A 230686-nucleotide genomic window follows, 5' to 3' on the forward strand; every position below is an offset into this window, starting at 1 on the left:
ACGGCGTGCACGCCGAGATCAACCCGACGGGGATCGTCCCGCTCGGCCCCGATCCCCGCGGCTGGCTCACCGCACACGGGCGCGAGGAGCTGGGCGGGCGCCCGTTCGGCGACGGCACCCCGCCCGGCCCACCCCCGGAGGGGGAGCGGGTTCCGCCGATCCGCTGAGCCCTCCGGGGCGGGTCCGGCCACGCTGCGGCGCGGAGGAAGATGGGCCGCAATGACGGTTCGCAAGCCGCTCGCGGTCGTGCTCGGAGCACTCGCCGGGCTGGTACTCACGGCGGTCCCGGCGGCCGCGACGCCGGCGCCTCCGCCCCCGCTCACCGGCGAGCACCTCGGCCCCGACCGGCTCCCGCGCTGCGCGGACGTGGTGGCGGCCATGAGCCCGCGGGACAAGCTCGCCCAACGGCTCATGGTCGGTGTCGACGGCGCCGATCCGCGCGCGACAGCCGAGAACGTGCGCGCCACCCAGGTCGGCGCGATCTTCGTCGGCGGCAACGCCACCGCCCTGCTCACCGACCAGGCGGTGCGCGGGGTGCGGGCGATGTCCCGCATCCCGCTGGCGGTGGCCGTCGACGACGAGGGTGGGCGCGTCCAGCGCCTCGACACCCTCGACGGCGAGCTGCCCAGCGCACGCGCCATGGCCCGCAGCCGCACCCCGGACCAGGTGCGCGAGCTCGGGGAACAGCGCGGCCGCGAGCAGCTCGCCCGTGGGATCACGATGAACCTCGCCCCGACCGTCGACGTCACCGGGAAGTCGGCCGCCATCGGCGACCGCTCCTTCGCCGACGACCCGGACACGGTCAGCAGGTACGCCGATGCGTTCGTCGAGGGGCAGCGGGCCGCGGGCGTCTACACGGTGCTGAAGCACTTCCCCGGGCACGGGCGGGCGAGCGGCGACTCGCACAAGGGCCGCGTCACCACCCCGCCGCTCGCCGACATGCGCGCCGACGACCTGCGCCCCTACGCCTCGCTGCTCGGGCCCGGCGGCCCGCTCGCCGACGGGCGCACGGGTGTGCTCGTCGGCCACCTGGACGTGCCAGGCCTCACCACGGACCTGCCCAGCTCCCTGACGCCCGAGGTCTACGCGCTCCTGCGCGGCGAGATCGGCTTCGACGGCCTCGTGCTCACCGACGACCTCGGCGCGATGGACGCCGTCACCGACGAGTTCACCCTGCCCGAGGCCGTCGAACGGGCCCTGGAAGCGGGCGCGGACATGGCGCTGTGGTCCAGCGGCGGCCGCATCACGCCCGTGCTGGACCACCTGGAGCAGGCCGGCCTGGACCCCGCCGGCAACGACGCTGCGGTCACGCGGGTGCTACGCGCCAAGCGCGTGTGCTCCTGACGGCGCCCACACCCAGAGCGCGACTCGCGCACACTCACACCGCGACTCGCGGGGGCCGAAGGCACCCCGCCCGCGAGTCGCGCTCTCCGAGCGCGCGAGTCGGGCGCTGAGTGCAGGCGAGTCGGGCTCTGAGTGCGGTCAGCGCTGGGTGCCGGCCTTCTCCATCCCCCGTCGCACCGCGTCGGCCAGGTACGGGCGCAGGCCTGTCGCGGGCACGATCACGTCCACCGAGCCCACCCGCTGGGCGCGTTCCACGCTGTGTGCGGCGTCGAACTCGTCCGCGACCTGTCCCAGCACCTCCGCGCGCACGCCGGGGCGCAGGGTCGCGAGCTCGTTGGTGAGCCGCGCGGCCTCCTCCTCGGCACCGTTCTGACGGGCCTCGGCGATGCGGGCCTCCAGGTCGGCGATCCTCGGATCGGCTGCCGTGCGCTTGTTGACCTCCCCGGCGAACACGACGGCCGCGGCGGGCGCGCCACCGATCACCGACGCGTAGGAGCCCTCGACGGCCGCGACCTCCATGTTGTCGTTGAGCGTTCCGCTGAACACCACGAACGCCCCGCCGTGGTAGCGGGAGACCACGCAGAACACGATCGGGCCGTCGAAGTTGACGACCGCCCTGCCGATCTCGGCGCCGTACTCCAGCTGCAGCTGGCGCAGCGACTCCGGCGAGCCGTCGAAGCCCGAGAGGTTCGCGAGGATCACCAGCGGGCGGTTGCCGCTGGCGGCGTTGATGCCGCGGGCCATCTTCTTCGACGACTTGGGGAACAGCGTGCCCCCCGTGAACGTGGTCGGCCCGTCCATGGGCAGCGGCCCGCGGCGGGGCAGTGGCCGGGACTCGACACCGATCAGGGAGATCGGCTGCCCGCCCAGGTGCGCGTCGAGCACCACGACGCCCTCGGCGTCGATCATGTCGACCCACCGCTCGAGCGTGGGGTGGTCGGCGTCGGCCACCGCCTGCAGCAGCGAGCGGATGTCGAACGACTTCTTGCGCTCGGGGTTCGCGTGGAAGATCTCCCCGACGGTCGTGAAGTCGCAGCCGGGCCCCGAGTGCGGCGAGTCGGAGATGTCCCGGTCGACGGGATCGGAGGTGGGCGCGGGCCGCGGGAACCGTTCGCCCGGCGCGCGGTAGGTGTGCTCGTAGTGCGCGAGCAGTACGTCGACGGCGCCGGACAGGTCCGGCGCCCAGTACTGCGCCTGCCCGTTCGGGCCCATGATCCGGTCGTAGCCGCCGATGCCGAAGTTGTCCTCGGCGGAGACGCCGCCGGAGTAGTCGAGGGCCTGCTTGCCGGTGAGCACCATCGCGCTGTCCGGTGTCATCACGAGGATGCCCTTGGTGTGCACGAGCATCGTCGCCTCGGCGTTCCAGTACGGCTGGGCGCCGACGTTGATGCCGGTGACGACGACGTTGATCTCGCCGCCCTCCTGCGTGAACTCGACGATCCCGCGCAGTGCCCGCGCGATCCAGTCCATGTTCTCCACGCCGGAGTCCATGGCGATCTTCGCGCCGGCCGACACCGCGAACCACTCGATCGGCGCGTCCAGCCGCCGTGCCAGCTCGATCGCGGCGAGCACGCGGGCGCACTCCGGCTCGGCGAGCGCGCCGAGGGCCTTGGTCGGGTCACCGATGAGCACGACGCGGGTCATGCCTTCCGGGTAGCGCCGCGTCGGCGTGGTGACGGTGCCGAGCACGATGTTGGCCGTGTTCTGCCCCGGCGGCCGTTCCACGACGGTGGGCGCGCCGTCGGGTCCGAGGTCGTACTCGGTGAACGTGCCGAGCTGGCCGCCGCGGTCCGGGTTGCGCTGCAGCATCGGCACCAGCTCGTACGGGTAGACGGCGCCGCGCCTGCGGGCCCTGATCACCTTCTGCGCGTACGCGTCCAGCTCGCGCATCGGCTCCGTGGGCGGCTCCGTGACCTGGACGGTCAGGCCTGCGCCCGGCGGACGCGACATCCGCAGGAGGTACTCCTTGGGCTCGCCCGTCCCGGCACCGACGTGGCGGAACTGGACGACCACCTGCTCGAGGCCCAGCCCCACCGTCCGCGGGGCGAGCACGTGGACCACCGAGTCGAGCTCCTCGAACGGCACGTCGACCACCGGCCAGACGTAGAGCAGCACCCGGTTCCAGTCCAGGCGCGCGTCCTCGCGGCTCGCGGCGCGGGCCGAGCGGACGGCCTCCAGACAGGAGTCGAGCACCTGCTCCAGCTGGGGCAGGGCGCGGATGCGGCCCTTCCCGTCGCCGTTGCGCAGCACGGTGAGCTCGCGGACGTCCGACAGCGCGATGAGCCGCTTGTCGGCCGGCACGTTGCGGCCGACGGCGCGGAACAGGTGCACGTCGATCGGCGAGGGCAGGCGGGTGAGCTCGAAGTCGGCGAGGCGCCACAGCCCGAGCCGCTCGGCGACCATCGGGTGCACGCCCCGGAGCGTGCGGTCCTCGACCGGACGCCGGTCAGGGCCGGCCGCGAAGGTGAACCACGCCGACCGCTCGTCGCCGTGTGGGCGGCGCACCGCCACGGCGACGCGGGCGAGCCGCTCGGGCAGGCGCCCGAGCATGGCGCGGATCTTCTCCGCGGAGCGCTCCGGGTCGGAGTCGGGTGCCTCGCCCGCGATGATGTAGAGATCGAGCAGCACGGTGCTGTGTTCGGGTAGCTGCGCGATGATGCGGCGCAGGTCGCCCTGCACGGTCATCGGGTCGCCCCACGCCGGTGCGTCCGGCGCGGTGTGCACCGTGGTGGCGAGCACCGTGAGCTCCCGGCCCTCGTGCTCGTAGCGCGCCGACAGCAGCGGGCGGCCGCCGCGGTCGGTCACCTGCAGGTCGTGCAGGGTGCGGATGCGGTAGTAGCGACGCGTCATCACCTCGAGCATCGCGGCGTGGTGCTGCGCGCCGAACACCCCGAGGATGGGCTCGCCCGCGGACACGATGGCGTCGATCTGGCGGGCTCGTTCCGCGGGGTCGTCGGACAGCCGGTCCAGCTCGGCCCGCACCTCGCCCTGGCCCGCGGCGCGCTCGGCCGCGATCAGCGGCGCGTCGAACAGGGTGTAGCGCACGCGCCGCGCGAGGCCGCCCACCACCGGGTGCCGCAGCTGCGTGGCCGTGACCAGCCGGTCGAGCATCCGCTGGTAGTCGGTACGCGCCGAAGGCGGGAGCGAGTCCGGATGGCTCAGCCGCCACTGCAGCAGCTCCAGCACGACCGGCACGTGCGCGGTGGCCCGGCGGTGTGCGAGGAACATCCGGTAGAGCCCGCTGTGGAGGGCGTCGGCCGAGACGCTGTCCGACGGCGCCAGCTCCGGCACCCCGTAGTGCCCGAGAGCCCGGCGCAGCTTGTCGCGGAACGACTCAGGCAGGCCCTCGGCGTCGGCGTCGCGCGAGCGCAGGAACGCGTACAGGTACTCCTGCGGGTTGCGGGCCTCCTCACCGGCCGGGTCGACCTGCTGCGTCTCGTCCTCGGGGCCGCGGCGGTTGCGGGAGAGCGCGCAGAGATCGGCGAAGATGCGCAGCACGGCGGTCTCGCCCGCGAGCACGCCGGGGTCGTCGGGGGGCAGCTCGGCGCGGGCGGCGGAGAGCGCGGCCAGCAGCGGCTGGGCGTCGCGCTCGTCGATGTCGTAGCCCAGCACCAGGAAGCGCAGCGACCGGAGCGCGTCGGCGGCCCGCGCGGCCGCGTCGGTCCCGGTGACGGGCGGGCCTGCCAGTTGGGCGAAGTCGGCCCGCTCGCCGGTCACCGCCCCGCCCGCGTCGCTGTCGGGTTCGAGGCGGACCAGCTTGGTGCCGCCGTCCACCTGGGTGTTCGGCGCAACGAGCACCTCACGCACCCGGCCAGTGACGGGAGCCCGCAGGGCCGTCTCGAGCTTCATGCTCTCCACGACGGCCACGACGGCGCCCGCCTCGACGGCGTCGCCCGGCGCCACCGGGATCGAGACGATCATCGCGGGCGCTGGTGCCCTGACGAGGCCCGCCTCGCCGCCGGAGATCCGGTGCACCGCGCCGTCGACCTCGACGAGGAAGTCCGAGCCCTGCGGCACCGAGAGCACCGTGAACGAATGGCCCGCGACGGTGAGCTTGCGCTCGAACCGCCCGGTGCGCTCCGCGTCGACGTCGACGGCCTTGCCGTCGAGCTCCACGTGGTAGCGGGTGCCGCGCGACTGCGCCACTCGCAGCCGGTACGACTCGCCCGCGGCCCGCACGTCCACCTGGTACCAGGTCTCGTGCCCGACCTCGGGGCGTCCGCGCTCCGCGGATGCGAACAGCCGCTCGCGCTGGCGCGCCACGTGCGCGTCCTGCGCTTCCACGGCCGTGGCGAGCAGCGCGACGTCAAGGCGCCGCGGGGGTTCGTACCCGCCCGCCATCATCGTGTCGAGCCACGTGGTGTCGAGGCGGCCTTCCCGGACCTCGGGGCGGTCGAGCAGGTCGAGCAGGAACGCCTTGTTGGTGGTGCCACCGTCGATCACGGCCGCCGTCTGTTTGAGGGCGCGGGAGAGCCGGGCGCGCGCCTCGTTGCGGTCGCGTCCCCACGCGATCACCTTGGCGATCATGGAGTCGAACTGCGGCGGGATCACGTCCCCGGCGGCCACCCCGGTGTCGACACGGACGCCGGGGCCGCTGGGCAGGGCCAGGTGCTCGATCCGGCCCGGTGCGGGGGCGAAGCCCTCCTCGGGGTCCTCCGCGGTGAGCCGGGCCTCGATGGCGTGCCCGCGGGCAGGCGGGGCTTCGGGCGCGATGTCAGCGAGCTTGCCGCCGCCGGCGACATGCAGCTGCAGCTTGACGATGTCGACGCCGGTGGTGGCCTCCGTGACCGGGTGCTCCACCTGCAGCCGCGTGTTGACCTCGAGGAACGACAGCAGCCGCTCGCGCGGCTCGTACAGGAACTCGACGGTGCCCGCGTTGACGTAGCCTGCCGCCTGCACCAGCCGCGCGGCCGAGGAGCGCAGCAGCTCCTCCTGCTCGGCGTCGAGCGCGGTGGAGGCCGACTCCTCGATCACCTTCTGGTTGCGGCGCTGCACCGAGCAGTCGCGCACACCGAGCGTCCACACGTCGCCTGCCGCGTCGGCAACGACCTGCACCTCGACGTGGCGCCCGCCGGGGATGGCCCGCTCGAGGAACACGGTGGCGTCGCCCGCGGTCTTCGACGCCTCAGAGCCGGCCCGCTCGAACGCGTCGGCCAGCTGGTCAGGGGAGTCGACGCGGCGGATGCCGCGCCCGCCGCCGCCCGCCGTCGCCTTGATCATGAGCGGGTACCCGATCCGCTCGGCGTGCTCGCGGGCCGCGGCGAGGTCGGCGACCGGCCCGTCGCTCCACGCGGCCATCGGGACGCCGACCTCTTCGGCGAGCAGCTTCGACGCGATCTTGTCGCCGAGCCGCTCCATCACCTCGGGCGACGGCCCCACGAACACGATCCCGAGCTCGCGGCAGAGCCTGGCGAACTCGGCCTTCTCGGAGACGAAGCCCCAGCCGGGCCACACGGCGTCGGCGCGGGCGGCCCGCAGCGCGCGCTCCAGCTCCGCGTAGTCGAGGTAGGGGCTCGTGGCGAACGCCTGCTCCGGGTCCTCGGGGCCGATCAGCACCGCCTCGTCGGCCTCGCGGACGAACATGGCGTGCCGGTCGACCGCCGTGTAGAGAGCGATCGTGCGCAGTTGCGCGGCCCCGTTCTCGTCGGCCGGCCCTGCGCCGTCCGAGCTCCGCTCGGCGCCGTCTGCTCGCGATCGCGAGCTCCGCTCGGCGTTCCACTCGCGCACCGCGTGGATGAGGCGCATCGCCGGCTCGCCGCGGTTGACGATGGCGACCCGTTGGAACTGCGTCACGATCTTCTTCACTCCCGTCGCTGGTGGCCCGGTGCACCGTACGCCGCGCCCACCCAACTCGACGCCACCCGCGTCGCACAACCGACAGGCGGGGGACGCCGGGCAGAATGTGGCGGTGGTCAACAGCTCAGTGCGCACGGCGAACAGGGACGGTCTGACGTTCGACGTGCACGAGCTGGGTCCGCCGAGTGGCGATCCGGTCCTACTCCTGCACGGGTTCCCCCAACGTGGCGACTCATGGCATGCCGTCGCCACCCGGCTCGCCGATTCGGGCTTCCGGACGCTCGCCCCCGACCAGCGGGGGTACTCACCGCGCGCCCGTCCGGCGGGGCGAGGCGCCTACCGGCTGGGGGAGATGGCCGACGACGCGCTCGTGGTCGTGGACCAGCTCGTCGGCCCGGCCGCGCGCGTGCACCTCGTCGGGCACGACTGGGGCGCCGCGGTCGCATGGCGGCTCGCGGCGCGCCACGGCGAGCGCATCCGGTCCCTGACCGCCGTGTCGGTGCCCCCACCCGCGGCCTACCTGCGCTCGCTCTTCACGACGCGGCAGGGGCTCGCGTCCTGGTACGTCTACGCGTTCCAGCTGCCCTGGTTGCCCGAGCGGCTGCTCGCGGCGAAGGGCGGGCCGTTCTCGCGGCGATTCGTGGCGGCACTGCGCCGCACCGGCCAGTCCAAGGAATCGGCGCAACGCGACGCCGCGGGCCTCGCAGACCCGGCCGCACTCACGGCCGCGATCAACTGGTACCGCGGCATGTTCTCCACGCCTCCCGGCGAGTCCGACCCGCCGGTGCGGGTGCCCACCCTGTTCGTCTGGAGCGACGGCGACACCGCACTCACCCGGCAGTCCACCGAGCTCGCGCGGCGGTACGTCGCGGGGCCCTTCCGGTACGCAGAGCTGCGTGGTGTGAGCCACTGGATCCCCGACGAGGCCCCCGACCAGCTGGCGGAGCTCATCCTCGACCACATCGGGGAGCACCCGGCATAAAGTGCCGCCCTATGGAGATCCTCTCCGGACGAGTGTTGCTGCGGCCCGTCGACATGCAGCGCAGCCTCGCGTTCTACCGCGACGTGCTCGGGCTCGCGATCGCCCGCGAGTTCCCCGGCGGCACGGTGTTCTTCCTCGGCGGCAGCTTCCTGGAGCTCTCCGGGAGCGCAGAGGCGCCTGCCGGCCCCGCGGTCGCGCTCTGGATGCAGGTCCGCGACCTCGCGACCGCCCACCGGGAGCTGGCCGACCACGTCGTGCGCGAGCCGCGGCAGGAGCCGTGGGGGCTGCACGAGATGTGGATCACGGATCCGGACGGGACGCGGATCGTGCTGGTGCAGGTGCCGGAGGACCACCCGATCCGCCGCGACCCGCGCTGAGCCACGTCGCGATCGACCGGCGGTAACCGTCGGAACCGGTGGTCGAGTAGCGCCGGCCATCGTGGCCGGCGCAACTCGTTGGCGTTCCCGCGAGGACCTGCCGCGGGCTGTGCCAGATCTACCGCAAGGAACCTTGACGCTACGAACTGCGCCCAGACGCCATCAAAGGCGGTTGCCCGCGCGCGATCCGCGCATGCAGACGTGACGAAAAATGCTCGGCAACTCCCGGCGAGCCGCTCGGGGAATCAAGGCCGCCAGGTGCGGGGCCGGAGGCCGGTGTCAGTGGGCGGCCTTGAAGGCATCCAGGACCGATGCCGAGAGCCGGCCTCGCTCGGAGACCTTCAGTCCCTGCTTCTGCGCCCATTCCCGGATCGCCTGGTTCTGTTCCCGGTCCGTGCGGGGGGCCGGACGCGCCGCGGGGCCGGCGGCAGGGGCGCTGCGGCGGCGGCCACCGTTGCGGCGGGCCGCCGAGATGTAGGGGGCCAGCACGTCGCGCAGCTTCTGGCTGTTCGACGACGACAGGTCGATCGCATACGACTTCCCGTCGACGGTGAACTCAACCTGCTCATCGGCGTTGCTGCCGTCCAGGTCGTCCACGAGAGTCACGGTCGTCTGCGTTGCCATTACGTCCTCCACGATCGAGTCATCCTGATTCCGGCCACGGCGCCGCGCACGTTCGGCAGGCGCCGCGATATTAGCGCGGCCGATTTCTCGCAGCGTAGCATCGACCGCGAATGGTGCAGGGAACTACGCGCGCCACACACTCGAACTTCCCGCGTCCTTCCCATGGAATGACACGAGGCGCTGTCCACGCCTTCGGTGCGTCTCCCGGTTTGGGCTTGCCCGTTCACCCACTCACGGGAGCGGTCCGCTGCGGCTTCTTTGATTATCAGGCGGCCCGGGCGGCGCTCGCTCTGCTGGTGGTGGGGAGGGTGTCGGCCGTCTCGGCGCGCGGGGTGAGGGCGGCGATCGCGGCGCCGAGGACGGCGGCGCCCGCGGCCGCGAGGTAGATCACCGTGTACGCGGCGGCGGCGGGCAGTGTCTGGCCCGCGACGGATGTCGTCAGGCCGGTGGCGATCGCCGCGACGAACGAGCTGCACGATGAGGTGCCCAGCATCCGCATGAGCGTGTTGAGGCTGTTGGCAGCGGCGGTCTCGCCGGGCGGCACCGCGTCCATGATCAGCAGTGGGATCGCGGAGTAGGCCAGTGCCGCGCCGATCGCGGTCGTGGTGGACGCCGCCACGATGAGCGGGAGGGCTCCTGGGAGCGTCGCCATCAGGACGTTGCCGAGTGCGAGGATCGTCGCGCCGAGCACGAGCGTTGTCCGCGCGCCGCGGCGGCGCGAGACCCGGGCCGAGACCGGCGAGAAGATCGTCATGGCCCCGCCGATCGGCAGCAGCACGAGGCCCGCCGCCACCAGCGACAGGCCGAAGCCGTACCCGGTGGCGGTCGGCGCCTGCAGGATCTGCGTCGTCACGAGGAAGCCCGCGAACATCCCGAAGCCGATCGCGATGGACGCGACGTTCGTCCACAGCACAGCGGGACGGGCGGAGACGCGTAGGTCGACGAGCGGGCGGCGGGATCGCAGCTCCCACGCGACCCACAGCGCGAACAGGACGCCTGCCGCCACGAGCAGCCCGAGCACGGCCGCGCTGCCCCAGCCCCACTCGTTGCCCTTCGAGATCGCGAGCAGCAGGCAGACGAGCGCGGCCGACATGCCCATCGCCCCCGCCAGGTCGAACCGGCCCCCTGAGCGCAGCGGCGACTCCCGCACGACGAGTAGCACGATCAGGAACTGCACGGCGCCGAGCACCGCGGCCCCGGCGAAGAGCCACCGCCAGCTCGCCTGCTGGGCCACGAACCCGGTGAGGGGCAGCCCGATCGCCCCTCCGATGCCGAGCGACGAGCTCATCAGGGCTATCCCGCTGCCCACGCGCTCCGGCGGGAGCACGTCGCGCATCACACTGATGCCGAGGGCGATCACGCCCATCGCCACGCCCTGCAGCGCTCGCGCGGCGATGAGGACGCCGATGTTGGGTGCGGCCGCGCCGAGCGCCGACCCCACCGTCACGACGCCGAGCCCGACGAGCAGCATCCGCCGCTTGCCGTACATGTCGCCGAGGCGTCCCATGACCGGGGCGCAGACGGCGGCGGCCACCAGTGTCGCCGTGACCAGCCACGCCACCGTGGCCGGCGAGGCCGACAGCAGGCGTGGGAACACCGGGAGCAGCGGGACGACCAGCGTCTGCATCAGCGAGACGGCCAGCCCGCACGACGCGAGGACGCCGATCACGGCCGTCGGGCGGGGGGAGCTCACCCCATCAGGTGAGCACGGGATAGTTGGCATTCGCAAGCATGTGGAATCGGGAACACTCCCGGTAACGGGGTGGCCTCGACCGGCCATGGAAGGCATCCTGTACCGGTCAAGAGGGCCACCGTCCCCATCGCCGCGGCGTGGTCGACCTTGCCTCCGATGCTTGGGAGCGCCGTGAGCACCGCCTTCTCCGACGAGTCCGACGGGACGGGCCACGAGGCCTCCGTCGTGGAGTTGCCTCGCCTCGAGCCATCACCCGATCTCACGATCAGCACGCTGGGAACGGCCCGCATCACGTCGCCCATGGTGACCCTGCTGGACGCGACCCGGACCACGGAGCACTACATCAACGAGCACGACCGCGTGCTGCTCGACGACACCCTCAGCGGCATCTCCTCGCGCGGCGTGGCGCCGGACCAGCTGCCGGGGATGGAGCCGTGCGGGCCGCGGCGGAAGATCTTCTTCGACCCGGCGAAGACCCGCGCGGCGATCGTCACGTGCGGCGGGTTGTGCCCCGGCCTCAACGACGTGATCGCGGGCATAGTCCGCACGCTGACCTATCACTACCGCGTGCGCCGCGTGGTCGGCGTCCGCAACGGCTACCAGGGCTTCGTGCCGCGCTACGGCCACGACGTCGTCGACCTCACCCCGGAGTCGGTGCGCGACATCGCGACCGACGGCGGCACCGTGCTCGGCACCTCCCGCGGTCACCAGGATCCCGAGGAGATCGTCGACTGCCTCGAGCAGCTGCACATCAACATCCTGTTCGTGGTCGGTGGCGACGGGTCGATGCGCGGGGCGATGCAGATCGCGCGCACGATCGCCGAGCGCGGCCTGCTCATCGCGGTCGTCGGCATCCCGAAGACGATCGACAACGACATCCCCTACATCGACCAGAGCTTCGGCTTCCAGACCGCGTTCAGCCTGGCCAGCGACGCCATCCGGGCCGCGCAGGTCGAGGCGAAGTCCACGGCGAACGGCATCGGGCTGGTCAAGCTGATGGGGCGGCACTCCGGTTTCATCGCCTGCTACGCGGCGCTCGCCCGCAGCGGCGCCGACGCCGTGCTGATCCCGGAGGTCCCGTTCGCGCTCGACGGCGAGCACGGCTTGCTCTCCCACGTGCGGCGGCGGGTGTCCGAGCGGGGGCACGCGGTGGTGGTCGTGGCCGAGGGCGCTGGTCAGGAGCTGCTCGGCGGGGTCGACGACGACGAGCGCGACGCGTCCGGCAACGCACGCCTGCAGGACATCGGCCCGTGGCTGCGGCGACGCATCGCCGACCACTTCTCCGACGCGGGCATCGAGACCTCGATCCGCTACATCGATCCCAGCTACGCGATCCGCAGCGTGCCGGCCAACCCGTACGACTCCGTGTACTGCGTGCGGCTGTCGCAGGCGGCGGTGCACGCGGCGATGTCAGGGCGCACCGAGATGGTGGTGGGGCGGTACCGGCGGCGCTTCGTGCACATCCCGATGCGGGAGGCCGTGAGCAGGCGCAACCAGGTCGACCCGCACGGCGACCTGTGGATGGCGGTGCTGGAGTCCACCGGCCAGCCCGCCCGCTTCGGCTGACACCCCTCGTGAGTGGATACGCGAGCCATAGCGCGCGTATCCACTCACGACCGGGGCAGTGATACTGGGCGCATGCCAGGGCTCGCGATGCGCTTCCTCGGCCACTCCACCGTGCGGCTGGAGCTGGCCGGGTCGGTCGTGCTCACGGACCCGGTGCTCACCGGCCGCGTCGGACCGCTGCGCCGGATCAGTCCCCTGCCGGAGCGTGCCCACTTCGCCGACACCGACCTGGTGCTGCTGTCCCACCTGCACAGCGACCACCTGCACCTGCGGTCGTTGCACATGCTGCCGCGCACGGCGCGCGTCGTGGTGCCGAGGGGCGCAGGCCGGTGGCTGCGCGGGCGGGGGATCCGCAACGTCGACGAGCTCGCACCGGGCGAGGAGCTCGAGCACGGCGCCTTGCGGGTGCACGGGGTGCCTGCGGCGCATTCCGGGCACCGGTTCGGGCCGCGCTCCACCCACGGGCCGCAGGCCGCCGCGATGGGGCACCTCATCGAGGCGGGCGGCCGCCGGGTCTACGCGGCAGGTGACACCGACCTGTTCCCGGGCATGGCGGGCTTCGGCCCCCTCACCGCCGCACTGCTTCCCGTGTGGGGGTGGGGCCTCTCGCTGGGGCCCGGCCACCTGGATCCGCACCGCGCCGCCGAGGCCGTCGGCCTGCTGCGCCCGCGGGTGGCAGTGCCGGTCCACTGGGGCACGCTCGCCGTGAGCGGGCTGCCGGCGCTGCCAGGGCGGATCGGCGCCCGGATGCGCGGGCTGCTCGTCGAGCCGCCGCACCGGTTCGCGGCCGCCGTGGCCGCGGCGGGGGAGCGCACCCGGGTGCTGGTGACCGAGCCGGGTGCCGCGGTCGCGCTGGACGGGGCACGGCCGGTGGCGCGATGACCGGCTGGACTGACCCGTCCGCGCTCGGCTACTCCGCGCTCTTCGGTGGCGTGCTGATCGGCTCGATCGTCCCGATCGTGCCCACCGGTGCCGTCGTGGGCGCCGCGGCCGCGATCGCCGTCTCCAACGGCAGCATGTCGCTCCCGCTCGTGCTGCTGCTGTCCGTCGTGGGCGCGCTGCTCGGCGACTTCGCCACGTTCGCCGTCGCGCACGCGGGCAGCTCCGCAGCCCAGCGGTGGGTCACGGGGCGCCAGTCGCCGGAACGGCTGGCTGCGGCGCGGGCGCAGTTCGAGCGCCGGGGTGGCGTCATCATCGTCATCGGGCGGTTGATGCCGGCCGGACGGATCCCCGTGCTGCTCGCCGCGGGCGCGCTCGAGTACCCGTGGCGGCGCCTCGTCCCGGCGGCAACCCTCGGCTGCGTGCTGTGGGCGATCGCCTATGCCGCGCTCGGCGTGCTGTCCGGCGGGCTGTTCGACGACCCGGTGCTGGCCACGCTGCTCGCGGCGCTGCTGGTGCTCGTGCTGGCAGGGGTCGGCTCGCTGGTGTCCGCGTGGCTGCGGCGCAGGCGGGCCCGCTCGGGGGCGGTGCGGTGATGGCTCCGGCGGGAGGCGGTCGGCTCGTGCGCGGCGGGCGCGTGGTCGCGCGCGTGCTGCTCGTGTGGGTGCTCGCGGTGGGCGCCCTGAACCTGCTCGACACCTGGCTCACCGGCTTCTCGATGCCCGAGTGGTGGCAGCCGACGGTCTGCGCGCTCCTCTTCGGCCTGCTGAGCGCGGTGGTGTGGCCGCTGGTGCTGCGCGTCGCGCTCCCGGTGGCCGTGTTCACGCTGGGCATCGGCTCGTTCCTGCTGCTCGGCGTGGGTGTGCTGGCGATCTCGTTCGCGGTGCCCGGCGTGGTGGTCACCGACCTCGGCACCGCCATGGTCGTGGCCGTCGCGGTGGCGGGGCTCGGGTCGGTCGTGAGCAGCGTGGTCGGGCTCGACGAGGACGAGCTGTTCTTCCGCCGCGCCGCGCGCCGAGGCGCTCGCGATGGCACGGCCTGCGACGACACCATTCCGCCGGGCGTGCTGATCCTGCAGGTCGACGGGCTCGGCATCGACACGCTGCGGCGCGCCGTCCGCACCGGCGACATGCCCGCGGTCGCCCGCATGCTCGACGACGGCAGCCACCGGCTCACCCCGTGGCACACCGACTGGAGCTCGCAGACCGGCGCCAGCGTTTGCGGGATCCTGCACGGCGACAACGACGACATCCTCGGGTTCCGCTGGTATGAGAAGGACCGCGACCGCGTCATGGTGTGCTCCAGCCCGGAGGACGCCGCGGAGATCGAGCGCCGGCACTCCGACGGCCGCGGCCTGCTCGCCGTCGACGGTGCGGCGAGGGCGAGCCTGTTCACCGGCGACGCCGCGCACACGAGCCTCACGATGAGCGCGTTGCCGCTGATCAGCGGGGCGGGCAGGCGCGGTCGCGGCCGGGACGGCGTCGGGGCGGGCTACTACGCGTACTTCGCCAACCCCGCCAATGCGCTGCGCACGGGGGTGGGCGCGCTGGTCGACGTCGGGCGGGAGATCTCGGCGGCGGTCCGGCAGCGCCGCGCCGGGGTGTGGCCGCGGGTGAGCCGGGGCGGGTTCTACCCACTGGCGCGCGCGGGCACCACGGTGATCGCCCGCGACGTCGTCGTCTCCGCGATCACCGAGGACATGCTGGCCGGCCGGGCCGTGGTGTACGCCGACTTCATGGGCTACGACGAGGTGGGCCACCACTCCGGCATCGAGCGGTTCGACGCTCTCGCCGTGCTGCGCGGGATCGACCGGCAGATCGGCCGGCTGCACCGCGCCACCCAGCTCGCGCCCCGGCGCTACCAGATCATCGCGCTCTCGGACCACGGGCAGACCCAGGGCTGGGCCTTCGCCGATCGATTCGGCGAGTCGATCGAGGCTGTGGTCGGGCGGCTGTGCGGCGAGCCGCAGCCGGACCCGCGCCGCGGCTCGCACTCGGAGTCGAGCCGCCCCGCGGAGAGCTGGCCGGTCGACGCCGTGCTCGCCGAGGCGTCGTCCGGCGGCGGCCCGATCGCGCGCAGGCTGCGCGCCAGGGTCGAACTCGCCGGTGCCGCCGCCGACCGCAGGCGTACACCGAGCGGTGCACCGGGTGCGGTGACGCGGGTCGCGCCCGGGGTCGTGGTCGTCGCGTCCGGCCACCTCGCGATCGTGTCGTTCACCGAGCACGAGGGCCGGGTGGAGCTCGAGACGATCGAGCGCGAGTTCCCGGAGCTGCTGCCCTCGCTCGTCGACCACCCCGGCGTCGGGTTCGTGCTGGTGCGCAGCGCCGAGTTCGGGCCCGTCGTGCTCGGCCGCGACGGCCTGCGCAGGCTCGCTACCGACGTCGTCATCGGGGACGACCCGCTCGTGCCCTACGGCCCGCACGCCGCCGACCTCGTGCACCGCGTCGACGGGTTCCCGCACTGCGGCGACGTCATGATCAATAGTCGCTACGACCCGGGACGCGACGAGGCGTCGCCGTTCGAACCGCACGTCGGTTCGCACGGCGGGCTGGGCGGGTCGCAGTCCCGCGGCTTCCTGCTGCAGCCGGCCGACCTGCCGCCGCCCGGTGAGATCGTCGGCGCGGAAGCACTCCACGAGGTGCTGCGCGGCTGGCTCACACACCTCGGCCACCCGGAGCCGTCGGCAGACCGGACGAGCGTGCGAGGATCCGCCGTGTGAGCGATCCCTTCGTGCTCGTCCACGGTGCCTGGCACGGCGGATGGTGCTGGCGGCGAGTGGCCCGGCTCCTGCGGGAGGCGGGGCACGAGGTGTTCACCCCGACGCTCACCGGCTTCGGTGAGCGGGCCCATCTGCTCAGCGCCGACATCGGCCCCGACACGCTCGTCCAGGACGTCGTCGGCGTGCTGGAGACCGAGGAGCTCACCGACGTGGTGCTGGTCGGGCACAGCTTCGGCGCGCTCGTCGCGCTCGCCGTCGCGGAGCGGACCCCTGAGCGCGTGCGGCGGGTCGTGCTGCTGGACGGGCTTGTTGTGGAGGCGGGGGAGACCGCGTTCGACGGGCTGCCGCCGGAGTCGGCTGCGGCGCGCAAGGCGGCGGCCGAGGCATCCGGTGACATCGCGTTCCCGCCGCCAGGCGGCGCGGCGTTCGGGCTGGCTGATCCCGACGACATCGCGTGGGTCGAGCGCAGGCTCACCCCGCATCCGGTGCGCACATACGCCGAGCCGTTCCCGCTGCGCGCCCCGCTCGGCGGCGGCCGGCCCGTCACGTACGTCGCGTGTACCGATCCCGCCTACCCGGCGGTCCACTCCGCGCACGCGATCGCCCGGCGCGAGGGCTGGGAGTTCCGGGAGCTGGCGAGCGGGCACGACGCGATGATCAGCGCGCCCGAGGCGACGGTGGAGGCCCTCTCCGGCTAGTTCCGTTCAGGATTGTTCTGTTCCGGATCGTCTGTACCCTGACTGCATGGACACGCGCAGCGACGACGAGATCCGGGCCGATCTCTCCTACCTGTTCGACAAGGCGAGCCAGGCGCTCGCGGCGCGGATGGGCACCGTGCTGGGCGAGCTGGGCATGAGCGTGCGCGACTACTGCGTGCTCGCGAAGGCGGGCGCCCACGAGCTGACGCAGGGCGAGCTCGGCGAGCTGGCGTTGCTGGACAAGACGACCATGGTCGTCACCTGCGACAAGCTCGAGAAGGCCGGGCTGGCACAGCGCACGCCGTCGCCCGCGGATCGCAGGGTGCGGATCGTCCGCACCACGGAGGCGGGCGACGAGAAGGTCGCGAAGGCGCGCGGCGTGATCGACGACCTCTACGCCGAGGTGCTCGGCGTGCTCCCTCCTGAGCAGCGCACGGCCCTGCTGGACGCGCTGCTGGCCCTCGTCACCCACGAGGGTCCGCTGTCCGCCGTCGAGCCCAATCCGCACGCACCGCGGCGGAAGCGGGGCGCCTGACCGTCCCGAAACAAGCGATCCCGATTGGGATTGTCTGTTAAAAAACCATCTGCTACGGTCCATCTTATGATGAGTTCGACCGCTCCTACAGCCCGCTCCGCACCCTCGCGCTGGCTCGCGCTCTCGGTGCTCTGCGGCGCGATGCTCATGATCATTCTCGACGGCACGATCACCACCGTCGCGCTGCCGGTTCTGCAGGCCGAGCTGGGCTTCACGACGGCGGGGCTGGCCTGGACGGTCAACGCCTACCTCGTGCCGCTCGGTGGCCTCCTGCTGCTCGCCGGGCGGCTCGGCGACCTGTACGGCAGGCGCCGGATGCTGCTCAGTGGGCTCACGCTGTTCGTGCTGGCCTCGCTGCTCTGCGGGATGGCGATCGACGCCGGGATGCTCATCGCGGCCCGGTTCGTGCAGGGGGTCGGGGCCGCGATGGCCTCTGCGGTGGTGCTGGGCATGGTCGTCGCCCTCTTCCCGGAGCCGGGGGAGCGGGCGCGGGCCATGGGCGTCTACGCGTTCGTCGGCGCGGCAGGGGCCTCCATCGGCACCCTGCTCGGCGGCGTGCTGACCGACACCGTCGGCTGGCGGTGGATCTTCCTGGTCAACGTGCCGATCGGGGTCGCCGCGGTGCTGCTCGCGCTGCGGTACGTCGCCGCCGACGGCCCGGCCGACCGCTCGGCGCGCCCCGACGTCCTCGGTGGGCTGCTGGTCACCGCGGGCCTGGTGCTCGCGGTGTTCACGATCGTCGACACCTCGGCGCTCGGCGTGCGGCTCGGGATGGCCGCGGTCGCCGTGGCCCTGCTCGTCGGGTTCGTCGCGCGCCAGCGGCGGGCCGCCGAGCCGCTCGTGCGGCTGGGCATCTTCCGCTCCCGGGCGCTCTCCGGTGGCAACGCCGCCCAGCTGCTGATGGTGGCGGGGATGCTCGGCTTCCAGTTCACCGCGGCGCTGTACCTGCAGCAGGCGCTCGGGTACACCCCGGCGCAGACCGGTTTCGCGCTGCTGCCGATCACGCTCACGATCGCGCTGGTGTCGCTGACCGCGTCGGGCCGGCTGATCGCCCGCTCCGGGGCCCGTACGGTCCTGCTCGCAGGCGAGATCCTGCTCGTGGCCGGGCTGCTGCTGCTCACCCGTCCGCCGGTCGGCAGCTACCTGGTCGACGTGCTGCCGTCGATGCTCGTGCTCGGCATCGGCGCGGGGCTCGCCCTGCCCGCGGTCACCACGCTGATGATGTCCGACGCCTCGCCCGAGGATGCCGGGCTCGCCTCCGGCCTGGCGAACACCAGCCAGCAGGTCGGCGGCGCGCTGGGTACGGCAGTGCTCGCCGCGCTGGCCGCGGCAGCCACCGACGCCGCCATGGCGTCGGGCGCGACCGTGACCGAGGCGCTGACCAGCGGCTACCAGCTCGCGTTCTTCACGAGCGCACTCGCGGTGGCGGCGGCAGGGGCGGTCACGGTGACGGTGCTGCGCCGCGACCGGCCCTGACGCCGGTCAGGCCACCGACGTGTGCCGCACGATCTCGGGGATGGCGACGTCCCATGCCACCCTCGGGATCTCGTGCCCGGTCCGTTCCATGGCCACCAGCCGGGCGCCGGGGATCTCCCTCGCGAGTGCGCGCCCGTGCTCGTACGGGAACAGGGGATCCTCGGTGCCGTGCAGCACGAGCGTCGGAGCGCTCACCTTCGCGAGCTCGTCCCGGGAATGCCCTCCGCCCTGGGCGATGAAGTGGTTCCCGGCCGAGGGCATGTTGGTGGAGCGGTCGTACGCGCGGCTCACGAGATCCCGCATGGCCTCCTCCTCGAAGGGCCGTGAGGCGGCCGCGAACCGGCGGGCGTCCTCGACGAGGTAGTCGATCACCGACTCCCGGTCGGACCAGTCCGGTTCGGCGATCCCTCCCGAGAACGCGGCCTGGAGCTCGGGGCTCATCGAGGGGAGATCATCGCCGGCTCCCGGGCTCGTCGAGATCAAGGTGAGTGAGGAAACCCGGCCGGGGTGGTCGAGCGCAAGGCTCTGGGCGATTCCACCGCCCATCGACATACCGACGATGTGCGCGCTGGCCAGGCCGTACGCGTCGAGCAGTCCCACGGCGTCGTCCGCGAGATCCTTCCCGGTGTATCCGGGAGCGCCCGGTTCGTACGCGGTCGACTGGCCGGTGTCCCGGTGGTCGTACCGGATGACGAACCGTCCGGCGGCGGCGAGGCGCTCGCAGAACTCGTCCTCCCACCAGTCCATCGACGCTCCACCGCCCATGATCAGCAATATGGCGGGGTCGGCGGGGTCACCGAAGCTGTCGGCGGCCAGGGTCACGCCGTTGGTCTGAACGAGTCGCATCATGCCGATGACATTAGAAGTGACGGTGCATCAAGAAAAGCGATTGCTTCCGATCAAAACGATCGCTGTTTGCAATAGCTTGATGTCGGGCGCCGGCTCCGACGGCCGCTGCAACGAGCACCTTCCTAGGATCTGCAGCGTGAGCAATGCCAACGACATCGTCGACGGAAGTCCGGTCAGCGGCCCCCTCTCCGGAGTGCTCGTCGCGGACTTCTCCCGCATCCTCGCCGGGCCGTACGCCACGATGCTGCTCGCCGACCTCGGCGCCACCGTCATCAAGGTCGAGGGCCCTGGCACCGGGGACGACACCCGTACCTGGGTGCCGCCGACCAGCGAGGACGGCACTGCCACGTATTACCTGTCGATCAACCGGAACAAGCGGTCGATCGTGCTCGACCTCGCCGACCCGGCCGACCTCGAGATCGCGAAGCGGCTCGCCGCCCGCGCCGATGTCGTGATCGAGAACTTCAAGCCGGGCGGCCTTGCGCGGTTCGGGCTGGACAACGCCTCGGTATCGGCGGCCAACCCCCGGATCGTCTACTGCTCGATCAGCGGCTTCGGCACGGCGGGCGGGGCGGCGCTGCCCGGGTACGACCTGCTCGTTCAGGCGACGTCCGGGCTGATGAGCCTCACCGGCGACGCCGACGGCCCGCCCTACCGCGCGGGCGTCGCGGTGTTCGACGTGATCACCGGGCTGCACGCGGCGCTCGCGATCCTCGCCGCGCTGCACCACCGCGAGCGCACCGGCGAGGGGCAGAAGGTGGAGACGAACCTGCTGTCCGCGGCCCTGTCCGGCCTGGTCAACCAGACATCGGCGGTGTTGGCGGGCGGGGTGGTGCCCGGCAGGCTCGGCAACGCCCACCTCTCGCTCTTCCCGTACGAGCCGCTGCCGACCGGCGACGGCGAGCTGATCGTCATCGCCGGCAACGACGGCCAGTTCCGCAAGCTCGCCATCGCGATCGGCGCCCCCGAGCTGCTCGACGACCCGCGCTTCGCCTCGATGGGGTCGCGCAACGCCCACCGCGACGAGCTGCGGCCCCTGCTGCTCGCGCGGCTGGCCACGAAGACCGCGCAGGAGTGGTTCGACATCCTCGCCACCGCGGGCGTGCCGTGCGGCCCGATCAACACGATCGACGATGGCATCGCCCTTGCCGAGCGCCTTGGCCTGGACCCGGTGGTGGAGCCGGGCGGCGTCCCGAGCGTCCGCAACCCGGTGACGTACTCGGCGACGCCGCCGTCCTACCGGCGGCCGCCGCCCGCGCTGGATGCGGACGGCGAGGAGATCCGGGAGTGGCTCCTGTCGGAATGACAGGAAAGCCACATTCAAGGCCTGCAAGGCCCTGAATGTGGCTTTCCTGAACTCAGGGAGCGGTCAGTTGCCGCCGCCGAACGGGTTGCCGAAGGGGTTCTGCCCGCCGAACGGGGTGCGGCCGCCGCCGCTCGGGCTGGTCGTCGCCGCCTGGTCGGGCTGGCTGCCCAGCGTGACATTGACCGTGCGCTCGGCGCCGCCGTTCGTGACGGTCAGCGCGACCTGCTCGCCGGGGGAGTGTGCCCCGAGCCGGGCCATGAGGTCCGCGAAGTCGGCCACCGGCGCGTCGCCGACCTTCGTGACGACGTCGCCCTCCCTGAGCCCAGCCGTCTCGGCGGGCGAGCCCGGCTGCACGGCCGCGATCTGCGCGCCGTCGTCGCTGTTGGCGGCGATGCTGCCCTGCACCCCGAGAACGGGCTTGGTGGCTGCGCCGGTGTTCATGATCTCCTCGGCGACCCGGCGGGCCTGGTCGATCGGGATCGCGAAGCCGAGCCCGATGCTGCCGGCGTTCTGGCCCGTGGTCTCGATCGCCGAGTTGATGCCGACGAGCTGGCCGTCGAGGTTCACCAGCGGGCCACCGGAGTTGCCCTGGTTGATCGGGGCGTCGGTCTGCAGGCCGTTGTAGACGACCGCCTGGCCGTCCTCGCCCTGCACCGTGACCGTTCGGTCGAGGGCGCTCACGATGCCGGTGGTGACGGTGCCGGTGAGGCCGCGCGGCGACCCGATCGCCACGACGGGCTGGCCGACCTGCAGCGAGTTGCTGTCGCCGATCGCCGCCGGGGTGAGCCCGGATGCACCCTGCACCCGGATGACCGCGATGTCGTAGCTCGGCGCGCTGCCCACGACCGTGGCCGGGTGCTCGGTGCCGTCCTGCAGGGTGACCGAGAGCTGGCGGCTGCCGGCCACGACGTGGTTGTTGGTCAGGATGTCGCCGTTCGCGGTGAGGACGACGCCGCTGCCCTCGGCCTCGCCCTGCGCCAGCGTGGCGCGGATGTCGACGGTGCTGGGCAGCACCGTCTGGGCCGCGGCTGTGACCGTCCCGGGCGCGGCGTTCACGGCGTTCGAGCCCTGCGGCGACGACGAGAGCGTCGTGCCGCCGAGGCGGTCGCCGAGCAGCGCGTAGGCGCCGCCGAAACCGGCGCCACCGCCGACGAGGCCGGCGATCACCGCGGTGACTACGACCGTGGCCATCCCGCGCTGCTTGCGCGGCTGGGGCGGCATCGTGGCGGTGGGCGGGCCCTGGAAGTGGTCCGGCGGGGGCGGGAAGAACCCGCCGGCAGGCCCCTGCGGCGGCGGGTAAGCGCCCGAGGGGTCGGCCGCGTTGGCCTGCTGGCCGGCACCCTGCGCGGGCGCCGGTCCCGCGGCGCCCGCGTACGACGGAACGGGGTACTGCACGGTGCGGGAGTCACCGGTCGAGGCGTTGGCGTCCCGGCCGTGCTCCCTCTGCTCGTCGCTCATGGCATCGACGATGCGCCTGGATTCTGAGGCTGTCCTGAGGACCACCTGGGAATACCAGTCGAAACCCCTGATCGGGCTATCGATGTGCCCCTGAGCAACTCGACTACGACGTCGGCGTGCGCGCGTCCGTCGCCCCACACCGTGACCGACGGCGCCGGCGGGCGCCAGTCCCCCGGCAGTCCGACGTGCACGGCCACCGCGTCCGGCCGGGCGGCCCGGACGGCGTCGAACTCGGCCGATGGGCCGCGCACCACCAGCACGAGCGGCCGGCCGGCGGGAATGTCTCGGCCCGCCGTCACGGTGGGGTCGTGCCGGCGCAGCGCTTCCGCCACGCGTGGGTCGCCCCGGCCGTCGGCGATGTTCACCGCCCCGCGCAGGTCGAGGACGTGCGCGCCACGCCCGACCCGCACGTCCCCGGCGACCTCCGCGACGCGCCGTACGACTTGTACATCCTCGCCGCCCGCCGCTGCCGGCGCGGTTCGGATCCACGTGGCCAGCTCCGCGACCCGCCGGCCCGCGTCGGCCAGCCGTTCCCGGGGCAGGGTGCCGTCGGCGACCGCGGCGAGCAGCGCGTCGCGCACCTCGCGGTAGCCGGTCTCGTCGTCGTAGCCGTTCTGCGGGTTGCCGATGCACACGAGGTCGACCCCGGCGGCGACGGCGGCGACCGCGCCCGGACCCATCCCGACCGAGGCGGCGATCGCGGCCATGTCGACGGCATCGCTGATCACCACGCCGTCGAAGCCGAGCTCGCGGCGCAGCAGCCGCAGGAGCGGAGGGCTCATCGTCGCCGGCCGGTGGTCGAGCGCCGGGAAGCGCACGTGCGCGGTGAGCACGCACCGGACACCTGCCGCGACCGCCGCGGCGAACGGCGGCAGGTCCCGCACCCGCAGGGTGGCCTCGTCGTCGTCGATCACGGGCATGGCCAGGTGCGAGTCGACCGTCGTGCACCCGTGGCCAGGGAAGTGCTTCGCGGTCGCCGCCGTGCCTGCGCCCTGCATCCCGCGGACGAACGCCGCGACGTGTCGCGCCACGAGGTCGGGGGTGGCGCCGAAGGACCGGATCCCGATCACCGGGTTGTCCGGCTCCGCATTGACGTCGGCAACGGGCGCGAGCGCGAGGTCGATGCCAAGGGAACGGCACCGCGCGCCGATGTCGGCGGCCACCGCCTCGGTGGCGGCCACGTCGTCGAGCCGCCCGAGCGCGGCGGCGCTGGGCCATCCGGAGTTGGGCCACGGGCCGTCCAGCCGCGTGACCGAGCCGCCCTCCTCGTCGGAGGCGACGAGGAATTCGGGGCGCCGCTCGTGCAGGTCAGCGGTGAGCGCGGAGAGGGAGGGGCCGACGTTGCCGCCGAAGAGGCAGACGCCCGCGAGCCCCGAGTCGCAGGCTCGCGCGAGCCAGCCGGGCGCGGTCGTCCCGGTGAAGCCCGGCAGCAGCACCGCGTTGACCAGCTCCTCGTCGCGGCTCACCCCACGAGCCGCTTCCGCGCGATCACGACGAGCACCATAGGCGACCTGCTCGACCGCGATGCCCTCGACCGACTTCTGCGAGGGGTTCTGATCCGACCGGCTCGGGGCTTGTGCGACCTTCTGAAACCGATATCATGAAATCGACTTCAAGCTGGGAGACCGATGACGGTGATCAGGTGGGGCCACGACGCCCTGCTCGTGGAGCTCGCGGCCGAGCCCGACGCCCCCTTGGCGGTCCGGCGCTGGGGCACGTCCGTGCTCGCGCCGGGGCAGCCGGCGGTGGAGATCCTCACGGTCCGCGACGGGCGGGCGAAGGCGTCCCAGCGCCTCGTGCACACCGCCGTCGGACGGCAGCTGCGCCATGTCGGCCACGAGACGGCCGAGGAGCCCGGTGGGATGCACCGGCTCACCGTCCACCTCGCGGGCGCCGGCCTTGCCGTCGACTGGACCCTCACCTCGTACGACGGCGTCGCCGCCGCCACGGCCACCACCACGGTCCGCAACGACGGCGACGCGCCGGTCGCGGTGCTCGCGGTCACCTCGCTCGTCGCCAGGATCGGCTCTGGGGCGGACGGCCTCGACGTCGTCACGGGGGAGAGCGCCTGGCTGGGGGAGGGGCGGTGGCGGCGCACGCCGCTGCGCGCCGCGGCCGTCGACCTGTCGCTGCCTGCGCACGGCGGCGAGCCGCGCAACGCACTCGTCGTCGCCGCGCGCGGCTCGTGGTCCACCGGCGACCGGCTGCCCGTCGGCCTGCTCGCCGACCGGGCGGGCGGTCCGGCGTGGGCGTGGCAGGTCGAGCACAACGGGCCGTGGCGCTGGGAGATCGGTGACCACGTCGCAGGGCCGTACCTCGCCCTGTCCGGCCCGACCGATCTCGACCACCAATTCGCCGCGGTGCTGCGGCCCGGTGAGGCCTTCACCACCGTGCCCGCGACGCTGGCCACCGGTGCCGGCCTCGACGCGGCGGTCGCGGCGCTCACCCTGCACCGGCGCGCCACGTGGCGGCCGCATCCCGACCGCGACCGGCGGCCCGTCGTCTTCAACGACTACATGAACACGCTGATGGGTGACCCGACGACGGACAGGCTCATCCCACTCGTCGACGCCGCCGCCGATGTGGGCGCCGAGATCTTCTGCATCGACGCGGGCTGGTACGACGAGACCGGCTACTGGTGGGACAGCGTCGGGGAATGGTTGCCATCGCGCACCCGGTTCCCGGGCGGTATCGAGAAGGTGCTCGACCACATCCGCGAGCGCGGGATGACCGCGGGCCTGTGGCTCGAGCCCGAGGTCGTCGGCGTCCGCAGCCCGGTCGCCGCGACGCTGGCGCCCGAGGCGTTCCTGAGCCGGTTCGGCGAGCGGGTGCGCGAGCACGACCGCTACCACCTCGACATGCGGCACCCCGCCGCGCGGGCGCACCTCGACGCCGTGATCGACCGGCTCGTGGAGGAGCTGGGCATCGGCTACTTCAAGCTCGACTACAACATCGACCCCGGCCCCGGCACGGACCACGACGCCGACTCGGCGGGCGCCGGCCTGCTCGCCCACAACCGGGCCCAGCTCGCGTGGGTGGAGGGCGTGCTGGACCGCCACCCCGGCCTGGTGCTGGAGAACTGCAGCTCGGGCGCCATGCGGATGGACCCGGCGTCGCTCGCCCGTTTCCAGCTGCAGTCGACCTCTGACCAGCAGGACCCGCTGCGGTACCCGCCGATCGCGGTCGCCGCCCCGCTCTCGATGCTGCCCGAGCAGGCCGCCAACTGGGCCTACCCGCAGCCGGACATGACCGACGAGGAGATCGCCTTCACCCTCTGCACGTCGATGCTCGGGCGGTTCTACCTCTCCGGACGCCTCGACGGGATGAGCGATGCGCAGCGCGCGCTCGTCACGGAGGCCGTCGCCGCGCACCGCGAGATCGCGCCCCTGATCGAGCGGGCCGCGCCGAGTTGGCCGCTGGGGCTCCCCGGATGGGACGACCCATGGCTCGCGCTGGCACTCGACGACGGCGAGTCGGTCCTGCTGACGGTGTGGCGCCGTCCCGGGTCCGGCCCTGCGACGCACATGGAGCTGCCCGCACTGCGGGGCCACGAGGTGGGCGTGGAGCCGGTGTTCCCGCTCGCGCTTTCGAACTGGGCCGTGAGCTGGGATCCGGCGAGTGCCGGGCTCACGGTCGAGGCGGGTTCGGCCGACACGGCCGCCCGCACCGTGCGGCTGCGCCGCCGCTGACCGACCACGGAGGAGATTCGATGAGGAATCGCTTGAGGGCCATGGCCGCCGCGGCCGCGCTCTGCGCACTGCTCGCCGGATGCAGCGACCCGGGTGCGGGAGGTGGCACGGCCGCCTCCGCCCCGGCGACCTGGCCGGAACAGACCGCCCGGCTCGACGGCGTCAATCTGACGATCTGGGCCTCCCAGAACTCCACGACGGTGGGTGAGAAGGTCGTCGCGGACTTCGAGGCCGCCACCGGCGCGTCGGTGGACGTCGAGACCATCCCCGACCCGTACGAGCAGGGCGTGCAGACCCGTGTCGCCACCGGGGACACGCCCGACCTGGCGTTCTGGCAGCCGACCTCCTCGATGCTCACCGCGATCGGGGCCCGCAACGTCCTGCAGCCGCTCGACGGCGCGCCGTGGCTCGAACGCACCGACCCGGCCATCCGCGACATCACCGGCCTGCTCGACGGCACCCGCTACGCCGCGCTGATCACGAGCCCGGCCGTCGAGGGCGTCTACTACAACAAGGAGGTGCTGGCCGCGGCGGGCATCACCACACTGCCGCGCACCTTCGACGAGCTCGTCGCGGCGGCCCGCACCCTGAAGGCCGCGGGCGTCACCCCGTTCTTCGAGATGGGCGGCGACCGCTGGGCCACCCAGTGGTGGGTGCAGGTGCAGCTGGCCGACGCCGCGCGCGACGGCCTGTGGGAGCGGGTCAGCAGCGGTCAGGAGAAGTTCACCGACCCGACGATCCTCGGCGCCGTCGAGCGGTACAAGGCGCTGATCGACGAGGGTCTGTTCAACGCCGACATCGCCACCGCGGCGCTGGAGGACCAGGCCGCCGCGCTGCTCGCCGGTCAGGCCGGGATGGTCGTGCAGGTCAACTCGTTCTTCTCCCAGTTGCAGGCGCTCACCGGCACCCCCGAGCTGGACCAGAAGATCGGCTTCTTCCCGATCGCCCCGTCCGGCAACATCGGTACGTTCATCCCGGACCAGAGCAACGCGCTCGTCGCGTTCCGCACCGGCGACGCCGCCCGGGAGGCCGCCGCGCGGCAGCTCATGAGCTTCTGGCTGGGCCAGGGTTACCCGGCGTTCCTCGCCGATCGGCAGACGGTGTCGCTGCAGCCGGGCGTCCCCGACCCCGACGGTGTGCCCACGGCGCTGCGGGATGTCCACGCCGCGCTGCCCACGTCCGTCGGCTCGATGCAGGCGCTCGCCGTGGCGAACCCCGACCTGTACATCTACCTCGCCGACATGATCCAGGGCACCACCACACCGCAGCAGGTCGCGAGCCAGACCCAGGCGCAGTTCGACCAGCTCGCGCGGGCGCAGGGCGTCCCGGGGTTCTAGATGGTCGCCATCGAGACCCGGGCGCGGACGCGCCAGGTCACCCCGCCCGCGCCGCAGCGCCGGCAGCGGCGGGGTGACCACCCGCTGGTCTTCCTCGTACCGGCGTTCGCGGTGCTGGCGGTGTTCTTCGTGCTGCCCACCGTGTTCAACTTCGTCTACGCGTTCACCGACTGGTCCAGCTTCAAGCCGGGGATCGCCTTCGCGGGACTGCAGAACTTCCAGACCCTGCTCGCGGACGGGAGCCTCGTCTCGTCGCTGCGGATCACCCTGGTCTACGCGGTGCTCGTGGCGATCTTCCAGAACCTGTTCGGGCTCGCACTCGCACTGCTCCTCGAGCGCGACACGATGATCAACCGGTTCGCAAGGGCCGCGTTCTTCGTGCCGGTGCTGATGTCGGCGCTCGCCGTCGGCTACGTCTTCCAGGCGCTGCTGCGCCCGGACGGCGCGCTGAACGACATCCTCGGCTTCCTGTTCGCCCGCGAGGTCCAGATCGCGTGGCTCGGTTCCACCACCTGGACGATCGTGGTCGTCGCGATCGTGCACGCCTGGAAGTGGATGGGTCTGTCGATGCTCATCTACCTGGCAGGCCTCAAGACGATGCCGCCGGACGTGCTGGAGGCCGCCCGCATCGACGGCTCGTCGTGGTGGCAGACGTTGCGGCTCATCCGGTTCCCGCTGCTGGCGCCTGCGATCACCTTCAACGTGGCGACGGCGCTGCTCGGCTCGATGAACGGCTTCGACATCGTCGCGGCCACCACGGAGGGCGGCCCGGCGCGCACCACGGAGGTGCTCAACATCTTCATCTTCCGCACGTTCGGCCAGGGCCTGTTCGCCCAGGCCACCACGATGAGCCTGGTGCTGTTCCTGCTGGTGGTGGTGCTGGCGTTCCCGGTGATCCGGTTCCTGCGCCGCAGGGAGGACGTGCTGTGAAGCGCCTCGCGCAACCGGCGGCCGCGCTGGCCGCGGTTGCGGTGCTGCTCGGCGTCCCGTTCTGGCTGGTGATCGCGACGGCGGGCAAGCCGCAGGCCGAGGCGCTGCGGCCCAACCTCGCGCCACCGTCGCGGTGGCAGCTCTGGGAGAACATCGGCACGGCCTTCACCGACGGCGAGATCACCGCGGGCTTCCTCGGAAGCCTGCTGGTCGTCGCACCGTCGGTGGTCGCGGTGCTGGTGCTCGGCTCGCTCGCCTCATGGGTGCTCGCCCGCCGGGTATCCCGGCTCACCGCCGTGCTCTACGCCGTGGCGATCTCCGGAATCGTGCTCCCGCCCGCCGTCGTGACGGTCGTGCTGGTGCTTCGCCAGCTCGGGCTCGCCGGCACCGCGCTCGGGATGATCGGCGTGTACACCGGGATGTACCTCTCCACGGTGATCTTCTTCGTCACCGGCTTCGTCCGCACCATCCCGATCGAGCTGGAGGAGGCCGCGCGGATCGACGGGGCCGGGCCCCTGCGCGTGTTCATCCGGGTGGTGCTGCCGATGCTGTCGCCGGTGCTCGCCACCGCGACGATCCTGATCTGCCTCTACATCTGGAATGACGTGTTCTACGCCCTCTTCGTGCTCGGCGGGCGCCTCGACACGTTGCCGCTCAACCTCTTCCAGGTGGCGAACGCCGGGCTGTACCTGCAGAACTGGCACCTGATCTTCGCCTACGTGCTCACGATGAGCGTGCCGCTGCTCGTGGTGTTCGTGCTGGCCCAGCGGCGGATCATCGCCGGCGTGACCAGCGGTGCGGTCAAGTAGAGTGCCGCCGACATGACGAGGCCGCCGGTGATCGCCGACGTCGCCCGCCACGCGGGCGTCTCGGTGCCCACCGTCTCCCGGGTGCTCACCGGCAATGCCCGGGTGAGCGAGGACAAGCGCCACCGCGTCGAGCAGGCGATCGCCGAGCTCGGCTACCGCCCGAGCGGCGCCGCCCGCGCGCTCAAGCTGGGGCTGGCCCGCACCGTCGCGGTGCTCGCGGGCAACACCTCGCGCCACGGGTACGCCGTCACCCTCGAAGGCATCGAGGAGGCCGCCCGGGCCCGCGGGAACGCGGTGTTGATCAGCGTGGTGGAGGACACCGAGCCTGCGACCATCGCCGCGGCGATGGAGCCGGTGCTCGCCCAGTCGCTGGCCGGGGTCGTCGTCCTGACGTTCGACCCGCCCGGCGTGGCCGCCCTCTCCGCGGTGCCCCGCGACCTGCCGCTCGTGGCGGTGGCCGGCGCCCGCACCACCGGCATCGCCCAGGTCGTGATCGACGAGGACGCCGGCGCCGCCGAGCTCACGCACCACCTGCTCGCCGAGGGGCACGCCACGGTGCACCACGTGTCCGTCCCACCCTCGCGCCGGCGGGAGGACGGCCGGACCCGCGGCTGGCGCAGGGCGCTGCGCGAGGCGGGCGCCCCGGTACCGCCAGTGGTCCCGGCGACATGGGATCCCTCGTCCGGGGTGGCGATCGGCCGGGAGCTCGCCGACCGGGCGGGAGTCACGGCCGTCTTCTGCGGCAACGACGAGATCGCCATGGGCGTGATCAGGGGGCTGGGTGAGCGCGGGCGCCGCGTGCCCGACGACGTCAGCGTGGCGGGGTTCGACGACCACCCGCTCGCCCGGTTGTGGGCACCGCCGCTCACCACCGTGCGCCAGGACTTCGCCCGCATGGGCCAGGAGGCGTTCGCGCTGCTCGCGCGGCAGATCGACGCCGTGCAGACCCGCGCACTCCGGCCGCCGGCACGCCTGGTGCGGCACGCGGCCCCTCTGGTGGTGCGAGGCAGCACCGGACGGCCGTCGCGGAGCTGACCGGGAGCTCGCACACCGACTTCGGTGGCCGCACATGAACTGCAGTCGGTGTGCCAGCGCAGATGTCTATGTGCGAGCCGTCAGCGCGCGGGCCTCGAACCTGCGCGATGACCCTGCGTGGACGCCTCGTCCACAGCGAGTTGCTCACCCATTCGGGACCCCGATACGCCGCCACGGGCGCTTGCGCAAGGATCTGACCCACCTCGATCGGAGGATGGAAGAGCACCTTGCAAACTCAGGCGAGCGGCGCCCATCCGCTCAGCGGGATCGCTGTCAACGACTGGCCGTGCGACCGTTGCCACGCCGACGCGCGGCAACAGTGCCGAACCTTGCGATCCGGGAAACAGCGGAGGGTGGCGCACCTCGCCCGCTGGTCGACCGCGGTCGTGTTCACGCTGGCGACGAGGTGGTTGCCCCGGCTCCCGGAGTGGGACCGGCTCACGCTCGCCACCCGCGCCGTCGGCGGGACGGAGGGCAGCCCGCCCCCGGCTGCCTGGAACGACGTCACGGCGGTGCTGTGGCAGGCCGACCAGCTGCAGAAGGCTCTCGTGCGTCGCATCGTCGACGACGCCACCCCGTTCGTGGACGCCTCCGAGCTGCGTCGTCCCGGCCTGCAGCTGGCGGCGGCGATGAAGGAGGCGGGGAACCTGCTGCGCCAGCAGCACCTGCAGGACGATCCCCGGCGGGCCGAGGTCGACATCATGGTGCTGCCCGACCGCGAGGACGAGCAGCCCTTCACCCTCGCGGAGCTGCGGGCCGCCCGCGATCTCGGGCAGGTGCACGTCACGGCGGCCGACATGGCCCGCCGCGCCGCCGCCGTCGCCGAGACCGGCGACGGCGCCGCCCGCTGGACCGTGCGCTGGGACCCGTCCGGCCAGTTCGACGCGGAACCCGTCCCCGGCGACGTTTCTGGCGACGACGGCGACCGGCCCTCGGTCCGCGGCTGGGTCGCCCACCCCTCGATCGTGGCCGACGAGCTGGGGCGCTGGAGCACGCGGCCGAGACCCGCGGAGGTCACGTGGCGTGGCGCGCCGCCGTCGCCGAGCTCACGGCTGTGCACGTTCACCTCCGAGGCGATGCCGCGGGTGACCGAGGACCAGGCCGCCACGGCGTTCATGGCGCGCCGGGACCTGATCGCCGAGATCGTGGCCGAGATCGACAGCCTGCGCCGCAGCGTCCCGCGGGACCGGATCGCGGAGGACGTCGCCGAGCGAGCCGCCCGGGTGCAGGCCGAGGAACCGCAGCTCCCCGACCTGTTCGCGCCCAGCGACTCGTGGGCGTGCACGAGGGCGGTGGAGTGGGTGCGGACCCGCGCCGTCGTTCGCACTCCCGACGAGGTGTGGGGGCAGTTCGACCGCGACAGATCCGACGACCCCGACCGGGGCGAGGTGTGGCTCCCCGAGCGCACGGCCGAGCTGCTCGCCGTCGGGTACGCCGACGTGCCGGCCTATCTCACACGCCACTTCGGCGCGCACAGCGAGTCGGGAGCGGTGCAGCTGCTCCGGATCCCGGGGCCGGCGGGACCGCTGTACACGGTCGGCGCGGGGTCGCACCGGGCCCACCTGTGCCGCATCCTCGGGCTTCCGTGGATGTTCTCGGTGACGACGATGGTGTCGTTGCCGCGGCGGATCGAGACCACCGCCGTCACCCCCACCGAGCACGGTCCGGAGGGGTGCCGCGAGACGGCCGCGCTGTGGCGGGGTCTCCTCGCGCGCGGGCTCGTCCAGGGGGAGCTGATCACGCGGTACTCCGACTGGGTCGTGGAGCTCCGCATCGAGTACGCGCTCGCGCCGTGGCTGCTGCTGCCCGCCGACCGCGCCACGGCCTACAACCAGCGCTACGAGCTGCTCCACCCCGGCGCGATGGCCGACGCCGGTATCCCGGACACGGCGATGCGCAGCCCGGAGGCGTGGCGCTCGTGGCTCACAGCGCCGCTTGCCGCGCGGGCAGCAGCCGGTAACCGCGACGTTCCCTGAACGTACACACAGCCGTCACCCGCCTGGGTACGGTCTGAGCCCATGTCGGGACGGCGAGAGCGCGAGGGCGGACACCGCGCCCATGTGCTCCCGCAGAGCCGCGTCGGCCGCACCGCGGCGGCGGTCGCCGCTGCCGGCATCACCACGAGCGGCGGCCACGTCCTCGCCACCGGCCACGCACCCCCGCTGATCGGCCTCGTGCTGGCCCTCGCCCTCACGACCGCCGCGTCGTGGTGGCTGACCCGCGACGAGCGTGGCTGGGAGCGCCTGGCCGCCGCCCAGCTCGTCGCGCAGCTCGGTGGCCACGCCCTGTTCGTGGGCACCGCGACCGATCCGGCCGTCCACGCGGGCCACGGCGTGCTCGGGCCGGAACTGGTGCTGCTCGCCCACGTGCTGGGCGCCGCCGTATCGGGAGCGTGGCTGCGCTGCGGTGAACGCCGCGCCGTGGAGGCCGCCCGCCGTGCGGTCGCGGCGCTGCGCAGGCTCCTCTGCCGGTTGCTGGCGGAGTGGCGCACGGCCCGTCCGCAGGCGCGGCGGCGCCCGGTGGACGCACCCGCCCGGGTTTCGCTGACGCTGCGGCTGCGGCATTCGATCGTGCACCGGGGGCCACCGGCGGTCTGCTGACCCGCCTGCCTCACCGGCCGATCCGGCCCGGGCACGCCGCGATCTCCGCTCCGCGGTGCCCACCGGACCTGCCGTCCCCCGCTGCCCTCGAATCCGGAGACCCCATGTCCGTGATCCCGAAATCCGCTACGAGCCCACCCGCTCCCCGCACCCGGTCGGGCTGGCGAGGCCTCGTGCTGCGCCTGCACTTCTACGCCGGCCTGCTCGTCGGACCGTTCATCCTGGTGGCAACGGTCACCGGCGTGCTCTACGTGCTCACCCCCCAGCTCGAGTCCGTCCTCTACTCCGAGCAGCTGCGCGTGCCGCCGACGGCGCAACAGCTCACGCTGGCCGACCAGGTGCGCGCGGCGGTGGCCACCGAGCCCGGCGGCGAGCTGGCCGCCGTCCGGCCCGCGCCCGAGCCCGGGGCGACGACCCGAGTGCTGTTCAACGACGAGGCACTCGGCGAGTCCGAGCGCCGCACCGTGTTCGTCGACCCGGGCACCGGCGAGGTGCAGGGCTCGCTCGTCACGTACGGGACCAGCGGCGTGCTGCCGTTCCGGATGACGATCGACCAGCTGCACCGCAACCTCCTGCTCGGCGAGCCGGGACGCCTCTACAGCGAGCTCGCCGCGTCCTGGCTGTGGGTGGTCGCGCTGGGCGGGCTGGCGCTGTGGGTTGCGCGGTGGCGGGCCCGCCGCGCCTCCATCCGCGATCTGGTCCGAGCGGAGCCGGGAGCGCTGGGCCGCCGCCGCATGCTGAGCAGGCACGGATCGCTCGGTGTCTGGCTGCTGCTCGGTGCCCTGTTCCTCTCCGCGACCGGGCTCACCTGGTCCGCCTACGCCGGTGAGAACGTGTCCGCGCTGCGTGCCTCCCTCGGCTGGAGCACCCCGTCGCTGGAGTCGGGCGGGCACGCCGGGCACGGCGGCGGGCCTGGCGCCCATCATGACGTCGACCCCGCCCAGTTCGATTCGGTGCTCGCCACCGCTCGGGCCGCCGGCATCGACGCCGGGCTGATCGAGATCGGGCTGCCCGCCGAGCACGGCGCGGCCTGGACCGTCACCGAGATCAAGCGGAGCTGGCCGACCGAGGTCGACGCCGTCGCGGTCGACGGTGACACCGGTGCCGTGGTGGACGAGGTGCGCTTCGCGGACTACCCGCTCATGGCGAAGCTCGCCCGATGGGGCATCGACGCGCACATGGGCGTGCTCTTCGGCGTGGCCAACCAGCTCGTGCTGGTCGCGTTCGGCGTCGGGATGATCACGCTGATCGTGCTCGGCTACCGCATGTGGTGGCTGCGCAGGCCCACCCGCGGGCGAGGCTGGCGGCTCGTCCCGCGCGGCCAGCTCCGCGGCGCCGCGTGGCCGGCCGTGATCGTGGCGGTCGTACTTGCCGTCGTGCTCGGCTGGTTCGCGCCGCTGCTGGGCGTCAGCCTCCTCGCCTTCCTCGTGATCGACGCGCTGCTCGCTCGCCGGTCACGAAGTGTGCAGTCACCGAACCGACCGTAACCTTTCGAACGTGTCTGCATTGCACCAGGCAGAAGCGAGCGGCGACACCACGTGAACTCCCGCGGGGTGGTGCCCGCAGCGTGACGGGAGGAACCCGTGAAGAACTTCCAGGTCATGGCCCACTGGTTCTGCGGCGACTGCGACGTGGAAGGCCGCGACGTCGCCGCAGAGCCCGAGTGCTGGAACTGCGGCGGGACCGTCACGGTGACCGCGCGACCCACCGTCCCCACGGAGCACCGCCCGGCCGATGGAGGCGCCTGACCCACGGGTCAGGCGCCGCCGCTGGGCAGGTCAGGACGTCACCGCACACTGACCCCGATCCTGGCGGACCGGCCCGGCCGCCGACGGCTTCACGTCGAAGTCGAAGATCGCGGTCGGCAGGTAGAGCGAGCAGCAGGCGTTCGGGATGTCCACGATCCCGCTGACCCGGCCCTCGATCGGCGCCGAGCCCAGCAGCAGGTACGCCTGCTCGCCCGAGTAGCCGAACTTCTTCAGGTACTCGACGGCGTTCAGGCACGCGCGCCGGTAGGCCACGGTCGCGTCGAGGTAGTAGTTCTCGTCGGTCTCGCGGTCCACCGAGATGCCGATGAACGTCATGAACTCCGAGTACCGGGGTTCCACGTTGCCCGGCATGAACACCGGGTTCGTCGTCACGCCATAGGCCTCCATCCCGCCCTTGATCAGGTCGATGTGGAAGTCGATGAAGCCGCCCATCTCGATCGCGCCGCAGAACGTGATCTCCCCGTCGCCCTGGCTGAAGTGCAGGTCGCCGCCGGAGAGCTTCGCGTCCCTCACGTGGACCGGGTAGAAGACGCGCGAGCCGCGGGTGAAGTTCTTGATGTCGTGGTTGCCACCGTTCTCCCGGGCGGGAACGGTGCGGGCGCCGTCGCGGGCGATCGCCTGTGCCTCCGAACCCGCCGCCGTCCCGCCGAGCGCGTTCTGCTCGAGCGGCGGTAGCGCCAGCGGTGGCACCCGGTTCGGGTCCTTGTCGATGAGCGCTCGCTCCCGGCGGTTCCACCGCTCGAGCAGCTCGGCCGACGGTGCCGTGCCGAACAGCCCGGGGTGGGTGATGCCGGTGTAGCGCACCCCCGGGAGGTGCCGTGACGTCGCCACCTGGCCGGCGAAGTCCCAGATCGCCTTGTAGGCGTCGGGGAAGTAGTCGGTCAGGAAGCCGCCGCCGTTGGCCTTCGCGAAGACGCCGGTGTAGCCCCAGCCCTGGCCGGGGGCGTCGCCGTACTCCTGCGGGGCCTGCACGGGGCCGAGGTCGAGGATGTCGACCACCAGCAGGTCGCCGGGCTCGGCGCCTTCCACACCGATCGGCCCGCTCAACATGTGCGCACGCGTGAGGTCGACGTCGCGCACGTCGTTCGCCGAGTCGTTGTTGCCGATCTGGGCGTCGGTCCACTCGCGGCACTCGACCCGGATCTGCTGCCCGGGGCGGACCATCACCGCGACGGGCACGTCCGGATGCCACCGGTTGTGCCCGGGAACCGCCTGATCACGCATCGACTTCGCCTGATCGACGCTGAACACCACATCGGGCATCGCAGATCCTCCTTCGTCGATACTTGTCGATCAACCCGGCGCCGGATGGGCGGTCGGGGCATGCCTCGCCGCCGGTGCTCCCGGCGCGCGAGGGTGGATGTAGGCGTAGAGGGCTCCGAACACCACGACCCCGCCGACGGCCAGGCCGATCGCGATCGCGTCCTCGTTCCGCCACATGTCGGTGAGCAGCAGGAACGCCGGGATCGCGGCCGTCACCCACGCCTGGATGATCGTGACCCATCCGGTGTAGCGCCCGATCCACTCGTGCTTGAGGCCCAGCAGGACGAAGAAGAGCGCCCACAGGAAGGCCCAGTAGAGCCAGATGACGCCGAACGCGCTGTCGCGGAGGATCGCGAAGTTCGCCCACGAGTAGCCGAGCGCGACCACCGCGACGAACAGCGAGAACCAGCCGACGCCGGTGGTGTCGAGCCCGGCGAGCAGGTTGATGCCGACGTAGAGGTAGGTGAACCCGAACAGGTACAACCCCGACGCAGCGAGGATCGCGGCCGGGTCGTTGTTCGCCGTGAAGATCAGGTACGTGGGCGTGACGACCTGCAGCGCCCCGACGAACAGGTTGATCGGCGCGGCCGCTCTGCCCTCGACCACCCCGAGCAACAGCAGCCCGTTGATGAACAAGACGGCTCCGACGTACAGGAGACCGACCAGACCCATAGTTCGACCCTCCTCGGTGGCACCGGCGGCGTGGGTCAGGGGCGCGGCAGGCGCGCCTGGCGACGGTCGGCCGGGGCGCGCCTGCGGGCGGCCCGCGGCACCGACGTGACGACATCCGGGGCGTCCCGGCTGGCTTCCTCGCGCAGCCGCTCCCGCGCGAGGGCCGGGTCCATGCGGTTCAGCTGGGGCGCCGACCAGCGCCGCGGGGACGGATCTCCGCAGGTGGGACAGGTGCGTTGCGCGTCGGCCGCCCCCATCGGCAGCGCCACCGCCCACGGCCCGCATGCCGGGCACCGGTACTCGTAACGCACCATTGCGTCCCACCGCCCCCGATCGAGGAGGCCGAAAGTAGACCTGCGGCCCCTGCCGGGACAGGCCCTAACGGACCCCGGGGCGGCGCCGCCGGACCCGCCGGAGGACGTAGTCGGATGCGCATCAGAAGGCGGGGAGCGTTAGGCCTCAGGGCTCGACCGTGGCGAGGATCTTATCGACGTCCTCGGGATCGGCGTCGTGCTCCACCAGCACCTGGCGGATTCGGTCCTGGCCCGGCTGGCCGGGCGGGTAGGGCCGGTCGCCGATCAGGATGCGCGCCCAGCCCTGGGGATCGTCGACATCACCGCGGCGCAGCGCGGCCGCCACGTCGTCCTCGGATGACCGGTTGATCGACTCCTTCTGAGCGGGTTGTGCGGTGGTGCTTCCCAAGCCCGGCAGGCTGGGCTGGTCCGACCCGCTGCGCGAGCCACCGACGCAGCCCGACAACGCGGTCGCCAGCAGGATCGCGACCGCGGCACGCATCCAGTTCCGCTCCATCGCAGGGTGCGTACCCGGTGGGAACGAGGTCAATCGGTGCGATGGCGCGATCGTTCCGAGCTGCAGCCGCGCGGGTGGACAAGCGACGGAAGATTCACCTGGCCCTGTATGCAGTCAGCTTTCGCGTGCACACGAGTACGAGGAGACAGGCGATGGATGCAACCGACGACACCGTGACGTCCACGGATATGGGCGGGACCGAAGCGCATCCCACCAATCCGTTCGGACCGGAAGCAGCTGGGATCCTCTCCACCGAGCATTGGAGCCTGCTCAGCTCGCGGTCCCTGATCTGGAACGAAGCGATGAGCCGCACCACGGTCTTCCTCAGCCTGCTGTCGGCGACGATCGTCGCGCTCGCACTGCTGGCCGACGCGACAAGCTTCGGTGAGCAGACCACGACACTCGCCCTGGTCCTGCTGCCGATCGTGCTGCTGCTCGGCATCGTGACCCACGTGCGCCTGGTGGCGATCAACAACGAGGAAGTGCGGACGATGCTGGCCATGAACCGGCTGCGCCACGCCTACCTGAAGATCGCGCCCGGCCTGAGACCGTACTTCAGCACCGGCTTCCACGACGACGAGCGAGGCCTGGCCGCCAGCTATCTGATGATCGGCTCCCGAGGAATGCGACCGTGGAGCCAGTTCCTGCAGGCCATGGCCACACTCGTCGCCACCGTCGATGCCATGCTCGCGGCGAGCATCGTGGTGCTGGCCATGCAGGCCGCCGACGCGTCCACGGCCGGCATGATCGCGGCAGCCGCCTCCGTGTTCCTGATCGTCTGGGGCGCGTTGGTGTTCGCACAGCGCCATGCCTTGGAACCGCTGCGTCACACCCCACCGCGCTTTCCCAGCCCGATCGAGATCGAGGATGCATGACGCGGCGGCGTAATTCGGTGCCGCACTGCTGGCGTAATCCACGGCGCCCGGCAGATGGGACTGCTCGGCGGTTGTAGAACTGTGCGCGTCCTCTTCCCGGTTCACTATCCTGGCCGCCGAGTTGGCTACATGCATCAGACCATGGCTAGCCCGGCAGGCGGCCGCTGTCATTCCCTGTCTCTGGTACTGACAAGGAGACGTAGAGAGGTGTGCCGATGATGAATATGCGATCTTCTCGGTCGCGAATGATGCTGAGGCACCTGGCCACGGCGTCCACGGGCTGCCAATCAGGACCGAAGGCCTCGACAACCGAGTCGAATTCAATTCTGCGAAAACTGTCCGGACCATCATCTTGCGCTAGCTCAGACGTTGCATTCTCTGCGCCGCCACTGTCCGACCAATCTTCCGCGGAAAGTTCTTCAAGCAGATGGCGAATGCCGACTATCCCAGAAGCCGAGTACCCCCACGGACCGCCCACAAGATGATCTGCGGGCCGGTCGAGCAGATACTCCGCGGAACCGCCCAATATGAATCGAATACCACCCCTCTGGCCGACAAAAAGTGCCCCTCCGATATCTTGGCCCGGGACGCCGTAGACAACGGGGGTTGCTGCCAGCTTGAACCAATGCCCAACCTTGAGCGTGGTGTCGGTGACGTCCTTGAATCCGTGGAGTTGCTCAATACTGGACTCGACAGGTGAACAAGCGCAATCACGTCGGCGGCTTTGCTGTCCGGGCTCGTGCCGATGCCGGGGGTCCACAGACCGAAATCGTTGCGTAGGTCGGCGGGGCGCGACTTCTTGACTCGCTCCCATACATCTGGATTGATCGAACGGCCGATCCGTCCGACCTTGCGGGCGGAGACGTAGATGTAGTCCCGCGCGGACTGCGCGGTATCCGCCAGCAGCGAGGTACGTGCATGTGCACCTGACTGGCGGTCTCGCATAGCCTCGATGATATCCGACTTCAATGCCAAGTAGCTCCGGTGAAGATGTGAATCTGGGCGTATGATTGAAAAGTGATCCCCAGGTAGAACGCCGGCATCGGGGAATGCGCCCCGTGCTGACGTAGGAGTAACCACGTTGTCCTGCTCGCCTGCGTAGACGCGAATCCCAAGGCGATGCCCCTCCACACCGGTATCGTCAGTATGGATTATCCGGTTTATGACTGTCGAATGGGCTGAGGCCACGCTTTCATTGATGGGTCGGAGCTGTTGCTCGTGCGGGTGTCGCCAGAGTGGCCGGGCAAATCGCCGGGCTATGGCAAATAGTTCGGAGCCAGAGTTTGGGCAGGCGAACATCACCACTTTAACGATACTCGCCAGCTCCGACGTGCGTGCATTCATGACGGTGCGAGCAAGATGTCGCTGGATGATCAGCCCACCTTGACTGTGGGACACAAGAATAATGTTCTCGGCATTAGTGACCTCGACTCGCAGAAATGTGGCGAGGCTGTCAGCCAGGACGTCGAAGTCGGGAATCCGACGCAATGGGTTCAAGTTGAGCTTTGGTGTCGGATACTCAAAGTTGCACATCTCTACATCGCCCAGTGCGGGATCGGTCTTCACGAGGTCTTGTAGCGGCGTCCACGTCTGGGCAGATGAGAATAGTCCGTGAACGAAAACTGCAGCTGTCCGAGTCATTCGGCCACCCCCTTAAGGGGCGTTGGTTGATCGACGCTGTCAGTGGCCTCGCTTTCATTCAGCCAGCAGCTCGCGGGAGCAGTTTGAACTTTCAAAGTCCTACGTATCACCACTTGCATGTTCCCTTCAGGCGTGACTGGTCGTAGATGCTGTGACTATATCGTGTGGTCGTCGGCAGGGTGTGTGCGTTACCGACGTGTTAGTCCGGCCAGATCGCAGTGCTTCAGCTCGAACAACGGGTGTCGCTCCGGAATTGCAGTATTCGGAGCAGGAGTGACATGCCTGTCGGGAAGTGCCCTGCGAGAGCGCGAAGATCGAAGGGATGGCCGTCCAGCTGAGCCCACACGTCATGCGCGAGCTCCGGGAGGGGACGCGCACGATGTGCACCAGCGACGTTGCCGACGAGCTCCGGTCCGGTCCGGCACGAGATGGCACCAGACGGCACAGAACGGCAGGTCAGAACGCTGCAGGCGACGAGACGCCTGGTCAGTGGCAGTTTCGCCGACTACCGCTGACACACGGGCTTGACCAGCGGAGACTCATCCGACGCCCGCTGCGTACGCGGTCGCCCTGGTAGGCCTGCGGGCGTACCCAGGCTGCTCCATGTGAACCCATCTACCCACCGTTCGCCGATCGGCCGCCCTCTGCGGTTCCCGGCGGTCACGAGGCGGGCCACGGTGGCCTGGTCCAGCTGCGGTTTCCGGGAGTACTCGTCCAGCAGCGCCCGACGTGGCATCGACAACCGGATCCTCGGTCGCCTGAATGGCGGCGAGTAGCGACCGGCGGCCGACAGGCCCAGTTCGGAGGGCAGCCATGCGCACCAGCCTGTTCACCTACTTCCACGACAGCCTGCGGGCATCGCCGGTCGACGACTATGTGCACGATCTTCGTGCGGCCCGCGACGAGGGGTTCAGCCACGCGTGGACTGTGCAGCTGCCATGGGATCCGGACGCTCTGGTCACCCTGGGCATCGCCCTGCGGGAGGTCGACGGTATGACGCTCGGCACCGGCGTGCAGCCGATCCAGCTGCGCCAGCCGATGTCGCTCGCCCAAGCCGCGCTCACCCTGAACCTCATCGGCGGCGGCCGCTTCCGGCTCGGCATCGGCCTGACCCACGCATTGATCTGTGACGCTATGTGGGGCGTGCCGTGGGACCGTCCGGTCCTGCGGCTCAACGAGTACCTCGACGGGTTGCAGCCGCTACTGGCCGGCGAGACGGCGGATGCGACCGGCGAGTTCTACACCACCCGGGGCAAGGTGAGTGTTGCTGGAGCCACCGCGCCGGCGGTGTATGTGGCCGCGATGGGGCCGCAGCTTCTGCGCATCGCCGGTCGGCGCACCGCCGGCACGATCACCTTCCTGACCGGTCCACGCACCCTGGCCAACTACGTGGTACCGACGCTGCGTGCCGCCGCTGAGGAAGCGGGTCGGGAGGCTGAGGTCGTCGCGGCGCTGCCGATCTGCGTCACCGACGACGTCACCAAGGTTCGCGAGCTCGCGGCCGAGACCTATGCGCTGTACGGAACATTGCCGTCCTACCAGGCGATGCTCGCCCGCGAAGGTGCCCAGGGGCCCGCCGACGTGGCGCTCATCGGCGACGAGGACGCGGTCAGTGCCCGACTGGAGGAAATCCGGGCGGCCGGGGTCGCCGAGTTCGCCGCGCACATCTTCGGCCCCGGCGACGAAGAGCGCGCTCGCACGCGGGCATTGCTGCTCCAGGCGGCATAGCGGCCGGCTCGCAGGGACGGTGGGTGTTCCCCTCGACCGCGGGCACTCTTTTCGGGACCCGAACAACACACGCAAGCAGCTCCGGCAGGTTGTCGCCGGTACCGGGCGGGAGGGCCTGCACCCGCACGCGTTCCGGCACCTCGTTGCGACTCGACTCGACGCCGAAGGGCTTTCTGCTCGGGAGATCGCCGACTACTTGGGGCATGAGCGCATCTCGATGTCGCAGGACGTCTACATGGCACGCCGGGTGTCCGGCGCCGCTGCATCGGCCGCTCTGGACCGGTTCGCGCCAGGCCGCAAACGGTAGCCATTCGGAAGGCCGATCTTCGGTGGCGAGAGGGCTCGCCGCCCTGATCAGGAAGTTTGTGCCCCCGGCAGGATTCGAACCTGCGACCTAGAGATTAGAAGTACCTTGCATCGCGTGTGCAGGCGTATTACCAGCGGATTTGTGGAGCGCCAGAGGGGCAGTCGACCCGGAGACCGAGTACGGGCAGGGATGGATCGCCCGTCTCGAGCGAGCCCCGGCTCGCACTGGCATCCTCCTGGCATGGGGGACGACGAGGCGAGAGTCCGGGAAGCGCACGCGCGGCAGCTGCGGCGAGCGATGGCGCCGGTGAACGAGGTGCCGGTGTTGCTGCCGTGGTCGGGCGTGCTGGCTCGGGCGGAGGAGGTTGCAGTCCTGCTGTCGGCAGCGCACCTCTACACGAACGGAATCGAGTTCGAGCTCAGCGTCCGGGGACGCGGACAGGGCGTATATGACCTGCACGCGCCGGCAGGGGGTGTCCCGGACGCGAATGGTCACATGCTCTGCTTCGGCGTTGAGGGGGCAGACGGGCAGGCCGTGGCCAACGTGCCGAAGGACGGGGCGTCGGGGAGGCCGGATGAGGGACCGTCCTTGACCGGTGGAGGCGGGGGCGGAAGCAGCGGCAACGCAGCCGTCGCCTACCTGCTCCACCCGGTGCCGGCTTCCGGGCCGCTGACCATCTGGTGCGCCTGGCCGTCTCGCGGTATCGAGGAGACGAGCGTGGTATTCGATGGGGCAATGCTGGTCGAGCTGGTCGAGCAGGTCGAGGTGCTGTGGCCGGCCGACACGACGCTCCGGCGGCCGCCTCGGCCGAAGCCGAATCTGCCCGCTGGCGGGTGGTTCGAGGCGTATGCCACAAGACCCTTCTAAGAGCTCGGTGACCTTGTCCCGTTCCCGCCGGTTGAGTGGCACTACACCGTCTGCCAGGGCGGGAAGCCCGCCGGCAGCAGCTCCTTCTGGGACTTCTCCGTCAGCGACTCCTACGGTTTTCTGGCCCGCATGGCGGGCGCAATGCTTCTGACCTGCGGATTCACGTGGCGTACATGTTCGCCATGTCTGGCGCAGGTCCGAGCTCAACGATCCGCCGCGAGGAGTGTGCTCGCCCGGGCGAGTCTGCGTCGGGTGTAGTCGGTAGTTGGTCGGGAGGGACGGGAACGAATTGGAGGGAGCGGCGGCGAGTGCAGGTCGCCCGGAGACGCGCACGACGCACCCAGACAAGGCCAAAGCGATCACGCAAAGTCGACCAGATCCGGTCTTCAGAGATCGTCAACGGGCATCTAAGTCATCGTTCCTGTCGACCGTGCTGGCGCTGCTTGACTTTCCGCTCGTAGAGGCTCGTTGGCCACCGTGCATGTGGTGGATCGCCAACGTGCTTGAAACCCACTCTTTCGTAGTAGCGCCGTAGCGCGGGGTTGTTGCTGGCTGTCGCCAGCCGCACGTATTGCCACCCGCGTTCGACTGCTTTGCAGGCAACCCAGTCGATGACGTGGTAGCCGAGGCCAACGCCGCTCGCGCGACGTGCGACCGCGAGCCTGGAGATGTAGTAGGCAGGTGCGGTGCCCGAGCCCCAGAGTTCGGGGTCGCCCTCAGCGACGGCGAGCGTGGCGATGGGACGTTGGGCTTCTCCCACCAGGAGCGCTTCTCCCGCAGCGATCTGGGCTTGGATGGAGTCTGTTGGAAAGCGCGGGGGCCATTGCGTGATGCCTCGACTATGGAGCCAGGCAGCGGCTTCGGCCAGCAGGTCGAGCACGATGTCTTCCTGACCAGGTTGAGCAGGCCGGATGAGGACGTCGTCGAACAGTCGCTCGGGGCGAGAGAGGATAGCCACAGGGTTGATCGTGCCCGCGGATCGTCGCGGGGCTGCACTTCGCGGGTTCCTGGCACTCCGCCAGACCTCGACGAGGCCCTCTAGCGTAGGCGACCTAGCTCGAGCCGGCGGTGGGGGAGCTGCGCTTGAGCGACCTGCGCGTGTCGACGGTGGACAGGCTCACCCGGGAGGTCCGACAGCGACGCGGTTCGGCGTCGGCGCTCCACGCGAAGGTGGTTTTGTCGGGCGTGCTCGGACTTGCAGTGCGCCATGACGCGATTGACGCGAACCCCGTCCGCGAGCTGACACCGGCGCGGAAGTCGAAGCCCACCCGGGAGAAGGCCGTGCTCGGCGAGGACGGACTGAGCCGGCTGCGCGAGCACCTCGCCGGCTCCGACGACGCAGCCAAGTACGACCTGCGGGACCTCGTCGACGTGCTGTCGGGCCTCGGTTGCCGCGTCGGGGAGTTGCTCGCGCTCGACTGGACACGAGTCGACGACGTGGCCGGCACGATCGCGATCGAGGGCACGGTGATCCGGGTGCCGGGCGAAGGCCTCATCGTGCAGTCACACACGAAATCTCGGGCGAGCATGCGCACCATCACGCCGCCCGCGTGGGTGCTGGAGCTGCTGGTGAAGAGGCACACCGACTCGCACGGACCGTGGGTGTTCCCGTCGACCGCGGCTTTCCGCCCGGGAGATCGCGGACTACCTGGGGCATGAGCGCATCTCGATGACGCAGGACGTCTACATGGCACGCCGGGTGACCGGCGCCGCTGCGTCGGCCGCTCTGGACCGGTTCGCGCCAGGCCGTAAACAGTAGCTATTCGGTAGGTCGATCTTCGGCGGCGAGAGGGCCCGCCTCCCTGATCAGGACGTTTGTGCCCCCGGCAGGACTCGAACCTGCGACCTAGAGATTAGAAGGCTCTTGCTCTATCCAGCTGAGCTACGAGGGCGTGGGCGGTTCCGCCGGAAACCGCATCCCGAGCCTAGCGGCTCCCAGGCCAGAGGCTAGGCCCGGGCGATCTTTTCCGGCACCCGACATCCACCGTACGGAAGTCCGGGGTGGCCGGACGTCCGGACCCGGAGAAGAGTTGCCCCATGGCTGCGACGAGCCCCGGCTACTCGATCACCGTCCGCGCGCACATGAAGAAGGGGTCCGGTGGTGCCGCCGACATCGCGTCGGCGGTTTCGGCGGCGGGTGGGGCGTTGACCGCGCTGGACGTCGGCGGCTCCACCGCCACGGAGCTCGTGGTCGACGTGAGCTGCGACGCGATCGACGGCGCGCACGCCGACCGGATCTGCGACGCGATCTCCGCGCTGCCCGGCGTCGCGATCCACAAGGTGAGCGACCGGACGTTCCTGCTCCACCTGGGCGGCAAGATCGAGGTCACCCCGAAGGTCCCGCTGAAGCACCGCGACGACCTCTCGCGCGCCTACACGCCCGGTGTCGCGCGGGTCTGCCGCGCCATCGCGGACAACCTCGACGATGCCCGCAGGCTGACCATCAAGCGGAACACCGTCGCGGTGGTCACCGACGGGTCGGCGGTGCTCGGCCTCGGCAACATCGGGCCGGCCGCCGCCCTGCCGGTGATGGAGGGCAAGGCGGCGCTGTTCAAGCAGTTCGCGGGGGTCGACGCGTGGCCGGTGTGCATCGAGAGCCAGGACGTCGACACGATCGTCGAGATCGTGCGGAACCTGTCGTCGGTCTACGGCGGGATCAACCTGGAGGACATCGCGGCGCCGCGGTGCTTCGAGATCGAACGCAGGCTGCGCGACCTGCTCGACATCCCGGTGTTCCACGACGACCAGCACGGCACGGCCATCGTGGTGCTCGCGGCGCTCACCAACGCGCTGCGGATCGTGGGGAAGTCGCCCCAGCAGGTTCGCGTGGTGCTCAGCGGGGTCGGTGCGGCCGGGCACGCGATCGTCCGGCTCCTGCGCACGCAGGGGTTCGAGGACATCGTGGCGTGCGGACGGCGCGGGGTGCTGCGCCCCGAAGACGCGGGCACGGACGAGTTCCGCCGGTGGATCGTCGAGCACACCAACCCGCGCGGCGTGCAGGGAAGCCTGGTCGACGCGCTGCGCGACGCCGACGTCTTCATCGGGGTGTCGGCTCCCGACCTGCTGACGGGGGAGCACATCGCGACGATGGCGCCCGACGCGGTCGTCTTCGCCCTGGCCAACCCCGTGCCCGAGGTGGACCCGTTCGCGGCGGCGGCGCACGCGGCGATCGTCGCCACAGGGCGCTCGGACTTCCCGAACCAGATCAACAACGTGCTCGCGTTCCCCGGCTTCTTCCGCGGGATGCTCGACTCCGGCTCGCACGAGGTCACCGACCGGGCGATGCTCGCCGCGGCCACCGCCATCGCCAACTGCGTCAGCCCCGACCAGCTCGCGCACGACTTCATCGTGCCGTCGGTCTTCGACGCGCAGGTGGTGCCCGCCGTGGCGGAGGCGGTCCGCAAGGCGAGCGCTCCTAACGAGTGATCAGGACGCCGTCGCGCGGATCTGCTCCAGGTAGTTGTAGGCCGTCACTCGCGAGATGTTCAGCCTCCGGGCCACCCGGTCGACCGCGCGCTTGACGAAGAACGCGCCGCGTTCGTCGAGGAACGTCAGTACGGAGAGCCGGTCCTCGCGGTTCATGAGCGCGACGGTCTTGCCGGTCTGCTCGATCGCGCCGTCGATGAGCTTCTCGAGCACCTCGCTGATGTCGGAGGCGAAGACCTCCTCGTCGCGAGCGGTGGCGTCGTCGACGGCCGGGCGCAGGGCGGCGTCGAGGGCGGCGCGCGCCGCCTGCAGCGGCGTGAGGTCGACGTTGATGCAGAGGGCCGCGATCACGTGCCCGTCGGCGCCGCGGAAGTAGACCGACGACGAACGCAGCTCGCGTCCGTCGCCCGTGCGGCCCTTGTACCCGTACTCGTCGTGGTCTTCGGCCTCGCGGCGGAGCAGTTCGAGGCCGCGGTTCGTGGACGGCCCGCCGACCGCGCGCCCCGTGACGTGCCCGTTCTCGATCGCGACGATCGTGCGCTCCACGTCGCGCTTCGACAGGTCGTGCAGCACCACCTCGCAGTGCGGGCCGACGGCGGCCGCGATCGCCTTCATGATCGGCTCCAGCGTGGGCAGGAGACCCTGCGGCGTGCTCATCGAGAAATTCTGTTCGGGTCCTTGACTTGTTGTCAAACGTCCTCGCAGACTCCCGGAGATGGCCCAGACCGCGGAGACGGACCGCTCGACCCTGCGCCGGGTCGGCTTCTCCAGCTTCATCGGCGCGATGATCGAGTGGTACGACTTCTTCCTGTACGGCCAGGCGGCCGCGCTCGTGTTCGGCCAGGTGTTCTTCCCTGGTGAGGATCCGCTGGTCGGCACGCTCGCCGCCTTCGCGACGTTCGCCGTGGGGTTCGGCGCGCGGCCGATCGGCGGCGTGATCTTCGGCCACCTCGGCGACCGCATCGGTCGCAAGTCGGCGCTCGTCGCCACGCTCTTCCTGATGGGCATCGCGACGTTCCTGATCGGCTGCCTCCCGACGCACGCGGCGATCGGGGTGTGGGCCCCGATCCTGCTCGTCGTGCTGCGGCTGCTGCAGGGCGTCGCCGCCGGCGGCGAGTGGGGCGGCGCGGTGCTCATGCTGACCGAGCACGCTCCGGTGCGCCGGCGCGGCTTCTACGGCGCCTGGCCGCAGATGGCGTCCTCGGCCGCGCTGATCCTCGCCACCGGGCTGATGTACGGGATGTCGGAGGCGCTCGGGGAAGAGCAGTTCCTGACGTGGGGCTGGCGGGTGCCGTTCCTCCTGTCGTTCCTGCTGATCCCCATCGGGATCTTCATCCGGCTGCGGATCCCCGAGTCGCCCGAGTTCGAGCGGGTCAAGAAGGCGAAGCAGATCGTGAAGCGCCCGGTGGTCGATGCGGTGCGCACCGAGTGGCGCTCGATCCTGCTGGTGATCGGGATGCGCGTGGCGGAGAACGTCTGTGGCTACCTGGTGTCGGTGTTCGCGCTCTCGTACGCCACGAACAACCTGGGCCTGGCCGCGAGCCTCGGCCTGCTCGCCAACATGCTCGCCGCAGGCGTGCAGTTCGTGATCACCCCGCTGTACGGCGCCCTGTCCGACCGCATCGGCCGCAAGCCGGTCTACCTGCTCGGCGCCGGGCTGCACATCGCGCTCGCGTTCCCGTTCTTCGCGCTGGTGCAGACGAGGAGCGTGCCGCTGATCCTCATCGCGTGGGTGCTCGGCTACGCGGTCGCGAACGGGGCGCTGTTCGCCACGCAGCCCGCGTTCTTCTCCGAGCTCTTCGGCACGAAGGTCCGCTACTCCGGCATCTCGATCGGCTACCAGTTCTCCGCGATGATCGCGGGAGGGCTGGCGCCGTTCGTGGCCACCGGTCTGGTCGCGTTGGCCGGCGGGGCGACGTGGCCGGTCTCGCTGTACTGGATGGCGGTTGGCCTGATCACGTTCGTCACGACGTTGCTGTGCCGGGAGACGGCGCCGGTAAGGACTGGACTGCGATGACCCTCCCCGCGCTCACGCGCAGCGCTGCCGAACCGCTCGGCCCGCATTTCCGCAACCTCCCCGACCACGCCGGAACCGTCGGCTCGGTCGGCGACATCGGCTGGCACGTCACCGACCTGCTGCTCCCGACGCTGACGCTGCGGCGATCGGCGCTCGACAACAACACGGCGCTGTTCGCGCGGTGGTGCGCCGACGCAGGCGTCGACCACGCGCCCCACGGAAAGACGACGATGAGCCCGCAGCTCGTCGCCGAGCAGCTCGCGGCGGGCGCGTGGGCCATCACGGCGGCCACCGTGGCGCAGGCCCGGCTCATGCACGCGTGGGGCGTGCCCCGGGTGGTGCTCGCCAACGAGGTGGTCGACCCGGTCGGGCTGGGCTGGCTGGCCGCCGCGGACCCGGGCTTCGAGGTGTTCGTCCTCGCCGACGGCATCGCCGGTGTGGATCGGATGTCCGCGGCGATGGCGGACGCGCCCCGGACGCTGCCCGTGCTCGTCGAGCTGGGGGTACCGGGAGGCCGGGCAGGCGTCCGGACCCGCGACGAGGCGGTCGCGGTCGCGCGCCGGATCGCGGCGGCGCCCGGCCTCGAGCTGGCCGGCGTCGAGTGCTTCGAGGGCGTCTACCCGCAGGATCGTGCGGAGCGGTCGGTCGCGCAGGTCGACCGGTTCGTCGCGGATCTCGCCGCGCTGCTCGCCGACGTCGACGGGCTGGCCGGGACGCGCGGGGAGCTCGTGCTCACCGCAGGCGGATCGGCGTACCCCGACCGCGTCGTCGCCGGGTGGCGGGAACTGCCGACGCTGTCGCGCCCGGTGCGCAAGGTGGTCCGCTCCGGCGGCTACCTCACCCACGATCACGGGCTTCTCGCCCGGTCCTCTCCGTTCGCGCTGCGGCCCGCGATGGAACTGTGGGCCTACGTGCTCTCCACCCCCGAGCCCGGCCTCGCGATCTGCGGGTTCGGCAAGCGCGACGCCTCGTACGACGTCGACCTGCCGATCCCGCTCCGCGGCCCCAGTGGCCCGCTGCGCAGCGCGGGTGTCGAGAAGCTCAACGACCAGCACGCCTTCGTCCGGCACGAGGGCGAGCTCGCCGTGGGCGACGTCGTCGCCTTCGGCCTGTCCCATCCGTGCACCGCGCTCGAGAAGTGGCCGCTCGTGCCGGTTCTCGATGACGCCGACGCCGTCGTCGGCGCGGTGCGCACCTACTTCTGAATCGGAGGACCCATGGCCAAGCGCGCTGTCAGCACCACGGAGGCGGCCCCGCCCGGAGGGCCGTACTCCCAGGCCGTCGTCGCGGGCGACCACGTCTACCTCGCGGGAGCCGTCCCGACCACGCCCGACGGAACGTGGGTCCGCGGCTCGTTCGAGGAGCAGGCCCGCCAGGTGTTCACCAACCTGCAGAAGACAGCGGAGGCGGCGGGCGCGTCGCTGACCGACGCCGTGCGCGTGGGCGTGTACCTGCGCGATTTCGGCGACTTCGAGGCGATGAACACCCTCTTCGCCGAGTTCTTCGGCAAGGAGAACGCGCCGGTGCGCACCACGATCCCGGTGGCCCTCAACGGGTTCGACATCGAGGTGGACGCGATTCTCTACACCGGTTCCTGACCCTTCGGTTGGACATCTAACCGATCGGTCAGCTATCGTCGGGCTGGTGATCAGCGCCCGGGGGTTGACCAAGCGCTACGGCGCCGTGCGTGCCGTCGACGACCTGTCGTTCGACGTCACGCCCGGTGCCGTCACCGGTTTCCTCGGCGCGAACGGGGCGGGCAAGTCCACGACGATTCGGATGGTGCTCGGCCTCGACGCGCCGACGTCCGGCTCGGTCACCGTGGCCGGCCGCTCGTACCGCGACCTCTCGTCACCGCTGCGCGAGGTCGGCGCGCTGCTCGACCCGCGGTGCATGCACCCGGGTCGCAGTGCGCGGGCGCACCTGCGGTGGATGGCCGACGCCGCGGGGATCGCGCGGTCGCGCGTCGAGGAGGTGCTCCAGCTCGTCGGCGTGGCCGATGTCGCCGACCGGCGTGTGGGCACCTTCTCGCTCGGCATGCGCCAGCGGGTGGGCATCGCGGGTGCGCTGCTCGGCGACCCGGGGGTGCTGCTGCTCGACGAGCCGCTGAACGGGCTCGATCCGGAGGGCATCCGGTGGATCCGCACGCTCCTGCGGGACCTCGCCCGCGAGGGGCGCACGGTGTTCGTCTCGAGCCACCTCCTGCACGAGATGGAGCAGGTCGCGCAGCGGGTGGTCGTGATCGCGCACGGCAGGCTCGTCGGCGCTGTTGATGTCGACATTCTCGACGTGGGTCGGGCCGCCACCGTGCGCGTCCGTCCTTCGGACGACCGGCTCGCTGACGCGTTGCGTGCTGCGGGCGCCACCGTGACGCCGATCGAGGACGGGCTCGACGTCGCCGGGTTGCCCGCGCAGCGGGTCGGCGAGGTGGCGCTCGCGTGCGGCATCGCGCTCCGTGAGCTCGTCGAGCGGCGCCACGGGCTGGAGGAGTCGTTCCTCTCCCTGACCGGAGGTGCGGCGTGATCCGCGCGGAGTGGACCAAGTTCAGCACCGTGCGGCTCCTGCCGTGGCTCGCCATCGGTGCGGTGGCGGCATCGCCGCTGGTCGCGCTGCTGCTCGTCGTGAGCCTTCCGGTCACGCAGGGTCGCGGGATCGACGCCGTGCCGCCCGCCGAGGTGGTGGGCGCCGCCCTGCTCGGTGTCGACGCGGCCGCGATCGTGCTGATGGTGCTCGGCGCGTCGATCGGCGGTTCGGAGTACGCCACCGGCCTGGCGCAGCCGACGTTCCTGGTGACGCCGCGCCGGGGTCGCGTGGTGCTCGCGAAGGTCGTGGTGACGGCCTCCGTCGCCGGTGCCGTCGCCGCACTGGTCGCTGTGCTCTGCCCGCTCGTCGCCCAGCTCGCGCTGGTCGGTGCCGGGCTGCCTGCGGCGCTGTTGGACGGCCCGCTCCTGCGGCTCGCTGCGGGCTCGGCGCTGGGGCCGGTGTTCTACGCCGTGATCGCGCTCGCGGCCGCGCTCGTCCTGCGCAGCACCGGGGGCGGTGTCGCCGTGGCGCTCGCCGTGCTGGCACTGCCGACGGTCACGTCGTGGATCCCGGGCCTCGACGTCCTCGCGCCCGTCTGGCCCGGTGCGGCGCTGCACGGCGTGTCCGGGGTGGACGAGCACGTGGGCGCAGGCGTGGGTGCGCTGTCGCTCTTCGCATGGGCCGCGGCCGTCACCTCCGTTGCGATGTGGCAGGTTCGGGTGCGCGATGTCTGAGCCCCGCCACCGCACGTTCACCGAGGAGGCGCGGCGCCGGCAGATCGTCGACCGGACGATCGAGCTGGTCGCGGAGCGCGGCCCCGCCGCCGCGTCGCTCTCGGCCATCGCCGCCCGTGCGGGGATCTCGAAGGCCGCCGTCCTCTACCACTTCGCGTCCAAGGACGCGGTGCTCGATGCCACGATGAGCCACGTGCTCGACTCGTACGTCGCGGCCGTGGGGGAGCGGGTCGACGCCGCCGACGGGCCCGACGGGATGCTCGTGGCATACGTGCGGGGCACCCTCGCGTACATGCGCGACCACCCGACGCACGTCCGCGTGCTGGTCGAGGGGCTCGTGCGCGACCCGGATGTCGCGGCGCAGCCGAGTCGCTGGCAGTCGGTCGCCGGGATCCTCGCGCAGGGGCAGGAGAGCGGGGTGTTCCGCGCGTTCGACACCCGCGTGCTCGCGTTGATGATCAACGGCGCTCTCGACGCCGTGGTCGCCGAGTGGATCGCAGCGCCCGATCTCGACCTGGACACCGCGGCTGCTGAGCTGGAGACCGCGGTGCTGCTCGCCGTCAAGGAGGCAACGACGTGACCCTCACCGAAGATCTCGTTCTCCTGCTGCTCGACCCCGCCACCGGCCGGGCGGTCGTGGACAGCACGTCATTCGACCGTGCGATCGGCGGGGCGTTGCTCCTCGACCTCGCCTCCCGCGAGCGCGTCACGGCCGACGGCGACGGCGCGAGGGCGCGGCTCTCCGTCGTCGGTGGGGCGCCCACCGGCGATCCGCTCCTCGACACGGCGCTCGAGCGGTTGAACAAGCCGGTGCGGGCGCAGAAGGCCGTCGAGCGGCTTGCCCGCGGCACGCGCACCCCGGTGCTGGAGCGCCTCGCGGAGCGGGGACTGGTGCGCCAGGAGCGCGGCAGGCTGCTCGGCCTCCTCCCCATCACCACCTGGACAGGTGACGCGGCGAAGGAGCTGCGGGGGCGGGTGGCGGGTGTGCTGCGCGACGGTGCCGAGCCCGCCCCGCACGTGGCCATGCTGATCTCCCTGATCCATGCGGTGAAGGCCGAGCACAAGGTCGTCGACGGACAGCGGCGCCAGCTGCGCTCCCGCGCGGCCGAGATCGCCGACGGCGAGTGGGCCGGGCAGGCCGTGCGCAAGGCCGTGCAGGCGGTGCAGACGAGTGTGATGGCCGCGGTGATGGCATCGACGGCCGCCGCGAGCTCGTCGGGCGGCCAGTGAACGATCACGTCGGGCTCGTGCGCGGCTCACGCCCTGCCGTGTTCGCGCAGTGTCCGGATGGCGCCGAGGGTGACCACGCCCCGCCACTCGACGGTCTGGCCTGGCGAGAAGTGCAGGAAGTGGAAATCCCAGCCGCCGTCGTCCAGCTGCTCACGCTCGAGCCGGTCCAGATCGGCCGCGATCGTCTCGTCGCTGAACAACGCCCGGCTCGGTGTTCCGGGGCGTGGCGACAGATCGAGAGGCTTGATGTGTTCGTTCTCGATCCCACCCTCGACGGCGACCGTGCCGTCGTCGCGGATCGCGGAGCGGAAACGGTCGACGGCCGCCGCGGCGCGGGCGGGGTCGGGTACGGCGTCGAGGAACTGCAGGGCGAACACGACCGTGTAGCCGCCGGGTTCTTCGATCGCGTCGATCCGGTTCCAGCACCACGTGGTTGCTGTATCCAGCCACGGGTGCCGCACGCCGAGCTGCCACAGCCTGGCCGCGAGCGCGTAGGTGAGGAAGCCCGCCTCGGGGTTGGGCTCCATCCACGGCGCGCGCGGGTGGCCGGCTGCCGACGGCAACACTGTCGGCGCGCCGCCGTCCGGGTGGGCGATCGCGTCGATCCAGTCGGCCACCTCGGTGACCATGGAGTCATGCGCGGCGTCGAGGCCGGCGAGCACATCGAGTGCGGACAGCGCCGCCGACGGCTGACTACCAGGGCACCGCACGTCGGGCTCCAGCGCGTGGCCGAACCCGCCGTCGGCGTTGCGGTACGCCGCGAGCGCCGTCCGGACGGGCTCGGCGGGCCCGCCGTCGAGAAGCAGGGCGAGCTGATGCCGCTCCAGGACGCGGGCGTTGGATTCGATGAACTGTCGTGCCGCTTCCAGGTCGATGCTCATGCACCGGACGCTAGGCGGTTCGGCCCCACACGCAGGCGTACCGCCGGCCCGGCCCGGGATCGGGGGCGAGGAAGCCCGGCAACGGGGGGAGGTCGACGGCGAGCGGCGCCAGCCGGTCGTGCAGCACGGCCGCGTCGGCCGGCCGGTCGGCCGGGTCCTTCGCGAGCAGGTCGAGCACCACGCGAGCAAGCGCAGGCGGAGCGCCCGGCAGCGGCCCCGGCGCCTCGCGCACCTGCCGCTCGAAGATCGCGTACGCCGTCTGCCCCGCGAACAGCTGTACGCCGGTGAGCAGCTCGTGCAGCACGCAGCCCAGCGCGTACAGGTCGCTGCGCGCGTCGGCCATACCGTGCTGCACCTGCTCGGGCGCCATGTAGGACGGCGAGCCGAAGATCTGGCCCATCCGCGTGAACCGCACCGCGCCCGCGAGGACGGCGAGGCCGAAGTCGAGCACGACGACGCTGCCGTCGGGGCGGAGCATCAGGTTGGACGGGGTGAGATCGCGATGCACGATCTCGAGGCCGTGCGCCGCGGCGAGCACGGCGGCGGCCTGCGCCCCGATCGCGGCCACCCACGCCGGGGGGAGCGGACCGTGCTCGGCCACGACGTCGGCGACGGTGACGCCGTCGACGAACTGCATCACCTGGAACAGCCGCTGCTCGTGCATCCCCAGGTCGTAGAGGATCGGCGCACCCGGGTGCTCTAGCCGGGCGAGGATTCGCGCCTCTCGCACGAACCGCTCCCGCTGCTCGTCGGACCCGCCGGGCAGGTGCAGGAACTTGACGGCGACCCGTCTGCCCAGGTGCGTGTCGAGGCCGTGGTGAACCGCGCCCATCCCGCCGCGCCCCATGGGGAGGTCGTCGATCTCGTAGCGGTCGGCGATGAGCAACGGTCCCTCCTCCATCACCCCGGGTCGCGCTCAGCCTTCCACGGGCGCGGTCCGTGGGGGCATGGGCCGATGATTCCGTCCTTGCGGAGACGGCTGGCTATAGTTCCGCTATGTCGAACGACGTGCGGGCCGAAGGTGCGACGACCACTTCCGTCGACAACGCACTGTGGCTGCTGCAGCTGGTCGGGGAACGCCAGGCGCTGCGCGTCGCGGAGGCCGCTGACCTGCTCGGTGTGGCCCGGTCCACTGCCCACCGGCTGCTCACCGCGCTGCGGCGCCGCGGCTTCGTGATGCAGGACCGACCCAACGGCGCGTACCGGCCCGGGCCTGCGCTCTACGAGATCGGGCTGGCGGCGGTCAGCCGGATCGACATCGTCCGGGTGGCCCGTCCGGTGCTCGAACAGCTCCGCGAGGAGACGCAGGAAACGGCGAGCCTCGCCATCCTCGAAGGCGCGATGATCCGGTTCGTCGACTGCGCGGAGAGCCCGCGTTCCGTGCGAGTCGGCAACCGCACGGGAGTGATGCGCCCGGCGCACGCCTCCGCGGTGGGCAAGGCGATCCTCGCCGGTCTGCCCGACGCCGAGCTCGACCGGCGCTACCCGGGCGCCGAGCTCCCGCCCGCCACAACGTCCGCCGCCGTCACCGGCACCGCGGCGCTGCGCGCCGAGCTGGCCGAGATCCGCACCCGTGGCTACGCGCTGAACTGGGAGGAGAGCAGTGACGGCGTCTGCGCGGTCGCCGTCGCGCTGCGCGACACCGTGGGGCAGCCGCTCGCCGGGCTGGGGGTCGCCGCTCCGAGCAGCCGGATCGGCACGCCGGACGGGATTCGTGCCTTCGCGCCGTTCGTGCAACGGGGCGCCGAGCTCGTGCAGGAGCGACTGCGCTCGCCGCACTGAATATTCGGTCCTGCGGAATTATCTTTCGTACAAGTCCGCATACGTGGACATCGCCGCGAGGTCGCCATAGTGTCCAAACCTGCCCGGGTCCGGTGCACGGCAACGACGCTTCCTGGAGGCCCGTATGCGCAAGGGCGTGACGGCGGTCGCGCTGGCGGCCGTCATGGCGGTCACAGCGGCTTGTGGTGGTGGCGGCGACGGCTCAGGTGGGGGCCGGTCGGACATCACCGTCAACATCGTCCCGTTCACCCCGAACGCCGTGCTCTTCCTCGGGATGGAGAAGGGCATGTTCGACAGGCGCGGGATCGACGTGGAGCTGCAGAACGCGGCCTCGCCCGTCCCCGTCGTCGCCTCGCTGGTGGCGGGGCAGGCCGACTTCGGGTTCGTCACCACGCCCGTGCTGATCAACGCCAACCGTGAGGGAACCGCGATCAAGTGCGTCGCGCCCATCGACGGCCAGATCAGCCCTGACCGCGACGCCAGTGCCCTCGTCGCCGCCGCCGGCAGCGGAATCGACTCCCTCGACGACCTCGCGGGCAAGTCCGTCGCCGTCGTGCAGCTGGCCAGCATCAACCTCATCGGCGCGAAGAAGATGATCGAGGACGCAGGCGCCACGGGTACCGAGTACATCGCCATGCCGTTCCCGCAGATGCCCCAGGCGCTCGCCGACGGTCGGGTGGACGCCGCGGTGATCACCTCGCCGTACCTCGAGACGGCCCTCGCCGCGGGGGCCGTTCCCCTGGCCCACCCGAGCTCGGACCTGTTCCCGAACGGCACGGTCTACTGCTACGCGGCCACGGCCCAGTACCTGGCCGAGAACCCCGAGGTGGCCAAGGGCTTCCACGACGCGATGGAGGAGGCGATCCTCTACGCCAAGGATCACGAGGACGAGGCCCTCGCCACGTTGGTCGAGCACCTCGACCTCACGCCCGAGCAGGCCAAGGCGCAGATCATCCCCACCAACTACGTGCCCGAGATCAACCTCGACTCGATCGCCGCCATCCAGGACGTGATGGCCCAGCAGGGCTCGATTCCCAGCACCGTGAACCCCGCCGACCTGGTCTGGCGGCCCGGCGAGGGTTCCTCGTGACCGTCGGCGACACCACCTGGTTCAAGGTCACGGCCAGGGTCGCGGTCGTGATCGCGGTGCTGGGCGCATGGGAGTACGTCAGCGTCTCCGGAGCGCTCGACCGAAGCTCGTTCCCGAGCATGACCGGCACGGTCGCCGAGCTGGCCCGCCAGCTGCAGGACTCCGACCTCTGGAGCGCGGTGGGGGAGACCATGCGCGGCTGGTCGCTCGGCCTGCTCATCGGCGGCTCGCTGGCGATCACCGTTGGCACGCTGCTCGGCCTCAACCGGTTCGCCTACCTCAGCGTCATCCCAGTGATCGAGTTCCTCAAGACCGTCCCGGTCATCGCGATCCTGCCCCTGGCCATCGTCGTGTGGGGCGCGACGCTGGAGATGAAGGTCTTCCTCGTCGCGTTCGGGGTGTTCTGGCCGCTGACGATCCAGACCATCTACGGCGTCCGCGCGGTGGACCCCGTGGTGCGCGACACCGCGACGGTGCTGCGCCTGCGTGGCCTGCGCAAGTTCTGCACGGTGACGCTGCCCAGCGCTGCCCCGTTCGTCGCGACCGGCGTGCGCGTCGCCGCCGCCGTCGGCCTCATCCTGACGATCATCGCTGAGCTCATCGGCGGCGCCGAGGGCCTCGGACTGTCCATCCTGACCTCGGTCAACGCCGGACCAGACCGGCTGCCGGCCACCTACGCCTACATCCTCGTCACCGGGGCGGCCGGGGTGGCCGTGACGGGCGCCTTCGCCTACCTGGAGCAGCGCCTGTTGCACTGGCACGAGAGCCAGCGCAACCTCGCCGCGAGGGGGGTGTGAGGGGTGGTCCGGATCTGGCGGCTGTGGTTCTTCGCCACCATCCTGGTGATGTGGTGGGTGCTGTCCGCCGACAGCACGTCGACGTTCTTCCCGCCGCTTCAGAAGATCCTGACGCAGCTCTACGACCTCTGGGTCGTCGGGGACGCCCGCCGCGAGCTCTGGTCGAGCCTCGGGAACTTCGCGGTCGGGTACCCGGCCGCCGGGCTGCTCGGGATCGGGATCGGCGCCCTGCTGTGGAAGTTCCACCGCGTCGGGCACGCCGTCTCCCCGGTCCTGTACTTCGTCTACGTGATCCCGACGGCGGCGCTGCTGCCGGCGATCGTGGCCGTGATGGGCATCGGGTCGCCGATGAAGATCGCCGTCATCGTCCTGGCCGCGATATGGCCGACGCTGCTCAACACGCTCGACGGGATGCGCGGCATCGATCCGGTCATGCTCGACACGGCCAAGGTCATGCACATGTCCCCGGTCCGGACGGTCCGCACCGTCGTGCTGCCGGGCGCCATGCCGCAGATCATGGCCGGCCTGCGGCACAGCCTCCAGATCGCGGTGATCATGATGGTGGTCAGCGAGCTCGTCGCGTCCCGGTCGGGCATCGGGTTCTTCATCCTGGAGGCCCAGCAGCGCTTCGCGATGACCGAGATGTGGACCGGGATCATCGTCCTCGCCCTCGTCGGGAGCGCACTGACGTTCCTGTTCATCGCCGTCGAGCGCGTCGTGCTGGCCTGGTACCTCGGCGCCCGCGCCGTCGAGCAGAAGGGATGAGCCCTGTGTCGCAGTCCGAGGTGATCCACGGCAGGCCACCCGGTCCGGCAGGCGAGCCGGTGCTGTCGGTCCGCGCGCTCGCCAAGACCTACAACGCCGGGCAGCGCACTGAGCGGTCGGCCATCGCCGACGTCTCATTCGATGTCGCCAAGGGCGAGTTCGTCTGCGTGGTGGGGCCGAGCGGCTGCGGCAAGACCACCCTCCTGCGCTGCCTCAGCGGGCTGCTCGCCCCGACCTCCGGCGAGGTCCGGTTCGAGGGGACGCGCCTGACCACGGTCCCGGACCGGCTGAGCGTCGTCTTCCAGGACTACAGCCGCTCCCTGTTCCCGTGGCTCTCGGTGCACCGCAACGTCGCCGTGCCGCTCAAGGTCGCAGGCGTCGCCAAGCAGCAGCGCGAGGCCCGGATCCGGGAGGTGCTCGACGCCGTCGGGCTGGGCGACGTGGGGCGCAGCTACCCGTGGCAGCTCTCGGGCGGCATGCAGCAGCGGGTGGCGATCGCGCGCGCACTCGCCCACCGGCCGGACCTGCTGCTCATGGACGAGCCGTTCGCCTCTGTCGACGCCCAGACGCGGTTCGACCTGGAGGACCTCATCCTGCAGGTCCGGCGCGAGCTCGGGATCACCGTCGTGCTCGTCACCCACGACATCGACGAAGCGGTCTACCTCGCCGACCGGGTGGTCGTGCTCGGCCGCTCCCCGAGCCGGGTCACCGAGATCCTCGACGTGCCGCTCGACCACCCGCGCACCCAGGTCGGCACCCGGTCGAGCGACACCTTCGGCCGCCTCCGCGGGCATCTGATGGAGCTCGTCACCAGCGCCTGAGGGGAGCCGGCCGATGTCCAGACCCGCCGTCGAGGCACTGCTCGACGTGATCCGCGACTGGGGGGCCGACCGGCTCTTCACCTGCCCCGGGAGCACCGAGGCGGCCGTCCTCGACGCGCTGGTGGTCCGCAAGGACGTCGAGCTGGTGCTCACCACCCACGAAGGCGTGACCGTGTCGATGGCGGACGGGCTCGCGAGGGCAACTCGTCGGCCGAGCGTCGCGTACCTGCACGCGAACGTCGGGCTGACCAACGGGCTGAGCAACCTCTACGCGGCGCAGCTCGCGTACTCGCCGGTCGTCGTGCTCAACGGGATCAAGGCGTCCTCGATCCAGGCGAGGGATGGCTTCACCACCGCGCGACGGATGCGCGACCTCGTGCACCAGTACGTGAAGTCGGACTGGCAGTCGCTCACCACCGAGGCGATCCCGGAGGACGTCAACCGCGCCTTCCGGACCGCGGTGACCGAGCCGGCAGGCCCCGTATGGGTCGGGCTCGCCCAGGACATGCTCGAGAGCACGGCGGACGTTCCCGTCCCGCTCGTCGCGCCCTTCCGCTTCGATTCGCGCACCGCACCGTCCGCGACCGCCGTCCGGACCGCTGTGGACCTCATCGCCGCCGCCGAGCGACCCGTGCTCGTGGCCGGCAGCGAGGTCGCACGGGTGGGCGCGCTCGACCGGCTCGTGCGACTGAGCGAACAGCTCGGGGCGCCCGTCATGCACGAGGACCGGCGCGGGTTCGAGCGGCCCGGCTTCCCCACCGACCACCCCCACTTCCGCGGCCAGTACGAGGCGGGACACCCGCTCGTGCGGCAGGCCGACCTGCTCGTGTTCCTCGGCGCCCGCCTGTTCAACGAGTTCGAGCCGGCGCGCGTCCCGCCGCTGCCCGCGGACGTGCCGATCGTCCACAGCCACACCGATCCCCGGCACGTCGGGATGACGTACGGCGTCGACGCCGCGCTGGTCGGCGACCAGGGGCTGGTGCTGGAGGCGCTGTCCGCCGCCCTGCCCGCTGCGCCGCCCCGTGCGGTTCCCCCCGCGGCACCACCGCCCTCGCGCCGGCCGTCGGCGGCCGGTGCTCCGCTGCGTGCCGCCGACGTCGTCGATGTGATCACCGAGTCGCTGCGTGGTGTCGCGCTCGTCGGGGACGCCACGACGGCAGGGGGGATCCTGCAACAGCGCGCCCACCAGCACACCGGCGACGACTACTTCGTCTCGTCGTCGGGATCACTCGGGTGGGGCATGGGCGCTGCGCTCGGCATCGCGATGGGCATGCCGGACCGCCGGGTCGCGGCGGTACTCGGCGACGGCGTGTTCCAGTTCGGCATGCCCGCGCTGTGGTCGGCGGCGCGCAGCGGCCTGCCCGTCACCTATGTCGTCATGAACAACCAGAGCTACGCCGCGGTCGGCGCGGCGTTGCGACGCTTCGGCGGCGAGGCCGTCGAGCGGCAGCACTACCCGGGCGTCGACATCGCAGGCCCGCACATCGCCGAGGTGAGCACTGCGTTCGGTGTGCCCGGAAGGCGCGTCGACACGCTCGCCGGCCTGCGGGAGAGCCTTGAGGCGAGCAGGCGGGCCGACCACCCGACACTCGTCGAGGTGATGACCGATCCCGCGGAATTCGGCCCCTAGTGTCCCGAACCGGAAGTCCACCACATAAGCCGACGGCCCAGCTTCCCGCTGGGCGCACCGGCGAACCGGCCGAGTACGCCCGGTACAGGTCAGGTCGATTGGGAAGTAGCAGGGTGACCTGCGGAAACCGAGTGGCCTCGCCCGCCTTTCCGTCGCAAACCGCTGAAGCAAGCGGGAGGCGGTCGCGCTTCGCAGGGTCTCCCGAGCTCGACGGGGACGCCGGCGCCGTCCTCGGCGTGATCCCGTTCTACCTCGCCTCCCTCGCGGTCATGGCGCTCCTCGGCGTCGGCATGACGCGGCTGTTCAGGTTCGACCCCGCCGCGAGGCGCGCCGTTGCGCCAACGCTGCGGCATGCCCGGCGAACAGGACCCCGGTGACCGCAGGCCCCGCCGCCACCGTCGCGGGAGACAGCGGAAGGGCGGGGGATCGCCCAGACCGTGGACGAGCAGGTCGGTGAGCAGCGCGACGCACCCGACCGCCACGGCGACGGCAGGCCGCGGCGAGCCGAGTCGGGTGGTCATCGGGCACGGTCCCCGCTGAAACCACCGTGGAAGCCGAACGGGATGGTGTGCGGCACCGTCGCGCGCGCGAGCTCGATCAGCGTTGCGGCGTCGAGCACGAGTAGGCAGGACGTACCGGCGGCGACGTCGAGGGCGACCGAGAGGACCACACCGTCGTCCTCCGCGCCGGTCCCACCGGCCCTGGCCGGGCGCGCCACGACGACCGGCTCGCCGGGGTAGGTTCCTGGTTCGTTCCACGTCAGGGCCGCGCCGGTGGTGCAGTCGACCCGCACGAGCTGGTCGAGGAAGTTGCTGCCCGCAGCGTCGCTGGCGCCGCAACCGAACACGAAGCGGTGCTCCCGACCCGCCGACACCGCGACGCGCGGCAGCTCCAGCGGCTCGGCCGACAGCTGCCGCGAGGTGACGCTGCCGTCGTCGACCGCGACGGTGAAGCGGGTGGGTCGGGGCACCGGGATGGCGTGTCCGGCGCGGAGCCGCTCCAGGCGGAACGCGTCGACGATGCTCGCGTCCTGGTAGGTGGACAGGTCGAGTACGACGATGTCTCCGCCGTCGTCGCTCGTGCCTGGACGGTCGAAGGCGTTGATGTGGTGGAAGGCGAAGCAGGCGCCGGTGGTTGTGTCCACCCGGATCGCGCCGGTCGCCGTGTCGATCACCACGATGCGGGTGCCCGTGGCGGGGTTCCACCGGAAGTTGTCGATGAACGGACGCCCGTGCAGCACGAACGACAGCGGGTTGACCACCAGCGGGTGCACGACGATCACGACGTACCGCTCGGTCACCGCGAAGCTGTGCAGGTAGCCGGGGCGGTCGCTGCGTACGGCGGCGATCACCTCACGCGTGAGCGTTCCGCGTTGGCGGGTCACCCGGTACTCGCTGCGGCGACCGAAGGCCAACACGACGTTGATCAGGTCACCGGTGCGCGGATCGGTCAGCGGGTGCGCCGTGCTGGTCGCGCCACCGACGGCGTCCTGATACTCGGCGACGCCGACCGTGTCGAGGGTTTCGGGGTCGAACTCCACCGGCATCGGCGGCTCGGTGAGCGCCACCATCTGCTTGCCGACCCTGGTGATGTTGACGTTCGAGTTCCCGCTGGGCTCGCGACGGAACCGGGTGAAGAACCGGCCGAACAACGACGCGCACGGGTCGGTGGCGAACTCGGCGTAGCCGATGCGGTCGTGCTCGCGCACGGCCGTCGACCCAGGTGTGACGAGCACCCGGTTGCGGTAGGACACCGTCCCGTCGGCGATGGCGAAGCGGTGCAGCATGGCCTGGCCGTCGAACCAGTGCCGGAACGAGCGGCGCGAGGTGTCGAACAGTGCTGGGCCGTTGCGCAGCAGCGTGCCCCTTAGCCAGTTCGGGATCGACCCGGTGACCGGGAGGGAAGCGACGTCGATCTCGGCGTCGAGGCTCGCGAAGCCGGCGGTGAACCCGGGGGACTCGGGCGGGATGGGGACACGCGTCCCGGTCCCGGTGGTCGTGCTGGACATGGTCGGCTCCGTCTGTTGCTGATGGATAGGTGCTGATGGATAGGCGAAGCGCGGGAGCGTGTCAGCGGCTCAGTGCTGCGTCCGCGGCCGGGACGGCCACGGATGCACCGCGTGCGGCCCGGCGGGCCCGGACGCCGGATGCCACGACCGCGAGGGTGGCGGCCAGCCAGAGGATTTGGATCAGGGCCCGGGGGACCAGGGCGTCCTCGGGTGCGGTCGTGATGCCTTGCAGGGCCGCGTAGACGTTCGCCGGATACACGGCGACGAGCAGGGCGGCGAGCCCGCCTGCGGCCCACGGTGCGGTCCGCGGCAGCAACAGCCCGGCTGCGCCGGCAAGCTCCAGTACGCCGGTGATGGTGACGAGCAGGCCAGGCTCGGGCAGTGCCGGCGGAACCATGCCGATCATCTCGGCGCGCATCCCGACGAAGTGGGCCACACCGGTCGTCATGAACAAGGCCGCCAGCCCGCCGCGCAGAGCGACCGGCCACGGCCGTAGCCGACGCACCCCGGCAGCTCCCGCGACGAGCAGCACGAGCGTGACGACGAGGAAAACGATCAGCGGAACCACGATGAGGTCCTTCCGAGGAGCAGTACTTGACAATGACAAGATGCGCCTTCGGTTCGAACTTGTCAATGTCTAAATCCCTGCTAGCCTGCACCTGTGACGAGGACCCGCCCCTACCATCACGGCGCCCTGCGGCAGGCCGTACTGGCAGCGGCGATCACCGCCATCACCGAGTCGGGCCCCGCAGACATCAGCCTGCGTGACCTGGCCCGGCGCGCGGGTGTCTCGCACGCCGCACCGGCCTATCACTTCGGTGACAAGGCCGGTGTGCTCACCGCCGTCGCCGCCCAGGGCTACCAGCTACTGGCCGATGCACTGGACGACGCGCAGCAGCGGACCGGCGACTTCTACGAGGTGGGCGTGGCGTACGTGCGCTTTGCGCTCGATCACCGTGCTCACTTCGAGGTCATGTTCCGGCCCGAGCTCTACCATGCTCAGGATGAGTCGGTGGAGGCCGCGCAGGCCCGAGCTGCTGAAGCGCTCTACAGCGGTGTCAGCTCGCTGCTCGGCGGGCGGGCCGGCCCCGACGTGCAACTCAGCGGCGTGGCCGCCTGGTCGATCGTGCACGGTTTCGCGACTCTGTGGCTGAACAAGGCCCTGCCACCCACGCTCGGCGAGGACCCCGAAGCCGCTGCCCGCGCCATCGCCGGATACCTGTTCCGGTTCCAATGATGGAGCGATTGTCTATCGTCGGACGCTGGTTCACCGAGTTCTGGAGCGCCGATTTCACCCCACGGTTATCGAGGACCTCGCCGCCCCCGGCATCTGTTCTACGGCATACCTGATCACCACATCCGCTGCCTGCCCGCTCGAACCGTGTGAGCGTCGCGCAGACCACGCGGTGGGCGCAGATCCTGCTGGAGCGACGTCCGAGGGTAGCTGTCGCCGTCGTGATGCGGCGACTCGCCGAATTCGGCATCCTCGCCAGTAATTCGCCAGCTTTGGTCCGTTGTGGACAGTCAGATTCTGGCCAACTCTGGTCCCGGGCGGCCGTACGGTTGGCGCGGCAACCGGGTCCACCGACCGGTGGACTCCGGTTCAACTGGTCGAGGCTGTCCGGGAGAGGACCGCTCTGGCCAGCATTCTCTCCGTGATGGATCTCCCTGTACGCATGGCCGGCTGGAGCGCCCGGCACCCGTGGCGCGCGATCGTCGGCTGGTTCGTCTTCGTCGCCCTCTGTCTCGGCGCAGGCAGCACGCTCGACCGCAATGCCGCCACCACCGAGGACTTCTGGGTCGGTGAGGCGGGGCGCGCCGAGGCGATGACAACCGAAGGCGGCCTGCAGCGCAAGCCGACCGAACACATCATGATCTACGCCGAGTCCGGCCGGCTGGACCTGGCCGAGGCCGAATCGGCGGCCCGCGACATCACCGACCGGATGGAGCAACTGCCCGAGGTGGCGAGCGTCGCCGACCCCGTCCGCTCGCGGAACGGCGAGATGCTCCGGGTCTCGGTGACCCTGAAGGGGCCCGAGCTGGAGGGCAAGGAGAACGTCGTTCCGCTCCTCGACCAGACCGCCGAGGTGGCTGCCGGCCACCCGGATCTGGTCGTGGAGGAGACCGGCTCGCCCGCCATCAGCAAGGGCGTCAACGACCAGCGCGACGAGGACCTCGCGCTCTCCGAGCGCATCTCGCTGCCGGTGACGCTCGTCACCCTGCTGATCGTCTTCGGCTCGGTGGTCATGGCGGGTGTGCCGCTGCTGCTGGCGCTCTCGTCGATCGGCGCCGCCCTGGGACTGTCCATGGTGGCCTCCCACCTCCTCCCGGACCCCGGAGTCGGGAGCAACCTGATCCTGCTCATCGGCCTGGCGGTCGGCGTCGACTACACGCTCTTCTACATCGAGCGCGAACGCGAGGAACGGGCCCGCGCCGGTGGCAGGCTCAGCTCGGAGGCACTGGTAGAGCTGGCGGCGGAAACCGCGGGCCGGGCCATCGTCTTCTCCGGCCTCGCGGTGATCGTCTCCACCGCCTCGCTCTACCTTGCCACCGACGTCATCTTCTCCTCACTGGCCACCGGCACGATCCTGGTCGTCGCGGTCGCCGTACTCAGCTCCCTGACCGTGCTGCCCGCCCTGCTGGTGAAGATCGGCCGGCGGACCGAGCGGCTCGGCAAGCCGGCCTTCGCCGCGCAGCCGGAGCCCGAGACCGGCCGCCTCGTCGGCGCGGTGCTGCGCCGCGTGCAGCGGCGTCCCGTGCTCACTCTGGTCGTCTCGGCGCTGGCGATGCTCGCCCTCGCGGCGCCCGCGATGGGCATGAAGCTCATCGACCCGGGCAAGGACACCTTCTCCCGCGACATCCCGGCCATGCAGGCGTACGACCGGCTGACCGCGGCCTTCCCGGAACTGCTCGTCAAGCACGAGGTGGTCGCCCGCTCCACCCGGGAACGATCCGCCGAGGTGCAGCAGGCCCTGACCGAGCTGGGCCGGCGAGCGGTGGCCGATCCGCTGTTCGCCCATGGCGCCGGCAACGCCGAGCCGACGGTGCGGACGTCCGCCGACGGCCGGATCAGCGTGCTGGAGCTGGCCGTACCGCACCCGGCACCCTCCGACGAGGCGATCGAGTCGCTGGACCGCCTCCGTGTGAACCACCTGCCCGCCACCGTCGGCACGCTGCCCGGCGTGGAGGCGGGGGTCAGCGGCGACGTGGCCCGCGGCCAGGACTACGTCGATGACGAGGAGAGCAAGCTCCCCCTGGTCATCGGAGCCCTGCTGCTGGTCACCTTCGTGATGACCGTGGTGGCATTCCGTTCGGTGGTCATCGGCCTGCTCAGCGTCGCGCTCAACCTGCTGTCCGCCGCGGCCGCTCTCGGCGCGCTGGTCCTCGTCTTCCAGGGAACGTGGGCCGAGGGGCTGCTGGACTTCGACTCCCTCGGCGCCATCGCGTCCCGCGTACCGCTGTTCCTCTTCGTGATCCTCTTCGGCCTGTCGATGGACTACCAGGTGTTCGTGGTCAGCCGGATCAAGGAGGCCATGGAGGACGGCATGACGGCCCGCGACTCGGTGGTGGCCGGCATCAGCAGGTCGGCCAAGGTGGTGACCAGCGCGGCGGTGGTGATGGTCACGGTGTTCGCCGGCTTCGTCGCCCTGCATCTCACCGAGATGAAGCAGATGGGCTTCTGCCTGGCGCTGGCCGTGCTGCTGGACGCGGTGGTCATCCGGCTGCTGGTGCTGCCGGCGGCCCTGCTGCTCCTCGGTGAACGGGCCTGGTGGCCGCGCCGCCCGGCACCGTCGGCGCCCGCCGTCGCCGCTCCCCAGCGGCCCGCGCACGTAGGCTGACCGAAATGACCATGCGGGCACTGCACCGGTGGTACGACGCCTTCTGGGTGCTCCTCGGCCTGTGCGCGCCGGTCGTCGCCGTCTGGGACGACCCGGGCACGACGAAGTACTGGTCGTTCGCGCTGCCGGCCGCGCTCGGCCTCTGCTACGCGGCCGTCCGGCTGCTCCCCGGCCGTCGGGCGCTGCCCCCGCGCATCTTCCTGTACGTGCTGATCCTGGTCCTGGGCGTGATGGCCGCACTGCCGGGCGGTGGCGCGGCGATGTTCATCGTCTCCCTCCCGCTCTTCTGGATCTACGCAGGCGGGCCGCGGCAGGCGGTCGGCCTCAGCGGCGCCGCCGCCCTATCCACGGTGCTCGGCAGCACCATCGAGCAGGGCTGGATCCTGGACTTCGGCGCCGGCAATGTCTTCGGCGCCGGCAACGTCGTCGCCGCCCTCGTCGGCTACGCGGGCGGCACGCTGATCGGCCTGTGGCGGGGCAGCATCGCGAAGCAGAGCGACGTGCGCGCCGCTCGGCTCGCCGCCGAGCTGGAGCGGGCGCAGCACCAACTGGCCGAGGCGCACCGGCGCGAGGGGGCGGCCGGCGAGCGCGAGCGGCTCGCCAGGGAGATCCACGACACCCTCGCCCAGGGCTTCGCGTCCATCGTCGTGCTGGCAGAGGCGGCGCGCCGCTGCCCGCCCGGCGACACCGAGAAGTCCGCCCAGAAGCTGCAGTCCATCGAGCAGACAGCCCGCGAGAACCTGGCCGAGGCCCGAACCCTCGTCGGCGCCGCCCTGCAGGGCGGCGCGGCCCCCGGCTCGGTGGCCGCCACGCTGCGCCGCACCCTTGAGCGCTTCACCGAGGACACGGGCCTGGCCGTCACCGCCGACCTGCCGGACCTCGCTTGCGACCAGCCGACCCGTATCGCGTTGCTGCGCTGCACCCAGGAGTCCCTCGCCAACATCCGCAAGCATGCCGCCGCCTCGATCGTCGGTGTCGTCCTCGCCGAAGGCGCCGACGGCGTCGAGCTGGAGATCACAGACGACGGGCGCGGCTTCGTCGTCGGCGACTCCCACGGCTTCGGCCTGGACGGCATGCGCCGGCGCCTCGCCGAGTTCGGCGGCGAGCTCACCGTCACCAGCTCACCTAGCGAGGGCACCCGCATCCTCGCCGCGATTCCCCGGAACGGTCAGGTGTGAGATGACGACAGCCGATGCTGTCGCCGGCCCGGCACACGGCACTCTCCGCATCATCGTGGCCGACGACCACACGGTGATGCGCTCGGGGCTCGTCGCCCTCCTAGCCGCTGAGCCCACCATCGACATCGTCGGCGAGGCCGGGGACGGTCGCGAGGCCGTGAGCCTCGTCGAGCGCCTCGAGCCGGACGTGGCCCTGCTCGACCTGCGCATGCCGGTGCTCGACGGGGTCGGTGCCACCGCGCAGATCACCGCCGGCCGGCGGCGGACCCGGGTGCTGATCCTCACCACCTACGACACGGACACGGAGATCGAGCGCGCCGTCGAGGCGGGCGCAACCGGCTACCTCCTCAAGGACGCCACCCGCCCCCAGCTCGTCGAGGCCATCCACGCCGCCTCCCGCGGCGAGACCGTCCTCGCCCCTCGCGTCGCGCAGCGGCTCGTCGCCAGGATGCGCAGCCCCGCGCCCGTGACGCTCACGGCGCGCGAGGTCGACGTGCTGGCCGCCGTCGCAGACGGGCTGTCCAACGCGGAGATCGGCCGGCGGCTGTTCATCGGCGAGGCCACGGTGAAGACGCACCTGCTGCGGATCTTCGCCAAGCTCGACGTCAGCGACCGCACCCGCGCGGTGGTCGTCGCCCTGGACAACGGCCTGCTGCACAGCCGTTAGCCGGCGAAACACCCCCGAAGCAGCCGCCACACACGTCCAGACAGTTGTGCTCGGCACCCCGTCCCGGCGCTGGACGATCCAACGTCGAGGACCACATCGAGCGAGGAACGGGCGGGCGGGGGCGGCCACGCCGATCGTGCAGGTGCGCGCCTCCTTCTGCAGGCGCGGGACGGCCTTCTCCAGGGTCTGGAGGTCGGCGAGGATCAGCTCGTCAGCCGCTCCGAGCTGGCGCGTTCCAGCCGTCGCCACCCCAACGCCACCGGCAAAGCCGCACTCCGCGCCCTCAAACGCCACCTCGCCGACGTCGTCTACCGCGCCCTACTCACCGACCACCGCCTCCACCAACAACGAACCTCGCAGGCCGCTTGACATAGAAGCTTCCCAGGGTTCGGTAGTGCACCCAACCCGGCCAGCTCCGCAAGGCGACGGGTCAAGGTGAACCGGAGGAACCACCGCCGAGGCCCGGATCACGGGGCGGGCGCCGGTGGCCCGGGCCGGGAACGGCGCGCCCACCGGCAGCTGCTCGACCAGACCGACCGAATGGATCGACACGATCGCGCCCTGACTCACCTCGGCCGCTCGACGGGTTGCGGGCATGATCCGAACTGGCGGTTGTCCATGGCTGCGCCCACGACCATGAGCACCCGAAACTCCGGATCATGCATGGGAAGATCGCGAGTAGCGGTTGTCCATGGCTGCCGGCACAGCCCTGAGCAACCGATATTGCGGATCATGGGCGCGGCCACCGGCGAACGGGACCCGGCAACAGCGCCAAGACACACCTGAGATCACAATCCGGCTGCAGGATCGGACGGTCCTGTTCAGGGCGCTCCTACGCTCAGCCGGGTCGCAGCCAGCCCTCCACGAGCCCTTCGCCGCCCAACCGCAGCAGGATGTCCGCGCGCTCGGCAGCGGCCCGCGCAGCGTCGGCGGCGGCGAGCAGGCCGCGGAACGCCGCGCCGAGCGCGCGCTGCTCGCCGATGGGCAGCAGCGGGACGCGCACCCGGTGGCCGTACCGGCTCGATACGCCGCCGGGGGCGGGCGTGGAGCGCAGGATTCCGGCCAGGTACTCGGGATCGAGCTGGTCGGGGTCCATGCGGTAGGCGGTGAGCGCGGGACCGAGCACCGCGGGCCGGTCGGCGACGCGGGCCCGGCCCATCGGTGCTCCGACCACGTCACCGGCCCGCACCCGGATCCGGCCCGCCGCCGTCGCGGTGCGGCCGGTGGGGGTGGTGCCGGTGGCGAGGTCCGACACGGTGAGGACGGCGACACCCCCGTCGTCCGGCTCCGGCGCCGGGGTCTCGCGCGGCGCGTGCCGGACGGTGACCATGCCCCGACGCGCCAGCTCGGCGACGGTGGCCGACGAGCGGTCGCGTGCGTTGTCGACCACCCGCAGCACGGGCAGGTCCGCGGGCCCGGTGGCGAGCAGCTCGGCCACCCGGCGCCCGGCCTCGGCGGACGCGCGACGGCGCAGGTGGTGTTCCGGGCTGAGGTCGACCTCGTCGTCGAGCAGCTCGACGACCGGAACGGCCCGCGCCCCCTCGCGGACGGCCCGCCCGGCCGCGAACGCCTCCCACAGCTCCGCCGCCGTCTCCGGGTGCCCGCGGGCGAGCAGAACGCGGGACGGGACCTGGTCGCCGGGCTCCGGCCTGCGCAGCACCCAGACGTCCGCGGGGCGCGTCTCGTCCTCGATGGTGAGTACCGCTCGCAGGACGCCGGCGCGCAGGAGGTTGGCCCGGATCCGCCGGCCGGGACGGCGCGCCGCGACCGCGGCCGGCAGTCGCAGCACGACGCGCCCTCCCGGCCGCACGTGCGCGAGGCCGTGCTGCACCCACGCCAGTTCGGGCTCCGTGCGCGGCGGCAGGCCGTGGGCGAAGCGGGCGTCGCCGGCCAGCGCGTCGTGCGGCCATGTGCGGTCGACGACGGGCGGGGCGGACACCACCGCGTCGAACTCCTGGCCGGCGAAGGCGTCGTGGCGCAGGGCGTCCGCGACCGCGACCGATTCCGTGCGCGAGCCCGCGAGCAGCAACCGCGTGGCCGCGATGCGGGCCGTGGCGGGGTCGGCCTCCTGCCCACGTGCCCCGTCGGCGCCGGTGACGAGCAGCAGCGCTCCGGTGGCGCAGGCCGGGTCGAGGACGCTACCGCCGTCGGGCAGTGCAATGCGCGCCATGGCCGTGGCGAGCGCGTCCGGTGGCTCGCCCGCCGGACGGCGGTATCGGCCGCACAGGTCCTCGTACGCGCCCGCGGGACCACGGCGGGCCGCCATGTCGTCGAGCAGGGCGGCGAGCGCCGGATCGTCCAGCGGCGGAGCGTCGCCGGGCAGCAGGTGCGCGAGTTCGGGGTGATGGCGGTCGAGCAGGTAGGCGCCGGCGACGGCGAGGCGCTCCGGCAGCAGGAAGTCGGCGCCGTCGGAGATCAACCGTTGCCATGCCCGGTCGGCGGCCGAGAGCCGGTAGCGCTTGCCGTTGCGCCGCAGCCAGTCCTCGACCTCGGAGAGCGCGAATCGCGGGTTGGACGCGGTGCCGGACACGGGGGCCGGGAAGTCGTCGTGGCGGCGGCGCCAGTTGCTGACCGCTGCCCGGCCGACCCGGCCGAGCCGGGCGATGTCGCCCGTGCTGACGGTCGGATCCGCGGTCATGGCGCTGAAGGTAGTTCACACCACCCGCTGTTGTGAAGCCGGTTCACAGCATGAGAGGGTGGCCCCATGCGACCGACGCTGCGCTCGGCGGTCGGCTCCGACGTGGGCCGTCGCCGGGAGAACAACCAGGACTCGGCCGTCACGAGCCCGCGGATTCTGGCCGTTGCGGACGGGATGGGCGGGCATGCCCACGGGGAGGTCGCGAGCGCCGTCGCGATCTCGGCCCTGCTGGATCTGGACGCGCGGCTGCGCGGAGCCGACCTCGCCGGCGTCGACCTGCTCGATGCGCTGCGCGAGACCATCGACGACGCGGCGGCCCGCCTCACCGGGCTCGCCCAGCAGGACCCGGACCTGCGGGGCACGGGCACGACCGTCGTCGCGCTCCTTGTCGACGGCACCCGGATCGGAGCCCTGCACCTCGGCGACTCGCGCGCCTACCTGCTGCGCGACGGCCAGCTGCACCGGCTCACCCGGGACCACACGCTCGTCCAGTCCCTCGTCGACGAGGGACGCATCTCCGAGGCGGAGGCGGCGACACACCCGCGCCGGTCGTGGCTGGTCAAGACGCTCCAGGACAGCAGCATCCCCGAGCCTGACCTGTTCCACGTCGAAGGCAGGCCCGACGACCGCTACCTCATCTGCTCCGACGGGGCCACCGCCGTCCTGGAGGACGCGCAGCTGCACGAGATCCTGGCGGGCTTCGCCGAGCCCGCCGCGGCCGTCGCGGAGCTCATCGCCCGCGCCAACGCGGGGGGTGGCCCGGACAACATCACCTGCATCGTCGCCGACCTCGTGGAAGGCGCCGAACCAGAGGACGACATCCCCGTCGTCGTGGGCTCGGCCGCCGCGCTGTCCTGACCCCGCACCCGCGAGTCGCGCTCTCGATGTACGCGAGTCGCGGTCTGCGTGTGCCCGAGTCGGGCGTTCCACCCTGTGATCTCAGCGCCGGGCCACGAGCCTGCGCAGGGGGACGGGGAGCACGCGACCGGGGCCTGCTCGCCTTGCGAGTCCGCTCGCCACTCGTTCGCGGACGTCGGCTGCCAGGTCGGGTGGCCACCACCCGGCCCGGGACAGATCGCTGACCAGTGCTCGCGCCGTCGCCGCGTCGGGCAGCGGGAGGGTGAACGCGCCGCGGTCGTCGCCCAGCACCGCGAAGTCGGCTGCCGCGAGCAACCAACCGGCCTGGTCGAGGGCGGAGCGGTTGGTCCAGCCGGTGCGGTGCACCGGTGCCGTCCGTAGCTCCGCGAGCGAGCGCGGGCTCGCCGACGGCACCACGACGACCAGCGTGCCGGTCGGCCGGAGCACCCGCCGCAGCTCGGCGAAGACGCCGTCGAGGTCGGAGAGGCGGGGGAGGGCGAGCAGCAGGATCGCGCCGTCGACCGCGTTGTCGCACAACGGAAGGGCGTTGGCGAGACCGGCGACGACCGGTTCGGCTCCGGGCCGAGGCGCACGGTCGACCCCGATCCACCGCCCCGGGAACTCGCCGGCCAGCGGGCCGGAGCCGCAGCAGACGTCCAGCACGCGGTTGGCGTTGGCGAGCGGGCTCGCGGTCCACGTGAGGGGGTCGGTCCCGTGCCGGTCGGAGGCGGTGCGCAGCAGCCGCCCCGCGACGTCATCAGGGGGCGGTGTGTCCACGCGCGGCAGTCTCGCAGTGCGGTCCGTACCGGCTCGCGCGCCCCTTCTCGGCCGAAGTGCCCCGTCGAACAGGCGCGCGAGCGGACCGAGGCCGCATCGGTGACCGCACTAGCCTGGTCGCATGGCGCACGCGTCCGTCGAGCCCGCCGCACCACAGCCGTCCACCCGGCCGGCCGCCGAGGTGGCGGGCCTCGTCGGCGTCGGCGTGTTGATCGCCGTGCTCGTCGCGGCAGGCCTCACAGCACTCTCCGGGGCCCGGCCCGCGGCGGCGCTCGGGCTGCCGGATCCGGGCACGCTCACCGTGGTCGGGCTGCCCGCGATGAGAGCGGTCTCCGAGATCTGCATGGTGCTGACGATCGGGGCCGTGCTGCTCGCGGCGTTCCTCGTGCCCCCGCAGCGCTCGGGCTACCTGGACGTCGCCGGCTACCGCGCGTTGCGGGCGGCGTCCTGGACGGCGGCAGGCTGGACCGTCGCCGCATCGCTGATGGTGCCGCTGAGCATGGCCGATGCGCTCGGACGCCCCGTCGATCAACTCATCGACCCCGCCACGATGCTCGACCTCCTGCCCCGCCTGGAACCTGCCGTCACGTGGACGGTCACGGCGCTCGTGGCCGTGCTCGTACTCGTCGGCTGTCGCACGGTGCTGACATGGGGCTGGACCGCGGTACTCCTCGGCATCTCCCTGCTCGGACCGCTGCCCGTGACGTTCACCGGGCACTCCTCCACCGGCGGCGCCCACGACGTGGCCTCCGACAGCCTCGCGCTGCACGTGCTCGCGGCGTCGCTGTGGGTTGGCGGGCTCGTCGCCGTGCTGCTGCTCGCCGCTGCGCGTGGCCCCGACCGGCTCGAGGCCATGGCCACCGCGATCCCGCGGTACTCGCGGTTGGCGCTGGCCTGCTGGCTCGTGGTCGCGGCCACCGGAGTGGTCAACGCACTCGTCCGGATCCCGCTCGACGCGCTGGCCGGGTCGACGTACGGGACGTTGGTGCTGGTCAAGGCGGGCGCGCTGCTCGGGCTGGGGCTGTTGGGGGCGCTGCACCGACGATCGTCGGTGGCTGCGGCCGCGCGTGGCGAGCCCGCCGCGCTGATGCGTCTCGGCGGGGTCGAGGTGCTGCTGATGCTCGCGACGATCGGTCTCGCCGTCGCGCTCGGCCGGACCGCGCCCCCGGACACCGGCGCTGGTCCGCCGTCGCGCGTCGAGGTCCTGATCGGCTACGACCTCGCCGGACCGCCGACGTTCGCGAGGCTCGCTCTCGACTGGCGGTTCGATCTGATCTTCGGGACCGCCGCGCTCGTGCTCGCCGCCGCGTACCTGCTGGGAGTGCGCAGGCTGCACCGCCGCGGCGACCGGTGGGTCACCGGCAGGACGGTGGCATGGCTCAGTGGTTGTGCTGCCCTGCTCGTCGCGACCAGCTCGGGCCTCGGGCGGTACGGGCCCGCGATGTTCAGCGTCCACATGGGCCAGCACATGATCCTCGGGATGCTGGTCCCGATCCTGCTGGTGCTCGGGGCGCCGGTGACGCTCGCGCTGCGGGCACTGCCGCCGGCCGGGCGCACGCGGCCGCCCGGACCGCGGGAATGGCTGCTGGCGGCCGTGCACTCGCCGCTCGCGCGCCTGCTCACGCACCCGCTGGTGGCGTTGGCGCTCTTCGTGGGCAGCTACTACGCGCTGTACTTCTCAGGGCTCTTCCCCGCCGCCTTGCCCGAGCACTGGGCGCACAAGGTCATGAACCTGCACTTCCTGCTGGTGGGGGCGCTGTTCTTCTGGCCGATCGTCGGCATCGACCCCGCACCGCGACGGCTGCCACCCGCTGCCCGGATGGGGCTCGTGTTCGCGTCCGTGCCGTTCCACGCGTTCTTCGGGGTGGCGGTCATGAGCGGCAACACGGCGCTGGGAGGGGACTACTACCGCAGCCTCGCCCTGCCGTGGGTGCCCGACGTGCTGGCTGACCAGCGGCTCGGCGGTGGTCTCGCCTGGGCCGCCGGCGAGATCCCGCTGCTCCTCGTGGTGATCGCGTTGGTCATCCAGTGGTCGCGCCAGGACGAACGGTCGGCGCGGCGCGCTGATCGACAGGCCGACCTGCACGGCGATGTCGACCTCGATGCCTACAACGCGATGCTCCGCCGCCTGGCGACGGGTGAGCCGCCGCTCGTCGCGCAAAGCGACGAAATCGCCAATGAGCCAGGTCACACGAAAGAGACCTCGCCAGCGGATGGCGACGGGGGTGCAGCCCGCTCCGAGGCCTCCTCTGAGGCTGTATCCGCAGGTCATCGCGATGCGGACAGCTCTGTCGAGCAGTCTGGACAGACCCGCGACGACTGACCGTTCGTCGCGTGCGGTGCCCCTGACCGGCACGGTGAGTGACGTCCGGAGGCCGGTTTCGGCTGGTCAGCGCGTTGCGAGGGGGGCGATTTGACTGGCCCCGAAGCACTCGCGTAACTTTCTCGTTGTCAGCGAGACACCGGACAGAACGAAGGCCTCAGAGCCTCGGTCAACAGGGCCCGCTGACCGCCCCCCTCACAGGGACCCCCCGGATCCACTCGGATCGGGAGGTGTACAGTGGGGGAACAGCCCCGGAAGGACGCCTAACGGCGGACGATGGTGTGCGGGTGTCTCTTGAGAACTCAACAGTGTGTCGAGCTTGTTCATGAATTGGTTTTGTGCCAGTTTGAACATTCGCACTTCGCCAAGGCCCCGTCCTTGGGGAGTGCAATTGCTAGAGCCAGATTTTGTTGGAGAGTTTGATCCTGGCTCAGGACGAACGCTGGCGGCGTGCTTAACACATGCAAGTCGAGCGGTAAGGCCCCTTCGGGGGTACACGAGCGGCGAACGGGTGAGTAACACGTGGGTGACCTGCCCTCAGCTCTGGGATAAGCCCGGGAAACTGGGTCTAATACCGGATATGACCTGCTGTTGCATGACAGTGGGTGGAAAGTTTTTCGGCTGAGGATGGGCCCGCGGCCTATCAGCTTGTTGGTGGGGTGATGGCCTACCAAGGCGACGACGGGTAGCCGGCCTGAGAGGGCGACCGGCCACACTGGGACTGAGATACGGCCCAGACTCCTACGGGAGGCAGCAGTGGGGAATATTGCGCAATGGGCGAAAGCCTGACGCAGCGACGCCGCGTGGGGGATGACGGCCTTCGGGTTGTAAACCTCTTTCGACCGGGACGAAGGGTGACTGACGGTACCGGTAGAAGAAGCACCGGCCAACTACGTGCCAGCAGCCGCGGTAATACGTAGGGTGCGAGCGTTGTCCGGAATTATTGGGCGTAAAGAGCTCGTAGGCGGTGTGTCACGTCGGTCGTGAAAACTTGGGGCTCAACCCTGAGCGTGCGGTCGATACGGGCATCACTTGAGTTCGGCAGGGGAGACTGGAATTCCTGGTGTAGCGGTGAAATGCGCAGATATCAGGAGGAACACCGGTGGCGAAGGCGGGTCTCTGGGCCGATACTGACGCTGAGGAGCGAAAGCGTGGGGAGCGAACAGGATTAGATACCCTGGTAGTCCACGCCGTAAACGGTGGGCACTAGGTGTGGGGGCCATTCCACGGTCTCTGTGCCGCAGCTAACGCATTAAGTGCCCCGCCTGGGGAGTACGGCCGCAAGGCTAAAACTCAAAGGAATTGACGGGGGCCCGCACAAGCGGCGGAGCATGTGGATTAATTCGATGCAACGCGAAGAACCTTACCTGGGTTTGACATGCACTAGACGCGTCTAGAGATAGGCGTTCCCTTGTGGCTGGTGTGCAGGTGGTGCATGGCTGTCGTCAGCTCGTGTCGTGAGATGTTGGGTTAAGTCCCGCAACGAGCGCAACCCTCGTTCCATGTTGCCAGCGGGTAATGCCGGGGACTCATGGGAGACTGCCGGGGTCAACTCGGAGGAAGGTGGGGATGACGTCAAGTCATCATGCCCCTTATGTCCAGGGCTTCACACATGCTACAATGGCTAGTACAGAGGGCTGCGAGACCGCGAGGTGGAGCGAATCCCTTAAAGCTAGTCTCAGTTCGGATCGGGGTCTGCAACTCGACCCCGTGAAGTTGGAGTCGCTAGTAATCGCAGATCAGCAACGCTGCGGTGAATACGTTCCCGGGCCTTGTACACACCGCCCGTCACGTCATGAAAGTTGGTAACACCCGAAGCCGATGGCCTAACCCCTTGTGGGAGGGAGTCGTCGAAGGTGGGACCGGCGATTGGGACGAAGTCGTAACAAGGTAGCCGTACCGGAAGGTGCGGCTGGATCACCTCCTTTCTAAGGAGTCCACCGTGTTGGTGGGGTTGACCGGCCTGAACGTTGGGTTGGTTCTCCTTCTTCTAAGAAGTCACACCTGCTGGATTGTGGGGTGTGGCGCTGGGTGGATCATAGAGCTCAGTTCATGAACACGAATGGCTTGACACACTGTTGGGTCCTGAGGAGACACCCGGGAAGCGGGTTGTTTCTTCTGGCCCCTGGCCTGGATCGCCTAACGCTCTGCTTGTCGGGGTGGTGGTGGTCAAGTTGGGTTGGGGTGTGGTTGTGCGTTGAGTGTTGCATAGTGGATGCGAGCATCTTGTTGTGAATAAGTGTTTAAGGGCACATGGTGGATGTCTAGGCATCAGGAGCCGATGAAGGACGTGGGAGGCCGCGATAGGCCTCGGGGAGCTGTCAACCGAGCTGTGATCCGAGGATGTCCGAATGGGGAAACCCGGCACCCGTCATGGGGTGTCACTCATGCCTGAATACATAGGGTATGAGAGGGAACGTGGGGAAGTGAAACATCTCAGTACCCACAGGAAGAGAAAACAACCGTGATTCCGTGAGTAGTGGCGAGCGAAAGCGGATGAGGCTAAACCTCGGTCGTGTCAAGCCGGCAGGCGTTGCGGCTGGGGTGTTGTGGGATTTCGCCGTTGGGGTTCTGCCGAGCTCCAGATGGTGTTGTGTGGTGTTAGTGGAAGGCCTCTGGAAAGGGTCGCCGTAGTGGGTGAGAGCCCCGTACACGAAAACTCCGCACGCGCTGTGGGCGTTGCTCCCGAGTAGCAGCGAGCTCGTGGAATTTGCTGTGAATCTGCCGGGACCACCCGGTAAGCCTAAATACTCCCTGATGACCGATAGCGGACTAGTACCGTGAGGGAAAGATGAAAAGTACCCCGGGAGGGGAGTGAAATAGTACCTGAAACCGTGTGCCTACAAGCCGTCAGAGCTTTTCGAAGTGATGGCGTGCCTTTTGAAGAATGAGCCTGCGAGTTATGCTTCGTGGCGAGGTTAACCCGTGTGGGGTAGCCGTAGCGAAAGCGAGTCTGAATAGGGCGTGTAGTCGCGGGGTGTAGACCCGAAGCGGAGTGATCTACCCATGGCCAGGGTGAAGCGACGGTAAGACGTCGTGGAGGCCCGAACCCACCAGGGTTGAAAACCTGGGGGATGAGCTGTGGGTAGGGGTGAAAGGCCAATCAAACTCCGTGATAGCTGGTTCTCCCCGAAATGCATTTAGGTGCAGCGTCGCGTGGTGGATGCCGGAGGTAGAGCACTGGATGGGCTAGGGGGCCGACAAGCTTACTGAACTCAGCCAAACTCCGAATGCCGGTATTTCTAGCGCGGCAGTGAGACTGCGGGGGATAAGCTTCGTAGTCGAGAGGGAAACAGCCCAGATCACCGGCTAAGGCCCCTAAGCGTGTGCTAAGTGGGAAAGGATGTGGGATCGCCCAGACAACCAGGAGGTTGGCTTAGAAGCAGCCACCCTTTAAAGAGTGCGTAATAGCTCACTGGTCAAGTGGTCCTGCGCCGACAATGTAGCGGGGCTCAAGCACACCGCCGAAGCCGTGGCAATGCCACATTAGATCCGCTTCCCCTTTCGGGGGGTTGTGTAGTCGTGGTGTTGGGTAGGGGAGCGTCCTGCATCCAGTGAAGCCTCGGGGTGACCTAGGGGTGGAGGGTGTGGGAGTGAGAATGCAGGCATGAGTAGCGAATGCAGAGTGAGAACCTCTGCCGCCGAATGACCAAGGGTTCCTGGGCCAGGTTAATCCGCCCAGGGTGAGCCGGGACCTAAGGCGAGGCCGACAGGCGTAGTCGATGGATAACGGGTTGATATTCCCGTGCCCGTGGCAGTGCGCCCGTGCCGAGGCCGGTGATGCTAACCATCCGAACCCGCTTGCTGGCCTTCGGGCTGGCTTGTTGGGGGAGCGTGGGACCCGATCCGGTAGTAGGCAAGCGATGGGGTGACGCAGGAGGGTAGTCCCGCCAGGCGGTGGTAGTCCTGGTGTAAGCCTGTAGCCTGACATGTAGGTAAATCCGCATGTCATTGAGGGTGAGAGGTGATGCGTAGCCGATTGAGGCGAAGTAGGATGATCCCATGCTGCCGAGAAAAGCCTCTAGCGAGTGCTGTTGCGGCCCGTACCCTAAACCGACACAGGTGGTCAGGTAGAGAATACCAAGGCGATCGAGTGAACTGTGGTTAAGGAACTCGGCAAAATACCTCCGTAACTTCGGGAGAAGGAGGGCCGGAGGCTCTGAAGCCCTTTGCGGGCTAGGGGCAGCCGGCCGCAGAGACCAGGCCCAAGCGACTGTTTACTAAAAACACAGGTCCGTGCGAAGTCGCAAGACGATGTATACGGACTGACGCCTGCCCGGTGCTGGAACGTTAAGAGGACCTGTTAGCTCCTTCGGGGGCGAAGCGGAGAATTTAAGCGCCAGTAAACGGCGGTGGTAACTATAACCATCCTAAGGTAGCGAAATTCCTTGTCGGGTAAGTTCCGACCTGCACGAATGGCGTAACGACTTGGGCGCTGTCTCGACCACAGACTCGGCGAAATTGCACTACGAGTAAAGATGCTCGTTACGCGCGGCAGGACGGAAAGACCCCGGGACCTTTACTACAGCTTGGTATTGGTGCTCGGTTCGGCTTGTGTAGGATAGGTGGGAGACTGTGAAGTGGCCACGCCAGTGGTTGCGGAGTCATTGTTGAAATACCACTCTGGTCGAATTGGGTGTCTCAACCTCGGGCCATGATCTGGTCCAGGGACAGTGCCTGGTGGGTAGTTTAACTGGGGCGGTTGCCTCCCAAAATGTAACGGAGGCGCCCAAAGGTTCCCTCAGCCTGGTTGGCAATCAGGTGTTGAGTGTAAGTGCACAAGGGAGCTTGACTGTGAGACTGACAGGTCGAGCAGGGACGAAAGTCGGGACTAGTGATCCGGCACCACCTGGTGGAAGGGGTGTCGCTCAACGGATAAAAGGTACCCCGGGGATAACAGGCTGATCTTGCCCAAGAGTCCATATCGACGGCATGGTTTGGCACCTCGATGTCGGCTCGTCGCATCCTGGGGCTGGAGTAGGTCCCAAGGGTTGGGCTGTTCGCCCATTAAAGCGGTACGCGAGCTGGGTTTAGAACGTCGTGAGACAGTTCGGTCCCTATCCGCCGCGCGCGCAGGAGACTTGAGGAAGGCTGTCCCTAGTACGAGAGGACCGGGACGGACGAACCTCTGGTGTGCCAGTTGTTCCGCCAGGAGCACGGCTGGTTGGCTATGTTCGGAAGGGATAACCGCTGAAGGCATCTAAGCGGGAAGCTCGTTCCAAGATGAGGTCTCCCACCACCTTGCGTGGTTAAGGCCCCCAGCAGACCACTGGGTTGATAGGCCAGAGATGGAAGCCCAGCAATGGGTGGAGTTGACTGGTACTAATAGGCCGAGGGCTTATTCACAGCGAGTTGTTTGCATCCACTGTGCGACCCTGAGCGCATAATCGCATCCACTATAGGTTTATAATTTGATAGTGTTGTCGGTGGTTTTGGCGGAGGGGGAACGCCCGGTCCCATCCCGAACCCGGAAGCTAAGCCCTCCAGCGCCGATGGTACTGCACTCGCCAGGGTGTGGGAGAGTAGGTCGCCGCCGACATTTAATTTGATAAAGTGGGCCCCGCCAGTAGGCGGGGCCCACTTTTGTTTTTACCCATCATCGCACGGTCCACCGACAGGACCAGGCGCGCCAGACCGAGTTGTCCACCTCGTACCTCGGTCATCCACAGTTCCCAAATCGGTCTCGCGGCCTCGTCGCAGACGGCGCACGCTCGGAAGCACCAGCCCCGACGGGCCACGTACACGAGCGAGGAGCGCGACGATGAGCACGATCTATCTCACGGTGCCGGGCCGGATTGCCACGAAGCCGGAGAGGCTGGCGTCGAAGAACGGCGTGGGCGTGCGGTTCAGGATCGCGAGCACGGAGCGGTATTTCAACCGCGTGGCGGCGGAGTGGAACGAGGCGGAGCCGGTCTACCTGACGGTCACGTGCTGGCGGCAGCTTGCGGAGAACGTGCTCCTGTCGCTCCGGGTCGGGGATCCGGTCGTCGTCCACGGCAAGCTGGTCAACCAGAGCTTCGAACGCGACGGGCGCGTCGAGCACCGACTGGAGATCAACGCCGGCGCGGTGGGGCCTGATCTTCGGTGGTCCACAGCCGTTGTCACGCGCACGAGAGGGGCGGCGGCCGATGCCCCGCCGGGCACGGAGGGGCCGTCGGGCGCAGCCGCGGTGCCGCCGGGCGAGCGGTCCCAAACGGCCGGCGGTGGACCCGCACGAGAGGACGGTGATCGCGGGGTGCGCGTGCTGGCCGGTGAGGGGGCCGTCGGTGCGTGACCGGCCGGAACTACCATCGTCACGTGGCGGAGTTCATCTACAGCATGCAAAGGGTCCGCAAGGCCCATGGCGACAAGGTCATTCTCGACAACGTCACTCTGAACTTCCTGCCCGGAGCGAAGATCGGCGTCGTCGGGCCCAACGGCGCCGGGAAGTCGACCGTGCTCAAGATCATGGCCGGCCTCGAGCAGCCGAACAACGGCGACGCGATCCTGGCCCCTGGCGCCACGGTCGGCATCCTCCAGCAGGAGCCGCCGCTGAACGAGGAGAAGACGGTCCTCGGCAACGTGGAGGAGGGCCTCGGCGAGATCAAGCAGCAGCTCGATCGCTACAACGCGATCGCCGAGCAGATGGCCACGGACTACTCCGACGAGCTGATGGACGAGATGGGCCGGCTCCAGGAGATCCTGGACCACAACGATGCATGGGAGCTCGACTCCCAGCTCGAACAGGCGATGGACGCGCTGCGGTGCCCCCCGCCGGACGCCCCGGTCACCCAGCTTTCCGGTGGTGAGCGACGGCGGGTGGCGCTGTGCAAGCTGCTGCTGAGCAAGCCGGACCTGCTGCTGCTCGACGAGCCGACCAACCACCTCGACGCCGAGAGCGTGCTGTGGCTGGAGCAGCACCTGGCGAGCTACGCCGGTGCGATCCTCGCGGTCACCCACGACCGGTACTTCCTCGACAACGTCGCCGAGTGGATCATGGAGCTCGACCGCGGCCGGGCCATCGGCTACGAGGGCAACTACTCCACCTACCTGGAGAAGAAGGCCGAGCGTCTCGCGGTCCAGGGTCGCAAGGACGCCAAGCTGCAGAAGCGGCTGGTCTCCGAGCTCGCATGGGTTCGGTCCGGGGCGAAGGCGCGCCAGGCGAAGAGCCGGGCGCGGCTCCAGCGCTACGAGGAGATGGCGGCCGAGGCCGCGCAGTACCGCAAGCTTGACTTCGAGGAGATCCAGATCCCGCCGGGCCCGCGACTGGGCACCATCGTCGTCGAGGTCGACCACCTCGACAAGGGCTTCGACGGCCGCGTCCTGATCAAGGACCTGTCGTTCTCGCTCCCGCGCAACGGCATCGTCGGGGTGATCGGCCCGAACGGTGTGGGCAAGACCACGCTGTTCAAGACGATCGTCGGGCTGGAGGAGCCGGACTCCGGCACCGTCCGGGTCGGCGATACCGTCCGGCTGTCCTACGTCGACCAGAACCGGGCCGGGATCGACCCGAAGAAGACGGTGTGGGAGGTCGTCTCCGACGGGCTCGACCACATCAAGGTCGGCAACGTCGAGATGCCTTCGCGCGCCTACGTCGCGGCGTTCGGGTTCAAGGGGGCCGACCAGCAGAAGCCGGCGGGGGTGCTCTCCGGTGGCGAGCGCAACCGCCTGAACCTGGCGATGACGCTCAAGCTGGGCGGCAACCTGATCCTGCTGGACGAGCCGACCAACGACCTCGACGTCGAGACGCTCGGTTCGCTGGAGAACGCCCTGGAGCAGTTCCCCGGGTGCGCGGTGGTGATCTCGCACGACCGCTGGTTCCTCGACCGCGTCGTCACGCACATCCTGGCGTGGGAGGGCACGGACGAGACCCCGGCCTCGTGGTTCTGGTTCGAGGGCAACTTCGAGGCATACGAGCGGAACAAGATCGAACGTATGGGTGCGGAGGCCGCGCGACCGCACCGAGTGACGCACCGTAAGCTGACCCGCGACTGAGAGCTATGCATCCCCCTGGCTGGTGATCTCTACCGGCCCGGGAGGTGGATCCCGGCACTTCAGGAGGTCACGTGCGGTCGACGCGTGCCGAAGGCAAAGGGATCGGAGCGGTACCACGGGTGGACGCAGACCTCGTCAAGGCGGCTGCGGCACTGCGGTGGGCCCGGCCCGATCTCACGGCCGAGCTGGCCGACCACGTGCTCGAGGAGGCGTCTGCCACCGGCCAGCAGGATCGTTGGCTGGCGGCGGCCGGATGGGCCGTGCATGCACGGGCCGCCACCGGCGACGGCCGCGAGCCGGCTTGTGGTGTGCTCGCGGCCGTGGGGCGGTGGGGCAGTGACGCGCTCACGGGCGCCGCGGCCCACCGGCTCCGCATCGAGCTGGCGATGGTCGCGGCGGGCGCCGGGGAGGTCGAGTCCGCCCGCCGGCTCCTCGCCGGGGTGCAGGCGGACGACAGTGACCCCGAGCTGACGGCCGACCTCCTCTGCGCCCACGCGCGCTGCGCCGTCGAGGACGCACCTGACGAGGTGTCATCCGCGCTCGACGCCGCCGACGCCGCGTGGACCACGGTCGGCGGTGCGTCGGCGCAGCTCGGTGGCGCCTCGGTGGCGCTCGTCAGGGCGGTCGTGGAGCGTCGGGCCGGGCGGCCGGCGGTCGCCGTCGACCACGCGGCCGAAGGGCTCGCCCGGCTGGACCGTGCGCGCGTGGGCTCGGGCACCCCGTCGGGCCACCTGGCGGCTGCCCTGGCGGCGGAGTGGATCTCCGCACTGCTGGACGCTGGACAGGTCACCGAGGCGCGCGAGGGCTGCGCGGCGCTGCTGCCCCGGCTGTCCGAGCAGGGCCGTCCCACCCGGCAGCTGGCGCTCCTGCGGCTCACGGTCACCCGGGCCCTCGCGGCTCAGGACGACGGTGCTGACACCGTGGAGCTGCTTGCACAGGCGGCCGAGGACGCCGCCGGGAGCGATGTGCCAGATCTCGAAGCGGTCTGCCGCACGGCGCTCGGAGCGTTGCACGAGCAGGCGGAGCAGCTCGACACCGCGCTGGAGGCGCTGCAGCTCGCGGTAGGGGCGGAGCGCCGCGATCGTGCCCGGTCCCGTCGCTTCCTCGCCGCGCTGGCCGAGCTGGCCGAGCTGCCGGCCGAGCCCGAGCAGCCGAAACGGCGCAGGGAACGGGCTCCGGCCTCCGCCGCCGCTCGTGACGAGGAGCAGACCAGCACGGAGGCAACCACCGTGTTGCCTGCGATCACGCGAGGCGATCGGAAGCTCAGGGTGAACCGGGAGGAGCGCCCGGAGCGTGGGAAGTCGCGGTTCGAGCGGCTGCTGGAGGAGCCGTCGCCCGCGGAGGCCGAGCCGGCCGCCGCCGAGGCGCGGCCGGACGCCTGGGACGCCGTCCCGTGGACCGGTTCGGCAGGCGACTCGCCGATCGGCGATCTGCTCATCGAGGGCCTGCGCTCTGGATCGGTCGACCCCTCCGGGAACGGTTCGGCGCCACGCAACGGCAAGTCCATCGAGGCGGAGGCGCACCGCTCCGTCGAACCGGACGCGTCGTCGGGCTGGGTGCCGACCCTCGACGGGGAACGTGCGGGCGGCGAAGACGCCTCGGCGCGTCGGCGAGGCCGGTTCTCCGACACCGATCGCAGACGGTCGCGCCGTGCCCGTGAGGAGCGCGACGACGCGACGCCGACTCCGCCGCGACACTCCGAGCTTGCCCGGCATCGCGACGGCGACTCCGGAGAGCGGGAGCGGTCCGGCCGGTCACGGCGCCGTTCGGGTGACGGCGACGACGAGCGCGCCGAAAGGACCGGCGAGCGCACCGCGCGCGGGCGGCACGGCCGGTCGGGGACCCTCGACGAGGGCGGCGAGGGTGGCCGGTCCCGCGGTGCGCGCTCCGGTGCCCGGCGGCGCAATGAGGAGGAGCCGCCGGTCGTCGAACCGTGGTCTCCGGGCTCCGAGGGGCTCGGCGCGGATCGCCCGGAGCCGGAGCCCGTCGTGGCCGCGACGTCGTCCGGCGACTCCGACGAGTCCGACGGCTGGCTGCAGTCTGCGCTCGCCGAGCTCGACCGGGCGCTCAGCGGCATCGGGGTCAGCGGGCCCCCTGATATCGGCGAGCGGCCGCCGTCCGACGACGGCTGCGCGGTGGTTGTCGACATCGCGCGCGACGGGCGCCGCTTCGCAGGCCCGCGTGCCGCGGCGGTGGTGCGGTCGGTCGCCGAACTGCTGGCCGAACGGCTCCCTCAGGGTGCGCGATCCCGGTTCGGCGACTCCGACGTGCTCATCGTCACACAGGCGGGCTGGAGCCGTGCGGACGCCACCGACTGGATGCACCGCACGCTGCCCGGCATGCTCGACGGTTTCGTCGCCGCTGAGGAGCTTCCCGGCGCGCAGCTGCGCGTGGCGGTGCACGATGCGGACGGCCCGGTGGGAGCACAGATCCTGCAGCCGCTCGCCACGGCAGGCCGAGCGCGCGAGAAGGCGGAGGATCCCCGCCGTCACGATTCCGCGCGCGACTCGTGGGCCGACGGAGTAGCCAGCATGTCCGAGGTGCGCGGGCAGAAGTACCGGGCAGCGGCGCGAGAGAGCATGCAGGAACGCGGGGTCCGCGGTTTCCTGGAGCTCGACACGGGCGCTGCCGGCGAGTCGCCGCGCTGGCCCTTCTCCGGCGAATCCGTGGAGCCCGATCCCGCGTCGCCCGGCGACACCGCGCCGCCAGCCGTTGGGCGCCACGGTGCAGACCGTGCGCGGCCGGACGGGGCAACGCGCGACGAGGCCGGTGAGCCGGGCCGCAGGCGGCGCATAGCGCCCCAGGATCAAGAGGCATCGCCTAAGCCGGCCGGAACCGCTGCTTCCACTCGTCACCGCGGTGGCGAGAAGCCGTCGAGCGGGGGATCGAACGGCAACGGGTCCAACGGCAATGGGTCCAACGGCAACGGATCGAACGGCAACGGATCGAACGGCAACGGATCCAACGGCAACGGATCCAACGGCAACGGGTCGAACCGGACCGGGTCGAACGGCACCGGCCCGGTGAACGGCGCTGACGGCGGAAGGGCTGGGCGGCGCGCGAAGCGCGACGCAGCAGCAGCCGCCACCGCCACCGTGCCGAAGGAGCAGCCCACCGAGCAGCCCACACCGCCGGAAGCGAGCCGGCGGGAACGGTCGGAGTCCACCGAGGGCCTTGGGATCGCCGACTTGCTCGCAGGCGCGCTGGCGGCCTACCGAGGAATCTAGGATCCGCGAACGGGCGTGCCTCCGGTGGTCGAGTAGGGACGCCGCCCCTGTCTGCGCGGCCTCTTCGGTAGGGCCGCCCCGCGCAACCGCGCGGGTGTGTGCGTCGCAAGCGCCGGGTTGCGGGCCCCGCCCGCCGGCGCCCACGAGCCGGATTCGAGCGTCTCGGGCAGGGCTAGTGTGACGGTGAGCCCGCTGCCTCGCGGGCGCCCAACGGCGGCGGAGCGAGTACGCCGTCGGCGAGACCCGGAGCTGAATTGTGACGAGCCGGACCCGGGAGCGGGCGGAACCGCCTGCGTCCGATCCCGAGCCGATCGACCCTGCCCTTGCCGATCTGGGAGCGCTGTACGCGCGGCACGCCCCCGACCTCCAGCGCGGCGACCACCGTCCGCTGCTGCTCGGCGCTGCCCGCGGCCACCTGCAGCTCGCCCGGGTGCGGGCCGCTGGGGAGCCGCTGATCCGCGTGCGGGATCCGCAGGAGGGGGCGGATGCGGGATCGGTCGTCGAGATCGTCACCGACGACATGCCGTTCCTCGTCGAGTCGTTGCTGGCTGCCGTCGGCAGGACCGGTGCCGAGACGGTGCGGGTGATCCACCCGATCGTCGTCGTGCGGCGCGGTCCCACCGGGGAGCTCGCGGAGGTGCTCACCGAGGCCGACCCGGCGGCGCCGCCGGCCGACGCGCTCGTCGAGTCGTGGATCCACCTCGACCTGCTGCCGAGCGAGGTCGACCGGGCGGAGCTGGAGCAGGCGCTCGCGCAGGCGCTGGGCGACGTCCGCGAGGTCGTCGAGGACGCCGAGCCCATGGTGCAGCGGGCGCGGCGGGTGGCCGACGACCTGCCGCGCGACACCCCGGTGCCCCACGGCACCAACCCGGCCGACGTCGCGGAGCTGCTGCGCTGGCTCGCCGACGGCCACTTCACGTTCCTCGGCTACCGGCACTACGTCGTCAGTGGCGACGACCTGCACGCCGAACCCGAGTCGGGCCTCGGCGTGCTCCGGAAGGGCTCGACGATCGACACGTTCGCGCCGAAGGTCGACAAGGCCGACGGCCAGGACGAGCTGCTGGTGATGACGCGGGCCAGCGCGCCCAGCCCGCTCCGGCCGGTGCACCCGTACTACCTCGCAATTCGAACGTTCGACGCCGGCGGCAGGCTGGTCGGCGAGCACCGGTTCCTCGGCCTGCTCACGGTGCCTGCGCTGTACGAGAGCGTGCTGGACATCCCGGTGGTCGAGCGCCGCGTGCGCGACGCGATCCACCGGGCGGGCTTCCCGCTGGAGTCGTACTCGGGCCAGCGGATGCTGGAAGTGATCTCCGGTCTGCCGCGTGAGGAGCTGTTCGCAGTGGGCGAGCAGCGGCTGCACGACACCGCGGTCGGGGTGCTCGCGGTGGCCGGCCGTCGGGCCGTGCGGCTGTTCATGCGCCCCGACCCGTACCGCCGCTTCATCTCGTGCCTCGTCTACGTGCCGCGGGACCGCTACACCACGGCCGCCCGCATCCGGATGTCCGACGTGCTGCAGCGCAGGCTGGGTGGCCGGCACGTCGAGTTCACGGTGCGGCTGTCGGAGTCGAGCCTCGCGATGGTGCACTTCACGGTGCTGACCGAGCCAGACGCCGCCGGGTTCGGTGACGTCGACGTCGCGGCGCTGCAGGACGAGCTGACGGAGGCCGTCCGCACGTGGGACGACCGCCTGCTCTCGCAGCGTGACACCGCGGGTGTGGCCGCGCTCCTGCCCGGCGTGCCCGAGGCGTACAAGGCCGCCGTCGCCCCGCCGCACGCCGTCGAGGACCTGCGCCGGATCGCGGCGCTGTCGGAGCAGGGCGCGTTCGACACCCGCATGTACGTCGCCGACGTCGAGAACGCCGAACCGCGGTTCACCCTCTACCTCGCGGGCGCGCCCGCGTCGCTCACCGCCGTGCTGCCGCTGCTGCAGCAGCTCGGCGTCGACGTGCTGGACGAGCGGCCTTCGGAGTTCGTGCGACCCGACGGGCTGCGGTGCTTCCTCTACGACTTCGGCCTGAAGGTCGACGAGCCGCTCCGAGCGGCGTTCGACGACCCCGAGGTGGTGCAGGCGTTCTGCACGGCGTTCCGTGCCGCGTGGCGCGGTGACGCCGAGTCCGACCGGTTCTCCGCGCTGGTGCTGCGGGCCGGGCTGCCATGGCGGGAGGCGGCGGTGCTGCGGGCGTACGCGCGGTACGCGCGCCAGCTGGGGAGCCCGTACGGCCCGCAATACATGGCCAACACGCTTCTCGCGCACCCGGCCGTCGCCAAGGGGCTGATTGCGCTGTTCCGCGCGCGGTTCGACCCCGCGTTCGCCGAGCGGGAGCGGGAGGTGCTCGCGGCGCTCGCCGACGTGCGCGGGCTGATCGACGCCGTCACCGGTTTGGACGCCGACCGGATCCTGCGCAGCTACCTCGCGATGATCAGCGCGACGCTGCGGACCAACTGGTTCCGCGACCGCCCCTTCTTCTCGTTCAAGCTGAACCCGGCCGACGTGCCCGGGATGCCGGCGCCGCGGCCGAAGTTCGAGATCTTCGTGTACTCGCCGCGGGTGGAAGGCGTGCACCTGCGGTTCGGGCCCGTGGCGCGCGGGGGCCTGCGGTACTCGGACCGGCCGCAGGACTACCGCACCGAGATCCTCGGACTGGTCAAGGCGCAGGCCGTGAAGAACGCGGTGATCGTCCCGGTCGGGGCGAAGGGCGGCTTCATCGTCCGGCGCGACGACGCGGGCCCGGAGGAGCTCGAGTTCTGCTACCGGACCTTCATCTCGGGGCTGCTCGACGTCACCGACAACCTCGTGGGCACCGAGACCGTCCCGCCGCCGGACGTGGTGCGCCACGACGCCGACGACTCCTACCTCGTCGTGGCGGCCGACAAGGGCACCGCGAAGTTCTCCGACGTGGCGAACGAGGTCGCCGCGTCGTACGGGTTCTGGCTGGGCGACGCGTTCGCCTCCGGCGGCTCGGTCGGCTACGACCACAAGGCCATGGGCATCACCGCCAAGGGCGCCTGGGAGAGCGTGAAGCGGCACTTCCGGGAGCTGGGGGTCGACACCCAGACCCAGGAGTTCACGGTCGTCGGCGTCGGTGACATGTCCGGCGACGTGTTCGGCAACGGGATGCTGCTCTCGCGGCACATCCGGCTGCTCGCCGCGTTCGACCACCGGCACGTCTTCGTCGACCCGAACCCGGAAACCGCGGCGAGCTTCGCCGAGCGCGAGCGGCTGTTCGCGCTGCCGCGCTCGTCCTGGGACGACTACGACCGGTCGGTGATCAGCGCGGGTGGCGGGGTGTGGCCGCGCACGGCGAAGTCGGTGCCGATCGGGCCGGAGATCCGCGCGGCCCTCGGCATCGCTGACGACGTCGAGAAGCTGAGCCCGCCCGAGCTCATCGCGGCGATCCTGCGGGCGCCGGCCGACCTGCTGTGGAACGGCGGCATCGGCACGTACGTGAAGGCGTCGGACGAGACGCACGCCGACGCGGGTGACAAGGCCAACGACCCCGTGCGGGCCGACGCCTCCGACCTGCGGGTGAGGGTCGTCGGTGAGGGCGGCAACCTCGGGCTGACCCAGCGCGGGCGCATCGAGTTCGCCCGGCGCGGCGGAAAGATCAACACCGATGCGATAGACAACTCGGCGGGCGTCGACTGCTCCGACCACGAGGTCAACATCAAGATCCTGCTGGACCGGCTGGTGGCGGCGGGCCAGCTGGACCGGGAGGCCCGCAACGCGGTCCTGCTGGAGATGACCGACGAGGTGGCCGACCTCGTCCTCGCCGACAACCGCGACCAGAACGAGGTGCTCGGCATCGCCAGGGCTCACGCGCCGGCGATGGTCAGCGTGCACGCGCGGCTCACCACCGACCTCGGGACCCGGCGCGGGCTCGACCGCGAGCTCGAAGTGCTCCCCGACGGCGCAGGCTTCGCGGCGCTGGAGGCCGCCGGTGCCGGGCTCACCAGCCCGGAGCTGGCCACGCTGCTCGCCCACACCAAGCTCGACCTGACCGCGCAGGTGCTCGCCACCGACCTGCCCGACGCCGGGGCGTTCTCAGGGCGGCTGCCGGAGTACTTCCCGCACGCGGTGCGTGAGCGGTTCCCCGCCGCGGTCCGCGACCACCCGCTGCGGCGCGAGATCGTCACCACGCTGCTGGTCAACGAGATGGTCGACGGTGCGGGGATGACGTACGCGTTCCGGCTGGGTGAGGAGCTCTCGGCCGGCCCTGCTGACGCCCTGCGGGCCTACGCCGTGACCACGGCCGTGTTCGACCTGCGTGCCCTGTGGGGTGAGCTGCGGTCTCCGCGAATCCCGACGGCCGTGTCGGACCAGCTCGTGCTGGAGACCCGTCGGTTGCTCGACCGCGCCTCGCGCTGGTTCCTCACCAACCGACCGCAGCCCCTCGCGGTCGGGGCCGAGGTGAGCCGGTTCGCGTCCACGATGCGCGAGCTGAGCTCGGCGCTGCCGCAGTTCCTTCGCGGTCGTGAGCAGGCTGCGGTCGAGATGAGGGCGGCCGAGCTGCGGTCCGCCGGCATCGAGCCGGAGACGGCGACGCGCTCCGCGGCGCTCATGTACCGCTACGGGCTGCTCGACGTCGTGGAGCTCACAGAGCTGTCGGAACGCGACCGGGAGGCACGGGAGCCACACGAGGTCGCGGCGCTCTACTACGGCCTGTCCGAGCACCTGGGCGTCGACTCGGCGCTCACGTCGGTCACCGCGCTGGAGCGCGGCGACCGCTGGCACGCGCTCGCCCGGCTCGCCCTCCGCGACGACCTGTACGCGTCGCTGCGGGCGATCACCCTCGACGCGCTGCGCGAGGCGGGCCCGGGCGCGTCGGTGGAGAAGTCCATCGCGCTGTGGGAGAAGGCGAACGCGTCGCGGCTCGTGCGCGCCAGGGCGGCCCTGCAGGAGGTGGGCAAGGCGGGGCAGCTGGACCTGGCCACGCTCTCGGTCGTGTCCCGGCAGCTGCGTGGCCTGGCCCGCTGACCCAACGTCGCGAGCAGATCGGACGGGCTGATCGGATGGCGCGCGAGCGGATGGTCGAACATCATGGTCATCGGCTCCATGTCGTGGAGCATCCCGGCACGGAGCCGGCCATCGTGCTGATGCACGGCTTCCCGGACAACCTGCACCTCTACGACCGGGTGGTCCCGCAGCTCGCCGGCCGGCGCGTGGTGGCGTTCGACTTCCTCGGCTGGGGTCGCTCCGACAAGCCGCCCGGCTACCCGCACACCGCGACCAACCAGGTCGGCGAGGTCGAGGCGGTGATGGACGGGCTGGCACTCGAACAGGCGGTGCTCGTCGCGCACGACGCCTCCGGCCCGCCTGCCATCGACTGGGCGGTCGCCCATCCCGAGCGGGTGTCCGGGCTCGTGCTGCTCAACACCTACTACGGCTGGCACCCCGCGCTACGGGCGCCGGAGGCGATCGCGCTCTACTCGACGCCGCTGGTCCGCACGATCGCGCGTGCCGTCGTCCGCCGCAACGAGCGGCTCGACGAGAAGCTGTTCGCCTGGCAGGTCGGGCGGTTCATCCGCGACGAAGCCGCGCGCGCGGAGCTCGTCCCGAGGCTGTACGCCGATTTCCGGGCCGCCCGCCCCGCGTTCTGGCGGCTCAACGACGATCTGCTCGGGACGGTGATCAGCCGGCGGCTGCGCTCGCGGCGGCTGCGCCACTTCGACCGCCCAGTGCGGATCGTGTTCGGCGACGCCGACCCGTACCTGAACCGCCGCGTCGCGTGGCGGCTGCACCGCCTCCTCCCGACGTCTGACCTGCACCTGCTGGCGACGGCGCGGCACTACGTCCAGGTCGACGAGCCCGGGCGGGTCGCCGAGCTGATCGCGTCGATCGGGGCGCGGTGACTGCCGTGAGCCCCTGCGTTCCGGTGGGGAGCGTCGCTTGAGAGGGTGGACGGCGTGGCACCCTTCGTCGCTCAGGTCGCTGTGCGCTGGACCGATCAGGACGTCTTCCAGCACGTCAACCACGCGGTCACCGTGACGTTGCTGGAGGAGGCGCGCATCCAGCTCGTCTTCGACGAGGCCCGGGCCGAGGGCGTTCGAGGCTTCGCCGAGGGACTGCTGGTCACGGGCCTGTCGGTGGACTACAAACGCCAGCTCGCCTACCGGTCCCGGCGGCTGCGGGTGGCGATGGCGGTGGAGGACCTGCGTGCGGCGGCGTTCCGCATCCGGTACGTCATGCACGACGGGCCGGAGGAGGGGGACGCCGTCGCCGTCACGGCCGAGACCCGGCTGGCCACGTTCGACCTGTCAGCCCAGCGGCCGCGGCGGCTCACGCCCGAGGAGCGGGAGTTCCTGGGGAGGTGGGCGGCGTGACGCGGCTGATGGTGCCGGACCCGGACGAGCGTGGCGACCTCGGCGCGTTCGTCGCGCGGGTGGTGCGGCTCGACCAGGCCGCGCTCGTACGGCTGCAGGCGCGGGACGGCACGGTGACGGCGTGGGCTGCCACGCCGTTCGACGTGCTCGCCACCCGCACCGTGCACGGCGCGCTGGAGCCCACCGACGTCACGGTGCCCGCCACGGGCCTGCTCACCGCGCTCACGGTGGAGCGGGCGGAGACCGTGGACCCCGGGACGGGCGGGTTCTGGCACGGCGAGCTGCCGCCGTCCGTGGGCTGGCAGCAGGTCGACGAGGTACCGGCAGCGGAGCTGGAACGGCTCACCGAGCGCGGGCTCGCTGTCGCGCGGGAGAACGCGGGGCCCATGGGGCCGCCCGCGTCGCTTCTGGACCAGACGGTGCTCACGGTCTCGGCGGGAGCCAAGCCAGCCGTGAAGGTGCCGCTGCGCTGCCTGTTCGCGCTGTCCGGCATGGGGTTCCTCGGCGACACCGGCCCGGATGCCGGCGTGGTGCGCGTTTCGGCCACCGGCACCTGGTTGCGCCTCGATGCCCGCTACGGCGCGGTCGTCCGGCGGCGGATCACCGCACTCCCGCTGCTCGTGGGCTGAGCACAACCGGTGGTCGAGTAGCGCCGGCCCTCAGGGCCGGCGCGTATCGAGACCACCGGGGTCAGGCCAGCCAGGCGGCGGTGTCGGGCGGGAGCATGCCGTCTGCGAGGGGGCCGCTGGCCAGGATGGTCTCGCCCGGCGGGAGCGGGACCGCATCGCTGGACGTGTTCAGCGCGCAGACGAACGTGGTGCCGGCCCTGCGGAACGCGAAGCAGCCCTCGGGGGCGCCGAACCACTCCAGCTCCTCGCCCTCGAAGCCAGGGTGGGTCTTGCGCAGCTCGATCGCCCGCCGCACCAGCGACAGCATGGACCCGGTGTCCTCGAGTTGCTCGGCCGCGACCAGCTTCCCGTAGTCGGGCGGCATCGGCAGCCACGGGTCACCGGGGGTGAACCCGTAGCCCGGGGCGCTGCCCTCCCACGGGATCGGCACGCGGCAGCGGTCGCGGCCCCGGCGGGTGTGCGCGGAGAGCTCCCACATCGGGTCCTGCAGCGCGTCGTCGGGCAGTTCGACGTCCGGGAGGCCGAGCTCCTCACCGTTGTAGAGGTAGACGACCCCCGGCAGCGCCAGCTCCACGAGGGCCATCGCCCTGGCCCGCGCGAGGCCGGTGGCGCCACCGCCGTAGCGCGTGACGGGCCGGGAGACGTCGTGGTTCGACAGGGTCCACGCCGGCGGGGCACCCACGTCGGCGACGGCGGTGAGCGACTGCTCGATCGCCGTCCGGATGGCGCCGGCATCGAACGGCGCTCGCACGAGGCGGAAGTTGAAGCCCAGGTGCAGCTCGTCGGGGCGGATGTAGCGGGAGAACCGGGCGCTGTCGCCCACCCACACCTCGCCGACGACGAGCCGGCCCGGGTAGTGGTCGAGCACAGCGCGGATCATCCGGTGCACGCTGTGGACGTCGTCGTGGTCGAAGCGCGGGTCCGGCTCGACGACCGAGGCGGCCCACCGCTCGCCGTCGGCGGCGGGCTCGCGCTCCTCGTGCGCGTCCGGGAGGTCCGGTGGCTTGCTCATGCCGTGGGCGACGTCGATCCGGAACCCGTCGACGCCGCGGTCGAGCCAGAACCGCAGCGTCTTCTCCAGGTCGGCCCACACCTCGGCGTTGGTCCAGTTCAGATCCGGCTGGTCGGGGGCGAACAGGTGCAGGTACCACTCGCCAGGGCTGCCGTCCGGGTCCTGCACCCTGGTCCACGCGGGCCCGCCGAAGACGCTCTGCCAGTTGTTGGGCGGTTCGTCGCCGTTCGGCCCGCGGCCGCGGCGGAAGTGGTAACGGGCCCGCTCCGGGCTGCCAGGCGCGGCGTCCAGCGCCACGCGGAACCACTCGTGCTCCCGGGACGTGTGGTTCGGGACGAGGTCGATCGTGACGCGCAGGCCGTGCTCGTGGGCGTCGGCGATGAGGCGGTCGAACGCGGCGAGGTCGCCGAACACCGGGTCGACGTCGCGCGGGTCGGCCACGTCGTAGCCGTGGTCGGCCATCGGCGAGGTGTAGAAGGGGGTCAGCCAGATCGCGTCCACGCCGAGCAGCTCGAGGTATCCGAGCCGGGCCCGGATGCCATCGAGGTCACCGATGCCGTCGCCGTCCGCGTCCGAGAACGACCGGACGTAGATCTGATACACCACGGCATCGCGCCACCACTGCACGGGACCGAATCTTGCCAAGCTATTGGGGACGGAGCGAGGGCTGTCCGTCACACCGGGTAGTAGTTCGCGCGGTTGGTGGACTCAGAAGGGGCTGTTCACCATACTTGCCGCCGCATACGTGAGGTATTGCCACAGCTGGTCGCGGTGGGCCGGATCCAGCCCGGCATCGTCGACGGCCACCCGCATGCACCGCAGCCAGGCATCGCGCTCGATGGGGCCGACCTTGAACGGGGCGTGGCGCATCCGCAGCCGGGGGTGGCCGCGCTGGTCCGAATAGGTGCGCGGGCCGCCCCAGTACTGCTCGAGGAACATCCGCAGCCGGTCCTCGGCCGGGCCGAGGTCCTCCTCCGGGTAGAGGGGCCGCAGCACCTCGTCCTCGGCCACCTGTTCGTAGAAGCGCCGGACGATCTTCTCGAAGACCGGGGCTCCGCCGACCTCGGCGTAGAAGTTCTGAGGATCGGTCACGGCTCCATCATCCCTCCCCTCCGGCACTACGGTATCGACGGGCGGGAGGAGTCTTGCCCGGGGAAGATGGAGGGCCGCGGGACGTTGGCGTCCTCGAAGGCGTCGGCGATGGCGGCGTTGAGCGCCCGCTGCACGGCGAACTGCTCGCCGGGCTTGACCTTGACGGTCAGGCGCAGCGTGACACCCTCCGGCCCGACGCGCTCGACGCCGAGCATCTCGGGTGGCTCGAGCACGGAGTCGGCCACGTCCTTCTCGGCGACGCGCTCGGTGGCGGCGCGCTCCGCGAGGGCGCTCGCGCTGGGGATGTCGGCGGCGTGGGCCAGCGGCAGGTCGATGACGGCGACCGCGTAGCCCTGGCTCTTGTTGCCCACACGCAGGATCTCGCCGTTGCGGACGTACCAGACGGTGCCCTGGTGGTCCCGCAACGTGGTGATCCGCAGCCCGACGGCCTCGACGACGCCGCTGGCCTCGCCCGCGTCGATGATGTCGCCGACGCCGTACTGGTCCTCCAGCAGCATGAACATGCCCGAGAGGAAGTCGCGCACGAGGTTCTGGGCACCGAAGCCGACCGCGACGCCGACGATCCCCGCCGAGGCGAGGATCGGGGCGAGCGCCACACCGAACTCGGCGAGCACCATGATCGCGCCGACCGTGAGGATGACGGTCGAGCTGATCGAGCGCAGCACCGAGCCGATGGTGCGGGCCCGCTGGGCGCGGCGCGGGGTGATCGGGCCGTTGCCGTTGGTGCCGCGCAGCCGCGGCGCGCGACCGACGAGGCGGGAGAGCCGGGAGTTGGTCGCGCCCTCGACGATGCGGTTGATCGTGCGGTGGATCAGGAACCGGGCCACCACGCCGAGCACGACGATCAGGGCCACGTTGAACGTCGTGGAGACGATGGTGTCCGCGGAACGGGCGAGGAAGTCGCTGTTGGTCACCTTGTAGAACTCCGCGCACCAGCTGCCTGCGTCGGCAGCGCAGGTGGGTTGATCGGGTACGGCGGCTGCGGGTAGGGCTGCGGGGGACAGCGGAGTGGTGGGCAGGGGAGCGGGGGTCACGACAGCTCCAGACCGGTGTGTGCGGCGAGGAAGGACAGCTGGTCGACCGCCAACGCGACGCTGCGGGAGACGGCGCGGGCACCGTGGCCCACGTCGGTCTCGCGGCGGATCAGGACAGGACGGGTGTGCGGGTCGCCGGTGCTGGCGTGTTGCAGGGCCGCGCACATCTTGCGGGCGTGCAGGGGGTCTACCCGCGAGTCGGAGTCGAACACGGTGAAGAGCACGGCCGGGTACGCCACACCATCGTGGACGTGGTGGTACGGCGAATAGTTCAACAGCCAGCCGAGCTCATCGGGGTCGGCCGCCGTGCCGTACTCGTCGTTCCAGGTGCGGCCGAGCGAGAACTCCTCGTAGCGCACCATGTCCAGCAGCGGCGCCGAGCAGACGACGGCCCGGTACAGCTCGGGGCGCTGGGTGAGCGCGGCGCCGACGAGCAGCCCGCCGTTGGACCCGCCCATGATCGCGAGCCGGTCGGCGGCGGTGTCGCCCGCGTCGATCAGGGCGGCGGCCGCTGCGTGCAGGTCGTCGAAGACGTTCTGCTTGTTGGCGCGGTTCCCGGCGAGGTGCCACTCCTCGCCCTCCTCACCGCCGCCGCGCAGGGACACCAGCGCGAACGTGCCGCCTGCCTCGACCCAGGCGAGCGCCGACGCGGTGTAGGCAGGCACCCGGCTGATGCCGAAGCCGCCGTAGCCCGTGATGAGCGCGGGCCGGGGGGCGGACGCGTCGGGTGGGCTGATGACGAACATCCGGACGGTCGTGCCGTCGGCCGAGGTGAACTCGCGGTGCTCGGTGCGCACGGCGGGCACGTCGACGGCCCCTGGCGCCGCTTCCTCGCGGAGCATGAGCCCTGTCGTCAGGTCGTAGCGCTGTACCTCGGGAGGGGTGACCAGGTCGGTCCAGCCGAGCCACAGCCGGCCGGCTTCGGCAGGGGTGTCGCGGTCGGCCACCGATATGCCGGTGAGCGAGCCGGTACCGGGCAGCGGGACGGTGCTGTGCAGGGTGCCGTCCGCGTCGTGCAGCGCCACCTCGGCCACGGCGTGCCGGGCGCGGGCGAGCGCGAGCAGAGGCGGCCCGTCCGGCCGTTCCAGGCGCCGCACGGCCTGCAGCACGGAGCCGGGGTCCTCGGGCACGAGCTCGCGCCAGTGCTCCCGGGCCGGTGTGCGCGGGTCGGTGACGGCCAGCCGCCAGCGGGGCGCACCGTCGGTGGTGTGCAGGTACAGCAGGCCGTCGCGGTCGACCCACGCGTGACACTGCACGTCGTCGGCCTGGGTGAGCAGCGGCGTCAGCGGGGGGATCTTGTCGCCGTCCCCCAGCTCGGCGATCCACACGCTGTCGCGGCGGGCCGTGCCGATGTTGCCGGTGACGACCAGCCAGCCGCCGTCCCGCGAGACGTGCACGCCGTAGTAGGTGTGCTCTTCGTAGAGCCCCGGCCCGTCGACCAGTTCGTCCTCGGTGGTGGGAGTGCCGACCCGGTGCCGCCAGATCCGGCGGTGGAACGCCTGCTCCCCGGCCGGCACCTCGTCCTCGGCGACCATCCGCACGAACACGAACTCCTCGCCGCCGGGCAGCCACGCGACGTCGGAGTAGCGGCAGCGGTCGATCGGCGCCTCGACGTCCTCCCCGCTGGCGACGTCCAGCACGTGCAGCACCGAGTGCTCGTCGCCGCCGCTGGAGAGCTGGTAGGCCAGCAGCCTGCCCTCCAGGTCGGGTACCCAGCCGTCGATCGTGGTGCGCCCGGTGGGATCGAGCGCGATGGGGTCGAGCAGCACCCGCTCGGCACCGTCCGGCTCCCGGACGTGCAGCACCGCGTGCTCCTGCCCGGGCGCGCGGCGGGTGGCGAAGCGTCGACCGGCGCGCCACAGCGGAGCCGACACCGACCCGGCCGACATGAGCTCGGTCAGCCGGGTCGCGAGCCCGTCCCGGCCGGGGAGGCCGTCGATGTGCTCCCGGGTCAGCAGGTCCTGCGCGGCCGACCACGCCCGCGTGCGCGGGTCGTCCGGGTCCTCGAGCCACCGGTACGGATCGGCCACGCGGTGGCCGTGCAGCTCCTCGACCAGGTCGAGGCGTTGCGCCTCCGGGTAGGGGGCAGTCGGATAGGGAGCGTCCACGCGAGCCGAGGTTACGTCACCCGGTCCAGTGGTCTGTTTCAGACGGCCGCCTGCCCAACGCTGCCGCGTCCGCGCCGGTGAGCGTGATGGGGGCGCCGGGCTTCCCGGTGGTCGAGTGGGGCCGGCGCCCCAGCGCCGGCGCGTATCGAGACCCCCCGACGGCATTCGTCGTCTCGACACGCGCCGGCCCTGGCGGGCCGGCGCTACTCGACCACCGGGATGGGGCGGTCGGCGACGTGGGTGGGCACCGAGGCGTCGGGCGGGAGCGTCGGGTCGGGCTCGGGGACGCCGAAGACCGTGCGTACCGGCAGCACACCCGCCCAGCGGCCACCCGCGGCGATGTCGGGCTCGTCGTCGCTGGGCGGGCCGGTGCGCACCTTCACACTCGCTTCGCCGAGGTCGATCGCGAACACCGCGGTGGCGGCGAGCTCGCGACGGTCCGGCTCGCGGGCGTGCTCCCACGACCCGGGCGAGAGCTGCTCGACGATGGCGCGCAGCCCGGCCAGCGCCTCCGCGGGGTCGGTGACGAGCCGCGCGGGACCGTGCACCACGGCGCTGCGGTAGTTCATCGAGTGGTGGAACACCGAGCGGGCGTAGACGATCCCGTCGACGTGGGTGACGGTGAGGCAGAGCGGGGCGCCGTCGGCGATCCGGAGCCAGCCCGCGCCGGTGGAGCCGTGCACGTAGACGGTGTCGTCGATGCGGCCGTAGCCGGTGGGCAGCACGACCGGGGCGCCGTCGCGGACGAGCCCGATGTGGCAGACGAGCCCCGCGTCGAGCACGGCGTGCAGGTCGGCGCGGTCGGTGCGGGCGCGCTCGCGGAGGCGGGTCAGGGTGGTGCGGTCGGTCGTCGAGAGGCTCACACTCCCATCCTCGGCCGTGAGGTGGCATCGTGGCAGGGCCACTTTCACCCGACTTCGGAAGGCCACTCGTGGACCTGCCGCCGCTGTCGCTGGATCGCACCGCTCCGCGCCCGCTCGCCGTCCAGCTCGCCGACGCCCTGCGCGCCGCCACCGCCGACGGCACGCTCCGAGCGGGCGACCGCCTGCCGTCGACACGCGCGCTCGCGACGACCCTCGGCGTCAGCCGCACCGTGACGAGTGCGGCGTACGACCAGCTGCTCGCGGAGGGCTGGGCGCAGGGCCGGCGCGGGTCGGGCACGTACGTGGTGGGGGCGCCCGCCGGACCTCGTGCCGTGCCGCGGGCAGCGGCCGCCCTCGCCCCACGGCCAGAGCGCACATTCGTCGACCTGACGGCAGGGACGCCGTGCGTCGCCGCGCTCGACCGGGCCGCCTGGCGACGCGCATGGCGGGCCGCCGCCGACCCCGCGCCCGACATCGGACCGGACTTCGTGGGACTCGACGCCTTCCGCGGCGTGGTGGTCGAGCACCTGCTGCGCCACCGCGGCCTGCCGGCCGACCCCGCCGACGTGCTCGCCACCGGCGGTAGCACGGCGGCCATCGGTGAGCTCGCGCGCACCCTGCCCGCGGGCGCCCGGGTGGCGGTGGAGGAGCCGGGCTACCAGCGCGCCGTCGACGCGCTACGCGACGCGGGACTCGACGTCACGAGCGTGCCGGTGGACGCCGCGGGCCTTGTGGTGGACGCGCTGCCGAGCGGCCTCGCGGCCGTCTACTGCACGCCGGCGCACCAGTACCCGACGGGCTCGCGGCTCTCTGCCGCGCGGCGGGTGGCGCTGGTGGAGCGGGCACGCGCAGAGGGGTTCCTCGTGCTGGAGGACGACTACGACGGCGAGCTGCGCTACGACGTCGCGCCGCTGCCGCTGCTCGCGGCGCTCGGGCCGGATGTGGTGGTCCACTTCGGCACGGCGAGCAAGTTGCTCACCCCGACGCTCGGCGCGGGCTGGCTGGTCGCCCCGCCCGCGGTGCGGGAGGCGGTGCTGGCCGCCCGCCAGCGCGGCGGCGGCCGTCCGGCGCGCGCGGGGCAGCGGGTCTTCGCCGCGTTCGGCGCCCACGGTGACCTGGCGCGTCACCTGCGACGGCTGCGGCGCGAGCTGGCCGGCCGCCGGGCCGCGGTCGTTGCCGCCGTCCGGGGCGCCGGGCGCGTCGTGGAGGGCGACGCGGCGGGCGCGCACGTCGTGGTCCCGCTGCCGGACGCGGCCACCGAGCGGGCGGTCGTGGCCTCGGCGGCGGCACGGGATGTCCGGCTCGACGGGCTCGCCCGCCACTACGCCGGAGCACCCGCCGCCGCGGGGATCGTCCTCGGCTACGCGGGCCCGACCGGCGACGAGCTGGAGCGCGCATTGGCGGTGGTGGCGGAGGTGCTCACCAGGCCATGATCAGGTGATGCTGCGCGCACGCATCATCGCCGAGAGCCTCCGCCCCGGCGCCGTGCTGGAAGTGCCCGACATGCGGGTCGTCCGGGTGTGGCGGGAGGACGTCGCGGCGTCCACCGGGCCGGGCCAACCGCCGATCTGGACGCTCTTCGACATCGAGGCGCCCGACGATCGGGCGGGCGAGCTCGCCGACGCGCTGGCCGCCGCCCTGCTCGCTGAAGGTGGCTGGTATGCGGACTTCGAGGTCGGGGCCGACCACGTCGTGGTCTTCGCCGGGCGCTCGTTCCGGTACCGGCAAGGGGACGGGCCCGCGCGTGCGCACGTCGTCGCGTACGGGAGGAGCGTCGGCGTGCCCGAGCACCAGCTCGACTGGAAAGGTTGAACCAATCGTGGACGTGCCCTAGATTGGTCGAACCAATCTGCGAGGGGGCGAGGCGATGGACCTGTTGTTCCTGGTCCGCCGTCTCGCCGAGCAGGCGGTGCCGGAGCCGGGCACCGGTCGGCTGCGGCTGCCGACCGAGCGCGAGCTCGGGGCGAGCCTCGAGGTCAGTCGCGGGTCGCTGCGGGAGCAGCTGTCCATGCTCGAGATGCTGGGCTTCCTCGACCGGACCCAAGGGCGCGGCTCGTACCTCCAGGTCCCGGACGCCGGCTTCCTGCGGCTCTACTTCGACCTCTCCCGCCAGCTCGGCCAGCTGACCCACGAGCAGTTCAGCGCTGCCCGGGAGATGCTGGAGATCTCGGTGGCCGAGGCCGCGGCGGAGCGCGTCACCGACGCCGACGTGGCCGAGCTGCGCGGGTTCGTCGACGAGATGGTGCGCGCGGTCGACGCGGGCGACCAGGATCGCGCGCTGGAAGCCGACCTGGCGTTCCACCGTCGCCTGTTCACCGTGGTGGACAACCCGATCTTCACCCTGATGCGGGACGGCCTCGCGCACGTCCTGCGTGGCGCTGTCGTCGACCGCAGGCGGCTGGCCGCGGAACGTGAACCCCTCGTCGACGGGGCAACGCGGCCCTCGGACGCCGTGCACTTCGACGTGGTCGAGGCGCTCGTCGCCCGTGACGGCGCCGCCGCGGGCGCCGCGATGCGCCGCCACTTCGTCGTCTGGCGCTCTGCGACCCATTCCTAGGAGGAGCCCATGTCAACCGTCACCTTCGTCGGGATCGGGGCCATCGGCCTTCCGATGGCTCGCAGGCTGGTGGACGCCGGCCACGACACGACCGGGGTCGACAAGCTCCCCGCCGCGCTCGAGCGGGCGGGCGCCGCCGGGGTACCCGCAGTCGGTGACTTCGGAGATGCGCCCCGCGCCGAGTACGTGGTCGCGATGGTGGCCACACCCGACCAGCTCGCCGGCCTCGTCACCGAGGCGCTCGCCGGGGACGTCGCAGGCCGGCGCTGGATCGTCATGAGCACGGTCGGACCGGAGTCGGTGCGTGCGCAAGCCGCACGGCTGACGGCGGCCGGCGCCTCGGTGCTCGACGTGCCCGTGACCGGCGGTGTCGCGCGCGCCAAGACCGGTGAGCTCACCCTCTTCGCCTCCGGCCCAGCCGCGGACGTCACCGCGGCGCGCCCGGTGCTCGACGCCCTCGGCGTCGTGCGCGAGGTCGGTGACGAGGTCGGCGAAGGACAGGCGATCAAGGTCGTCAACCAGCACCTGTGCGCCGTCCACATCGTGGCGGCCGCCGAGGCGCTCGCGCTCGCCGGCAAGCTCGGCTTGGACCAGGCCCAGGTCCTCTCGCTGGTGGAGCAGGGCGCAGCAGGCTCGTTCATGCTGTCCGACCGCGGCCCGCGCATGCTGCAGGGCACCGACGTCGACGTCACCAGCGCGATCTCGATCTTCGTCAAGGACAGCGGCCTCGTGGCCGACGCCGCAGGCGCGGTGGGCGCCCGCACCCCGCTGCTCGACGTGGCGCGGGATCGTTACGTGCAGGCCGCCGACGCGGGCCTGTCCGCGCGCGACGACTCGCGCGTCATCGAGACCTACGAGGAGAGGACGGCATGACCGAGAACGGACGTACCGCCGTGCTGACGGGCGCGGCCTCCCCGCGCGGTATCGGCCGCGCCACCGCCGACCGGCTGGCAGGCGAGGGCTGGGCGGTCGCGGTGCTCGACATCGACGCCGACCAGGCGCGGGCTGCGGCCGCCGAGATCGGTGCCGCTCACGGCGTGCCGGCGCTCGGCGTCGGCGTGGACGTCTCCGACCAGGCCGCCGTCGACGCGGCGATCGCGGAGGTGGAGGCCGGCCTGCCGCCGATCGTCGGGTTGGCCAATCTCGCGGGCATCAGCTCGCCCGTCCCGTTCATGAACGAGACGGTGGAGGGCTGGGACCGCGTCTTCGCGATCAACATGCGTGGCACCTTCATCGTCACCCAGCGGGTGCTGCACGGGATGATCGAGCGGAAGAAAGGCCGGGTCGTCAGCGTCTCGTCGGTCTCGGCGCAGCGCGGCGGTGGCACGTACTCGAAGGTCGCCTACAGCGCGTCGAAGGCCGCCATCATCGGCTTCACCCGCGCGCTGGCCCGCGAGGTGGGGGAGCACGGCATCACCGTCAACGCGGTGGCCCCGGGGCCGATCGACACCGACATCATGGGCGGCACGCTCACCGACGAGCGCAAGGCCGCGATGGCCGCCGACACGCTGCTGGGGCGGGTGGGCACGCGCGACGAGGTCGCGGCGCTCATCGCGTTCCTGCTCGGCGACGACGCAGGCTGGATCACCGCGGCGACGTACGACATCAACGGCGGGCTGCAGATCTCGTGAACGTGATCGAGTCCGAACTGCTCGCCGGCTACCCGCCCGAGGTCGAGATCGCGGCGCGCGAGGTGGCGGCGTCCGTCGTGGCATCGGGACGCACCCTCGTCGTGCTCGACGACGATCCGACCGGCACCCAGTCCGTCGCCGACCTGCCCGTGCTCACCCGCTGGTCCGCCGAGGACTTCGAGTGGGCCTTCGCCCAGCAGGCCTCCGCGGTGTACGTGCTCACCAACACCCGGAGCCTGGATCCCGCCGAGGCCGAGAAGCGCAACCGCGAGGTCGTGCGGAACGCCCTTTCGGCCGCGGGCGGGGAGGCGCTGGGGTTCGTCAGCCGCAGCGACTCGACGTTGCGCGGGCACTTCCCCCTCGAACCCGAGGTGATCGCCGACGAGCTGGCGCAGGCCTCCGGTGTGCACACCGACGCCGTGGTGATCGTGCCCGCGTTCCCGGACGCGGGGCGCGTCACGATCGGGGGCACGCACTACATGCGCGACGGTTCGGGCGGGCTCACGCCGGTGGCCGAGACCGAGTTCGCGCAGGACGCGACGTTCGGGTTCAGGTCGTCGCGCCTGGCCGAGTACGTGGAGGAGAAGTCCGGCGGCCGCTACCCGGCGCGAGACGTGATCGTCCTCGACCTGAACGTGATCCGCGGCGGGGCCGGTGCGATCGCGGACGCCCTCGACCGCGCGGCAGGCGGCGCGCCGGCCGTCGCGGACATCGTCACCGAGAACGACCTGCGCGCGCTCGCGCTCGGGCTCGCGGAGGCGGAGCGGCGGGGCAAGACGCTGCTGTACCGGGTGGGGCCGCCGTTCGTCAGGGGCCGGATCGGGCAGGAGGTCCGCGCGCCACTCACCGCGGACGAGGCGTTCGCGGGGCGGGCGCCCGGACCCGGCGGTGGGCTCGTGGTCATCGGTTCCCACGTGGGGCTCACCACCCGGCAGTTCGACGTGCTGCGCGCAGAGCACCCGAGCGCCCGGGTGGTCGAGCTGCAGGTCCGCGAGCTGATGCGCAACATGACATCGAGCGCGGGGATCGGCTTCGAATCGCTCGACCCGGTCGTCGCCGAGGTGGTCGCGGCGCTCGCGGAGGGCGACGTCATCCTGCACACGAGCCGGACGCTCATGCGGACGGACTCGGCGGCCGCGAGCCTGCAGATCGCGCGCACCGTCTCGGCCGGCCTGGTCCACGTGGTGCGACGCACGCTCGCGCAGCGCGCGCCGCGGTTCGTGATCGCCAAGGGCGGGATCACATCGTCCGACGTCGCGAGCGAGGGGCTGCAGATCCGCCACGCGATCGTCCGGGGGCCGATGCTGCCCGGCATCGTCTCGTTGTGGGAGCCGGTCGGCGGCCCGGCCACCGGCATCCCCTACGTGGTGTTCCCCGGCAACGTTGGCGACGACCGGTCCCTGCTCGATGTGGTGCGCGTCCTGGCTACCGTCCACCCGTGACGCTTCGTGCCGCGCTGACCAGCGTGCTGGTCCTGCTGATCGCCGCATGCGGACCGGCGCAGGAGGCGGGGCATCCGACGCCGGCGCCGGGCCGCTCGCAGACCACGGTGTCGGTGGAGGGCAGCCAGATCCTGGTGAACGGCACTCCGTCCACGCTGTTCGGGTTCCGGGTGGCCAGCGCGGCGATGCGCGACGACTGGACCGACGAGCTCATCTCCCAGCTCGACACGTGGCGCGACCACGGCGTGAACAGCTTCATCGTGTGGCTGCAGGGCTCGAGCGGTGGGTACACGCAGGTGTTCACGCCCGACGGCGACATCGACCACGACTCGAGCGAGATCACCTCGATCGTCGGGTTCGGGGACGACGATCAGCACACGTCGAACGGGTCCACCACCGGGCCGGAGGTCATCGAGCGGACCAGGCGGATCGTCCAGGCGGCCGATGCCCGCGGGATGGTGGCGATCGTCGGGCTGTTCTACCGGTCGGCGGCGGACGACGACTCACGGGACACACTGGCCGCCGCTGCGCGTACGGCGGCCACCGCCCTGAAGGACTACTCGAACGTCATCTTCAACGTCTTCAACGAGCCCGATCTGTCGAACTCGCTCACCTCGAAGCACAACCTGGAGAAGTACCTGGCCGCCGTGAAGGAGGCCGCCCCGGGCCGTCTCGTCGGTACCGGGACGGTGGAGGTCGACGACAGCGAGGAGATCGCCGACCTGGATGACGTCGACGTGCTGATGCACGACGCAGGGAGCGACGGCGGCAAGGCCATCGACGCGTTCGAGGAACTGAAGGACCACACCAGCAAACCGATCATCAACATCGAGTCGTTCGGTGGCAGCGGACAAGGCTTCCTGGACGACTCGTCGTCCGTGGCGGCCCGGGAGGGCTACTACATCGACTTCCCGGAGTGGCGTCGCATCTTCGGCGCATGGCGCGACGAGGACTACGTGAGCGGCAGCGCAGGCGCGATCGCCGGGAAGGACTCCTATCGACGCCTGATCGACTACGTCGGTCAGGACCCGCGCAAGCAGGTCCACCTCATGGTCCACGTGGCGGGCTGGTTCCAGGGTGCCTCGCGGGTGGGCACACCCGACCACCTCGGCGACCCGGGAACGCCGGAGCAGTGGAACAACGACTTCGACACCGGACCCGATGCGGCTGACGGGACGCCCGAGCACCCGGGCATCCGGTGGATCCTGGAGCGCATCGAGGCACACACCCGATAGACGAGCCCCGCGGCCGCGGGTACCTCCTCAGTCCTGGTGGGGGTAGCGGCTCGCGGTCGGCGGCACGAAGGTCTCCTTGATCGCCCGCGGGCTCACCCACCTCAGCAGGTTGTAGATCGAGCCGGCCTTGTCGTTGGTGCCCGACGCCCGCGCGCCGCCGAACGGCTGCTGGTTGACGATCGCGCCCGTTGGCTTGTCGTTGACGTAGAAATTGCCGGCCGCGAAGCGCAGCGCGTCGGTGGCGTGGTCGATGGCGGCGCGGTCCCGGGCGATCACGGCACCGGTGAGCCCGTAGGGTGCGCCGCGGTCGACGTGGCCGAGCACCTCGTCGAAGTCACCGTCGTCGTAGACGTGCACGGCGAGCAGCGGGCCGAAGTACTCGGTGCGGAACACCTCGTGGTTGTGGTCGGAGCCGACAACGACCGTCGGCCGCACGAAGAAGCCGACGGAGTCGTCGGCCGTGCCGCCCGCGATGACGTCGAGCGTGGGGTCGTCGTGTGCCGACCGGATCGCGCCCGCCACCTTGTCGAACGACCGCCGGTCGATCAGGGCGCCCATGAAGTTGCCGAAGTCGGCGACGTCGCCCATCGAGAGCGCCTGCACCTCGGCGACGAGGTCGTCGCGCAGCCGGGCCCACACCGAACGCGGCACGAAGGCGCGCGAGGCCGCAGAGCACTTCTGGCCCTGGTACTCGAACGCGCCGCGGACGAGCGCGGTGCGCAGCACGTCGACGTCGGCCGAGGCGTGCGCCACGACGAAGTCCTTGCCGCCGGTCTCCCCGACGACCCTTGGGTAGCCGGCGTAGTTCGCGATGTTGGCGCCCACCTGCTGCCAGAGGTACTGGAACGTCGGCGGCGATCCGGTGAAGTGGATCCCGGCGAGCGCCCGGTCGGCGAGCAGCACCTCGGAGATCTCGCGGCCGTCACCGGTCAACAGGTTGATCACGCCCGGCGGCAGGCCCGCCTCCTCCAGCAGCCGCATCGTGTAGAACGCGGCAAGGGTCTGCGTCGGCGACGGCTTCCAGATCACCGTGTTGCCCATGAGCGCGGGGGCCGTGGGGAGGTTCCCCGCGATGGCGGTGAAGTTGAACGGAGTGATCGCGTAGACGAACCCCTCGAGCGGCCGGTAGTCCATCCGGTTCCACGCGCCGGGGCCGCTGCTGGGCTGGTTCTCCAGGATCTGGCGGGCGAACGCCACGTTGAAGCGCCAGAAGTCGGCGAGCTCGCAGGCGGCGTCGATCTCGGCCTGGTAGCAGGTCTTGCTCTGCCCGAGCATCGTGGCGGCGTTCATCCGGTCGCGCCACGGCCCGGACAGCAGCTCGGCAGCGCGCAGCAGCACCGACGCCCGTTCGTCGAACGGCATCGCCCGCCACGCGGGCGCTGCCCGCAGCGCCGCCTCGACCGACGCCTTCGCCTCGCTGTGCCCGGCGTTCGCGGCCCTGCCCAGCACGTGCGCGTGGTCGTGCGGCGCGACGACGTCGAAGGGCGCGCCGCTCGCCATGTGCTGGCGGCCGTCGATGGTGACGGTCAGCTCGTGTCGTGTCCCGCCCAGCTCGGCGAGCGCGGCCTGGAGGCTCGCGCGTTCCGGCGAACCCGGTGCGTAGTCGCGCACCGGCTCGTTCCGCGGGACCGGAGTGGTCGTGATGGCGTCCATGGCAGGGGACTCCCCAGGGTCGGCGGTTGTTTGAACCCTAGGAAGCCGGGCCGCTCGCGGGCTCGTCCGTCCCAACAACGATTCCGGTTCGCCGTTGTCCGGCCGGACGAGCCCGCCCGGCTCAGGCCAGCGTCACCAGCAGGGCGTCGAGCGCCGCGTAGCTCGCGTTGAGGCCGTGCTCCATGCCCGAGTTCAGCATGCCGTCACGTTCCTCGCCGGTGTGGAAGAGCGAAGTCGTCGTGACCTTCGTCCGCCCGTCGCCGAGGTCGGTGAACGTCGCGGTCTCGACCGCGACGTGGCCGGGCATGCCGTCCCACTCGAACGTCTGCACGACCCGCTCCTGGGGGACCACCTCGCGATAACGGCCCTCGAACCCGTCGGTGCCCTCCGGTCCGTGCACGACGATCCGCCAGTGCCCGCCGCGCTTCACCTCCATGCGCTCGATGGTCAGCTTCTCGCCGCCGCCCCACCACTGCGCGACGAGGTCCGGGTCGGTGTAGGCCCGCCATACCCGGTCGATCGGGGCATCGAAGACCCGCTCGATGTGGATCTCCCGTTCGGCCGGAGTGGTGATCGTCGCCTCGGTCATCGCTGCTCGTCCCCTTTCGTCCGCTCGAGGAACTCGCCGAGCCGATCCAGGCGGGCCTCGAGCATCTGCTGGTACCGCGCGATCCACGCGGTCTCGTCCTCCAGTCGGCGCGGGCCGATCCGGCACACCCGGACCCTGCCGACCTTCTCCGTGCTGACCAGACCCGCCTCCTCGAGCACGCGGACGTGCTTCTTCATCCCGGTCAGCGTCATGCCGAACTGCTCGGCGAGCTCGCTGATGGATGCCTCCCGCTTTCCGAGGCGCTCGAGGATCCCGCGGCGGGTCCGGTCGGCCAGTGCCCCGAAGGACTCGTCGAGCCCGCCGGAATACTGAACCATATGGCTCAGTGTTGCGGTGGTATCCGTGCGCTGTCAAGCCCGCTCGGCCCACCGGCTACACCGACGGGACGACCCCGCCCTTCTTGACGCGGAGCATCCGCCGGACAGCCTCGATCACGGCCTCGATCCCGGATTCCTGGAGGAGGACGGCTTCCCCGGGTTCGTCGTCGTCCTTGATGCCGACGATGATCGAGCTCCGGTCACCGCTGGAAACGATGATCTGAAACTCCCTGTGGAGGGTGCCGCCGAGCATGATCTGGTGGTGTGCCGTCGGGTCGAGCACGTTGATTGCGACCTCGGGCGTCGCGGTCGTCGTCGTCCGGACGGCAACGACGTCCGCGTAGTGGTACTCGTTGGTCTCTTCCTCTCGCCGCCGACCGGAGTCGAGGTCCAACACGCACTCGTAGATGCCGAGGTGATGCCCGGTCGGACAGATCACCATGACGTCGTAGCGCGTGAACCGCCATTTCCGATCGATGCCGATCCGGCCCCGCGCCTGGGCGGTCGGGCCGAAGACGGCGATGGGTCCCCGCCCCTGGTCGGCGAGTCGCTGGTGCCCGCCCACCGCAAGTGGGTCGACATCGCGGCTGCGTAGTTCCAGCTCGTCGAGGGTCAGCCCGAGTCGCTGAAGGGCTCGACCCGCGGCACGGCGGATGTCGTCACGGAGGAGTTGGTCCATCTGCGCGTCCGTCGGCTTCGGCTCGGCCGCCGCGTACCCGCGTCGATAGTCGCGCGCTGCATCAGTCCTTGCGAGAGCGCGACGAGGGCGAGCAGGCCAACGGCGACCCCGACGAACCACGGACCGTTCATCAGTACGACCACGGCGGCGACCGCGGCCACGCCGGCGAGAATCATGATGCGGATGGCGTTGCGCTCCTCGGAGGAGTCCGGTGTCTTCTTGAAGTACTTCCGAACAGCCTCCTTGCGGCTCTTGCTGCCGACGCCACCTATCGGCACGGTCACGATCATGAGGGCTTCCTCCGAGTCCGATCGAGCGCACGCCAGATTCTGGTCTCCGGAGCGGGAACGTGTACGAGAATGAGCTCGGCGCGCTCGGCGGACAGTTCCCGGACCATCACCGTGACGTGCTTCGGGATACGTCGAGGCGCCCGCTGCCATGCCAAGCGGTGGTCCTCCGCAATGAGCAGCTCGAGGACGTGCGCTTCGGGAAGAGTCGTCGAAGCGCGCAGATGACCTTCGATCTGTCGGATCGTCGCATCGCTGTGCAGGTGCGGCCGCCGGCCCTGCAGGAGTGACAGAGCCAGGCCGAAGTGTGCTTCCGCATTCCTCGGATCCCCGGTGAGCGCCGCCCTGAAGGAGCGCACCGCGTCTGGGTACACCTGACTGGCGAGCAGGACGTGACCAGCGCGGACGTGCTCCTCCGGCGACCGCTCCGGTGCGTTGTTGTGGATCACGTCCGCGATCTGCGCCACCTGTGCCTGCACATCACGGAACCGTCGATCGCTCATTGCGCACCGGTGATGGTGCGCGCGATGGAGTCGACGGATTCGACCAGGCCGGCGGAAGCGGTGAGCCCACTGGTGAGCGCGGTCATCCCCTCGACGATTGCGCGTAGCCTGTTCGGGCGGGGAGTGGGTTCGGCCAGTTCCCGCTCCACATCGTCCAGGGCTCGTCCCAACGCCTCGCCGGTCTCGACAGCAACCTCGCCGTGTGCCACGGCATCTGAAAGCTGTTTCCGCGTGTCGCGAAGGTCGACCACCAGCGGTTGGTTGTTGATGACGGTGTCACCCATCTGTACGACCTGTGCGTTGATGTTGCGGAACGAGTTCTTCATATGGTGGCCCCTTGATGAGCGCTTCCGCTCACTGCAGTTCACGGCAAGGAGTTCGTGTAGTCGCTCACGAATGCCCCGTTGTTCCGTGTTCCGCGCGAATTGAGCCGTCCGGACGCGCCATATTAGGGCGAACGTCCTATGAATGGCGTCCAGCTGCCAGCAGTTGCAGGTGGTGCACCAGCCGGGCCCGGGGATCGTCCAGCCGGAGTCCGGCGATCGCCGTGGCCCGCCGGACCCGGTAGCGCAGCGTGTTGGGGTGCACGGTGAGTCGTTCCGCCGCCGCACGCACGTCGCCCATCGCGTCGAGCCACGCCACCACCGAGCCGACGAGGTCGGTCCGGTGCTCTCGGTCGTAGGCCACGAGCCGGGCGACGCCGGGGTCGCGCAGGTCGGGGTTCGCCGCCAGCAATCCGAGGGTCTGGGTGAGCAGCACCTCGGCGCGGATCTCGCCGAACACCGCCACGTCCTGGGCCTCGCCCATGGCGTCGAGCACCCGGTCGGCCTCACGCCGGGAGCTCGGGACGCCGGCGAGCCGCGCCGCGGGCGACCCGATTCCCGCCTGGACCCGGATGTCGCTGCGACGCCGTGCGGCCGCCACGACCTCGGTGCACAGGGCCAGCGCCCCGTCGGTCCCGCGTACCTCCGGCAGGACCGCGTACACGCGCCCCCCGACCGCCGCGCAGAGTGCGGCCCGCCGGTGCGCCGCGGCGTGCACGGAGACCACCTCGAGGAGCTCGGCGACGACCAGTTCCTGGGAGGCGGCGTCGCCATCGCGCATGGCGAACGCGACGACCAGCGCGCCCGCGTCCTCGTTCAACCCGAACGTGCCGGCCACCAGGTCCGGGCTCGCCCGCTCGTCGAGCAGCCCAGCGACCAGGTCCCGCTCCCACCGCCCGCCGGGCGCCTGCTGGCTGCGCCTGCGCACGAGGTGGCCCGCTGCCACCCGGGCGGCGCCGACCAGCACCTCGGCGGCGCGCTCGGCGAACGGCTCCGCACCCTCCTGCACCCAGATCGTGCCGAGCTGGCGGTGACCGGCATGGATCCCGATCGCGAGCCTGCGTCGGATGCCCAGCTCGGCGTGCTCGTCGACGCGCACGACATCTTCGCCGTCCCGCAGCCGGTTGAAGACGCCCCACTCGCGCAGCATCCGCAGGTAGTCCGCGGGGCCTTGGCGGCCGAGGATGGAGAGCCTGCGCAGCTCGTCGACCTGCGCCGCGTCGGCATCGGAGCGGGAGTAGGCGAGCACCCGGCTCGCGGTGTCCTCGATGCTGACGACACCGCGGGTGAGCAGGGCGACCGTCTGGGCGAGCGAGTACAGGTCCCCGGAACCGTCGTCCCCTGCGGCGCCGCCCTCGTGAAGGACGTCGCGCGCGAGCGACTCGAGGCGCTCCCAGCGCACGTCCGGGCGCACGAGCAGGAGCGCGGCGCCCGCGTCGGTGGCGGCGGCCCGCAGCACGTCCGCCGGGCCGCCCGCCTTCACCGCCACGGCAGCCGCTCCCCGCCGGGCCGCGGCGCGCAGCGCGGCCGTCGCGGCCCGCCCCCGTACCCCGATGACCAGCACCAGCTGTCCGGGGTAGCTGTCCGGTTCGTCGTCGGGGTCGACGATCGCGAGCCCGGTGAGCAGGACGTCCAGGCCAGACGGCGCGGCGGCCACCTCCACCAGCGGCTCGCCGATGGCGGCGAGGAGCCGGCGGAGCGTGGTGTCCATGCCCGGCCTCCTCGCGGCGCTCGTCGGATCGGACGAGGGGAGTGGGCGCACTTTAGCCGGTCGGACCGTCAGCTGAGGTGGTCGAACTCTCCGTGTCGGGCGCCCTCAAGGAACGCAGCTATCTCCGCCCGGGTAAAACGCAGGTGCACCGCCGGGTCTTTGCTGTCGCGGAGGCGGATCACGTCGCCGTCGGCGGCAAGCTCTACACACTCGCCTATGCCGTAGCTCCGGCTCGCCTTGATCCACACGAGATTCCCGGGAGTGCCCTCTTCCACGTGTTCGCCTTCGATCAGGGCCGTAGCCCGACCGGAGCAGCAGAGTGGCAAACGGGCGAGCTGCCGGCGCGGGGGAGCGTGCGAGCTGCGCGAAAGTACCAGTGACTGCGGTCGCTGTGCAATCTTGTTGCCCCGTTCGGGCTAGTACGCCCATGGGCGTTCACTGGCCGCGATCGAGGCGGGCGATCGTGGCCGTAAGCAGGTCGCGCGTCTCGGAAGGCGTCAGCGCAACTGCGGAGAGGATGCGGAATGCGCGCGCGTAATGTCCGAGGTCCTCGGGCTTTTCGAAGTTGCGGAACCCGGACAATCCCTCCACATGGACGAGTTCTGGAGTGTGGTCCTCGCTCGTGCTGACGATGACGAACCGGCTGTCCACGCCGGGATGCGCACCGGCCTGGAAGGGGATTACCTGGATGGTGACGCGCGGGCGCTCGCCTGCGTGTTGCAGGACTTCGAGTTGTTCACGAAAGGCGGCAACACCGCCCGTCACTCGGTGGAGCACGGACTCGTCCAGAAGGGTGTGCACCCACGGCGGATCGGCCCTGTTGAGGACGTCCTGTCGCCGGAGCCGTTGCTCGGTCGCCGTGTTCCGAACGCCGGTATCAGCTTCGAACTGGGTACTCGCCATCGCCGCCTCGACATAGGCCCTCGTCTGGAACAAGCCAGGAATGATCGATCCGTAGGACGCGATGGACGTGGCGGCCTGCTCGACTCCGATGTACTCGCGAATCGGGCGAGGAATGAGCTTGTCGTCCCACCATGAGCCTTCGCGGCCCAGCGAGGCAAGTTGCCTCACCCGAGCCCGGGTCGCGAGGGGGACCTTGTAGACGTCGCAGAGACGCTGCGCGTTGGCGTCGCCCAGACCGCGCTGACCGCGTTCGACCCGGGAGAGGAAGCTCGCGCTGATCCCGGTCGCGCTACAGACCTCCTCGAGGGGGAGTCCATGCCCAGCGCGGAGCTCCCGCAGGAGCTTCGCGAGCTCTCGCCGGCTGGTGACCGGCGTTGGGCCTGCCGTCATGAGCCGCTTCGGCCGTTCGGACGGATCCGCTGCACGGCTCGTGACGGTAGCAGCTTCACCACTTGCGGTGAGGCAACTTGCCCCGCACTATTCAGTGTGTCGCCACGTCGATCGCGGGTGTCATCCGCGCGATCCTGCGGCGCCGGCCAGGGCAGGGGGTGGTCGTCAGGACACTATCTCCGCGAGACCGCGTGCCCGTTCTGTCGGGCGCGACGAAGCCTGGAAAGAGAGAAGCGCCGCATCCGGTGGTTGAGACCGGTGCAGCGCTTCCTCCGTGGGCGTCGAGGTGAGCGGCGAGCCCGCCTCGAACGCTTCTCTGGATGTCGCCCGGTGCGCCAACACCGCGCGACGTCTGTTCCTCGCTCGCCGTCCAGATGCACAGGCAAGAGGTGGAACGACATGGAGCCTACTAGCGCCTCATGCAATTGCAACAGTGGAGAGCTCGTCGAGCGACAGACGGTCGACAGGCCTGTCACCACGGCTGATGTCCGGCGCTTCTTTCCGCCGCTGCGGCGACGTCCGCTGCTGGTGGTCGTGGTCGCTCGGTGGTGGTACGAGCTGGCGATCGTGGCACTGCTCGGCGCCGCGTCATGGTCGGCGGTCGGGCTGCTGGGCGGCCCAGGGGCTGTCGCGCTCGGGCTCGGTGCAGGCGCGACGGCCGCGGTCGCTGCGGCGAAGCTCGAACCGGTCCGGGACGCGCTGTTCGTGGCAGCCCAGCGGGCGATCGTGCCGCACCGGCTGCGGCTGGGACTCGTGCGCGGCGGGGTGATCACACGGGACGGCCGGCTTCCCGCGATCGTCCGGACGCGGTGCCGGGTCGACCAGGCCCGGTTCTGGGTCCGGCTGCCGTCCGGGCTCCTCGTCGAGGATCTCGCCGCGGCAGTGCGGGTGCTCGCTGGCAGCTGTGGTGCCACCGATGTGGTCGTGTTCCGCGACGGGCCGAGGCAGGACCGCGCGATCGTCGTAGTGGCGCGACCGCGGTGGGGCTGGCCCGGCCGCTAGCTGTCGAACCGGACCAGGGTGCTGCGGAAACGTTGTCCGCTCGGACAAGCATGCGGGCGTCCTCGCGACTTACGGTCCTCGGCATGCTCCGCAGCACCCTGCTGGCGGCGGCCCGGTCGGGCGCCGTGCGCGCGGCCGTTGAGGCCGGGCCGTTCGATCCGCTGGTCGATCGCTTCATCGCCGGCACGACGGTCGACGCGGCGATCGTCGTGTCGCGCGCGATCGCGGCCGACCGGCTCGTCACGATCGACCATCTCGGCGAGGACACCACGGACCGCGTGCGGGCCGACGCGAACGTCTCCGCCTACCGGACGCTCCTGCGGCGGCTCGGGGACGAGGGGCTCGCCGACCGCGTCGAGGTGTCGGTCAAGCTCTCGGCTTTCGGGCAGCGGCTGCCGAAGGACGGCGAGAAGATCGCGCTGGAGTCGGCGCGGCAGGTGTGCGAGGCGGCGGCCGCCGTGGGCACCACCGTCACCGTCGACATGGAGGACCACACCACCACCGACGCGACGCTGACCACCGTGGGCGACCTGCGCCTGGACTTCCCGTGGGTGGGGGCGGTGCTGCAGTCGCACCTGCGCCGCACCGAGGGCGACTGCCGGGATCTGGCCGGGCCCGGCTCGCGCGTGCGACTGTGCAAGGGCGCCTACGACGAGCCGGAGTCGGTGGCGTACCGGAGCACCGCGGAGGTCGACCTGTCGTACGTCCGGTGCCTCAAGATCCTGATGGCCGGGCAGGGCCTGCCGATGGTGGCGACGCACGACCCGCGCCTGGTCGCGATCGCCCGCCACCTCGCGCAGCGGTGCGGGCGCTCGGTCGGCGACTACGAGCTGCAGATGCTCTACGGCGTGCGCCCGCACGCGCAGACCGACCTGGCGGCGCGCGGGCTGCGGGTGCGCGTCTACCTGCCCTACGGCACGGAATGGTTCGGCTATTTCATGCGCCGGCTCGCGGAGCGGCCGGCGAACTTGGCGTTCTTCGCACGGTCACTGCTGACCCGAGGCTGAGGAGGAGACATTGTCCCTACCGATGAACGCGTTGCTGCGGCGAAAGCCGATCGAACAGATTGACGAGGAGCCCAGCGGCCTGCAACGGACGCTCGGGCTGTGGCAGCTCACGGCGATCGGGATCGGCGGAATCATCGGGGCGGGGATCTTCTCGCTCGCCGGCGTCGTCGCCAACGAGAAGGCCGGCCCTGCCGTCGTCATCTCCTTCCTCGTCGCCGGTATCGCGAGCGCGGCGGCGGCGTTCTCCTACGCCGAGTTCGCCGGGCTGATACCGAGGGCAGGCTCGGCCTACACCTATGGCTACGTCGTGCTCGGGGAGTTCGCCGCCTGGTTCATCGGATGGGACCTGCTGCTGGAGTACACCGCGATCGTCTCCGTCGTCGCGATCGGGATCTCCGGCTACTTGGGCGAGCTGCTGAGCTATCTCGGCGTGTCGTTGCCTGCCTGGATGCTGGGTGCGCCGGGGACGGAGCCGGAAGGCGTCGCGCCCGGAACCTACTCCGTGGACCTGTTCGCTGCGCTGCTCTGTCTGCTGATCGCGTTCGTGCTGACCCGCGGGATGCGTAGCGCCGCGCGCTTCGAGACGTTCCTCGTCTACCTCAAGGTGGCCGTCGTACTGCTGGTCATCGGCGTCGGTGTCTTCCACATCAACACGGAGAACTACGACCCGTTCGCTCCGTTCGGGCTGACGGGTGCATTCGCCGGCGCTGCCGTCGTCTTCTTCGCGGTGTTCGGCTATGACGCGATGAGCACGGCGGCGGAGGAGTCGAAGGACTCGCAGAAGCACATGCCAAAGGCGATCATCTACTCGCTGGCGATCTCGATGGTGCTCTACGTGCTCGCCTGCCTCGTGCTCACCGGCATGGTCAACTATCCTGACATCAACACGGATGCGCCGTTCTCAGCAGCCTTCGCAGGCGTCGGGCTGCCGCTGCTGGGCGCGATCATCGCCGCTGGGGCGATCCTCGGCATCCTCACCGTGCTCTTCACGTTCCTCATGGGCGCCGCGCGCGTCGGGTACGCGATGAGCCGCGACGGGCTGCTGCCCCCGTGGCTGTCCAGAACAGACCCGGTCCACCGCCAGCCCACGCGGATCACCTGGACCCTCGGGGCCGTTGCGGCTGTGATCGCCGGATTCCTGCCCATCGGTGACGCCGCCGAGCTGACGAACATCGGCATCCTGCTGGCATTCATCGTCGTGTGCATATCGGTGATCGTGCTGCGCTACCGCCGGCCCGACCTGCCGCGGTCGTTCCGCTGCCCGGGGATGCCGGTGGTGCCCGCGATCGGCGTGGTGTTCTCGATCTGGCTGATCAGCTTCCTGGAACCGCTCACCTATCTGAGATTCGCCGGCTGGTTCCTGCTCGGGCTGCTGGTCTACTTCTTCTACAGCCGGCGCAAGTCGCTGCTCGGCCGGCGCTGAACCCATTGATCGCTGTTCGGTCGCCCGCGGATCGTCTGCGCGGGCGACCGAACAGCGGAGCTGTGTCAGTCGTCGCCGGCGCCCGGTGCCGTGGCCCCGGAAATGCAACCCGCGATGGCGCCGGCTCCGGCGCCGAGCGGATTCTGGGTGACGATGCCGGGGATGGCGCCGATCGCTCCTGCACGGTAGCATTCGCGTTCGCGGTCACTCATAGGCGCGGGCTTGCAGGTCTTCGGGCCTCCCTTTGCGATCGCCGCGGCACACCTGCGGTGCTCCGGTGTGTCGGCGTATGCGCCCGACGGCGAGGTGAACGAAACGCCTCCGAACACGACCATACCTGCCGCCGCGACAACCAATGCTCGACGAACCATTCTCGACATGTGTTCTTCCCTCCTGGTCGAGGTGGTGGCTGCGGCGGTGCGGCACGCCTCACGATTTCGTGGGGCGCGGGAAATTCTGTCGAACCGGCGCGGCCTGCACGCTTCTTCTCGGGTGTACGAGCGTGCGAGAAGACGGTCGCAGCTTCCCGTCGCCGTCTGAAGGAAGAGTTCTTCCTGTCGTTCGTCGCTGACGGTACGGCGGGTCACGCGTCGCGCAGCTCGAACACCGTGACGCGGTCGGCGATCGCGGCGAACTCGTCGGGATCGCCGGCTTTCACGAGCCCGAGGCGCACGAAGAACGGGACGCCGTGCGGCACTTCGGTGGGGAAGGCGCGCACGACGGTGCGGCGCAGGCCGGGGTCGGTGATCTCGGTGAGCGTGACCCGTCGCCGGCGTCGCCCGTATGCCAGCTCGCCCGTGCCCGCCGCGCGGACGTTGCGGGCCCAGTCCGACCGCGGCAACGCCGCGATCACGTACCGGCGGCCGCCGACCGTCAGCGGCGAGACCGGCGTCGGTCGTGGTTCGCCGGAGGCGCGGCCCGGCACGGTCAGGACGTGGATCGTGCCGAGCTGCAGCCCGAGGCGCTGCAACAACCTCACCAGGCGGTTCACGGCGGGGAGCCAGCGCGGCAGCGTGTGGGTCGCCACGGGCGATCCTTTCGATCGTCGAAATGATTCGGGACCAGGTTAGACTCCTTCGAGTGTCGAAGCAATCGGCGGTTGAGCGGGCGGCGCTGGCCGCGTCCGAGTTCGGAGACGCGGCGGATGCCGTGGATGCGGCGGCCGCGACCGTGCTCGGCGTCAACCGCACCGACCTGCGGATCCTCGGGACGGTGGTGAGTGGTCCCCTGACGGCGGGGCAGGTCGCCGCCGCCGTCCACCTGAGCCCCGCGGCCGCGACGACCGCGATCCAGCGGCTCGTATCGCGCGGATACCTCACCCGCGAGGCGGACCCCGAGGACCGCAGGCGTGCCGTCGTCGCGCTCACCGGGTCGGCGCGCGAGCTGGTCGAGCGGATCTACGGGCCGGTCGGCGAGGAAGGGGTAGCCGCGTTGCACCGCTGGACGGCGGCCGAGCTCGAGCTGATCGCCGATTTCCTGGAGCGCGGGCGAGCCCTGCAGCTCGCCCATGCGGATCGGATCCGAGCCTTGGGGCACCGGAGTGATCCATGATCGGCAGGATCGGTACATGACGCTCAGATATGAGTGTTATGTCCCTGATGTGCCGATCTTGACCATGTGACCCGCTAGTAGCCGACGGTGAACCGCCGCTGGACGAAACGGGGCAGCTCGACCTCGTCGAGCACGGCGACGGCGAGGTCGTCTGCCGAGATGTCGCTGGTGCCGTCCTCACGCACGAGGAGCTGGTCGCCGCCGATGCGGAACCGGCCGGTGCGCTTGCCGGCTTGGACGCGACCGGCCGACGGGCTGACGTAGGTCCAGTTGCGGTCCGACAGCCGGTAGAGGGCGAGCGCCTCGACGCCCGCGAGCACCGCCCTGGCGTAGTCGGCCGGTACGTCGAGCGCGGCGGGCAGGTTCTCGGCGAACCCCTCGACGTCGACGACCCGCGTGCCCGGCGCGACCTCCAGGCTCCCCGCGCCGCCGACGACGATCAGGCGCAGCCGCGGGAGCGACTCCATGGCCGTGAGCAGCGCTCGTGCGATCGCGGGGAAGGCGTCGGCGTTCGTGATCGTCTCGGCGACACCGTTGCCGGCGTTTGTCGCGTTGACGAGCACATCAAGGCCGGCGAGGTCGGTCGCCAACCGGCCGGGATCGCGGGGATCGGTGACCTCCCACCGGACCACGCCCGCCTCGGCGGGGATCCGCGCCGCAGAGCGCGTGAACGCGGTGACGCGGTGTCCGCGGTCGACCGCCTCCTCCACTACGCGGCCGCCGATCATCCCGGTCGCGCCCAGTATCCCGATCTCCACGGTTCTCCCCTGTTCGTTCTTTGAACGGCGTGTAGTAACTGCACAGGAAACTGTAGACGTACGCCGTAGAGTGTCAAGGTGGCCGGAGCAACGCAGCGCAGAAGGGAGCGCCTGCGGGCGGAGACGACCGAGGAGATCACCGCGACCGCGCTCGCGTTGCTCGCCGAGGGCGGTCCGGACGCGGTCACGCTCCGGGCGATCGCCCGCGAGATGGGTATGACGGCCGGGGCGATCTACGGCTATTTCCCCACGCGGGACGACCTGATCAACCGCCTGATCACCGACGTGTACACGTCCCTCGTGGACGCCGTTGAAGCGGCGCGCGATGCCCGTCCGCCCGACGACGCGGGGGGGCGCATCGTCGCGTGGGGCCGGGCGCTACGGGAGTGGTCGGTGGCCAACCCGGCAGGCTTCCGCCTCGTCTACGGCGACGGCGTGCCCGGCTACCGGCCGCGCGAAGGAGGGGTCGCGGCCGAGCCGGCGCACCGCGCCTGCATGGGGCTGACCCAGCTCGTCGCCGCGGTCTGGCCGGAGGCGGCACCGCACCAGCCCGCCGCCGACTGGTCCGATTTCGCGCCCGAGCTCGGCGCCGAGGTGCGCCGCGAGTTCCCCGGCCTCCCGGCTGCGGCGGTCGGGCTCGCCCTGCGCGTGTGGGGCCGGATGCACGGGCTCGTGGCGCTCGAGGTGTACGGCCACCTGCGTGGGCAGAGCACCGACCCCGCCAAGCTGTACGAGGCTGAGTTGCGCGACCTCGTGCGCTCGCTGGGGGCGCGGGTTCAGGAGGAGTAGGTGCCGTACACCCGCTCAGGCTCGACGAGCACGGCGACGCGGCCCTCCTCGCGCATGACGCGGTCGTAGGTGTCCCAGTCGTCGTGGGTGCCGCCCGCCCCGCTGAACACCGCCCGCAGCAGCAGGCGCAGGCCCTCGGCGTCGATGCCGTCGGCCGGGTCGTCGGGGCCGATCAGCTGGCTCACGCCGTCGACGCCGACCCACTGCCACCCGGCCCGCCAGAGGATGGACGTGGCCGGGCGGTCGCGCAGGTTGCGCAGCTTGACCGGCCCGTAGGTGACGTACCCGACGACCTGGCGACCGGTCGTCGGATGGTCGAGCACGCCGGCGTTGACCAGCGAGGCGTGCGGCGTGCCGTCGGCGCGCACGATGCTGACACTCGCGAGGCCGTTGTCGCGGGCGACGATGCTGCGGACGGGGCTGAGGTCCGGAGTGCTCACGGGCCCCAGTCTGCACCGCTACACCGACAGGATGCGGTGCACTCCGCCGCTCGTGCTGAGGTACACGCCCCTCAACGCGGCGCCCGCGCGGTCGCACGCCTCCCGCAACGCGGCCGCCCACTGCCGGTCGCCTGCCAGAACGGCGTCGCGGCCGATGCGTTCCAGGGTGAGGATGACGCTGCCACTGCCCACATCGGTGGTGAGGTCGACGCACATCCCCGCCATCACGGCGGCGAGGTTGTCGATCACGCGGGCTTCGGGGCGCAACGGGATGTCGGAGATCGGCATGATCACCGGTGCCTGCCGGCCGTCACCGTCGACGAACATGATCCAGAGTTGGCGGGCGACGGTGGCCTGGCCGACCAGCTGTCTCACGCGTTCGAGGACGTCGGTGTCGGTGAGCAGGAGCGGGGCGCTGGCGGGGTTCGGGATCGTCATGTGCGGAGCGTTGCCCAGCGAACCATGATCCCGTGGGCGTTCCGGAGAACCTGTGGACAACTCGACCTCCGCCCCACTTCGCGCCATCCTTGAACAATGCTGAGTACGCGGTTCACCGAGCTCGTCGGCTGTGACGTCCCGCTCCAGCAGGCACCGATGGGGTTGATCTCCCCGCCAGGTCTCGCGCTCGCGGTGGCGCGGGCCGGCGGCGTCGGGTCGGTCAGCGCGGGGCTCGGTGTGGAGCCGCAGGCGCTCGCCGCCCAGCTCGACAGCTGGATGGAGCCGGGGGCGGGGGCGCTTGCTGTCAACTTCATCACCGAGCAGGTCGATCCGGCCGCAGTCGCCGTCGCGGGTGCACGCGCGCGGATCGTCGAGTTCTTCTGGATCACCCCGCACGCGAAGCTCGTCGACGCGGCGCACGAGGGCGGTGCGCTGGTGAACTGGCAGGTCGGGTCGCTGCCCGAGGCCGTGCTCGCGGTCGAGGCCGGGGCCGACGTCGTGACGGTGCAGGGCCGGGAGGCCGGCGGGCACGTCCGCGGCGACACTCCGCTGCTGCCGCTGCTCGCCGCCGTGTTGCGCGCGGTGGACGTGCCGGTGCTCGCCGCGGGTGGTATCGCCGAGCCGCGGGCAATGGCCGCGGTGCTCGCGGCGGGCGCGGCCGGCGCCCGCATCGGCACCCGGTTCATCGCCACGTCCGAGTCGGGGGCGCACCCCGAGTACGAGCTGGCGCTGCTCGCGGCGGGCCCGGAGAGCACCGAGATCACGGACGGGTTCGCGGAGTGCCCCATGTGCGCCACGCTTCCGCGGGCGCGGGTGCTGCGCTCGGCGATCGCGGCCGTCGACGCGGTCGACGGGGAGACGGTGGGCACGGTCGGCGACGAGCCGGTACCGCCACGCGCGGGGATGTCGCCGCACAAGGACGTGCAGGGCCAGATCCACGCCATGGCGCTCTACGCCGGCAGCGGTGTGGAGCACGTGACAGCCGTGCGCCCGGCCGCGGAGGTCGTGCGGGAGCTGGCAGAGGGGGCGGAGGCCCTCCTGCGGGCGTGGTGACAGGCTCAGGCCGCCGTCACGCGCCGCACGGCATCGAGGAGCGTGGCCGCCCTGCGATCCGGCACCCCTTCCTGCACGTGGTTCATGACGTAGGCGAAGGCAAGGCCCGTCGCCGGATCGGCGAAGCCCAGTGATCCCCCGAACCCGCCGAAGCCGAAGGCGGTCGGGCTGTACCAGAACGCATCGGGGGTCGGCAGGCCGAATCCGGTGCCGATCCGGACGGGCACGCGCAGGACGCGGTCGACGCCGCTCACCCGTTCCGCGGCCGCGGCAGCGACGGTGTCGGCGGTGAGGATGCGGTGCCCGTCGACCTCGCCGATGAGCGCGGCGTAGAAGCGGGCCAGTGCCCGCGCGGTGCAGATGCCGCCCGTCGAGGGCATCTCCGCGGACTGCTCCTCGGGGTCGTTGTGGTCCAGCCGCGGCGTGACGAGGGTCAGCAGTGACCGCACCGTCAGCGACGTCGGATCGGCGAACGCGGCCATCATGTCGCGCGCGGGCTCGGGGAGGGCGTCCATGTCGATGCGGCTCAGCGCATCGGGGTCGGGCGGCGGGATGACGACCCGGCTGACGTGGTGGTGCTCGGTCTTCGGGAGCCCGATCCACAGGTCCAACCCGAGCGGGGCGGCGATCTCCTCCGCCAGGTAGGTGCCGATGGTGCGGCCGCTGACGCGGCGAACGACCTCGCCGACCAGCCAGCCGTAAGTGAGCCCGTGGTAGCCGTGCGCGGTGCCCGGCTCCCATGACGGGCGCTGGGCGGCCAGCGCTTCCACCATCGGGTACCACGCGATCGCGGCGGCACGGGAGATCGGCTGGTCGAGGGTGGGCAGGCCGGCCTGGTGCGTGAGCAGCCACCGGACGGGGATTCGATCCTTTCCCGCTGCCGCGAACTCCGGCCAGTAGTCGGCGACGGGTGCGTCGAGGTCCAGCTCGCCGCGCTGGGCGAGCAGCAGCGCGCACGTGGCCGTCACGGCCTTGGTGGTGGAGTAGACGACCTGCAGGGTGTCGCGCTCCCATGGGCGCCCGACCGCCGGATCGGCGATGCCGCCCCACAGGTCCACGACCCTCCGGCCGTTCACGTAGGCGCTGACCGCGGCGCCGATCTCCTGCCCACTGGCCAGGTTGGCCGCGAACGCCTCCCGCACACCTTCGTATCCCTGAGCCGTGTCGCCGCTGACTTCAGACATCCACCCCTCCTCGTGCTCGAATCAACGTCGTCTCTAACGTGGACATCGTATGGATGGGATCAAACGTTGTCCACTGTCGAGACGACGTTTTTCGGGACGGTGGTGGAAGGCGCCGGCTGTGTCCGCCGGACAATCTCCTCATGAGTGCAAGCAGCGCCGACGGTGGGACGGACGTGCCCGCCCGCCGTCCGGCTCGCCGGCAGGCCGAGATCGCGGCGTACGTCGTCCAGCACGGCACCGCCACCGCCCACGAGCTGGTCGAGGCGTTCGGCGTCAGCCTCATGACGGTGCACCGGGACCTGGACGCCCTCGAGCGCCAGGGTGTCGTGCGCAAGTACCGGGGCGGGGTCAGCGCTCAGCCGACCAGCGTGTTCGAGAGCAACGTGGCCTACCGCCTCAACACGGCGCAGGCGCAGAAGCACGCGCTCGCGCGGCGCGCCCGCGCCATGGTCGAGCCGGGCATGTCGGTGATGCTGGACGACTCCACGAGCGCACTCGCGGTGGTCCGCCTGCTGGAGGACGTCGCGCCGCTCACCGTCGCGACCAACTTCCTGCCGGCCGTCTCGCTGCTCACCGGGATGCCGGACGTCCGCCTGATCGTGCTCGGCGGCATCTACTCGCCCGCGCACGACTCGTTCGGCGGTGTGCCCTGCGCCGAAGCGGTCGAGGCGCTGCAGACGGACCTGCTGTTCTGCAGCGTCTCCGCGGTGTCACCGACGCACGCCTACCACCAGGAACAGGAGATCGTGCTGGTCAAGCGCGCGATGCTGCGCTCGGCGCGCACGCGGGTGCTCCTGATCGACAACGCCAAGCTGCGGCGCACCGCGCTCCACCGGCTCGCGCCGCTCACCGGCTTCGACCTCGTCCTGGTGGACGACCAGGCGCCCGCCGAGCAGGTCGCCGCGCTGCGGGAGCACGGGGCGAGGGTGGAGGTCGTGGAGGTGTGACGCAGGGTGCTCGCCGTGTGCAGGCGGGCGTAGGCCATGCCGTGGCCCGCCGCGGTGCGCACGCCGAGCTCGTGGACGACGATCAGCCGGAACGCGAGCCCGAGCAGCAGCAGCCGGAGCATGGCGGCGGCCGCGGCGTAGCCGGAGCCGAAGAGGGACAGGCCGGGCCCCGCGAGGAGCGCGCCCAGCGCCAGCAGCGGCAGGAAGATCACCAGCAGCCGCTTGCGGGAGGACGAGGTCAGCTCCGCGGCACGCCCGGGTTCGCGGGCCCAGCTCGCCGACAGGGAGTGCATGTAATAGTTGGCGGCGGTCTCGAGCACGACCGTGGCCTGCCACGCGATGAAGAATGCCGCGCCCGCCTCGGGCCCGAAGCGCAGGATCACCACGAGGGGCACCTGGTTGAGCAACAGCGTGTAGCCGACTTGGGCGGTCGCGGTCGGGCCGAGGAAGCCGAGCACGTCGGACCTGCAGGGCATCACGCCGGTGCCGCGGTCGGTGCGGGCGAACCGCCGCACGACGACCAGGAGGGCGAGGGAGCCGACGCGATCCACACGACGATGGGGCCGACCCAGGACAGGACGACCCCCTGGGCTCCGAGGGCACTGCCGAGCACGACGAGCAAGGTGATCCGGACGACGGCGAAACGGCCGTTGCGCCATACCGTCCACCAGGGCTTGCCGATGGTGACGAGGATGTAGTCGTGCACGACGAAGACGCCCCACCCGGCCGCGGCGAGGGCGAACAGGCACATGCCGAGCGCTAGCGGGCCGTCCGCACCGGCGGCGGTGCGGGCCAGGTCGGGCACGAACAGCACGTAGCCGAGCCCGGACACCGCGGAAAGGGGCATGATCAGCAAGAGGCTCCGCCACACCAGCGGTGGGGCGTGGCGGCCGGCGACCGGGAGCCACCGGATCAGTCCGAGGCCGAGGTTGAGCTGGGTGATCCCGGCGATCAGGATGAAGGCGGACACGACCGCGGCGGCGAGACCGATTCGGCCTGGGGGAGCAGGCGTGCGGCGATGAGCCAGCTGGCGAGCCCGGCGAGCGCACCGAGCGCGGAGCTGATCGACAGGGCGAGGCCTTCACCTGCCCCCGACTTCTTCTCGGCGTTCGCGGGTGCCCTCGTCGCCGGAGGCACGATCATCATCGGCTGGGTCTGCAGGTCGGCGAGCGCGACGTCGCCCCATCGCGCGCGGTTCAGGGCCGACGCAGGCGGCGCTGTCCGCATCGCCCCGTGGGCAGGCACGGCGATCGGAACCGTGCGGCACGCGTCCCGTTCGTGGGCGGGGAATCCAGGGCGCGTCATGGCATGGAATCCGGTCGCGAGGGCATGATCGGGGAGGAAGGGGCGGAAAGGGCGGTGGGGATGGGGAGCGACACCGGTGACCCAGCGGTCCAGGCGCTGGTCGAGTTGAAGGCGGGCTTGGAGCGCACGATCGCGGACCTGGGGGCGGCGGCCGCGCGCGCCGACGAGCTGATCGAGCGGCGCACGAGCGGGGCCACATGGCTGGACATCGTCTCGAAGGAGGAGCCGCCACTCGTCATCGAGACGATCACGCGGGTGCTGGACGAGCTCGGAGAGCTGGGCAGCCGGTTCCGCCGTGAGGAGGCGCTCGCCCTGCAGCGCGAGAACGTCAGCATCACGAAGATCGGTGAGCTGTTCCGCGTCAGCCGCCAGCGCGTGTCCACGCTGCTGCACGGCACGCGCTCGCGCGCCGAGGCCTGATGGCGGGCGAATGTCATCGGCGCCATCCGGCGCCGTTCAGGCCCAGCTCGGCGGGGCGGAGCGGATCGGGGCCTGCCGAGCTGGTCGGGACCTGCTCCCGGAGCATCCACGGCCGGTTCCCGGCCCGGTAGCCCGATTCGAGGGCGTGGCGCTCCTTCGCCGTGTCGGCGGCCTGCCAGAACCCGCGGTGTGGATGCGCCAGCAGCCTGCCTTCCTTCGCCAGCGGTGCGCAGGCGTCGGCGTCGCGCATCCGCATCCCGTAGCCCCCGCAGAACAGCACGACCTTCACGCGGCGACACCCCTGACGCCCATGCACTCCTCCATCACGGCCCGTGAGCGCAATACGGGTTCGACGTGACGGCCTGGCCGGTCCCCGACGCACAGGTGCTCGCCACCGCGGTGGAGTTGGCGGTGGACGGGCTCACCACCGACCATCCGGACCGGCTCCGCACCCTGGTGTCGTGAGTGCCTAGTGACCGACGGTAGCTTCGATGATCGACAGCGGGCTCACGGTGCCGACGATGCGGTCGAGGGTGAAGCCGTTCGTCGCCAGCAGGTCTCGATACTCATCGGCTTCGCGTTCCCGGCCCGGCAGTAGGCCGAGCATGGTCAGGTCGATCAGCTTGATCAGGTGCGGTTCATCGCCAGGGGGAACGACGCCCTCGATGATCAGCAGCCGGGCACCGGGCTGGGCGGCCGCACGGATCGACTGCAAGATGCGGCCGCAGGTGTCGTCGTCCCAGTCGTGCAGGATGAAGCCCAGCAGGTAGATGTCGGCGGTGGGAACCTTCTCCAGGAAATCCCCGGCCACGGTCTCGATCCGATCGGCGAGCCCGTCGCGCGCAATGGAAGCGTCGGCGGCCGGGGTGACCGCGGGGAGGTCGAAGACGATGCCGCGGCGTTCGGGCCGGTCCTTGAGCAGGGTGCGCAGGATGCTGCCGTCCCCGCCTCCGATGTCCGCGATTACATCACCGGTGGGCAGCTCGTAGTCGTCGAACATGCCGGTCCGCAACCCCGCGGTGACATCGGCCATGGCTCGGCTCATCACTTCAGCTCGGTCGGGATCGTCGGCGATCCATTCGAAGAACGGCTTGCCCAGATACCGGGTCGTTCCGACTTCACCGGTCCGAACGGTGTACAGCAGCGTGCTGAACGGCAGGTAGTGGGTCTCCATCCAGAAGCGGATGAGACCGTGCACCGACTCCGGATGATTGCGCGACAGCACGGCGCCCAGCGGTGTCGTGCTGACATCGCCGTCGCGGGTGGTGAAGATTCCGAGTGGCGCCAACGTACGGATCAGCCGGCGCAAGGCCGGCTGGTGTGCGCCGGTGCGTTCGGCCAGTTCCTGGACGCTCAGCGGCCCGTCGTCGAGCAGGGTGGCGATGTCGAGTTTCGCGATCACGTACAGCGCCTGGGACACCTGGAAGCCCGCCATCATCTGGGTCATCACGGCGGACGGCGATGGCGCCGCCTGGTCGGGCCTGAGGTCAGCTGTGGTCACGATGGTCCTCCGTTCGGTATGTCGAGGATTCGAGTGATGGCACGCACCCTCACCGCAGATCGGCTCGTTTCTGTCGCCGGCGCCACGTTCCCCGCAGCGCTCGACCGTGGTCCCACAACCGCGACCACAACCGGTGACGGTGGTGCGGGCGCTCGTCGGGCACCGTGAGCGCGACCGCGCGGGGCCGGGAATGGGCGGTGGCCAGCGGCCGGCCGTCCAGCAGCACCAGCCACGCCCCGCACAGGCAGCGGGCATAGCCGACCGCGCCCGCAGACGTTCGATGCATGGACCGGACCTGCGCCTTGTGCCCCCCGCCGATGATGATCACGTCATATGTCTCCAAGGGGCGTCTCCTCACGCTGGTGGGCCGTCGAGCCACCGCTCGAGCGCGCGCCCGGGGTGCGCCGCCGACGGCTCCGATGCGTCCACTCCGACCCACCGTCGCCGCACCGGCCGAGCGAACCAATCCCGTGCGTGAGGGGGTTCGGCCGCGACCGAGACCCCAGATGCGGGACCCCCTGGGCGGGGGACGAGCGGTGTGCCGGAACCGCGAGTCGACGGGATGGGTCTCGCCTGCGGCGGCGGCAAGAGTTCCCAGCGAGCCCGGCTACGTGGCCGGGACCGACCAGAGGGGGACTCGTGGGTTTCGACAACCGCACTTCCCGGAGGGAGTTGTTGCGGCACTTCGGCGCGGCGACCGGGCTGGCCGCCGCGAGCGCGCTGTCGGCTTGCGGCGTCCAAGGCGCTGCCGGATCGCCCGGTCTGCCGGCGTGGCTATCCGCCGTGGAGGCCCAGCATTCGGTCAGGGAGCTCGCCGACCGGGTACGGGGTCCGGTGCTGGTGCCCGGCGGTCAGGGGTACGACGCCGAGTGCGCGGGCTTCAACCAGAGCGTCCAGCACCTTCCGGCGTTGATCGTGGGCGCGACGGACGTGGCGGACGTGCGGGCGGCGGTGGAGTTCGCGGCGTCGCACAACCTGCCGGTCGCGGTGCAGACCACCGGGCACGGGCCGTCCGTGCCGGCCGACGGCGCGCTGCTGATCAACACTCGGCGGATGACCGGAGTGCGGGTGGACCCGGTCACCCGGACCGCTCGCGTGGCGGCCGGGGTGCGCTGGGAGCAGGTGATCCGGGAGGCGGCGGCCTACGGGCTGGCTCCGCTCAACGGGTCATCGCATCTGGTGGGCGTGGTGGGCTACACCCTCGGGGGTGGGATCGGCCCACTTGCCCGTGCCTACGGCTACGCCGCCGACCGGGTACGCGAGATCGAGGTGGTGACCGCCGACGGGCAACTTCGGCGAGCCTCGGAGGAGCAACATCCTGACCTGTTCTGGGCGTTGCGCGGCGGCAAGGGCAACTTCGGCGTGGTCACGTCGATGGAGTTCGACCTGGTGCCGGTGGGCCGGCTGTACGGCGGCGGGCTCTTCTTCCCGAGCGAGCGAGCGGCCGAGGTACTGCACGCTTACCGGGAGTGGACGCGGAGCATGCCGGAGGCGATGACGTCATCGGCGGCGCTGATCCGGTTTCCGCTGTTGCCCGAGATCCCGGCGCCGCTGCGGGGGCGGTTCGCGGTGCACGTGCGCATCGCCTTCCTGGGCGCGCCCGATGAGGGCGAGCTGCTGGTCCGCTCGCTGCGCGCCGTGGCGCCGAGGATCGTCGACACGGTCGCCGACATGCCGTACACCGACGTCGCATCGATCCACAGCGACCCCACCGAGCCACTTCCGGCCTACGAGCGCTCGCTGATGCTGGCCGAGTTCGGGTCCGACACGGTGGACACCTTGATCAAGCTCGCCGGCCCGGACAGCGACGGTTCACTGATGATGGTCGAGGTGCGTCACCTCGGCGGCGCGCTGTCGCGTCCGCCCTCGGTGCCGAACGCGGTCGGCAACCGCGATGCCGAGTACTTGGTCTTCGCGCTGACCGCGGCACCACCCGACCAAGCCGGCAAGGCGACGGCGGAAATCGACCAGTTGATCAATGCCATGACGCCGTGGGGCACCGGCCAGAGCTATCTGAACTTCATGGGCGGTCTCGACGCGTCCCGGGAACGGACTCGACGAGCGTACGACCCGGGGAGCTACGAGCGGCTCACCGCGATCAAGACCACATACGACCCGCAGAACCGGTTCCGAATCAATCACAATATCCCGCCGCGCCCCGGAACCGGTGGCTGACCGAGCGCCCAGCCGTCCAGCACTGTGACCCGGTCCGTCTGGCGTAGCGCTCGGCGAAGATCCTGGCCACGTAATCCCCTCAGTTGCGGGATGGCGCATCCTGACGCTCGCCGCCACTCTGGCTGAACATGTGCGCTTACGCTCCAGCCGGCGCCGACCTGATCGCCCGGGCCTGGCGAGCCGAGGACCTCGGGCAGCTGTTCACTGATGCGTCGGTCCGGCTGCACCGCATGCTGCCCTTCGAGGCAGCGGTATGGCGGGCCGCCGACCCGGTCACCGCGCTGGTGGCGGCTCCGGTACGCACGGAACACATCGGTGGGAAGCACTGCGCCGCCTACTGGGAGTCGGAGCTGCTGGACGAGGACGTCAACCGGTTCCGCGAACTGGCCCGATCGGTCAGCCCCGCCGCGTCCTTGCGCATCAGCACCGAAGACCGGCCGGGCCGGAGCGCCTGCTACCGGTACTTCATGCAGCCCCTTGGCCTCGGCGACGAGCTGCGTGTCGTGCTGCGTGCGGGCAACAGGCCTTGGGGCCTCGTCAGCCTCTTCCGGGAACGCGGCAGCCGACCGTTCAGCCAGGCCGACACCGAGTTGGTCGCGGCCCTGTCCACCCCGTTGGGCCGAGCGGTCCGCGCCCACCTCCAGAGCGGCTCGGGCGAGCCGGCCGACGCCGAGCCGGACGGTCCCGGACTACTGCTGTTCGACGCGGACGGCGCGCTGACCGGGTACAACGACGAGGCTCGCCAGTGGCTGGCCCAGATGCCGCGCCAGCCCACGGTGCCGAATCCATCCGCCATCGCCCTTCCCAGCTGGGTGATCGGCGCCGTCGCCCAGGCGCGCGCGATCGCCACCGAGCGCGATCACGGCCCGGCCCGGGTCCGGGTCCGAACGCGTGGCGGCCGCTGGCTGGTCTGCCACGCCTCCTGCGTGCGGACCTCGGCCGGTGAGACCGGCCAGACCGCCCTGGTGATCGAGCCGGCGGCGCGATCCGACATCGCCTCGATCCTGGCCGCCGCGCATCAACTGTCCTCCCGCGAGCTCGAGATCACCCGTCTGATCACGCGCGGTGTGCCCACCCAGGACATCGCGGCACAGCTGTTCATCTCCCCGCACACCGTCCGTGACCACATCAAAGCGATCTTCGACAAGACCGCAGTGCACAGCCGAGGCGCGCTGGTCGCCAAGTTCCACAGTGCCTGCGCTGCCCCGGAACGAGAGTGAGGCGAGAGGTCGGTCGAGGACACACCGGCAGTTCTCGGGTCATCGCGCGGCCGACACGCCGTGCCCGCGTCCGAGGGGCGGGCGGGTAGCGCCTACCCTCGGGCGCCATGACGCAAAAGGTGCGGGTGGCGGTCGTTTTCGGGGGTCGGAGCAGCGAGCACGCCATCTCCTGCGTCTCCGCCGGCGCCGTGATGTCGCACCTGGACCCCGAGCGCTTCGAGGTCGTCCCGGTCGGCATCACCCCCGACGGCGCCTGGGTGCTGGGCACCTCCGACCCGCGGGAGCTGGTGATCTCGAACCGCGCCCTGCCGTCGGTCGAGGCTGGAGGCACCGCGCTCGCGCTGCCCGGCGACCCGACCCGTGGCGGGCTCGTCGTCCTCGACCCCGACCGGGCGGGCGAGGTGTTCTCCGGCGTCGACGTCGTGTTCCCCGTGCTGCACGGTCCCTTCGGCGAGGACGGCACGATCCAGGGCCTGCTCGAGATGGCGGGCCTGCCCTACGTCGGGGCGGGCGTGCTCGCGAGCGCGGCGTCCATGGACAAGGAGTACGCGAAGAAGCTCCTCGCAGCCGAGGGCATCCCGGTGGGCGACCTCGTCGTGCTGCGCCGCGGCAGGGCCACGCTCACCCTCGACGAGCGGGAGCGGCTCGGGCTGCCGGTCTTCGTCAAGCCGGCGCGCGCCGGCTCGTCAGTGGGGATCACCCGCGTCACGGACTGGGCAGGCCTCGATGCCGCCATCGCCACCGCCCGCGAGCACGACCCGAAGGTGCTGGTGGAGGCCGCGATCGTCGGGCGCGAGGTCGAGTGCGCCGTGCTGGAGTTCCCCGACGGCACCGTGCGCGCCAGCGTCCCGGCGGAGATCCGGATCGTCGGCACCGGCCCGGACGGCCGTACACCCGAGTTCTACGACTTCGAGGCCAAGTACCTCGACGACGTCTGCGAGTTCGACATCCCCGCCAAGCTCGACGACGCGGTGGCCGAGCGGCTGCGCGCGATGGCCATCGCCGCGTTCCACGCCGTCGACGGGCAGGGCCTCGCCCGCGTCGACTTCTTCGTCGGGCCGGAGGGCGAGCTGACCCTCAACGAGGTCAACACGATGCCCGGCTTCACCCCGATATCGATGTACCCGCGGGCGTGGGCGGTCACGGGCATCGACTTCGAGTCGCTCCTGACGACGCTGGTGGAGACGGCGCTCGCCCGCGGCACCGGCCTGCGCTGATCGTCCGGTGGTCGAGTAGGCCGGCGCCCCAGCGCCGGCCGTATCGAGACCACCACCCCCCGAGACCGGCATGTGGTCTCGATACGCGCCGGCCCTGGCGGGCCGGCGCTACTCGACCACCGGAGGAGGGGGTAGGCGCTGCTCGATCTGCGAGTGTGCCGGGAGGGTTCAGAGGCCGAGGCGTTCGATGACCGCCGCGACCACCTGATCGGTGGTGGCGGTTCCGCCCACGTCGCGGGTGAGCACGCCGGCGCCGGTGGTGGCGTCGATGGCCTTGCGCAGCCGCTCGGCCTCGTCGGGTAGGCCGAGGTGGTCGAGCATGAGGGCGGCGCTGCCGATGGCGCCGATCGGGTTGGCGAGGCCATGGCCCGCGATGTCGGGTGCGGAGCCGTGCACGGGCTCGAACATCGACGGGAACCGGCGCTCCGGGTTGAGGTTCGCGCTGGCGGCGAGGCCGAGGCTGCCGGCGAGGGCCGAGCCGAGGTCGGAGAGGATGTCGGCGTTCAGGTTGGACGCGACGACGACGGACAGGTCCTCCGGCTTCAGCACGAACTTCGCCGACATGGCGTCGACGAGCACGCTCTCGGTCTCGACGTCGGGGTAGTCCCGCGCGACCCGGGCGAAGACCTCGTCCCAGAGCACCATGCCGTACTGCTGGGCGTTGGACTTGGTGACCGACGAGACTTTCCTGCGCGGCCGGGTGCGGGCCAGGTCGAACGCGAACCGCATGATCCGCTCGCAGCCCTTCTCGGTGAACAGCGCGGTCTGAAGGGCGACCTCGTTGCCGGGGCCGCGGCCCGCGAGGTTGCGCCCGCCGAAACCGGCGTACTCGCCCTCGCTGTTCTCCCGGACGACCACCCAGTCCAGCTCGGTGTGGTCGGCCTTGCGGAGCGGGGAGACGACGCCGGGGTGGAAGTGCACCGGGCGGACGTTGGCCCACTGGTCGAAGCTCTGACAGATCGCGAGGCGAAGACCCCACAGGCTGATGTGGTCGGGCACGGTGGGCCAGCCGACCGCGCCGAAGTAGATGGCGTCGAAGTCGCGGAGCGTCTCGAGGCCGTCGGGGTCCATCATGCGGCCGGTCTTCTCGTAGTAGCCGCAGCCCCACGGGAGCTCGGTCCAGTCGAAGGCGAATGCGCCGTGGGAGGCGTCCGCGAGGGCGTCGAGGACGGCCCGGCCCGCGGCGACGACCTCGACCCCGACCCCGTCGGCAGGGATGGCGGCGATCCGGAACCTGCGCTGTTCGGTCGGTGCTGGCATGGGAATCAGTGAAGCCGCCGAGATACGCTGTGTCCAAGATGCCCTACCGATCCCGCCGATAGGCCGCGCCTATCCGTCCAGCTCCACGGGGTTCTAGGGCTGTTGGTGGCCGTGCACCAGGCGCGTCAGGGCCGGGCCCAGCGCGTGGCGTTGTTCACCCACCCGCACCCAGCGGGGTCCGCCGAACGGGGCCTGCTCCTCAACGGTCAGTTCCACGCCGGGGTAGATGCCCAGCTCACCGAGGTAGCGCAGGGCGGCGCTGTCGCGGTCGGACACCCGGTCCACTCGGAACCGGCTGCCGGCGGGCGCGGCGTCGAGCGGCTCGCCCCAGCCCTCCTCGTGTGGGCCGTCGCGGGGCGGGATCGGGTCGCCGTGCGGGTCGTGCGTGGGATGGCCGAGCGCGGCGTCGATGCGTTCCTCGAGCCGGTCGGAGAGGGCGTGCTCCAGCAGTTCGGCCTCGGCGTGCACCTCGTCCCACGGCACGTCGAGCACACGGGCGAGGAAGGTCTCCAGCAGCCGGTGGCGGCGCACCACGCGCAGCGCGGCGCGCTCGCCGGACGCGGTGAGCTGCAGTGTGCGGCTGTCCGGCCGGGTGAGCAGGCTCCCGTCCTCCAGCCGTTTCACCATGGCCGAAACCGACGGCGCGGACACGCCGAGCTCGTGGGCGAGCTGTCCTGTGGTGACCGGCTCGCCGCGGTGGGCGAGGTGGTAGATCGCCTTGAGGTAGTCCTCGGTCGCCCGGGACATCGTCACCATGCCGGAATCGTATGTGGCGCTAGGTCAGCGCACAGCGACGGCCGTGGCGGGCAGCGTCTCGCGGATCACGTCGGACAGCTGCTGCAATGGCGCGCTGCCGGCGTCGACCGGGGTGGTGAGCGCGACGTAGACCGGTCGGTCCACCGCGATGTAGCTCACCTGGACGGGTTGGGGGAGTCCATCCTCGAGCTGTAGCCAGCGCACCCCGTTGACCTCGAGGAGCGCCGAGGTGGGGGTCAGCTCGGCCGGCCGGGGGAGCCCGCAACGGAGTACGGCTGGCCGGGGTGCCGCCGCCCACGCACGCACGCCGGGCAGGCTCGGGGCCTCGGCGATCGGGCGGGGCGGCATGGGACCGTCGGGGCCGTCCAGCTCCGCGGGGAGCGCGGCGAGCAGGGCGGTGCACTCCGGGCCGGTCGCGTCCGGCGAGTCGACCGGTGCCACGGCGAGCGGCCCGGTGTCGGGCGGGGGCGGCTCCCCGGTGCCGCGCACGCGCGCATTGATCGCGATCGCGGCCACCGCGACCGCGAGCAGCAGCGGAAGTGCGATCGCGATCACGACGGGCGGGGAGAACCGGGTGCCCACGAGCCGTCTATCTCAGGAGAGGTGCACCACCGGGCAGGTCAGCGTGCGGGTGATCCCGCTGACGCCCTGGACCTGCGCGACGACGAGCTGGCCGAGCTGGTCGACGTCCTCGGCCTCGGCACGCACGATCACGTCGTAGGGTCCGGTGACGTCCTCGGCCGACACCACGCCGGTGATCGCGGCGATCGCCGCGGCCACGGCGGCGGCCTTGCCGACCTCCGTCTGTACCAGGATGTAAGCCTGCACCACGGCGAGCCCCTTCCAGTTCGATCATCGGACGTAGGAGAGTCGGAAGCCGAACGTACCGGAGGTGACGCCCGTGACCACATCGCAACCGACCCCGACGGGCGAAGCGGAGGCGGAGAACACACTCGCGGGGATCGGTGAGTTCGGACTGATCGCCCGGCTGACCGAAGGCCGCGCCTCCGCGCCGGCCACGCTGCTCGGACCGGGCGACGATGCCGCCGTGCTCGCCGCGTCCGACGGTCGCGTCGTCGCGAGCACGGACGTGCTCGTTGCGGGCGTGCACTTCCGGCTCGACTGGTCCAATCCCGAGCAGATCGGGCGCAAGGCGGCGGCGGCCAACCTCGCCGACATCGCCGCGATGGGCGCGGTCCCGACGGGGCTGCTAGTGGGCCTCGCCTGCCCCGCCGACAGCCCTGTCGACGTGCTCAACGGGCTGACGGACGGCCTGTGGGCGGAGGCCCGGTCGGTCGGGGCTGGGGTGGTCGGTGGCGACGTGGTGTCCTCGCCGACGCTCGTCCTGTCGGTCACGGCACTGGGCTCCCTCGAAGGGCGGGAGCCGGTGACCCGGGGCGGGGCGCGTCCTGGCGACACGCTCGCCCTGGCCGGGCGCATCGGCTGGGCGGCCGCCGGGTGGGCGGTGCTGGCGCGCGGGTTCCGCTCCCCGGTGGCGGTGGTGTCGGCGCACCGGGTGCCGGAGCCGCCGTACGCCGCCGGGCCGCAGGCCGCCGACGCCGGCGCCACCGCCATGATCGACATCTCGGACGGGCTGCTCGCCGACCTCGGTCACGTCGCGCGGGCGTCCGGCGTGCGGATCGACGTGCGCACCGCGGCCCTGGCCGTGCCGGACCGGCTGGTCGACGTCGGCGCGGCGCTCGGGATCGACCCGATGCACTGGCTGCTCACCGGCGGTGAGGACCACGCGCTCGCCGCGACCTTCCCCGGCGACGTCCCCGATGGCTGGAGGGTGATCGGCACGGTGGCCGACGGCGAGCCGGACGTACTGGTGGACGGGCGCCGGTACGAGGGTGGCACCGGCGGCTGGGATCATTTCGTCCGCTGAGCGGAGCTTGCGGAGCGAGCATCGACGTTGACCTGCCCGGCACTGCGGGGCCACGGTGGGGTATGGCCGTGCAGATGTTCCCGCAGTTCGTGCGCCTGTTCGACGAGCTCCGCTACGAGCCGACCGCGAAGCGGATCCGGGCACTCGTCGACGGCGACCCGGTGGCCGACACGACGGGCGCCGTGGTCGTCTGGGAGCCGCACCGGGTGGTTCCGACCTATGCCGTGCCGGTGGCCGACGTCCGGGCCGAGCTCGTGCCCGCTCCTGCCGTCGACGTGCCGCGCAAGCCCGAGCGGCTGCGTGCGGGGTTGCCTACCGTGCTCACCCCGTCCACGGCCTTCGGCGCGCACACGACCGCGGGTGAGCCGTTGACCCTGAGGACGGCGGCAGGCGAGCGCGTCGGCGCCGCCTTCCGGCCGGCCGACCCCGACCTCGCGGGGTTCGTCCTGCTCGACTTCGCCGCGTTCGACTGGCTGGAGGAGGACGACGCGATCGTCTCCCACCCGCGGGACCCGTTCCACCGCGTCGACATCCGGCACGGCTCCCGGCAGGTGCGCGTGGAGCGGGACGGAGAGGTGCTCGCCGAGTCCGGCCGGCCGGTGCTGGTGTTCGAGACGTCGCTGCCGATGCGCACCTACCTGCCCCGGGGCGACGTACGGCTCGACCTGCTGGAGCCGAGCCCGACGCGGACGGCGTGCGCCTACAAGGGCGTGGCGTCCTACCTCGCGTTCGGCGGCAGGGACCTCGCGTGGACCTACGAGGCCCCGCTGCCCGACGCCCACGAGCTCGCCGGGCTGGTCTGCTTCTTCGACGAGCGGGTGGACGTGACGGTGGACGGGGAGAAGCGCCCGCGTCCCGTCACGCCCTGGTCGGACTGACCCTCACGGCGCGGGAAACCGCGCCGCGCGGACGCGTTGCAGCGACGCTGCCGTGCCCAGCTCGGTGCGGGCGAGGGGGTTCTGGTGGTAGAAGCGCAGCAGGTGGAACAGCAGCGCGGGACTCACCGCGTAATGCCCGGCGGGGAACTCGATCCCCGTCGCGTCCCGCCGTCGCCGGCCCGCCGTGGTCCAGGAGAACCGCTCGGCCCGCCTCCGCACGTCCCGCGCCCTGAGGAAGATGGTGCCCGTCGTCACCGCGACCACGGCCTCGATGTCGTCCCACGACGCGGCGAGCGACCGGCCGCCACCGCGGACATGCACCGTCTCCGGGCCGAGCCGGATCGTCGGCAGCGGGGCGCCCCGCAGGAGCACCACCAGCGGCAGTCCGGCGACGACGGCGCCGCAGCACAGGAAGAGGACTCCGGTGACCGCGCCCGCGGCCAGGTGCGCCGCCCCGAGCATCAGCCCACCGCCGCCGAGGGACAGCAGCCATGCACCGGCGGCCAGATGCAGCGCGCGGGGCTGGCGGACCCGCAACACCCGAGCCCCGTCGTCGTCCGTCGCGAGGTCGACGCCGCGGACCGCGGTCCGCGGCACCCTGCCCCGGACGATCAGGACGAAGAAGCCGCTGATCCCGACGCCGAGGAGGATGACGGACGTCGCGAACCACGTGCTGTCGCGCAGCCTGGGGATACTCGCCGTGATCATGATCAGACCGACCACCAGGGTCAGGACGGCCAAGCCGATATCCCGGAAACGGCTCGGCGGCGTCCACGCGGCCGGCAGGTCGAGCTCGCGAACGGACATCGCGCAGGTACCCCTCTCATCGGTGGCGCGAACCGTAGCGGGGGCGTCGGGGACCCGTCCCCGACAGTGATCAGGAAGACCCTTTCCCTCCGCCCGGGAGGACTGAGAGTCTCTCGGCGGATGCCGAGCCGCTCCGGGCAGCGGGGCGGCGGCATCCACCTCGAGGAGGAGGACGTCGGATGCGACTGTTCCGCGCGGTCACGGTCGCGTGCGCCGCCGCCATGGCGATCAGCGCCTGCGCACCCGGACAGCCCGCTGACGAACCGGCCGCCGCCGGACCACAGCAGATCGACTGGGCGAGCTTCCGTGGCCAGACCCTGGACTACCTGTACTTCACCGATGGTCCCGACGAGGCCGCCACCCGTGCCGTGATCGACCGGTTCACCCAGGAGACCGGCAGCACCGTCAACCTGCAGATCGTCCCGTTCGCCGACCTCGAGCGCACGCTGCAGGGGCGGATCGGCAGCGGCACGCCGCCGCACGTCGCCCGGGTGCAGACCTGGTCGCCCTACGCCGACTCGCTCGTCGACCTGAAGACCTACTTCGGGCCGGACTACCCCCAGCAGTTCACCCCGGGGCCGGCCGCCGCCGCGCAGGCCCCCGACGGCCGGATGCTGGGCGCCCCCAACGACCTGACGATGAACGGCCCGTTCGTCAACGTCGACGCGTTCAACCGCGCGGGGATCCCGCTGCCCACCGCCCAGGACCCGTGGACCTGGGACGAGATGGTGGCCGCGGCCACCGCCGTGCAGCAGGCGAACGGGATGGAGTCGGCGATCGCGATCGACAAGTCGGGGCACCGGTTGAGCACGGTGCTGAGCGCGTTCGGCACGGCGCTGATCGGGCAGGACGGGAAGGAGGCGCTCGACCCGGCGAAGGCCGAGGCGGCGCTGAACAGCCTCAACGGGCTGGTGCAGTCCGGCGCGATCCTCAAGGACTTCTGGCTGGAGCAGGGCAGCCGCTACCGCGGCGCCAACGAGCAGTTCCTCGCCCAGCAGGTGCCGGTGTACCTGTCGGGCAACTGGCAGGTCGGGCAGTTCGCGCAGAACGCGACGTTCCAGTGGGCCGCCGTGCCGAACGCCTGCGGCGAGCGCTGCGGCGGCTTCCCTGGCGGGAAGTACCTCGTCGCGTTCTCCGAGAGCAGCAACCCGGCGCTGGGTGCGGCGTTCGTCGAGTGGATGAACCGGGCCGAGGCGCAGCGCGCGATGTCGGAGCAGTCGTTCTGGCTGCCCACCCGCCGCGACCTCGTCGAGTCCGGAATCACCTACCCGTCCCGCACCGAGGACATGGGCGTCTTCCTCGCCGACGTCGCCGTCACACCTGAGGACACCTATGCGGCGAACGGCAGCCCGGCGTTCAACGGGTCGGCAAGGCTGTTCGTGGAGGAGATCAGCAAGCTGTTCGCGGGACAGCAGGACGCCGCGACGACGGTCACCGCGGTGAAGACGGGTGTGGCCGAGCTCGTCGAGCAAACCTCATGACCCGGAGCTGGACCGGTCCCCGGGTCGCCCCGTACCTGTTCATCCTCCCGAACATGCTGCTGTTCGGGGCCTTCACGATCTGGCCGGCGATCAACGGGTTCAACATCAGCCTGTACGACAGCGACAACGGCAGGACGTTCCGCTACGTCGGCACCGAGAACTACGCCGAGATCGTCTCCTCGGCGGAGTTCTGGCGGGTCGCCCGGCTCACCGTCGTGTTCGTGATCGGCCTCGTCGTGCTCACCACGGTGGCGGCCACCGCGCTCGCGCTGCTGCTGAACGCGCAGCGGCGCGGGCGCGGGGCGCTGCGGGCGGCGTACTTCGTGCCGTTCCTGGTGTCGCCGGTGGTCGTCGGGCTGATCTGGAACCTTGCCCTGGAGCGGCAGAACGGCCTGGTCAACACGGCGCTGCAGGCGGTGGGCCTCGGCGCGCCCGGCTGGCTGCTCGACGGCGGCCTCGCGATGGGCGTGATCATCGTGGTCGGGCTGTGGACGCAGGTCGGGTTCTACGCGCTGATCGTGCTCGCCGGGCTGCAGGGCATCGACAGGGGGCTCTACGAGGCCGCGCGGATCGACGGCGCCGGAACGTGGCAACAGCTGCGGCTGATCACCCTTCCGCTGCTGCGGCCCACCACGCTCGTCGTGGTGATCCTCGCGACGATCCACGCGTTCCAGGCGTTCGACTACATCTACACGCTCACCGGCGGCGGCCCGCTCGGTGCCACCACGCTGATCGTGCAGTTCATCTACGAGTCGTCGTTCGAGTCGCCGATCCGCTACGGGCTCGCGAGCGCGGCAGGCGTGGTGCTGTTCGTCGTGGTGTTCGGCGTGACAGCGCTCAACTACCTCGTCGGCCGCCGGCAGGAGGCGGTCTGATGGTGCTCGAACGCGCGGTGCCTGCCCCGCCGACGGGGGCCCCGCCGCGGCGGTGGACCTCGATCGGCGAGCAGCCGCCCGCGCCGGCCGCCGTCGTGCGGGCCACGGTGCTCGTCGCGGGTGCGCTTTTCGTGCTCGCCCCGATCGTCTGGGCCGTGCTCTCGTCGTTCAAGACGGCCACCGAGCTGGCGCAGCGTCCGCCGACGCTGATCCCGCAGAACCCGACCGGTGCGAACTACGTCGAGGCGCTCACGGCATTCGACTTCGGCCACTACTTCCTCAACAGCACCCTCGTCACGGTGCTGGCCACGCTGCTGACCCTCGCGGTGAACGCGATGGCCGCCTACGCGCTGGCGAAGTACAACTTCAGGGGCCGCGACACGCTGTTCCTCGTCACGCTGGCCACGATCATGATCCCGCTGCAGGTGATCTTCCTGCCGGTGTACCAGGTGGTGACCTCGCTCGGGCTGGTCAACACGCTGTGGGGGATGATCATCCCGGCCGCGGCGACGCCCACCGGGGTGTTCCTCCTCCGCCAGTACATGCTCAGCCTGCCCGACGACCTCATCGAGGCGGCCCGGATCGACGGGGCAGGCGAGTTCCGGATCTTCCTTCGGATCATCCTGCCGCTGTGCAGGCCCGCGCTCGCGGTGGTGGCGATCTTCTCGGTCATCTGGCGGTGGAACGACTTCCTGTGGCCGCTGATCATCGCCCAGGACGAGTCGGTGTACACGCTCCCGGTGGCGCTGGCGCGGTTCTCCGGGCAGCTGGTGGTGCCGTTCCACCTCGTGCTCGCGATGTCGGTGCTGTCGATCGTCCCGGTGGTCGTGCTGTTCCTGCTGCTCCAGCGCCAGATCATCGCCGGCATCGCCCAGACCGGGTTCAAATGACCGGTCGGACGGTCCACGCCCTCGACGCCGCCGGGTACGTCCGCGACTGGCTGGCGGGGCCGGCCTGGTCGACGCCATGCGACGATCTCGGGGAGGTGCTCGACGCCGACGGTGAACCGTGGGGTCCGGGCGGGCGGTGGGTGCTGACCAACGGGCCGGACGTCGCCCCGCTCAAGCAGCGCCTGTACGCCCGGCGGCCGCTGGTCGTCGACCAGGAGCTCCCGGACGTCGTCGAGGGCGGCGCGCTGTCGTGGGTGGCACCCGGCGCGGCACGCACCGACACCGGCACCTGGCGGCGGATGCGGACCGGACGCGACGGCCTCGTCGACTGGAGCGCGTTCTGCGCCACGCCGGAGTACCGGCACGCCGTGGCCGGCACCGTCCTCGAGGTCGACCAGGCCGAGTGGCGCACCCTCGAGGTCGCCTGCACCGGCCCGTTCGCGCTGTGGGCGGGCGACGAGCTGCTCGTCGCGCGCGACGACGTGTCCTACATGGAGCCGCTGCGCCACGAGGTGGCGGTGCGGCTGCGCTCGGGCACAACCCGGCTGCTGCTGGCCACATGGCAGGCCGCGTTCCGGGAGTGCCGGCACGTCGCCGCGGTGCGGGTCAGCGGCCTTCCGGTGCAGGTGGTGTTGCCGTCCCCTGGCGCCGACGAGTACGCCGCCGCGCTCGCCGAGCAGGTGCTCGACCGGGTCGCCGTGCGGTCATGGGCCGTGCCCGACGGGGTGGTGCGGCTGACCGGTCCCGCCGGTGCCGCGCTCACCGTGTCCGGCCCCGAGGGGGCCGTGACGCCGGTCGTCCTCACCGAGGGCCGCGCGGAGCTGCCCGTGGCGCGGCTGCGCGCGCAGGCAACGGCCGGGGCGTCCGTGCTGGAGACCGGCGAGAGGGCGCTGACCGTCCGCGTCGACGACCCCCGCTGCCCGGTACACCGCACCCTGCGGGTGGCGGCGTTGCCGGCGCGGCGGGCCGAGCCGATCGGCGACGATCCGGCGGTCTGGCGGGACGAGGTGCTGCGGCACGTCGCGGCCGGGGCGCCGGGGGTGGCCAGGGCGCTCGCCCGGCACGCGCTCGACGGGACCTCGCCGGTCCAGTCCGACCTCGCTCCCGCATTGCGCATGGTCGAGTCCAGGGCGGACTGCGCCGACTTCGAGGCTCTCGGGCTGCTTCTCCTCCTGCACCGCGTGCCCGGCGTCGACGAGTCGGTGGGGGATGCGCTGCGCGGCTTCAAGTACTGGATCGACCAGCCCGGCCTCGACGCCATGTGCTACTTCACCGAGAACCACCAGCTCGTCTGGCACACGGCTGAGCTGCTCGCAGGCGAGGCATGGCCGGACGCCGCCTTCCGCAACACCGGGTGGACCGGCCGCCGGCACGCCGAGCACGGGCGCGAGCTGGTGCTGGCGTGGATCCGCCGCAAGCTCGCCGGCGGGTTCAGCGAGTTCGACTCGAACGCCTACGTGGCGATCGACGCACTGGCGCTGGTGTCGCTGGTCGAACTGGCCGCCGACGACGAGGTGCGGCAGGTCGCAGAAGCACTGCTGGACATGCTGCTTCTCACGCTGGCAGCCAACTCGTGGCGCGGGATCCACGGGTCCGCGCACGGGCGCTCGTACACCCCGACGCTGCGTTCGTCCCGGCTGGAGGAGACGGCGCCGATCGTGTGGGCGCTGTGGGGGACGGGCGCCCTGAACGCGGCGGTGCTGCCGGCCACCGCACTGTGCCTTGCCCGCCACTACCGGCTCCCGCCGGTGGTACGGGCGGTGGCCACCGAGCTGCCCCCGCGGTGGAGCGGCCGCCAGGTCTACCGCGGCGAGCTGCGGTTCTCTTCCGACCTGCTCTCCCGCCCGTACGGCTCCGACCTGCACGTCTGGCGCACGCCCGACGCGATGCTCTCCAGCGTGCAGGACTACCGGCCCGGGCTACCCGGCCTCCAGGAGCACGTGTGGGGCGCGACCATCGGGCCCGAGGTGCAGGTGTTCGCGACGGCGCCGGCCGCCGACACCACCAGCTCGTCGGCCCGGCCGAACGCGTGGGCCGGGCAGCGGGTGCTGCCCCGGGTGCGCCAGCACCGCGACGCCGCTCTCGTGGTCTATCCGGAAGCACTCTCAACGCACCTGTGGTTCCCCGCCCCGCTGATGGACGAGGTGCGCACCCGCGGCCCGTGGCTCGCCGGGCGGGTCGGCGATGGGTACGTGGCGGTGGCCGCACCGGGCGGCCTGCGTCCGGTGACCGCTGGGGACGAGGCGCGGCAGGCCTGGCTCCCGCGCGGGATGTGCGCGGCGTACGTGGCGACGGTCGGGCGGCGGGCCGATGACCGGTCGTTCGAGGCGTTCGTCGCGGCACTCGATGATCCGGAGTTCGCCGACGCCGCCGACGGCCCGCTCGTCCGGTGGACGGCCCGGGACGGGCGGATGCTCGAGCTGGGCTGGTCGGGGCCGTTCCTCGTCGACGGCGCGGTCGTGGGGTTGGGCACCGATGGCCGTCCGGAGGAACCGCCGCTACTGGACAACCCCGCGGTCCGGCTGCCGCGCGGCGCCCCGCGGCTGGAGGCGAGCTGGGCCGGGCACCGGCTCGTGCTCGACCTCGGGAGCGGGCGCCGCCTGGAGCCGGCCAGCGGTGCGACTCGTCGATCCGCGGGATGACGATCCGTCGTTCACCGCAGCGACCGGACCGTGGTGTCGATCACGCCCGCGAGCTCGGCGGCTCCGTGGCCTGCCCTTGCGCGCACGCGTAGCCCGAGCACGAGGGTGAACAGTGACTCGGCGGTGGCGGTGACGTCGAGGTCGGCGCGCAGCTCGCCGTCGCGGAGCCCGCGTTGCAGGATCTCCTCGAGCGCATGGCGGGTGACGCCGAACGCGGCCTGCGTGCGCCCGTCGACGGCGGGGTCGTCCGCGCCGAGCTCCGTCGCCGTGTTGACGACGAAGCAGCCGCGAGCGGCGGCCCCCTCCTCCGGCATGTCGACCATCCGGATCAGCCACTCCCGCAGCACGTCGGGCACCGGGCCGGGGCGCAGCAGGTGGTCGCGCGCCTCCGCGGAGTCCGTGGCCCGGTAGTGGTCGAGGGCGCGCAGGAACAGCGCGTGCTTGTCGCCGAAGGTGCGGTAGAGGCTGCTCGCCGAGAGGCCGAGCGCTTCGCCGAGATCGCGCACGGACGTGGCGTGGTAGCCGCGGCGCCAGAACAGGTCCGTCGCGCGCGCGACGACGTCGTCCTCGTCGAACTCCCGTGGCCGCGGCACGGCCCGAGGGTACCAGTTGTGGAGCGTTCGCTCCCGTACTACGGTCTCGCCGGTATGGGAACGAACGATCCCAAATGGAGGTAGGACACGTGGCGCAGACTGTCGAGCGGGTCGGAGTGCGGCGGTGGGTCGCCGTGGCAGCGGTCGCCGTCGGGACGTTCCTGCTGGTCACGGCCGAACAGTTGCCGGTCGGACTGCTGACGCCGGTCGGCGCGGACCTGCGGGTGAGCGACGGCGTGGCCGGCCTCATGGTGACGATCCCGGGGATCGTCGCGGCGGTGGCCGCGCCGCTGGTGCCGGTGCTGGTGGGGCGGCTCGACCGCAGGGTGCTGCTCGGCGCGCTGATGGCGCTCATGACCCTGGCGAACGCGCTGTCGGCGCTCGCGCCGACGTATCCGGTGCTGCTCGGCTCGCGGGTGCTGGTCGGCGTTGCGATCGGCGGCTTCTGGGCCGTCGCGGGCGGGCTCGCCACGCGGCTGGTGCCCGAGCCGCACGTGCCGCGGGCGACGGCGCTGATCTTCGGCGGGGTGGCTGCCGCCAACGTGCTCGGCGTGCCGATCGGCACGCTGCTCGGTGACTTCGCGGGATGGCGGGTGGCGTTCGGCGCCCTCGGGGCGCTCGCCGCCGTCGTGCTGGTCGCGCTCTTCGCGCTCCTGCCGCCGCTGGTCGCCGACCGGCCGCTGCGGCCGCGGATGCTGCTCGCGCAGCTGCGCAACCGGGGTGTGGCCACCGGCATCCTGGTGACGCTGCTGGTGGTCACCGGCCACTTCGCCGCCTACACGTTCGTGAGCCCCGTGCTCCAGGAGCGGGCGGGCGTCCCGGCCGCGCTCGTCGGGCCGCTGCTGCTCGGGTTCGGCGCCGCGGGCATCGTCGGCAACTTCGTCGCGGGGTTCGCGGTGGCTCGCCGGCCGCACCGGACCGTGCTGGGAATCGTCGTCGCGCTCGCCCTCGTGCTGGCGCTCCATGCGCTGCTCGGCACGGGGGCCGTCGGCGGGATTGCGCTCCTGCTGCTGTGGGGCCTCGCCTACGGCGGTGTGTCGGTGAGCCTGCAGAGCTGGATGATCGTCGCGGCGCCGCGCGCCGTGGAGGCGGCCACGGCGCTGTGGGTGTCGGTGTTCAACCTCGCGATCGGGCTCGGCGCGCTGGTCGGCGGCCTCGTCGTCGATCGCGCGGCGCTGGTCGGCGTCCTGTGGCTGGCCGCGGCGCTGTTCCTACTGGCCGCCGTCGCCGTCCGGGCCGGCGCACGGGCGGCCTGACCGCCGCGAGCCGGTCCGTGCGCCGATCATTGCCATCTCAGATCCCGCGGCAATTGCGAGGAGTTCCGGATCAAGCCTTGAGCAGGGCCTCGGCCAGGCCTGCCGGATCGGTGAAGCAGGCCTCGTGGCTGCCGGGTGCGGGCTGTGCGGTGACGCCGAGCCGTTCCGCGAACCGGCTCCAGCCGTACTCGCCCGGCGGCAGGGCGATGTCGTCGACGCTCAGCACGTACGACGCCGGGACGCCGAGTGCCGGGTCGAGCGGCTCGACCGTCTCGGTGAAGTACTGGTACGGCTGCGGCACCAGTAGGTCATAGATCGCGCGCTGCACCGCCTCCGGCGCATCCTGCATGAAGCCCGACTGCCACACCTCGAAGGGCAACGTGACGGAGTTGTTGCCGGACGCGGCGGCCTGAGCGGCGAAGAGCTCCTGGTACGCGGGCGGGACCTCGTCGTGGAGCGATCGGCCGGCTGCGGGGACGAAGGCGCTCCAGTAGACGAGCTTGCGCAGGCGCGACGCCAGTCGTGGGGCCGCGGCCGTGATCGGGTAGCCGCCCCAGCTGTGGCCGATGAGCGTGACGTCCCGCAGGTCGGCGGCCTCGACGAACCCCACGATCGCGTCCGCGACGTCAGCCAGGGTGTGCCGCGTGGGGTCGTCCCCGTCGTGCAGGCCCGGGAGCGTGGGGGTCAGGACGCGGGCTCCTGCGGCCCGCAGGTGCTGCGCGACGGGCCGCCAGGCCCATCCTCCGTGCCATGCGCCGGTGATCAGCACAAACGTCTCGGCCATCGCGTCTCCTTCGACCGTGGTGGGAGAGGCCACATCGTGCTGCGTTGAAGCGACGGCCGTCAACTATCTGTCACATGTTGATCGGAATCGGTCGTAACGATCCCGTCCAATTCGTCCCGATCTTCGGCGCCTGGTCATACGCTCTCCCGATCGAGTCGACGACGCCTCGAGGAGCCACGTCATGCGGATCACGGAGTTCGACAGGCGACGATTCCTGCAGGCCACAGGCCTGGTTGCGCTCGGCGGCACGCTCGCGGCGTGCGGTGGCGGAGGTGAGGAGCCTCCGGGCGGCGTCGTGGAACCGACGAGGGCGGGGCCGCAGGGCACGTTCACGGATCCGGCATCCCGATTGTCCGGGGCGCTGTCGATCCTGATGTGGAGCCACTTCGTGCCGGCCCATGACGCGTGGTTCGACCCGTGGGTGCGGGAGTGGGGCGACCGGGTGGGCGTCCAGGTCACGGTCGACCACATCAACTACGCCGAGCTGCCCGCCCGCACGCAGGCCGAGATCCAGGCCGGGCAGGGCCACGACCTCATCATGCACATCGCCCCGGTGCCGCAGTACGAGCCGAGCGTGCACGACCTGACCGACGTCGTCACCGAGGCCGACAGCCGCCACGGCACGCAGCTGGAGCTCTGCCGGAAGTCCAGCTTCAACCCGACTACCCGCAAGTTCTTCGCGTTCACGCCGAGCTGGGTGCCCGACCCCGGCGACTACCGCACCAGCCTCTGGACGCCGGTCGGCCTGCCGAACGGCCCCAGCACGTGGGATGACCTGCTGCGGGGTGGCGCCGAGATCAAGAACAGCCAAGGGGTCCAGCTCGGGATCGGGATGTCCCAGGAGATCGACTCGAACATGGCGGGCCGGGCGCTCCTGTGGTCGTACGGCGCGTCGATCCAGGACGAGCGCGAGCAGGTGGTGATCAACTCGCCGGAGGCCGTCGAGGCGGTCGACTTCATGAGCCGGCTCTACCGCGACGCGATGACGCCCGAGGTCTTCTCGTGGAACGCCGCATCCAACAACCAGGGCCTGGCCGCCGGGCAGCTGTCGTTCATCCTCAACTCGATCTCGGCATGGCGGACCTCGCAGGAGACCGACCCCGAGGTTGCCAACGACATCGCGTTCACGCCGCCGCTGCGCGGTCCCGCGGACGCCCGTGCCGCCAGCCACGTCATGTACAACTGGATCGTCCCGACCTACGCCGCCAACCCGGACGCGGCGAAGGAGTTCCTGCTGCACTACACGGGCAACCTCGACCGCGTCGCCTGGGAGTCGCGGCTCTACGACTTCCCGGCCTACCCGGACGTCGTCCCCGACCTCGGCGCATGGCTCAAGGACGACCCGTACGGCGCGCAGCCCCCGGACAAGCTCGCCCTTCTCGAGAACGCCGTCGACTGGAGCACGAACGTCGGCTACCCCGGCCCGGCCAACACGGCGGAGGGCGAGGTGTTCGCGACGTTCATCATCCCGAACATGTTCGCAAGGGCCGCGCGCGGTGAGGTCACGGCCCAGCAGGCCGTTGCCGACGCGGAGGCCCAGATCCGCCCGATCTTCGACAACTGGCGCGCCAGGGGGTTGATCGGGACGGGCGGGACCTGAGAGGTGTACACGGTCGAGGTCAAGGACCTGCACAAGCACTTCGACGGGGTCCACGCGATCGACGGGATCGACCTCGCGACGAGCGAGGGCGAGTACCTGGTGCTGCTCGGGCCATCCGGATGCGGGAAGACCACGCTGCTGCGCACGATCGCCGGTCTGGAGGAGCCGACCAGCGGCGACGTGCTCATCGGTGGGCAGGTGGTCACCGGGCTGCCGCCGCGGGCGCGGCGGATTGCCATGGTGTTCCAGAGCTACGCGCTCTACCCGCACAAGACGGTGCTGGCCAACATCGTGTTCCCGCTGCGGGCGGCCCGGATGCCCCCGGAGGAGCGCGAGCGCAAGGCGAACACGGCCGCGGGGATGCTCGGCATCGAGCACCTGCTCGACCGCAGGCCGCGCCAGCTCTCCGGCGGCGAGCGCCAGCGGGTGGCGCTCGCCCGCGCGATCGTCCGGGATCCGACGGTGTTCCTGCTCGACGAGCCGCTGTCCAACCTCGACGCGAAGCTGCGGGCGAGCGCGCGCGACGAGCTGAAGCGCTTCCAGCAGGAGATCGGTACGACCACGATCTACGTCACCCACGACCAGAGCGAGGCGATGGGGCTCGGGGACCGGATCGCGGTGATGTCGCAGGGGCGGGTGCGCCAGGTCGGCGAGCCGGTCGAGATCTACGACGACCCGGCCGACACGTTCGTCGCCACGTTCATCGGGTCCCCGCCGATGAACCTCGTGCCGCGGGGCGACACGCTCGTCGGCTTCCGCCCCGAGCACCTGTTGCCGGTCGAGAACGTGCCCGGTGAGCGGGTGACGGCCACGCTCGAGGTGCAGCGCATGGAGTACCTGTCCGGTGACCGGCACGTCTACGGCATCGTCGACCTCGGCGAGGGACCGAGCCGGGTCATCGCCCGGCTGCCTGCCACCGTCGAGACGCCGATCGCGGTGGGCGAGCGGCACGACTTCGCGGTGCCGGCCGGGCGGCTGCGGTTCTTCGACGCGGCGAACGGGGAACGCACGGTGCCCGTCCGGCTGGGGCCCTAGTGTGATGTCCGCACCGGCACACCTCGCGCGCCGCCGTCTCTCCGACCGGGACGGCGTGCTGGCGTGGCTCTTCCTCTCGCCCGCCGTCGTCTACATCCTCGCGCTGGTCGGGCTGCCGTTCGTGCTGGCCATCGCGTTCAGCCTGTCCGACGTGACCGGCGGCGACCCGAGCTTCGACTGGGTGGGCCTGCAGAACTTCGAGCGGATCTTCGCCGACCCGGTGTTCTGGCGCTCGCTGCGCAACACGTTCGTATTCACCGCGGTGTCGATGCTCTTGATCGTCGTGTTCGGCAAGGTGCTGGCGAACGTCCTGATCGCGGACTTCAAGGGTCGCTGGCTGGTGCGCTTCCTCGTGCTGCTGCCCTGGACCACGCCGGTGGCGCTGTCGACGATCACATGGCTGTGGATGCTCGACTCGGTGTTCTCGCCGATCGACTGGGTGCTCCGGACCGCAGGGCTGATCCAGACCAACATGTTCTGGCTCGGCGTGCCGAACCTCGCGATGGCGTCGGTGATCGCCGTACACGTCTGGCGGCTGGTCCCGCTCGCGGCGGTGATCATGATGGCCGGGCTGCTGTCGATCCCGCGGGACGTGCAGGAGCAGGCCCTCGTGGACGGCGCGGGCTACTGGCGGCGGATGTTCGAGATCACGATCCCGCTCACAGCGCCCGTCATCGCGATCTCGGCGCTCTTCGGCGCGATCTTCACGTTCACCGACATGACCGTGGTCTACGTCCTCACGCGCGGCGGCCCGACCAATGAGACCCAGGTGCTCGCCAGCTGGGCGTTCTTCCGCGGGATCGAGGGGAGCGACATCGGGCAGGGCGCGGCGATCGCGCTGTTCCTGTTCCCGCTGCTGCTGGCGGCGGCGATCGCGATCCTGCGGGCGGTGCGGCGGATGGAGATCGGGTGATGGACGGTCTGGTCGTCACCGATGCCGACCGGCGGCGCTACGCGCGCCGGCACCGGGCCGGCCGGATCGCGCTCTACGCCGTCGCGGTGGTGTCCGCGCTGGCCGCGGCCGGGCCGTTCGTCTGGGCGGCGATCACCACGTTCAAACAGGACAGGGACCTCTACCGGCGGCGCAACAACCCGTTCGTCTTCAACGAGACGCCGACGAACGACCACATCGACCTGCTGTTCAACCGGACCGGCTTCGCCACCTTCGCGTGGAACACGCTGTGGGTCGGCGTGCTGGTCGTGCTGATCACGCTGGCGCTGTCGCTCCCGGCCGCCTACAGCCTGGCCCGGCTCGACCGGCCGTGGGGCGGCCGGATGGGCATTGCGATCTTCTTCGTCTACCTCGTGCCGCCCACCCTGCTGTTCCTGTCGCTGTCGCGGCTGGTGGTGGCGCTCGGGCTGCAGGACTCCACGTGGTCGCTCGTGGTGATCTACCCGACGATCACCGTGCCGGTCTCGGTGTGGCTGCTCATCGGGTTCCTCAAGACCATCCCGAAGGACATCGAGGAGCAGGCCATGGTCGACGGCTACAGCCGCCTCGGGGCCATGCTGCGGGTGGTCGCGCCGCTGCTGTTCCCCGGGCTCGTCGCCGTGGTCGTGTTCGCGTTCACGCTCACGGCGAGCGAGTTCATCTACGCGCTCGCGTTCATCTCGCCCAGCGCGGAGAAGGTGATCAGCACCGGGGTGCCCACCGAGCTCGTCCGCGGCGACGTGTTCTTCTGGCAGTCGCTCCAGGCCTCCGCCGTGCTCGTCGCCGTGCCCATCGCGCTGGTGTTCAACCTGTTCCTCGACCGCTTCATCGCCGGGTTCACGCAGGGGGCGGTGAAGGGGTGAGGAAATCGCCAACCTCCGCCACGACGGTTCCTGGGACGAGCAACTCTCGGCCGGCCAGGTGTAAGCCGGTGAACAGTTCCACGCAGGCGTGATGGTCATTGTCATCGACCAGGGCGGCGGCAACGATCGGTCCCGTGTCGCAGAGGATCACGCTGGGCGGCCGAACCCCTCATCCAGCAGCTCCTCAGACCGCGCTGCTGTATCCGTGCGCCCGGCGCGACCTGCGCCGAAGAACGCCGGTGGCCACGGTTGTGTCGACGCACTCTGCAGGTGGCGGCGAGCCGCAGCCAGCACCGCCGGCACCTGTTCATCAGGCAGGCGCTCGACCAGCTCGCGCAGCTCGTCACGCTCAGCACTCATGTCGACAGACTAGCCGTCGGGAATCAGCCCGCTGGGCTCCTTCGGCGTTCTCGGCGGAAGGCGTTGGGCTCAGCCGATCTCGAGCACCGCCTTGCCGTGCAACCGCCGCTCCAGCAGCGCGCCTGTGGCGTCGGCGACGTCCTTCCAGCTGCCGCGCCACGAGATCTGCGGGTCGAGCCGCCCGCCGGCGACGGCGCCCGCCAGCCATGCGAGGTCGGGGCCGACGTTCGGGCATTCCAGGAGGTAGAACGTGACGATCGAGCGGTCGTGGCGGCCCTCGTTGCCGAAGAGCGTGCCGAACGGGAACTGCTCGCCCTCGTCCGTCGCGTGCCCGACGGAGACCAGGGTGCCGCCCGCCGCGAGCCGCTCGTAGGCGGCCACCAGCTGCGGCCCGCCCACCATGTCGACGACGCCGTCCACCTGGCCTGCGAAGTCGCCGGGAGCGGCCACCACCTCGTCGGCGCCCAGCGCCCGCAGGCCGTCGCCGTGCCGCAGCGGGTCGCCCGTGCTCGCGACGACGTACGCGCCGCCGAGGCGTGCGAGCTGCACCGCGTAGCGCCCTACGCCGCCGGTCGCGCCCGTGACCAGCACGCGCCTGCCCAGCAGCGGCCCGACCCGGTGCAGGGCCCGCAGCGCGCTCGCGCCCGCCACCGGAACGGTGCTGATCGCGCGGAGGTCGGCGCCGTCCGGAACCACTCCCATCAGGCCGGTGTCGACGGCGCGCAGCTCGGCCCACGCCCCGGCAGGGGCGAGCGTGACCACCGGCGTGCCGGCCGCAGGCCCCGACCCGTCGGCGGCCGCGCGTTCGACGACGCCTGCGGCGTCCCAGCCCAGCACCGTGCCGTCCGGGGCGTTCTCGGGCCCGAACCTCACCTCGCCGTAGTTGAGGGACGTCGCGGTCACGCGCACCAGCGCCTGGTGCGGTGCGGGCACCGGATCGGGCGCGTCGCCGAGGCGCAGGCCACCGGGCACGGATCGGTCGACGAGAAGAGCACGCATGAACGCTCACTTTCACTGAGAAGCATCTGCCACTGAGTGGCGTAATACTACAAGTGGCGTTCGCGCCCGGGGTACACTGCGTGGCGATGGACACCCTCTCCCTCCCCGGGATGTCACTGCGGGAGCGCAAGAAGCTGCGTACGCGGCAGGCCCTCGTGGACACCGCGTTGCGCAGGTTCGCCGAGGACGGGTTCGACACCACCACCCTCGACGACCTGTGTGCCGAGGTGGAGGTCTCCAAGCGGACATTCTTCCGCTACTTCACGAGCAAGGAGGATGTCGCGCTGGCGCCCACGCACGACCTGTGGACGGCCTTCCTCGACGAGCTCCGCACCCACGAGCAGGGGGGCCGGGGGACGCTCCTGGAGCTCCTGCAGGCCGCGCTGCTCGCGCGCCTCGCCGGGATGCCCGACGACGGGTGGGCGGAGCGGGTGGAGGCCAGCTGCCGGCTGGCCGCGGTCACGCCGTCGATGAGCGCCCACGGCCTCCAGTTCTGCGACCGCACCACCCGCGCCGCGATCACGCTGCTGCGGGAGCGCTTCGGCTTCGCCGAGCACGACCTGCGCGTCCGGCTGGCGATCGACGCGCTGGTGGCCGCGTTCCACTGCGCGCTGGAGCAGTGGACGTTCCGACCGGGCCCGGCGAGCCGCGACGAGCTGAAGGCCCGCCTGCACGAGGCGTTCGCGGCCATCCCCGGCAGCGTGACCCTGGACCTCAGCGCATCGTCCGCTCCGGATCCGCGGTGATCCCGAGGCCGTCGAGCGCGTCGGCGGCCATGCCGATCTGGTCGATGTCGTCGGTGCACGGCATCAGCACCACGTCGTCGGCGCCTGCGTCGCGCAGCCTGCGCAGCTCGGCGTCGAGGTGCTCCGGCGTGGTGGGGGTGTCGGCCTTCACGAAGTCGGCGAAGTCGAGGTAGTAGTGCCGCAGCTCCTGCTCGGCGTGCTCGTCGGCGCCGGGACCGAAGCAGAAGTAACGCACGGTCACCACGCGTGGCCGCCCGGCGCGCCCGATGCGATCCCATTCCTTCCGGATCGCGTCGACGCCGTCGACCAGCTGCTGGATCCCGGCCGATGGCGCGATCCAGCCCTGCCCGACGGTGGCGGCCCGGGTGTAGGCCGCCGGAACGAGCCCTCCGAAGAGCAGGCCGGGGCGATCGCCCGGCAGCGCGGGCATCGGCCCGCTCGCGCCCTCCAACTTGCCGTTCCACACGTCCCGCATCGTCGCGACCATGGCGTCCATCACGGCACCGAGCCTGCGCTGGGGCACATCGCTGGCCTGGTAGTCCTCCGGCCAGCCGCCGAGGGCGAGGCCCGCGGTCAGCCGCCCGCCGGACAGCCGGTCGATCGAGGCTAGCTGCTTGGCGAGCACCACGGCGTTCTGGCGATAGGGGACGTTCAGGACCGTGGTGAGCAGCTCCACCCGCTCCGTGCGGGCCGCGGCGGCCGCGAGCGCGACGAGCGGGTCCAGGTTGTCGTAGACCAGCCGGTCGATCACGCCGAGCGAGCAGAAACCGAGCCGTTCGGCGGTGGCGGCCCACTCGCCGAGGGTCGTGGCATCGGCCTCGGGCACGGCGGCCGGCAGACCCATTCCGATTCTCATGTCGACACCTCCCGTATGTGAGACCCCGAGGATGACCGCGCCACCCCCACCCGGTCGTGAACGGATCGGACATAAGGTCGGCGGCATGGATCTTGCGAAGGGGCAGAACGTCGAACTCGGCGAACCCGGCGACACGGCGGTGCGCGTGAGCTGGTCCGGGGGGCCGACGGTCGACGTCTCGGCCCTGCTCCTGAACCAGGACGGCAAGGTCCGCTCGGATGCCGATTTCGTCTTCTACGGGCAACCGCAGCACCCGAGCGGATCCGTGCGGCATGCCGGTGGCGCACCCGGCGTGGACGGCCTCCAGATCCAGCTGCCTGCGGTCGAGGCCGACGTCGAGCGGATCGTCATCGGGGCATCGGCGGAGGGACGGCCGTTCGGCGAGGTCGCCGGCCTGGTCGTCGAGGTCGGCGCAGGCGGCACCGTTCACGCGCGGTACGCCGTGGAGGGCGCGAGCTCGGAGACGGCGTTCCTGCTCGGCGAGCTGTACCGCCGATCGGGCGCGTGGCGGTTCCGGGCGATCGGGCAGGGCTACGACTCAGGGCTGGCCGGGTTCGCGAGCGACTTCGGCGTCGACGTCGCCGACGAGACGGTCCCCGCGCAACCCGCTGCTCCTGGACCGGGCGCGGTGAGCCTGAAGAAGCAGAAGCTGATCGACATGGAGAAGCGGCTCGGTGCCGAGGCGCCCGGGCTGCTGGACCTCACCAAGCGGGCAGCGGTCAGCCTGGAGAAGCGCGGGCTCGGCGAGCACACCGCGCGGGTGGCGCTGTGCCTGGACATCTCGGCCTCGATGGACGGGCTGTACCGCTCCGGCAAGATCCAGGCCCTCGTCGAGCGGATCCTCGCGCTCGGCCTGCGCTTCGACGACAACGGCCAGGTCGACGTCTTCCTGTTCGGCGCGGGCGGCTACGAGGAGTCCGCTGTCGCGGTGGCCAACCACGCGACGTACGTGCCGGACATGATCCGGCGCCGCCGCCTCGAGGCCGGCACCAGCTACGGCGCGGCGATGCGGCTGATCCGGGAGCGCTACTTCGGGGCGGCGGGCCCGCGCTCCCAGCCGTGCCCCGACACCCAGCCGGTGTACGTCATGTTCGTGACCGACGGCGCGCCCATGGACCGCAAGGACGCGGAGGAGCAGCTGCGGTTCTCCTCGTACGAGCCGGTGTTCTGGCAGTTCATGGCGATCGGGAAGTCGAACAAGGCGGTGGACGCGGGCGAGAAGAAGAAGCGAGGGCTGCTGGCCCGCCTCGCCGACAGCCAGTTCGCCTTCCTCGAGCAGCTGGACGACCTGCCCGGCCGCTACCTGGACAACGCCGACTTCTTCGGGGTCACCGACCCGTCGAACCTGTCCGACGACCGGCTGTACGACCTGCTCATGACCGAATACCCGGGCTGGCTCGACGCCGCGCGCCGGGGCGGCCTGCTCAGCCGCTGACCAGGCTAGCTGCGCGGAACCGGCACGCCGCGGATCGAGGCGTCGAGCAGCTGGACCGGGTGCAGGAGTGGGAGGTCCTCGCCGAGGTGCTTGCCGATCTGCAGCAGGCAGCCCGGGTTGGCGGTGACGACAAGGTCGGGTTCCACCGACCGGACGTTCGCCGCCTTGCGGGCGCCGAGCTCGGACGCGGCCTCCGGCATGATCATGTTGTAGATGCCGGCCGACCCGCAGCACAGCGCGGCCTCTGGCAGGTCGACGAGCTCCAGCTCGGGGATCGAGCGCAGCACTTCGCGCGGCTGGCTGCGCACCTGCTGGGCGTGCCCGAGGTGGCAGGCGTCGTGGTAGGCCACCCGGCCGCGGAACGGGTGCCGCGGCGCCCGTGGGCCCAGCTCCGCGAGCACCTCGTGCACGTCGCGCACCCGCTTGCTGAACGCGGCCGCCCGCTCGGCCCACTCGGGGTCGTCGTCGAGGAGGTGGCCGTACTCCTTCATCGACGATCCGCAGCCGGCGACGTTCGTGACGATGTGGTCGACGTCCAGCTTCTCGTACACCGCGATCTCGCGCTTCGCCCGTGCCAGCGCGCTGTCCTCGCGGCCTGCGTGCAGCTCGAGCGCTCCGCAGCACCCCTGATCGCGCGGCACGAGCACGTCGCAGCCCTCGGCGGACAGCACCCGGACCGTCGCGACGTTCACGCGGTGGAAGAACACGTCCTGCACGCAGCCGGAGAGCAGCGCGACCCGCGCGCGGCGCTCGCCGACGGCAGGGGTGTGCACCGGCAGCCGCGCGAACGCCTCACGGACCGACACCGGCGGCAGCAGGGACTCCATCGCCGCGAGCCGTCCGGGGAGCTTCGAGGCCAGCTTCGCCACCGAGGGGATCCGGCGCAGCCGCTGGTAGAGCGCCCCCGGCAGGGCAGCGGCGCGCAGCCGTCGCTTGTACGGGAACAGCGCGAAGATCGCGTTGCGGAACCAGGTGTCCGAGCGCTCGCGCGGCACGTTGCGCTCGATCTGGGGTCGCACGGACTCCAGCAGCCGGTCGTACTGCACGCCCGACGGGCACGCCGTCACGCACGCCATGCAGCCGAGGCACCGGTCGATGTGCTCGGTGAACGGGCCCTGCAGGTCGATCTCGCCCTTCTGGGCGAGATCCATGAGGTAGATGCGGCCCCGCGGCGAGTCCATCTCCTCGCCCCACAGCTGGTAAGTGGGGCAGGTCGGCAGGCAGAAGCCGCAGTGCACGCAGTCGTCGAGCAGGTCGCGCTCGGGCGGGCGGCGCTCGTCGAAGCTGCTCGGCGCGGTCTGCGGGATGTTGGTGTGGGCGGAGCCGGCGGGTGTGGTCATCTCACATCCAGTCGTCGAAGCGGCCCGGGCCGAAGCGGCCCTGCGGGTCGAGCTCGGCCTTGACGGCGCGCAGCACGGCGATCGCGGACGGCGGCGGACCCCAGGCAGGGACATCCACCTGGGGAGGGCGGGAGCGCAGCACAGACGTGCCGCCCGCGGCGTGCACCCGCGCGTGCGTCGCCTCGACGGCGTCCGGCGGCAGCGAGACGGTCGCGACCCCGGTGCCGAGCCCTGCGGTGACGGTCTCGGTGGGCAGGTCGGCCAGCACGTCCGGCAGTCGCGACGGCCGCACCCCGATCCGCATGGTCGCGAGCCCGGGCGCCCCGCGCACGAGGGAGGCATGCCGCCCCCAGGCCTCGTTCCGACGAGCGGCGCTCTCGTCGGTACCTATCCGACGAACGCGCCGTTCGTCGGAAGGGGGCTCGGGGTCGAGGAGCTCGCCCGTGCCCAGCGCCGTGCGGAGGCGTTGCAGCCTCGCGTCCAGGGCCTCCTCGGTGCCTTCGATCCGGATCAGGAGCGTTCCGTCGGAGATCCACTCCATGGCCGCGGGCTCGTACGGGCCGCCCAGCACGGTGGCGGCGTGCTCGGCGGCCTCGCCGAGGGAGCAGTGGATCGCGAGCGTCGCGGTGCGCTTGGGCATCGGGTGCAGCCGCAGCACCACCTCGGCGAGCACGCCGAGCGTGCCGTAGGAGCCGTGCAGCAGCTTGGCCAGGTCGTAGCCTGCGACGTTCTTGATGACGTGCCCGCCGCTGCGCGCCACCGTGCCGTCGGCGAGCACGATCGTGACGCCGATGACGAGGTCGCGCATCGAGCCGAACACCAGCGCGGCGGGCCCCGCGTCGGCCGTGGCGATCAGCCCGCCGACGGTGGCGCCGTCGGCGACGCGCGCGGCATCGAACGAGAGGTGCTGGCCGTGCGGGGCGAGCTCCTCCTGGAGCTGTCGCAGTGGCGTGCCCGCGCGGAGCGAGACGGTCATGTCCCCGGGGTTGTGCGTGATCACGCCGGTGAGGCCGGTGGTGTCGAGCACCGCGTCTACCTGGGCGAGCGTGCCCGCCCAGCCCGCGGCGGTGCCGGCGCCCGCGATCCCGATCGTGCCCGCGGTGTCGAGCACCGCGTCCCGCAGGGATCGCAGGTCGGTGGGGCGGAGGGTCGTCCTGGTGCTCACAGGCGCTCGATCACTCCCGCTTCTTCGAGGGGGTGGGGGCGGTACTTGCCCGGACGCTCGCCGCAGAGGCGGGGTGTGGGCAACACCTTGCCGGGGTTGCACAGCCCGCGGGGGTCGAACGCCGTGCGCACCCTCGCCATGACGGCAAGGTCGTCCGCACCGAACATCTTCGGCATCGAGCAGGCCTTGTCGGTGCCGATGCCGTGCTCGCCCGACAGCGACCCGCCCAGTTCCACACAGAGCTCCGCGATCTCTCCCGAGAGCTTCTCGGCGCGCTCGGTCTCGCCTGCTGCGGCGCTGTAGAGCACCAGCGGGTGCAGGTTGCCGTCGCCGGCGTGGAAGACGTTCGCGACGCGCAGACCCGCGTCGGTGCCCATGCCTGCGATGCGGTCGAGCACCTCGGCGAGCCGGGTGCGCGGGACGACCCCGTCCTGCACGAAGTAGTCGGGGGAGATGCGGCCGACGGCGGCGAAGGCGGCCTTGCGCCCCTTCCAGATCTTCGCCCGCTCCTCCGGCGAGCCCGCGATGTGCAGCCGGGTGCAGCCGTGCCGGTCGCAGATCTGCTTGACCTGCTCGAACTGCACGTCGCACTCCTCGGTCGGGCCGTCCAGCTCGACGACGAGCGCGGCCGGCACCCCCACCGTGTAGCCGGCGTGCACCGCCTCCTCGGCCGCCTCGATGGCGAGCGTGTCCATCATCTCGACGGCGGCCGGCACGATGCCGGCGGCGACGATGTCGGACACCACCTCGCCCGCCGCGGCGATCGACGGGAAGTCGGCGAGCAGTGTGCGCACCGTCTCCGGCGTGCGCAGCAACCGGACCGTGATCTTCGTGGTGATGCCGAGCGTGCCCTCCGACCCGACGAACACGCCGCGGAGGTCCGGCCCGGCCTGCTCGCCGGTGTCGGAGCCGAGCGTGACGCGGTCGCCGTCGGGCAGCACGACCTCGCAGGACAGCACGTGGTTGGTGGTGAAGCCGTACTTGAGGCAGTGGGCGCCGCCGGAGTTCTCCGCGACGTTGCCGCCGATCGTGCAGACCTGCTGGCTGGACGGGTCGGGGGCGTAGTACAGCCCGTGCGGGGCCGCGGCCGCGGTGATCTCGAGGTTCGTGACGCCCGGCTCGACGACCGCGCGCCGGTCCACCGGGTCGACCTCAAGCACCCGCTTGAGCCGGGCCAGGCTGATCACCACACCGTCGGCCACCGGGAGCGCGCCGCCGGAGAGCCCCGTGCCTGCCCCGCGGGCGACGAACGGCACGCCGTGCTCGTGGCAGACGCGCACCGCGGCGGCCACCTGCGCCGCGTCGCGGGGGAGGAGCACCAGCTGCGGGATCACCCGGTACCCGGTGAGCCCGTCGCACTCGTACGAGCGACACCGGACCGGATCGCTGATCACGTCCTCCGGGGAGAGCGCGGTCTCGAACGCCCGCCGAACCACGCCGTCGAGACTCATGGACAGGCCCCCTTCGTCGCGGGTCCATGCCTTGCATGGAGACTACGTCCGCGATCCCCGGATCGCCCGGTCCTCATCGGTGTCCGGACCGGTCGCCCGCCAACGGAGAACGTTCGGGAGGTCGAAGCGGTGGGTCCACGCCGGAAGCTGCAGCTGGCCCTCGTGCTCGTGGCCGCTGTCGTCGTGGGGCTGGCGATGACCGGCGCCGTCGGCCCCGCGTCGGTCGAGCCCGTGCCCACAGCCGTCGTCACGCGCTGAGTGTCACTTCCGCGATGCGGAAGTTCAAGTCCGTCTGGTAAAAAAGTCGCCGGGCGGGTACCCGCCGTGCGTGCGCGACGACCGGAGGGTGAGAGATGAGTGAAGTGCAGATCGATCCGGCACTGCGGGCGTTCGTGGCCGATGAGCTGCTCCCCGGCCTCGACCTCGAGCCGGAGTGGTTCTGGTCAACCCTCACCACGCTGCACGATCGGTTCGACGGGCGGATCAGGCTGCTGCTGCAGCGGCGGGACGAGCTGCAGGCCCAGCTCGACGCATGGCACTCCGAGAACGGAGGAGGGGACCCCGCGGCGTACGAGGGGTTCCTCACCGAGATCGGTTACCTGGTGCCGCCCGCCTCACCGAAGGTGCAGGTCGACCGGGTCGACCCGGAGATCGCCGAGATTGCGGGCCCGCAGCTCGTGGTGCCGGCCACCGTGCCCCGCTATGCCTTGAACGCCGCCAACGCGCGCTGGGGCTCGCTCTACGACGCGCTCTACGGCACCGATGCCCTCCCTCTCGACCACGAGCTCGCCCGCGGCTACGACGAGAAGCGCGGTGCGCAGGTGATCGCGGAGGCCGACCGGCTGCTCGACGAGCTCTTCCCGCTGACCCAGGGCAGCCACGCCGACGCCACCGCCTACTGGGTGGAGAACGGGCGGCTCGTCGTCGCGACCGGCACGGGGGAGAGCGGCCTCGCCGACGCGGCGCAGTTCGCAGGCCACCGCAGCGGCTCCGACGGCGGTGGCGGCTCCGCGGGCGCCGTCTCGGCGATCCTGCTGCGCCACCACAACCTGCACGTCGAGCTGACGATCGACCCGGAGCACCAGGTCGGGCGCCAGCACCACGCCGACGTCGCCGACGTCGCCGTGGAGGCGGCGATCACCACGATCGTCGACCTCGAGGACTCCGTCGCCACCGTCGACGGCGAGGACAAGGCGCTCGCCTACCGCACCTGGCTCGGCCTGATGACCGGCGAGCTCGTCTCGACCTTCGAGAAGGGCGGCGAGACGATCGAGCGGCGGGTGAACGGCGATCGCCACTACACCGCGCCGAACGGTTCCCCGCTCACCCTCCACGGGCGGTCGCTGCTGCTGGTGCGCAACTGCGGCCACCACATGTTCACCGACGCCGTGCGCGTCGACGGGCGGCCGGTCGCGGAGGGCGTGCTCGACGCGCTCGTCTCCGCCACCGCTGCCCTGCACGACCTGCGCGGGCTCGGCCGATACTCCAACTCCCGCGCCGGCAGCGTCTACATCGTCAAGCCCAAGCAGCACGGGCCCGACGAGGTGGCCCTCACCGTCGAGCTCTTCGCCGCCGTCGAGGAGGCGCTCGGGCTCGAGCCGACCACCCTCAAGATCGGCATCATGGACGAGGAGAAGCGCACGTCGCTCACCCTCGACGCGTGCATCGCCGCCGCGCAGGACCGGGTCATGTTCGTGAACACCGGCTTCCTCGACCGCACCGGCGACGAGATCCACTCCGACTTCCTCGCGGGCCCGGTCGTGCGCAAGAACGACATGAAGTCCACGGCGTGGCTCCTGGGCTACGAGGACCGCAACGTGGACGTGGCGCTGCGCGCCGGCTTCGTCGGGCAGGCGCAGGTCGGCAAGGGCATGTTCGCCAAGCCCGCCGCCATGGCCGAGCTGCTCGCCACGAAGGGCGCCCACCCGGAAGCGGGTGCCAACACCGCGTGGGTGCCATCACCCACCGCCGCCACCCTGCACGCGCTGCACTACCTGCGGATCGACGTGGCCGCCCGCCAGCGCGAGCTCGCAGGCCGGGAGACCGTCCGGCGGCTGCTGCTGGAGGTGCCGCTGCTCACCGGCGAGCTCACCGACGAGGAGAAGCGGCACGAGCTGGAGACCAACGCCCAGTCGATCCTCGGGTACGTGGTGCGCTGGGTGGGCCTCGGCATCGGCTGCTCCACGGTGCCGGACCTGGAGGGCGTCGGCCTGATGGAGGATCGCGCCACCCTGCGGATCTCCAGCCAGCTCATCGCGAACTGGCTGCACCACGGCCTTGTCGACGAGGCGACCGTGCGCGAGACGTTCGCGCGGATGGCCGCGCTCGTCGACGAGCAGAACGCGAACGAGCCCGGCTACGCGCCGATGGCGAAGGACCTCGACGCCAGCCCGTCCTTCCAGGCCGCCCTCGAGCTGGTGTTCACCGGGCGCACGGAGCCGAACGGCTACACGGAGCGCGTCCTGACGACGTGGCGCCGCAAGGCCAAGGCCGCGTCGGCCGTGTAACCGACGAACGGCGCGCTCGTCGGAACCTATCCGACGAGCGGCGCCGTTCGTCGGAAACGCCGTGGCGCCGCGCGAGTGATCCGTAGGCTCGGGGCGTGCTCGAGCTGCGCCCCACCCCGTTCGACCACCCCGACTCGTACCGGCTGATCGCCGAGATCCAGCAGGTCTACCGCGAGCGCTACGGCAGTGAGGACGCCACCGAGGTCGACCCGCGCGAGTTCGACTCGCCCGACGGGCTCTTCGTCGTCGGGTACACCGGTGGGGAGCCGGTGGCATGCGGCGGCTGGCGGGCGCGCTACGCCCGGGAGGGCGGCCCGCTGCGTGACGGCGACGCCGAGGTCAAGCGGATGTACGTGGCCGCGGCCCACCGCGGGAAGGGGCACGCCCGAGCCGTGCTCGCCGAGCTGGAGCGAACGGCGTTGGCGGCCGGGCGGCGCCGCATCGTCCTCGAGACCGGCACGATGCAACCCGAGGCGATCGCCCTCTACGCCAGCGCGGGGTATGAGCCGATGCTCGCCTTCGGCGCGTACGCCGACTCGCCGACGAGCCGCTACTTCACGAAGCCCCTGGCCGCGGCGGCCAATCTGACAAGATCGCCAGAAGTGGTGTCGGAGCGACAGATTTGACGCTCTGGCGGGCCATGCGAGGACTTCACACACCCAACCTGGACTTCACACATGGCGGGCCCTTTGTGAAGTCGGTGCTGGGTGTGTGAAGTCAGCCTCCGGCGACCTGAGCCCAGCCCTCCGTCAGCTCCCGTTGCAGGGTCGGCAGGTCGGTCTGGTTGCCCAGGTAGCGCTGAAGGGCGGGGGTGGCGATCTGGTCCTTCCACTGCGGGTAGTCGGCCACGCCTTGGAACGGGGCGGTCGTGAGGTACTGCGCGCCGTCGAGGGTGGCCTCCCACCCGTCTCGGCCGCCGGTGGCGGCGTGCACCGCGTTGCGGGCGGGCTCGGAGGCGGGGATCAACCACTCGCCCTGCGCCAGCGCGGCCAGGTTCTCCGCGCGCATCACGAACTCGATGAACTCGGCGGCCTGCTCCACGTGCGGGCTGTCGGCGGGCACCGAGAGGGTCTGCGGGTTCGCGGCCTGGTTCGGTGAGGTGCCCGCGAGCGCGGGCAGCACCCGCCACGCGAAGCCGGGCGGAGCGGCCTCGGCGAGCTGCTGTGCCACGTAGCTGCCGGCGACGACCATGGCGTACCGCCCGGCGAGGAACGCCGTGATCACGTCCGAGCCGCTCTGCGTGAGTGAGGTCGGGTCCAGCGAGCGGTCGGCGTAGGCCATGTCGTGGATCCGCCGCGGTACCTGCAGCTCGGCGTCGCCGACCTGCAGGGTTGCCGCGTCCCCGCCGCCGGTGAAGAACGTGCCCCCGAAGCCCAGCCCCAGGCTCATGACGGTGGCGGTCGGCTGCCGCATGCCCCAGCCGAGGCCGGGGCGGTCCGGTGTGGTGGTGCGGCGGGCGGCGTCGGCGAGCTCGTCCCACGTCCAGGTCGGGCTCGTCGGGATGGTCACGCCCGCCTGCTCGAGCACGGTCGTGTTCGCGAACACGACGTAGGACTGCAGCAGCGTCGGGGCCGCGACCACCGTCCCGTCCACCGTGACCGCTTCCCACACCCCCTGCGGCACGCCCGACCTCGTGTCCTCGGACAGGTGCGGGCCGAGGTCGGCGAGGTAGCCCTGGCGGGCGAAGCCCGCGATGTCGGCCGACTCGTCGTGGATGACGTCCGGGGCCGTGCCGCCCTGGAACTGGGTGACGAGCTGGTCGTGCACGGCGTCCCACGAGCCCTGGGCGAGCTGCACCTGCACGTCGGGGTGCTCGGCGTTCCACGCGGCCACGATGCGCTCGGTGGCGGCGACGCTGGGCTCCTGGAACGCGAGGCTCTGGAACCGCAGCGTGATCGGTCCTGCGCTCTCGTCGACGTCGGGCCCGACGGGCGCGGTGGCGCAGCCGGCGAGCAGGACCGCCGCCGCGGCGAGACCCAGCCTCCGCAGGTGCATCGATGCTCCTATCCCTTGACGGCGCCGGAGAGCAGGCCGGAGGTCAGCCTCCGCTGGATCGCGGCGAAGAACAGCAGGCTCGGCACGGTGGCCAGCAGCGCGCCCGCGGCGAGCGCCCCGAGCTGCACCTGGCCCTCGGCTCCGACGAACCGGGCGAGCGTGAGCGGCAGCGTCACCTTGGCCGGGTCCTGGATCAGGACGAGCGCGAAGAAGAACTCGTTCCACGAGGAGATCATGGTGAACATCGCGGTGGCCACCAGGCCAGGGGCGAGCAGCGGTGCCACGATGCTCACCAGCACCCGCAGCCGGCCCGCCCCGTCGACGACGCCCGCCTCCTCGACGTCGCGCGGGATCGCGGCGATGTAGCCCTGCAGCATCCACAGCGCGAACGGCAGCGCGTAGACCGCATGCACGAGCGTCAGCCCGACGAGGCTGTCGACCAGCCGGAACTGGCGCAGGATGAGGAAGAGCGGCAGCGCGACGAGGATCACCGGGAACACCTGGCTGACCAGCACCCACGCGTTGGCCGCGATCTTCAAGCGCGTGCGGTACCGGGCGAGCGCGTACGCCGAGGGCAGTGCGAGCACGAGCACGAGCGCCGTCGTGCCGAGCGCGACGACGAGGCTGTTCGTCGCGGCCGTGATCAGGTCGGCGCGCCCCACCGCGTCGCCGAAGTTCTCGAACGTGGGGGAGAGCGGCACGACCCCGCCGGTGGTCAGCTCGTCGGGACCCTTCATCGCCGTGCCCAGCAGCCAGAGCAGCGGGAACCCGAGGAAGGCCACGTAGCAGGCCAGCGCGAGATACTGAAGCGGCCGCTTCACGGGGCCCTCCGCAGCTGACCGCGCAGGTAGACCAGCAGGAACCCGACGACGAGCACCACGAGCACGCCGCCCATCGCCGATGCGTAGCCGAACTCGCCGTAGCGGAACGCCGCGTTGTAGGCGAACAGCATCGGCAGCATCGTCTGCCCGCCGGGCCCGCCCGCGGTGAGCACGTAGACCAGCGCGAACGAGTTGAGATTCCAGATGAGGTCGAGCGTCGTGATGGCGACGATCACGGGGCGCAGCCCGGGCAGCGTGATGTGCCAGAACCGCCGCCACGCGCCCGCGCCGTCCACCGCGGCGGCCTCGCGGAGCGAGCCGTCGATCGTCTGGAGCCCTGCGAGCAGGGTGATCGTGGTCTGCGGCATGCCCGCCCACACGCCGATGACGATCACTGCGGGCAGCGCCGTCGAGAACTCGCCCAGCCAGTTCACCCCGCCCGGCAGCGCGCCGTGGTTGGGGTTGAGCAGCAGCCGCCACATGATTGCGATGATCACCGGCGGCATCGCCCACGGCACGAGCGCGAGGGTGCGGGCGAGCCACCGCAGGCGCAGGTCCTGGTCCAGGAGGAGTGCGAGGCCGAGCCCTGCCACGAACTGCAGCACCGTGACCGAGAACGCCCACACGATCCCGATCCGGAACGAGGACCAGAAGAGCTCGTCGGACAGCAGTCGCGCGAAGTTGTCGAACCCGGTGAACCGCGTGACGACGCCCCGGCCGGCCCTGGCGTCGGTGAAACCCAGGTACAGGCCCTGTGCCAGCGGGTAAACGCTGAACAGCGCAACGGGCAGCAGCGCCGGGAGCACCAGCGGCCACGCGTCGGCGCGCCCGCGGCGGGGGCGCAGCGGCCGGCCCGGGGGCGCCTCCACCACGCGTTCGACCGCGCGCGTCATCGAATTCCCCCGCTCGCGTCGGACGCCGTCGAGACGGTGGCATGACGCGCGTACGGAGGCAAGTGTTCATCTGTGGCGAGTGATACCCCGGACGTGGCGGCGCTCCGGGTGGCGGGATCGCGTAGAGCGGCGAATCATCCGCAGAGCGTGGCGGCCGGGCGAGAGAGGGGACCGTGGTGGCGGCTGAAACTGTGATGCTTGCGCAGACGGACCTGCGACTGGACACGATATGGATCGACTACGTGTTCGTCGTCTTCTACTTCGTGCTCGTGCTGGGCATCGGCGTGCTCGCCCGGCGGTCGATCGCGTCCAGCCTCGACTTCCTGCTGTCCGGGCGGGCACTGCCGGCGTGGGTCACCGGCCTGGCGTTCATCGCCGCGAACCTGGGTGCGATCGAGCTGATCGGCATGATGGCCAACGGCGCCCAGTACGGCGTGGCGACGTTCCACTACTACTGGATCGGCGCGATCCCGGCGATGGTCTTCCTCGGGATCGTGATGATGCCGTTCTACTACGGCAGCAAGGCGCGCAGCGTCCCCGAGTTCCTGCTCATGCGGTTCAACGCGACGACGCAGCGGGTCAACGGCATCACGTTCGCCTTGGCGTCGGTGCTCATCGCGGGCGTGAACCTGTACGCGCTCGGCCTGGTCCTCGAGGCGCTGTTGGGCTGGTCGATTGCGCTCGCGATCCCGGTGGCCGCACTCGTCGTGCTGAGTTACACCTTCCTCGGTGGGTTGAACGCGGCGATCTACAACGAGGTCCTGCAGTTCTTCGTCATCCTGGCCCTCCTGATCCCGCTCACGGTCGCTGGACTGGCCAGGGTCGGTGGGTGGGACGGGCTGCAGGCACAGGTCGTCGGTCTGCCGCCGGGGCCGGAGCAGGTGTCGTCGTGGCCGGGCACCTCGCTCACCGAGATCGCCAACCCGGTCCTCTCGGTGATCGGCATCGTCTTCGGGCTCGGGTTCGTGCTCTCGTTCGGCTACTGGACCACCAACTTCGCCGAGGTGCAGCGCGCGCTCTCGGCACGCAACATGTCGGCCGCCCGCCGCACGCCGATCATCGCGGCGTTCCCGAAGGCGCTGATCCCGCTCGTCATCGTGATCCCCGGGATGATCGCGGGAGTGCTGGTGCCGCAGCTGACCACGCTCAAGCAGGGCGGCGCCACCGACGTCACCTACAACAACGCGCTGTCGCTGCTGATGAACGAGGTGCTGCCCAACGGGATCCTCGGCGTTGCGTTGGCCGGGCTACTGGCTTCGTTCATGGCAGGCATGGCGGCCAACGTCAGCTCGCTCAACACGGTGTTCACGTACGACCTCTGGCAGGACTGGATCCGACCGGGCCGGCCAGACGACTACTACCTGCGGATCGGGCGCACTGTCACGGTGGTCGGCTGCGTGCTGGCGATCGGCACGGCGTTCATCGCCAGCACCTTCGAGAACCTGATGGACTACATCCAGGCGCTGTTCAGCTTCTTCAACGCTCCGCTGTTCGCGATCTTCATCCTGGGGCTGTTCTGGAAGCGGATGACCGGGACGGCGGGTTGGACCGGGCTGATCTCCGGCACGCTCGCGGCGGTGATCGTCGACGCGCTGGTGCGAGTCGGCGTGATCGCGGTGTCGTCGCAGGCGGGGTCGTTCATCGGAGCGAGCGCGGCGTTCGTCGTCGGCATCGGGGTCGCCGCCATCGTCACGATGTTCACCACGTCCAAGCCGGACTCCGAGCTCGTCGGGCTGGTGTGGGCGCTCACCCCCCGCGAGGGCCGCGGCAAGGTTCGCGTGGCGCCTTCGGCGGCAGGCGAGGTCCCGGCCGGAGTCGGCGCGCCCGGTGAGGCGCCGCGCCGCCACGCCGCGATCGAGGAGGTGCCCACCGCGATGCACGAGGAGGAGGGCGCGTGGTGGCAGTCGCCGGTGGTGATGGGCGCGATCGTGCTCGCGCTCACGCTCGTCCTGTACCTGATCTTCGCGTGACGCGGAGGGGAGCATCGTGACCGAACACGAGGAGACACACCACGCGATCTCGGAGAGCGCCGCGTCGCAGCTGTTCGACCTGCGCACCGTCATCGCCGTGCTGTTCGGCGTCTACGGGATCATCCTGACCGTCATGGGCCTGTTCTTCGAGGACGAGGCCCAGCTCGCGAAAGCGGGCGGGATCGACATCAACCTGTGGTCCGGCCTCGGAATGATCGTGGTCGCGGCCCTGTTCGTGCTGTGGGTGCGGATGCGGCCGCTGATCCCGCCGGGGGAGCGCAAGTAGCGCCCCGCCCCGGCGGCTGCGCTCAGTCGCGCGGTGTCGGGTAGCGCGGGTTGAACACGTCCAGGGTCCACGTGTCGAGGGCACGCAGGGCCCGGCGGACGGCGCTGGAGAAGCGCGTCGTGGTCATGCCGTCCTCCGTCGAGGGTTGGTTGCGGGTTCCGCCCAGTACAGCGTCTGGGCCTTCTGGATCGTTCCAGGAAGCGGCTGTGAGGCTGCGCACGCGCAGGATCACCGACTCGGCGCGAGGCCGGCCGTATTCGGTCGACCGCGCACCCAATTGGTGATCATCGTCGATGGACCGGGCTTGCCGGGAGGGCCGAGAGCAGCAGCTTCGTGTACTCGTGATCGGGTGCGAGCAGCACCTGCTCGGTGGGTCCGGACTCGACGACCCGTCCCTGGTGCAGCACCACCACCCGGTCAGCGATCGTCCACGCCAGCCCGAGGTCGTGGGTGATCACCAGTGCGCCCAGACCCGGGTCCGAGCGCAGCCGGAGCAGCAGCGCGAGGATCTCCCCGCGCACCGAGGCGTCCAGCGAGGCCACCGGCTCGTCGGCCACGAGGAACCGCGGCCGCAGCGCGAGCGCCCCCGCGATCACCACCCGCTGCCGCTGCCCGCCGGACAGCTCGCCCGGCAGCGCGTGGCGGAACCTGTCGGGCGGCCGCAGCTCCGCCTGCTCTAGCGCTCCGTCCACGAGCTCACGCTCGTCACCGGGCAGCCGGTGGACCCGGAGGCCCTCGGCCACCGCCTCGTGCACGCTGTGTCGCGGGTTCAGCGCGCCGGTCGGGTCCTGCAGGACCAGCTGCACGTGCCGGCGGTACTCGCGCAGGTCGCGGCTGGAGCGGGGCAGCGGCCGCCCGTCGTAGCGCACCTCGCCTGCCGTGGCCTGCTGCAGGCCGAGCAGGCACCGGGCCAGCGTGGTCTTACCCGACCCCGACTGCCCGACGAGCGCGACGATCTCCCTGGGCCGCAGCTCGAGCGACACGCCGTCCACCGCGCGCAGGCTGCCGCCCCCGCGCAGCGGGAAGTCGACGGTGAGCCGGTCCGCGGCCAGCGCGGGACCGACGTCCGGCGGGCCCGGTTCCACCTTCCGCGACGTCGGGTCGCCGACGGTCGGGAAGGCCGCGGCGAGGGCCCGCGCGTGTGGGTGGGTCGGGCGGCGCAGCAGCCGCGCCGAGGGCCCTGCCTCGACCACGAGGCCGTCCTGCATGACGGCGACCCGCCCGCACGTCGCGGCCAGCACCGACAGGTCGTGGCTGATCAGCACCAGCCCGATACCCCGCTCGGTGACCAGCGCGCCCAGCCGGTCGAGCACCTGCTTCTGCACGACGACGTCCAGCGCCGTCGTCGGTTCGTCGGCGATCACCAGGTCGGGCGCGCACGCGAGCGCCATCGCGATCATGACCCGCTGCCGCTGGCCGCCGGACAGCTCGTGCGGGTACGCGGACGCCCGAGCGGCCGGCAGCTCCACCTGGTCGAGCAGGTCCGCCACGCGCTTCTCGACCCCGGTTGCGTCCGGCTCGTGCAGCCGGATCGGCTCGGCGATCTGCGTGGCGATCCGCTGCACCGGGTTGAGCGAGTGCATGGCGCCCTGGAACACGATCGCGGCGCCGGCCCACCGCAGCGCGCGCAGGCGGCCCCAGGACAGCGCTCCCACGTCCGTGCCGTGCACGAGTACCTGGCCCCCGATCTGGGCCGTGCGGGGCAGCAGTCGCAGCGCGGCGAGCGCGAGGGTGGACTTGCCGCAGCCCGACTCGCCTGCCAGCCCCAGCGTCTCGCCCGCGTCCAGGGCGAGCGAGACCCCGCGTACGGCGGCCTCGACGCCGCGGACGGTGCGGTAGGAGACAGTGAAGTCGCGGTACTCCAGCAGCGGGGTCATCGGCGGGCCTGAAGCGTCGGGTTGACGACGATCTCGAGTGCCCGGCCGACCAGCGTGAAGCCCAGCACGACGACCACGATCGCGAGCCCAGGCGGCAGCAGGTACCACCACGCGCCCGCGGTGATGGCGCCGGAGTCGAGCGCGGACTTCAGCATCCCGCCCCAGGACACCGTGGTCGGGTCGCCGAGGCCGAGGAACGACAGCGTCGACTCGGCGACGATCGCGCTGCCGACGGCCAGGGTGGTGCTCGCCAGCACGAGCGGGAGCACCGCGGGGAGCACGTGCCTTCCCAGCACGTGCAGGTGCCCGCCGCCGAGCACCTGCGCCCGCTCGATGAACGGTCGCGCCTCGATGGTCAGCGTCTGGGCGCGCACCAGCCGCGCCGTGGACGGCCAGGCCGTCACGCCGATCGCCACGATGATCGTCAGGACGCCGCGTTCCAGCACGGTGGACAGCACGATCGCGAGCACCAGCGACGGCAGCACCAGGAAGAAGTCGGTGAGCCGCAGCAGCACCGCCGACAGCCAGCCGCCGAAGTGCGCCGCAACCATCCCGACCACCGTGCCGATCACCACCGACAGCACAGTGGCGGCCACCCCGACCAGCAGCGAGATCCGCGTGCCGGTGAGCGTGAGCGCCAGCACCGACAGCCCGTTCTCGTCGGTGCCCAGCGGAAACTCCGCGCTCGGCGGTACGAGCACCCCGCCGGTCGCGTCGACGACCGAGAGGTGCTCCGGCGGCACCACCAGCGGCGCGGCGAGCGCCACGAGCAGCACCAGCAGCAGCACCGCGGCGCCCACCACGCCGGGCGGCTGGGCCAGGTAGGCGCGCGCGAACCGGCCGGCGGCGAGGCGGCGGCGCCGCCAGGCGATCGCGGCGGTCACGACGCCCGCACCCGCGGGTCGACCAGCCGGTAGCCGAGGTCGGCGAGGACGTTCATGAGCACGACGGCCACCGACAGCGTGATCAGCGTGCCCTGCAGCAGCGGGATGTCCGGCACCGCGAGAGCCTGGTAGGTCAGCAGGCCGAGGCCCGGCCACGAGAACACCGTCTCGACCGTGACCGCGCCCGCCACCACGAGCCCGACGTGCAGGAAGATGATCGTGATCGTGGGCAGCAGCGCGTTGGGCACCGCGTGCCGGCGCCGCACGAGGTCCTCGCGCAGGCCCTTGGCGCGGGCGGTGGTGAGGTAGTCGGCGGCCATCTCTTCCAGCAGCGAGGAGCGCATGACCATGAGGTACTGGGCGTAGACGACCGCCACCATCGTCAGGCACGGCAGCACGAGGTGGTGGGCGACGTCCAGCACGGCGGGCACGAACCCGTCGACCCCGCCGGGCGAGGTCATGCCGCCGGTGGGGAACAGGTCGAGGCCCACCGCGAACACCATGAGCGCGATCAGCCCCAGCCAGAACGTGGGCACCGACCACAGCACGAGCGCCGTGCCGGTGGCCACCCGGTCGAACACGCTCCCGTGCCGCCACGCGGCCCGGCTGCCCAGCCACAGCCCGAGCGCCACCGAGACCACGAGTGCGGTGCCGGTGAGCAGCACGGTCGGCCCGAGCCTGCCGAGGATGATCTCGGTGACCGGCCTGCTGTAGACGTAGGACGTGCCGAGGTCGCCGCGGGCCATGTCGGCCAGGTAGTCGACGAACTGCGCGGGCAGCGGCCGGTCCAGCCCGAACTCGGCACGTAGCCGGGCGAGCTGCTCGGGGTTGCCCGGCCGGTCCCGCGTCATCGTGCGGACCGGGTCGCCGGGCAGCACGCGGAACAGGAAGAACCCGAGGACGACGATCAGCCCGACGCTCACCAGCCCGCCGCCGAGCGTCCGCAGCACGAACGCCGCGGTGCCGCGGCCCCGGCGGGATGGCTCGGCGAGGTCGGCGGTCACCGCCGTCGTGGGCAGCTCACTCATGGCCCGGCCTCACCGGTGCTCACGACCAGGAATCGATCGCTCATGTGTCATTCGCGCTCGTCGCGGCTGCGCCGCCGGTTGCGGGCTACGAGGAACGCCCCGCCGCCGAGCACGACCACCGCCGCGAGCACCCCGGCCACGACGCCGGCGGCGCCACCACCGGAGCCCGCTGCGGCCTGGTCGGCGGCCACCGGCCTGGCGCCGTAGTAGCCCCAGTAGCCGGTCTGGCCGGTGATGACCCCGCCGTCCTCCGGCTGGGTGACGAAGCCGGTGAACCGGTCGGCGCGGTACGCCTCCAGCATCGCGTCGTGGGTCAGCACGATCGCGTGCACGTCGTCGTAGAGCATCGACTGCATCCGCCGCACGATCTCGCGCCGCTCGGTCTCGTCGATCGCGGCCTGCTGCGTGGCGTGGAGCTGGTCGTATGCGGGGTTGCAGTAGCCGGAGTCGCTCTCCGACGTCCCGTTGGCGGCGCAGGTCTGCTGGCCGAGCGTGGCGTCCGGGTCGGGGTTGACGCTCCAGCCGCTCACCGCGATGTCGAAGTTGCCTGCGACCGTGGCGTCGTCGACCTGGTTGGACGACATGATCTGCGGGGTGACGCCCACCCCGATCGCGGTGAACCAGCCGGCGAGGAACTCGAGCAGCTGCGGGTTGGTGGGCACCTGGTTCCCGGCGATCAGCCGGAGGGTGAGCGGCCTGCCGTCCGGGCCGGTGCGCACGCCGTCCGGGCCGGGGCGGTAGCCCGCCTCGTCGAGCAGGGCTCTCGCCCGCGCCGGGTCGTGGCCGCGGCGCTGGCCATCGGACGGCGTGAACGTCCAGTCCGGGTAGACCGGCGGGATGATCCCGTACCCCGGTTCCGAATAGCCCTGCTTGACCCGCTCCACGACCGCACCGGCGTCGACGGCGTGGTGCAACGCCTTGCGCACCCGCACGTCGCGCAGGGCCGGGTGGCCGTCGCCGAAGGGCTGCCCGTCCACGCCGCTCGGGTGCGACCAGTTGAGCAGCAGCTCCGTGTAGCGCCGGTTGCGGCCCTCGTTGCGGCCGATCGCGGGGTTGCCATCCAGCGAGTCGAACTGGGCGGGGGTCAGGTCGCGCACCAGGTCGACGTCGCCCTTGAGCAGGCCTTGCACCGCGGCGTCGACGTTCTCGTAGCGGACGAACTGGAGCGAGTCGAGCAGCGGGCGGCCGCGCCAGAAGCGGTTGTTGGCGCTGAGCGTGACCGACTGCCCCTCCTGGTGACCGGTGACGATGTACGGCCCGCTGCCCACCACCGGGAGCTCCTCGGCACCGGTGGCGGTGCCGATCTGCGCCACCCGCGAGGACCAGACGTGCTCGGGCACGATCGGGATGTCGGTGGCGAGGATCGAGGCCTGCGGCTGCTTCGTGGTGATCGCCACGGTGCGGTCGTCGATGGCGGTGACCGCGGCGAAGTTGGTGACGGCAGAGCCGTTCGCGTCCTGCGCCGCCGGGTTGGTCATGAGCTGGGTGTAGGTGAACGCCACGTCCCGTGCGGTGATCGGCGTTCCGTCCGACCACTGCGCATCACGGATCCGGAACGTCCAGGTGAGGCCGTCCGGCGAGGACTCCCAGCTCTCCGCGAGCCCGGGCTGCACCGCGTTGTCCGGCCCCACCATGGTGAGGTTCTCGTAGGTGAGGCGCATGACCTGCGTGGAGGACAGGAACACCGCGACGAACGGGTTGAGCGAGTCGATGTCCTGCGTGAGTGCGACCCGCAGCGTGGTGCCGCCCGGCGGTGGCTGGGCGTGCGCCACACCCGGCCCGCCGGCGGCGATCGTGGCCGCGAGCAGCGCGGCTCCCGCGCATGTTCCGAACGAGACCCTTCGCATGGCTTCCCCCCGAAGATGCGCCGTTGCGGTGGGCCGAACCAATCATCGTCACGCCCTGGCGTCAATGGGTTACGGACAGCTAGCCTGGGTGATCATGCAGGTGGTCGATCCGGCGCACGGCGTTGCCGACCTGTGCTCCGCGCTGGTGCGCATCGACACGACGAACCGGTCCCGCGGCGACGCGGTCGGCGAGCGGGAGGCGGCCGAGCTCGTCGCCAGGGTGCTCGCCGACGAGGCCGGGCTCGAGCCGGCGCTGCTCGAATCGGCCCCGCGGCGCACGAGCGTCGTGGCGCGCGTGGCCGGTCGCGATCCCGGGCTCGGCGCGCTGCTGGTGCACGGGCACCTCGACGTCGTGCCCGCCGACCCGGCCGGCTGGACGGTGCCGCCGTTCTCGGGGGCGGTGCGGGACGGCTACGTGTGGGGCCGCGGCGCGGTGGACATGAAGGACGCCTGCGCCAGCGTGCTGGCGGTGCTGCGCTCGTGGCCGGCTCGCGGCGTGCGTCCCCGCCGGGACGTGGTGGTCGCGTTCGTCGCGGACGAGGAGACCGGGGGCGCCTACGGCGCCGAGTGGCTGGTGGCGCAGCACCGGGGACTGTTCGACGGGTGCGCTGCCGCCATCGGTGAGGGAGGTGGGTTCCCGCATCCGGCGGGCGGGGTGCGGTTCTACCCCGTCGGCACGGCCGAGCGGGGCACCCTGCACCTGCGGCTGACCGCCACCGGGCGGGGCGGGCACGGCTCGCGGCCGAACCCGGACAACGCCGTCGTCGCGCTGGTCGAGGCGCTCGCCCGGGTGGCAGCGCACCGGTTCCCGGTGCGGCTCACGCCGACCGTCTGCGAGTACCTCCTGCGCACGGCGGAGGCCGTGGGCGTGCCCGCGGAGCTGGATTCCGACGCCGGCGTGGACGCGACGATCGCGCGGCTGGGCCATGCGGGCCGGCTGGCGGCCGGGGTGGTGCGTCACACGATGACGCCCACGGCGCTGGCCGCGGGCGGCGCCGTGAACGTGATCCCGCCGGTGGCCACGGCGATGGTGGACACGCGGGTGCTGCCCGGCGGGTTGGACGAGGTGATCGCGGTGCTGCGCGAGCTCCTCGGTCCACGGGTGCGGCACGAGGTCGTCGTGCAGGCCGATCCGGTGCAGGCGCCGTTCGACTCGCCGTGGTTCGCGGCGATGGCCGATGCGCTGCGGGCGGGCGATCCGCACGCCGTTGTCGTGCCGTACTGCCTAGGCGGGGGCACCGACGCGAAGGCGTTCTCCGCGCTCGGGATCCCGTGCTACGGATTCGCCCCGCTGGGGCCTGCCCCGGACGGGGACGGCTACGACCACCGAGCGATGGCGCACGCCGTGGACGAGCGGGTGCCGATCAGCGGTCTGGAGTTCGGCGCGCGGGTGCTCGACCGCTTCCTGCTGCAGGTCTGACCCATCTGTGAGAGGACCCACGGAGCGGCCATGGCCGGGCGGAGCGGGATGATCGGTAGGGTGGTCTTCGGGAGCCCCCGGCCCGGATTGTCCGCTTCTGCGGTGCGCACCGGTTATTTTCGCGGGGCTGGGAACGACGATCGGGCCGTTCCGGGTACCTCACGGGCGAGGGCGCGCATGGCCCGTCCGCTGAGCGAAGCTTGCGCAGCGAACAGACGACGCTGAGCGAAGCTCGCGCAGCGAACAGACGACGCTGAGCGGAGACTGCACAGCGCACCGACGACGCTGAGCGAAGCCCGCCCAGCGAACCGACATCGCCGAGCGGGGTCTCGGCGTGGCCGACCGGGAGGAGACCGCGTGCTCGCTCTCGTGGCGGCGCACCTCGTGGTCGCGGGACTGCTGCCACTCGTGTCGGCGCGCAGCACGCGGGCGGCGTTCGGCGTGGCGGCGGTGCTGCCCGCGGCCACGCTGCTGTGGGCGCTGGCGAACGCGGGTCCTGCGCTCGCAGGCGGTCTCGACGAGACCACGGCCTGGTCGCCCGCGCTCGGCCTCGAGCTGTCCTTCCGGCTCGACGCACTCGGGCTCGCGATGATCGTGCTGGTGTCCGGGATCGGCGCGGTGATCCTCGCCTACTGCATCGGCTACTTCGGGTCCGCCTCCCCGGCCGCCACGCGCTCCGCGGCTCTGCTGCTCGCGTTCGCGGGCGCGATGCTCGGCCTCGTACTCGCCGACGACCTGCTCACGTTGTACGTGTTCTGGGAGCTCACGTCGATCGCCTCGTTCCTGCTGGTCGGGCAGGGCGGCGAGAAGCGCGAGGAGCGAAGGGCGGCCGTGCAGGCGCTGCTCGTCACGGTCTTCGGGGGCCTGACGATGCTGCTCGGCTTCGTGCTGCTCGGTGAGGCGGCGGGCACCTACCGGATCTCGGAGATCCTCGCCGACCCGCCCCGTGGCGGCCTCGTCACCGCCGCGCTGCCGCTGATCCTGCTCGGGGCGTTCACGAAGTCGGCGCAGCTGCCGTTCCACCCGTGGCTCCCCGCCGCGATGGTGGCGCCCACACCGGTGAGCGCGTACCTGCACGCGGCGTCGATGGTGAAGGCGGGCGTCTACCTGGTGGCCCGGCTCTCGCCCGCGTTCGCCGACCTCGCGGTGTGGACGGTGCCGGTGCTCGTCGCCGGGGTGGGCACCATGCTCGTCGGCGGCTGGCGGGCCCTCTCCGCCACCGACCTCAAGCGGCTGCTCGCGTTCGGCACGGTGAGCCAGCTCGGGTTCCTGATGGTGCTCTTCGGTGCGGGCGGGCGAGTGGCCGCGATGGCCGGCATCGCGATGCTGCTCGCGCACGGCATGTTCAAGGCCACCCTGTTCCTCACGGTCGGTGCCGTCGACCACGCCACCGGCACGCGTGACGTGCGTGAACTGTCCGGCGTCGGCCGCGCCATGCCCGGCCTCGCCGTGGCAGGGGCGCTCGCGGCCGCGTCGATGGCCGGGCTGCCGCCGCTGATCGGCTTCGTCGGCAAGGAGGCGGCGTTCGAGGCGTTCCTGCACGGCACCGTGGAGAACTGGGCCGTCGCGGGCGGGCTGCTGTTGGGCTCGGTGCTCACCGTCGCCTACAGCGCGCGCTTCCTCTGGGGAGCGTTCGCCCGCAAGCCCGGCCGGGACGCCACGCCCGTGCACGGCCTCGGCCCCGCGCTGACCGTGCCGATCTGGCTGTGCGCCGCCGCCGGTCCAGTGCTCGGGATCGCGACACCGATCGTCGACGCCGAGGCGGCGAGCTACGCCGCGGCGCTCCCCGGTGACCCCGGCTACCACCTCGCGCTCTGGCACGGGTTCGGACTCCCGCTGCTGTTCTCCGCGATCGCGGTGGCCTGCGGGCTCGCGCTGCACGTCGCCCGCGCCCGGCTGACGGCGCTCGCGGATCGCAGCCCGCTCGATGCCCAGCGCGCGTACGAGAAGGCGATCGCGGGCATCGGCCGGGTGGCGGTCGGCATCACGGGCCGGCTGCAGGTCGGCTCCTCGCCCGCCTACCTGGCCACGATTCTCGTGACGTTCGTGCTGCTCCCGGGCGTGGCCACGGTGCTGGCGGGCGCGTGGCCCACGTCGGTGCCGCTCTACCACGACGTGATCCAGGTTCCGCTCGCGATCGTGGTGGTGATCGCGGCGCTCGCCGTCACAAGGGCACGGCGGCGGTTCACCGCCGTACTGCTCGTCGGTGTGATCGGCTACGGCGTCGGTGGCCTGTTCATCGTCGACGGCGCGCCGGACCTCGCGCTCGCCCAGTTCCTCGTCGAGACGCTCTCGCTGGTCGCGTTCGTGTTCGTGCTGCGCAGGCTGCCCGCCCACTTCACCGAGACCCGCCCGTCGCGGCGGATCCGCGTGCCGAAGGCGCTGCTCGGAGCGGTCGCCGGGTTCGCGGTGGCGGTCTTCGCGCTCGTGCTCTCCGCGGCGCGCACCGAGCCTGCCACCACGAGCGCCGAGCTCGCCCGGCTGGCACCGGAGGCAGGCGCCACCAACGTGATCAGCGCGATCCTCGTCGACTTCCGGGCACTCGACACCGTGGGGGAGATCGGCGTGCTGTTCGTCGCCGCGGCAGGGGTGGCGAGCCTCGTGCTGGCCACCCGCCACGACCGGCGGCGGCGCGGAGCACCGGTGGAGAGCGGGCAGAGCACGCCCCGCCACGAGGAGGACGTGCTCGGATGACCAAACCGTTCGAGGAATGGGACCGGCCCCGCCAGGCGTGGATGCTCTCCGGCGACTGCCGCGGCGTCCGCCAGCGCACGCTGCTGCTGGAGATGACCACCCGGGCGCTCTTTCCCACGGTGCTGGTGTTCTCGGTGTACCTGCTGCTCGTCGGGCACTACGGGCCGGGCGGCGGATTCGCGGCCGGGCTCGTGGCGGGCCTCGCGTTCGTCCTGCGCTACATCGCGGGCGGCAGCGACGTCGCCGTGCGCGTCCGCCCGCCCGTGCTCATCGGGCTCGGGCTCACCGTCGCCCTGCTCACCGCGCTGGCGCCCACCCTCGTCGGTGCTCCGGTGCTCGCCACCACCAAGCTCGCGCTCGACCTGCCGCTCGTCGGGCACGTCGAGACCCAGACCAGCGTGTTCCTCGACGTCGGCGTGTACCTGCTGATCGTCGGTGTCGTGCTCGACCTGCTGCGCTCGCTCGGCGCCGGGATCGAGCGCGACATGCGCGACGCGGGGGAGCCCCGATGACGACCGTCAACCTCGTGATGGCCGCCACCGTCGGCGTGCTCTACGGCACCGGTTTCACGCTGCTGCTGTCGCGCTCGCTCATGCGGGTGCTGATCGGCGTCGTCGTGCTGGGGCACGGCACCAACCTGCTCCTGCAGCTGGCGGGCGGGCCGCCGGGCAGGCCACCGATCCTGGGCGCGGCGTCGCCCGATGAGTTCACCGACGCCCTGCCGCAGGCGCTCGCCCTCACCGCGGTCGTGATCACCTTCGCGCTCACGACGTTCCTGCTCGCGCTCGGCTACCGCTCCTACGTCCTCGTCGGCCACGACGAGGTGCAGGACGACGTCGAGGACCGGCGGATCGCGCGGCAGAAGACGCCGTCCGCGCCGCTCGAGGACGACGGTGAGGACGAGGCGGATCCCCTCGCACCCGCCGAGCGCGCCGACGAGCACGTGGAGGCCGAGGCAAGGAGGGATGCCCCGTGAGTGCCCTTCTGCCGCTCCCCGTGCTGCTGCCGATGCTCGGGGCGGCGCTCTCGATCGTCGGCAGCCGGTCGGCGTGGCTGCAGCGCGTCGTCGGGATCGTCGTCCTCGCGGCCGTTGCCGTGTTGGCCGCCGTGCTGCTCGTCGCCGCCGACCGGCAGGGCCCGATCGTCGCCGAGCTCGGCGGCTGGCCCGCGCCCGTCGGGATCGCGCTCGTGGCCGATCGGCTCTCCGCGCTGCTGCTGCTCGTGTCCACGCTGGTCACGCTCGCCGTGCTCGTCTACGCGATCGACCAGCGCATCGCCGACTACGGCAGCGCCACCGCCAGCACCACGTTCCACCCGATGTACCTCATGCTGTGCGCCGGGGTGTCGCTCGCCTACCTCACCGGCGACCTGTTCACGCTGTTCGTGGCGTTCGAGCTGATGCTCACCGCGTCCTACGTCCTGATCACCCGGCGGACCGGCGCCAACCGGATCCGGGCGGGGATGACGTACGTGACGGTCAGCCTGCTGTCGTCGCTGCTGTTCCTCACGGCCGTGGCGATGGTCTACGCCGCCACCGGCACCGTGAACCTCGCCGACCTCGCGGGCCGGGTGGGGGAGCTGCCACCCGGGCTCCAGACGGTGCTGGCGTTGATGCTGCTCGTCGTCTTCGGGATCAAGGCGGCGATCGTGCCGCTGCACTCATGGCTGCCCGACAGCTACCCGAACGCGCCCGGACCGGTGGCGGCGCTCTTCGCGGGGCTGCTCACGAAGGTCAGCTTCTACGCGCTGCTGCGCACCCAGACGCTGCTCTTCCCGCGCGAGGAGCCGTGGACCCTCATGCTCGTGCTGTCGGTCGCCACGATGCTCGTGGGCGTCGTCGGCGCGCTCGCGCAGAACGACCTCAACCGGCTGCTGTCGTTCCTGCTGGTCAGCCACATCGGGTTCCTGCTATACGGGCTCGCGGTTTTCGACGCGGCCGGTGTGTCCGGTGCGGCCCTCTACGCCGCGCACCACATCACGGTGCTCGCCACGCTCTTCCTGGTGAGCGGGCTCATCACCCGGCGCACCGGAACGGTGGCGCTGGACCGGATGGGTGGCCTGCTACGCACATCACCTGGCCTCGCGATCCTGTTCGCCATCCCCGCCCTGACGCTCGCCGGGGTGCCACCGACGGCCGGGTTCGTCGCCAAGCTCGCGCTCCTGCAGGCCGGCGCGGCGAGCGGGCCCGCCGAGCGGGCCGTGGCCGGCGTCGTGATCGTCGCGAGCCTGCTCACCCTCTACGCGCTGGTCCGCGTGTGGGTGCGTGTGTTCTGGGGCGAGCCGCAGCCTCCGGTGCCCGACGTCGACCCCACCGACGAGGTGCTCGTCGGCACGGCGCGCACGTCCGTGCCGATGTACGCGGCCACCGCCGGGCTCATCGCGGTGAGCCTCGCGATCGCGGCCTTCGCGGGCCCCCTCGCCGGCGTGACCGAGCGGGCCGGCGTGGACCTGCTCGACCGCGAGCCCTACCGCATCGCCGTGCTCGGGGAGGGACCGTGACGCGCAGCTTGCCGGCCGTGCTGTGGCTGACCTTCGTCTGGGTCCTGCTGTGGGGCACCTTCTCGCCGGCGTCAATCGTGGGTGGCATCCTCGTCGCGGTGCTGGTCACGGCGCTGTTCCGGCTGCCGCCCGCCACCGATCGGCTGCCGGTGCGCCCGCTGCCCGTCCTCCGGCTCGCCCTGTTCCTGCTGTGGGACCTGGCGGTGTCCGGGGCCGAGGTGAGCTGGCAGGTGCTGCGGCACGGCCCGCGCGCCAGTGGCGCGATCATGGCCATGCCGCTGATCTCGTCGTCGGACCGGGTGGTCACGGTGATGGCCAACGCCCTCTCGCTGTCCCCCGGCACGATGGCGCTGCAGATCGACCACGACCACGACGTCTGGTACGTCTACGCGCTGGGCCCCCGCGACCAGGCGGGCGTGGAGCGGGCCCGGCGGCGCGTCGTGGACATGCAGCGGCGGGTGCTGGCCGCACTGGGCTCCCCTGGCGAACAGGCGGAGGCGGAGCGCGTGCTGGGGAGGATGTCGTGACGGTCGTCTTCGTCGTCGTGCTGGCGCTGCTGTGCGCCGCCGGTGCGCTCACGCTCGTCCGGCTGCTGCGCGGGCCGGACACCCTGGACCGGATCGCCGCCCTCGACGTGTTCGTGATCCTCATCGTGGCCGCCGCCGCGGTGTACGTCGCGATCCACCGCGACGGCTCCAACATCCCGCTGCTCGCCGCGGTCGCGCTGCTGGGGTTCGTCGGGTCGGCCACCGGCACCCGGCTGGCGGAGCGCAGGAAGGGGCACCGATGATCGACCCAGTTGCGATCGACATCGTCTCCGCGGTGCTGCTGCTCACCGGCGCCATGTCGTGCCTGCTCGGGGCGCTCGGGCTGGTGCGGCTGCCGGACCTGCCGAGCCGCATGCAGGCCGCCACCAAGCCGCAGACACTCGGGCTGCTGCTGATCCTCGCCGGCACCGCGCTGCGGGTGGAGCTGGAGAGCGCGGTGACGTTGCTGCTGGTCGGGCTGTTCCAGGTGATCACTGCACCGGTGATCTCGCAGCTGCTCGGCCGCTCTGCGTACCGGGCCGGCACCGTGCGCAGGGAGTTGCTGGTCGTCGACGAGCTGGCCGGGAAGATGCCTGAGGAGCGGTCGTCCTAGCGATCGCTAGGCTCCTCCGGGTGCCCGTCTACGCACTCGGTGAGGTCGAGCCGGATATTCATCCCGATGCCTACGTCCATCCGGACGCCGTCGTGATCGGCAACGTCACGATCGGGGCAGAGGCGTCGGTATGGCCGACCGCCGTACTGCGCGGTGACGACGGCCGCATCGAGGTCGGCGCCCGCACGAGCGTGCAGGACGGATCGATCATCCACTGCACCCCGCACGAGCCGACGATCATCGGGAACGAGGTCACCATCGGGCACAACGTGCACATCGAGGGTGCTGTGATCGGCGACCGCGCCCTCATCTCGTCGGGTTCCGTCGTGCTGAACGGTGCCCGCGTCGGTGCCGGGGCCGTCGTCGCGGCCGGCGCCGTCGTATCGCCGAAGACGGAGATCCCGGACAGGCGGATGGCGATCGGCGTGCCCGCTCGGATCCGGGAGGGCCACGAGGTGCCCGAAGGCTATTTCGACCATGCTGTTCAGAGCTATGTCCGGCGCGGCAAGCGGTTCCGCGCCGAGCTGAGGAGGATCGCCTGATGTCGGCACGACCGCTCGAGGAGGTCGTCGAGGCCGGATGGGCCGCGGCGCTGGCCCCGGTGGCCCCGGTGATCGCCGACATGGGGGCCTTCCTGCGCGCCGAGCTCGCGGCCGGCCGCCGCTACCTGCCCGCAGGCGCCAACGTCCTGCGTGCGTTCCAGCAGCCCTTCGACGGGGTGCGGGTGCTGATCGTGGGCCAGGACCCGTACCCGACGCCGGGCCACGCGATCGGGCTGTCGTTCTCGGTGTCGCCGGAGACACGCCCCGTGCCGCGCTCGCTCGCGAACATCTTCCGCGAGTACACGGAGGACCTCGGCCACCCGACCCCGTCCACCGGCGACCTCACGCCATGGGCCGACCAGGGTGTGCTGCTGCTCAACAGGGTGCTCACCGTCGAGCCGGGCAACCCAGGCTCGCACCGCGACAAGGGCTGGGAGAAGGTCACCGAGCAGGCCATCCGCGCCCTCGTGGACCGGGACGGCGAGCCGCTCGTCGCGATCCTGTGGGGGCGGGACGCCCGCAACCTGGCCCCGTTGCTCGCCGACGTGCCGTGCATCGAGTCGGCCCACCCGAGCCCGATGTCGGCCGACCGCGGCTTCTTCGGCTCCCGCCCGTTCAGCCGGGCCAACGCCCTGCTGGAGGAGCTGGGTGGGGAGCCGGTGGACTGGAAGCTCCCCTAAGCCGCGCCGGGTCTCCGCACTGCGACAGCCACGAGGCTGACGCACCGGCGTGTGGAAATGTGGCGTCGTGCGGACAATCGGTGTCGATCTCGCGGCACAGGCGAAGCACACAGCGATCGTCGTTCTCGACTGGGACGCCGGGTCAGCGCGGCTGACCGACGCCGGGATCCCCACCGACGACGACGCGGTGCTGCGCCGGTCGGCAGGCGCGGACAAGGTCGGCATCGACTGCCCGCTCGGCTGGCCCGAGCCCTTCGTCGAGTTCCTCGGCGCGCAGCGGACGGGCCCGCCCGAGACCGTGCCGGACTGGCGGTCGCTGGCGTACCGCCGCACCGACCGGCACGTGCACACGGTCACCGGCCTGACACCGCTGAGCGTCTCCACCGACCGCATCGGCCTCACCGCGATGCGAGCGGCGCGGCTACAGGGCCGGCTGATGGCGTGCGGACACGACGTCCGACGGAACGGTGCCGGCTTGATCGTCGAGGTCTATCCCGCGGCTGGGCTGAAGCTGTGGCGGCTGCCGCACCACCGGTACAAGGGGAGCGCGAACCGGGATGCGCTCGGCGCGCTCGTCGACGCGCTGCTGGGCGCAGCACCCTGGCTGGAACTCGGCGAGCACGAGCGGACCTGCAGGTTGAGCGACCACGCCTTCGACGCCCTCGTCGCCGCGCTGCTCGCCGGGGCTGCAGCGCGTGGCGCCACAGCGGCGCCGGACGACGGGGACCGCGCCGCTGCCGTCACGGAGGGATGGATCGCGCTTCCGACGGGCCGGCTCGTGGACCTCGCGAGCTAGTGCTCCCCACCGGAGGTTCGCCAAGGGGCTCGGCGGCCCAGCTCCACGCTGGGCGCACCGGCGGACAGCCCGAGTACAACCCGGTACGAGGGCTGCCCGCCGGCACGCCCAGCGAGAAGCTGGATCCACCGATACCCCCGACGAACCTCCGGTGGGAAGCACTAGCGCCCCGTAGGAAGTCCGCCGAGTTCAGACCGCAGCCGGACTTTCTGATCACGGGTGTCGATGCTGTCGACGAGAGGCCGGATGGTGGGTCGCGCGCGTGATCCGCGCTTTCGTCCATGGCTGCGCCAGAGGGTGTTGCCGAATCCGGTTGGGCCGCGTTGAGGGCTGGGTGGTTGGAACGGTGGTCTTGCCTGCTCGTGGGTGCCCGGGGCCTTCGGTGGCGCCGTACAGTGTGCGGGGCCGCACAACACCGGCAGGCCACGGGCCTGCCCTCCGGGCGCGCGGCGCCACCGAAGGCGGTCCCACGGGCAAGATCCAGGCTTCGGCGCGAAACGGCGAAATCAAGCCGGTAACGCGCCGAAACACCGATCAGGGCCGCGCCACACGCCGACGATCGGCGCGAGATGTGCACAGGTGCCCCGGCAGAGGTGACGGTGCGCATCTCGGAATGATCACCGCCGCTCACGCACCGGTTCTCGGCCCATGCGGCCCGTCGATGGGTCGCGTGACCCGACACGGGGTGCGCGAGGGCGTCACGGGCCTCGTGAGACTGGCCTCCTGGCGGCGCCGCTCCACGCCGCCGTGAGCTCGGGGGCCGAGCGCACGAGCTTCATCCGGGTCCGTGAGCGCCCGCTTCTCGGGAGAGCGCGGCGGACGCATCGCGGACGGCTGTCCGATGTGGGCGGCTCATGAGCAGCCGTGGCGGCTGTCGGCGCTGCGTCGCGTCACGCGACGTGCACCTCGTCCTCGGTGGATCGGTACGTCGTCTCGTCGAGGCCGGACTGGGTTGGGTCGTGGTCGACATCCCCGACGTCGTACATCGTGGTCATCCAGTGGTAGAAGTTGTCGCCGCGGTCCCGTAGCTGACGATAGAGACGCCGCATCAACAGCGTTCGGACCGGCGCCATCTCCGGGTGGTGGTAGACGTTCAACAGCTCGTCCGGGTCGTTCTCGAGGTCGTAGAGCTCGTTCGTCGAGTCCGGGTTGACCACCAGCTTGTAGCGGTCCTCGCGCAGCATCCGCTGCGGGTACGGGAAGTGGTGCCCGTGGAACTCGCAGACGATGTCGGGAGCCCACTCCACCTGCCGGCCCTCGACAAGCGGCACGAGACTGCGCGAGTCGACGGCCGCTGCCGGGTCGATGCCGGCGAGCTCGAGGATCGTCGCCGTGCAGTCGAGCAGGCTCACGAACTCGCTGCGCGCCTGGCCCGGCGGTGCTCCGGGGATCCGCACGATCCCGGCCGTGCGGTAGATGTCCTCGTACATCGCGGGGCCCTTGTCGTGCAGCCGGTGCGAACCGGTGAACTCACCGTGGTCGGAGGTGAAGAACACCGCGGTGCCGTCGGCGAGCCCGAGCCGCTCGAGCGCGTCCAGCACCCGGCCGACCTGCTCGTCGATCAGCGACACGTACCCCCAGTAGACCGCGATGAGCTTGCGCGTCACCTCGATCGGCATCGTGTCGAACGTCCAGTGGGCGCTGTAGTTGCGCTGCACGGGCGGCTTGCCCTCGAAGGTCTCCGCGATCGACTTCGGCAGCTCGACCAGTTCGGGGTCGATCATGTCGAAGTAGGAGTCGGGCACGATGTACGGAAGGTGCGGGCCGAAGAAGCTGAGCTCCAGGAAGAACGGGGTGTCGGGGGTCGCCGCGTAGCGTTCCAGCAGCTCGATGGTGCGGGTGGCGAGGTAGTGCTCGAACGTCGCCTCCACCGGCTGGTGGAGGCGGGCGGCGAGGAGGTTTCCCGGCCCGCCGTTGGGCAGCGTGCCCCGGATCCGGTCGCTGATCTCGTACGGCGGGAGCCCGTGCTCCCGCAGGTACGCGAGGTAGTCCTCGTTGTCGACGGGGTTGTGCCAGCCCGGCAGGTCGGGTCCGTCGAATCCGAAGGAGGCGGCGTTCTTCTCCGTACCCGCGTGCCACTTGCCCACGAGACCGGTGTTGTAGCCGTGCTCCCGGAGCGCCTCCACGAACGTGAACGTCCCGTCGGCGAGGTCCTCGCGGTAGCCGACGTTGCGTTCGTGGTTCGCGAGCACCTGGTGCCGGAACGGGGCCTGGCCGGTGAGCAGGCTCGCGCGCGCCGGTGTGCAGATCGCGGTGGGCGTGTACCAGCGGTCGAACCGGGTGCCCGAGCGGGCGAGCCCGTCGAGCACCGGCGTGGCCGCGTGCGGGTTGCCGTAGGCCCCGAGCGTGTCGACCCGGTGCTGGTCGGTCATCAGGAAGAGGATGTTCCGCGGGCTCATTCGCTGGCCTGCAGGAAGAGGTCGCCGGTGTAGTACTGCGCCGGGTCCACCGGTGCCTGCAGCTTGCCCGCGCCGACGAAGTAGTCACCGAGGCCGGCGAACCACTTGTTGATCGTGCCGTCGCGGGTCAGCCGGTCGAGCTCGTCGAGGGAGAGGACCTGCACGTTCGCGGCGTCGGCCTGCACCTGGGCCGGGTCGAGGGCGGAGAAGTCCGCGGTGAGCTGGACGGCCTGGGCCGGGTTCGCGGCGCGGGAGGCGATCGCCTCCCGCAGGACCTTGAGCACGCGCTCCACCTTCTCCGGCTCGCCCGCGACGACGTCGTTGCCCGCCACGAACGCCGTCGGGAACGCGACGGTCTCCTCGAAGTCCTGGTTCGTCGCCAGCTCGACGAGGTCGGGCACCCGCTGCTTCACCGTCGCCAGAGCCGGGTACCAGATGCCGGCGGCGTCGACCTGCTTCGACGACAGCGCGGTGATGATGGCGGCAGGCTCCATCGCCACGAGCTGCACGTCCGCCTTCGCCATCCCGGCCTTCTGGAGCGCGAGCGTGAGGATCATGTCGCCGGACGTGCCCTCCGGGACCGCGACGGTCCGGCCGCGCAGGTCAGCGATCGAGCCGATGCCCGGCTGGGCGACGACGCGGTCGGCCCGGCCGAGCGTGTTGACGGCGACGATCTTGGCCTGCCCGGACGCCGGGAGCCAGATCGCGCCCGGGCCGATGTAGCCGAAGTCCAGGTCGCCGGTGCCGAGTGCCTGGATCTGCAGCGGCCCGTTCGTGAACGACGTCGTCGTGACGTTCACCCCGTGCTTCTCCCACAGCCCTTGGTCCTCGGCGATCGCGAGCAGGCTCGTACCGTTGAAGTCTGGGATGAAGCCGAAGTTCACGTCGACGGGCGCCGTCCCGTCCGGGGCCGCGGGGGCGCCAGCGCCGCAGCCTGCGACGACCGCGAGGGCCAGGCCTGCGGCGACGGCACCGATCAGTCTTCTGGTGATCCGCATGGCGGTTCCTCTCAACGTCCGGCGGCGATGCCGGGAGCCTGGTGGTAGACCGAGTGCCACACGCGGTTGCGGAGCTGGGCGAACTCCGGGCTCAGGCGGGCTTCCTCGGTGCGCGGGTATGGCAGGTCGACGTCGATCACGTCGTAGATCCGGCCGGGCCGCGCCGCCATCACCACGACGCGGTTCGCGAGGAAGACGGCCTCGTCGACGTCGTGGGTGATGAACAGGACCGTGCGCTTCTCCCGGCTCCACGTGTCGAGCAGTTGTTCCTGCAACGTCACCCGGGTGAGCGCGTCCAGCGCGCCGAAGGGTTCGTCCATGAGCAGGATCGACGGGTTCACCGCGTACGCCCTGGCGATGGCGCAGCGCTGCTTCATCCCGCCCGAGAGCATCTTCGGCAGGGCGTCGGCGAACTGCTCGAGGCCGACGATGCGGATGAAGTAGTCGGCCCGCTCGCGCCGCTCGGGTGCGCCGAGGCCCGCGACCTTCAGCCCGAACTCGACGTTCTTCCGGACGGTGAGCCAGGGGAAGAGCGCGTACTGCTGGAAGATGACACCGCGCTCTGGCCCCGGGCCGACGACGTCCTCGCCGTCGACGAGCGCGCGACCCGAGGTCGGGGTCTCGAGCCCGGCGAGGACGTTCATGAGCGTCGACTTGCCGCACCCGGAGGGCCCGACGACGGTGACGAACTCGTTGTCGGCGATGTCGAGCGACACCCCGTCGAGCGCGACGAACTCCTCGTTCTTCAGGGGGAAGGTCTTGCGGACCTCCTGCACGGAGATCTTCGCGCCGGTCGTCGTGGTCATCGTCGTTCCTGCCATCCGGTGAGCCTGGTCTCTGCGAGGAGTAGCAGCCGGTCCATCACCAGTCCGAGAACGCCGATGGCGACGATGCTGACGAAGATCGTCGCGAGGTCGTAGTAGAGCTGCGCCTGCTGCATGCGGTAGCCCAGACCGGCGGGAGCGGCCAGCAGCTCGGCGGCCACCAGGGTGGCCCAAGCCGACCCGAGGCCCACCCGCATGCCGACGAGGATGAACGGCGTCGACGCGGGGACGACGACCTTGGCGAAGATCGTCGCGTCCTTCGCGCCGAGGACCCGCGCTGCGTTGATGAGCGTGCGGTCCACGCTCACGACGCCCTGGTAGGTCGAGATCACGCACGCCAGGAACGCGGCGAGGAAGATGACGAACACCTTCGGGACCTCGCCGATGCCGAGCAGCACCAGCACGAGCGGCAGCAGCGCGAGCGGCGGGATCGTGCGGAAGAACTGGATCCATGGCTCGAAGAGCCCGCGGGCCACGGTATACCACCCCATGAGGAAGCCGACGGGGATCGCGGCGGCCGAGCCGATGAGGAAGCCCACGAGCACGCGGGCCAGGCTCGCGAGGACGTCCTCCTGCAGGGTTCCGTTGCCCGCGAGCTGGACGGCCTTCGCGACGACCTCGGGCGGAGTCGGGAACTGGAAGCCGTTCAGGGCCAGGAGCCACCAGCCGGCGATGCCGCCGACGATGGACACGGCGTTCAGCAGGACGAGCGTGGAGCGCCGGGACCGCGTGCGCCGGGTTGCTCCCCGCGGTGCGGCGGCCGGGGGAGCGGGCGCCTCGACCTGCGACGTCGGAACGCTCACGATGTGCTCCTTTGCTGGCTGTGCGAGGAACCGGCCGGCGTGGAGGCCTCGGCGTATCCGGCGAGCAACGGCGACTGGTGGAACAGCGCGGCGATCGCACCGACGGCCCCGTCGCTGTCGCGCAGTTGCCCGGCCCGGACCACGACCGGCTCGGAGGCGGGGATCGAGAAGAGCTCGAAGCGCAGCGTGGCCGCCGCCTGCTCGACGATCACCGGTGCGACGTGCACGATCTCGCCGCCGATGACGACCTCGTCGGGGTTGAGCACCATGGCCGTCGCGCCGAGGACCCTGCCGAGGGTCGCGCCGACCTCGCGAAGCACCGCCTCGACGGCGGGGTCGCGCCCGGCGACCCTCTCTGCGAGGTCCTCGAGCGACCCCACGGCGGCGCCCCGCTCGCGGCACGCCCGCAGGATCGCCGGGGTGGAGGCGACGGTCTCGAGACACCCGCGCTTCCCGCACCGGCAGGTGGTGCCGTTCGGGTCCGCCGTGACGTGGCCGAGCTCACCGGCGAACCCGCGGCCGCCGGTCACGAGCCGGCCCGCGACGACGAGGCCGCCGCCGACACCGTCGGAGAGCCGCACGTAGACGAGGTCGCTGACGGCGGTCTTGTGCGAGATCGCTTCGGCGAGCGCCGCGAACCGCGTGTTGTTGTCCACGATCACTGCGGCGCCGAACCGCTCGGCGAAGGCCGTGTCGATGCCCTTGGGGGCGAGCCGGCGGTTCCAGCTGATCTCGGGCGCGCCGGGCTGGCTGCCGATGTAGGGCCCGGGAACGCCGATCCCCACGGCCTGGAGGGCGCCGAGGTGCGCTCCCGTCTCGCGGGCGAGCCGCTCGGTCAGCGCGAACGCGATCTCCAGCCGCTCGTCCCACGGTGTGCCATCGGCGTAGCGGCTGACGCCACCCGCGATGATCTCGTGCGCGGCGTCGGCCACCGCGACCTGCACGCGACGGTGCCCGAAGTCGACGCCGAGGAACTGTCCCGACGACGGATCGAGGCAGAGCCGCTCGGCCGGCCTGCCGCTTCCGACGCGCACCGCGGCATCGGTCTCGGCGACGATGATCGCGCCCCTCGCCAGCAGGTCGCCCGTGATCTCGGAGACGGTCGTGCGCGAGAGACCGACGCGCTCGGCGAGCGCGGCTCGGCTCATCGCGCCCCCGGTGCGGAGCGCGGTCAGCACGCGCTTCTCGTGCATGCTCCTCGTGAGCGCGTGGAGCCCGGTCCTCCTCGACATGGGATATGCCTAGCCGGGCCCATTTTTTCCGTCAACGGGCCGACAGAATTACGGCCACTCGCTCCGCGAGGCGGCGCCGCAAACGCAAACGGCACCCTCGTCCAGAGCTATCGGACGAGAGTGCCGTTCGTGCAGTGCTGAGCGCTCAGGCGCGCGCGACCTTGCCGGCCTTCAGGCACGAGGTGCACACGTTCAGGCGGCGGCGGTTGCCGCCGCCCGCGCTGGCCCGCACGGTCTGGATGTTCGGGTTCCAGCGGCGGTGGGTGCGGCGGTGCGAGTGCGAGACGGACATGCCGAAGCCCGGACCCTTTCCACAGACGTCACAGACGGCAGCCACGTCGAACACTCCTCGGGTAGACGATGAGGGTAAGCCGGGGTCGCCCCGGTCGCGAAGAACCAGGGTACCCGTGCCACCGAGGCATCGTGCACGGGCCCTGCCGCGAGAAACGCCCTAGGCTCGCGGACGTGCCCCCAACCCTCGACACCGCGCTGCTCACGGGCTGGGCACGGGCTGCCACCACGGCGCTCGAGCGGCATTGCGCGGAGATCGACCGGATCAACGTCTTCCCGGTGCCCGACGGCGACACGGGCACGAACCTGTTGCTCACCATGCGCGCGGCCGCCGACGCCGTGCGGCGGGTGGTGCGGGAGAACGGGGCAGGGCGTGGGGCGGCCGCTGTGGCGGCCGCGCTGGCACGGGGTGCGCTCGTGGGGGCCCGCGGCAATTCCGGGGTGATCCTCTCCCAGGTGTTGCGGGGGCTCGCGGAGGCGGTGGCGCCCGCCCCCCGACCGGCGGGCGCGGTGCTCGCGGACGCGCTGCGGCGCGCCCACCGGCTCGCCACGGCGGCGGTCAGCAGGCCCAAGGAGGGCACCGTGCTGTCCGTGCTCGCCGCCGCCGCGAGCGCGGCCGCCGACGTGGAGTCCGACCGGCTCGACGACGTGGCGGTCGCGGCTGCCGAAGCGGCGGGCAAGGCCGTGCAGGCCACCACCGGCCAGTTGCCCGAGCTCGCGCGGGCCGGCGTGGTGGACGCGGGTGGCCTCGGCCTCTACCTCGTGCTGGACGCCCTCGCCGCCCTGGTCACCGGCCGGAGCGGGGGTGAGCTGCCCCGCACGCCCGTGCCGGTGGCGCGCGGTCGGGAGGTGCTGGTGGCGGAGCGGGAGGCCGGCTCTGAGGAGCACGACTACGAGGTCATGTACCTGCTGGACGGCACCGACGAACCGCGCGTCGGCGAGCTGCGCACGCGGCTGACCGCGATCGGCGACTGCGTCGCGGTGGCGGGCGACGCCGACGGGCTGTGGAACGTCCACGTGCACTGCTCCGACATCGGCGCGGCGATCGAGGCGGGCATCGACGCAGGAAGGCCGCACCGGATCACGGTCGTGCGCTTCGCCGACCAGGAGGAGCAGTACTTACCCACCCCGCCGGCGGATCGGTTCTCCCGCGAGCGGGCGGTGCTGATGGTCGTCACCGGGGCGGAGGTGGCCGAGCTGGCCCGGTCCGCGGGTGCGGTGGTGCTGGAGCGCGAGCCCGGCCGCAGCGTCGACGAGAGCGAGCTACTGGCCGCACTGGCCGGCACCCGCGCGCGGCACGTCGTCCTGCTGCCCGACGACGCCGAGCTCGCCCCGGTGGCCGAGAGCGCGGCGTCCGTCGCCCGCAGGGACGGGCAGGAGGTGCTGGTCCTGCCGACGGCGTCGGTGCTGCAGGGCCTCTCGGCGCTCGCCGTGCACGACCCGGACCGCCGAGCGGGGGACGACGTCGTCGCGATGGCCGAGGCCGCGGCCGGCACCCGCACCGGCGGGCTGGTCGTCGCCGAGTCGGAGGCGCTCACCTGGGTGGGGCGCTGCGAGCCGGGCGAGGTTCTCGGGATCACCGACGGCGAGGTCGTGCTGATCGCCCCCGACCTGGCTGTCGGTGCACTGTGGTTGGCTCATCGCATGCTCACCGCGGGTGGTGAGATCGTCACCGTGCTGCTGGGGGATGCCGCCGACCCGTCGCTGGCCGACGGGCTCGCGGCCGACCTGCGCCGCACCCACCCAGAGGTCGACGTCGTCGTCCACCGGGGTGGGCAGACCGACTATCCGCTCGTGCTGGGGGTGGAATGAACGCGATCGACATGTCGAGCGCGCTGGAGCCGCTCGTCGGCAAGCGCACCGCACAGGCGCTCGAATCGCTCGACATCGCCACCGTCGGGGAGCTCGTGCGCCACTACCCGCGCCGCTACGTCGACCGCGGCAAGCTCACCGACATCGCCGGTCTGGAGATCGGCGAGCAGGCCACGCTCGTGGCGCAGGTGGAGAAGTCGGTGCTGCGCGACATGCGCTCGCGGCGGGGCAAGCTGCTGGGCGTCGTCATCCGCGACGAGAAGGGCGCCACGATCGACTGCACCTTCTTCAACGGCCACAAGGTGCAGCACATCATCAAGCCCGGGATGCGCGCGGTGTTCTCCGGGAAGGTCGGGGTGTTCAACAACAAGCTCCAGCTCACGCACCCGCAGTTCGAGCCGCTCGACGAGGCCGACGAGGTGCGCCCGTTCCTGTCGGTCTACCCGGCCACCGGCAAGATCACCTCGCAGCAGGTGGCCCGCTGCGTCCGGCAGGTCCTCGACCTGCTCGACGACCCCACCGACCCACTCCCCGAGCTGGTGAGGAGCAGGGAGAAGCTCGCGGACCTCGCGCGGGCGCTGCGGCGGATCCACGTGCCCGAGTCCGAGGCCGACATCCACGCCGCCCGCCACCGCCTCGTGTGGGACGAGGCGATGGGCGTGCAGCTCGCGCTCGCGCTGCGCCGCCAGGCCACCGCACAGCGCCCCGCGGCGGCCTGCCCGCCGAAGCCGGGCGCGCTGCTCGACGCGTTCGACGCCCAGCTGCCGTTCGCCCTCACCGCGGGCCAGCACGCCGTCGGCACCGAGATCTCCGCCGACCTCGCCCGCGAGCACCCGATGAACCGGCTCGTGCAGGGCGACGTCGGCGCGGGCAAGACCGTCGTCGCGCTGCGGGCGATGCTCCAGGTCGTCGACGGAGGCCGCCAGGCGGCGCTGCTCGCGCCCACCGAGGTGCTCGCCGCCCAGCACGCCCGCTCGCTGCGCGCGCTACTCGGCCCGCTCGGCAAGGCGGGCGAGCTCGGCGCGTCCGAGCAGGCCACGAACATCACGCTGCTCACCGGCTCGCTCGGCGCGAAGGCCCGCCGGCAGGCGCTGCTCGATGCGCAGTCGGGCGCCGCGGGCATCGTCGTCGGCACCCACGCCCTGATCCAGGACCACGTCGGGTTCGCCGACCTCGGCCTCGTCGTCGTCGACGAGCAGCACCGGTTCGGCGTCGAGCAGCGCGACGCACTGCGCAGCCGCGGCGAGCTGGCCCCGCACATGCTGGTCATGACGGCCACCCCGATCCCGCGCACCGTCGCGATGACGGTATACGGCGACCTGGAGGTCTCGGCGCTCCGCGAGTTGCCCAGTGGGCGCTCGCCGATCGCCACCACGGTCGTCCCGCTCGCGGAGAAGCCGAGCTGGTTCGACCGGGTGTGGCGCCGCGTGCACGAGGAGGTCGCGGCCGGCCACCAGGCCTACGTGGTGTGCCCGCGGGTCGGCGGCGCTGACAACGGCGCGGACGCCGAACCCGAACTCGTCGACACCGAGGATCCCGACATCGGGGCCGACTCCGACGACGGCCAGGCGAAGCGCCCGCCGCTCGCCGTGCTGGAGGTCGCACCCAAGCTCGCCGACGGCGCGCTGCACGGCCTGCGGATCGGCGTGCTGCACGGCAAGCTGCCGCCCGACGAGAAGGACGCCGTGATGCGGGCCTTCGAGCGGGCCGAGCTCGACGTCCTGGTGGCCACCACGGTCATCGAGGTCGGCGTGGACGTGCCCAACGCCACCGGGATGGTCATCCTCGACGCCGACCGCTTCGGGCTCTCCCAGCTCCACCAGCTGCGCGGCCGCGTCGGCCGCGGGTCGGCGGCGGGGGTGTGCCTGCTGGTCACCGACATGCCGGCCGGCACATCCGCGCGGGAGCGCCTCGACGCCATCGCGGGCACCACCGACGGCTTCGAGCTCGCGCGCCTCGACCTCGAGCTGCGCCGCGAGGGCGACGTGCTGGGCGCCCTGCAGTCCGGCCGCCGCTCCGGTCTGCGCCTCCTGTCACTGTTGCGCCACGAGGAGGTCATCTCCAAGGCGCAGGTCTACGCGGCACACATCGTGGCCGACGACCCGGGCCTGCGTCGCCACCCCGGGCTCGCCGCCCTCGTCGGCGAGACCGTCGGCGACGAGGAGCGCGCCGCCTACCTCGACAAGGTCTGACCGGCACCCGCGCGATCGACGACCGACTCCCGGTGTTCCGCGGAACGCATCCACGCCTATCGTGATGTGGGTGGCTGGGCACGATTCGGGTCCGCCGAACGGGGTATCCGGCCTTCGGTCGTCGAGAGGAATCAGCCGTGGGTGTGCTGACCTCGTCCCCGTTGCCAGCCGAGTCCGAACCGTTCCGGCACCCGGCGCTGTTCTACCGCGACATGGACGAGTACCTCGCCGGCACGCTGCCGTTCATCGAAGCCGGTCTCGACGCGGGTGAGCCGGTGGCCGTCGCCGTGCCAGGTCTCCAGCTGGAGGCGCTGCGGTCTGCACTGGCAGGTTCCGCCACGCAGGTGCGGCTGATCGACATGACGGAGGCGGGGCGCAACCCTGGGCGGATCCTGCCGGGCGTGCTCTTCGCGTTCGCCGACGACCACCGCGACGCCGAGTTGGTGCGGATCATCGGCGAGCCGATCTGGCCGGGACGTACCGACGTGGAGTACCCGGCATGCGTCCAGCACGAGGCACTGATCAACCAGGCGTTCACGGGCCGGAACGTCGAGATCCTCTGCCCCTACGACGTCGCGGGCCTGCCCCCGGACGTCCTCGAGGACGCCGAGCGCACCCACCCGACCGTGATCGGGCCCGCCGGGCAGCGCAGCAGCCCTCGGTACGCGCCCGACGAGGTGCTGGCCGACTACAACGAGGCCATGGCCGTGCCGCCCGGGGTGGCCACGCTGCTCGTCGACGCCGGGACGTTGCCGGAGGCGAGGGCGTTCGCGATGGCCGGGGCGCGCCGGGCCGGCCTGCGGCAGGACCGGGCCGACGACTTCGAGTTCGGCGTCAACGAGCTGGTCACCAACAGCATCGAGCACGCCCGCAGCTTGAGCGCGTTGCGGGTGTGGGTGGAGGACGGGCATCTCGTGGCCGAGGTGTCCGACTCCGGCCGGTTGGAGGACCCGCTGGCGGGTCGGCGGCCGGCCCCGCCCGAGCAGTCGCGCGGGCGCGGGCTGCTGCTGGTGAACCACCTCACCGACCTCGTGCGGATCCACCGGTCGGGGCAGGGCACCACGATCCGGATCTACATGAAGCTCTGAGCGGCCGGATCTACGCGACCACCGGGAACGGCACCTAGGCCGGCAGCTCGCCGCGCGCGGCCTCGTCGAGGGCGGCTCGGGCGGTGCGGGGCAGGTGGATCACGCCCGCGCGGTCGAGCTTGGCGAGTTCGCCGCGGGCGCGGGCGTAGGCGGCGAGGCGCTCGGGGTCGCTGTCGGAGTCGCGGGCCGTGGTGAGGAGCTTGATCACGCGCTCGACGGTGGAGCGCTCGGCGGGGGACAGGCCGGACAGGCGGATCCGATCGGCCGCGTCGATGGCGGCGCGCCACGCCCGCTCGGCGCGGTCGACCGCCGCCACGAACGACGCGGCGTGCTGGGCGGGCGGGAACGAGTCGGTCTCGAGGGCCTGCGCTTCGGCGAACGCGTCGACGAAGCGGGCTGTGCTGGCCACGGACACGTCGGCGAGCGCAGGCCTGCGCAGCACCTCCATCGGGTCGCACTCGAAGGCGGCGTACTCGGCCCGCAGCGCGGTGAAGCGTTCGCGGGCCTTCGCCCAGACGACCTCGGGGCGCGGCGGCGCGGCCGGGCGACCCGGTAGCGGAGCGGTGCCGGCGGCGATGGCGCGCCTGCGCCTGTTGCGCCGGGTGAGCGCGATGGCCGTGCCACCGACGATCAGCGCGGGGCCTGCGATCACCGTCATGGCGATGAGCATGGCGATGAGCGCGCCGATCGTGACCGCGGTGGTGCCCGCGACCGCCGAGCCGATGAGGAGGAGGACCAGCACGAGGGCCACGGGCGGCCTCCGATGGCCCCGGCGCGCCATTCGGCGCATGTGTCGCGCCCGGTGCATCTCGATGCGGGCCATGTGAGCCTCCATCCGGGCTTCGTGCCGCGCCCTGCGGCGCTGGGCGGTCTCCCGCAGACGTCGGCCTTCGGCGAACGCGGCGCCGTGCAGGGCCGCCGGGTCAGGACGCATGGCGGGCACCCCTCGGCTCGTCGACTTTCCTCCTTGGTACCGCAGGAGTGGTGTTCTTCGCACGGGTCCGATCGAGTGCCCGACGGTACGGTTCCCTGGTGACGAACGGGATGTTCCGCAAGGTGCTGGTCGCGAACCGCGGCGAGATCGCCATCCGTGCGTTCCGGGCCGCCTATGAACTGGGCGTGTCCACGGTGGCGGTCTTCCCCCACGAGGACCGCAACTCGCTGCACCGGGCCAAGGCCGACGAGTCGTACCAGATCGGCGAGCCGGGCCATCCGGTGCGGGCCTACCTGTCGGTCGAGGAGATCATCAAGGCCGCGAAGCGGGCCGGAGCGGACGCGATCTACCCCGGGTACGGCTTCCTGTCGGAGAACCCGGACCTCGCCGAGGCGTGCGAGCGCGAGGGCATCACGTTCGTCGGCCCGCCCGCGGAAGTACTGCACCTCACCGGCAACAAGGCACGCGCGGTCGCGGCCGCCCGCGAGGCAGGCGTGGCGGTGCTGGCGTCGTCCCAGCCGTCCGACGACGTCGACACCCTGCTCGCGGCGGCCGACGAGGTCGGATTCCCGATCTTCGTCAAGGCGGTCGCCGGCGGGGGCGGGCGCGGGATGCGGCGGGTGGGGCAGCCGCACGCGCTGCGGGAGGCGATCGAAGCGGCGATGCGGGAGGCCGAGTCGGCGTTCGGCGACGCCACCGTCTTCCTGGAGCAGGCGGTGGTGAACCCGCGCCACATCGAGGTGCAGATCCTCGCCGACGGTGACGGCAACGTCGTGCACCTCTACGAGCGCGACTGCTCGGTGCAGCGGCGGCACCAGAAGGTCGTGGAGATCGCGCCCGCGCCGAACCTCGACCCGGAGCTGCGGGAGCGCATCTGCAACGACGCCGTGGCGTTCGCCCGCCACATCGGCTACGTCAACGCGGGCACCGTCGAGTTCCTGCTGGACGAGCGCGGCAACCACGTTTTCATCGAGATGAACCCGCGCATCCAGGTGGAGCACACGGTCACCGAGCAGGTCACCGACCGGGACCTGGTGATCGCGCAGCTGCGCATCGCGTCCGGGCTGACCCTGCCCGAGCTGCGGCTCACCCAGGACCAGATCACGCTCAGCGGCGCGGCGCTGCAGTGCCGCGTCACCACGGAGGACCCGCAGAACGGCTTCCGCCCCGACACGGGCACGATCAGCGCCTACCGCTCGCCGGGCGGGCCGGGCGTCCGGCTCGACGGCGGCACCACGCACACCGGCGCCGAGGTGAGCGCTCACTTCGACTCGATGCTGGTGAAGCTCACCTGCTACGGCCACGATTTCCCGAACGCGGTGCGCAGGGCGCGGCGGGCGATCGCGGAGTTCCGGATCCGCGGCGTGTCGACGAACCTGCCGTTCCTCGCCGCCGTGCTCGACGACCCGGACTTCGCGGCGGGCCGGGTCACCACGAGCTTCATCGACGAGCGCCCCCAGCTGCTCGAGGCGCGCAAGCCCGCCGACCGGGGCACGCGGGTGCTGAACTACCTCGCCGACGTCACCGTCAACAAGCCGAACGGGCCGCGACCGCAGGTCGTCGAGCCGGTGGACAAGCTGCCCCGCCGCGACGTCGACGCCCCCGCCCCGGACGGGTCGCGGCAGCTGCTGCGGCAGTTGGGGCCCGAGGGCTTCGCGCGGTGGCTGCGGGAGCAGACCACCGTGCCCGTCACCGACACGACCTTCCGCGACGCCCACCAGTCGCTGCTCGCCACGCGAGTGCGCACCCGCGATCTGCTGACGGTCGCCCCGCACGTGGCGCGCATGGCGCCGCAGCTGCTGTCCATCGAATGCTGGGGCGGCGCGACGTACGACGTGGCGCTGCGGTTCCTCGCGGAGGACCCGTGGGAGCGGCTGGCGGCGCTCAGCGATGCGGTGCCGAACATCTGCACGCAGATGCTGCTGCGCGGGCGCAACACCGTGGGTTACACGCCATACCCGACCGAGGTGACCGACGCCTTCGTCGACGAGGCGGCGCGCACCGGGATGGACATCTTCCGCATCTTCGACGCCCTCAACGACGTCGAGCAGATGCGCCCGGCCATCGACGCCGTCCGCGCCACCGGCACCGCCGTCGCCGAGGTGGCGCTCTGCTACACCGCCGACCTGTCAGACCCCGCCGAGCAGCTCTACACACTCGACTACTACCTGCGCCTCGCCGAGCAGATCGTCGATGCGGGCGCCCACATCATCGCGATCAAGGACATGGCCGGGCTGCTGCGCCCGCCCGCCGCGCGCACACTCGTGACGGCGCTGCGCGAGCGCTTCGACCTGCCGGTGCACCTCCACACCCACGACACGGCGGGCGGCCAGCTCGCCACGCTCGTCACGGCGATCGACGCCGGGGTGGACGCCGTCGACGCGGCCGTCGCGTCCATGGCGGGCACGACGAGCCAGCCGTCGCTGTCGGCGCTGGTCGCAGCCACCGACCACACCGAACGCCCCACCGGCCTCTCGCTGGAGGCCATCGGTGACCTGGAGCCGTACTGGGAGGCCGTGCGGAAGGTGTACGCGCCGTTCGAGGCGGCGCTGCCCTCGCCCACCGGGCGGGTCTACCACCACGAGATCCCCGGCGGGCAGCTGTCCAACCTGCGCCAGCAGGCGATCGCGCTCGGGCTCGGCAACCGGTTCGAGCTGATCGAGGACTGCTACGCGGCCGCCGACCGGATGCTCGGGCGGCTGGTGAAGGTCACCCCGTCGTCGAAGGTGGTGGGCGACCTCGCGCTGCACCTCGTCGGGGCCGGCGTGGAGCCGAAGGACTTCGAGGCAGACCCGGGACAGTTCGACGTGCCCGACTCGGTGATCGGGTTCCTGCGCGGCGAGCTGGGCGACCCACCCGGCGGGTGGCCGGAGCCGTTCCGCAGCCGCGCGCTGGAAGGACGTTCCGCGGAACGCGAGAGCGTCGAGCTGTCGGACGAGGACCGCGCCGCGCTGAAGGACGACCGCAGGGGCACCCTGAACCGGCTGCTGTTCCCCGGGCCGACCAAGGAGTTCCTCGCCCACCGCGAGGCCTACGGCGACACGTCGGTGCTCTCGACGAGGGACTTCCTCTACGGCCTCGAGCCCGACATCGAGCACACCGCGCGGCTGGAGCAGGGCGTCACGCTGATCATCGAGCTGGAGGCGATCTCCGAGCCCGACGAGCGCGGCTTCCGCAACGTGGTCACCACGCTGAACGGCCAGCTGCGGCCGGTGTCGGTGCGGGACCGGTCGGTCGCCACGGACGTGAAGGCCGCCGAGAAGGCCGACCGGAACGACCCGAGGCACGTGGCGGCGCCGTTCGCAGGGGTCGTGACGCTGCAGGTCGGCGAGGGCGATCGGGTCGAGGCGGGGCAGACCGTCGCCACGATCGAGGCGATGAAGATGGAGGCCTCGATCACCACGCACCAGGCCGGCACCGTCAAACGGCTCGCGATCGGCAAGGTGCAACAGGTCGAGGGCGGTGACCTGCTGCTGGTCCTGCAATGACCCGGATCATCGCCGGCGCGGCGGGCGGGCGCCGCCTCGTGGTGCCGCCCAAGGGCACCCGGCCCACGTCGGACCGGGTGCGCGAGGCGCTGTTCTCCGCGCTCGACGCCGACCCCGGCCTCGACGGGGCAGCGGTGCTCGACCTGTGCGCCGGTTCCGGGGCCCTCGGGTTGGAGGCGCTGTCGCGGGGCGCGGCGCACGCGCTCTTCGTCGAGTCCGACCGGCGTGCCGCGGGCGTGCTGCGGCGCAACACGGCCGCCCTCGGCTTCGCCGACACCGAGGTGCGGGTGGCGCCCGCCGCCACCGTGCTCGCGGCGCCCGCCGACCGTCCGTACGACGTCGTGCTTGTCGACCCGCCCTACGACGTGCCGGCCACCGAGGTCGCGGGGTGGCTCGCGGCCGCCGCGGCGCACGGCTGGCTCGCCGACGGCGCCGTGGTGGTGGTTGAGCGTGCTGGGCGGGACGGGGCGTTCCCGTGGCCGCCCGCGTTGCGGGCCGCCCGGGAACGCCGCTACGGCGACACGACCCTGCACACGGCCGTTCTGGTCGCGGACCGGTAGCGTCCCCGCTCGTGACGCGCGCCGTCTGTCCCGGATCGTTCGACCCGCCCACCAACGGGCACCTCGACGTCATCGGCCGCACGGCGGCGTTGTTCGACGAGGTCGTCGTCGCCGTGCTCGTGAACAAGTCCAAGAAGGGCATGTTCACCGTGGACGAGCGCATGGCGATGCTCTCCGAGATCATCGCGCCGTACCCGAACGTCCGGGTCGACTCGTTCCACGGGCTGCTGGTCGACTACTGCCGCGCCCACGAGATCCAGGCGATCGTCAAGGGCCTGCGCGTGGTCACCGACTTCGAGTACGAGCTGCAGATGGCCCAGATGAACCAGCGGCTCTCCGGGGTCGACACGCTGTTCATGTCGACGAGCCCCGAGTACGGGTTCGTGTCGAGCTCGCTGGTGAAGGAGGTCGCCACGTACGGCGGCGACGTCGGCCACCTCCTGCCCGAGACGGTCCATCGGCAGCTGCAGGAGCGGATCGCGGAGCGGGGCTAGCCGGCCCCGGCCTCCTGCCGTCGCCGCCGCTGTCGGCCTCGCCCGCCGCAAGATCGCCGATTCGGTGCGCCGGCCGCGGGCCGGGCAGCTGTGGGTGCACCGGATCGCCGATCTTGAGGGCCCGGCGGCCTCATCGTCGGCGTGATCATCGGATCGGTGCGCGGCCGGTCATATATGGCCGTGGAGGCACCCATCTGGTGATCTTCGTGGTTGCAGCGGGCAGGCTGGTGCCCATGATCATCGGTTGGGTGCGTGGCTGGCCATATTTGGCCGTTCTTGCGCCGACGCCTTGATCATGGCCGCGAGACCGCCTTCGGTGGCGCCGCGCGCCCGAAGGGCAGGCCCATGGCCTGCCCGCTCTGCTTGCCCGGAGGGGTCGCAGAGGCTCACGGGTCAAGGGTCGCGAAGCGATCGCGCAGCGACGCCGTAGGCGCCCTTGAGGCGTGAGGGGCGGCCCCGCACGATGCGCGGCGCCACCGAAGGCCACAGCTAGCCCTGCATGGCAGCGGCGCCACCGAAGGCCACAGCTAGCCCTGCATGGCAGCGGCGCTACCGAAGGCCACAGCTAGCTTTGCACGGCATGCGGCGCCACCGAAGGCCCTGAGATTGATCTCCAGCCGCATCACTCGTTCGGAACTTGACACGCGCGGACCGCGCCGAATACAGGGCTGGGCCGATCGGCGGTGAGAGGATGCGCGCGTGTACCGGGTCTTCGAATCGCTCGACGCGCTGGTCACGGTCGTCGAAGAGGCTCGGGGTGTCCCGATGACCTCCAACTGCGTCGTGCCGCGTGGTGACGTGCTCGACCTGCTCGACGACGTACGCGAGGCGCTGCCTGGCGAGCTCGACGACGCCCAGGACGTCCTGGACCGTCGTGACGAGATCGTCGACGACGCAACGCAGGAGGCCGAGCAGACCCGCAGTTCGGCGCAGGAGGAGGCCGAGCGGCTGGTGTCGGACGCGCGGGCGGAGGCGGAGCGGCTGCTCGCCGAGGCACGGGCCGAGGCCGAGCAGACGGTGGCCCGCGCCCGCCACGAGGCCGAGCGTGCGGTGGCCGAGGGGCGTCGCCAGTTCACCGAGCTCACCGACCGGGCGAAGGTCGAGGCCGACCGGATCGCGCACGCCGGCCGCACCGCGCACGACCGGTACGTGGCAGACGGCCAGGCCGAGCAGGCGCGGCTCGTGTCGCAGGCCGAGGTCGTCCGGGCGGCGCACGTCGAGTCGGCCCGGATCGTCGACACCGCCGAGGTCGAGGCCGACCGGCTGCGCCAGGAGTGCGACGGCTACGTCGACGCGAAGCTCGCCGAGTTCGAGGACGCCCTCGGCAAGGCGCTGCGCACCATCAGCCGCGGCCGCAGCAACCTCTGGCGCGGCGCACCGCAGAACGGCGCAGCCGGTGTTGGGCTGAACGGGCGGTCCGGTACCGGCATGGATCTCATCGACTGAGTCGCTCGCACGTTTCTGATCGATCACCATCGGGGGACGCCGGCGACGCTGCGCGTTAGGCTCACCCCGTGGTACGCCGTCGGGTCGAGCCGGACCCTTCGATCTGGTGGGAGCGGTACGGTCATCGGCTGGAACCGCAAGCGCTGCGTCACATCGAGTGGGGACCCGACCAGCCAGGGGGTGCAGTGAGTTCGACAGGGTCCGCGTCTCCGCTCGGTCCTCAACAGGAGGATCCGGGCGGCAGCGCGGTGGCGCTCGACGCCGACGCGATTCTCAGGGCCCGGCCAGACGAGCCGTCGATGGGGTGGCGTCGCGCGTTGTTGCGGGCCACCGGCGGTGTGATCAACCCGGGGCCCAGCGCGGCGGAGGTGCGCTGGCGTGACCTGCTGCACCGCATCCGGCGGCCGCTGATCCAGTCCCACCGCATCGCCGTGAGCTCCATCAAGGGCGGGGTCGGCAAGACCACGATCTCCACCCTTCTCGGCCTCGTCATGGCCGAGAACCGCGGCGACCGCGTGATCGTGCTCGACGCCAACCCCGATGCCGGCACGCTTGCCGACCGGCTCACGGGCGAGTCCTCGGTCACGGTGCGGGAGTTGCTGCGCGACCTCGAGCGGATCCACTCCTGGACCGAGGTGTCGCGCTACACGAGCCTCGCGGGACGGCTGCAGGTGCTGGCGTCCGAGCAGGACCCGGCGTCCAGCGAGGCGTTCAGCCGCGAGGAGTACCAGCAGATCTGCGCGCTGCTGGACCGCTTCTTCAACATCATCATCACCGACTCGGGCACGGGGCTCGTGCACTCGGCGATGGAGGGCACGCTCAAGCTCGCCGACAGCCTCATCGTGGTGGGCGCGCCCACCGTCGACGGCGCGGGACGAGCGAGCAAGACGCTCGACTGGCTCCTGGCCCACGGCCACTCGGCGCTCGCCACGGAGGCGGTCGTCGTGCTGTCGTGCGACCGCACCAGCGCAGAGGTCGACCAGGACCGGATCCGCAAGCACTTCGCCGCCCGCAGCCGGGCGGTCGTCGAGATCCCGCACGACCCCCATCTGGCCACCGGCGGCCGTGTGGAGCTCGCCCACCTGCGCCCGGCCACCCGGGACGCGGCCTACGAGCTGGCCGCGCTGATGGCCGATCGCTTCGTCACGTGAGCGAGCTTGCGAGCGAACCAATAGATACAGCAGCGTCGCGCACGCGTCTGACGAGCGTCAGCGAGGAGGGCACGTGAGCGAGCTTGCGAGCGAACCAATAGATACAGCAGCGTCGCGCACGCGTCTGACGAGCGTCAGCGAGGAGGGCGCGTGAGCGAGACCAGCGAGGCGCTCGAGGGCAGATCAGGCGCGCTCACCGAGGACGCGATCGTCCGCTTCCGCGGTGAGCGCCCCGAAGGCGGCTGGCGTCGCCTGCTGTACCGCGTCACCGGCGGCCTCGTGAACCCGGGTCTCGGCGCGGCCGAACGGGCGCGCCGAGACCGGTTGCGACGCATTCGCCGCGCGGTGCCCGGCACGCACCAGATCGCCGTGAGCTCGATCAAGGGCGGGGTCGGCAAGACCACGGTGTCGGCGTGCCTCGGGCTCGTGCTCGCGGAGCACCGCGGCGACCGGGTGATCGCGCTGGACGCCAACCCGGACGCGGGCACGCTCGCCGACCGGCTCACGGGCGACACCTCGGTCACCGTGCGGCACATGCTGGAGAACCTCGAGTCGGCCTACTCGCTCGGCGACGTCGCCCGCTACACGAGCCTCGCGGGTCGGCTGCAGGTGCTGGCGTCCGAGCAGGACCCCGCGATGAGTGATGCGTTCGACCGGGCTGGGTACGAGCGCGTCTGCTCCGTGCTCAACCGCTTCTACAACGTCATCATCACCGACTCGGGCACCGGCCTCGTGCACTCCGCGATGGAGGGCACGCTCGCGCTGGCCGACAGCCTCGTCGTGGTGGGCGCACCGACCGTCGACGGCGCCAGCCGGGCCAGCAAGACGCTCGACTGGCTCGTTGCGCACGGCTACGAAACCCAGGTGGACCAAGCCGTTGTCGTGTTGTCCTGCGATCGCAAGAGCGCGGAGGTCGACCCCAAGCGCGTGCGCGGGCACTTCGAGTCCCGCTGCCGGGGTGTGGTGGAGATCCCGCACGACCCGCACCTCGCCTCCGGCAGCCGGATCGAGCTCGAGCGGCTGCGGCCGGCCACTCATGACGCCTTCCTCGCCCTTGGCGCACTGATCGCGGACGGTTTCGGCGGTCGTCCACCCGCACCGCTCCCAGGACGCTGACGGGCAAGGACCGTCCTGCCACTCGCGCGTCGCCCGAGATGACACGAGCCCCGCCGCACCAGGTGCAGCGGGGCTCGCGTGTCGCCGGGAAGGTCAGTCGTCGTCCCCGCCGCCGGAGCCGCCGTCGTCCGAACCGCCGTCGGAACCGCCGTCGTCGGAATCACCCTTGTCCGACCCACCGTCGGACTTGCCGCCGTCGTCGTCGCCGTCGTCGGACTTGCCGCCGTCGTCGTCGGACTTGCCGCCGTCGTCGTCGGACTTGCCGCCGTCGTCGTCGGATTTGTCGTTGTCGCCGCGGTCGTTGTCGCCGCGGTCGTTGTCGCCGCGGTCGCCCTTGTCGTCGTTATCGCCCCGGTCGTTGTCGCCGCGGTCGCCGTCGTCGTTGTCCCCGCGCTGTTCGCGGTCGTCGCGATCGCCGCGTTCCTTCTCGCGCTGGCGCTCGGCCTTGCCGCTCGGCTTCTTGCGGTCGTTGTCGTCGTCGGCGTGCTCGCCGTCGTCGTCGTCGTCGGCGTGCTCGTTGTCGTCGGCGTGCTCGTCGTCGTTGTCGTTGTCGCCGCGGTCGAACCAGGAGTTCGAGTTGTCGTCGTTGTCGTCGCCGCGGTCGTCGTCGTTGTTGTCGTCGCCGCGGTCGAACCAGGAGTTCGAGTTGTCGTCGTTGTCGTCGCCGCGGTCGTCGTCGTTGTTGTCGTCGCCGCGGTCGAACCAGGAGTTCGAGTTGTCGTCGTTGTCGTCGCCGCGGTCGTCGTCGTTGTTGTCGTCGCCGCGGTCGAACCAGGAGTTCGAGTTGTCGTCGTTGTCGCTGCCGCGGTCGTCGTCGTTGTTGTCGTCGCCGCGGTCGAACCAGGAGTTCGAGTTGTCGTCGTTGTCGCTGCCGCGGTCGTCGTCGTTGTCGTCGCCACCGCGGTCGAACCAGGAGTTGGAGCTGTCGTCGCGGTCGCCACCGCGATCGTCGTCGCGGTCGTTGTCGCGGCTGTTGCCCTCGTCGTTGTCGTCGTCACGCCCGGAGCCGCCGAGCAGGCCGCCGGCCACGCCGCTCACGACACCGCCGAGCCCACCGGTGCCGTTGTTGCCGTTGCTCTCGTCGTCGCCGCTGTTGTCGCCGCTGTTGTCGCCTTCGTCGGCGCGGGCCTCGCGCCTGTTCGCGCTCTCGTCCCGGTTGCTGGTATCGCTCTGGCCGAGCGCGCTGCCCAGCGCGCTGGCGACCGAATCGGCGGGGCCACCGGACCCGCCGTCTCCGTTCGAGCCCTCAGGGCCGTTCGAACCTTCGGAGCCGTTCGAACCCTCCGCGCCACCGTCGGTGTCGGAACCGGAGTTGTCGCCGCCGGAGGCGAGGATGTCGGGGGCGTTCGGACGCTCCGGGTCGGGCGGCGCGGTGGTGCCGACGTCGCCGCGCTCCTCGTCGTCGTCCTCGCGGCGCGAGGTGGCGGCGGGGTCGTGGTCGTCGTCGGCCTTGTGCTCCTGGTCGTCGTCCTTCTCGGCCGGGTCGGGGCGGCCCTCGGCGACCGCTTTGACCCGCTCGACGATCGGGGCCGTCTCGTCCTTCTCGGCCGGCAGCGGGGAGCTGAGGGCCTGGTCGACGCCATTGCGCAGGTCGGTGAGCGCCTGAGCGGCGTGGTCACGCTGCTGGCGCCGGATGTCGCGCTGGGACTCGAGCTGCCGCAGCGCCTGCTGGTAGTCCGGGGAGGCGGCGGTGGTGGTCGAATCGTTGAGGGTGCGCTCGACGGCATCGAGCTGGGCCTGCGCGGAGGTCAGCTCCGACGTGCGTTCCGGCAGCGCCTTGAACGCATCGAGCTGGGACATCAGGGTGGCGCGCTGCTGCTCCAGCAGCACCTTGCGGTCCTTGAGGGCCTGCACGGCCGCAGGCTCCTGCGCGCGGCGCTGCTCGGGGAGGGCGAGCCAGGTGGCCTCGGCCTGTGCGACGGCGTCGAGCTGGGTGCTGAGCGACGCGAGCACGACCTCCGCCTTGTCGACCCACACGTCGGCGTCCATCGACGGCTGGTTCGCGGCCTGGGGCGGCAGCGGGGTGGGGGTCGTCGGGATGATGTTCTCGGTGACGAAGTAGCTCGCGCCGCCGGCCACCAGGCTGGCGATGGCCACGCTCGCGATCGCGCGCCGCCGCATTTGGGAGGCGGCGTTCTTGCGATCGCCTGCCGTGCGGGCCGGCTTCTCCTTCTTGACGCGCTTCGAGGTGATCGTGCGGACCGTGCGTCCCGACGCGGCCTTCGGCAGCGTGGGTGGAGACACCGCCCACGCCGCCGCAGGGCTCCACTCACGGTCGGGAACCGGAGCCGGCTCGGGCTCCTCCTGACGGGTGACACCCAGCGGAGCGGGAAGCTCGGTGGTCGGCTGCTCGGACGGTTGGTCCTTCGGCGCCTGCACGATCGGTTGCGTGACGTCCGCCGCCGCCTGTTGCGGAGCGGCGCCGTCCAGCCGGGCGGCGTGGCGCATCTTGCGTGCCGCTGCCCTGTGGGCAGGCGAGCAGTACAAGCGCCGTGGACCGCCGTCGTCCGGCTGTTCGACGAGCTCATCGCATCCAGGCAGGGCACACACCTGTGGCCCGTCGGTCATGTCGTCCCCCCAAGGACAGCGCAGCGCTGCCGTGTGTCACGGCGAGCCTTCACCCGATCGTGGAGCAGCGTACTGCCAATCGGGTGTCCACACGATGGCGAGTCGACCTTGAACCGATGAAGTTGCTCTACGTGATCAATTCGCTTCGAATAGTCACATTCAGCCACGTCAGTCGTTCGATCGTTGTACGATCCTTCAAAACGCACATCCCGGTGCGCTCGAACCATCTGGAGGCGAGTTGACCGCCGACGCTCTGGCCGCCGACCGCGCGCTGCTGTCGCGGACGAGCACGGCCGAGCGGGTCGCCGCCATCCTGCGCACGCGCATCATCGAGGGCTACTTCCCGCCTGGCGCCCGGCTGGCCGAGGACGCCATCGGCAGCGCCCTCGGCGTCTCCCGCAACACGCTGCGCGAGGCGTTCCGGCTCCTCTCCCACGAGCGGCTGCTCACCCACGAGCTCAACCGCGGGATGTTCGTGCGGACTCTCACGGTCCCGGACGTCGTCGACCTGTACCGGGTGCGCAGGCTCGTCGAGTGCGGCGTGATCCGCACCATCACCGGCCCGCATCCAGGGCTCGCCGCCGTGGCCGCCGCCGTCGACGACGGGCAGGAGGCGCTGGGCAGCCGCGAATGGCAGGCACTCGGCACCGCCAACATCAAGTTCCACCAGGCGCTCGTGGCGCTGGCCGGCAGCCCGCGCGCCGACGAGCTGATGAGCGGCATCCTCGCCGAGCTGCGGCTCGTGTTCCACGTGATGGCCGACCCCAAGCGCTTCCACGAGCCCTACCTGGCGCGCAACCGGGAGATCCTGCTGCAGTTGCAGCGCGGTGACGGGCCCGGCGCGGCCGACGCACTCGACGTCTACCTGCGCGACGCCGAGAACCAGCTCGCGCAGGCCTTCGCCGAGCGGGAGACGTGATCGGGTCCGCGAACCGCTCGCGGGATGCCGGGGCAAGATAGGGACGTTCGCGGTCGGACCAGGGGGAACGGGTAGCGCATGCCGAAGCGATCGTTTGCACCGCCTGACTCGGGCACGGCCCGGCAGGAGCCGACGCCGCAGAGCCCACCGCCCGCCGACGTTCCGACGGAACAGGTGGCGGCCGCGGAGCCGGTGGAGCCGGAGCCTCCCCGCGAGGAGGCCGTGCAGGAGGCGCCACCGGTCGCCGAACCGGTTGTCCCCGCGCCGTTGCCGCCCCGGCCGGTCGTGGACGCACGGCCTCACACGGCGTCGGAGCTGACCGAGTACACGATCGTGCGCAGGCGGTCGGACAAGCCGGGTTCGGGATGGCGCCGCGCCGTGCACGTCGCGAGTGTCGGGCTGGTCAACCCCGGGATCGGGCCCGCCGAGCAGCGCAGGCAGGAGCTGGCGCTGCGCATCCGCTGCCCGCTGCCGGGGCCGCGGCAGATCGCGGTGGCGTCGATGAAGGGCGGCGTCGGCAAGACCACCGTCACGGCCATGCTGGGGCTGATGCTCGCCGAGCACCGAGGCGACCGGATCGTGGCCCTCGACGCCAACCCGGACGCGGGCACGCTCGCCGACCGGCTCACCGGCCGCACCGACTCGACCGTCCGCGACCTGCTCGACTCGCTCGGCAGCGTCGGCTCGCTGAGCGACATCGCCCGCTTCACCACGCTGTCGGGCCGCCTCCAGGTGCTCGCCTCCGAGCAGGACCCGGCCCGCGGCGAGGCGTTCGACCGGGCCGAGTACGAGCGGGTGTGCGCCGTGCTGTCCCGCTTCTACAACGTGGTCGTCACGGACTCCGGCACCGGCATGGTGCACTCGGCCATGGACGGCACGCTCGCGCTCGCGAACGGCCTCGTGATCGTCGGATCGCACACGGTGGACGGCGCGAGCCGGGCCAGCAAGACCCTGGACTGGCTGGTGGCGCACGGGCACCACGAGTTGGTCGAGCGGGCGGTCGTCGTGCTGTCCCAGGACCGCACGAGCCCGGAGATCGACGGGCAACGGCTCGTCGCCCACTTCCAGGCGCGCTCCCGGGCCGTCGTGCTGGTGCCGCGCGACCCGCACCTGGCCACCGGCAGCCGGATCGAGCTCGACAAGCTGCGTCCGACCACGTCGGACGCGTTCCTCGAGCTGGCCGCCCTCGTCGCGGACGACTTCGGCAACCCGCCGCCCGTCCGGCAGAATTAGCCGCACGCCGCGCGGATCCGGACCCGTGTGGCAGCGTCTGGAGGGCAACGGCACCATGCCCGCTGTGAAGATCTTGTGCACGCAGTCCCGAACCGCAGCGGTGCGGCTGCTCGTCGGCGTGGCGGCGGCCGCGCTGCTGACGGCGGGGTGTTCCTCGAGCGTCACGGGCGAGGCAACCCCCGCACCCGACGACCGGCCCAGCGCGAGCGCGTCGCCGTCGCCGTCGCGCTCGGCGGGCCGGCCCGCAGCAGGGACCTGCCAGATCAAGGTCTCGACGAATGGCTCCATCGTGAGCCGCGGCGCAGGCGGGCGGACGATCACGAGCAACGGCCGGACCTCCTTCTCCTGCGGACGGGGCGGGCCGTTGATCGCGATCGAGAAGATCGACTCGTCCGGGGTGACCTTCTCCGCGGACGGCGCGCCGGTCCTCGTGCCGCCGGGGGCGACCGAAACGGTCGGTGCGTACCGGGTCTCGGTGAGCACGGCGGACAGCTCGGGTGCCGAGTTCCAGGTCGAGCCCGCCTGATCACCGGCCGAGATCGCGCGCGGTAGCCTGCTCCCGTGCCGAGATCATCGGCGAGCGGCCGGGGCCGGGGGGGTGGACTGGTGAGCTCGCAGGACGCGGACCCGGGTCACGGGCTGGTTGATGGGATCCCCGAGTCGGGGGACCTCACCGCCGACACCATCGTCCGTCGCCGCGTCGACCGCCCGAACGGCGGCTGGCGCGGGGCGGTGTTCAGCGCCAGCCATGGACTGGTGAATCCCGGTGTCGGCCCCGAGGAGCACGCCTACCGGGAACAGGTGCGCCGCATCCGGCGCCCGCTCGGCAGCGCCCACCAGATCGCCATCACCTCGATCAACGGTGGTGTCGGGAAGACCACGGTCGCGGCGTGCGTCGGGCTGGTCCTCGCCGAGCACAGGGGCGACCGCGTGGTGGCGCTCGACGCCAGCCAGAACGCAGGCACCCTTGCCGACCGCCTCACCGGCGACACGTCGAAGACGGTGCGAAACATGCTTGGGGAGATCGACTCGCTCGGCTCCCTCGCCGACGTGTCGCGTTTCACGAGCCTGGCAGGCAGGCTGCAGGTTCTCGCCTCCGAGCAGGACCCCGCGATGAGCGAGGGGCTCGACCGGGCCGGGTACGAGCGTGTCTGCGACGTGCTGCGCCGCTTCTACAACGTCGTGATCACCGACTCCGGCAGTGGCCTCGTGCACTCCGCGGTCGGCGGCACGCTCGCGCTGGCGCACAGCCTCGTGATCGTCGGGTCCCCCACGGCGGACGGGGCGGGCCGGGTGAACAAGACGCTCGACTGGCTCCTCGCGCGCGGACCCGCCGAGCGGGTGGCCGACGCACTGCTCGTGCTCACGTGCGACCGCGCCAGCAAGCACATCGACACCGAGCGGGTACGCAGCCACTTCGAGGCGCGCTGCCGCGCCGTGGTCGAGGTGCCGTTCGACCCGCACCTCGCCACCGGTGCGCAGATCGACATGGACCGCGTCCGGCCTGCCACCCACGACGCGTTCCGCACGATCGCCGCCCACCTGGCCGACCGGTTCGACGCCACACCGGTGGGCGTGGGGGCGGAGATGGTGACGGCCGACCACATCTGACGGCCCCAGTGCTCCAGCGGTAGATCGGGTCTCGCCCGTTGTTGCGCCGACCCGCATGGTCGATTCGGGCCGGCCCGCATCGCTGCCGGGTCCGCAACGACGTGCTGCTCGTGGCGATCAATCGCGTGTGATCGGTCCGAGCGGCACGCCGCGACGACCGTGCCCATGATCCGAAGTATCGGTTGGTCATGGCTGTGGCGGCAGCCGTGTGCAACCGACACTTGTGATCTTCGCGTCCATGATCTGGAGTTTCGGGTGCTCATGGTCGTGGGGGCAGCCATGGACAACCGGTAGTTCGGATCTTGCCCGCCGCCGATCGGGCGCCTGGAGGTAGGGGCGCGATCGTGTCGGTCCATCGGGTCGGTCTGGTCGGTTGCCTGCCGGTGGGCGCGCTGTTCCCGGCCCGGGTCGCCCGGTACCCGCTTCGTGGTCCGGGCTTCGCGTGTGGTTCCGCCGGCTGCATCGACCCGGTCGCCTTGCGGGGGTGGCTGGGTTGGGTGCACTACCGTCCCCTGGGGTGGCGTGGGCGGCCGTCCCCGACGCGGGGGCACGGCTGTTTCGAGGAGACCGTTGCTGCGGGTGCCACGCGACTGGCTGTGGTCCCGACCCTCCACACCCAGCCCAGCTTCTGGATGATCACGGCCAGACCACCCCCAGGGTCAGGGCCCACGCGCAGATCCATGATCCGTAGGAACGGGGCACCAGCTGCAGGGGTGTCTCCCCGGTCAGAACACCAGCTCCAGGGGTGCAGGCCAGGTCCCGATTCCGCTGATCACACCCCAGATTCCAGGCGTGGCCGGTGGCGAGGACGGGACCACAGCCGGTCGCGCAGCACGCAACCGCGGCGGTCTCGTCGAGAACGGGCGTGCCCCCGCGTCGGGGACGGCCGCCCGAGCAACCACATGATTCGGTAGTGCACCCAACCCAGCCACCCCGGCAAGGCGACGCGGTTGAGGCGAACCGGCGGGAGCACTCCGGCAGCCGGGGGCTGGTGGGTGAGGCCGCAGGCTATCCGGGGCCGGGAACGGCGCGCCCACGAAAGCGTCCGGCACCGGGCCGGACCCCCGGGGGCCGCGTTCCGCACCCGCGACCCAAGGGGTGATCAGCGGCTCGGCGCGAAACCCGACGCCTCGCGTCGGGAAAGGCGCCAACTCGATGATCACAGGCTCGCCGGATCGCCCTACCCGGGAAGTGCGGAGCCCGGCGCGCTCGTTCTCGGCCGGCGCACCCGGTCGACGGGGTGCCTGACCTACGACGGGCTGCGTCGCCCGACACGGGATGCGCCGACAGCCCCGCCGTGCCGAGTGGCCGCCCGAGCCCGGCAACCAGAGGAATGATCACGAAGTTCGGCGGGACACTAGGTGTAGGCCGTGCGGAACCGGTCCCGGTAGTCGGACGGGGCGATGCCGACGATGCGGTGGAATGCCCGCCGGAGCGTCTCGCCGGTTCCGAACCCGTAGTGGCGCGCGATGCTCTCGACCGGGTCGTCACGCTCGGCGAGCGCGCGTTGTGCCGCTTCGATGCGGGCGCGCTCGACGTACACGGCGGGCGGCACGCCGATCTCCTTGGTGAACCGGCGTTGCAGGTGCCGTGGGGAGAGCCCGGCGATGGACGCCAGGTCGGCGATGCTGTGGCGGCTGCCGGGATTGGCGTGGATCGTGTCCACGACCTTGCGGAGCACGTCGCCGTCGGCCGGTTGGGCCGACCACAGCGGCACGCTGAACTGCGACTGGTTGCCCGGCCTGCGGAGGTACAGGACGAGCTCGCGCGCGACGTCGAGCGCCGCATCGCGCCCGAGGTCGGCCTCGACGAGCGCCAGCGCGAGGTCCATCCCCGCCGTCACGCCCGCGGTGGTCCAGAATCGGCCGTCGCGGATGAAGATCGGCTCGCAGTCGACCTCGATCGCGGGGTACTCGCGGGCCAACCTGCCCGCCTGCCTCCAGTGGGTGGTGACCCGGCGTCCGTCGAGCAGCCCGGCCTCGGCGAGCAGGAACGCCCCGCTGCACACCGAGGTCACGCGCGGGGCGCGAGCGGCCGCGGCGGAGATCCACGCGACGAGGTCACGGTTTCGCCTTGCGGACTGGACTCCGCTTCCTCCCACGACGACGAGGGTGCCGGTGGTGGCGGGGTCGGTCTCGGCGATCCCGCGCTCGGCGAGCACTGGTAGCCCCGTGTTCGATCGAACCTGGCCGGCCGCCTCAGCGACGACCAGTAGGTCGTAGCCCGCCTTGCCGAACACCTCGTACGGTCCGGCCAGGTCCAGCGTCTGGTAGCCGTCGAAGATCACGAACGTGACAGCACTCGGTGCCATTCCACGGAGCGTGCCGTGATGACGCGTAGTCGTCCACGACCTGCTCCCCACAGTTCGCGCCATGGCGCGATTCGTGTGCTGTGTGTCGTGGACGCGGCGGAGGCCGGTTCCCAGGGTTGACGGATGGCTGTCAAGCAGATCGGAATCGTGTTGTTCGACGGCGTGGAGGAGCTCGATGCCGTCGGACCGTGGGAGGTGCTGGCGTGGTGGACCCACAAGCACCCCGAGGACGGGTACGCGGTGACGACGCTCGCCCCGAACGGCGGCACCGTGACGTGCGCGGGCAGGCTCCGCATCGAGGCGGAGCACGCGTTCGCCGACGCTCCGGCGCTCGACGTGCTGCTGCACCCGGGGGGACGCGGCACCCGGCCGCTGTGCCGGGACGAGCCCTACCTGGACTGGATCTGTGAGCAGAGCAGGACCACGTCGTTGATGACCAGCGTCTGCACCGGATCGCTCGTTTACGCGGCCGCAGGACTCCTGCGCGGGCGGCCGGCCACGACGTACTGGGCGGCGGTCGGCGAGCTGAAGCGGCTGGACGACACGATCGACATCCGCGCCGACGACAGGTTCGTCGACGACGGCGACGTCGTCACCTCGTCCGGCGTCTCGGCCGGGATCGACATGTCGCTCCACCTCGTCGCGCGGCTGGCGGGCACCGAGCGGGCGCGGGAGACCCGCCGCGGCATCCAGTACGACCCCGAGCCGCCCGTCTAGGAGCGCGCTGAAAAGCTCTGGCCTACTGCGCGGCGCCCAGGCGGCGCCCTCGCCGCGTTGGACGATCGCGCCGATGCAACAGCGGTATCGGCGCGATCGTCCGCTTGCGAGGACACCACCTGGACGCCGCTCGCTACGGCCAGAGCTCTTCAGCACCCTCCTAGGCGCGATCCGTGGGGTGCGCGTCGTCGACGCCATCCCACGGTCGCACGAGCCTGGAGACGTGGACACCGGACTCTTCGCCCTACTCGCCCGCGGCCGCCGCGTGCGGCTCGCCGGTCTCGGTGCTCTCCTGGTCGTGAGCTCGGCGGCCCCGCTCGCCGGCCCGCAGCTGCTGCGCGCCTTCATCGACGAGGCCGTCGCGGGCCGGCCGCTGTCGCTGCTGGCGCTGATCGCCGCTTGCTACGTCGTGGTGTCGTTCGTCCAGCAGGGCCTCGGCGTCGCGGTGGCGCAGGTGAGCGGCCACCTGGCGTGGGGCGCCACGAACGACCTGCGGCACCGGGTCGCCCGGCACGTGCTCGGGCTGGACCTGTCGTTCCACGAACGGCGCTCGCCCGGCGAGCTGATCGAACGGGCGGACGGCGACATCACGGCGCTGGCGTCGTTCGTGTCGTCCTTCCTCGTGCAGGCGGTCGGCAGCGTCCTGACGCTGGTCGGCGTCCTGGTCGCCGTCCTCGTCGAGGACTGGCGGGTCGGGCTGGGCCTCGCCGGGTTCGCCGTGGTGGCCGGCGCGACGATCGGACGGCTGCGGCGATCGACCGTTCCGACGGCCACCGAACGCCGGGCCGCACTGGCGGCGCTCTTCGGCGAGATCGAGGAGCGCCTCGGCGGTGCGGAGGATCTGCGTGCGAACGGTGGTGGCGGGTTCGCGGTGCGGCGGTTCCAATCCGCGCTCGGCCACCTCGTCCGCGTCTCCCGGCGGGCCTCGCTCGCCTCCCGGACCAACTGGATCGTCACCCTCGCCGTCTTCGCGGCGGGCGGGGTGCTGAGCCTGGTGGCCGGAACCGCGCTCCTGCATGCAGGCGCGATCACGGTGGGCACCGTGTACCTCCTGTTCCGGTACACCGACATGACTCGCGAGCCGCTGGAACGGATCTTCGAACAGCTCCCGAAGGTCCAGGAGGCGATCGCCGGGTACAGCCGCGTCGGGCAGCTGCTCGCCGAACGGCCCGCGGTGCCCGACGACGGCCGGTCGACGCTGCCCGCGGGCCCGTTGGCCGTCGTGCTGGACGGCGTCGGCTTCGCCTACCGGAAGGGGCATCCGGTTGTCGACGGGCTCTCGCTGACCGTCGAGCCCGGCACCGTCCTCGGGGTCGTGGGGCGAACGGGGAGCGGGAAGACGACCCTGTCGAGGCTGCTGCTGCGGCTGCTCGACCCCGACGAGGGCACGCTGCGCATCGCCGGAACCGACCTGCGTGACGTGCGTATCGAGGAACTGTGCAGCCGGGTCGCCCTCGTCACGCAGGACGTTCAGCTCTTCGGGGCCTCGCTGCGGGACAACCTCACCGTGTTCGGAGCGCACGACGGCGGCGACGCCGAGATGGTCGACCTCCTCGACGGGCTCGGGCTCGGCCACTGGTACCGGGCCCTGCCGTCGGGCCTCGACACCTTTCTCGGGCCCGGCGGGGCCGGGGTCTCGGCGGGGGAGGCGCAGCTGATCGCGTTCGCGCGCGTGTTCCTGCGCGACCCGGGACTGGTGGTCCTCGACGAAGCCACGTCGCGGCTGGATCCGGCGAGCGAGGCGCGCATCGAGCGGGCCGTCGACCGGCTGCTCGTCGGGCGGACCGCGATCCTGATCGCCCACCGGCTCGGGACCCTCGACCGCGCCGACCGGATCCTGGTCCTGGAACGGGGCCGGGTCGTCGAGCACGGCGCGCGACGTGAGCTGGTCGACGATCCGGCATCCCGCTTCGCGGGGCTGCTCGCGATGACCTCGGGGAGCGGGTTGCGATGACCTCGACGTGGCGCCTTGCCGGTCACCTCGCCCGGTACCGCCCGTGGACCTTCCTGCTGTCGTTCGCGTTCTTCGCGGCGGCGAGCTCGTCGATGTTGCTGATCGGGTGGCTCCTGCAGCAGATCTTCGACGCGTTGACGGGCGGCCGGCCGGCCGGCGCCGGCGTCCACGGGCTCATCGCGGTGCTGGCCGCGGTGGAGCTCGCCCGCATCGCCGCCCACTGGGGCGGTGTGGTGCGGGTCTGCTACCTCGAACAACTGCGCGGGTTGCTGCGCCTCAACATGCTGCGGGCCCAGATGGCGAGCGGCGGTTCCCGTCCCGGGACCCTGCCCGCATCGTCCGGCGAGGCCATCAGCCGCTTCCGGGACGACGTCGACGACTTCGTCGGGTTCCTCGACATCGCGCTCTTCGTCGCGGGCGAGCTGCTGTTCGCCGCCGGGGCGGTCGCGGTGATGGTGACGATCGACCCCCTGATCGCGATCTCCGTCGTGCTGCCACTGGAAACGGTCGTGTTCTCCACCCGGATGGCGAGCCGGCAGATCCGCAGGCGCCGCACAGCCCACCGGCGCGCGACGGCGGCGGCGACGGGCCTGCTCGGTGAGATGTTCGGCGCCGTGCTCGCGGTCAAAACCGCGCACGCGGGCGACCGGATCGTGAACCGTCTCGTCGAGCACAACGAACGCCGCCGCCGTACCGGTCTGCGCGACCAGCTCGTCACGCAGCTGCTCGACACGTTCAGCCGCGTGACGGTCCACCTGAGCACCGGGCTGGTCCTGCTGCTGGCGATCCCCGCGATGCGCTCGGGCGGGTTCACCGTCGGCGACCTCGCGCTGTTCGCGAGCTACGTCGGGACGCTCGTGGCGATGCCGCGCTACACCGGCAAGCTGCTCGCGGGCCACCGGCAGGCGGGGGTCGCCGTCGAACGCATGGCCGCGCTCCTGCCGGCGACCTCGGCGGCCCCGCTGGTCACCCACCGGCCGCTGTTCGACGGTGAGCCGCCCGCCCCGACGCCCCTTCGGGCCGGCGGAGCGCTCCAGACCCTGGAGGTGCGGGGCCTGACCGCCGTGCACCCGGGCTCGGAGCGCGGGGTACGTGGGGTCGACATGACGCTGGTCCGGGGAGGTTTCACCGTCATCACTGGCCCGGCCGGTGCCGGCAAGACGACGTTGCTGCGTGCGCTGCTCGGGCTCATGCCCGTCCGAGGTGGTGTGGTCCGGTGGAACGGGGAGCCGGTCGAGGACCTGGCCGGTTTCCTCGTGCCGCCGCGGTGCGCCTACGTGCCGCAGGTGCCGCGGCTGTTCAGCGAGTCCCTGCGGGACAACCTGCTGCTCGGCATCGACGACGCCGACCTGGCGACGGCCGTGCACGACGCGGTGCTGGACGATGACGTCGCCGCCATGCCGGACGGGCCGGCCACCGAGCTGGGCCGCCGCGGCGTGCGGCTGTCCGGCGGGCAGGTGCAGCGGGCCGCGATCGCGCGGGCACTGGTGCGCCGGCCGGAGCTGCTTGTCCTCGACGACGTCTCCAGCGCGCTGGACGTGCACACCGAACGGCAGCTGTGGGACAGGCTGCTCGCGGGCCGCGACCGCACGTTGCTCGTCGTCTCGAACCGGCCGGCGACGATCGGCCGGGCCGACCAGGTCATCCACCTCGCAGGTCGAGTAGCGCCGGCCCTCTCCTCCGGTGGTCGAGTAGCGCCGGCCCGCCAGGGCCGGCGCGTATCGAGACCACATGCCGGTCTCGGTGTTGGTGGTCTCGATACGGGCCGGCGCTGGGGCGCCGTCCCTACTCGACCACCGGGCATCTCGGCGTGATCAGCGGTTCAGGTAGGCGAGCACGGCGAGGACCCTGCGGTGGCCGCCGTCGGACGGCGCCAGGTCGAGCTTGGTGAAGATGTTGCCGATGTGCTTGTGCACGGCGTTCTCGGTGACCACCAGCCGCCGGGCGATCGTGGTGTTGTCGTGCCCCTCCGCCATGAGGGCGAGCACCTCGCGCTCGCGCGGGCTGAGGCGTCCGATCGGCTCCCGACGGGGCCCGGCGAGGAGCTGGGCGACCACCTCCGGGTCGAGCGCGGTGCCACCCCCTGCCACGCGGCGCAGGGCGTCGGTGAACTCGCCCACCCGGCTGACGCGGTCCTTGAGCAGGTAGCCAAGGCCACCGCCCGGATCCGCCAGCAGCTCCCGCGCGTACTCCCGCTCCACGTACTGCGACAGCACCAGCACCGGGAGGCCGGGATGTCTGCTGCGTGCGGCCAGTGCGGCGTGGATGCCCTCGTCGCGGAAGGACGGCGGCAACCGGACGTCCACGATGTTGACGTCGGGCCGGTGGGTGTCGACGGCATCGAGGAAGGCGGCGCCGTCCCCGGTAACGGCGGCGACCTCGAACCCCTTGCTGGCCAGCAGCAGCTCCAGTCCGCCTGCCAGCAGGACGTTGTCCTCGGCGATCACGACCCGCACGGCAGCTCCACCGTCACGACCGTCGGCCCGCCCGCCGGGCTGCTGATCCGCGCGCTGCCGTCCAGCGCGGCTGCACGGTGGCGGATCCCGGTGATCCCGGTGCCGCGGGTCTCGTCGGCGCCGCCTGCCCCGTCGTCGGTGACCTCCACGGTCAGCATCCCGCCGGTGCGGATCATGCGGACGGTGGCGCTGGTGGCGTGGGCGTGCCTGGCGGCGTTGGTGAGCGCCTCTGCGGCCACGAAGTAGGCGGCCGCCTCGACCGCGGCGGGGACCTCGCCCAGATCCCCGATCTCGACGGCGGTCGGCACTCCGGCGCCGGTGGCCAGTGCGGTCACGGCACCGGCGAGCCCGCGGTCGGCCAGTATCGGCGGGTACATCGTGCGGATCACGCCACGGAGCTCGGTCATGGCGTCCTCGGCCCCTTCGTGGGCCTCCTTCAGGAGCCGGGCGACGAGTTCCGGATCGTCGGTGAGGGACTCGCGGGCCACGCCGAGGCGCAGCGCGATGGCGACGAGCCGGGCCTGCGTGCCGTCGTGCAGGTCGCGCTCGATACGGCGCAGCTCGGCGCCGTGCGCGTCCAGCACGCCGGCGCGGGTCGTGGTCAGCACCTCGACCCGCTTGGCGAGCGCCGACGGGGAGAGCACCGCGAGGCACAGCCGGGCGTGCGCGCGGGCCAGCGGCGGAACCAACCAGCCGGTGAGACCCCCGAAGACGAGGACCTGCGCCGGCCCCAGTACCAGGGCGGCGCCCCAGCTCGTGACCGGGATCTCCAGCAGCAGCCGCAGCGGGTCGCCGTCCGGGAACAGCCACCACAGGGGCGTCGCGAACGCGCCGACCAGTACGTTCCCCACGCCGAAGACAGCGGCGCCGCCGACCGCGCCGCCGGCCGCGACGTGCACCGGCAGCCATGCGAGATCGCGCGGCAGGCCGGGACACGGGCCGATGGAGGTGCTGAGCAGCCTGCCCGCCCGCTCCTGGTGCCAGCCCGCCCAGCCGCGCGCAAGCACGGGGATGGCCAGTAGCGGCAGCGCGACCAGTGTCACCAGCGCCGATCCGAGGCCGGCCAGCAGATAGCCGGTGCCGCGCCACAGGTCGCTCCACCGTCTCGCCACAACCCCGCAGTCTGGAGCAGCGGGAGCGGCCGGTCACTACAGCGGGCTGTACCACCGACCGGGCAGTGGACGGTATCGCCCCGGTCGCCGTGCCGCCCGACGCTCGTCGACATGAACATCTCATCGTGGGTGACGGCGATGCTGGTCGCCGCCATGACGGCCTGCGGCGTCGACCAGGACACCGATCAGCGGGCCGAGCTGCAGCGCGACGCCGACGCCATCCGCGACCTCGGCGTCACCGGCGTGCAAGCCCGGCTGATCATGGAGAACGGCGAGCACGTGGTCGTCACGAGCGGCGTCGCCGATACCGTCGGCAACGGGCCGGTCGACCCCGACGGGTACTTCCGGATCGGCAGCGACACGAAGCCGTTCGTGGCCACGGTGGCGCTGCAGCTGATGGGCGAAGGCAAGCTCGCCCTCGACGACACCGTGGAGGAGCACCTGCCGGGAGTGGTGTCCGGTAACGGCAACGACGGCAGCCTCATCACCATCCGGCACCTGCTGCAGCACACCAGCGGCATTCACGACGACTACCCCGGTTTCGACACGCCCGAGCAGTACCGGGAAGGGCGGTTCGACCCCTACCCGCCGGGGGAGCTGGTGGCGCGTGCCATGAGCCACCCTCCGGACTTCGTGCCCGGGACGCGCTGGGCCTACAGCAACACCGGTTACCTGCTGCTCGCGATGATCATCGAGCGGGTCACCGGTCGCCAGTGGCACGAGGAGGCCGACGCACGGATCGCGCGGCCGCTCGGCCTCGAGCACACGTTCTTCCCCGGCGACACGCCCGGTCTTCCCACCCCGCACGCCCGCGGTTACCAGCGGTTCGTGCCCGGCGGCGAGCTGGTGGACGTCACCGAGCTCATCGACTGGAACGCGTCGGGCGGTCTGATCTCCTCCACCGCCGACCTCAACCTGTTCTTCCGCGCTCTGCTGGACGGCACGCTGTTGGAGCCTGCGTTTCTGGCCGAGATGCAGCGGACGGTGCCGGTCGACGAGCAGGTGGAGCAGCTGTGGCCGGGCGGCCGCTACGGGCTGGGCCTGCGGATGCGGCCGCTGCCGTGCGGCGGTGTCTACTGGGGCCACGGCGGCGGCGGATCCGGGTACATGACCGAGGACGGCATCACGTCGGACGGGCGGCGCGGCGTGGTCGTGTCCATGTCCAGCACGCTCTCGGATTCCTTCGAGAGCCTCGTCCGCCAGCAGCAGGCTGCCGACGCGCTGGTCGAACACGCCCTATGTGCTTGATCGGGCCTCGGCGAACCGGAGCCGGATCCGGGCTCCGCCGAGCGCCGCACGCTCGACGTGGATCGTGCCGCCGGTCGCCTCCACCGCGTCGCGGGCGATGGGGAGGCCGAGTCCGGTGCCGCCGCCCATGCTCACGCCCCGGCTCAGCGCGGCGGCCGGGTCGGAGACGCCGAGCCCCGCGTCGTCCACGACGAGGCTGACCCACCCGGCGTGGCGGACCACCGTGACGGCGAACGGGGCGCCGGCGGGGGTGTAGCGGAAGACGTTGCCCAGCAGCGCGTCGACGACGGCGGCGAGGTCGTCCGCGGACAGCGCGATCACGGCGGGGGGTTCGGCGACGAGCGTGCACGGCCGGCCGCCGTGCTGGGCGAGCGCCGACCAGAAGGCCATCCGGCGCCGCACCACCTCGGCCACGTCGCAGCGGGCGGGCCCGTCGGTTGTGGGCGTGGCGCGGATGAGCGCGTCCACGTCGTTCTCCAGTGAGGCGACGGTCTGCCTCACGCGTTCCGCGGCCGGGCCGTCGCCGATCCCGCCCGCGTCGAGGGCCAGCGCGGTGAGCGGGGTGCGCAGGCGGTGCGACAGGTCGGCGGCCAGCTTGCGTTCGCGGCTGCGGGCCTCGGCGAACCGCGCCGTCAGCGAAGCGAGGGCAGTGGCGATGGCAGCGGTCTCGGGCACCGCCGTCGGACGGGGCGCCGGTGGATGGTCGTCGTCGTGCCCGATCGCCTCGGTGCCCGCGGCGAGCTCGGCCAGTTCGGCGACCACCGGACGCACCCGGCGGGCCGCCAGGACGGCACCCGCGGCCGCGGCCAGCGCGCCCACGCCGAGCAGCAGCGCCGCGAGCCCCAGCTCGGCCGACCCGGGCGCGAGGCCGGGCACGAACACCTCGACGGTGGCCGCGCCCGCGGCCCGGACCACCACCGTCCCGCCCTCGAACGGCACCTCGGCAGGTGGGATCACCGCCCGAGGAGCGAGCTGGGACGATCCGACCGTCGTGCCGTCGACGTGCACGGCGAGCCTGCCCTCACGGCCCGCCGGCGTGCGCGCGATGCCGCGCAACAGGGCCTCGCGGTCCGACGTGACCTCGGCGAGGCTGACGAGCGCCGCGAGGTCGGTCTCCGACGCGGTGCGCAACCGGTCGCGCTCGTCGAGCAGGTGCACGACCAGCGCCGTGGCCGTGACGGCCGCGACGGCGGCAGCGACCGTCGCGAGGATCAGGCGGACGACGAGGCGCTGCACGGATCGATCAGCTTGACGCCCACCCCGCGGACCGTGTGCACGTACCGCGGGTTGGCCGCGGTCTCACCGAGCTTGCGGCGCAGCCACGACACGTGCACGTCGATGGTCGGGTCCAGGTTCAGCCTCGGCTGGTGCCACACCTCACGGGCCAGCTCCTCCTTCGACACGACCCTCCCGCACCGGGCCGCGAGGTAGGCGAGCAGGTCGAACAGCCTGCGGGAGAGGTCGACCGGGTTTCCGCCCAGGGTCACGACCCGCCGGACCTCGTCGATGACCAGGTCGGCGACCTTGATCGGCTCGTCGTCGTCGGGCGCTGCGACCTTGGACCGGCGCAGGACGGCGCCGACCCTGGCGGTCAGGACGTTGCTGGAGAACGGCTTGGCGATGAAGTCGTCCGCGCCCTCGTTGAGCAGCTGCACGAGCGTCGCCTCGTCGGTCCGGGCGGTCGCGATGATCACCGGCACATCCTTGTTGACCCCGCGCAGCATGGGCAGTGCCTTGACTCCGTCCAGGTCCGGCAGGCTCAGGTCCAGCACGACGAGGTCGTGGTCCTTGCTGACGGTGCCCAGGGCGTCGAGAGCGGTGCCGACCGGCTGCACGACGTGTCCGGCGTCGCGCAGCGCCTCCGTCATCGCCCTCCGGACGGCGTGGTCGTCCTCGACCAGCAACACCAGCGCCATGTACGCACCGTAGACCACCTGCTACCCGCTTCACGCGGATCTACGGGCTCATTGAGATCGCCTTACGATGCGAGCCTCGGCGAGGTCGACGGGAGCATCGTGGCGGGCATCGAGTTGGACCGCGTCAGCAAGGTCTATCCCGACGGCACGCGCGCGGTCACCGACCTGTCGATCGACGTCATGGACGGCGAGTTCCTCGTGGTGGTCGGCCCGTCCGGCTGCGGCAAGACCACCGCGCTGCGGATGATCGCCGGGCTGGAGCGGATCAGCGACGGCGAGGTGCGCATCGACGGCGAGGTCGTGAACACGGTGCCGGCCCGCGACCGGGACGTGGCGATGGTGTTCCAGTCCTACGCGCTCTACCCGCACCTCACGGTGTTCGACAACATCGCGTTCGGCCTCACGCTGCGCAAGATGCCGCGTGACGTCGTCGAACGCCGCGTCCGCGAGGTGGCCGAGGTGCTGGAGCTCACCGAGCACCTGCGGCGCAAGCCCCGCCACCTGTCCGGCGGCCAGCGGCAGCGGGTGGCGATGGGGCGGGCGATCGTGCGCGAGCCGCGCGCGTTCCTCATGGACGAGCCGCTGTCGAACCTCGACGCGAAGCTCCGCGTGCAGATGCGTGCACAGATCGCCCGGATCCAGCGCGACCTGGGGGTCACCACGGTCTACGTCACGCACGACCAGACGGAGGCGATGACGCTCGGCGACCGGGTCGCGGTCATGCGCACGGGCGAGCTGCAGCAGATCGCGTCCCCGCAGGAGCTCTACGACGAGCCGGTCGACATGTCGGTGGCCGCGTTCATCGGGTCGCCCGCGATGAACATGGTGATCGCCGAGTTCGACGTCGACGACGACGGCCGGGCCACGGTCGCATTCGGCGGGCACCGGCTCGTCGTGCCGGAGATCGTGCTGCGCAGGCGGCCCGCGCTCGTGGGCTACGCCGGCAGGCGGCTCGTACTCGGTATCCGGCCGGAGGACATGGACGACGCCGCGGTCGTCGACGGCCCCGACGGCACCACACTCGACTCGGTGGTGGACCTGGTGGAGGCGATGGGCGCCGACGTGATGGTGCACTTCCCCATCGACGCCGAGCAGGCCCGCACCGAGGAGCACGAGACGCTCGACCGGGAGTCCGGCCGCCTGCGCGCGGCGGGCGGCGGGGCCCTGCTCGTCGGCCGGTTCAGCCCGCGCACCCGGATCTTCGAGGGCCAGCCGATCACGGTCCGCGTCGACACAGAGGGCCTGCACTTCTTCGACCGTGGCACCGGCCTCTCGATCCGGCGGTGACGGATGCGCGGGAAGAGGTGCCTCGCCGGGCTGGTGACGGCCGTCCTCGTCGCGGCGGGGTGCGGTGGTCCCGAACCGGTGTCTGCCCGGCCCGGCCCGCTCGCCGGGCAACGGATCGAGGTCATCGCGGTGTGGTCGGACGAGGAGCAGGCGGCGTTCGAGCAGGTGCTCGACGCCTTCGAGGAGCACACCGGCGCGTCCGTCACGTACGTCTCGGGCGGCGACGAGGTGCCCACTGTGCTCGCCACGCGGCTCGCCGGTGGGTCGCCCCCGGACATCGCGGGTATCGCGCAGCCCGCGCTGGTGCGCACGCTGGCCCGCGCCGGGTCGCTCGTGCCGATCGACCCCGGCACCGAGTCCGTGATCGACGCCCAGTTCGCGCCGGTCTGGAAGGAGCTGGGCACGGTCGACGGAAACCTCTACGGGTTCGTGTTCAAGGCCGCGAACAAGTCCACGGTCTGGTACGACGCGCGGCAGCTCGGACCCGGCTTCGTGCCGCCGCGGACGTGGGACGAGTTCGTCGAGACGCTGCGGAAGCTGTCCGACACCGGAGACACCCCGCTCTCGGTCGGCGGCGCCGACGGCTGGACCCTCACCGACTGGTTCGAGAACGTCTACCTCCAGACCGCGGGCGGCCCGATGTACGACCGCCTCGCGCGTCACGAGATCCCGTGGACCGACGAGTCGGTGCGCAAGGCCCTCCAGACGCTCGGCCGCGTGTTCCGCCCCGAGTACCTGCCCGGCGGGATCTCGAGCGCCCTGCAGACCGAGTTCACCGAGTCGGTCGTGGACGTCTTCGGCGAGGTCCCGAAGGCCTCGATCGTGTTCGAGGCCGACTTCGTGGCCGGGGCGATCACGGAGAGCACCTCGGCGAGGGTGGGGGCCGACGCCCGGGTGTTCCCCTTCCCGCGGATCGGGCCCGTGTCGTCCGTGGTGAGTGGCGGCGACACCCTGGTAGCCCTCACCGACGAGCCGGGCACACATGCGCTCATGCGGTTCCTCGCGAGTTCGGAGGCGGCCTCGATCTGGGCGGCCAAGGGCGGGTTCGTCTCGCCGAACCGGGAGGTCGAGCTGGGGGAGTACCCCGACGACAGCACCCGCGAGATCGCCGAGGAGCTGGTCGGGGCGGAGAACCTGCGCTTCGACATGTCCGACCTGATGCCGAGCGCGTTCGGCGCCACCCGCGGCGACGGCTTCTGGCGCGCGATGCAGGACTACCTCGCCGACCCGGCACAGATCGATGCGATCCTCGCCGAGCTCGAGGCCGAGGCCACCTCCGCCTACCAGCGCGGTGACTCGTGACGGCAAAACCGGCAGGCTCGATGTCGGGTGGCAGCCCCCGCATCGCCGCGCTCTTCCTGACGCCCGCGCTCCTGCTCGTGGTCGTCTTCCTCGTCTACCCGACGGCCTACTCGCTCGTGCGGAGCTTTTTCGACGCCCGCGGCACCGAGTTCGTCGGCGTCGAGAACTACGTCACCGCGTTCACTGACGACCGCACGCTCGTCGCACTGCGCAACAGCGTGATCTGGGTCCTCGTCGCCCCGACGCTCGTGACCACGATCGGGCTGGTGCTCGCCGTGCTCACCGAGAAGATCCGGTGGGCAACGGCGTTCCGGCTGGTGATGTTCATGCCGCTCGCGATCTCGCTGGTCGCGTCCGGGATCATCTTCCGGCTGGTCTACGAGGAGGACCCGGACCGCGGGGTCGTCAACGCGGTCGTGGTGTCGGTGCACGACGTGCTGACCCCGGCCTCGCGGTACCCGGGAGTTCGCCCACGGGAGGACGGCGGGCTCGTCGTCGGACCGGACGGTGCGCTCGTGACAGCCGAGCCGGTCGGCGCGCATGGCGCGGTCGGCCTGCCGATCACCGGCTTCGACCCCGTCGACCTGCCGAAGCGGGCCGCCGCCGCGGTGCCGCCGGAGCCCGGCGCGGGACTGCGTGGCCTGGTCTGGCTGGACGTCGGCGGAACAGCGGACCGCACCGGCGAGGTGGACGCGGGTGAGCGCGGGATGCCCGGCATCGCCGTCGAGGTGCTGGAGGGGGACCGGGTCGTCGCCACCACGACCACCGGTGACGACGGACGGTTCACCGTGCCCGACCTCGTCGGTGGGCCCTACGCCGTCCGGTTGCCGGCCGCGAACTTCGCCGAGCCGTTCCGGGGGCTGACCTGGCTCGGTCCCGTGCTGGTCACGCCCGTTGTGATCACGGCGTGGCTGTGGATCATGTCCGGCTTCGCGATGACGCTGATCGTTGCCGGGCTGGCGAGCATCCCGCGCGACGCCCTCGAGGCGGCGCGGGTGGACGGCGCCACCGAATGGCAGGTGTTCCGGCGCGTGACGGTCCCGCTGCTCTCGCCGGTGCTGCTCGTCGTGTTCGTCACGTTGGTGATCAACGTGCTGAAGGTGTTCGACCTGGTCTTCGTCATCGCGCCGGGCTCGGTGCAGGAGGAGGCGAACGTGCTCGCCCTGCAGGTGTGGCAGGTGGCGTTCGGGGCGGGCGGCGGCGACCAGGGGCTGGGCAGCGCGCTCGCCGTGCTGCTGTTCCTGCTCGTGGTGCCGGCGATGGTGTTCAACATCAGGCGGTCGAGGGGGGACCGCTCGTGACGAGACACGTCATCGCCCGGCTGGGCGGTCCGATCGTCAGGGGCGTGCTGGTCGCCGTCGCGCTCGTCTGGATGTTCCCGGTGGTCGGCCTGCTCGTGGCGTCCCTGCGACCGGAGGCGAACAACGCGCGCAGCGGCTGGTGGACGGTCTTCACCGCGCCCGCGCAGCTCACGCTCGCCAACTACGCCGACCTCATGGCCGACCGCGCCGTGCTCGGCTCCCTGTGGAACACCGTGCTGATCGCCGTGCCGTCCACCGCGCTCGTGGTGGTCTTCGGCGCATGCGCGGCGTACGCGCTGGCCTGGATCGAGTTCCCGGGCCGGGACGTCGTGACGATCGGCGTCGTCGCGCTGTTGGTGGTCCCCGTCCAGGTGGCGCTCGTCCCGGTGGCCAAGCTGCTCGGCGGCATCGGCCTGTACGGCTCGATCCCCGGGGTCGTGGCGTTCCACGTCGCGTTCGGGATGCCGTTCGCGGTGTTCCTGCTGCGCAACTCGTTCGTCGGGATCCCGCGCGACCTGCTCGAGGCCGCCCGGCTCGACGGCGGGCGCGAATTTCGCATCTTCTGGCGATTGGTGCTGCCGATCTCGCGGCCCGCCGTCGCGGCGCTCGCGACCTTCCAGTTCCTCTGGGTCTGGAACGATCTGCTCGTCGCGCTCGTTTTCGCCGACGAGGGCTCCGCCCCGATCACGGTGGCCCTCCGCAGCCAGCTGCGGCAGTTCGGCAGCAACGTCGACGTTCTGGCGAGCGGTGCGTTCGTCTCGATGATCGTGCCGCTCGTCGTGTTCTTCGCCTTCCAGCGCGCCTTCGTGCAAGGGGTACTGGCGGGGTCGACGAAGTGATCGCGGAACCCCTGCTGCACGATGATCCGAGCTCGCTCCCCGAACCATGGAGGTCCCGCTGATGTCGACCGGTCGTGTCTTCGCCGTCGAGCCGTGGGTGGTGCGGGAGCCGCGACTGGACCTGGACCGGATGGGCCAGGTCGAGTCGGTGTTCGCGCTGTCCAACGGGCACATCGGCCTGCGGGGCAACCTCGACGAGGGCGAGCCGTACGCGATGCCCGGGACGTACCTGAACTCGTTCTACGAGCGGCGGCCGCTGCCGTACGCGGAAGGCGGGTACGGCTACCCCGAGTCCGGGCAGACGATCATCAACGTCACCAACGGCAAGCTGATCCGGCTGCTGGTGGAGGACGAGCCGTTCGACCTGCGCTACGGGCGGCTTCGGCGCCACGAACGGGTCCTCGATCTGCGCGCCGGCACGCTGTCGCGGGACGTGGAGTGGGAGTCACCTGCCGGACGGGTCGTGCGGGTGCGGTCCACCCGGCTGGTGTCGCTCACCCAGCGCGCGATCGCCGCGATCGAGTACGAGGTGGAGGTCGTCGACGCGCCCGCCCTCGTCGTGCTGCAGTCCGAGCTGGTGGCCAACGAGCAGCTGCCCAGCCGCAACGAGGCCGACCCGCGCGTCGAAGCGGCGCTCACGGACCCGCTGGTCGCCGAGCAGCACGGGGGCGCCGGTGCGGGCGCGTACCTGATCCACAGCACCCGCCGCTCCGGCCTGCAGGTGGCCGCGGCGATGGACCACGAGCTGCACGGCCCGGAGACCGCCGAGGTCACCTCCGAGGCGGCCGAGGACATCGCCCGCACCACCGTGATCGCCCGCCTCGAGCCCGGCAAGCCGTTGCGGCTGGTGAAGTACCTGGCATACGGCTGGTCGTCGCGCCGGTCGCTGCCTGCGCTGCACGACCAGGTGCGGGCCGCGCTCGCCGCCGCCCGCTACACCGGCTGGGAGGGGCTCGCGGCCGAGCAGCGGGGCTACCTCGACGACTTCTGGGAGACCGCGGACGTCGAGATCGACGGTGACGCCGAGCTGCAGCAGGCCGTGCGGGTGGCCACCTTCCACGTGCTGCAGGCGGGCGCGCGGGCGGAGCGGCGGGCGATCGGGGCCAAGGGCCTCACGGGCGAGGGCTACGACGGGCACACCTTCTGGGACACCGAGACCTTCTGCCTGCCGGTGCTCGCGCACCTGGCGCCCCACGCCGCCGCGGACGCGCTGCGGTGGCGGCAGTCGATCCTTCCCCAGGCCTACGAGCGCGCCGAGCAGCTCGGGCTGGGCGGCGCCGCGTTCCCGTGGCGCACGATCCGCGGCCAGGAGTGTTCGGGGTACTGGCCGGCGGGCACGGCGGCGTTCCACATCAACGCCGACATCGCCGACTCCGTCCGCCGCTACGTACTGGCGACCGGGGACGTGGTGTTCGAGCGGGAGGTGGGCCTGGAGCTGCTGGTGGCCACCGCGCGGTTGTGGCGCTCGCTCGGGCACCACGACTCGGCGGGGGAGTTCCGCATCGACGGGGTGACCGGGCCGGACGAGTACACCGCGATCGTCGACAACAACGTCTACACCAACCTCATGGCGCAGCAGAACCTCCGCTACGCCGCCGACGTCGCCGCCCGCAACGCCCGCGCCGCCGCCCGCTTCGGCGTCGACGCGGAGGAGATGGCCAGCTGGCGCGACGCGGCGAAGTCCATGCGGATCCCGTACGACGACGTGCTGGGCGTGCACCCGCAGGCCGAGGGGTTCACCTCGCACGCGGTGTGGGACTTCGAGAACACGCCGCGGGAGAAGTACCCGCTGCTGTTGCACGTGCCGTATTTCGACCTGTACCGCAAGCAGGTGATCAAGCAGGCGGATCTGGTGCTGGCGATGCAGCTGCGGCCGGACGCGTTCAGTCCGGAGCAGATGCGGCGCAACTTCGCCTACTACGAGGCGCTGACGGTGCGGGACTCGTCGCTGTCGGCGTGCACGCAGGCGGTGGTGGCGGCGTGGACCGGGCACCTGGATCTGGCTTACGACTACCTGGCAGAGGCCGCGCTGGTGGATCTGGACGATCTGGCCGGTAACTCCGATCACGGGGTGCACATCGCGTCGATGGCCGGCACCTGGACGGCGGTGGTCTCGGGGTTCGGTGGGATGCGGATGGACGAGGCGGGGATCACCTTCGCGCCGCGGCTGCCTCCCGCGCTGTCGCGGATCTCGTTCGGGCTCCGGTGGCAGGGCCGGCAGTTGCGGGTGGAGATCCGGCCGGACGAGGTGGAGTACCGCCTGGTCTCCGGGCCGCCGATGCGCCTGCGCCACCACGGCGAGGCCATCGCGCTCGACGGCGAGCCGCAGGTCCTCCCGCTCCCGGCCCTCGAGCCGGTGGAGGCGGTGGAGCAGCCCCACGGCCGCGCGCCCCGCTCCCGGCGCTCCGGGAACGGCACCCGCCGCACGTTCCCCGAGATCGCGATGCCGCAGGCCGTGGTGCCGGGGGTTGCGGAGGAGCCGCTGCGGCAGACGGGGTGAGTCACCACCTGCGTGTCGAGATCCCCTTTGCTGCAGCTGCGGGGCCTCCTGGCGGCGCCGCGCATTGTGCGGGGCCGCCAGGAGGCGGTGTCGCCCGGATCTCCTTGGGCTCCCCGCACCCGGTGTGGGCTCACGCACCCGTTCTGGGTCCATGCGGCCGGTCGACGGGTCGCGTGGAGCGACAAGGGGCGCGTCAGCGCCGGTGATCATTCCGAGCTGCTCATAATCGTCCGGTCGAGGGCCGGGAGGTGCATCTAGCGCCGATCATGGGCCGTAATGGCCTCTTGATCGGTATTTCGGCGCGTTCCCGGTCGTTTTTCGCCCGTTTTCGCGCCGAAGCCTTGATCATGCCCGCGAAGCCGGCCTTCGGTGGCGCCGCGCGCCCTCCGGGCAGGCCTCCGGCCTGCCCGCGAAGTTTGCCCGGAGGGGTCGCAGAGGCTCGCCTGTCAAGGGTCGCGAAGCGATCGCGAAGCGACGCCGTAGGCGCCCTTGACAGGTGAGGGGCGGCCCCGCACGATGCGCGGCGCCACCGAAGGCCCTACGGAAGACCGCCACCGAGGGCCCTGCCTGTCACGGAACGGGTTCGAGCCGCCACCGCTGACAGTCGCCGTTCCAGTAGGGCCACGCATCGGCGTCGGCGCCAGGACCGGCGGAGCAGCCCCGGACGTCGAGAGCACGACCGCTGCCCGCCGGAGTAACCCGGTAGGAGCCGCCGCCGAGCGGGTCGAGGTACCAGCGTTGGCAGTCCCTTCCCGAGTACGTGCCGAGGACGACGTCGACACCGTTCGCGCCCGCGCACTCCGCGAGGTCGAGTGACTTGCCGCTGTACCGATCGGTGATCTTGTATGTACCGTCGGACAGGGCCTCGACGCGCCATTGCTGACACAGCATGCCGGAGTACCGCGACACCACGTCGGCGCCACCGGCGCCGTCGGTCGAACAGTCATTCACGGACAGGGCGTTGCCGGCGTTGTTCTCGGGCGTGAGGCGGTAATGGCCGTCGGGCACGGTGTCCGCACCGGGGTCGCCGGATGGCAGTGTGATGTTCTCCCAGGTGGCTGCCGGCACGCCGAAGTCCGGTGTGCCATCCGCGTTCCAGTACACCTTCTGGATGTGAGCGGTGCGCCGCTCCTCACAGTCGCCATCCGGCCGGCCGTCGGAAGTGGTGACGGCGTGATAGGCCGTCCAGGTCTCGGTTCCGTCCGGCGAGCTGAAGAAGCTGTTGTGGCCAGGGCCGAAGACCCAGTTCGCATCCGACCGGCTGAATATCGGCTCGGATGACTTGGTCCAGGAGTTCGGGTCGGTCGGCGGCCCGGCGTTGTAGGTGAGCAAACCCAGGGCGTAGTCCGGGGTGTCGCAGTTGCTACCGGAGTAGGTCACGAACAGCCGCCCGTTGTGCCACAGCGCCGCCGGACCTTCGTTGCCGGGCGCGTGTTTCCGTTCCCAATCGTATTCGGACCTGCTGATCACGCTGGGTGGGCCGCTGATCGTCCAGGGGTCGCTCATCGGCGCGATCAGGATCCGCTGCTCGCGGCCCGGCGGGACGTCCGACCACATCATGTACAGCGAGCCGTCCGGCATCCTCAACAGCGATCCATCGATGGAGAACCAGTTGTTGGTCTGCAACTCGCCCTTGAAGTGGTACGGGCCGAGCGGATCCGCGCTTTGGCTCTCCAGCACGTACATCCGCTGATCCCAGAGCCTGTCCGCGGAGGCGTTGTAGTACAGGTACCAGCGCCCGTTCACGAGATGCAGTTCGGGTGCCCAGATGTGCTCGTCACGGGTGGGGTCGTCGGGACGCCACACGGTGTGTTCCGGGGTTGCGGCAAGACCGGTGACCGACTCGTCTGTCCAGAAGGAAATGCGGTCGGTCTGCGTCGCAAGCAGATAGTACGCGCCCTCGTGATAGAACATGAATGGGTCTGGGGCATTGCTGCGGATCGGATTCCGAAACGTTGTCGGTGCCGCTGGTTGCGGCTCCTGCAACGCGACCGAAGCATGCGCGGGCGTAACCGCAAGAATGCTGGTCAACAGCATCAGCTCGACGATCACCACGATCTCGAGTCGACGCACAAAACTCCCCCTGAGTTCGGCTCGTACCGGCTGCGGCGCAACGGGGCAGACCGTAGTGGCGGGCGCATTGCCTCGCAACGCGCGGCGTGGCCACGGTGCTCAGCTCCCGCGGCGGCCCCTCCTGCGGCGCCGCTGCGGTTCCGGTTCTGGATCGGGTGGCGCCGGCGCGAG

Annotated in this window: 203 protein-coding genes, 1 tRNA gene and 3 rRNA genes (2 of these 207 running past the window's edge); 126 read left to right on the forward strand and 81 right to left on the reverse strand. The window is 71.6% G+C overall.

The features are described from left to right. Positions 1–167: the end of a glutathione S-transferase family protein gene (locus K1T35_RS08270; protein WP_220259573.1), read on the forward strand. The gene continues 832 nt to the left of window position 1, outside the view; the window shows 167 of its 999 coding nt (coding positions 833–999); the start codon falls outside the window, past its left edge; it ends in the stop codon at positions 165–167. 52 nt (positions 168–219) lie between these two features. Next, positions 220–1344, forward strand: coding sequence for a glycoside hydrolase family 3 N-terminal domain-containing protein (locus K1T35_RS08275; RefSeq protein ID WP_220259574.1), 1125 nt, complete (start codon positions 220–222; stop codon positions 1342–1344). A 138-nt stretch (positions 1345–1482) separates the two neighbouring features. Here K1T35_RS08275 and K1T35_RS08280 read toward each other — a convergent pair whose 3' ends face one another. Beyond that, positions 1483–7137 carry a carboxyl transferase domain-containing protein gene (locus K1T35_RS08280; RefSeq protein ID WP_255621699.1) on the reverse strand — a complete coding sequence of 1885 codons (5655 nt, stop codon included), beginning with the start codon at positions 7135–7137 and terminating at the stop codon, positions 1483–1485. Positions 7138–7252: 115 nt separating this feature from the next. Between K1T35_RS08280 and K1T35_RS08285 the strand changes: the two genes are divergently transcribed. Both K1T35_RS08285 and K1T35_RS08290 read left to right on the forward strand, forming a co-directional pair. Then, positions 7253–8122, forward strand: coding sequence for an alpha/beta fold hydrolase (locus tag K1T35_RS08285; RefSeq protein WP_255621700.1), 870 nt, complete (start codon positions 7253–7255; stop codon positions 8120–8122). Positions 8123–8133: 11 nt separating this feature from the next. After that, positions 8134–8499 (forward strand): VOC family protein, encoded by a 366-nt coding sequence (locus K1T35_RS08290; protein ID WP_220259576.1) that lies wholly within the window; start codon positions 8134–8136, stop codon positions 8497–8499. 279 nt (positions 8500–8778) lie between these two features. Here the strand turns inward: K1T35_RS08290 and K1T35_RS08295 are convergent, their stop codons facing one another. Both K1T35_RS08295 and K1T35_RS08300 read right to left on the reverse strand, forming a co-directional pair. Further along, positions 8779–9123 (reverse strand): Lsr2 family protein, encoded by a 345-nt coding sequence (locus tag K1T35_RS08295; protein ID WP_220259577.1) that lies wholly within the window; start codon positions 9121–9123, stop codon positions 8779–8781. 265 nt (positions 9124–9388) lie between these two features. Beyond that, entirely contained in the window at positions 9389–10816 is a 1428-nt protein-coding gene (locus K1T35_RS08300) for an MFS transporter (RefSeq protein WP_370645327.1), read from the reverse strand. Between the two features lie 225 nt (positions 10817–11041). On the opposite strand from K1T35_RS08300, the gene K1T35_RS08305 reads away from it, so the two are divergent. From K1T35_RS08305 to K1T35_RS08335, 7 genes are all read left to right on the forward strand, one after another. Beyond that, positions 11042–12382 carry an ATP-dependent 6-phosphofructokinase gene (locus K1T35_RS08305; protein WP_370645497.1) on the forward strand — a complete coding sequence of 447 codons (1341 nt, stop codon included), beginning with the start codon at positions 11042–11044 and terminating at the stop codon, positions 12380–12382. 72 nt (positions 12383–12454) lie between these two features. Beyond that, positions 12455–13264: an MBL fold metallo-hydrolase gene (locus K1T35_RS08310; protein WP_220259580.1), complete on the forward strand. Its 810-nt coding sequence runs from the start codon at positions 12455–12457 to the stop codon at positions 13262–13264. Further along, positions 13261–13857, forward strand: a complete 597-nt coding sequence (locus K1T35_RS08315; RefSeq protein ID WP_220259581.1) for a DedA family protein — start codon at positions 13261–13263, stop codon at positions 13855–13857. The genes K1T35_RS08310 and K1T35_RS08315 overlap by 4 nt, the downstream gene beginning before the upstream one ends. After that, the gene (locus K1T35_RS08320; RefSeq protein ID WP_220262475.1) at positions 13857–15980 is read left to right on the forward strand and encodes a phage holin family protein; all 2124 of its coding nucleotides are present in this window, start codon (positions 13857–13859) and stop codon (positions 15978–15980) included. The genes K1T35_RS08315 and K1T35_RS08320 overlap by 1 nt, the downstream gene beginning before the upstream one ends. Beyond that, positions 15977–16678, forward strand: coding sequence for an alpha/beta fold hydrolase (locus tag K1T35_RS08325; protein ID WP_220259582.1), 702 nt, complete (start codon positions 15977–15979; stop codon positions 16676–16678). Before K1T35_RS08320 ends, K1T35_RS08325 begins: the two co-directional genes overlap by 4 nt. A 46-nt stretch (positions 16679–16724) precedes the next feature. Then, on the forward strand, positions 16725–17213 hold the full coding sequence (locus K1T35_RS08330; RefSeq protein ID WP_220259583.1) for a MarR family winged helix-turn-helix transcriptional regulator: 489 nt from the start codon (positions 16725–16727) through the stop codon (positions 17211–17213). A 66-nt stretch (positions 17214–17279) separates the two neighbouring features. Continuing rightward, the gene (locus K1T35_RS08335) at positions 17280–18689 is read left to right on the forward strand and encodes an MFS transporter (RefSeq protein WP_255621701.1); all 1410 of its coding nucleotides are present in this window, start codon (positions 17280–17282) and stop codon (positions 18687–18689) included. Between the two features lie 6 nt (positions 18690–18695). Here the strand turns inward: K1T35_RS08335 and K1T35_RS08340 are convergent, their stop codons facing one another. Further along, on the reverse strand, positions 18696–19538 hold the full coding sequence (locus tag K1T35_RS08340) for an alpha/beta fold hydrolase (RefSeq protein ID WP_220259584.1): 843 nt from the start codon (positions 19536–19538) through the stop codon (positions 18696–18698). A 136-nt stretch (positions 19539–19674) separates the two neighbouring features. Here K1T35_RS08340 and K1T35_RS08345 point away from each other — a divergent pair, with 136 nt between their 5' ends. Beyond that, a complete protein-coding gene (locus K1T35_RS08345; RefSeq protein ID WP_255621702.1) occupies positions 19675–20844 on the forward strand; it encodes a CaiB/BaiF CoA-transferase family protein in 1170 nt (389 codons plus the stop codon). 63 nt (positions 20845–20907) lie between these two features. On the opposite strand, the gene K1T35_RS08350 is transcribed toward K1T35_RS08345, so the two are convergent. Both K1T35_RS08350 and K1T35_RS08355 read right to left on the reverse strand, forming a co-directional pair. Continuing rightward, positions 20908–22302, reverse strand: a complete 1395-nt coding sequence (locus K1T35_RS08350) for a S1C family serine protease (protein ID WP_220259585.1) — start codon at positions 22300–22302, stop codon at positions 20908–20910. After that, positions 22299–23768, reverse strand: a complete 1470-nt coding sequence (locus K1T35_RS08355; RefSeq protein ID WP_220259586.1) for a glycoside hydrolase family 3 N-terminal domain-containing protein — start codon at positions 23766–23768, stop codon at positions 22299–22301. Before K1T35_RS08355 ends, K1T35_RS08350 begins: the two co-directional genes overlap by 4 nt. A gap of 162 nt (positions 23769–23930) precedes the next feature. On the opposite strand from K1T35_RS08355, the gene K1T35_RS08360 reads away from it, so the two are divergent. The 9 genes from K1T35_RS08360 (at position 23931) to K1T35_RS08400 (ending at position 34450) form a co-directional block, all read left to right on the forward strand. Beyond that, the gene (locus K1T35_RS08360; protein ID WP_220259587.1) at positions 23931–25991 is read left to right on the forward strand and encodes a glycoside hydrolase family 36 protein; all 2061 of its coding nucleotides are present in this window, start codon (positions 23931–23933) and stop codon (positions 25989–25991) included. A 20-nt stretch (positions 25992–26011) separates the two neighbouring features. Beyond that, positions 26012–27328 carry an ABC transporter substrate-binding protein gene (locus K1T35_RS08365; RefSeq protein WP_220259588.1) on the forward strand — a complete coding sequence of 439 codons (1317 nt, stop codon included), beginning with the start codon at positions 26012–26014 and terminating at the stop codon, positions 27326–27328. Beyond that, positions 27329–28258, forward strand: a complete 930-nt coding sequence (locus K1T35_RS08370; RefSeq protein WP_220259589.1) for a carbohydrate ABC transporter permease — start codon at positions 27329–27331, stop codon at positions 28256–28258. Further along, entirely contained in the window at positions 28255–29067 is an 813-nt protein-coding gene (locus K1T35_RS08375) for a carbohydrate ABC transporter permease (protein WP_220259590.1), read from the forward strand. Before K1T35_RS08370 ends, K1T35_RS08375 begins: the two co-directional genes overlap by 4 nt. A gap of 12 nt (positions 29068–29079) precedes the next feature. Then, positions 29080–30102: a LacI family DNA-binding transcriptional regulator gene (locus K1T35_RS08380; RefSeq protein WP_220259591.1), complete on the forward strand. Its 1023-nt coding sequence runs from the start codon at positions 29080–29082 to the stop codon at positions 30100–30102. A 353-nt stretch (positions 30103–30455) separates the two neighbouring features. Beyond that, positions 30456–32078 carry a hypothetical protein gene (locus tag K1T35_RS08385; RefSeq protein ID WP_220259592.1) on the forward strand — a complete coding sequence of 541 codons (1623 nt, stop codon included), beginning with the start codon at positions 30456–30458 and terminating at the stop codon, positions 32076–32078. Between the two features lie 42 nt (positions 32079–32120). Next, positions 32121–32702, forward strand: a complete 582-nt coding sequence (locus K1T35_RS08390; RefSeq protein WP_220259593.1) for a hypothetical protein — start codon at positions 32121–32123, stop codon at positions 32700–32702. A gap of 104 nt (positions 32703–32806) precedes the next feature. Continuing rightward, on the forward strand, positions 32807–34189 hold the full coding sequence (locus tag K1T35_RS08395) for a PepSY domain-containing protein (protein WP_220259594.1): 1383 nt from the start codon (positions 32807–32809) through the stop codon (positions 34187–34189). Positions 34190–34285: 96 nt separating this feature from the next. Continuing rightward, entirely contained in the window at positions 34286–34450 is a 165-nt protein-coding gene (locus K1T35_RS08400; RefSeq protein WP_220259595.1) for a hypothetical protein, read from the forward strand. Between the two features lie 30 nt (positions 34451–34480). On the opposite strand, the gene fmdA is transcribed toward K1T35_RS08400, so the two are convergent. From fmdA to K1T35_RS08420, 4 genes are all read right to left on the reverse strand, one after another. Next, positions 34481–35734 carry a formamidase gene (gene fmdA, locus K1T35_RS08405; RefSeq protein WP_220259596.1) on the reverse strand — a complete coding sequence of 418 codons (1254 nt, stop codon included), beginning with the start codon at positions 35732–35734 and terminating at the stop codon, positions 34481–34483. A gap of 30 nt (positions 35735–35764) precedes the next feature. After that, positions 35765–36406, reverse strand: coding sequence for an AmiS/UreI family transporter (locus tag K1T35_RS08410; protein WP_220259597.1), 642 nt, complete (start codon positions 36404–36406; stop codon positions 35765–35767). Between the two features lie 35 nt (positions 36407–36441). After that, positions 36442–36720 carry a zinc ribbon domain-containing protein gene (locus K1T35_RS08415; RefSeq protein ID WP_220259598.1) on the reverse strand — a complete coding sequence of 93 codons (279 nt, stop codon included), beginning with the start codon at positions 36718–36720 and terminating at the stop codon, positions 36442–36444. 145 nt (positions 36721–36865) lie between these two features. Continuing rightward, positions 36866–37216, reverse strand: coding sequence for a hypothetical protein (locus K1T35_RS08420; protein ID WP_220259599.1), 351 nt, complete (start codon positions 37214–37216; stop codon positions 36866–36868). Between the two features lie 152 nt (positions 37217–37368). Here K1T35_RS08420 and K1T35_RS08425 point away from each other — a divergent pair, with 152 nt between their 5' ends. After that, complete coding sequence (locus K1T35_RS08425; protein WP_220259600.1) at positions 37369–38091, forward strand: hypothetical protein; 723 nt, start codon at positions 37369–37371, stop codon at positions 38089–38091. Positions 38092–38532: 441 nt separating this feature from the next. Here K1T35_RS08425 and K1T35_RS08430 read toward each other — a convergent pair whose 3' ends face one another. Continuing rightward, on the reverse strand, positions 38533–39732 hold the full coding sequence (locus K1T35_RS08430; RefSeq protein ID WP_220259601.1) for a triacylglycerol lipase: 1200 nt from the start codon (positions 39730–39732) through the stop codon (positions 38533–38535). 813 nt (positions 39733–40545) lie between these two features. Between K1T35_RS08430 and K1T35_RS08435 the strand changes: the two genes are divergently transcribed. The 3 genes from K1T35_RS08435 (at position 40546) to K1T35_RS08445 (ending at position 42634) form a co-directional block, all read left to right on the forward strand. After that, complete coding sequence (locus K1T35_RS08435) at positions 40546–41460, forward strand: TIGR03564 family F420-dependent LLM class oxidoreductase (protein ID WP_220259602.1); 915 nt, start codon at positions 40546–40548, stop codon at positions 41458–41460. A gap of 19 nt (positions 41461–41479) precedes the next feature. Continuing rightward, positions 41480–41767, forward strand: coding sequence for a tyrosine-type recombinase/integrase (locus tag K1T35_RS08440; RefSeq protein ID WP_255621703.1), 288 nt, complete (start codon positions 41480–41482; stop codon positions 41765–41767). A gap of 240 nt (positions 41768–42007) precedes the next feature. Beyond that, positions 42008–42634 carry a hypothetical protein gene (locus tag K1T35_RS08445; RefSeq protein ID WP_220259604.1) on the forward strand — a complete coding sequence of 209 codons (627 nt, stop codon included), beginning with the start codon at positions 42008–42010 and terminating at the stop codon, positions 42632–42634. 412 nt (positions 42635–43046) lie between these two features. Here K1T35_RS08445 and K1T35_RS08450 read toward each other — a convergent pair whose 3' ends face one another. After that, on the reverse strand, positions 43047–43592 hold the full coding sequence (locus K1T35_RS08450; protein ID WP_220259605.1) for a GNAT family N-acetyltransferase: 546 nt from the start codon (positions 43590–43592) through the stop codon (positions 43047–43049). Between the two features lie 125 nt (positions 43593–43717). On the opposite strand from K1T35_RS08450, the gene K1T35_RS08455 reads away from it, so the two are divergent. Further along, a complete protein-coding gene (locus tag K1T35_RS08455) occupies positions 43718–44293 on the forward strand; it encodes a site-specific integrase (protein WP_220259606.1) in 576 nt (191 codons plus the stop codon). 159 nt (positions 44294–44452) lie between these two features. Here K1T35_RS08455 and K1T35_RS08460 read toward each other — a convergent pair. Continuing rightward, positions 44453–44526: transfer RNA gene (locus K1T35_RS08460), tRNA-Arg, on the reverse strand. Positions 44527–44671: 145 nt separating this feature from the next. Here K1T35_RS08460 and K1T35_RS08465 point away from each other — a divergent pair. Then, complete coding sequence (locus K1T35_RS08465) at positions 44672–46060, forward strand: NAD-dependent malic enzyme (protein ID WP_220259607.1); 1389 nt, start codon at positions 44672–44674, stop codon at positions 46058–46060. Here K1T35_RS08465 and K1T35_RS08470 read toward each other — a convergent pair whose 3' ends face one another. Next, the gene (locus K1T35_RS08470; protein ID WP_220259608.1) at positions 46061–46717 is read right to left on the reverse strand and encodes a transcriptional regulator; all 657 of its coding nucleotides are present in this window, start codon (positions 46715–46717) and stop codon (positions 46061–46063) included. 58 nt (positions 46718–46775) lie between these two features. Between K1T35_RS08470 and K1T35_RS08475 the strand changes: the two genes are divergently transcribed. From K1T35_RS08475 to K1T35_RS08505, 7 genes are read left to right on the forward strand one after another with little or no spacing between them, the layout of a single operon-like run. After that, positions 46776–48077 (forward strand): MFS transporter, encoded by a 1302-nt coding sequence (locus tag K1T35_RS08475; RefSeq protein WP_220259609.1) that lies wholly within the window; start codon positions 46776–46778, stop codon positions 48075–48077. Further along, positions 48074–49282: an alanine racemase gene (locus tag K1T35_RS08480; protein WP_220259610.1), complete on the forward strand. Its 1209-nt coding sequence runs from the start codon at positions 48074–48076 to the stop codon at positions 49280–49282. The genes K1T35_RS08475 and K1T35_RS08480 overlap by 4 nt, the downstream gene beginning before the upstream one ends. Positions 49283–49294: 12 nt before the next feature. Then, entirely contained in the window at positions 49295–49675 is a 381-nt protein-coding gene (locus K1T35_RS08485; RefSeq protein WP_220259611.1) for a RidA family protein, read from the forward strand. A gap of 46 nt (positions 49676–49721) precedes the next feature. Further along, positions 49722–50600 carry an ABC transporter ATP-binding protein gene (locus tag K1T35_RS08490; protein ID WP_220259612.1) on the forward strand — a complete coding sequence of 293 codons (879 nt, stop codon included), beginning with the start codon at positions 49722–49724 and terminating at the stop codon, positions 50598–50600. Beyond that, entirely contained in the window at positions 50597–51334 is a 738-nt protein-coding gene (locus K1T35_RS08495; protein ID WP_220259613.1) for a hypothetical protein, read from the forward strand. The genes K1T35_RS08490 and K1T35_RS08495 overlap by 4 nt, the downstream gene beginning before the upstream one ends. Then, the gene (locus K1T35_RS08500) at positions 51327–51914 is read left to right on the forward strand and encodes a TetR/AcrR family transcriptional regulator (RefSeq protein ID WP_220259614.1); all 588 of its coding nucleotides are present in this window, start codon (positions 51327–51329) and stop codon (positions 51912–51914) included. Before K1T35_RS08495 ends, K1T35_RS08500 begins: the two co-directional genes overlap by 8 nt. Then, complete coding sequence (locus K1T35_RS08505; RefSeq protein ID WP_220259615.1) at positions 51911–52564, forward strand: GPP34 family phosphoprotein; 654 nt, start codon at positions 51911–51913, stop codon at positions 52562–52564. Before K1T35_RS08500 ends, K1T35_RS08505 begins: the two co-directional genes overlap by 4 nt. A gap of 26 nt (positions 52565–52590) precedes the next feature. Here the strand turns inward: K1T35_RS08505 and K1T35_RS08510 are convergent, their stop codons facing one another. Beyond that, entirely contained in the window at positions 52591–53445 is an 855-nt protein-coding gene (locus K1T35_RS08510; protein ID WP_220259616.1) for a hypothetical protein, read from the reverse strand. A 10-nt stretch (positions 53446–53455) separates the two neighbouring features. Beyond that, positions 53456–54331 (reverse strand): serine/threonine-protein kinase, encoded by an 876-nt coding sequence (locus K1T35_RS08515; RefSeq protein WP_220259617.1) that lies wholly within the window; start codon positions 54329–54331, stop codon positions 53456–53458. A gap of 110 nt (positions 54332–54441) precedes the next feature. Between K1T35_RS08515 and K1T35_RS08520 the strand changes: the two genes are divergently transcribed. The 6 genes from K1T35_RS08520 (at position 54442) to K1T35_RS08545 (ending at position 60330) form a co-directional block, all read left to right on the forward strand. Then, positions 54442–55227 (forward strand): IclR family transcriptional regulator, encoded by a 786-nt coding sequence (locus tag K1T35_RS08520; RefSeq protein WP_220259618.1) that lies wholly within the window; start codon positions 54442–54444, stop codon positions 55225–55227. A gap of 124 nt (positions 55228–55351) precedes the next feature. Then, on the forward strand, positions 55352–56317 hold the full coding sequence (locus K1T35_RS08525) for an ABC transporter substrate-binding protein (protein WP_220259619.1): 966 nt from the start codon (positions 55352–55354) through the stop codon (positions 56315–56317). Continuing rightward, on the forward strand, positions 56314–57114 hold the full coding sequence (locus K1T35_RS08530; RefSeq protein ID WP_220259620.1) for an ABC transporter permease: 801 nt from the start codon (positions 56314–56316) through the stop codon (positions 57112–57114). The genes K1T35_RS08525 and K1T35_RS08530 overlap by 4 nt, the downstream gene beginning before the upstream one ends. A gap of 3 nt (positions 57115–57117) precedes the next feature. Beyond that, the gene (locus tag K1T35_RS08535) at positions 57118–57879 is read left to right on the forward strand and encodes an ABC transporter permease (protein WP_220259621.1); all 762 of its coding nucleotides are present in this window, start codon (positions 57118–57120) and stop codon (positions 57877–57879) included. After that, positions 57876–58700, forward strand: a complete 825-nt coding sequence (locus K1T35_RS08540) for an ABC transporter ATP-binding protein (RefSeq protein WP_220259622.1) — start codon at positions 57876–57878, stop codon at positions 58698–58700. The genes K1T35_RS08535 and K1T35_RS08540 overlap by 4 nt, the downstream gene beginning before the upstream one ends. A 13-nt stretch (positions 58701–58713) precedes the next feature. After that, positions 58714–60330 (forward strand): thiamine pyrophosphate-binding protein, encoded by a 1617-nt coding sequence (locus K1T35_RS08545; RefSeq protein WP_220259623.1) that lies wholly within the window; start codon positions 58714–58716, stop codon positions 60328–60330. 517 nt (positions 60331–60847) lie between these two features. On the opposite strand, the gene K1T35_RS08550 is transcribed toward K1T35_RS08545, so the two are convergent. Continuing rightward, the gene (locus K1T35_RS08550; protein ID WP_220259624.1) at positions 60848–62338 is read right to left on the reverse strand and encodes a carotenoid oxygenase family protein; all 1491 of its coding nucleotides are present in this window, start codon (positions 62336–62338) and stop codon (positions 60848–60850) included. Positions 62339–62399: 61 nt separating this feature from the next. Next, positions 62400–62906, reverse strand: a complete 507-nt coding sequence (locus tag K1T35_RS08555; RefSeq protein ID WP_220259625.1) for a DoxX family protein — start codon at positions 62904–62906, stop codon at positions 62400–62402. A 93-nt stretch (positions 62907–62999) separates the two neighbouring features. Between K1T35_RS08555 and K1T35_RS08560 the strand changes: the two genes are divergently transcribed. From K1T35_RS08560 to K1T35_RS08575, 4 genes are all read left to right on the forward strand, one after another. Continuing rightward, positions 63000–63575 (forward strand): TetR/AcrR family transcriptional regulator, encoded by a 576-nt coding sequence (locus K1T35_RS08560; protein WP_220259626.1) that lies wholly within the window; start codon positions 63000–63002, stop codon positions 63573–63575. Positions 63576–63996: 421 nt separating this feature from the next. Further along, a complete protein-coding gene (locus K1T35_RS08565) occupies positions 63997–66177 on the forward strand; it encodes an MMPL family transporter (protein WP_220259627.1) in 2181 nt (726 codons plus the stop codon). Between the two features lie 5 nt (positions 66178–66182). Continuing rightward, entirely contained in the window at positions 66183–67355 is a 1173-nt protein-coding gene (locus tag K1T35_RS08570) for a sensor histidine kinase (RefSeq protein ID WP_220259628.1), read from the forward strand. Between the two features lies 1 nt (position 67356). Further along, complete coding sequence (locus K1T35_RS08575; RefSeq protein WP_220259629.1) at positions 67357–68022, forward strand: response regulator transcription factor; 666 nt, start codon at positions 67357–67359, stop codon at positions 68020–68022. A gap of 838 nt (positions 68023–68860) precedes the next feature. Here K1T35_RS08575 and K1T35_RS08580 read toward each other — a convergent pair. After that, positions 68861–70660, reverse strand: a complete 1800-nt coding sequence (locus K1T35_RS08580) for an N-6 DNA methylase (RefSeq protein ID WP_220259630.1) — start codon at positions 70658–70660, stop codon at positions 68861–68863. Between the two features lie 66 nt (positions 70661–70726). On the opposite strand from K1T35_RS08580, the gene K1T35_RS08585 reads away from it, so the two are divergent. Next, positions 70727–71518 (forward strand): PP2C family serine/threonine-protein phosphatase, encoded by a 792-nt coding sequence (locus K1T35_RS08585; RefSeq protein ID WP_220259631.1) that lies wholly within the window; start codon positions 70727–70729, stop codon positions 71516–71518. Positions 71519–71599: 81 nt separating this feature from the next. On the opposite strand, the gene K1T35_RS08590 is transcribed toward K1T35_RS08585, so the two are convergent. Continuing rightward, positions 71600–72295, reverse strand: a complete 696-nt coding sequence (locus tag K1T35_RS08590) for a class I SAM-dependent methyltransferase (RefSeq protein WP_220259632.1) — start codon at positions 72293–72295, stop codon at positions 71600–71602. A gap of 121 nt (positions 72296–72416) precedes the next feature. Here K1T35_RS08590 and K1T35_RS08595 point away from each other — a divergent pair, with 121 nt between their 5' ends. The 11 genes from K1T35_RS08595 (at position 72417) to K1T35_RS08645 (ending at position 92769) form a co-directional block, all read left to right on the forward strand. Next, positions 72417–74618: a cytochrome c oxidase assembly protein gene (locus tag K1T35_RS08595; protein WP_220259633.1), complete on the forward strand. Its 2202-nt coding sequence runs from the start codon at positions 72417–72419 to the stop codon at positions 74616–74618. Between the two features lie 407 nt (positions 74619–75025). After that, a 16S ribosomal RNA gene (locus K1T35_RS08600) occupies positions 75026–76546 on the forward strand. 305 nt (positions 76547–76851) lie between these two features. After that, positions 76852–79964 (forward strand): 23S ribosomal RNA (locus K1T35_RS08605). A gap of 76 nt (positions 79965–80040) precedes the next feature. After that, positions 80041–80157 (forward strand): 5S ribosomal RNA (gene rrf, locus K1T35_RS08610). The 16S, 23S and 5S rRNA genes sit together here, the layout of an rRNA operon. Positions 80158–80379: 222 nt before the next feature. After that, positions 80380–80892: a single-stranded DNA-binding protein gene (locus K1T35_RS08615; protein WP_220259634.1), complete on the forward strand. Its 513-nt coding sequence runs from the start codon at positions 80380–80382 to the stop codon at positions 80890–80892. A gap of 23 nt (positions 80893–80915) precedes the next feature. Beyond that, a complete protein-coding gene (gene ettA, locus K1T35_RS08620; RefSeq protein WP_220259635.1) occupies positions 80916–82592 on the forward strand; it encodes an energy-dependent translational throttle protein EttA in 1677 nt (558 codons plus the stop codon). A 119-nt stretch (positions 82593–82711) separates the two neighbouring features. Then, the gene (locus K1T35_RS08625) at positions 82712–85819 is read left to right on the forward strand and encodes a hypothetical protein (RefSeq protein ID WP_220259636.1); all 3108 of its coding nucleotides are present in this window, start codon (positions 82712–82714) and stop codon (positions 85817–85819) included. 256 nt (positions 85820–86075) lie between these two features. Then, complete coding sequence (locus K1T35_RS08630; RefSeq protein ID WP_255621706.1) at positions 86076–90794, forward strand: NAD-glutamate dehydrogenase; 4719 nt, start codon at positions 86076–86078, stop codon at positions 90792–90794. Positions 90795–90877: 83 nt separating this feature from the next. Beyond that, positions 90878–91669: an alpha/beta fold hydrolase gene (locus K1T35_RS08635; RefSeq protein ID WP_220259637.1), complete on the forward strand. Its 792-nt coding sequence runs from the start codon at positions 90878–90880 to the stop codon at positions 91667–91669. A 54-nt stretch (positions 91670–91723) separates the two neighbouring features. Next, positions 91724–92140 (forward strand): thioesterase family protein, encoded by a 417-nt coding sequence (locus K1T35_RS08640; RefSeq protein WP_220259638.1) that lies wholly within the window; start codon positions 91724–91726, stop codon positions 92138–92140. Next, positions 92137–92769 (forward strand): hypothetical protein, encoded by a 633-nt coding sequence (locus K1T35_RS08645; protein ID WP_220259639.1) that lies wholly within the window; start codon positions 92137–92139, stop codon positions 92767–92769. The genes K1T35_RS08640 and K1T35_RS08645 overlap by 4 nt, the downstream gene beginning before the upstream one ends. 61 nt (positions 92770–92830) lie before the next feature. Here the strand turns inward: K1T35_RS08645 and K1T35_RS08650 are convergent, their stop codons facing one another. The 5 genes from K1T35_RS08650 to K1T35_RS08670 form a co-directional block, all read right to left on the reverse strand. Next, positions 92831–94387 (reverse strand): glycoside hydrolase family 13 protein, encoded by a 1557-nt coding sequence (locus tag K1T35_RS08650; RefSeq protein WP_255621707.1) that lies wholly within the window; start codon positions 94385–94387, stop codon positions 92831–92833. Positions 94388–94489: 102 nt separating this feature from the next. Beyond that, positions 94490–94873, reverse strand: a complete 384-nt coding sequence (locus K1T35_RS08655; RefSeq protein ID WP_220259641.1) for a globin — start codon at positions 94871–94873, stop codon at positions 94490–94492. A gap of 26 nt (positions 94874–94899) precedes the next feature. After that, positions 94900–95928, reverse strand: a complete 1029-nt coding sequence (locus K1T35_RS08660; protein WP_255621708.1) for a mechanosensitive ion channel family protein — start codon at positions 95926–95928, stop codon at positions 94900–94902. Further along, positions 95925–98036: a prolyl oligopeptidase family protein gene (locus K1T35_RS08665; RefSeq protein WP_255621709.1), complete on the reverse strand. Its 2112-nt coding sequence runs from the start codon at positions 98034–98036 to the stop codon at positions 95925–95927. Before K1T35_RS08665 ends, K1T35_RS08660 begins: the two co-directional genes overlap by 4 nt. A gap of 203 nt (positions 98037–98239) precedes the next feature. After that, positions 98240–98899, reverse strand: coding sequence for a pyridoxamine 5'-phosphate oxidase family protein (locus tag K1T35_RS08670; protein ID WP_220259643.1), 660 nt, complete (start codon positions 98897–98899; stop codon positions 98240–98242). A gap of 29 nt (positions 98900–98928) precedes the next feature. On the opposite strand from K1T35_RS08670, the gene K1T35_RS08675 reads away from it, so the two are divergent. Genes K1T35_RS08675 through K1T35_RS08705 form a run of 7 tightly spaced genes read left to right on the forward strand, consistent with a single transcriptional unit; the run spans position 98929 to position 105764 of the window. Next, complete coding sequence (locus tag K1T35_RS08675) at positions 98929–100332, forward strand: PLP-dependent aminotransferase family protein (protein ID WP_255621710.1); 1404 nt, start codon at positions 98929–98931, stop codon at positions 100330–100332. A gap of 7 nt (positions 100333–100339) precedes the next feature. Next, positions 100340–100711 carry a hypothetical protein gene (locus K1T35_RS08680; protein WP_220259644.1) on the forward strand — a complete coding sequence of 124 codons (372 nt, stop codon included), beginning with the start codon at positions 100340–100342 and terminating at the stop codon, positions 100709–100711. Between the two features lie 55 nt (positions 100712–100766). Continuing rightward, the gene (locus K1T35_RS08685; RefSeq protein WP_220259645.1) at positions 100767–101456 is read left to right on the forward strand and encodes a FadR/GntR family transcriptional regulator; all 690 of its coding nucleotides are present in this window, start codon (positions 100767–100769) and stop codon (positions 101454–101456) included. A gap of 9 nt (positions 101457–101465) precedes the next feature. Next, positions 101466–102329: an NAD(P)-dependent oxidoreductase gene (locus tag K1T35_RS08690; RefSeq protein WP_220259646.1), complete on the forward strand. Its 864-nt coding sequence runs from the start codon at positions 101466–101468 to the stop codon at positions 102327–102329. After that, complete coding sequence (locus K1T35_RS08695; RefSeq protein ID WP_220259647.1) at positions 102326–103087, forward strand: SDR family NAD(P)-dependent oxidoreductase; 762 nt, start codon at positions 102326–102328, stop codon at positions 103085–103087. The genes K1T35_RS08690 and K1T35_RS08695 overlap by 4 nt, the downstream gene beginning before the upstream one ends. Beyond that, the gene (locus K1T35_RS08700) at positions 103084–104529 is read left to right on the forward strand and encodes a four-carbon acid sugar kinase family protein (protein ID WP_220259648.1); all 1446 of its coding nucleotides are present in this window, start codon (positions 103084–103086) and stop codon (positions 104527–104529) included. The genes K1T35_RS08695 and K1T35_RS08700 overlap by 4 nt, the downstream gene beginning before the upstream one ends. Next, positions 104526–105764: a cellulase family glycosylhydrolase gene (locus K1T35_RS08705; protein ID WP_220259649.1), complete on the forward strand. Its 1239-nt coding sequence runs from the start codon at positions 104526–104528 to the stop codon at positions 105762–105764. Before K1T35_RS08700 ends, K1T35_RS08705 begins: the two co-directional genes overlap by 4 nt. Positions 105765–105791: 27 nt before the next feature. Here the strand turns inward: K1T35_RS08705 and pruA are convergent, their stop codons facing one another. The 10 genes from pruA to K1T35_RS08755 form a co-directional block, all read right to left on the reverse strand. Next, positions 105792–107417: an L-glutamate gamma-semialdehyde dehydrogenase gene (gene pruA, locus K1T35_RS08710; RefSeq protein WP_220259650.1), complete on the reverse strand. Its 1626-nt coding sequence runs from the start codon at positions 107415–107417 to the stop codon at positions 105792–105794. A 121-nt stretch (positions 107418–107538) separates the two neighbouring features. Next, positions 107539–108006: an SRPBCC family protein gene (locus tag K1T35_RS08715; protein ID WP_220259651.1), complete on the reverse strand. Its 468-nt coding sequence runs from the start codon at positions 108004–108006 to the stop codon at positions 107539–107541. Next, positions 108003–108344 (reverse strand): helix-turn-helix transcriptional regulator, encoded by a 342-nt coding sequence (locus K1T35_RS08720; RefSeq protein ID WP_220259652.1) that lies wholly within the window; start codon positions 108342–108344, stop codon positions 108003–108005. Before K1T35_RS08720 ends, K1T35_RS08715 begins: the two co-directional genes overlap by 4 nt. Before the next feature lie 55 nt (positions 108345–108399). Further along, complete coding sequence (locus K1T35_RS08725) at positions 108400–108909, reverse strand: hypothetical protein (protein ID WP_220259653.1); 510 nt, start codon at positions 108907–108909, stop codon at positions 108400–108402. Positions 108910–108956: 47 nt separating this feature from the next. Further along, positions 108957–109313, reverse strand: coding sequence for a hypothetical protein (locus tag K1T35_RS08730; protein ID WP_220259654.1), 357 nt, complete (start codon positions 109311–109313; stop codon positions 108957–108959). Next, positions 109310–109777, reverse strand: coding sequence for a tetratricopeptide repeat protein (locus tag K1T35_RS08735; protein ID WP_220259655.1), 468 nt, complete (start codon positions 109775–109777; stop codon positions 109310–109312). Before K1T35_RS08735 ends, K1T35_RS08730 begins: the two co-directional genes overlap by 4 nt. Before the next feature lie 32 nt (positions 109778–109809). Further along, entirely contained in the window at positions 109810–110139 is a 330-nt protein-coding gene (locus K1T35_RS08740) for a hypothetical protein (protein ID WP_220259656.1), read from the reverse strand. Positions 110140–110275: 136 nt separating this feature from the next. Continuing rightward, the gene (locus tag K1T35_RS08745) at positions 110276–111847 is read right to left on the reverse strand and encodes a CdaR family transcriptional regulator (RefSeq protein ID WP_220259657.1); all 1572 of its coding nucleotides are present in this window, start codon (positions 111845–111847) and stop codon (positions 110276–110278) included. A gap of 68 nt (positions 111848–111915) precedes the next feature. Continuing rightward, on the reverse strand, positions 111916–112122 hold the full coding sequence (locus tag K1T35_RS08750; protein WP_220259658.1) for a DUF397 domain-containing protein: 207 nt from the start codon (positions 112120–112122) through the stop codon (positions 111916–111918). A 160-nt stretch (positions 112123–112282) separates the two neighbouring features. Then, positions 112283–113140, reverse strand: a complete 858-nt coding sequence (locus tag K1T35_RS08755) for a helix-turn-helix transcriptional regulator (RefSeq protein WP_220259659.1) — start codon at positions 113138–113140, stop codon at positions 112283–112285. 528 nt (positions 113141–113668) lie between these two features. Between K1T35_RS08755 and K1T35_RS08760 the strand changes: the two genes are divergently transcribed. The 3 genes from K1T35_RS08760 (at position 113669) to K1T35_RS08770 (ending at position 116572) form a co-directional block, all read left to right on the forward strand. Beyond that, complete coding sequence (locus K1T35_RS08760) at positions 113669–114142, forward strand: hypothetical protein (protein ID WP_220259660.1); 474 nt, start codon at positions 113669–113671, stop codon at positions 114140–114142. 83 nt (positions 114143–114225) lie between these two features. After that, on the forward strand, positions 114226–115149 hold the full coding sequence (locus K1T35_RS08765; RefSeq protein WP_220259661.1) for a proline dehydrogenase family protein: 924 nt from the start codon (positions 114226–114228) through the stop codon (positions 115147–115149). Positions 115150–115171: 22 nt separating this feature from the next. Then, positions 115172–116572, forward strand: coding sequence for an amino acid permease (locus K1T35_RS08770; RefSeq protein WP_220259662.1), 1401 nt, complete (start codon positions 115172–115174; stop codon positions 116570–116572). A gap of 65 nt (positions 116573–116637) precedes the next feature. Here the strand turns inward: K1T35_RS08770 and K1T35_RS08775 are convergent, their stop codons facing one another. Further along, the gene (locus K1T35_RS08775) at positions 116638–117159 is read right to left on the reverse strand and encodes a hypothetical protein (protein WP_220259663.1); all 522 of its coding nucleotides are present in this window, start codon (positions 117157–117159) and stop codon (positions 116638–116640) included. Further along, entirely contained in the window at positions 117156–117599 is a 444-nt protein-coding gene (locus K1T35_RS08780; protein WP_220259664.1) for a nitroreductase/quinone reductase family protein, read from the reverse strand. The genes K1T35_RS08775 and K1T35_RS08780 overlap by 4 nt, the downstream gene beginning before the upstream one ends. A gap of 53 nt (positions 117600–117652) precedes the next feature. Between K1T35_RS08780 and K1T35_RS08785 the strand changes: the two genes are divergently transcribed. Beyond that, positions 117653–118123 (forward strand): MarR family winged helix-turn-helix transcriptional regulator, encoded by a 471-nt coding sequence (locus K1T35_RS08785; protein WP_220259665.1) that lies wholly within the window; start codon positions 117653–117655, stop codon positions 118121–118123. Between the two features lie 74 nt (positions 118124–118197). Here K1T35_RS08785 and K1T35_RS08790 read toward each other — a convergent pair whose 3' ends face one another. Beyond that, positions 118198–118881 (reverse strand): NAD(P)-dependent oxidoreductase, encoded by a 684-nt coding sequence (locus tag K1T35_RS08790; protein WP_220259666.1) that lies wholly within the window; start codon positions 118879–118881, stop codon positions 118198–118200. 78 nt (positions 118882–118959) lie between these two features. Here K1T35_RS08790 and K1T35_RS08795 point away from each other — a divergent pair, with 78 nt between their 5' ends. Continuing rightward, positions 118960–119670, forward strand: a complete 711-nt coding sequence (locus tag K1T35_RS08795) for a TetR/AcrR family transcriptional regulator (RefSeq protein ID WP_220259667.1) — start codon at positions 118960–118962, stop codon at positions 119668–119670. Here the strand turns inward: K1T35_RS08795 and K1T35_RS08800 are convergent. Together K1T35_RS08800 and K1T35_RS08805 are read right to left on the reverse strand one after the other, a co-directional pair. Further along, positions 119658–120110, reverse strand: coding sequence for a TIGR03618 family F420-dependent PPOX class oxidoreductase (locus K1T35_RS08800; protein WP_220259668.1), 453 nt, complete (start codon positions 120108–120110; stop codon positions 119658–119660). The two genes, K1T35_RS08795 and K1T35_RS08800, sit on opposite strands and share 13 nt — an antisense overlap. A gap of 18 nt (positions 120111–120128) precedes the next feature. Then, complete coding sequence (locus K1T35_RS08805; protein WP_220259669.1) at positions 120129–120548, reverse strand: hypothetical protein; 420 nt, start codon at positions 120546–120548, stop codon at positions 120129–120131. A gap of 96 nt (positions 120549–120644) precedes the next feature. On the opposite strand from K1T35_RS08805, the gene K1T35_RS08810 reads away from it, so the two are divergent. After that, positions 120645–121601 (forward strand): nitronate monooxygenase family protein, encoded by a 957-nt coding sequence (locus K1T35_RS08810; RefSeq protein WP_220259670.1) that lies wholly within the window; start codon positions 120645–120647, stop codon positions 121599–121601. 5 nt (positions 121602–121606) lie between these two features. On the opposite strand, the gene K1T35_RS08815 is transcribed toward K1T35_RS08810, so the two are convergent. Beyond that, complete coding sequence (locus K1T35_RS08815) at positions 121607–122785, reverse strand: serine hydrolase domain-containing protein (protein WP_220259671.1); 1179 nt, start codon at positions 122783–122785, stop codon at positions 121607–121609. A gap of 140 nt (positions 122786–122925) precedes the next feature. On the opposite strand from K1T35_RS08815, the gene K1T35_RS08820 reads away from it, so the two are divergent. Further along, the gene (locus tag K1T35_RS08820; RefSeq protein ID WP_220259672.1) at positions 122926–123732 is read left to right on the forward strand and encodes a DeoR/GlpR family DNA-binding transcription regulator; all 807 of its coding nucleotides are present in this window, start codon (positions 122926–122928) and stop codon (positions 123730–123732) included. 475 nt (positions 123733–124207) lie between these two features. Here the strand turns inward: K1T35_RS08820 and K1T35_RS08825 are convergent, their stop codons facing one another. Both K1T35_RS08825 and K1T35_RS08830 read right to left on the reverse strand, forming a co-directional pair. Continuing rightward, a complete protein-coding gene (locus K1T35_RS08825; protein ID WP_220259673.1) occupies positions 124208–124702 on the reverse strand; it encodes a hypothetical protein in 495 nt (164 codons plus the stop codon). Beyond that, positions 124684–125037, reverse strand: coding sequence for a hypothetical protein (locus tag K1T35_RS08830; RefSeq protein WP_220259674.1), 354 nt, complete (start codon positions 125035–125037; stop codon positions 124684–124686). The genes K1T35_RS08825 and K1T35_RS08830 overlap by 19 nt, the downstream gene beginning before the upstream one ends. 3 nt (positions 125038–125040) lie before the next feature. On the opposite strand from K1T35_RS08830, the gene K1T35_RS08835 reads away from it, so the two are divergent. Next, positions 125041–125457 carry a hypothetical protein gene (locus K1T35_RS08835; RefSeq protein WP_220259675.1) on the forward strand — a complete coding sequence of 139 codons (417 nt, stop codon included), beginning with the start codon at positions 125041–125043 and terminating at the stop codon, positions 125455–125457. A 13-nt stretch (positions 125458–125470) separates the two neighbouring features. On the opposite strand, the gene K1T35_RS08840 is transcribed toward K1T35_RS08835, so the two are convergent. Beyond that, positions 125471–125746, reverse strand: a complete 276-nt coding sequence (locus K1T35_RS08840) for a hypothetical protein (protein WP_220259676.1) — start codon at positions 125744–125746, stop codon at positions 125471–125473. A gap of 65 nt (positions 125747–125811) precedes the next feature. Between K1T35_RS08840 and K1T35_RS49725 the strand changes: the two genes are divergently transcribed. Beyond that, a complete protein-coding gene (locus K1T35_RS49725; protein ID WP_370645329.1) occupies positions 125812–125922 on the forward strand; it encodes a hypothetical protein in 111 nt (36 codons plus the stop codon). Positions 125923–125926: 4 nt separating this feature from the next. Here the strand turns inward: K1T35_RS49725 and K1T35_RS08845 are convergent, their stop codons facing one another. Continuing rightward, entirely contained in the window at positions 125927–126895 is a 969-nt protein-coding gene (locus tag K1T35_RS08845; protein ID WP_220259677.1) for a methyltransferase, read from the reverse strand. A gap of 112 nt (positions 126896–127007) precedes the next feature. Continuing rightward, entirely contained in the window at positions 127008–127244 is a 237-nt protein-coding gene (locus tag K1T35_RS08850; RefSeq protein WP_220259678.1) for a hypothetical protein, read from the reverse strand. A gap of 353 nt (positions 127245–127597) precedes the next feature. Between K1T35_RS08850 and K1T35_RS08855 the strand changes: the two genes are divergently transcribed. The 3 genes from K1T35_RS08855 to K1T35_RS08865 all read left to right on the forward strand — a co-directional run bounded on the left by K1T35_RS08855 (position 127598) and on the right by K1T35_RS08865 (position 131570). Next, a complete protein-coding gene (locus K1T35_RS08855) occupies positions 127598–129133 on the forward strand; it encodes an FAD-binding oxidoreductase (RefSeq protein ID WP_255621714.1) in 1536 nt (511 codons plus the stop codon). Between the two features lie 128 nt (positions 129134–129261). Next, positions 129262–130353, forward strand: a complete 1092-nt coding sequence (locus K1T35_RS08860; RefSeq protein WP_220259680.1) for a LuxR C-terminal-related transcriptional regulator — start codon at positions 129262–129264, stop codon at positions 130351–130353. Positions 130354–130460: 107 nt separating this feature from the next. Then, positions 130461–131570 (forward strand): D-alanine--D-alanine ligase family protein, encoded by a 1110-nt coding sequence (locus tag K1T35_RS08865; protein WP_220259681.1) that lies wholly within the window; start codon positions 130461–130463, stop codon positions 131568–131570. A 168-nt stretch (positions 131571–131738) separates the two neighbouring features. On the opposite strand, the gene K1T35_RS08870 is transcribed toward K1T35_RS08865, so the two are convergent. The 4 genes from K1T35_RS08870 to K1T35_RS08885 all read right to left on the reverse strand — a co-directional run bounded on the left by K1T35_RS08870 (position 131739) and on the right by K1T35_RS08885 (position 134417). Then, positions 131739–132830 (reverse strand): tartrate dehydrogenase, encoded by a 1092-nt coding sequence (locus tag K1T35_RS08870; protein ID WP_220259682.1) that lies wholly within the window; start codon positions 132828–132830, stop codon positions 131739–131741. Positions 132831–132923: 93 nt separating this feature from the next. After that, the gene (locus K1T35_RS08875) at positions 132924–133586 is read right to left on the reverse strand and encodes a metal-dependent transcriptional regulator (RefSeq protein ID WP_220259683.1); all 663 of its coding nucleotides are present in this window, start codon (positions 133584–133586) and stop codon (positions 132924–132926) included. Positions 133587–133610: 24 nt separating this feature from the next. Beyond that, on the reverse strand, positions 133611–134168 hold the full coding sequence (locus K1T35_RS08880; RefSeq protein WP_220259684.1) for a DUF3515 domain-containing protein: 558 nt from the start codon (positions 134166–134168) through the stop codon (positions 133611–133613). A 12-nt stretch (positions 134169–134180) separates the two neighbouring features. Beyond that, complete coding sequence (locus tag K1T35_RS08885) at positions 134181–134417, reverse strand: Lrp/AsnC ligand binding domain-containing protein (RefSeq protein WP_220259685.1); 237 nt, start codon at positions 134415–134417, stop codon at positions 134181–134183. Between the two features lie 70 nt (positions 134418–134487). Between K1T35_RS08885 and K1T35_RS08890 the strand changes: the two genes are divergently transcribed. Together K1T35_RS08890 and K1T35_RS08895 are read left to right on the forward strand one after the other, a co-directional pair. Then, a complete protein-coding gene (locus K1T35_RS08890; protein WP_220259686.1) occupies positions 134488–135474 on the forward strand; it encodes a thiamine-phosphate kinase in 987 nt (328 codons plus the stop codon). 62 nt (positions 135475–135536) lie between these two features. Then, positions 135537–136352 (forward strand): DUF427 domain-containing protein, encoded by an 816-nt coding sequence (locus K1T35_RS08895; protein WP_220259687.1) that lies wholly within the window; start codon positions 135537–135539, stop codon positions 136350–136352. Positions 136353–136355: 3 nt separating this feature from the next. On the opposite strand, the gene K1T35_RS08900 is transcribed toward K1T35_RS08895, so the two are convergent. After that, the gene (locus tag K1T35_RS08900; protein ID WP_220259688.1) at positions 136356–137159 is read right to left on the reverse strand and encodes a hypothetical protein; all 804 of its coding nucleotides are present in this window, start codon (positions 137157–137159) and stop codon (positions 136356–136358) included. A gap of 179 nt (positions 137160–137338) precedes the next feature. Here K1T35_RS08900 and K1T35_RS08905 point away from each other — a divergent pair, with 179 nt between their 5' ends. The 4 genes from K1T35_RS08905 to K1T35_RS08920 are packed head-to-tail and all read left to right on the forward strand — an operon-like array spanning position 137339 to position 143047. Next, the gene (locus K1T35_RS08905) at positions 137339–138640 is read left to right on the forward strand and encodes an ABC transporter substrate-binding protein (RefSeq protein ID WP_220259689.1); all 1302 of its coding nucleotides are present in this window, start codon (positions 137339–137341) and stop codon (positions 138638–138640) included. Then, entirely contained in the window at positions 138637–139515 is an 879-nt protein-coding gene (locus K1T35_RS08910) for a carbohydrate ABC transporter permease (protein WP_220259690.1), read from the forward strand. The genes K1T35_RS08905 and K1T35_RS08910 overlap by 4 nt, the downstream gene beginning before the upstream one ends. After that, a complete protein-coding gene (locus tag K1T35_RS08915; protein ID WP_220259691.1) occupies positions 139515–140405 on the forward strand; it encodes a carbohydrate ABC transporter permease in 891 nt (296 codons plus the stop codon). The genes K1T35_RS08910 and K1T35_RS08915 overlap by 1 nt, the downstream gene beginning before the upstream one ends. Further along, positions 140402–143047 (forward strand): hypothetical protein, encoded by a 2646-nt coding sequence (locus K1T35_RS08920; protein WP_220259692.1) that lies wholly within the window; start codon positions 140402–140404, stop codon positions 143045–143047. The genes K1T35_RS08915 and K1T35_RS08920 overlap by 4 nt, the downstream gene beginning before the upstream one ends. Positions 143048–143058: 11 nt before the next feature. Here K1T35_RS08920 and K1T35_RS08925 read toward each other — a convergent pair whose 3' ends face one another. Further along, the gene (locus tag K1T35_RS08925; RefSeq protein WP_220259693.1) at positions 143059–143640 is read right to left on the reverse strand and encodes a TetR/AcrR family transcriptional regulator; all 582 of its coding nucleotides are present in this window, start codon (positions 143638–143640) and stop codon (positions 143059–143061) included. Positions 143641–143729: 89 nt separating this feature from the next. Here K1T35_RS08925 and K1T35_RS08930 point away from each other — a divergent pair, with 89 nt between their 5' ends. Then, positions 143730–144896, forward strand: a complete 1167-nt coding sequence (locus K1T35_RS08930; RefSeq protein WP_255621715.1) for an MFS transporter — start codon at positions 143730–143732, stop codon at positions 144894–144896. Between the two features lie 70 nt (positions 144897–144966). Here the strand turns inward: K1T35_RS08930 and K1T35_RS08935 are convergent, their stop codons facing one another. After that, the gene (locus K1T35_RS08935; RefSeq protein ID WP_220259695.1) at positions 144967–145680 is read right to left on the reverse strand and encodes an alpha/beta fold hydrolase; all 714 of its coding nucleotides are present in this window, start codon (positions 145678–145680) and stop codon (positions 144967–144969) included. Between the two features lie 181 nt (positions 145681–145861). Here K1T35_RS08935 and K1T35_RS08940 point away from each other — a divergent pair, with 181 nt between their 5' ends. From K1T35_RS08940 to K1T35_RS08955, 4 genes are read left to right on the forward strand one after another with little or no spacing between them, the layout of a single operon-like run. Continuing rightward, positions 145862–147280, forward strand: a complete 1419-nt coding sequence (locus tag K1T35_RS08940) for an ABC transporter substrate-binding protein (RefSeq protein WP_255621716.1) — start codon at positions 145862–145864, stop codon at positions 147278–147280. A gap of 3 nt (positions 147281–147283) precedes the next feature. Further along, positions 147284–148315, forward strand: a complete 1032-nt coding sequence (locus tag K1T35_RS08945) for an ABC transporter ATP-binding protein (RefSeq protein WP_220259696.1) — start codon at positions 147284–147286, stop codon at positions 148313–148315. Positions 148316–148319: 4 nt separating this feature from the next. Then, positions 148320–149228, forward strand: coding sequence for a carbohydrate ABC transporter permease (locus K1T35_RS08950; protein ID WP_220259697.1), 909 nt, complete (start codon positions 148320–148322; stop codon positions 149226–149228). Further along, entirely contained in the window at positions 149228–150109 is an 882-nt protein-coding gene (locus tag K1T35_RS08955; RefSeq protein ID WP_220259698.1) for a carbohydrate ABC transporter permease, read from the forward strand. Before K1T35_RS08950 ends, K1T35_RS08955 begins: the two co-directional genes overlap by 1 nt. A 147-nt stretch (positions 150110–150256) precedes the next feature. Here the strand turns inward: K1T35_RS08955 and K1T35_RS08960 are convergent, their stop codons facing one another. Together K1T35_RS08960 and K1T35_RS08965 are read right to left on the reverse strand one after the other, a co-directional pair. Then, positions 150257–150469, reverse strand: coding sequence for a hypothetical protein (locus K1T35_RS08960; protein ID WP_220259699.1), 213 nt, complete (start codon positions 150467–150469; stop codon positions 150257–150259). Positions 150470–150538: 69 nt separating this feature from the next. Further along, positions 150539–151468, reverse strand: a complete 930-nt coding sequence (locus tag K1T35_RS08965) for a zinc-binding dehydrogenase (RefSeq protein ID WP_220259700.1) — start codon at positions 151466–151468, stop codon at positions 150539–150541. A gap of 86 nt (positions 151469–151554) precedes the next feature. On the opposite strand from K1T35_RS08965, the gene K1T35_RS08970 reads away from it, so the two are divergent. Continuing rightward, positions 151555–152214, forward strand: coding sequence for a TetR/AcrR family transcriptional regulator (locus K1T35_RS08970; RefSeq protein WP_255621717.1), 660 nt, complete (start codon positions 151555–151557; stop codon positions 152212–152214). Here K1T35_RS08970 and K1T35_RS08975 read toward each other — a convergent pair. After that, positions 152183–153070 (reverse strand): LLM class flavin-dependent oxidoreductase, encoded by an 888-nt coding sequence (locus K1T35_RS08975; RefSeq protein ID WP_220259701.1) that lies wholly within the window; start codon positions 153068–153070, stop codon positions 152183–152185. The genes K1T35_RS08970 and K1T35_RS08975 overlap by 32 nt on opposite strands. Before the next feature lie 85 nt (positions 153071–153155). On the opposite strand from K1T35_RS08975, the gene K1T35_RS08980 reads away from it, so the two are divergent. Beyond that, positions 153156–154505, forward strand: a complete 1350-nt coding sequence (locus K1T35_RS08980; RefSeq protein WP_255621718.1) for a VWA domain-containing protein — start codon at positions 153156–153158, stop codon at positions 154503–154505. Between the two features lie 5 nt (positions 154506–154510). On the opposite strand, the gene K1T35_RS08985 is transcribed toward K1T35_RS08980, so the two are convergent. From K1T35_RS08985 to K1T35_RS08995, 3 genes are read right to left on the reverse strand one after another with little or no spacing between them, the layout of a single operon-like run. Then, on the reverse strand, positions 154511–155845 hold the full coding sequence (locus K1T35_RS08985) for a (Fe-S)-binding protein (protein ID WP_220259703.1): 1335 nt from the start codon (positions 155843–155845) through the stop codon (positions 154511–154513). Between the two features lies 1 nt (position 155846). Further along, entirely contained in the window at positions 155847–157010 is a 1164-nt protein-coding gene (locus K1T35_RS08990; RefSeq protein ID WP_220259704.1) for an FAD-binding oxidoreductase, read from the reverse strand. Further along, complete coding sequence (locus K1T35_RS08995) at positions 157007–158461, reverse strand: FAD-linked oxidase C-terminal domain-containing protein (protein ID WP_220259705.1); 1455 nt, start codon at positions 158459–158461, stop codon at positions 157007–157009. The genes K1T35_RS08990 and K1T35_RS08995 overlap by 4 nt, the downstream gene beginning before the upstream one ends. Positions 158462–158590: 129 nt before the next feature. On the opposite strand from K1T35_RS08995, the gene K1T35_RS48745 reads away from it, so the two are divergent. The 3 genes from K1T35_RS48745 (at position 158591) to K1T35_RS09005 (ending at position 161594) form a co-directional block, all read left to right on the forward strand. Further along, the gene (locus K1T35_RS48745; RefSeq protein WP_255621719.1) at positions 158591–158719 is read left to right on the forward strand and encodes a hypothetical protein; all 129 of its coding nucleotides are present in this window, start codon (positions 158591–158593) and stop codon (positions 158717–158719) included. 95 nt (positions 158720–158814) lie between these two features. Beyond that, on the forward strand, positions 158815–160968 hold the full coding sequence (locus K1T35_RS09000) for a malate synthase G (RefSeq protein ID WP_220259706.1): 2154 nt from the start codon (positions 158815–158817) through the stop codon (positions 160966–160968). Between the two features lie 95 nt (positions 160969–161063). Next, on the forward strand, positions 161064–161594 hold the full coding sequence (locus K1T35_RS09005) for a GNAT family N-acetyltransferase (protein ID WP_220259707.1): 531 nt from the start codon (positions 161064–161066) through the stop codon (positions 161592–161594). Between the two features lie 91 nt (positions 161595–161685). Here the strand turns inward: K1T35_RS09005 and K1T35_RS09010 are convergent, their stop codons facing one another. From K1T35_RS09010 to K1T35_RS09020, 3 genes are read right to left on the reverse strand one after another with little or no spacing between them, the layout of a single operon-like run. Then, a complete protein-coding gene (locus tag K1T35_RS09010) occupies positions 161686–162963 on the reverse strand; it encodes an ABC transporter substrate-binding protein (RefSeq protein ID WP_220259708.1) in 1278 nt (425 codons plus the stop codon). 8 nt (positions 162964–162971) lie between these two features. Further along, positions 162972–163784: a carbohydrate ABC transporter permease gene (locus K1T35_RS09015; protein ID WP_255621720.1), complete on the reverse strand. Its 813-nt coding sequence runs from the start codon at positions 163782–163784 to the stop codon at positions 162972–162974. Then, on the reverse strand, positions 163781–164677 hold the full coding sequence (locus tag K1T35_RS09020; RefSeq protein ID WP_220259709.1) for a carbohydrate ABC transporter permease: 897 nt from the start codon (positions 164675–164677) through the stop codon (positions 163781–163783). The genes K1T35_RS09015 and K1T35_RS09020 overlap by 4 nt, the downstream gene beginning before the upstream one ends. Positions 164678–164871: 194 nt before the next feature. Here K1T35_RS09020 and K1T35_RS09025 point away from each other — a divergent pair, with 194 nt between their 5' ends. Together K1T35_RS09025 and K1T35_RS09030 are read left to right on the forward strand one after the other, a co-directional pair. Next, the gene (locus K1T35_RS09025; RefSeq protein WP_220259710.1) at positions 164872–166647 is read left to right on the forward strand and encodes a sodium:solute symporter family protein; all 1776 of its coding nucleotides are present in this window, start codon (positions 164872–164874) and stop codon (positions 166645–166647) included. A 16-nt stretch (positions 166648–166663) separates the two neighbouring features. After that, positions 166664–166933, forward strand: a complete 270-nt coding sequence (locus tag K1T35_RS09030) for a hypothetical protein (RefSeq protein ID WP_255621721.1) — start codon at positions 166664–166666, stop codon at positions 166931–166933. 284 nt (positions 166934–167217) lie between these two features. Here K1T35_RS09030 and nikE read toward each other — a convergent pair whose 3' ends face one another. From nikE to K1T35_RS09050, 4 genes are read right to left on the reverse strand one after another with little or no spacing between them, the layout of a single operon-like run. After that, positions 167218–168810, reverse strand: coding sequence for an ABC transporter ATP-binding protein (nikE, locus tag K1T35_RS09035; RefSeq protein WP_220259711.1), 1593 nt, complete (start codon positions 168808–168810; stop codon positions 167218–167220). Further along, positions 168807–169694 (reverse strand): ABC transporter permease, encoded by an 888-nt coding sequence (locus K1T35_RS09040; RefSeq protein WP_220259712.1) that lies wholly within the window; start codon positions 169692–169694, stop codon positions 168807–168809. Before K1T35_RS09040 ends, nikE begins: the two co-directional genes overlap by 4 nt. Next, a complete protein-coding gene (locus K1T35_RS09045; protein ID WP_220259713.1) occupies positions 169691–170722 on the reverse strand; it encodes an ABC transporter permease in 1032 nt (343 codons plus the stop codon). Before K1T35_RS09045 ends, K1T35_RS09040 begins: the two co-directional genes overlap by 4 nt. 47 nt (positions 170723–170769) lie before the next feature. Then, the gene (locus tag K1T35_RS09050; RefSeq protein ID WP_220259714.1) at positions 170770–172569 is read right to left on the reverse strand and encodes an ABC transporter substrate-binding protein; all 1800 of its coding nucleotides are present in this window, start codon (positions 172567–172569) and stop codon (positions 170770–170772) included. 94 nt (positions 172570–172663) lie between these two features. Between K1T35_RS09050 and K1T35_RS09055 the strand changes: the two genes are divergently transcribed. From K1T35_RS09055 to K1T35_RS09105, 11 genes are all read left to right on the forward strand, one after another. Further along, positions 172664–173989, forward strand: a complete 1326-nt coding sequence (locus K1T35_RS09055) for a M20/M25/M40 family metallo-hydrolase (protein WP_220259715.1) — start codon at positions 172664–172666, stop codon at positions 173987–173989. 357 nt (positions 173990–174346) lie between these two features. Further along, entirely contained in the window at positions 174347–176683 is a 2337-nt protein-coding gene (gene mbhE / locus K1T35_RS09060; protein WP_220259716.1) for a hydrogen gas-evolving membrane-bound hydrogenase subunit E, read from the forward strand. Further along, a complete protein-coding gene (locus K1T35_RS09065; protein WP_220259717.1) occupies positions 176680–177195 on the forward strand; it encodes an MnhB domain-containing protein in 516 nt (171 codons plus the stop codon). The genes mbhE and K1T35_RS09065 overlap by 4 nt, the downstream gene beginning before the upstream one ends. Further along, positions 177192–177659: a Na(+)/H(+) antiporter subunit C gene (locus tag K1T35_RS09070; RefSeq protein ID WP_220259718.1), complete on the forward strand. Its 468-nt coding sequence runs from the start codon at positions 177192–177194 to the stop codon at positions 177657–177659. The genes K1T35_RS09065 and K1T35_RS09070 overlap by 4 nt, the downstream gene beginning before the upstream one ends. Then, positions 177656–179182 carry a Na+/H+ antiporter subunit D gene (locus K1T35_RS09075; RefSeq protein WP_220259719.1) on the forward strand — a complete coding sequence of 509 codons (1527 nt, stop codon included), beginning with the start codon at positions 177656–177658 and terminating at the stop codon, positions 179180–179182. Before K1T35_RS09070 ends, K1T35_RS09075 begins: the two co-directional genes overlap by 4 nt. Continuing rightward, on the forward strand, positions 179179–179709 hold the full coding sequence (locus tag K1T35_RS09080; RefSeq protein WP_220259720.1) for a Na+/H+ antiporter subunit E: 531 nt from the start codon (positions 179179–179181) through the stop codon (positions 179707–179709). The genes K1T35_RS09075 and K1T35_RS09080 overlap by 4 nt, the downstream gene beginning before the upstream one ends. Then, entirely contained in the window at positions 179706–179972 is a 267-nt protein-coding gene (locus K1T35_RS09085) for a monovalent cation/H+ antiporter complex subunit F (protein WP_220259721.1), read from the forward strand. Before K1T35_RS09080 ends, K1T35_RS09085 begins: the two co-directional genes overlap by 4 nt. Continuing rightward, complete coding sequence (gene mnhG / locus K1T35_RS09090) at positions 179969–180322, forward strand: monovalent cation/H(+) antiporter subunit G (RefSeq protein WP_220259722.1); 354 nt, start codon at positions 179969–179971, stop codon at positions 180320–180322. The genes K1T35_RS09085 and mnhG overlap by 4 nt, the downstream gene beginning before the upstream one ends. A 20-nt stretch (positions 180323–180342) precedes the next feature. Further along, positions 180343–180864, forward strand: coding sequence for a gamma carbonic anhydrase family protein (locus K1T35_RS09095; RefSeq protein WP_220259723.1), 522 nt, complete (start codon positions 180343–180345; stop codon positions 180862–180864). Then, a complete protein-coding gene (locus K1T35_RS09100; protein WP_220259724.1) occupies positions 180864–181544 on the forward strand; it encodes a uracil-DNA glycosylase in 681 nt (226 codons plus the stop codon). The genes K1T35_RS09095 and K1T35_RS09100 overlap by 1 nt, the downstream gene beginning before the upstream one ends. Before the next feature lie 67 nt (positions 181545–181611). Then, on the forward strand, positions 181612–182340 hold the full coding sequence (locus K1T35_RS09105) for a DUF429 domain-containing protein (protein ID WP_220259725.1): 729 nt from the start codon (positions 181612–181614) through the stop codon (positions 182338–182340). Positions 182341–183230: 890 nt separating this feature from the next. Here the strand turns inward: K1T35_RS09105 and K1T35_RS09110 are convergent. From K1T35_RS09110 to rpmB, 6 genes are all read right to left on the reverse strand, one after another. Further along, the gene (locus K1T35_RS09110) at positions 183231–184739 is read right to left on the reverse strand and encodes a sulfatase-like hydrolase/transferase (RefSeq protein ID WP_220259726.1); all 1509 of its coding nucleotides are present in this window, start codon (positions 184737–184739) and stop codon (positions 183231–183233) included. Further along, on the reverse strand, positions 184736–185737 hold the full coding sequence (locus K1T35_RS09115; protein WP_220259727.1) for an aliphatic sulfonate ABC transporter substrate-binding protein: 1002 nt from the start codon (positions 185735–185737) through the stop codon (positions 184736–184738). Before K1T35_RS09115 ends, K1T35_RS09110 begins: the two co-directional genes overlap by 4 nt. Before the next feature lie 11 nt (positions 185738–185748). After that, the gene (locus tag K1T35_RS09120) at positions 185749–186543 is read right to left on the reverse strand and encodes an ABC transporter ATP-binding protein (protein ID WP_220259728.1); all 795 of its coding nucleotides are present in this window, start codon (positions 186541–186543) and stop codon (positions 185749–185751) included. After that, complete coding sequence (locus K1T35_RS09125) at positions 186540–187364, reverse strand: ABC transporter permease (RefSeq protein ID WP_255621722.1); 825 nt, start codon at positions 187362–187364, stop codon at positions 186540–186542. Before K1T35_RS09125 ends, K1T35_RS09120 begins: the two co-directional genes overlap by 4 nt. Then, entirely contained in the window at positions 187361–188596 is a 1236-nt protein-coding gene (locus K1T35_RS09130; RefSeq protein WP_220259729.1) for an ROK family transcriptional regulator, read from the reverse strand. Before K1T35_RS09130 ends, K1T35_RS09125 begins: the two co-directional genes overlap by 4 nt. Positions 188597–188741: 145 nt before the next feature. Next, positions 188742–188933: a 50S ribosomal protein L28 gene (rpmB, locus tag K1T35_RS09135; protein WP_147258256.1), complete on the reverse strand. Its 192-nt coding sequence runs from the start codon at positions 188931–188933 to the stop codon at positions 188742–188744. Positions 188934–189061: 128 nt separating this feature from the next. Between rpmB and K1T35_RS09140 the strand changes: the two genes are divergently transcribed. The 3 genes from K1T35_RS09140 to K1T35_RS09150 all read left to right on the forward strand — a co-directional run bounded on the left by K1T35_RS09140 (position 189062) and on the right by K1T35_RS09150 (position 193979). Beyond that, positions 189062–190699 (forward strand): DAK2 domain-containing protein, encoded by a 1638-nt coding sequence (locus tag K1T35_RS09140; RefSeq protein ID WP_220259730.1) that lies wholly within the window; start codon positions 189062–189064, stop codon positions 190697–190699. After that, complete coding sequence (gene recG, locus K1T35_RS09145) at positions 190696–192891, forward strand: ATP-dependent DNA helicase RecG (RefSeq protein ID WP_220259731.1); 2196 nt, start codon at positions 190696–190698, stop codon at positions 192889–192891. Before K1T35_RS09140 ends, recG begins: the two co-directional genes overlap by 4 nt. Positions 192892–193037: 146 nt before the next feature. Continuing rightward, entirely contained in the window at positions 193038–193979 is a 942-nt protein-coding gene (locus K1T35_RS09150; protein ID WP_370645498.1) for an anti-sigma factor RsbA family regulatory protein, read from the forward strand. 34 nt (positions 193980–194013) lie between these two features. Here the strand turns inward: K1T35_RS09150 and K1T35_RS09155 are convergent, their stop codons facing one another. Continuing rightward, positions 194014–194913 (reverse strand): hypothetical protein, encoded by a 900-nt coding sequence (locus K1T35_RS09155; protein WP_220259732.1) that lies wholly within the window; start codon positions 194911–194913, stop codon positions 194014–194016. Positions 194914–195023: 110 nt separating this feature from the next. Between K1T35_RS09155 and K1T35_RS09160 the strand changes: the two genes are divergently transcribed. From K1T35_RS09160 to K1T35_RS09185, 6 genes are all read left to right on the forward strand, one after another. After that, a complete protein-coding gene (locus K1T35_RS09160; RefSeq protein ID WP_220262487.1) occupies positions 195024–198401 on the forward strand; it encodes a pyruvate carboxylase in 3378 nt (1125 codons plus the stop codon). Next, the gene (gene rsmD, locus K1T35_RS09165) at positions 198398–198961 is read left to right on the forward strand and encodes a 16S rRNA (guanine(966)-N(2))-methyltransferase RsmD (RefSeq protein ID WP_220259733.1); all 564 of its coding nucleotides are present in this window, start codon (positions 198398–198400) and stop codon (positions 198959–198961) included. The genes K1T35_RS09160 and rsmD overlap by 4 nt, the downstream gene beginning before the upstream one ends. Before the next feature lie 11 nt (positions 198962–198972). Next, positions 198973–199455 carry a pantetheine-phosphate adenylyltransferase gene (gene coaD, locus K1T35_RS09170; RefSeq protein WP_220259734.1) on the forward strand — a complete coding sequence of 161 codons (483 nt, stop codon included), beginning with the start codon at positions 198973–198975 and terminating at the stop codon, positions 199453–199455. Between the two features lie 699 nt (positions 199456–200154). Next, positions 200155–200901: a DivIVA domain-containing protein gene (locus K1T35_RS09175; protein ID WP_220259735.1), complete on the forward strand. Its 747-nt coding sequence runs from the start codon at positions 200155–200157 to the stop codon at positions 200899–200901. Positions 200902–201200: 299 nt separating this feature from the next. Then, positions 201201–202052: a MinD/ParA family protein gene (locus K1T35_RS09180; protein WP_220259736.1), complete on the forward strand. Its 852-nt coding sequence runs from the start codon at positions 201201–201203 to the stop codon at positions 202050–202052. A gap of 150 nt (positions 202053–202202) precedes the next feature. Then, positions 202203–203168, forward strand: coding sequence for a MinD/ParA family protein (locus tag K1T35_RS09185; RefSeq protein ID WP_220259737.1), 966 nt, complete (start codon positions 202203–202205; stop codon positions 203166–203168). 93 nt (positions 203169–203261) lie between these two features. Here the strand turns inward: K1T35_RS09185 and K1T35_RS09190 are convergent, their stop codons facing one another. Continuing rightward, positions 203262–205736 (reverse strand): hypothetical protein, encoded by a 2475-nt coding sequence (locus tag K1T35_RS09190; protein WP_220259738.1) that lies wholly within the window; start codon positions 205734–205736, stop codon positions 203262–203264. A gap of 238 nt (positions 205737–205974) precedes the next feature. On the opposite strand from K1T35_RS09190, the gene K1T35_RS09195 reads away from it, so the two are divergent. From K1T35_RS09195 to K1T35_RS09210, 4 genes are all read left to right on the forward strand, one after another. Further along, entirely contained in the window at positions 205975–206655 is a 681-nt protein-coding gene (locus K1T35_RS09195; RefSeq protein WP_255621724.1) for a GntR family transcriptional regulator, read from the forward strand. 78 nt (positions 206656–206733) lie between these two features. Then, positions 206734–207888, forward strand: coding sequence for a MinD/ParA family protein (locus K1T35_RS09200; protein WP_255621725.1), 1155 nt, complete (start codon positions 206734–206736; stop codon positions 207886–207888). 64 nt (positions 207889–207952) lie between these two features. Next, a complete protein-coding gene (locus K1T35_RS09205) occupies positions 207953–208414 on the forward strand; it encodes a hypothetical protein (protein ID WP_220263328.1) in 462 nt (153 codons plus the stop codon). Positions 208415–208494: 80 nt separating this feature from the next. Further along, positions 208495–209499, forward strand: coding sequence for a MinD/ParA family protein (locus tag K1T35_RS09210; protein WP_220259739.1), 1005 nt, complete (start codon positions 208495–208497; stop codon positions 209497–209499). Between the two features lie 1357 nt (positions 209500–210856). Here K1T35_RS09210 and K1T35_RS09215 read toward each other — a convergent pair. Further along, positions 210857–211810: a GlxA family transcriptional regulator gene (locus K1T35_RS09215; protein ID WP_220259740.1), complete on the reverse strand. Its 954-nt coding sequence runs from the start codon at positions 211808–211810 to the stop codon at positions 210857–210859. 123 nt (positions 211811–211933) lie between these two features. Here K1T35_RS09215 and K1T35_RS09220 point away from each other — a divergent pair, with 123 nt between their 5' ends. The 3 genes from K1T35_RS09220 (at position 211934) to K1T35_RS09230 (ending at position 216295) form a co-directional block, all read left to right on the forward strand. Then, on the forward strand, positions 211934–212527 hold the full coding sequence (locus K1T35_RS09220) for a DJ-1/PfpI family protein (protein ID WP_220259741.1): 594 nt from the start codon (positions 211934–211936) through the stop codon (positions 212525–212527). 223 nt (positions 212528–212750) lie between these two features. After that, complete coding sequence (locus tag K1T35_RS09225; RefSeq protein WP_220259742.1) at positions 212751–214481, forward strand: ABC transporter ATP-binding protein; 1731 nt, start codon at positions 212751–212753, stop codon at positions 214479–214481. After that, on the forward strand, positions 214478–216295 hold the full coding sequence (locus K1T35_RS09230; protein WP_220259743.1) for an ABC transporter ATP-binding protein: 1818 nt from the start codon (positions 214478–214480) through the stop codon (positions 216293–216295). The genes K1T35_RS09225 and K1T35_RS09230 overlap by 4 nt, the downstream gene beginning before the upstream one ends. On the opposite strand, the gene K1T35_RS09235 is transcribed toward K1T35_RS09230, so the two are convergent. Together K1T35_RS09235 and K1T35_RS09240 are read right to left on the reverse strand one after the other, a co-directional pair. Then, on the reverse strand, positions 216296–216937 hold the full coding sequence (locus tag K1T35_RS09235; RefSeq protein WP_220259744.1) for a response regulator transcription factor: 642 nt from the start codon (positions 216935–216937) through the stop codon (positions 216296–216298). It abuts the gene before it with no gap. Next, entirely contained in the window at positions 216925–218049 is a 1125-nt protein-coding gene (locus K1T35_RS09240; protein WP_220259745.1) for a sensor histidine kinase, read from the reverse strand. Before K1T35_RS09240 ends, K1T35_RS09235 begins: the two co-directional genes overlap by 13 nt. 111 nt (positions 218050–218160) lie before the next feature. On the opposite strand from K1T35_RS09240, the gene K1T35_RS09245 reads away from it, so the two are divergent. Next, positions 218161–219297 carry a serine hydrolase gene (locus tag K1T35_RS09245; protein ID WP_220259746.1) on the forward strand — a complete coding sequence of 379 codons (1137 nt, stop codon included), beginning with the start codon at positions 218161–218163 and terminating at the stop codon, positions 219295–219297. Here the strand turns inward: K1T35_RS09245 and K1T35_RS09250 are convergent. Both K1T35_RS09250 and K1T35_RS09255 read right to left on the reverse strand, forming a co-directional pair. Further along, positions 219286–220533, reverse strand: coding sequence for a HAMP domain-containing sensor histidine kinase (locus K1T35_RS09250; RefSeq protein WP_220259747.1), 1248 nt, complete (start codon positions 220531–220533; stop codon positions 219286–219288). The two genes, K1T35_RS09245 and K1T35_RS09250, sit on opposite strands and share 12 nt — an antisense overlap. Then, positions 220509–221213, reverse strand: coding sequence for a response regulator transcription factor (locus K1T35_RS09255; protein WP_220259748.1), 705 nt, complete (start codon positions 221211–221213; stop codon positions 220509–220511). The genes K1T35_RS09250 and K1T35_RS09255 overlap by 25 nt, the downstream gene beginning before the upstream one ends. Positions 221214–221312: 99 nt before the next feature. Here K1T35_RS09255 and K1T35_RS09260 point away from each other — a divergent pair, with 99 nt between their 5' ends. The 5 genes from K1T35_RS09260 to K1T35_RS09280 all read left to right on the forward strand — a co-directional run bounded on the left by K1T35_RS09260 (position 221313) and on the right by K1T35_RS09280 (position 228442). Next, positions 221313–222500 (forward strand): ABC transporter ATP-binding protein, encoded by a 1188-nt coding sequence (locus K1T35_RS09260; RefSeq protein ID WP_220259749.1) that lies wholly within the window; start codon positions 221313–221315, stop codon positions 222498–222500. Between the two features lie 3 nt (positions 222501–222503). Beyond that, positions 222504–223802, forward strand: coding sequence for an ABC transporter substrate-binding protein (locus K1T35_RS09265; RefSeq protein ID WP_220259750.1), 1299 nt, complete (start codon positions 222504–222506; stop codon positions 223800–223802). Continuing rightward, positions 223799–225103 carry an ABC transporter permease subunit gene (locus K1T35_RS09270; protein WP_255621726.1) on the forward strand — a complete coding sequence of 435 codons (1305 nt, stop codon included), beginning with the start codon at positions 223799–223801 and terminating at the stop codon, positions 225101–225103. The genes K1T35_RS09265 and K1T35_RS09270 overlap by 4 nt, the downstream gene beginning before the upstream one ends. Beyond that, entirely contained in the window at positions 225100–225942 is an 843-nt protein-coding gene (locus tag K1T35_RS09275; RefSeq protein ID WP_255621727.1) for a carbohydrate ABC transporter permease, read from the forward strand. The genes K1T35_RS09270 and K1T35_RS09275 overlap by 4 nt, the downstream gene beginning before the upstream one ends. A 61-nt stretch (positions 225943–226003) precedes the next feature. Further along, positions 226004–228442: a glycoside hydrolase family 65 protein gene (locus K1T35_RS09280; protein WP_220259751.1), complete on the forward strand. Its 2439-nt coding sequence runs from the start codon at positions 226004–226006 to the stop codon at positions 228440–228442. Positions 228443–229012: 570 nt separating this feature from the next. On the opposite strand, the gene K1T35_RS09285 is transcribed toward K1T35_RS09280, so the two are convergent. Further along, entirely contained in the window at positions 229013–230497 is a 1485-nt protein-coding gene (locus K1T35_RS09285; RefSeq protein ID WP_220259752.1) for a family 43 glycosylhydrolase, read from the reverse strand. 117 nt (positions 230498–230614) lie between these two features. After that, positions 230615–230686 carry the 3' end of a hypothetical protein gene (locus K1T35_RS09290; protein ID WP_220259753.1) on the reverse strand. The gene runs 405 nt beyond the window's last position, so only the last 72 of its 477 coding nucleotides appear in the window; its start codon lies beyond the right edge, outside the window; the stop codon is at positions 230615–230617.

Source organism: Pseudonocardia sp. DSM 110487, assembly GCF_019468565.1.
In the GTDB taxonomy this organism is placed as follows: Bacteria; Actinomycetota; Actinomycetes; order Mycobacteriales; family Pseudonocardiaceae; genus Pseudonocardia.

Excerpts from the sequence above, each read along its gene's own strand:
- K1T35_RS08910 (WP_220259690.1), top strand. The coding sequence starts at position 138,637 with ATGACCCGGAGCTGGACCGGTCCCCGGGTCGCCCCGTACCTGTTCATC.
- K1T35_RS08510 (WP_220259616.1), bottom strand. The coding sequence starts at position 53,445 with ATGAGCATCGACCTGGAAGCGGCACGACAGTTCATCGAATCCAACGCC.
- K1T35_RS08715 (WP_220259651.1), bottom strand. The coding sequence starts at position 108,006 with ATGACCGAGGCGACGATCACCACTCCGGCCGAACGGGAGATCCACATC.
- K1T35_RS09180 (WP_220259736.1), top strand. The coding sequence starts at position 201,201 with ATGGGGTGGCGTCGCGCGTTGTTGCGGGCCACCGGCGGTGTGATCAAC.
- K1T35_RS08565 (WP_220259627.1), top strand. The coding sequence starts at position 63,997 with ATGGATCTCCCTGTACGCATGGCCGGCTGGAGCGCCCGGCACCCGTGG.
- K1T35_RS09200 (WP_255621725.1), top strand. The coding sequence starts at position 206,734 with ATGCCGAAGCGATCGTTTGCACCGCCTGACTCGGGCACGGCCCGGCAG.
- K1T35_RS08915 (WP_220259691.1), top strand. The coding sequence starts at position 139,515 with ATGGTGCTCGAACGCGCGGTGCCTGCCCCGCCGACGGGGGCCCCGCCG.
- K1T35_RS09230 (WP_220259743.1), top strand. The coding sequence starts at position 214,478 with ATGACCTCGACGTGGCGCCTTGCCGGTCACCTCGCCCGGTACCGCCCG.
- K1T35_RS08350 (WP_220259585.1), bottom strand. The coding sequence starts at position 22,302 with ATGAGCGACGAGCAGAGGGAGCACGGCCGGGACGCCAACGCCTCGACC.
- K1T35_RS08865 (WP_220259681.1), top strand. The coding sequence starts at position 130,461 with ATGACGCAAAAGGTGCGGGTGGCGGTCGTTTTCGGGGGTCGGAGCAGC.
- K1T35_RS08545 (WP_220259623.1), top strand. The coding sequence starts at position 58,714 with ATGTCCAGACCCGCCGTCGAGGCACTGCTCGACGTGATCCGCGACTGG.
- K1T35_RS08430 (WP_220259601.1), bottom strand. The coding sequence starts at position 39,732 with ATGACTCGGACAGCTGCAGTTTTCGTTCACGGACTATTCTCATCTGCC.
- K1T35_RS08550 (WP_220259624.1), bottom strand. The coding sequence starts at position 62,338 with ATGTCCAGCACGACCACCGGGACCGGGACGCGTGTCCCCATCCCGCCC.
- recG (WP_220259731.1), top strand. The coding sequence starts at position 190,696 with ATGAACGCGATCGACATGTCGAGCGCGCTGGAGCCGCTCGTCGGCAAG.
- K1T35_RS09020 (WP_220259709.1), bottom strand. The coding sequence starts at position 164,677 with ATGACGCGCGCGGTCGAACGCGTGGTGGAGGCGCCCCCGGGCCGGCCG.
- K1T35_RS08895 (WP_220259687.1), top strand. The coding sequence starts at position 135,537 with ATGGCCGTGCAGATGTTCCCGCAGTTCGTGCGCCTGTTCGACGAGCTC.
- K1T35_RS08520 (WP_220259618.1), top strand. The coding sequence starts at position 54,442 with ATGTCGAACGACGTGCGGGCCGAAGGTGCGACGACCACTTCCGTCGAC.
- K1T35_RS09115 (WP_220259727.1), bottom strand. The coding sequence starts at position 185,737 with ATGCGGATCACCAGAAGACTGATCGGTGCCGTCGCCGCAGGCCTGGCC.
- K1T35_RS08770 (WP_220259662.1), top strand. The coding sequence starts at position 115,172 with ATGAACGCGTTGCTGCGGCGAAAGCCGATCGAACAGATTGACGAGGAG.
- K1T35_RS08500 (WP_220259614.1), top strand. The coding sequence starts at position 51,327 with ATGTCTGAGCCCCGCCACCGCACGTTCACCGAGGAGGCGCGGCGCCGG.
- K1T35_RS09265 (WP_220259750.1), top strand. The coding sequence starts at position 222,504 with ATGCGCGGGAAGAGGTGCCTCGCCGGGCTGGTGACGGCCGTCCTCGTC.
- K1T35_RS08435 (WP_220259602.1), top strand. The coding sequence starts at position 40,546 with ATGCGCACCAGCCTGTTCACCTACTTCCACGACAGCCTGCGGGCATCG.
- rsmD (WP_220259733.1), top strand. The coding sequence starts at position 198,398 with ATGACCCGGATCATCGCCGGCGCGGCGGGCGGGCGCCGCCTCGTGGTG.
- K1T35_RS08290 (WP_220259576.1), top strand. The coding sequence starts at position 8,134 with ATGGAGATCCTCTCCGGACGAGTGTTGCTGCGGCCCGTCGACATGCAG.
- K1T35_RS08875 (WP_220259683.1), bottom strand. The coding sequence starts at position 133,586 with ATGGTGACGATGTCCCGGGCGACCGAGGACTACCTCAAGGCGATCTAC.
- K1T35_RS08955 (WP_220259698.1), top strand. The coding sequence starts at position 149,228 with ATGGACGGTCTGGTCGTCACCGATGCCGACCGGCGGCGCTACGCGCGC.
- K1T35_RS08850 (WP_220259678.1), bottom strand. The coding sequence starts at position 127,244 with ATGCATCGAACGTCTGCGGGCGCGGTCGGCTATGCCCGCTGCCTGTGC.
- K1T35_RS08950 (WP_220259697.1), top strand. The coding sequence starts at position 148,320 with ATGTCCGCACCGGCACACCTCGCGCGCCGCCGTCTCTCCGACCGGGAC.
- K1T35_RS08720 (WP_220259652.1), bottom strand. The coding sequence starts at position 108,344 with ATGGTTCAGTATTCCGGCGGGCTCGACGAGTCCTTCGGGGCACTGGCC.
- K1T35_RS08820 (WP_220259672.1), top strand. The coding sequence starts at position 122,926 with ATGAGTGCAAGCAGCGCCGACGGTGGGACGGACGTGCCCGCCCGCCGT.
- K1T35_RS08465 (WP_220259607.1), top strand. The coding sequence starts at position 44,672 with ATGGCTGCGACGAGCCCCGGCTACTCGATCACCGTCCGCGCGCACATG.
- K1T35_RS08830 (WP_220259674.1), bottom strand. The coding sequence starts at position 125,037 with ATGACGCGCCCTGGATTCCCCGCCCACGAACGGGACGCGTGCCGCACG.
- K1T35_RS08745 (WP_220259657.1), bottom strand. The coding sequence starts at position 111,847 with ATGGACACCACGCTCCGCCGGCTCCTCGCCGCCATCGGCGAGCCGCTG.
- K1T35_RS09010 (WP_220259708.1), bottom strand. The coding sequence starts at position 162,963 with ATGCACCTGCGGAGGCTGGGTCTCGCCGCGGCGGCGGTCCTGCTCGCC.
- K1T35_RS09025 (WP_220259710.1), top strand. The coding sequence starts at position 164,872 with ATGCTTGCGCAGACGGACCTGCGACTGGACACGATATGGATCGACTAC.
- K1T35_RS08310 (WP_220259580.1), top strand. The coding sequence starts at position 12,455 with ATGCCAGGGCTCGCGATGCGCTTCCTCGGCCACTCCACCGTGCGGCTG.
- K1T35_RS08695 (WP_220259647.1), top strand. The coding sequence starts at position 102,326 with ATGACCGAGAACGGACGTACCGCCGTGCTGACGGGCGCGGCCTCCCCG.
- K1T35_RS08935 (WP_220259695.1), bottom strand. The coding sequence starts at position 145,680 with ATGGCCGAGACGTTTGTGCTGATCACCGGCGCATGGCACGGAGGATGG.
- K1T35_RS08295 (WP_220259577.1), bottom strand. The coding sequence starts at position 9,123 with ATGGCAACGCAGACGACCGTGACTCTCGTGGACGACCTGGACGGCAGC.
- K1T35_RS08480 (WP_220259610.1), top strand. The coding sequence starts at position 48,074 with ATGACCCTCCCCGCGCTCACGCGCAGCGCTGCCGAACCGCTCGGCCCG.
- K1T35_RS08835 (WP_220259675.1), top strand. The coding sequence starts at position 125,041 with ATGGAATCCGGTCGCGAGGGCATGATCGGGGAGGAAGGGGCGGAAAGG.
- K1T35_RS08870 (WP_220259682.1), bottom strand. The coding sequence starts at position 132,830 with ATGCCAGCACCGACCGAACAGCGCAGGTTCCGGATCGCCGCCATCCCT.
- K1T35_RS09120 (WP_220259728.1), bottom strand. The coding sequence starts at position 186,543 with ATGACCACGACGACCGGCGCGAAGATCTCCGTGCAGGAGGTCCGCAAG.
- K1T35_RS08940 (WP_255621716.1), top strand. The coding sequence starts at position 145,862 with ATGCGGATCACGGAGTTCGACAGGCGACGATTCCTGCAGGCCACAGGC.
- K1T35_RS08365 (WP_220259588.1), top strand. The coding sequence starts at position 26,012 with ATGAGGAATCGCTTGAGGGCCATGGCCGCCGCGGCCGCGCTCTGCGCA.
- K1T35_RS08420 (WP_220259599.1), bottom strand. The coding sequence starts at position 37,216 with ATGGAGCGGAACTGGATGCGTGCCGCGGTCGCGATCCTGCTGGCGACC.
- K1T35_RS08765 (WP_220259661.1), top strand. The coding sequence starts at position 114,226 with ATGCTCCGCAGCACCCTGCTGGCGGCGGCCCGGTCGGGCGCCGTGCGC.
- K1T35_RS09220 (WP_220259741.1), top strand. The coding sequence starts at position 211,934 with ATGGCTGTCAAGCAGATCGGAATCGTGTTGTTCGACGGCGTGGAGGAG.
- K1T35_RS08570 (WP_220259628.1), top strand. The coding sequence starts at position 66,183 with ATGACCATGCGGGCACTGCACCGGTGGTACGACGCCTTCTGGGTGCTC.
- K1T35_RS08415 (WP_220259598.1), bottom strand. The coding sequence starts at position 36,720 with ATGGTGCGTTACGAGTACCGGTGCCCGGCATGCGGGCCGTGGGCGGTG.
- K1T35_RS08525 (WP_220259619.1), top strand. The coding sequence starts at position 55,352 with ATGCGCAAGGGCGTGACGGCGGTCGCGCTGGCGGCCGTCATGGCGGTC.
- K1T35_RS08845 (WP_220259677.1), bottom strand. The coding sequence starts at position 126,895 with ATGATGGCGGGCTTCCAGGTGTCCCAGGCGCTGTACGTGATCGCGAAA.
- K1T35_RS08425 (WP_220259600.1), top strand. The coding sequence starts at position 37,369 with ATGGATGCAACCGACGACACCGTGACGTCCACGGATATGGGCGGGACC.
- K1T35_RS09130 (WP_220259729.1), bottom strand. The coding sequence starts at position 188,596 with ATGTCGAGGAGGACCGGGCTCCACGCGCTCACGAGGAGCATGCACGAG.
- K1T35_RS08390 (WP_220259593.1), top strand. The coding sequence starts at position 32,121 with ATGTCGGGACGGCGAGAGCGCGAGGGCGGACACCGCGCCCATGTGCTC.
- K1T35_RS08965 (WP_220259700.1), bottom strand. The coding sequence starts at position 151,468 with ATGCGTGCTCTTCTCGTCGACCGATCCGTGCCCGGTGGCCTGCGCCTC.
- K1T35_RS09110 (WP_220259726.1), bottom strand. The coding sequence starts at position 184,739 with ATGAGCCCGCGGAACATCCTCTTCCTGATGACCGACCAGCACCGGGTC.
- K1T35_RS08970 (WP_255621717.1), top strand. The coding sequence starts at position 151,555 with ATGGACACCCTCTCCCTCCCCGGGATGTCACTGCGGGAGCGCAAGAAG.
- pruA (WP_220259650.1), bottom strand. The coding sequence starts at position 107,417 with ATGGACGCCATCACGACCACTCCGGTCCCGCGGAACGAGCCGGTGCGC.
- K1T35_RS09070 (WP_220259718.1), top strand. The coding sequence starts at position 177,192 with ATGACGACCGTCAACCTCGTGATGGCCGCCACCGTCGGCGTGCTCTAC.
- K1T35_RS08920 (WP_220259692.1), top strand. The coding sequence starts at position 140,402 with ATGACCGGTCGGACGGTCCACGCCCTCGACGCCGCCGGGTACGTCCGC.
- K1T35_RS09055 (WP_220259715.1), top strand. The coding sequence starts at position 172,664 with ATGCAGGTGGTCGATCCGGCGCACGGCGTTGCCGACCTGTGCTCCGCG.
- K1T35_RS08900 (WP_220259688.1), bottom strand. The coding sequence starts at position 137,159 with ATGTCCGTTCGCGAGCTCGACCTGCCGGCCGCGTGGACGCCGCCGAGC.
- K1T35_RS08995 (WP_220259705.1), bottom strand. The coding sequence starts at position 158,461 with ATGAGTCTCGACGGCGTGGTTCGGCGGGCGTTCGAGACCGCGCTCTCC.
- K1T35_RS09160 (WP_220262487.1), top strand. The coding sequence starts at position 195,024 with ATGTTCCGCAAGGTGCTGGTCGCGAACCGCGGCGAGATCGCCATCCGT.
- K1T35_RS08395 (WP_220259594.1), top strand. The coding sequence starts at position 32,807 with ATGTCCGTGATCCCGAAATCCGCTACGAGCCCACCCGCTCCCCGCACC.
- K1T35_RS08740 (WP_220259656.1), bottom strand. The coding sequence starts at position 110,139 with ATGAAGAACTCGTTCCGCAACATCAACGCACAGGTCGTACAGATGGGT.
- K1T35_RS09100 (WP_220259724.1), top strand. The coding sequence starts at position 180,864 with ATGTCGGCACGACCGCTCGAGGAGGTCGTCGAGGCCGGATGGGCCGCG.
- K1T35_RS09050 (WP_220259714.1), bottom strand. The coding sequence starts at position 172,569 with ATGCGAAGGGTCTCGTTCGGAACATGCGCGGGAGCCGCGCTGCTCGCG.
- mnhG (WP_220259722.1), top strand. The coding sequence starts at position 179,969 with ATGATCGACCCAGTTGCGATCGACATCGTCTCCGCGGTGCTGCTGCTC.
- K1T35_RS08445 (WP_220259604.1), top strand. The coding sequence starts at position 42,008 with ATGGGGGACGACGAGGCGAGAGTCCGGGAAGCGCACGCGCGGCAGCTG.
- K1T35_RS09045 (WP_220259713.1), bottom strand. The coding sequence starts at position 170,722 with ATGAGTGAGCTGCCCACGACGGCGGTGACCGCCGACCTCGCCGAGCCA.
- K1T35_RS08575 (WP_220259629.1), top strand. The coding sequence starts at position 67,357 with ATGACGACAGCCGATGCTGTCGCCGGCCCGGCACACGGCACTCTCCGC.
- nikE (WP_220259711.1), bottom strand. The coding sequence starts at position 168,810 with ATGACCCCGCTGCTGGAGTACCGCGACTTCACTGTCTCCTACCGCACC.
- K1T35_RS08980 (WP_255621718.1), top strand. The coding sequence starts at position 153,156 with ATGGATCTTGCGAAGGGGCAGAACGTCGAACTCGGCGAACCCGGCGAC.
- K1T35_RS09065 (WP_220259717.1), top strand. The coding sequence starts at position 176,680 with ATGACCAAACCGTTCGAGGAATGGGACCGGCCCCGCCAGGCGTGGATG.
- K1T35_RS08585 (WP_220259631.1), top strand. The coding sequence starts at position 70,727 with ATGCGACCGACGCTGCGCTCGGCGGTCGGCTCCGACGTGGGCCGTCGC.
- K1T35_RS08470 (WP_220259608.1), bottom strand. The coding sequence starts at position 46,717 with ATGAGCACGCCGCAGGGTCTCCTGCCCACGCTGGAGCCGATCATGAAG.
- K1T35_RS08320 (WP_220262475.1), top strand. The coding sequence starts at position 13,857 with ATGGCTCCGGCGGGAGGCGGTCGGCTCGTGCGCGGCGGGCGCGTGGTC.
- K1T35_RS09190 (WP_220259738.1), bottom strand. The coding sequence starts at position 205,736 with ATGACCGACGGGCCACAGGTGTGTGCCCTGCCTGGATGCGATGAGCTC.
- K1T35_RS09215 (WP_220259740.1), bottom strand. The coding sequence starts at position 211,810 with ATGGCACCGAGTGCTGTCACGTTCGTGATCTTCGACGGCTACCAGACG.
- K1T35_RS09155 (WP_220259732.1), bottom strand. The coding sequence starts at position 194,913 with ATGCGTCCTGACCCGGCGGCCCTGCACGGCGCCGCGTTCGCCGAAGGC.
- K1T35_RS08755 (WP_220259659.1), bottom strand. The coding sequence starts at position 113,140 with ATGACGGCAGGCCCAACGCCGGTCACCAGCCGGCGAGAGCTCGCGAAG.
- K1T35_RS09000 (WP_220259706.1), top strand. The coding sequence starts at position 158,815 with ATGAGTGAAGTGCAGATCGATCCGGCACTGCGGGCGTTCGTGGCCGAT.
- K1T35_RS08685 (WP_220259645.1), top strand. The coding sequence starts at position 100,767 with ATGGACCTGTTGTTCCTGGTCCGCCGTCTCGCCGAGCAGGCGGTGCCG.
- K1T35_RS09280 (WP_220259751.1), top strand. The coding sequence starts at position 226,004 with ATGTCGACCGGTCGTGTCTTCGCCGTCGAGCCGTGGGTGGTGCGGGAG.
- K1T35_RS08315 (WP_220259581.1), top strand. The coding sequence starts at position 13,261 with ATGACCGGCTGGACTGACCCGTCCGCGCTCGGCTACTCCGCGCTCTTC.
- K1T35_RS08905 (WP_220259689.1), top strand. The coding sequence starts at position 137,339 with ATGCGACTGTTCCGCGCGGTCACGGTCGCGTGCGCCGCCGCCATGGCG.
- K1T35_RS08580 (WP_220259630.1), bottom strand. The coding sequence starts at position 70,660 with ATGACCGCGGATCCGACCGTCAGCACGGGCGACATCGCCCGGCTCGGC.
- K1T35_RS08805 (WP_220259669.1), bottom strand. The coding sequence starts at position 120,548 with ATGACGATCCCGAACCCCGCCAGCGCCCCGCTCCTGCTCACCGACACC.
- K1T35_RS08275 (WP_220259574.1), top strand. The coding sequence starts at position 220 with ATGACGGTTCGCAAGCCGCTCGCGGTCGTGCTCGGAGCACTCGCCGGG.
- K1T35_RS08485 (WP_220259611.1), top strand. The coding sequence starts at position 49,295 with ATGGCCAAGCGCGCTGTCAGCACCACGGAGGCGGCCCCGCCCGGAGGG.
- K1T35_RS08540 (WP_220259622.1), top strand. The coding sequence starts at position 57,876 with ATGAGCCCTGTGTCGCAGTCCGAGGTGATCCACGGCAGGCCACCCGGT.
- fmdA (WP_220259596.1), bottom strand. The coding sequence starts at position 35,734 with ATGCCCGATGTGGTGTTCAGCGTCGATCAGGCGAAGTCGATGCGTGAT.
- K1T35_RS08860 (WP_220259680.1), top strand. The coding sequence starts at position 129,262 with ATGTGCGCTTACGCTCCAGCCGGCGCCGACCTGATCGCCCGGGCCTGG.
- K1T35_RS08960 (WP_220259699.1), bottom strand. The coding sequence starts at position 150,469 with ATGAGTGCTGAGCGTGACGAGCTGCGCGAGCTGGTCGAGCGCCTGCCT.
- K1T35_RS08595 (WP_220259633.1), top strand. The coding sequence starts at position 72,417 with ATGGCGCACGCGTCCGTCGAGCCCGCCGCACCACAGCCGTCCACCCGG.
- K1T35_RS08370 (WP_220259589.1), top strand. The coding sequence starts at position 27,329 with ATGGTCGCCATCGAGACCCGGGCGCGGACGCGCCAGGTCACCCCGCCC.
- K1T35_RS08680 (WP_220259644.1), top strand. The coding sequence starts at position 100,340 with ATGCTGCGCGCACGCATCATCGCCGAGAGCCTCCGCCCCGGCGCCGTG.
- K1T35_RS08730 (WP_220259654.1), bottom strand. The coding sequence starts at position 109,313 with ATGATCGTGACCGTGCCGATAGGTGGCGTCGGCAGCAAGAGCCGCAAG.
- K1T35_RS09255 (WP_220259748.1), bottom strand. The coding sequence starts at position 221,213 with ATGGCGCTGGTGTTGCTGGTCGAGGACGACCACGCCGTCCGGAGGGCG.
- K1T35_RS08615 (WP_220259634.1), top strand. The coding sequence starts at position 80,380 with ATGAGCACGATCTATCTCACGGTGCCGGGCCGGATTGCCACGAAGCCG.
- K1T35_RS08410 (WP_220259597.1), bottom strand. The coding sequence starts at position 36,406 with ATGGGTCTGGTCGGTCTCCTGTACGTCGGAGCCGTCTTGTTCATCAAC.
- K1T35_RS09245 (WP_220259746.1), top strand. The coding sequence starts at position 218,161 with ATGAACATCTCATCGTGGGTGACGGCGATGCTGGTCGCCGCCATGACG.
- K1T35_RS08690 (WP_220259646.1), top strand. The coding sequence starts at position 101,466 with ATGTCAACCGTCACCTTCGTCGGGATCGGGGCCATCGGCCTTCCGATG.
- K1T35_RS08810 (WP_220259670.1), top strand. The coding sequence starts at position 120,645 with ATGCTGAGTACGCGGTTCACCGAGCTCGTCGGCTGTGACGTCCCGCTC.
- K1T35_RS08335 (WP_255621701.1), top strand. The coding sequence starts at position 17,280 with ATGATGAGTTCGACCGCTCCTACAGCCCGCTCCGCACCCTCGCGCTGG.
- K1T35_RS08985 (WP_220259703.1), bottom strand. The coding sequence starts at position 155,845 with ATGACCACACCCGCCGGCTCCGCCCACACCAACATCCCGCAGACCGCG.
- K1T35_RS08380 (WP_220259591.1), top strand. The coding sequence starts at position 29,080 with ATGACGAGGCCGCCGGTGATCGCCGACGTCGCCCGCCACGCGGGCGTC.
- K1T35_RS08330 (WP_220259583.1), top strand. The coding sequence starts at position 16,725 with ATGGACACGCGCAGCGACGACGAGATCCGGGCCGATCTCTCCTACCTG.
- K1T35_RS08475 (WP_220259609.1), top strand. The coding sequence starts at position 46,776 with ATGGCCCAGACCGCGGAGACGGACCGCTCGACCCTGCGCCGGGTCGGC.
- K1T35_RS08340 (WP_220259584.1), bottom strand. The coding sequence starts at position 19,538 with ATGATGCGACTCGTTCAGACCAACGGCGTGACCCTGGCCGCCGACAGC.
- K1T35_RS08975 (WP_220259701.1), bottom strand. The coding sequence starts at position 153,070 with ATGAGAATCGGAATGGGTCTGCCGGCCGCCGTGCCCGAGGCCGATGCC.
- K1T35_RS08815 (WP_220259671.1), bottom strand. The coding sequence starts at position 122,785 with ATGTCTGAAGTCAGCGGCGACACGGCTCAGGGATACGAAGGTGTGCGG.
- K1T35_RS08360 (WP_220259587.1), top strand. The coding sequence starts at position 23,931 with ATGACGGTGATCAGGTGGGGCCACGACGCCCTGCTCGTGGAGCTCGCG.